Source organism: Lewinellaceae bacterium, assembly GCA_020636135.1.
Classification (GTDB): Bacteria; Bacteroidota; Bacteroidia; order Chitinophagales; family Saprospiraceae; genus JAGQXC01.
Map to the genome: position 1 here is coordinate 173,015 of JACJYK010000001.1, position 230,686 is coordinate 403,700.

A 230,686-nucleotide genomic window follows, 5' to 3' on the forward strand; every position below is an offset into this window, starting at 1 on the left:
ATGGGATTCATCCAGCACATCGCAAGCGTAAAACGCTCCAGGGGATAATCCTGGAAAATGGCCAGCAACCACAGGAATATTCCATCATAGATCACGGCAAAGAAAAGCCAGATCATAAAGCCGGCAGCAAAACCCTTGATGCGGTTTTCAAATCGCAATCCAAGGAAAAATGCCATGGCGGAGAAGATCAGGGTCAGGAGAATACCGACCCCGTTCAGCAAAGCCACCTGACTCCACGCCACCGGATGCTGTAACCGCAATAAAAGGAACGGAATGGTGATACCCGAAAGGCAGGAAAGTGCCAGTGCAATCACCAGACCTGCAAATTGACCACCGAAAACCTGCATTCGTGGCAGGGGTTGCGCCAATAAGAGTTCGGTGAATTCGCGCATATTATAGATGTAGACCAGGCCAAATAATAGCGATACGAGCGGTACCAGGATCAGAATGATATTCAGTAATGACACCACGACCTTCAACGGATCCTGGCTCATCCAGGCCAATGCCGAGGTGACAATCAAAAAGAAGACTGAATAGAAATAGATCCAGTTGCTTCGTAACAAATCTTTCAGGCTATAGATGATTATCTTCCGCATAATCAGTGCATTATGTGTTTAGAACCGGGCTTAGGGATATTAATCCGGTACGGTGATGCAGCTGCTTTGCTTTGAGCATCATCCCGGCAATGGCATCCTCCAGGTCATTGTGATTCGTCTTTTGTTTCAGTTCAGCAGGTGCGCCATGAAAATGGATGGTACCATCGAGCAGAAAGATAAGATCGTCTGCCATCGCATCGACCATCGGGATGATGTGGGTCGTAAGCAGGATCATCTTTCCGGCCTTTCGTTCTTCTTCGATTAGATTGCGCAGCGCCACCATGGCGATTGGATCCAGGCCAGCCGTTGGCTCATCCAGGATGCGTATAGGAGTATCGTACATAAAGGTCAGCACCAGATTGATCTTTTGCCTGGTGCCCCCGGATAAATGACCCAGCTTTTTGTCCAGGTAGGATTCAATGGAGAAATATTGGATAAATTGATCTTTTAGGATGGACGGTCCCCGGATCTCTTCGATGACTTTCAGCAGCTCTTTCACTTTGAGGTTTTCCGGAAACCGGGCAATCTGAGGTAAGTAACTGATGTCGTTGCGATAGGTATATGACCTGTGAATCTTTTGACCACGAACGATTATTTCCCCCTGGCTCGGGATCACCAATCCAAGGATCAGTTTGATCATGGTGGATTTGCCACTTCCATTGGGCCCCAGAATAGCCGTTACACCCGGATTGGTCAACTCCAGATCAATATCGCGGAGTACTTCCAGTTTTCCGTACGTCTTAAACAGATGATGCAATTGAATCATGGTGCGAGGTTTTGTAGTTCAAAGCGCATGACGGGCGAGGGATCCTGGATCTGGATAGGTGTTGCGACAGGACTTACCTTTTCAGCGTAGTTCAGCAGGTCAACCAGAAAACTGCGGAGAAGTACAATGGCTTCCGGAGTGCGGCTGACCACATATCCATATAACTTCACCGGACGGAAAGGAATATCCCCTATGCCATCGTGGTTTATATCATAGCCTTCGTAGTCGTCCCAGTAGTTGAAAGTAAACGCAATACTGCTTTGATTTTGGGGAATCGTCACATCAAAGGTGTTGAGTTCAAATTTATTGTGCCAGTAGCTGTTGTCTTCACAACCGCCGGCTATCTTCACGGCCCAGCCATTTCGCCGGAATTGATTTTCGTCAAACAAAATACGATTGGATCCTTCGGAAAAGATGCCGATCGTGTTGTGGTAAAAATCATTTCGGTAAATCCATCCGTCGTAAATCTCTTTGAGTAGTAAACCATATGCCGCCGTGCCCCAGTTATGCACAAAATTATTTTCACGCATGGTTATGCGACGGGAGAACATCACAGCTACACCTGCCCCGTTGGATCCGAAGGTATTTACCATGTAGTCGTCGTCATTGGAAAACATGAAATGAAGACCGTAGCGGAGGTTCCGCCTGCTTTCATTTCCGCAGATCTGGCTGCTGTCCACAAATTCAAAGTAAATGCCATCGCGATGACCGGAAACCTGATTTTGGTCGATCTGGATATCCTTGCAATACCAGGCATGAATGGCATTCCCGGAAGATACCTCCTCGATTGCGGCGCCTTCGATCACATTGCCGGTCACGATCACATCCTTGCAATGCTCAAGGTAGATGCCAAAAAAAGTGTTCTTGAGCCGGTTGTTGCGCAGCAAGATGTGGTTGACGCGTTCACAACGGATCCCTGCCTGGTCTTTCAGGTAGTTGACACCAACATTTTGAACCAGCAGTCCTTCGACCGTAACCGAATCGGAGGTTATGGTCAGGATTTCCGTTTTGTTTTCCCCATCAACCACCGGCCACCCGGAGCCGGACAGGGTGATCCGTTTATGAATGTTGATATTGCCTTCCCGGTAAGTCCCGGGCATGATCCATAAGGTGTCACCAGGGAGGGCCAGATCGATGCCGGCCTGGATGGTTTTTATTTCCTGATCCGGTCCGACCAGGATCGGCTGAGTACGGACAGGCAAATAACCCAGGACCAATGTAATGACAATCAACGCTGTTTTCATCGGGTCAATTCACGGTTTAGCTCTTCCCAGGTATACAGGTTGCCAGCCTGATCGTGGATGATGGAATCCCAGGATTCCGGATCGGATGTTGCCGAGAGATTGGCTCCCATGGGGCTGGGAATGGCTTCGGAAATGAGGTAGGAAGCGTGCGCTGCCTCGATCAGGTGATTGGGATTGAAATAATCGTTGACCAGTTGGTAACTCCATTTTGTCCGGGGATTCGCTGCGATGTAGTGGACCATGCATTCGATGGCATCGAAATAATACGTCTTTCCGGTAGAGGTCACTAGCTCGGTGGCAAATTGAGGTTTAATAACTGTCATTTGACAATAGGCACACCCTACCTCTCCATAGGGGATGGCCTGGGGTTCAACCTTGCAGCCTCCCAGCATCATAAAGGTCAGAGCGAGCAAAATGAGGTTAGTTGCGTATTTCATGTCTTTTCCTTTTAAACCAATAGGCTGCCAGAGCCAGAATGATAGAGATCCCGGCCAATAGTCCTCCACTGTGAGGATACGAATAGGCGGTAAAGTTCAGAATGGTCTTCTTGCCAAACAGGGGTGGCTGATAAGTTGCCCCCGGAACTTTAATGGGGGCGGTCGGACTCAGATTATGGCCATATTCGTATTCCCAGAGGTAGAAATCATAGATTCCGATGGTCGCTAATAGAATGACCAGTACAGCCCAGGATAGATAGGCCCACGGTTTGTTGATGACCAATGCGAGGAGGCCCAGGCCGGCCAGAGCCAGGATGACATAGGGAAAATAGCGGAGCTCCGGAATGGAGTCGGGCTCAATCATTTTCATGCCAACATAATGATTGAGGATGTTGATGTTTTGCAAGGTGCCCGGGTTATCACCTCCTATTTTATTGATCCAGATGTCCATATTGACTCCTGTAGGATATTGGGGAGCAACGAGGGTGATGCGCCATAATGGCAGTTTGTACAAGCTTAGCAGGGCTAAAATGCTGAGTGCCATCAGCAATTGCGGTAAGCGTTTCATAAGTCAAAATTGTACGATAAGAATTGGGAGGGAAGGGAATTACCTGTCCCTCCCAAAAGAAGTATTATTGAACGATGTCCTCTCCAAGGCTCCATTTAAGTGGCAGGGTGCTGTTCGCAGGGCTGATGCGTATATAGCCTTGCATTTCCTGGTGTAATGCGGAGCAGAAGTCTGTACAGTAGAAAGGATAAACCCCTGGTCGTTTGGGTTCCCAAACCGAAGTTTCCGTTTGTCCGGGCATGATCAGTATTTCTGAATTGTCATTACCCATGACGGCAAATCCGTGCGGTACATCCCAGTCCTGTTCGAGGTTGGTTACATGGAAGAATACCTTGTCCCCTACTTTGATGCCCTCGATGTTATCCGGTGCAAAGTGGGAACGGATGGTCGTCATATAGACATGTACTTCATTGCCCTGGCGTACTACTTTGGCCTGCTTTTCTCCCAGAGCGGCATACGGGTGCTTGTTTTCCTCAATGGGGTAGAACTTCAGAACCCGGGGCACCACGCGGTCTGCAGAGATACCCTGAGCGTAATGAGGTTCGCCGACAGTCGGGAAGTCGAGCAGTAATCGCATCTTATCTCCGGAAATGTCATACAGCTGGGCGGACTGATTCAGCTCTGGCCCCGTAGGCAGGTAGCGATCCTTGGTGATCTTGTTCATGGCCAACATGTATTTCCCCTGAGGATGCTGGGAGTCTCCTCCCGGGATCATCAGGTGGCCTACGGAATAGTAACAGGGCACACGGTCGAGCACTTCCCAGGTCCCGACTTTCCATTTGACGATCTCGGATGAGATGAAGAAGGTGGTATACGCATTTCCGTTACCGTCGAATTCGGTGTGTAACGGGCCCAGCCCCGGTTCTTTGACCACACCACCTACGACCTCTTCGTATTTCAATACCGGGATGCCGGCAATGGTGGTCTCAAAAGACTGGTTTTCTATGGCAGCCAGCATCTTGGAGAAGGAGTGCACGGTAAGGTCAGCGGAAAGTTTACCATTTCCTACGATGTATTCACCGGTTGGATCTACGTCCACACCGTGTGGTGATTTCGGAGTAGGTAAAAAATACACCAGCCCCGGACATTCTTCCGGAAGCAGGACTTTTACTTTTTCTTGCATAGTCGACGTTGCCTGGTGCGTTTCGTCGGAGTACATGTTGTGTGCATAACGGGCAGGTATTTCTTTGAATTTGCCCTGGGCCAGATACTCCTCGGCTTTCTTCCAGTTGATTGCGGCAATAAAGTCTTTATCATTTTGCGATGCATTGACTTCAAGCAGGGTATTTTTCAACTCGGTGTTGTATGAGGTGAAAAATGTCCATCCATGTGATTTGCCCTTGCCTGAATGGGCCAGGTCGTAATCGAAGGCAGGAAGCAGTACCTGAAAGGCGATTTCCATCTCACCACTTTCGGGATTGACTTTGATGAAAGTAAGCATGCCTTTAAAGTTCTCGGCATAACTGGAAATTGCCACGTCGTTTTGCGGGTAAGGCACACCAAACCGTGTGCCTGCCACTACATACTCGGTATTTTCGGTAGTGAATGGAGAGCTGTGATTACCTCCGCTATTGGGAATTTCTATGATTTCGGCTGTTTCAAAGGTCGAGAGGTCTACCCGTGCTATCCTGGGAGTGTTGTTCCCATTGATAAATATCCAGCGGCCATCTGTTTGACCCTTGGTCTGGGACAATTCCGGGTGGTGTGCATCATCCCAGGGTATGAAGCCAAAGGAGGTATTCAACATGGGTTTCGTTTCTTCATTGAATCCATAGGCTTTTTCCGCATCAACTGAAAATACCGGTATGACTTTAAGCAGGCGTCCGGAAGGCAAACCGTACACACCGATCTGTCCGGAAAAGCCACCGGAGAGAAAAGCATAGAACTCGTCGTATTGCCCGGGAGCAACATAAACCTCTTCGGCAGCACCGGCATTGGTCACCAGACCACCTGAGCCGGGTCCCCCGGTGGTATTGCAGCCATTGGATACCAGCAATAGGGCAACAGTGAGTAAGAAGGGGAAGGAATACAAGGTTAATCGGTTCATAGATCAAGTATTTAAAGTATAAAAAGACCTTATTATCTTTAAAACAAAGATTAAAGTCTCTACAAGCGAATTTCATGATGTACATCATTTATAGCAGTGATGTTTATTTAATGGGTGATGTTTCTTATGTTATATTTTCGTGCCCAGACTAATTAAAAGATGATATCATCTTATTTTAGTGAAAAAATAAATCATGTTTTCGAAAACTTGTCAATATGCAATCCGTGCCGTGCTTTATCTGGCGGCACACACTTCCGCAAATGAAAAAATGCGTGTAGAGGACCTGGCTCACCTGTTAAATGTGCCACAGCATTTCCTGACTAAAATCCTGCAGCAGCTGGTACGCAGTCAGCTGATCTCATCGATAAAGGGGCCCAACGGTGGTTTTTACCTGACCGATGCCAATAAAGCCGGCAACCTGGCACAAATAGTTGAGTGCATCGATGGACCGGATGTGTTCAAGGCGTGCATCCTGGGGCTGCCTCAATGTTCCTCCGAGCATCCCTGCCCGCTGCATTTCCAGTCGTTCACCTTCAGGGAAGGAATTCATTTCCATTTACGGAATCAGACGATTGGTAAAATATCGGAACAACTTGAAAATGAAGAAATAAAAATTTAACGATCAAAATCCTCGTAACATGAAGAACACAGTCATCCTGTTGATCCTGGCACTTGCATTCATCCGTTGCTCCTCAGGATCAGAGCCGGAAAATACGACACCGCATCAGTCGACGGCAGCTTCCACTCCCGAACAACCATCGGATGACAATAAAGGAATAGGTGAAATCACCCATGTAGACCTTAACAATCCCCTGGACAAATCGATGGTTGCCAATGGACAGGCCATTTACGACCTGAAATGTTCGGCTTGCCACAAGCTCACCGATCAGCGGGTGGTAGGTCCCGGATTTAAGGGGGTTACCGAACGCCGCACACCGGAATGGATTATGAACATGGCCATGAATGCGGATGTGATGTTGGAAAAAGATCCTACCGCGCGGGAATTGCTGAAGGAATGCCTGGTACGCATGCCCAACCAAAACCTGAGTAAGGACGATGCCCGGAGCGTGCTGGAGTTTTTCTATTCCAACGATGGTCAGACGGTGGGGAATTAATCCCCGCGTTATCGACCAATCTGAAATGCTTCACATGAAGGCAAGAACCTGGTTTGGATTCGCCCTTATAAATTTTTTCATGGCTGCCCTCCTGGGGTTGCTCATGCGGTACGCTTTTGTAGGAGAACTCACCTGGATGCCTCCCTACCGTCAGGTTTTACTTGCGCATTCCCATGTGGTGATGCTTGGATGGGTAAGTCAGACGATCCTCGTTCTTTTGGTGCTGGTTTATCTTGGAGAGGAGGCATTATCCAGACGATTTTATCTGACCCTGATAGCCTTGCATCAATCCTCCATTGTAATCATGCTGACTGGATTTCTGATGCAGGGGTACGGGCCGGTATCGATTGCAGGAACGACCCTGCAGGGCCTGCTTTCGTATGCGTTTATCTACCGGTTTTACCGTGATATCCGGACAAAATTCAGACCTAAGGAACTTGTATGGGCTTATGGCGCGCTGATATTCCAGTTCATTGCTTTGTTAGGTATTTGGATGGTGGCCTGTATCATGGTGTTTGGCGGGGGTAAGTCGGCACTTTATTATGAAAGTGTCCAGTTTTACCTGCATTATATGATCAATGGCTGGTTCACTTTTGCGGTACTGGCCATCGTTGTCCGCTGGTTACCGTATTCCATCCCAGAACTACTGGGAAAAGCCTGGATCTGGTTGGTTTTGTCCTGCTTGCTCACTTTTGCCCTGGCCATTACATGGGCTAGTCCCAAGCCCTGGATATTCTGGATCAACAGTCTGGGGGTGTTATTACAATTGGTAGCCCTGTATTTTTTAGTACGATGGTTCCGGCGCGGAATGCCTGCATGGAAACAGCAGCTCAGCAAGGTCACTTATCTGCTTTTGATCCTGATCTTTCTGGCCCTGTTTCTAAAGATCGTAATTCAAACAGCCGTCATCGTGCCGGTCATTGCCAAGGTGGCCTATACCATACGGAATTTTGTGATCGGATTTCTCCATTTGATCTTTCTGGCCTTTATGTCCCTTTTTTTGTTGGCATATGCTACGCAGCGTGAATGGTTGGACAGCGGACACTGGAGTCTGCGGTGGGGCCTGGGAATTTTTATCGGAGGCATCCTGTCCACCGAGCTGCTGTTGTTTGGCCAGGGGATCATGCAGTGGGCGGCCTGGGGATTCATGCCTCATTTTTACGAATGGCTATTTGTGTCCAGTGGATTATTGCCGCTCGGTATTGGCATTATCCTGGCTAATTATTGGCTAAGGCAAGTGAAGCCAACGCAGAGCGGAGAGATTTAGGATTCGCTTTTATATTCCTGTCTTTCGATGCATGCTTTACCACCGCGGCTTGATACCCGGCGCATATGGGAATGACAACGATTTGTAATAATTCAGGTCATGTTCAGGTGGTGCTATTCCGGCCGGCAATTCAAGGCCATTCACCGATTGCCAGTAACTGAGCGAAGCATCCCGCCACCATACGGATTCCTTGCGTTGGATGGTAAGCATCATACGTACCTGCTCAAAAGTCTCTTCATCGATGGCATCATGTAAACCCATCCATTTTTCGGTCATGGATTTGACACCCGCCACTCCGGCATCGTATTTAGCGCACAAGGCTTCCCATACGGTCTGACCTGAATGCACGTGGTCCTGCCAGCCCACATGATGAAACCATAACAGGAAGCTGTCCGGACAGGATTCCCGTGATCCATACCACTGTTGAATGGGTTCGGCATATTGCTCGAGCGCATTGCTTCCGGCAGGTGTCCGGTCAAATCCCACTCCGGCTGAGTCCGCGCGGTGATAGTACGTGGGATTCCAGTCCGCCCGTGACAGATCGTTAATCCAGGGCCCTGGTCCGTAATGGTGCCCGGTAGCCATCAGGTGGGCCAGTCCCAGGGGTGTCATGTAGTCCACGCAGTACTCCCTCGATGCCATCATGATATCATGGATGGTGGTGACCACCCGGGGCTGATTAGAGAATGTCTGGCGGATCCACTCCTCGGCAATGTCGCCGGAAGACCGTTGAGGATTCCAGCACAACCGGCCAAATGCATACCAGTTAGCCTGCCCGAACAGGTGTCCGGTCCAGTTCCGGTCCGTACCGATATTAGCCACACCAGCCATACCTGTTAGCCTGGGGTCAGAGCTGTCCATAAGGGTTTGAAAGACGGGTGTACCGGGACCTTTAGTATAGGTATCGGCCAGTAATACCTCTTGCCACATCGGACCCAGGTAGACCAGGTGGGTGCCCTGGCCCAGGTATTCCTGTGTGATCTGAAATTCCATCATCAGGGGTGTATGAGCCATGGCGCCGAACAATGGATGGAATGGTTCACGGGGTTGAAAATCAATCGGGCCATTTTTGACCTGGATCATTACATTGGGACGGAAGGATCCATCCAGCGGAACAAATTCCTGATACGCCTGCTTTGCCCGGTCCTCCGGTGTCTCATCACTGTAGACGAAGGCCCGCCAGAGAACAATGCCTCCGTGAGGAGCCAATGCATCTGCCAATACATTGGCCCCTTCAGCATGGTTGCGATGGTAATTCTGGGGCCCTGGCTGTCCTTCCGAATTGGCTTTGACAAGGAAACCGCCAAAGTCCGGGATCCTGGCATAGATCTCAGCCACTTTATCTTTCCACCACTGCCGGACCTGAGGGTCCAGCGGATCCGCCGTCTCCAGCATACCCAATTCTACGGGTGCGCTAAACCGGGCTGTCAGATAGACTTTGATACCGTATGGCCTGAAAATAGTTGCCAGGGCTTTCACCTTGTCCAGGTAATCAGGTCTGAGGATCAGATGATTGGCATTCACATTGGTTAGTGCGACAGCATTTATTCCAATGGAGGCATTGGCTCGTGCATAATCCCGGTACCGTGGGTCGATGTAATCGGGTAACCGGTGCCAGTCCCAAATGGAGAATCCTGCGTAGCCGCGTTCTACGGACCGGTCCAGGTTGTCCCAGTGATCAAGCATACGGATGTTCAGGCGGGGATGGTCTCTGATGTCAAGTTCCCGGATGGACTGCTGCATTTGCATCAATCGCAGAAAATGGAAGACTCCATACAAGGTGCCGGCAGGATCATTGCCCATAATGAGGGTGACGGATTTTCCATCCAGTGTCTCCCGGCGTATCAGAAACCCCTGTTCGGATAAACCTTCGATCGCTGACTGCAGGCCATGGTTATCCGGCCAGGATGCATTGTTTTTGGTGGCGATGATAAGCTGATTGTTTGCAATTTCATTGCGCCAGGTTACCGGCTGATCCAATAGCCCTTTTAGCGCCATTTCCAGTTCTTCCCGGATCACCTGTCCGGTTGGGGATCCTCCAACAATCCATATGGACTGGATTTGCTGCCGGTACGCTGCCACCAGGGATTCATTGTTGATCTTATCGTATTTTAGCCACAACCGGTAGCCATCATCCGCATGCAGGATGGGCGTCATTATCCAATAAAAGGCAAGGGACAGAATCGTTAACTTCATGAATTTCAAATCTTTGGAGTTTGCCGGACTATTTAAGGCGAATATAATTCATGTGTGACCAATGAACAACTCCTGGGTTTGTGCCACTTGTTTGGGTCGTCTATCCGAAAAAGCAGTACATGTCGAAATGTTCTACATCCCGGTTCAATTGCTCAATAAACGGTGGAATGAATAATTGACTAGACCCTGGTTCTCACCAGAGCTTCCATATCCATTGACTTGAAATCACGCTATTTAATCGTGATGGGGAAATCGACCTCTATATCGGTTTTACCTCCTGCAGTGTTCAGGTTTCCCTGAGCGACTCCCTGAGCGGCCTTATCCGGCTGATGGATCAGGGATACCCTCAGTAATCCGGAACCTTTGGAATACGAGGTCCAGGAGGATAGAATTCCGACCGGCCTGCCATCACCATCCTGATCTTCGTAGGTAAAGATCAGCCCCAATTGAGAAGATGCTGAAAAGAAGATCTGATGGTCTTCTGCCGTCTCGCGGATCGATTCGGTCACATCCGTGGTGCCATTAAAAAAACTTACAATACCGATATAGACGGTACTTACCTTAATGGAGCCACCGGTGATCACCGGATCCATACCACCGTCACCATCAGGGTCGGAAAAGGATAAAAGGGTTGAATCACTGTTATCACTGGCAACAAGCTTTAACGTTAACCCGTCAATGGTTTCCTGTGGAATTTCAGGACGGGCATTATCTTTTTTACAATGGGACAGGAGCAAAATTCCAAATATCAGTGCGATGTACCAGGGAAAACGATTCATGGTGTGTGTTTAAAATTTTCAGGCAAAACTTGTGCTTGCTAATTCAACGGCAATATTCCAGGTTTTGTGACTCCTTTCCAACTTATTTCTGAGATTATCGTCTCCGGAGGATGAAGATCATCCGGAATCGGGAATGCGGAATGATTGATGAATAGGCCAGTACATAGTTCAGCGACAAGTTGTTATATTGTAGTATGAGCCGGCTGGGACCATATATCGCCTGTATAAGCCTGTGGATGACCATGAGCTGTCATCCTTCCCCAGGAGAAGTACCGGAAACAGAAGGATTGGACTCCCTGCGACAGCACATCAGCGATGTCCTGGAAAAAGAGATCCTTGGCGCCTGGTATCCTCGCACCGTGGATACGTTATATGGTGGTTTTTTGAGTGATTTTGACGCTGAATGGAAACCTGACGGTCCACAGAATAAAATGATCGTGAGCCAGGCACGACAAGTATGGACCTCATCCAAAGCTTTTGCCAGATATCCTGCCCAGATCCGGTACCGCGACATTGCGCGGGATGGGTTTGATTTTCTGAAATTAAAGATGTGGGATTCGGTATATGGCGGATTTTTCAATCTGGTTACGCGTGAAGGAGATCCGATTCCTCTGGATCAACCCGGGGATTACCAGAAACAGGCTTACGGAAATGCATTCGGCATTTATGGGTTGTCTGCATATTTTGCCATCAGCCGGGACAGCCAGGCACTGGAATTGGCACAAAGGTGCTTTTTGTGGTTGGAAGCACACAGCCATGATCCGGTGTACGGAGGGTACTTTCAGTTTTTAAACCGGGAAGGCATGCCCATGACGGATGGTTTTGCAGGTACTCCACCCAAAGACCAGAACAGCAGTATCCATTTACTGGAAGCATTCACAGAATTATATCAGGTCTGGCCGGACCCGTTGCTTGGGAAACGATTGCAGGAGATGATCGTTATTGTTCGCGATACACTTACCGGGGATAAAGGTTACCTGACCTTGTTTTGCGGTCAGGACTGGACACCTCTAAGCTACCGTGACTCCGCATTGGCCGTAAGACAGGCTCATTATTATCTGGATGAAGTTTCGTTTGGCCACGATATTGAGACGGCTTATCTGTTGCGTGAGGCGGAAGAAACCCTGAGCCATGGGATCTCTTCGCGCACGGAAATTGTTACGAAAAAGATGGCAGACCATGCATTGGACCATGGCTTTGATATGAAGAACGGAGGTCTGTATGACGCCGGTTATTATGAAATGGTCCCTGGCCCGCTAACCATCGTCAAGGATACTAAAAACTGGTGGGCACAGGCTGAAACACTGAATACGCTGCTGATATTTGCTCAGGAATATCCAGGTGATCCCCATCTATATTTGCAGTTGTTTAAACAACAATGGCAATACATTGACCAATACCTGATCGATCACCGACACGGAGGATGGTACAATTACGGATTGGACAAAAGTCCCGAAAATCAAACACAGCATAAGGCTCACATCTGGAAAAGTCCTTACCATACGGCACGGGCCCAGATGAATGTCACGGACCGGCTGCAGTCCATGCAGTGATGCCGGTCCATCAACCCCGACGGATTAATTCGTGCCAGATGGCCTGTCCCGGTGCCGAGTGAAAAAGTTGCTCCAGGTAATCCCGGTCAGCAGATGCAAGCGTAATGAGCGGCATTGTATTCCCGGCTACCTGAGCGGGTGTGCGCATTCCCGGAATTACCGTGCTCACTTCGGGGAATGAGGTGATGTAGGAAAGAGCCAGTTGCAGCGGACTGCATTCGTACTTGTCACACAATAGCCAGATATGATTATCCAGGTAATCCAATACTTCTTTCTGTAATTCGCTGTCCAGCCGCTTGTGGCGGTGATCATCGCGATCGAAGGTTCGGTCAGCGGTCATTTTTCCGCTGAGCAAACCAAATTGCAGGGGCATGCGCGCGATGATACCATAACCCAGTTTGCCAGCTCTTCGCATCAGGGGAATAGAATTTCCATTCAGGAGATTCAGGACCAGTTGAAAGCCTTCACCCAACCTGCGGTCCATCAGCCATGCTGCTTCCGGCTCCGGATCGAAGGTGTTAAGCGATAATCCCCAATATCGGATTTTGCCGGCCTGTTTAAGCTGATCCATTGCCTCGACGCATTCCATTTGATTCAGGTGCTCCAGCCGTGCGGAATGCATTTGGTAATAATCGATGACATCCCGCTTTAATCGTATCAAACTCGCATCACAGGCCGCCAGCAGGTATTTTTTGGAATAATTGCTGGAAAACACCCCATCCACCGCACAATTGCCCGCTTTGGAAGCGATGAGCACATCGCGCTGACCGGCAAGCGTTTCGCCCAATAGTTTTTCGGAATGTCCCAGGCCATAGATGTCAGCGGTATCAAAAAAGTTTATCCCTGCATCCAGGGCAGCATGAATGGATTGCCTGGAAACCTGATCATCAGCCGGCCCCCAACCGATCGCCGTCGTGCCGATCATAGCGTTGCCGCCGATGGCCCAGGCGCCAAATCCAACCTTACTTACCTTGAGGTTCGTCGTTCCAAACATGCCGTAAATCATGACGTTCATTCACTTTTCTAGGGGAATGTAATGAAGTATAACCACAACCTGCCCGTTTCCAATAAATAGATGCTTTCTTGCTGAACCGCCAGGCAGATTTTCCGTTTGCTTGTTGTGATCATTTAATCATCAAACGACTTACGAATGAAAAGAAATGCAACTGCCGTATGGCATGGAGGCGGCCCGACTGGAAGCGGTACACTGACCACGATGAGTGGTGCCTTCAGTAATCACCCTTATTCAGCCAAATTACGTTTTCAGAATGAGGATGGACAGGAAGGTACCAATCCCGAGGAACTGATCGCTGCTGCGCATGCCGGATGTTTCAGTATGGCACTGGCGTTTGCACTGACTGCTGCCGGATTTGAGCCGGAATCCCTGGAAACCAAAGCCAATCTGACGATGGAAAAACTTGAGCAGGGCTGGACAATCGTTTCTATAAATCTCAAGCTTGAAGGCAAAGTTCCGGGACTTTCGGCGGAACAATTCCAGGAATATGCCCAATCTGCCAAGGCAGGCTGTCCGGTAAGTCGGCTTCTGAATTGTACGATTACGCTGGATGCCAATCTGGTGCTCTGATACCAGGCGTGTTAAGGTAGGTCTTCTACTGCTTCATAGAAGTCGTGGTATAGAGCTTTTCATCAGTTATTGGCAAGGGATTGGATCGACGAACGCAGCTTGTCGAAGGAAGTTATAAAGCTCTTTTGGATGATGGGATCCTGAACCCAGCGGGGGTAGGGGCTTTCCACGAGAGCACGAACTTTGTAGATAACGACGAGCTGCCGGCTATTGAGTTTATGGATTTCCCATTGTCCTTCGGTAGGGTCCATTTCTTCATAACCCTTAGGCAGGGATTTAACCATGGGCAGGCTTTTAAGGAAAATGTAGGTGGTGGTTCCGGCTTCCTGCCGGCGGTATTCCATTCGGTTTACTTTGTTGGATATGGGCCAGGGAAACTCAAAGCCCTGCATGGCTATCCAACTCGTAGAATCAACGATGCTTACTTGCTGGAACTCCAATCCCTGCATCCATTTTTTTATTAAGTTTTCTTCCCGTAAATGATTGATCACATCCTCCCGGTCACCACTTACGGTGACATTGACTTTCATCTCCCTTAATTTGGGGTCTTTCCTCGATGGACGGTAATAAATGGAAACACCGTTTTTTTCCTGCGTCAGCTTCCAGTCGTCTTCCGGATCGCCGGGAGCCAGGTTACTTATAACCATTATGAGAAGCAGGGGCACGAAGCGGCGTGGTAGCAATATGGAAGTAAAGCCCTGCATAGTCAATTTTGGTAAAGGATGCTCTTATAACGCAATGACCCCTATAAATCATGCAAAAATGTACCCTAAATTTCAAAGAGTGAACATTTTAGGCAGGGGCAGGCCGCTGTTCAATCGACTTCAATGAGGTGATCGTGTGGTTGAGTTGTCAGCATACCAATGGGTTGCACCACCAATCCCTGGGCAGCGAGCAGAGACTCAAATTCCGATTTGTATTGTGAATTCACGGCAATCAGCAATCCGCCACTGGTCTGTGGGTCAGCAATAATCTTATAGGTATCCGGATCCCTGAGCGCAATCTTATGACCGTAGGAAGTCCAGTTGCGATTGGTCCCTCCCGGCAGGCAGCCGAGTGCAATGTATTTTGGGACAAAGTCAAATACCGGTATCCGGTCGAGGTGTATCTGTGCGCCGGTGTTGCTGCCTTCACAGATCTCCAGCAGGTGACCTCCCAGTCCGAAACCGGTGACGTCGGTTATGGCATGAACATAGGGCAGCCCGGCCAGGGACTGGCCTATTTTGTTGAGGGTAAGCATGGACTGCCTGGCGATGGCCAGATCCTGATCTTCGGCAAGCTTTTTCTTTTGGGCGGTGGTCACCATGCCAATCCCAAGCGGTTTGGTGAGATACAAAAGGTCTCCAGGCTGGCCGGTGCAGTTTTTCTTGACCTGAGTGACCGGCACACGGCCCGTTACGGCCAGGCCAAAGATGGGTTCCGGAGCATCAATGCTATGTCCTCCGGCCAGGGCTATACCGGCATCATGGCAAACTTTGCGCCCTCCCCGCAACACTTCTCCGGCAACGGCGGCCGGGATCTTGTCGATCGGCCAACCAAGGATGGCAATGGCCACGATAGGAGTTCCTCCCATGGCATAAATATCACTGATTGCATTGGTTGCAGCGATGGCTCCAAAATCAAACGGATCATCTACTATGGGCATAAAAAAATCCGTCGTACTGATGATGGCGGTACTTCCATCGAGATCTACAACGGCAGCATCATCCTTGGTATCATTTCCGACCAGGAGATTGGTGAAAGCAGGGGCGGCATCGCTGGTCTGCAGGATATCGGAAAGTACTCCGGGTGATAATTTGCATCCACAGCCGGCGCCGTGGCTGTATTCGGTGAGACGGAGATTTGCTATTTCGGGTGCCATTGTGCTAATTCTTTGGCCAATTTAGGGATTTCATCCATGGGTATCCGGTAATGTTGCTGGATCAATGTTGATTTTCGCTGGATGGACTTGCGATAACGGGTGTCGTAATACGTCAGAATCAGTCCGGCAGCGGTCTTCAGATCTCCCTCCCCGATGGCGGCAATCGCTTTGGCAGCTTTTTCATTTCCCAGCTTGGGTTGAATGGAACGGGTCGCCGATATCAGCTGCTCCGCGCTCAATCCTCCATAGTCCTCTACGAGGAAATCCACCCGCTCCCAGGGATCGATCTCCACAAAAACATGGGGGCAGCTGCTTTTTTGATCGTACAGTGCATCAGGAAGGCTGACCAGACCGATGTGTTTACTTTCATCTTCGATCCAGACCGGGCGGTTGAGGTCCATGGGGATGAAAGCTTCGTAAACCATGTTCTGAAAGTCCTCTGTCGCCGGCTGGCCGGTCGATTTTCGGTTGCCAAAACTGGATCCCTGGTGGTTGGCCAGGCCTTCGAGGTCTACCACCTGGGCTCCGGATTCACGCATCAGGTGGAGCAATCTGGTTTTTTGACTGCCCGTGTAGCCCGTCAGCACCACGATGGGCAGCTGTTGTTCAAAGAACTGCATCACCGTGCGGCGATACGTTTTATATCCTCCCTCCAGGACTACCGTTTCGAAGCCATAGCGCTCGAACAGCCAGGCCATGGATTCGGATCGCATGCCCCCCCGCCAGCAGTACAATGCCAGTTGGGTTGATTCCAGAGCCTCCGCTTTTTCAATAAACTGACGCATTTTGGGGCCGATGATATCAAGACCTCGCTTGATGGCTTCCGGTTTTCCTTCCTGTTTATAAAGAGTGCCTATTTCTACACGCTCTTCGTTGGAGAATAGGGGAAATGAAATTGCTCCCGGCAAATGTCCCGTTTCATATTCGGCGGGAGACCGGACATCGAGTAGAGGGAGCCCGGAAGCTTCACGAAGAAATTCGTTCAGAACGTATCTTTTCACCTTTCTTGATCCTAGGGAGACAAAGGTAGTAATCAGATTGTTGATCCTGGTGCCGGTATTCTGGCATGAAGCTTGAATATATTATAAATTCGAATAATATATTCTGAACCAACAAAACAAAATACATGCAAAAGATTGTATTCTTCGCACTGCTGGCCTTTGCCATTTCATGGGTTAGCTGTAAGAAAGACAACGTCAGTAAAGGGTGTACCCAAGACGATTTTATTGGTGTTTATTCTGGAACGGAAAGTTGCCAGAATGCCGATGATGAAAGCACCACCTATGAGATCAAAAAGCTTGGAAGTGACCTGGTGATGACTGATGGCGGTGGTAACAATTATAATCTCACCACCGATGACTGTAAATTCACGATACCCAGCGTGAACCTGATCCTGTTTGAACTTTCCGGTGATGGTAGTCTGAATGGTAAGGAACTGACCGTCAATGTAAGTCTGGGTGCGTTGGGCTTCAATACCACATGTGTCTTTAGGGGTAATAAGTCCTAGGCTAGGGAATAATCCATCACGCAAATTGCGTAATGTTTTCGCTGGTTTTTGGGTTTAAATTTTTCGCAACCATTCAGCAAATAGCGGATCTTCCACTTCGTAAAAATTTTGGCCTGATCCATTGCCAATTAGCTATAAAGTGGAAAATAACAGTGATATGGTACGTTAAAGTCGCCAGATCAAGGATTTGATAAATAAACAAGAAGCACCTATCACACTCCTCATTCCCCAAACCGGTAGTCGATCACCACACCATCCGCCAACAGCCGATGCCCTTCCTGGCTAAGCTTTGCGCCCGCAGGAACCAGGACCAGTACAGCGGCAGCATCCGGATCAAGGGTTACCGAAGTGGATACCGTAGCCTGACTGATGATTATTTTCCTTTTCACCGCATCGTAAACATCGACGGGCTGGCTTCCTACTGCGAGTGTGATCTCCTTCGATTCCTCATAAGGGTTGTAGTATAGGAAGGTGGGATAAGCTTTGCCTTTGGGATACAGGTCAGTGGCCAGACAGTTGAGCTGGAGGATCTTTTCTACATTGGTTGCCCGGATGATCGCGCCATACACACCGACATGACTGGAACCATAAATGGAAAACATTGTCTCGGGTGGGTTACCCGGAGCCCACAGCGGACCATCACCCTGGGCAATCGGGGTTTTGCCTTCCAGTCCCGGATAAGTAGAATGATGGATCAGGCCTTCATACCCGATCAGGTTTTTCGTAATGGCCTTATGATCCGGGACTGCTTGTAAAGAGTCCGGAATGTTATAGGCATAGCATAGCCGGGCGGCATTGGAAGCATTGAGCAGCCATTTACCTACGGTATGGGCATAGCGCTGATCGTACCGTACCAGGGGTACCAGTGGCCAGGCCAGATCGAAGGTATTCATCAAGAAACCATAACCTCCCCGGTCGATGGTACTACCTACCAGGCCGTAGGCATCATAATTCCCCCAGTGTCCGCTGATGACGCCCCAGCCTTCCCGGTTGGTGGCAGTCCCGTCAAAGGTCCAGTCGAGCAGAATGGTCGGGTCGTAATCCATGCCTTCCTCGGCATTCATCCGCGCTGCCGTGTAAGCTCCGAAAGGCATCAGGATCTCCCAGAACCGGCTTTCTTTCTGGCTGTAGATGACTGAAAGCGCATGTTTGGCTGCTTCGAGATACCGCTCGTCCCCGTATTTGATGTACGCGTTGTAAAGCAGGTAAGCAAAACCGGCCGCAGCATCCTCCTGAGGTGGAATGTGATTGGTGCCGGGTTGCATTTGGCCAAAGTCGAAATAGGAGTAGCTGTAATTGTTGCCCATGACCGAGTCCGCCTTGTAAAACTGATCGGCAATGGTTCGCTGCAGGTCGCTGAAACCGGGAGTTTCAGGATAATGGTACGCGACGGCATAAAAGAGGACATTGTTGAAGACATCATACCAGAAATCATTGCCGTAACCGCCGCCCACATGGGCCGACTTGTTGGTAAAATTCATGATGATGTTCCAACCATTGGCACGGTTGAAATAATTTCTTGTCGCCGATACATAGTTACGGCCATCCTGGTTTGACTTGTCGATCCCGACCAGGGTAGAACCATTGATGGAGCCCAGCATGCAGATGGCTTCGTGGGCTTCTCCGTTATTTTTATCCGGCCCCTGGCGCACGTCTCCTACTGCCGTATACATACCGTAGGCAACTTCAGGAAAATTGCGTTCGGCATGGTCGGTCCATACAAATGGTTGATATGGGCCGCTGGTGGTGGTATCATAAAGGTAGGCATCCAGATCCCGGGCCTTTTGATACCAGTCTTCTGATTGGTATGGTTCCGGTGCATTGGGCATTTGTGCCACGCGGTCCAGGTCTACTTGCTGAACAGGTTTACTGAAAGTGGATTCCAGAAGCCCCGGTGCCTCACATCCCCAGATGTAGGCGAAGCCAACCAAAGCGATCAGTTTATGGAGATGGTTGCGTTTGCGATTCATGTTTAATCTTGTTTAGAGTCAGGGGTTAAAGCTTCCAGTTTAGCAGTGTCCCGGAGTACATTGCGGGCCACGAATACCGAGGTGAATTGGATAAGTGCGATGACCAGCAATGCATAACGAAGCGCTATGGTGTCGCTGACATACCAGGCCAGCAGGATGAACAGGCCACATCCGAAAAGCCGACCGATGTATAGTCCCAATTCATGGTTGAAGATGTAGGTGAATTCATTACGGTTCTCCCATTTGGCCAGCACATCGATCACCTTCAGCTGGATCGGGAAATAAGCCAGATCCAGTAGTGGCCGGGCAAACAACAGGCATAATACAAATAGCAGTACACCGAGGGCTGAAAAAAGAGATGCATTGATTAGAGCACCCAAAACAAACAGCGCCAACCCGCTTGCAAAGATGGGTATCCGGTGTTCTGGTTTAGTGACCCTGCCCAGCAGATAGAGTAATAATGCCGAAAGGAGAGCAGCTATGGATTGGATCACGCCAAGCGCTCCCTCTTCACCAACCAGCTTCATGATCAGCATGACGGGAGCCGTAACAATATATCCCTGGGCGATGCCTTTCAGTGAAGCAAGACCCAGCATTTTGTACCAAAGCTTATGAAATTTGAAATATAAAAAGCGACTGCGTGGCGGGTTTTGAAATCCTCCGCGGTGCACCAGTACAGAAGCGATCAATGTGATTGCGAATACGACACCGGTCAGAATGTAATAAGCTACATTGACGTTCCCCTGAAACCAGTCGTACGAATCGGTGGCAGCAATGAAGGATCCGGCCAGGAAAGGAATGACGATCGCGGCGATGGTGTAGAAGAAGGTTTCCACACCGTAATAATAATTCCGGCTTTGATCTTTGGTGGTGTTCAGTGCCAGGAAGTCCCGGTTTGCCCAAAAAAAGCCGTAGGACAGACCCATGATAAGGCCGGCAAAGAAGATACCCGCCGCATTCAGTTCACGCAGGGTCATCATGGCTGTCATTGACACGCCACTAAGCAACATGCCCAGGGAATACAACCGGGCGATCGGAACACGCTTGAGCAGCAAACCGTTGATCATGAAGGTGAGTGGGATCCCGGTATATTGAGCTAGTTGAAAGAGTACCACCAGTCCTACATCCTGCGAATTGCGCATGATGTAAGCTCCAATAAATAATTCTATGATGGGGAGCACCAATGCATACAATAAATTGGTCAGCAGGAGAACCCGCATGGAAAAAGGGTGACTTAAAAAGAAGGTCCACTCGGTGCGGATTTTTGCCAGCATCTGATCTGTTTTTCGTTTGATTATTTTAATGTGTCCAGGATCTCCCGGATGGAAAATTTCGCCCCGCAAATTACGGTATCGGAAGCACCATAGTACATAAACAGCTGGTCTCCTTCTGTTACGTGACCATTGGTGAATACCACATTCCCAAAGAAACCTTTTTGCTCGTACTCCATATCCGGGGTCATGATGGGTTGACTGGATCGTGCCAATACCTGATGTGGTCGGTCTCCATCCAATAGCAGGGCACCCAGGCAATACCGGTGATGGTTGTCCGCTCCGTGATAGATCTCCAGCCATCCTTCACTGGTCTTCACCGGGGCAGCTCCCGCACCAATGCGGGCGGAGTCCCACTGTGCCGGCCGTGTCCGTGCGATGCAGCGGTGATCACCCCAGTGGATAAGATCCGGTGATTCGGCGATCCAGATAAAGTTGCCTCCAAGGTCCAGACCGGAAGGCCGGTGCAGACAGCGGTATAATCCGTTTACAGGCTCACCAAAAATGGCGCAATCCTTATTATGGGGTGGCATAATCAACCCCAGGCGCTCAAAATGAATCCAGTCGGTGGTGCGCATACATCCTACCGCAACCCCATTTTCTGAGACCGCGGTATAGGTCAGCAAATACTGATCGCCCATGGTGGTCACCCGGCAATCTTCGATGCCAAAGGTTTCATGGACGCCATGGGGAAAAATGATCGATGGCCGGTCATCCGGTTCGGCAAAATGAATGCCATCTGATGAGCAGAATAGCCGGAGATGGGATAAGGTCGTAAGGTAATAGCTGGATCCGACCCGGATGATCCGCGGATCGGAAAGGTCCAGGTCCGGATGGTCCCGGGGGTAACGTTTGACGATCAGATGTTCAGAATCTTCGAGGACCGGAAAAGAAATCCAGCCGGTTTCCTGTTTTGGCCGCTCCGCCACCCGCACTAAAAGCCAGGTTTTACCTTTAAATCGAAACGCTCCCGGGTTTAAGATGCATTCGACCTCCATGTCTTCCCGGCTGGGACGAACCTGGCTGGGAGTCAGAATAGGGTTTTCCGGCAAACGATTGGCCAGGGCGGATACCCTGGACGCATGATGTTTATGGATCATGGTGACCGGTGATTTTCTGGTGCATTGAAAAAATGGGCATTCCGGCTGTGAAATGCCGGAATGCCCTATGGAATGACTTATTGTTTGACAAAACGCAGTGATCCCAGGTTTTTACCACCTAGGACAAAGTTCACATAGTAGGAACCCTGTGGTAATTTCGAGGCATCAACCGTCAGATCGTTACTTCCGTATCCGGTCTGCGTACGGGTGGATGAAACTTCCATACCCTGGGCATTAAATACACGGACCAATAATGATTGATTGGTCGTGAAATGATGACGTATTTGCAATGAACTGGTTGTCGGGTTCGGATACACCAATTCGATGTATTTGTTCAGCACCGCATTGTAACTTGGAACCGAAGTGGTTCCATTAGCATACAGGCTGGCAATTTCTTCACCGGTCAGAGCTTTATTGTAAAGCTTTACCTCATCCAGCGCGCCCTGGAAATATTGACCACCCTCGATGGGGTTGCTGCCCATACAAAAAGGACGTGCCGTGCTGTTCAGCGTTCCTGCAGCTGCTTTGCGATTCACTTCCTGACCGTCGATGTAGATGATGTCATCTGTACCATCATGTACCATGGTCACAAACCACCAGTAGCCAAGGATCAGTTCGTTGCCGTCCTTGCTGTCCATGTCTGAAATGGAATTATCAAACTGGGCATTCTTGCTATTCGTCGTCCAGACGATACGCAGGTGTTGTGGCAATGAAATTTTCCAGCGTTGATCCCAATGGCCGAAATCCAAAACGTAAGCTTCCGCATCGGCAAAATTCTGACCGTCTACGCGGATCCAGAAACTTACCGTTGAATAGTCGGATAAAAGCTGAACGGCATTGGCAGCGAGAACAGAATCCTGGTCGCCGTCAAAGACGATCGCCTGCCCGCCTGCCCGCAACCGGTCGGTAACGGTCTGGAAGGTCGGGTTACCACCGATCACACCATGATTGGCATAAGGTGTTGCATCATCGGCATTTCCTTCAAAAGGATAATAGGCTACCAGACCATCTTCTCCGGTATCGAATTCAGCAGTGGTGCTCACGGTCAATTCAGCTACCTCCGAGGTATTGCCGGCCAGGTCGAAAGCATATACTTCAAAGAAATAAGGTGTTTCCGCATCCAGGTCACCGACCAGGATAGAAGTCTTACTTGCGCCAACGGTGTCCACCAGGGTCCCGTCAACAAATACGACGTATCCTGCTACGGCACGGTTGTCAGTAGAAGTTTCCCAGGAAAGCAATACGGAATGAGCTCCGGGATTACCCGCCAGGTTGCCTGGCTTGGAGGGAGCGATGGTATCCGGTGCTGCTTCCTGTCCGGTGGTGGCAATGACCGTACTCATCACGGATTCATTTCCGGCAGCATCTACGGCAGTTACACCAAAAGTGAAGGTGGTAAGCTGAGGTAAATCCGTCAGGGTCATACCGGGTGAAGGCACTGTACCCATTTTCACACTGTCACGGAATACATTGTAGCCAGTCACCCCTACATTGTCGGTCGAAGGACTCCAGGTCAGTAGAACGGTCGTATTTTGCACACCTGCAACCAGATCCAGCGGGGCTGAGGGTGCAATAGAGTCGGTCACTTCCGGTGCTGCCGACTGGGCTGCATATAAAGCGGCAACCTCATCGTCGGTCAGAGCGATGCTGTAAATCTGGATGTCATCCAGGGAACCATTGAAATAGGACCCACCATCGATCGGGTTGTAGCCGATACCCAAAGGATACGTGGTGGTGTTCAGATTGCCTGTGACATCTTTTTCATTGGCCTTGGTACCATTGATAAATATCTTGTCCTTAGCGCCATCATGCACCATGACCACCTGATACCAGCTGCCAGGGACGAGTTCATTACCGTCACCGGAATCCATGTCGGAGATACCACTTTCGTTATTGGTCGTCCAGACCGGCTTGCCATGTGCAGGCAATGAAATTTTCCATCTTTCCTGCCATCCGCCGAAACTAAGCAGGAATGCTTCACCCTGTTCCGGGAGGGCCTTGGCATTGATCCAGAAACTGACGGTGGCCAGGTCGGAATTCAATTGCGGTGAATTGGCAGCGGTAACTTCGCTGGAAGCACCATCGAAAACGAGGGAATGGTTGGAACGGTTGAACCGGTCCTTTCCAAACTGCGCCCCACTGATGGTGGCTGGATTGGCATAGACGGAAGCATCTTTGCCGGAACCATTGAAGCCGTAATCAGCAACGAGGGTGTCTGAATAGGTCGGCTCAACGGACTGCATGCCATATAAAGCGGCAATTTCTTCTGCGGTCAGTGCCCGGTTGAACAGTTGGATGTCATCCAGCGCGCCATTGAAATAGTTGCCGCCATCGATGGGATTGAAACCTACGCCGAAAGGATATTTCGTAGCATTCAGGTTGCCGGCGACATCTTTTTCATTCGCCAGCGTACCGTTCATGTAGATCAGGTCTTTGGTACCGTCATGGACCATGGCCACATGGGTCCATGTTCCCGGGACCAATGCATTGCCGTCACCGGCGTCCATATCGGAGATACCATTTTCATAGTTGGTTGTGAATACCGGTTTGCCGTGGGAAGGCAGCGATATTTTCCAGCGCTCCTGCCAGCCACCATTGGAGAGCAGGTAGGCTTCACCCTGTGCCGGTAGCTCAGTGACATTGACCCAGAAACTTACAGTGGCGGTGGGAGAATTCAGTGCCGGAGAATTAGCCGCAGTCATGCTGGAGCCAATACCATCAAATGCATAGGCATGGCCTCCATAATTGAAGCGGTCAGCAGTCAGGGAAGCACCGTCATTGGTCAGATCGTTGGCATATTGCGAACCATCGGCGGTATTTCCGGTGAAGTTATACTGAGCCACCAGATCGGCATCGGTAGCCGGGTTGGTGGACATCGCTGTATACAGATCCTGGATAGCAGTGTCGCTTAATGCATAGTTGTAGATCTGGATATCGTCAATCGCTCCATCGAAGTAATTACCGCCATCGATGGGATTGTATCCGATGCCCAGATCGTAGGTCGTCGGGTTAAGATCCCCGGTGACATCTTTGCTGTTGGCCAGTGCACCATTGACATAGATTTGGTCCTGGCTGCCGTTGTGAACAAAGGCAAGCTGGGTCCACACGCCCGGCACGAGTTCATGGCCGTCACCGGCATCCATATCGGAAATGCCGGATGTCTCATTCGTCGTCCACACGGCCTTGCCATGTGACGGGAGGGAGATCTTCCAGCGTTCCTGCCATCCACCGAAAGACATCAGGTAAGCTTCACCCTGTTCGGGAAGTGCGTTGGCTTTTACCCAGAATGTCACCGTAGTGGTACCGCCATTAAGAGCGGAGCTGTTGGACGCCGTTACGGTGGAAGATGTACCATTGAAGGCTAATGCTTTCGATCCGAATCCAAACCGGTTGGTGGTTGGCGTGGTTGCGTTCATCTGGCCATGGTTGGCATAGGATGTAGCGTCAAGTGCATTGCCGTCAAAAGGATAATTGGCGACCATACCCGGTTCAAACGTAGGTGCCGTGCTCTGCTGGGCATAGAGATCTGCTACCTGCTCAGCAGTCATGGCTGCGTCAAAAAGCATGACTTCGTCCAGACTGCCATCAAAGTACAGGCTGCCACCGATCGGGTCAAAGCCCATACCCAGTGGATACTGGGTGGCATTAAGTGTGCCGGTGACGGCTTTTGTATTGGCCATGGCACCATCCAGATAGATGACATCATTGGCTCCGTCATGGGTCATCACCACCTGATGCCACTCGCCCAGGATAAGTTCATTACCGTCGCCCGAGTCCATATCGGAAATTCCATCCGATGAATTGGTGGTAAACACGGGTTTCCCGTGGGCTGGAAGCGATATTTTCCAACGCTCTTGCCATCCACCGTGGGAAAGCAGAAATACTTCACCTTGTTCCGGCAGGCTATTGACCTTCACCCAGAAGCTGATGGTGGTGTAACCGGATTGTAAAAGATCGGAATTAGGAGCTACCAGCGCACTCTTACCATCAAAGGCAAAAGCCTGGCGGGCAACACCAAAGCGATCCTGAGTCAGGATGGCACCACGGATCATGGCATCGTTGCCATTGCCCGAGGCATCCTGTGCTGATCCACTGAATGGATAGGCAGCTACAATGTTTTGACCATATATCCCACTGGATAAACCCAGAAATGACAGCAGGAAAATGGCAAGGAGGTTGATAAATTTCATAACTCAATGTTTTCGGTTAGAGAAATGCATGCGAAACGGATCAATTTTATGTTGAATACAAATGATCTTCGGATTTTCATTTTTTAAATAAGGTTGTTCGGTAATGAATTCTGGTATTTCCCAGTTCCAGTAAATAAATTCCCTGAGATAGGGTGGCAACGGATACCGATTCTTCAACTGAAGCTTGCTGCCATTGATGGTCCAGGACCATTCTGCCCATCAGGTCGTATCCCCGCATCCGGCAGGGTTTTCCCAGGAATGCCTCAGGGATGCGGACACGGATGGAGGTAGCGGAAGGATTCGGATAAATGGCCAGGTCCATGGCAGCCTGGTAATCGGACCGGTGCGTGGTTGTCAATGCAATCACCTGTGTGGGTACCAGCGCGGTGTCCCAAAGTTTGACCTCATCAAGTACACCTTCAAAATTATAGTTGGCATTGTCCGGCAACATCTGCCCCATCAGAATAGGCAGATTCGTGGGGTTGATGTCTCCGGTAAAAGGCAAAAAGGACTCCAGATGACCATTCAGGTAGAGCATCATATACGCTCCGTCATAGGTGGCGGTAACCTGGTAAAATGAATCCGTGACAAAGCTGGTTGGTGTATCGAGATCACGAATGCGTCCATCGCTGGCGTGGATGGTCCAGCGAATCTTGCCTTCCGGTATGATCGATACTTTCCACCGGCTTTGCCAGCTGCCATGTGAGACGATGAACCGCTCCTTTTCACCAACGGCGTCAGCCTTAAACCAAAAGCTTAAGGTGATGGCAGTCGTAAACTCCAGTCGCTGATCATCCGGGACGCGAATGAAATCGTTTATACCATCGAAAAGGAAGGCTTGTGATGGCTGGCCAAGCCGGTCATTGGTGGGACGTGCCCCGGAAGGTACGCCATGAAAACCATTGCCACTGGCATCCTGGGTGTTTCCCGTAAAGGGGTAATAAGCCAACAAAGAAGGCACCGGCCCTTCAGCAAAATCTCTAACCAGGATATCCACCGACGCCGTGGTCATTTCACCACGGCCATCATCCACTTGTACCTGGATTTGATAAATGCCTTCACCCGGGGGGGCGGTCCAGATGATCTGATCCCCAGAACCATCTATTGCTCCGGCATTTGTAGTCCAGGTAAACAATAATGTATCACCGTTAGGGTCCGATGCCTTACAGAGAATGTTGAGGTCCTGTCCAGGACCTATATACTTTTGAGCAGGTTGTATCGCTTGAATGACGGGAGCGCGGTTGACCTCCGGGACGACCGTTATTTCGAGGGATGCTGTATCCGTCAATCCATCGTTATCGGTAACCATCCACTGGATACGGTAATTACCGGGATCCTGTGGAGCTACCCAGACAGCTGTCGTGTCCTGGGGTAGCAGTTCACCCTGATCTGCCTGCCAGGTGTATTCCAATATTCCGAAATCCGGATCTGTTGCTTTACCATAAATGATCACTGAATCGCCGAGTTCAACGGTTGTTGACGATGTAGCGAGCGCCTGGATACGTGGTGCTAAAGGTTGTGGTGCATTGGATGGCAGGTAATCGACGACCAGGTCATTCAGCACCATTCGATTCTCTACCTGCTCCATGGTTCCGGAAGCAGGCAGGAGAGCAACCAAGGTTGCTTCACCGGCCGGAATGGTTACTTCCAGCGAGCTGGCCGCGCCTTCCGAAAGAAAAGATTCACGGAGGAGATCATATACGCGTACTGAGGTATCCGGTAACGTGACTACTACCGATTTAGGTGTATCATAAGGATTGAAATAGAGATACATTGGATAACCGTCACTATAGAAGTCGGTCTTGCGGACATCGATACGTAGAATACCATCGACATTGGTTTTAGCAAGGATGCCACCCAGGTAGCCGATGGAGGATGACCCGTATAAGGCCAGGTTGGTAGCTGCCCATCCTCCCCTTACGGCATCACCGGTGGAGAAGGGACTGGCACCATTCCATACTTCGCGCAAAGCTTCGTGGCCGACGACTTTCATCGGGTCATACTGCGCACTCCACTCCGCCCCATCCTGGAGCGAGGCAGGCAAGAATCCAGGATAATAAAGCCGGGTTGCATTGGCCAGGTTCAGGATCCATTTGCCGATCGCCCGGGCATAGCGTTTATCATAACGAACCAATGGAGCCAGGGCAGCAGCCTGATGTAAGCCATTCATCAAAAATGCATAATCATTGCCATTGTCATTGGCCTCTCCAATCAGTCCGGAGACGTCAAATCCGTTCCAGCGGCCTACAATGGTGCCCCAACCGCGCAATGCGCCGCGGTCAAAGATCCAGTTGATCATTTTTTCGAGGTCATAGTGGGTATGCAGCTCGGCGTTCATCTTAGCTGCGGTATAGGCCCCGTAGGGCAACTGCAACTCGTAGGATGGATTATTGGGCCATTGATCCAGAAATTCGATACACCATTCGGCAGCCTCCAGATAGCGTTTTTCACCTGTTACCTTATACGCATGGTAGAGGAGCCAGGCATAAGTGCCGGCAGATTCAGGTTCAGGGACGCTCTCCGAATTGGGCGTACCGGTGGCGAAGTCAAATGCACGGTAGTTGAAAAAAGCCGGCTGCCAGGGCGTATCGGAGCCGCCCAGGGCGCGGGCAGATCCGGCAAAGGCATCTGCAACAGCGGTGAATTGTTCATCCGCATGTCCCATGGGTCCGTAAAGATCGTAAAGCTGGTAGAAGTAGATATTGGGCATCACATCATACCACCAGTCGTTTCCGCTGGAGGTCTTGGGCGCATTAAGGTAAATATTTTGGCCATTGGTCTTGTTGAAGTAATTCTGACTCCACAGCACCCAGTTGTTGCCGTTCTGGTTTGATTTGTCGATGCCAGCCAGGGTTGCTCCAACGATGGAAGGAAGCACATTGATGGCCTCACCTCCTTTTGGGTTATTGCTCCCTACATAACTGGGCAGCCCGAAAACGGGCAGTTCCGGATAATTGGGCCCGGAAGTTTCTTTATAGAGCAATGGAAGATAGTCGCCGGTAAGATCAGGATTATAAACAAAGCCATCGTAATCTTTGGCCACCTGGTACCAGTCCCGGACATTGAAGGGGGTAGGCAGATTAGGCATTTGATCGATACGCGGGATATCGATCTGACCCGATTGGGCATTGACCGAACCGGAGAATAAAATAGCTGCTATGAGGCCTTTTAACTTCATCAATAACCGGGATTTTGGGTCAACATCGGGTTCAGATCCAGCTCGGTTTGGGGTATGGGGAAATATTCGTGTTTGCCCGGGATAAAGTCGGGAATTTCCTGGGACGCCAGCCCCCAGCGTACCAGGTCAAAGAAGTGATGCATCTCAAAACCCAGTTCAACCAGCCGTTCGTGGCGGATGGCCTGCATGACCTCGGACTGCGTACCTGCGGTAACAGGCGGCAGGGCCGTTTCCGGATTGGCAGCCTGTGCCCGGGCGCGGGCGCGGACCTGTTCAAGGGCGGCTAAAGCTTCCGGTAATTGGTTTAGTTGTGCATGGGCTTCAGCCTTCCAGAGCAATACCTCTGCATAGCGGATTGCAGTGTAATTGATATCTCCATCCGCTTTTTGGGTCACTTCCTGAGCGGACTGGAGGTATTTCCGGGGACTGTACCCCGTCGAAGAAAAGGAGGGAAAATAGGTGACACCGAAATAATCATCCCGTGTCATGGCTACGGTGAATTTAAGACGCGGGTCACCGGGTTCAAATTCATTGACATACTCCTGGGTGACTTCACAGAATCCGTATCCGTCACTGATTTTTTTAGAACACCACCACTGGTTAAGGGAGTTGCCGACGCCCAATTCGAGGTTATCGTGCTGAATTTCCCAGACGGATTCGGAGTTATTTTGGGTTAATTTCCGGAAGTTATCCTCGTAGTCCGGCATCAATGCGTAAATGCCCAAAGCATCCAATTGCTGAATGTGGCTTAGGACTCCATTCCAGTCTTCCAAATACAAATCTGCCTTGGCTGCCAGACCTAATGCGGCGCCCCTGGTGACGCGGCCGGTGGCGCTGGCGGGGTAGCTTTCGGGAAGCCACTGAGCGGCCTGATCACAATCTTTGACGATCTGTTGCCAGATAAGTTTCTTGTCATCACGGGGTATGCGCAAATCTTCCGGATCTTTGATTTCGGTGAGAAGAGGTACGTCACCAAATACCTGGGTCAGCAGGAAATGGTAATAGGAGCGCAGGAAGAGTGCTTCTCCTTTGATCCGGTTCTTCAGTGATGCATCCATATCGATGCTTTCGATACGATCCAATACCAGGTTGCTCTGGGTGATGCCGATGTAGTTGAGTTTCCAGAAGTCATTAAATTCCTGCGTACGGGGGGTATAATTCAGGAAATCCATTTCCACCAGCCCCGGACGGGACCCATCTCCGCCCACGACAGCTATAGAAGTAGGCAGGATACCAAAAGCCCAGTAGAAATTGTTGTTGGCGCTGTTAAAAAGGAGGGGTTGATAGGCGGCATTGATGCCCTGGATGGCATCATCGGCCGTTTTGAAGAACGACCCTGCATCCAGGCGGCCAATGGGTGGCTTATCCAATACCTTGGTACAGGAGCTTGCCATCAGCACCATTCCGCAGACCAATATTTTTATGCTGTTACTTCTCATGGTGTCTTCGTTTTAAAAGTCCAGGTCTATACCCACCATAAATATGCGGGGTGCTGGTACGGTACCCCAGTCGATGCCCACGGCCAGGTCGGAGGATACACCAAAACCGTTGGTGTCGTTGGAGTTGGCCTGGATTTCCGGGTCCAAACCGGGATATTTGGTAAAGGTGAAAGCGTTCTGAACCGTGGTGTAGATGCGTACATTCCGTACCCAGTCTTTCGGCAACAGGTGCGTCAGGTTGTATCCCAGCGTGATGTTGCGGAAGCGCAGGTACGATCCATCTTCCAGGAAGCGGGTGGAAATACGCCGGTTCCCGTTGCGGTCATCGTAGCTTACTTTGGGGATATCTGTGTCGGTATGGGTCGGTGTCCAGCGGTTCAGGATCTCCTTGTAAGAATTAAAACCACGGGATTGAGTCTCGTAGGCAAAATTACCAAAGAGGAAATAGACGTCATTACCCTGAACCCCCTGCAGAAGGGTAGAGAAGTCAAAGTTCTTGTACGTCAGGTTTAGGGTTAGACCGTAGACGAGGTCCGGGAAAGGACTGCCGAAATGCGCCCTGTCCTTATCATCAATCACATTGTCTCCGTTCAGATCGGCAAATTTGATATCACCCGGCCGGGTATCGGCGGTCTGAAAGGGACTGGACTCTATCTCCTCCTGGGTGTTGAAGATGCCGATGGCGTCATACAGGAAGAAAGACCCGATCGGATAGCCGGGTTCGGTCTTGGTGATGGGTCCGTCCGACAGACCAAATCCACCCAGGATAGGCTCGCTGCCGGCCAGTGAGATCACCTTGTTGCTGACGGTGCTCACATTGGCAGTTACCGAATACTGCAAGTCTCCCCAGTGATTGCGCAGGCTGGTGGCCAGCTCCAACCCCTTATTTTGTACTTTGCCGGCATTCACATAAGGAGGATTGACTGACCCGGCGATCTGGGGTATGGGCACACGGACCAGGATATCGGTGCTGTTCTTGATGTAGTAGTCGGCTACGATCGAAAGCTTGTCATTCCAAAGGCTGAGGTCAACACCCACATTTTTCTGCGTGGTGGTCTCCCAGCGGATGTTTTGATTCCCTGTTTCGACAACCGTAGCGCCGGTGGCAATCGAGCCGCCAAAAGGATAAACAAATTGTCCGGTGCGTACCAGGGAGCTGTAAGGATAAATGCCTATCTCCTGGTTACCCAGTTGGCCCCATGAAGCCCGCAGCTTAAGGGATGATAATGCCTTGATATTTTGCAGGAAATCTTCGTTGCCGATATTCCAGGCGACCGATACCGACGGGAAAGTTCCCCAGCGGTGTTCCGAGCCAAATCGCGAAGAACCATCCCGGCGCACTGCAGTTTGAAGGATATACCGGTTGCGGTAATTGTAGTTTGCCTGGGCAAAATAGGATAATAATCCCCAGGCTGTCTCAATACCGGAAGCACCGATGTTGCTGATATCTGCTGCGACCGAATTGTCAATGTAGCGGAAGAGCGGATCGGTGCGGATGAAATTATTGGCGGAGGCGCCCAGGTAATTGGCCTGGTTGTCGATGGCTTCCATGCCCAATAGGAATGAAGTCTGGTGGTCTCCGTTGGAACCAAAATTATGCTGGTAGTTTATGGTATTGTTCCAGACCAGATTTTGGCTGTAGCTGCGGCCTTCGGAAAGAGATGAAGGATCGTAAATGGCCGCAGACAGGCGTTGCTTGAAGAGTTTATTGTTTTCAAACAGCAGGTCGAGGCCCAGATTGGTGCGCACGCTCAGGTCTGCGATCGGGCTCCATTCCGCGAATACATTGCCAAAGGCCCGGTGCCGGCGGATGGTCCAGTCGGTGGCATCTACAAAGGCCAGCGGATTGGCATTTCCATCGCCATAAAGAGATGGGTCCCCCAGGACATTGGAGGTGTTGACGTAATTGCCCTCCTTATCGTAAATGGGAAATACCGGTGCAGCGATCAGGGTATAACGGATACCGCTTAGTTCATTGCCAGGCCCGGCGCCATCCCCCGATGAATTAATCACCTTGCGGTCGGTGTAGGAAAAGGCAAAGTTGTTACCCACCTTAAACTTGCTCTTGCCGATTTCTCCGTTAAACCGGACCAGGTATTTATTAAACCCCTGCCCGCGGAAGATCCCATCCTGAGACAGATATTCACCCATTACATAATAGGTGCTGCTGGCTGCTCCACCGGTGGCACTCAAGGAATAGCGTTGCATTGGAGCCGGATTAAAGAGGAGGTCCAGCCAGTTGTTGTTGGGCAATGTATCCAGGATGGACAGCGGAAAAGTGTCCAGCTGGCGGCGCGGATCGCGTAGTGTATTGGCATTGCGAATGGCTTCATTGCGGATGGTCAGGTAGTCGCGTGAGTCCAGGAGTTCGGGTAGATTGGCAGGCGTCTGGACACCATAGTAAGACTGGAATGAAAAGACCGGGTCTCCACTTTGACCTTTTTTAGTGGTGATGATGATGACACCGTTGGCAGCGCGGGAACCGTAGATGGCGGCGGCGGCACCATCCTTGAGGACCTGGATGGATTCTACATCGTTGAGGGAAAACATATTAACTGGTCCGGTGGTAGGTACGCCGTCGATGATGTATAGGGGATTGTTGTTGCCCAGCGTACTCACACCGCGCATGCGTACGGCGATGTCGTCACCGGGAGCGCCGGTGGTTTGGGTGACCTGCAAACCTGCGACCTGTCCCTGCAATGCCTGGTCCAGGCCGACCACCGATAGTTTTTCGATGTCTTTGGGTTTTACCGTTGCAATGGCGCTGGATACGTTGCTGCGGATTTCCTTTCGATAACCGGTTACCACCACGTCTTCCAGCAATTTGGCTTCTTCGTCCATGACGACAGAAAGTTTGGATTGGTTGTTGACTGGTAGTTCCTGGGTTTGGAATCCGATGTAGCTGAAAACCAGTGTTGCATTCGCGGGGGCGGTCAGGCTGAACATGCCATCCAGGTCGGTGGTGGTTCCATTCTGGGTTCCTTTCTCCTGGATATTAACCCCGATCAGGGGTAGTCCATCAGCGGATGAGGTCACTGTTCCTGTAACGGTGATCTGTTGACCCCATAGAAATATTGGAAATAGCAGGATTGGTAAGAGCTTGCCGAATGTTGAAGGCAAGCCATGGACCTTGGTTGTTGACCAATGTAGAAGTATGCTCATACCCGTATGCTCAGAATTAATTGAAAACTGGACCTACATCCAATAGAATGTATGTCTGATCTCTCCGAATAAGGAAGATCATTTTCCGTATTTTCCGTTTTATAAAATTACTGGTAGTTCCATCCGATGTCTGATACTATTCCATGAATTTTTTATACTTTCATGAAATTCATCCCGGCAGCTTCAGAACTTGGAATTCTTGCCGGACAAAGCCTGACCAATCCTACGGACATGAAGATATTTCGTGAGATCACCCCTGTTAAGAAAAGCGATGTATTTGTCATCCTGGACTCCTACAACGTTCATTTTGACTATCCCATTCACAATCACCCGGAGTATGAATTAAACCTGGTTATCGGTTCTTCGGGCAACCGCATTGTAGGCGATAGCATCGAAGGATACGCCAAAAAAGACCTGGTCTTGTTGGGACCTTATTTATATCACAAGTGGGATAGGACCGATATCCGTCCGGATGGGGTAGGGCCGGATTGTCGCGTGGTCACCATCCAGTTTGACGAGCATTTGTTTGACAGCACATTACTGAGTAAAGGGCCTTTTTACCGCATCCGCAAGTTGTTAAACCGGTCAAACCGGGGAATCTGTTTCACGGGTACGACATTCGATCAGGCGCAATCATTGATCACCGGTCTGACCAGATTGCAGGGCTTCGAGAGTGTTTTGGTGTTTCTTCAATTATTGGAATTATTGGCCAATAGCACCGAATGCAGATTCCTTGCCAGCGAAGTTTTCCGCGAATATGCCCTGGATTTGGACAACCACCGGATGGAGATCGCCTACCAGTACGTGGTGCGGAATTTCAACAACCCGGACCTGAAGATCGGGGAGGTAGCCGAGAAACTGCATATGGCGGAATCTACCTTCAGTCATTTTTTTAAAAAGAATACCAATAAGAGCTTTACACATTTTTTACTCGACCTGCGATTGGGCTATGCCTGCAAGCAATTGTTGGAGTCTGATGATAACGTGGGAAACATCAGCCTTAAGTCAGGTTTCAACAATCTCGCCAATTTTAACCGCCTCTTTCGCAAATATCGGCGCTGTACGCCGTTGCAGTACCGCAAGCAATATAAGATGCGGGTTGATTTTGACTGGTCGCATCAGCTCACGCCCTACCAATTCGTTCCGGAAGACAATGGCAATCATCCGTTGCTGAAGCCAGAGGATTATGCGACGAAACTGGCCCACAATTGAGTAAAGATTGCCAGCAAAAAGAATCCTAACCATGACAAGTTATTTCGTAATGATTTCACGTATCGTCTGTTTTACCGCCGTGCTTTTATTATTGCGGTTACCTGGTTTCAGTCAGGATGCCGGATCCCGGACTGAATTCTTTCCGGTCCACCGGAAACAAGTCAAAAAGATGCCTAAGCCCAGGCGGTTATGGGTCTTCTTTATGGCTGGCCAATCCAACATGGCTGGCCGTGGCCAGGTTGAGCCTCAGGATACCCTTTCCAGTCCACGGATCATAACCCTCAATGCGTCCAATCAATGGATTTATGCCAAGGAACCGCTGCATTATTACGAACCCAATTTGACCGGGTTGGATTGCGGTATGTCGTTCGCACGTACGCTATTTGCAGATGTTCCCAAAAAAGTAACGGTTGCAATCATTCCCTGTGCGGTAGGTGGGAGTTCGATCGAACAATGGTTGGAGGATGACACCTATAGAGGCGTCACCTTGCTGTCTAATTTTAAGGAGAAAGTTGCTTTGGCAAAACAATATGGTACCATTAAGGGCATCCTGTGGCATCAGGGCGAGAGCAATTCCAAGCCGGACCGGATACCAAACTATGAGGAGCAGTTGCAGATGCTGATTGATACATTCCGGGGGATTACCGGCAACCCAAAACTTCCAATATTGATCGGCGAACTCGGATCTTATTTTGAACCCATAGAAGCCCAGCAAAACAGTGATGCCATCAATGCCATCATTCATCAAGTGGGATTGTCCGATCCTAACGTTCGTGTGATCACGACTGCTGATCTTCACCCCAAAGAAGATAAAGTCCATTTCAACTCTGCAGGACAGCGGGAGATGGGAAGGCGGTTTGCGGAAGCGTTTTTAGGGATAAAGTAGGACTGCCACGAATTACACGGATAGTGTTTTCCTATTAACACGTACCTATTGAAGTCATGATACTGATGATCGCTAACGTTCTTCCAGCATTATACCTTGACACCACGACACCATAATACCATAATGCCAAAATACCATAATACCATGTAGCTAAAGCCCGCGCAAATACATCAACCCGTGCCCCTCCGTGTCTTCTCTAAGGCCCTCCGTGTAACCATACGTAAACCCCTTACAGAATCGGCGACTTTCTGAACCTTCCTTCCGGTACCAGTTCTTTGATCTTGATGTTGCGGAAGCGGACTTTGATGCCGCCGCCGTCATGTATCTGCAGGCAGATGGAGCCGTGGCCCTCACCGATCTTCTGATCTTCAAGGCTGACCATGGGTTGACCATTAAGCCAGGTGTCGATCTGGGCGCCAACCACGCGGGCACGGAGGGTATTCCACTCGTTCTCTTTGAGGGGGTTGAAGACGGATTCCTTTGGGAGCTTGAGCCAGCCGCGGCCGTAGGACTCATAGACGCCGCCGGTTTTGTCCTTGTCCGGGGCAATCTCGACCTGCCAGCCACTCACCTTGGTGCCGCTGACAGTAGAGCGGATAAACATACCGCTGTTGCCGTTGGCCTCCAGCTTAAACTCGAGGGTGATGTCAAAATCGTCGTAGGCCATATCGGTGCACAGATAACCATACTGGGCATCGGGGCCGGACTCGGCGACCAGCGTGCCATCCTCGGCATACCATTTCTCGGTGCCGTAGGCATGCCAGCCTTTCAGATCGGAACCATTGAACAGCGAAGCGGTGGCACAAGCCGACCAGATCAGGGCGATGGATAGCAGGATAAATGCTTTTTTCATGACGATTTTGAGTTAGATGGGAAAGTTAATAAAAGTTAGCAGGAGTTTAAAGGACAATAGATCCGGCTACCGGCAAGTCAGCGAGGTCTGTTGAATGTGGTGGTTGTATATTGATCTCTCTGTTGATTTGTTTATAGGTAATGGATCATGTAACCATATGCCTCCTTCTCCATAAATCCCTATTTTGTCTGCCTAACCAGAAATCACTTGAGTCCATTATCGCTGATATCCGGTCGTTCGTTACGCAAAGGAGGCATGCAATGGCTGTATTTTGCCGGTACATCTTATCTGGGCATCCCCTATGATGATACTTTCCAGAAGTTGCTGAAGGAAGGTATGGGCCTCTTTGGGAGCCATTACGGAGGCTCCCGGCATTCCAACATCACCCTCAATGTTTACGAGCAGGCGGAGGCTTTTCTGGCGGAATGGTCGGGCATGCCCGCCGCATTATTGACGTCCAGCGGCACCCTCTCCGGACAGCTGGTAGCGCGTCACCTGCAACAGGAGACCTTGTGTTTGTACGCCCCCAATACGCATACTGCCATGCAGACAGCTCAGGTGAAAATGATGCAAAAATGGCCGGAAGAATTGTTTTCAACCATCCGCAACCATCCCGGCAAAGTCGTTTCTATTTTGTGCAATGCATTGGATCCGCTCCATGCCCGGCTTACAAACTGGGATTGGATCAGGGATCTGCCTCCGGGAAGGAAATACATCCTGGTAGTGGATGATTCTCACGGTTTTGGTATCACCGGTGACCATGGACGCGGAGCCATCGAATTGTTACCGGTCATGCCAGCCGGCTGCGAGCTGATCCTGGTGTCATCCCTGGCGAAGGCGTGGGGTATTCCTGCAGGCGTTGTGTTGGGTCATCAGGAGCGGATCCGGCGCCTGTATGCCGATCCCCTTTTTATCGGGAGTTCGCCTCCGCCGCCCATGTATGTCTATGCCATGCAGAATGCAGCCGCGCTCTATGAGGCACGAAGGCAGGAGCTATTGAAGCGTTTAAATCAATTTCAACGAAAGTGCAAGCATCTCAGGGAGTTCAGGCACATACCCGGATTCCCGGTGTATTTTACCCCGAAGAATGGATTATTTGATGCACTCTACCAGCATCAGGTGCTCATTTCATCATTCCCGTACCCTACGGTTAAATCTCCGCCGGTCACCCGGGTGGTGATCAATGCCAGCCATGAACCAGAAGATATTGACCAGCTGGCAGTGCTGGTGGATGCCTATTTTACGAGTTGAGGGGATAGCTGTCATCGCTTTAGAATGTGTGTTTGAATCCAGCAAGGTTCTTCCATCATTTGCTTTCGATAGTGTTTTTATTCCGTACCTACGGCACGGTTTGCTGCAATGAATTTGTTTCAACCAGGATAGGGTCCCGCTGGGACCGGGGATTTTGCTGGAACTGGGGGTTTGGATTATGCAATCCCCCGTGCCGTAGGTACGGCATCTGAATCCACCGCCCAACTAGTCCCGCTCACACATTAGAAATTACCAGCATATGATATCTAATGATCTCCTGGAGGATATCTTCCTGGTCCCAGCGGGACCTCATTCCTGTAGCCAAAAAATTATTAACAATCCCCCGTGCCGTAGGTACGGCACCTGAATCCACCGCCCAACTAGTCCCGCTCACACATTAGAAATTAACAGCATATGATTTCTAATGATCCCCTGGATGATATCTTCCTGGTCCCAGCGGGACCTCATTCCGGTAGCCAAAAAATTATTATGCAATCCCCGTGCCGTAGGTGCGGCACCTGCATTCACCGCCCAACCAGTTCCGGGTACACATTAAAAATTAATAGCATATGATTTCTATTGATCTCCTGGATGATATCTTCCTGGTCCCAGCGGGACCTCATTCCGGTAGCCAAAAAATTATTATGCAATCCCCCTTGCCGTAGGTACGGCACCTGGACCCACCGCCCAACTAGTCCCGGGTACACATTAAAAATTAATAGCATATGATTTCTAATGATCTCCTGGATGATTTCTTCCTGGTCCCAGTGGGACCCCAATCCGGTAGCCAACAATGATTATGAAATATTCCTTTTGTCCCATTAATTCATGAACTTTATTTCCTTAGACCAATGCAAAGCGGATTATGATCCCCATATCTAAATCTCCATTGAATTCATTATCAAAGCCCGGCTTCCTGTTATTTTGTTTTGTTGCGATCGGCATCGGCCTGTCGTATCAGCCCATTGCACGGACACCCCTCGATGAGATTCTGCGTTCAAACCGGCAGCAATTGAAACCGGTGATCAAACATCCGGACCGCTACCGCCTGCAGATCATCTATACCCAGATTGACCGCGATGCCCAAAACAAGCCATCCTTCGCCACCTACCGCTTTCATCAAAACGACAACATCTATTTTTACCCCGCATCATCGGTTAAAATGCCAACGGCATTTGTGGCGCTGGAAAAAATCAATAACCTCCATGTCCAGGGTCTGAATCGCGAGACGCCCATGTTTACCAATGCAGATCGTGTACCGCAAACTGCGGAGACACAGGATACCTCTGCTGCTCATGGGTTGCCCTCAGTAGCACAATACATCCGTCGGATCTTTGCGATAAGCGACAACGATGCCTACAACCGGCTCTATGAATTTGTCGGTCAGCGTGCTTTAAATCAAATCCTTTACGACAAAGGTTTCGGCCATACGCGCATCACCTGCCGTCTGGATGCTCCGCAGTTCCTGCCACTGGACAACCAGATTACCAATGCGGTTTACTTCCAGGACCAGGGACAGGTGCTTTACAGTCAGGGGCAGGTGCAATCCCAGTGGATCGCTCCCGATCTGAATCTCAACGAAGAAATGCAGGGCAATGGCAGCATTGATCAGGATGGAGAACTTATCGATCAGCCTTTCGATTTTAGTCAAAAAAATTACATCTCACTGGAAACATTGCATGACGTCCTGAAGACGGTTCTTTTTCCGGAATCTGCCCCTGAAAATCAGCGATTCAATTTCACTGAAGACGACTACCGGTTCCTGTATCGATGTATGGGCAGTTTCCCCAGAGAATTTGTTCACCCTCATTACGATCCCCGGACGTATCCTGACAACTACATGAAATTCCTGGGCTATCGTGGAGATTCAGCGATGATCCCACCGTACGTGCGCATCTTTAACAAAGTTGGTGAAGCGTACGGTTACCTCACAGATGTTGCTTATGTGGTTGACTTTGAACACAAAGTGGAATACCTGTTGGCGGCCACATTAATGGTCAATGCTAATGGCATATTCAACGACGGTGTCTATGAATACGACACAATTGGCTTACCGTTTCTGGCTCATTTGGGACAGGCTGTATATCAATTCGAATTAAGCCGTCACCGGGATCATGTTCCTGACCTTAGCCGTTTTGCAATAGACTTTTAGCCTTCTCCAGGTTAATCTCCGGCATTACATTAGCTTTGGAATTGGCATTATTTTCATGGCGCCCGATGACCGGATCGGCTGCATTATTATTACTTTTACTTTATCCTATTCAGCCCAGATGCGGTTAATCATTTGAATGGACCATCCATGAAAATTGGCCTTTTTATTCCATGCTACATCGATCAGTTATACCCCCAGGTTGGCATTGCAACCCTGGAATTGCTGGAGCGTCTCGGATGTCAGGTCGAATATCCTCCGGGACAGACCTGTTGTGGTCAGCCATTGGCCAATACCGGAATGGAAAAAGCAGCCCAGCCCACGTACGACCACTTTAAGGAGGTATTTTCCGGTTATGAGCATATCGTTGCCCCTTCGGGTAGTTGTGTTTATCATGTGGTGCATCATTATCCTGAGCAAAGCAGGCCGCCAGGTAAGGTATGGGAACTCTGTGATTTTATCGTCAACCATTTAGGGATCAGCCAAATCAAGGCTTCGTTCCCGTATAAAGTAGGATTGCACCCCAGTTGTCATGGATTACGTGGCCTGCGCCTGGGGCCAGACAGTGAGCGGGTTGAGGAGCGTCCGGATGTTGTCCGTACGCTGTTGGCTTCCGTGGCGGGAATCGAGCTGGTAGACCTGGACCGGCGGGACGAATGTTGTGGCTTTGGCGGCACTTTTGCCATCACTGAAGAGGCGGTGTCAGTCCAAATGGGACAGGATAAGATCGCTGATCATCTCCGGCATGGCGCGGAAGTCATCACCGGCACCGATGTCTCCTGTCTGATGCATCTGGAAGGATTGATCAAACGCCAGGGTCTGCCATTGCAAACCAGGCATATTGCGGAGATCTTAAACACCCGGTCATGAGCCAGCATCCCGAGGCAGCCGCCCGATTTATTGCGGATAACGAACGTATGGCGTGGCACGACCGTTCCATCTGGAATGCCCGGAAGAAGCGGGATGCAGCCAGTCATTCCATAGAAGAATGGGAACAGTTGCGCTCCTGGGCTTCCGATATCAAAGATCATACCCTGGCTCATCTGGACCGCTATCTGGAGGAGTTTGAACAGAAGGCTACTGCCAATGGCGTCCAGGTGCACTGGGCGGCAACAGCCGAGGATCACAACCGCATCGTACTCGGGATTCTCCGGCAGAATGAGGCAAGACATATGGTGAAATCCAAGTCCATGCTCACCGAAGAATGCCACCTTAACCCATTCCTGGAGGCCCATGGAATTGAAGTGATCGATACCGATCTGGGTGAGCGAATCGTCCAGCTCAGGGAGGAGATACCCAGCCATATTGTCACGCCGGCAATCCATTTGAAAAAGGAAGATGTCAGCAAGTTATTTGAAGAAAAACTGCATACCGAGCCGGGTAATGCCGACCCGACCTACCTGACAAGGGAAGCACGTAAACACTTGCGGGAACATTTTCTGGCCTGTGATGCTGCGCTTACCGGTGTCAATTTTGCCATTGCCGAAACGGGTACGGTGGTCGTGGTGACCAATGAAGGCAACTCGGACCTGGGCGTTCATCTGGGCAAAGTGCAGATCCACAGCATGGGCATCGAAAAATTGATCCCCAAATGGCAGGACCTGGGCATTTTTACCCGATTATTGGCCCGCAGTGCTACCGGACAACCGATATCCATCTATACCAGCCATTATACCCGGCCGCGAGGTGATGCGCCCATGCACATCATCCTGGTGGACAATGGCCGGACGGAGCAGCTGTCACGAGAGCATTTCCGGAAATCACTGGCATGTATCCGTTGTGGTGCCTGCATGAATACCTGCCCCATCTACCGTCGCAGTGGCGGGCATAGTTATGGAAGCACCATTCCGGGACCCATAGGTTCCATCCTGACCCCGGGAAAAGATTTAAAGAAGTACAGCCCTTTGCCTTTTGCTTCCACACTCTGCGGTTCGTGTTCGGATGTATGCCCGGTCAAGATTGACATACATGACCAGCTGTACCGGTGGCGGCAGATCATTGCCGAAGAACACCTCTTGCCTAAATACAAGACGATGCCCCTGGGTTTGGCTGGTCGGATTTTTGCTCGGGGCAAGCGTTATGATCAGGCCGGTCGCATGGCTCGCTGGTGGCTGCGGTTGTTGCCAGCCTGGATGATCAACAACCCGATGAACCCCTGGGGCAAGCACCGTGACCTGCCACAGGCGCCCCGCGATTCGTTTAAGCAATGGTACCAGAAAAACCGGCCACATGGATCCTAAGCAGCAAATACTGGACCGGATCCGGTCTATACGGCAAGCGGATAAACCTTATCCACCGCAAGCTTTTAAGTACCCTGCCGGGGATCTTGATGAAGCCTTCACGACCATGGTCAAGCTTTCCGGAAGCACCTTGCTACGGTTTAAGGATGCTCAAACCATGGTCGACGATTTTATGAAAGCCGGTCATCCGGTATACAACTGGGTGAGTACCTGGGAGCCGATGATCAGGCTTGGCGCAATCGAAGCAGGTCAGGACCGGGACCCAGGCAATCCCATTCCGTGTGCCGTGCTCCCGGGATCTTACGGTGTTGCGGAGAACGGAGCCGTATGGGTGCCGGAGGAGGTGATGGGCTGGCGGGCCATTCCTTTCCTGGCTGAACATCTGATATTGATCGTACATGCGGACAAGCTGGTTGCTACAATGCACGATGTTTATGCTCAAATTCAGCCGGGAGCCTATGGATTATTCATTGCCGGCCCTTCCAAAACAGCTGATATTGAACAGCATCTGGTACTAGGTGCTCAGGGACCATTGGCCCACACAGTGATTTTGCTGGGATAGTTCTTGTTCAAGGATCCGCGGGTAATCCTTTACCAAGGTACTGCTGAAATATGCAGCTGTTTATGTCGGATCCTGATATTACTGGGCAGTTATAAATGGGTGGCTTTTACTTCCTGATATCTAAGCAATCGGGATTAGGAAACCGTCTGATTTTCTAATCCCGTTACTGGTTAACTTAGATATTGTGAAATGGGCAGGACTGGTGTTTACTCTTCCATCTCCAGAAGAGACTTTTCATTGCGGTACTGGGCTTTCAGAATTTCATTCCGGCGGGCTTCGGATGGTTTGGTGAAATACTTCCGGTCGCGGAGTTGCCGCATTAAGTTAATTTGACGGTGTTTGCGCTTATAGCGTTTCAGCGCGCGATCAATGGATTCTCCTTCTTTGATTTCAATAATCAGCATAATTTGATTTTAGTTATCTAAATAATTTTTTTTCATTGAGTCCTGTTAAAACCGGTCTTCGCGGGGACGGGCTTTATTGACAACAATGGCTCTTCCACCCAATAAGGTATTGTTCAGCGCTTCAATGGCGGCAGTTGCTTCTGCGTTATCATCCATTTCGACGAAAGCAAAACCTTTGGAGCGGCCTGTAAAACGATCCATAATGATCTTGCAGCTGGATACCGAACCGTAAGCTTCAAAAGCCTGACGCAATTCGTCCTCAGAGGTGGCATAGTTAAGTTTTCCTACAAAGATGTTCATATCGATAATTAATATAAATGATGGTATTAACCTGGTAGCAAAGGCAACCAGGATGCTAGAACAAAACCCAATTAGAAAGTATGGAAGATCGGTTGAGATAGGACGACCGAAGATTGAATAAAAACTAACTGACACTATTCTAGAAATGCAAAGATACAAAAATCGGTATTATTCTCCAATCAGGGGTTCCTATGCTGAATTGATCCGGACAATGAAACAAAAAAGCACGCCCTGTAGGAGCGTGCCTGGCTATCGTGTTCTTGGGAATTCTTGATCGTATTTGCGGACGGCAGCTTTAAAACCGGAGAACAAAATCATTTGTTTCCTTCGGATTTAATATACTACCAGTCAGGTACGGAACGCTTCATCGATGTTGCTTTTGCTATTGATTCGTTCGTTATAAAATACTCGGTTAACATCAAAGCGGTAAAGGTGCGTTTTTAAAGTCTGGAACGAAGCCATCGCAGGAGGCTTACAACAATGAAGGTTGTGATCATCTGTAGTCTGTTTTTGGTTTAGGAATGTTCTCATGTTATTTATCGGATGAACGCCATCGGCAGGTTAGGATCAAATCGCCCTGCTGTCATCGGGCTCTGGCGGTTTTGGGTATACCGCTTGACCTGGTTGGTCACGAAATCAAACAGTTCACCCAACTGGACGATCTTGTCCCGGTTTTGGTCGGCGTCGCCCTTCAACCCTTCGATCAGGTAATGACTGAAGATGCCCTGGCGCAGTCCCTGGTCTTCCAGGCTTACTTCTTCGGACGAACTGGACATCAGGAATGCGGTGCCCGATTGAGACTGATCGATGCGTTCGTAAAATTGGTTTAATGCCTGCTGGAGGTTGATACCCCGTTCTCCGAGCGTGCCGGCATAACAGGCGTCCGCGAGGCAGATCTTTTGTTTGGCAGGGCTGTTGGACAATATGGTTTGGACATCCTCGTAACGCAGCCGGTTGTGGTAACCGTCAAAATCATAGGGTAGGAATGAACCTTTAAGACCATGCCCTGAAAGGTAGAGCATAACCACATCGTTTTCATCAGCCTGCATGAATAAGGTCTGCATGCTTTCGATGATGTTGCGGCGGGTCGCATCCTCGTCGATCATCAGCCGGATCTGGTTGTCCGGTAAAGCCCCTCCTTCCGGGCTTTTCAGAAAAGCATACATGCGGTAGGCATCATCATCCGTGTATTTGAGCGTGGGCATGTGGTTATAACTGGCAACCCCTACCACGGCGGCCCAGATTTTGACATCCGGATCGCTGTCTTTATCCACCGGGTTGCTTCCGGCTATGGAGGTTGCCGGCTCGTCGCGGAGCTCAATCACCCGGCCGCGGCTCCAAATGGCACTCACTACCCGTCCACTGTTGAAATACATGATCCCCGGTCCATGGGGAGCGTGATTTTGCCATTGGCCTTCGTACCGGTCCCCATTGGCGTAATAACAGACGCCTTCACCGCGGGGCTGGCCATTTACAAATGAGCCGATGTAATAACTTCCGTCGCGGTAGGTGTATTTACCTTGTCCGCTCAGGCATTCTTCCCGGTTACAATCACGTACTTTTCCTTCTGCTTGGTTTTCCGTCGATTGACGATTTCCTGCCTCCGGAGGGCTGGGTGTATTGGAGGTATTCACAACAGATTCTGTCTGACCCTCTTGACTGAGTGGCTTACCGTCCTTCCACTGACCGACCACTTTGCGGCCATCCGGATACGTATAGGTACCCTGGCCATTAAACTTGGAATGATAAAATTCGCCGGTGTACTGTTCGCCATTGGCTTTTACCAAGGTGCCTTTACCTTCCCGGTACTGGTTGTTCCATTGACCATTGTAACGGTCGCCATTTGAGAAATAGAGGACACCAGAGCCCTGGATAACGCCATCCCGAAAGGTGCCCTGGTATTTGGACCCGCTGGGAAAGACGTACGTTCCATTGCCATTATAACAGTTACCTTGGATACACTGGCTCCATGCCATCAGGGGGGAAACACAGAATAGACAGAGCAAAAACTTCGTCATATGTGAACCTGTTTAACGTGATGTAGAGTCCCTGAATAGTCATTTTAATTGTTGAAGTAAATGTGCTAAGCGATGAGCCAAAGGTTTATGTACAGGATAAAACTAGCAGGCCAATTTATTTATTGTTTCATCCGGCTGGCAATAAGACCTTTTTAACATTTACACGATCAGGGGATTGCAGGTATGTAAATCGATAGCTGAAACCTTGCACCCGGGTATTTCGTTATCTTGTCCGAATAACATTAACATCCACATGAGTAAGACACCATTTGAATTTAATGGAACGGAGACCATTCCGGTTGCTGCCCATCCGGTTTGGCTGACACTGCAAAATCCAAAACTGCTGGGAGAATTAATTCCCGGAATAGAACGGATGGACCAAACCGGAGAATCCAGTTATGCCTTTGAAGCCCGGGTTAAGTTGGGTATTATCAAACCGGTTCTTTCCGGTACCGTAACCTATACTGATGTCCTGCCCGATCAGCAGGTCGGTATGAAGGTGGAGCAACACAGCAAGGTGGGTTCCTCCTCTCTTGATGTCCTGATCTGGCTGGAATCCTGTGAGCCGGATGAAACCGAGGTAAGCTACCAGGTCACCGGCCTGGCAGATGGGTTGCTGGCAAAAGCGGGTGTAAAAGCACTCGAGAAATTAAGTCAAACGGCCATCCGTAAATTCATCGATGCGCTGGATGATCTGATCCGCCAGCAAGAGATAGCCTGACTCCGGATATATTTCAGCCATTAATCGCGAAACAAACATAAAGCCACCTGCATCCAATGCCGGGGATTCTCCATAGCTGCTGTACTACTGCCGGCCAGACTGGTTAAGCTGAACCATTGGGACAGGCCAAGTTCACGGACTGCGCTGTCCGGAAGGGTAACCTCTCCAAAGACACCCCAGATTATTTTTCGATGCCGGAGTGCCAGCTGACATACCGCATGGATGAGCTTTCCCTGCAATGAAGTTTGGTCCAGTTTACCTTCACCAGTCAGGATTATATCGGCAGACGCGATGTGTCGTTCAATGGCTAGCAGCTCAAAGATGAGGTCTGTGGCGGATACGATGCGGGTATTCCAGAATGCCGCCGGGCTTAATGCCAGCCCCCCTGCTGCGCCCATCCCGGGCTGGTCCAACTCCTGGCCAAAACGATTCTCCAGCCAGTGAAGATATTGCCTGGTCCCGGTCTCCAGGATATCAACATCCTCAGGTGTCGCACCCTTCTGTGCTGCATATTGCCGGGCTGCTCCCAGAGGCCCCAAAAGTGGATTACGCACATCGGTAGCAATAAGAAACTCCGGCTGTGGAGGCAAATCACTGGGCTCCCGGACGGATGCAATCTTCGACAGGGAGTCACCCTGAGGGTCCAGCGGGTTACCCTTTTCGTCCAGCCATTCGTACCCGCATCCTGCGAGCAATCCGATTCCTGCGTCCTGTGTTGCACTTCCGCCGGCAAATACCACTATGCGGTTAACACCCTGCTTCCAGGCATCGAGAATCAACTGTCCGGTACCCCGTGTGGTGGTGTATTTTGGATCCCGCTGCTCAGCAGGTACAAGCTGCAGACCGGATGCCAGCGCCATCTCCAGGTACGCTGTATTTGTTGTTGGGTCGATCAGATAGTAAGCGTCCTGGGGCTGATAACACGGATCCACTACCCGGACCTGATGGATGGTCCACGGACGGATATTATGGAGTGCTTCCAGCGTCCCTTCGCCGCCGTCGGCTAAAGGGATTGCCAGGCATTTGTCTCCCCAGGTCTTTTGTGCCAGCAGACCAATTTCGGAAGCTGGCAGGGTACCCTTGAATTTATCGGTGACACAAATTATTCTGGACACAGGAGATGATTTGAAATGCCCGTCGCCATGATCTGCATGCGCAACAGACCAATTTAATTCGCTGTAAATTAATGGCGGCACAGAAATTGATTGGATAAATTACGAAAAAGAAACAGGTCAAAAAGATTGCAATTCATGTTGCAAAATATTATTTTACCTGGCTAACCCGACCTGACAGTAGATAAACCTTTATTCGTTCACCAAAAATCAAGGGCCGATGCTTACGATACGAACCCGATTGGGATTGTGGCTGCTGCTCCTCATGGGAGTACAGCAGGTAGGTGTGGCCGGTCATCTGCCAACGGATGATCCGGTGGCTCCGGCCATCAGTTCATTGATGGAAGTATGTCAGCATGAAGAAATATCGGATTATCTGGATCACTGGGCGCAACGGAAACTGAAATATCGCGATCAGGTCGCATTTTTGCGTACTTTCTTCTACAAAACCCACCGGAAATATCTCAAGCAATACGTGCCATACTCATCGGTTCAGCAAACATTAAGCGTTGGCGCCTATGATTGCGTCTCTGGAACGGCATTGTTTGCCACCTTCCTGCAGGCCCTCAATGTGCCCTTTGAAATTCGTGAGACCGGGTACCACGTCTTTGTCATTGCCAAGCTGGACGATAAATTCATTCTTCTGGAGTCCACAGACCCCAGTGCGGGATTTGTGGAGGACCAGCAAGCCATAATCCATCAGGTACAGCAATACATTTTTGACGGTCTGGACGCAGCCATGGTGTCAAGGCCGATCCATAACACGATCACGCTTGAACAACTGGAAGGCTTAATGTTTTACAACCGGGCTTTGGATTACTTTCAGCACCATGATCGGGAAATGGCAGCATTTTATCTGGATTACGCACTTGCGCGTTATGATTCTCCCCGCATCCGGGCCATGAGTGACTTATTGAAGGAACATCCTGAACAGGTCGTGATCATGGATCGATGAACCCGTGGTATCAATACCGTGGCGTGGCATGGTAAACGCCTAAGAACACCATAAACAATTTGGTTACAAAAGGGATCTGAGGATCTAACTGGTCTTCGATGATCCAGTCACGCGGATCTCCTTCGTATTCAGTATACACCTGCAGGCTTCCAAAGTCAAGTGGTTCGTTGAGCACCCAATCCTCCGTGAGGTGCGTCCACCGGGTTTGGTAGTACCAGATCCTGGTGTCATCCTGAACTTTCCAGCGGGTGATATCGCCCGGCCAGAACCACCGTGCTGTCAACAGCATATTGCCTGACCTGGCTTCCCAGAAACCGGGATCCTCGACATAATGCATATCGAAGGAGCCGGCTTCTTCCCCCACACGGTAATCCCATTTGGACCAATCGCCCTGCATGGGCCAGCGCAACGAGAGGGTCCCCTCGACCGATTCGTCGCTGGTATAAACGATCCATTCCGCGTAGGAATCGTCATACCGGGTGTGAATGGATTGTAATTGCTGCCCGTATCCAGCAAATGTGGACCCGATCAGTATTATCAGGCCAATAAATTTAATTTTCATTCAGAAGGGAAGATCTCCGAAGTCCTCGGCTTTTAATCCGTCGTCGGTCGACCATTCGATCGGTGGTTCAGGATCTGAAAGATCAAACGAACTATCAGCCTCTTTTGTTACCCCGGTGACGCGCCATGCATTGAGGTTGGTAAAATATTTTCCATTCCATTCGCGTCCGCGCAGGTCGAAGAAAACTTCCACTTGCTGGCCTTCCTGGAAGGGATCGATGACCGAACAGCGATCCTGTGTCAATTGGAATTTAAGGTATTGCGGGTATTGTTCGTCGGTAAGGAGTACAAATTCACGCGCCTGGAAGGAGGCTGTTTTGGACTCGATATCAAATTTTTTATGCAATCTTCCTTTGATCTGAAATGTGTCGGCCATACCGGAATTGATTTTACCCCAAAGGTAGTAATCATTCATCATTTCTGGTGTGCTGGAATTACCCCATAAAAAACATCCTCTCAACATGGAGAGGATGTTCAAGCAGCCTAATCATTAATGAAGATTCTTGTTTCTGACGAAATGCTCAGATCAACCGGAGGATATCTGTCGGGTTTTGACATACGATGGCCTTACTACCCCGTACGGCGATCGGGGCTTTCAGAATATCCGGATTGTACTTAATGACTTTAATCCAGCTTTCGTCATCAAATTCCCGTCCTTTGATGTGCGTCCGGTAATAAGGATGAGCTTTATTGAGCAAATCTTTGGGATCGATGCCCAAAGATGTCAGAATGAACTGCCAGCTCATACCGGTGGAAGGGGCACTACCAAAGGCAAAAGCCTTGATGTGCGGCGATAATGACTGGGCATGAGCTACCGTCTTGCGGTCACCGGAAGATTCCGGGTTGTAGTAAAGCAATATTTCTCGATGGCTGGTTTTCACAGAATAAGATTTTGTAAATAATGCAAACGAGCATTCTTGGTATTAGCAATATACAATAAAATAAAATATAAATCAATAGGGGATTTTAAAATATTTCAGGGCTTTATCCATAACCCATCAGGGCTGCCAGGAAGCAAGTGAACCAGGGATGTGACCAGCCCTATTTGTTAAAATAAGGCTAAATTGAGTACAGTAAATGAACGTATTCGTTTATTAATTGGTAATAGCTTTAATTTTAGAAAGAATCGGGTGGCTGGAATATCCCCGGGCATTTACCGAAGCCGGATCAATTCGGAGTTAATCTGCTTGTATGAAACCATGGTGTACCATTGTCAGTTTGTTGCTAGCCGTGACAGCTCATGCCAGTGTCGATGTGCCTGCTGCCGCCATCCGGTATGTTCAGCAACATGCAGATGTTTTTAATTCCAACCCCAATGATGTTCAGGAATTGCGGATTTCCAGTTCGGCAACAGGCCTGAAAGGCAATGTTTACCTTTACGTACAGCAACAGTACCAAAACCTGGATATCTACAATGCGATAGCAACCGTCGCATTTTCTTCAGACCACAAGGTCATCCATGCTGCCGGAAGATTGATCGACTCCGTGGAAAAACGGTTGGTGTGGCCTTTGGAACAAACCTTGCCTGAAGTGGCTATCGGGAACATCCTGGGAGCTGCGGTTGTCCTGCCGCGAATACAGCTTCTGGGGTCTGAGAAGCATAAACTATTCCTCGGGAAGGGTTTTACGGATTCAGTCAGTGTACGTCGGATCTGGTGGTCCGCACAGATGGGACCAGTGTTCGAAATGGTATTCGAAGTCGTAGTACCCACAGCGGAGGATGTAAAGCAGTACATCGTTCGTGTTTCGGATGGTACTATCCTTCAGGAACGGTCTTTATTTGTTGATTGTGGTTTTGAAGGGGAGGGTCAAATGGAAGCCCCTGCCTTGCCTTATAAGGCCGATGCATGGTTTGGTCCCAATAATGAGATGAATGTTTATAAGGTTTATCCAATGCCGGTAGAAAGTCCCGCTCACGGATCGCGAGCGGTGATCACCAACCCGGCCGATCCAATTGCTTCTCCCTATGGATGGCATGATGTCGATGGTAAAGCAGGAGCGGAATTTGATGACACGGAAGGCAACAATGCGCGGGTCCAGGAAGACACCGACGGAGATGATCTATTGGGCAAGACAGCGGATGGCGGAGAGAACCTGGTTTTTGATTTCCTGCTCAATGAGCAACGCGCACCCATTGATAATCTGGATGCCGTCCTGACCAACCTGTTCTTCTGGGTTAACCTAAATCACGATTTGTTTTACCAGTATGGATTTAAAGAAACGGACGGCAATTTTCAGCAGAACAACTATGGCCGATCTGGTAAAGGCAATGATCCGGTATTCGCGGATGCTATGGATGGTTCTGGTCTTAACAATGCGCGGTTCTATTCTCCGGAAGATGGTTCTGCCGGGCGGATGGAAATGTTTTTGTGGGGTACCAATGACGCCAATCTGGACATCGCTGGGCCTGACCCACTCAACGGATCGTTAGGTAGTATAGAGTCCGACTTCAGTGCCAATAACAAACTCGAAAATGTCGGTGAAGTTAACGGCCAGGTGGTATTGCTCAGAGATGCTCAGGGAGGATCTTATCTGGGATGCCTCGGTACCGATTTAATGAACGGAGATGAATTTGCCGGAAAGATTGTACTCATCGAGCGGGGTATCTGCTTTTTTGTAGAGAAAGTACTGCGGGTACAGGAACTCGGAGCCACAGCCGTGATTGTCTTTAATAATGATTCCAACGATCCCATCGTCATGGGAGGCATTGAAAACCGAATTACAATCCCGGCTGTCATGATATCCCGGTATGATGGCCTTAACCTGGTTGAAGCCCTGTTGCGGGGAGACACCATCCAGGCTCATCTTTCCAAGGGAAGTGAAAATAAATACCTGGACTCGAGTCTGGACAATCTGATCATTACCCATGAATACGGACACGGGGTGTCGATACGGCTTACCGGTGGGGCAGCCGCAACTACCTGTCTTGAAAATGAAGAACAAATGGGCGAAGGGTGGAGTGATTATTTTGGATTGTTGTTTACGACAGACTGGAATGTCGCTCAACCGCAAGATAAGCGTGGTGTGGGAACCTGGCTTTCACGGGAAAATATCGATGGCAGAGGTATCAGGCCCTATCCTTATTCCTACGATTTATCCATTGACCCACTCAATTATGGCAATATCAAGGATCTGGCAGTTCCGCATGGGGTGGGAACGGTCTGGTGTTCTATGTTGTGGGATATGACCTGGGAAATCGTCCGGACCGAAGGTGCGAGCAACGACTGGTATCATGGTGAGGGTGGAAATAATATCGCATTGAGTTTGGTTGTCGAGGCTCTGAAACTTCAACCCTGTCTGCCCGGCTTTGTCGATGGCCGTGACGCCATTATCCAGGCTGATGAACAATTATACGGGGGAAAACACCTGTATGCCATCTGGAAAGCATTCTCCCGTCGGGGTTTGGGTGCTGGTGCGCAGGAAAAATCACCGTTTACCGTTCTGGACGGTATAGCGAATTTTGACATGCCGGAAAATTTCAAGACAAAAATTGAATTATTACAGGCCCGGGATAGCATCCATCAGGTCAATGTAACCTGGAGGACCATTGCAGAATACGACAATGATCATTTTGTACTGGATCGCAAGTCCAGTACGGGAGGCTATGTTGAGATAGCCCGGTTGACCGGATTTTTGTTTGATGTCAAAGGGCGGGACTTGCGGGTTCCGGACACAGATGTCCAAACGGGGCAGCACTACCGTTACCGTCTGAGCAGTGTAGACTCGAAAGGATTATCCACCGTACTAGATTATACCGACGTATATGTCATTCCGGTAGAGGATCTGGTTGCCTACCCGAATCCGGTAAACAATGGTCAGGTCAATATCCGGATTTCCACCAGTATACAGAGCCCCGTGGAAATCAATCTGTACGGTGTCGATGGAAGGCGCTACTTACATCAGGAATTTGCAGATCCCTCCCTATTGTATACGGCGTATCCGCTGGAAATAGGAGCCATAAGTTCCGGAACCTATTTCATCCAGATGATCTATGCGGATGAGGTCGTTTCTCAGAAGATACAAGTCATTCAGTAATTCTGGTACTTTTCTTGCACCGAGGGCCATTCCCGGAATTAATGCACCCGCCTGGAATTTCCACCGTTTCAAGGCAATATAGCTTTACAATTCAGGCTTTATTCTGCTTGAACCTACTCTATCTTTAACAGTGGTAATCTTGTCCGGTAATCTCCCTGGCTGATGAGGATCTGGTAAAGTCCGGCTTGCCAGTTCACTCCGGTGAGACTGACAGTCTGTTCGGCGCCGCCCGGAATCTGGCCCTGAAATACCTCCCGCCCCAGAACATCAACGATCTGATAATGAATCATGCGGTCATCCGTCGATTGAATGGTCAGAGTGGAAGCGGTTGTAAAGGGGTTTGGGAATACCTGGGCGCGCAGTGGTGATGAAGGATCATTCCAGTTAGCCAGAGTGGTCAGTTGGCTGGTGGATGCGGATGCCTCCGCTTCGATGCGGATCTCCGAGAAGCCTGCACAGCTACCGCCCTGATTGGCAATCACCGTTATGAGCAGATACCGGGCTACGATCCCCTGCAGATCAGGACCAGCCTGCCCTTCATAAATGGATTTCCCGGTTCCTTTAGCAATCGTTGTATTTCCAAAGGTTTTCCACTCAGCGCCAGTGTCGGAATAATCAATCGCGATCTCTGCAATGCCCCAGTCCAGATGGGAGGGGTCATTCAGATTCCAGAAATGGGTATTGTATAACATGTGTGGTGATCCGAAATCGTACAGGATCCAGTGTGATTCACCGCGGAGATTGTTTGGACTGGCAGCCATATCGCAGGAAATCCATCCGTCAAACCACGTAGTGGAATGGCGGTCCGGGTAACATTGTCCAAACCCCTTAACGGATGTAATTGCAATGGATGTAATCAGAATTATAGCGTGCAAAATTGTTTTCATCGTACCGTTGGTTTAAATTTTTAAGAATCCCAGCGGAGCGCCGGTGCCCGAATAAAAGTTGGAGAGGTTGGGGAATAGGGTGTTCAGTTCGCCCGGGGATACCCCAAACCACAGGGCCATTTCAGCAAAATACTGGTCGACCGATGTTGATGGTATCAGAACGCCACCGCCGATTTCGATATCGCTTTCCAGCTCCAGTGAAGGGTAAGCGCCATATACCTGGCCACCCTTGACACCACCACCCATAACCATGACATTGCCTCCCCAGGCATGGTCGGTACCATTACCATTGGAGGTCAGGGTGCGTCCAAATTCTGAAATGGTGAAAGTGGTCACCAGATCGGTCATGTTCAGCTCCTGCAGTGCGGCATAAAATTCGCCCAGGGCGTTGCTTAACACCGGTAGCATATCCTGCTGGCTTTGGATTACTTCATCGTGGTGATCCCAGCCACCGTAATCGACGAAGAAGATCTGTCGCTGGACATTGAGGGTCTGCTGCACCGCAATGGTCCGTGCGATCATTTCAAAACTCTTACTCAGGTAATTGTCAGAAAAGGAGGTTCCTATCACGGATTGAGACAAGGCACTTTCAAACTCAATGTGTGCATCCCGTGAATCGCGGATCACATCGACATAGGTCTTTTTAAAGATATCCTGGTAATTGTATTCCAGCAGGCTGTCGATGGCCTGGGTTCGCATCCGGTCAAATACATTCCACTCGTCCGTTGAGCCATATCCATTGATGCCCACACTGCCGTTGTACGGATCGATGGCATACTCGATGGTATTTTGGCCGGTCTGAAAGATATTGGTACCGGAAAGCGAGATGTTCATGGATATCCGCTGATTGGTGTTCATGTCGTGGATCAGGTCCGCGATCTTTCCTCCCCAACCTACGGAAGACCGTTCATGCGGAAAACCCGTCTGCCATTGCTGGCTCTGGTCCGAATGGCTGAACAGTCCCAGAGGGAGCAGTTTTTGCTGGTATGAGTTAAAATCATCCTTGGTTGTAGGCTGGATCAGGGTGCCGACATTGGAAACAAAAGCCAGATGATTGTTTTCAAATAGTTGTTGCACAGCGGTCATCGAAGGATGTACACCCAGCTGCATACCATTATTGGTGCCTTTTAATGCAAGCAAATCCTGTTGCGGTAAAGCGAGGTTTGAGCGGGTGCTGGCATACACCTGGTAAGAAGCATTATCCCGGGGTATCAGCATGTTAAAGGAGTCGTTGCCACCGGACTGCATCAGGCAGACCAGGGCTTTGTAGTCACCGGCACCTGCCACCGTCGAATTGGCCATGGCGGCAGCATTGATGGCTTTCATATTGATGAGGGCGTTGTAGAGGGTGGCGTAACCCATAGCGCCACATCCCAATTGCCCGATGAATTTTCTTCTGGAAATATTTTTCATAGTGATGTTGGTGTTTCGATTATTTGAAAATGGCGTAGTCGGGTGAGATCAGCAACAGGTACAATGCCAGGCGTACCCGGTCATCACGATAATCTCCCCGTTGCAGTTGTTCCAGTGCCGACTTGATGATGCTCCGTGTCCGGTCGGTTAACTGGCCGTGGGTGAAGAGGACATCCAGGCGGTTCAGGAGCACCTCCGGATCGCGCGCCAGCGGGGTTAATTCGTCGGTGTTCAGGATTACCCAGGGCTCATCCTCCCAGTTTGCCATCACATAATTGTATGCGGTCCAGTTATTGACCTGGTTGATGTATCCTACACTGGTTTTGGTGTTGTGGATCTGGTATTCCGGTGCGATCAGGCCTTGCTGTGAAATGGGTCCAATGGGTTGATAATCAGGAAGGAAAAAGTTAAAAACGCTGGGAGATCCCAATGGTACCTGACCGGTGCCTTCCCAGAAGTCGTAGGCGATATTCCAGAATTTATTGTTGTATTGTTCGATCGGCAGAGCCTGGGTAAACTGGGTATAGCGTATCAATGGTTCAACCAATTTGCCGTGTGCCGGAGCTTCTAGAGCGGCACAGGTCCGTGCTTCGGGATCCAGGAGAATGGCCCGTATCACGGCCTTCATATCGCCACGTACACCCTGTCCATTGTTGTTAAAAGCCTGGCTGACCCGGGCTACGTAAGCCGGTGAAGGATTGGAAGTGACCAAGCGCTGGATTAATTGTTTTCCTATGAACGGTCCGACATTAGGATGCATAAACAGGGTATGTATTGCTTCTTTGATATCCTGCATACCAGTCTGTCCGGACAGGATCGTGTGGTTGCCCACGATGATTTTTTCACCAGGCTCGTGCCAGTCTTCGTACATCCGCATGGGATGCGTCATATCGCCCACCCAGATCCCCAGTCCGAATTCTGCACTGTCGACGTATTCATTGGGCACCACGCCCGAGAGTCCTAGCCCGGTGAAGACTTTGGCTAGGTTCTTGATATCCTGCTGACCATAGGTCGGCATCCAATTGCCCGACCCATCGGACTTTCTGGAGCCGTCTTCATTGAGTTCGTACAGTCCGATGCTGAAAAGCTGCATGATCTCGCGGGCGAAATTTTCATCGGGATGAATGTTCTCCTCTTCGATCGTCTTCGGATTGTTGAGGTGGCTGAGGTAAAAACCCATAGACGGGTGGAGCGCTACATCCAGCAGGATGTCCTCATAATTTCCGAAGGCATTTTTATTGAAGATGTCGTAATAGCTGGCGAGGCCATCACCAAATCCGGACAGGTCGGAATTGATGGATATCACCAGGATCTCACTGAGTGCCAGAGCGATACGTTCCCGAACTTTCTGGCTTTCGCCACCGGTCATCAGGTGTTGCCAGTAGCCATATTGAAAAGCTGACCAATAGGGACGGTATCCCACATCACTTGAGTCACCACCATTGGCCAGAAATTTATCGACGATTTCCTGATATATTGACATCGTGACGGGAAGAATGTAGGAAGGCTGGGTGTTCAGCTCATCCTCCAACCATTTGTCAATACCTTCATCGGCGACTTTCTGGATCAGATCCAGGTCGGCTCCCAGGGTTGCCTGGGCCAGAAACCGGGAGGCATCCATCCGTGGTCCATCCAGGCCATCCCCACATATGGTCTTATATCCATCCGCCGTCTGGGTCCAGTTAGGAGGAGCATAGGAGGAACTGGTCAGGACGGTAATCCCATTGCAATTTCCACCTCCTAACATGACCGATTGGCCAGAAACAGAAGCAATAAGCAGACTTAGGCTACAAAGTAATAACCAACGCATATATTAAATTTTAAGGATTGTCAGAGAATGCCGAAAGCAGCAGGTAAATGGGGTTATATGAGAACAACGACGTACTTCAGGTATCTAATATATAAACAAATGAAATTTGTTCAGCAGTCGGCAACTTTTTCACAGCTTCCAATTATTTCTCCGAAAGAAATACACTCCAAGTCCGGGGGTATCAACCGGTGACCTGGCCGGAAAGTATGCGCCGGTGGTAATTGACCTGTCCCAGGTGATAGCTGAGATGAGCCAGTAAGTGCAATAGAAAATAATGGACACTCATAGGATATCCGAACACCTCCTGCGGATAGGTATCGGATAAGCGGGCAGGGTCAAATTGGGTCAGGGTATCCTGCACCACTTGTCTGGTGATTCGGATCTCATCCAGCAATTCCAATTTGGAGAGCCCGGTTGCGCTGAATTCATAGGGGCGGTTGCGTTGATATGGGAATCCTCCCAGCTGCCTTCCGACAAATTCGCGCAAATTCCCGCACAAATGGATGGCCAGATTACCTCCGGGGTTGATTATCCCGGGAAGGGCCTGCCAAAGCAGATCATCGGATGGATAAAGTTCTATTTCCTGAGCTAATTTGTCCAGATCACGCTGATACAATGCGCTGAGCTCCTTCATGTTGCGGTGTTTAAACGTTGATCAAAAGAAAATGATTTGAGAGCGTTGCTTTCCGGCCGGATTAATTTTCCAACCCAATACAACGGAGTGCCGATTCAAAAATAGCAGAATAGGGACGGAAAAGCAATTGCTGCAGGAGCCAACAGTGCATTAATGTGTCAGAAAATGAGGATCTTTCTCACCAGCGGTAACCGGGAAAGGCAGACGGTTTTCCAGAGGTGGTAACAGGCAGGTTGCAAAAGTGGTAAAAGCGCAGGGTGGATTGTAAGCCTGATTAAAATCCAGCACAACCGTGTTCCCATCAACCGGCTTTTTAGTATACAAATACCTGCCGCCGCCATACGTATCCATCCCGCTGGTCTCATCGTAAAACAGCAAAAACAATTCATCGGGCCCACCATCCAACACAATCAGCTGATAGGTATTGCCCTGGTAGGTGAAACTGAGGTAGCCCGGGCTGCTATTATCCACGATCATATCCAATGCATTGGGCAGAGGTACCGTCCGAAGAGTATCATAAGGGTGAAAGGTAGCCTGAAACCGCCAGTGTGAGTCTATGGGGAAATAGGGTATATCTTTTAATGTTTTACGCGCCGGGTGTTCGGTATCGCGAATCCGGACAAGGAAATGTCCGCCCCGGTTGATAAGAAACCATTGGTAGGAAGCAAAGGAACACACATAGGTGGTATCCGTGGGCTCGAGCCGGATATCCTGTACACTGGTTCCGTTCACCTCAACGTCAATGCCGGAGTTGATGTGCATATCAACGGTCTCACGCTGGACCGTCATGGTGCCCATTTCGGATGGCGTACCGGCTGGAAACCGCACCGGGCAGAGCGAATCGGAGCCAAAACATTGGGTGCCTTCCTCCAGTGGATAAAGGCCTACCAGGGTCACCCAGCCGTCGGGCCTGGTAAGGGACACCAGCCGCTCGTGTTGCCATTGCCGGATTGAGGCTTCATAGGTCATAGAATTGCTTTTGCAACCGGAGAGGGAAGCCACAATCCCCAAAATTATTAAAGCCTGTATGGCAGCGCGAAGCATGATGTGTCATTATCCTGAAAAGATAGGAAATTCGCTCAGTGCATCAAACGGGTAAAGACCGCAGTCCGGATAAATTTTGATTTGGAGCCTGATTCAGGATTCAAAAATCGGATAATCCGGGAAAAAGTTATTGCAATTGAAAATTCATTGCATTGATACGGACAGCATTTTTGGCATCACGCATGTATTCGACCAGGCGGAAGGTGGTAGAATCTTCCAGGTCCATTTTTATTTGTTCCGGGAAAGGGTCTTTGTTTTCCTTATTTTCAAATACCATTTGCCGGGGATCGATGGTCTTCGCTTTTAGAAATATGCTGTCGCCCTCCGGTGTCACCGAGATCCAGTAAAGGTCATCATTGCGTTTTTTGATCCAGATGTCCTGATCCGGTAATGGATTTCCATGGAAGTCCTGACGTTTGGCGTGGCATTCCCAATAATTACGGCGGGGATGTTCCCAGTGAGCCTGTATAATGGCTTCGCCACTTTCTGTGTTCCAGTCGCCCGTTAACCAGTGGGTGAGAACCTGGGGCGTAGCCGGGTCCTGGGAAGTATTTTCCTGCTTACAGGCTATTAGTAGGACAAGTCCGGTTGCGATGATGATCCGGTGCATTTTTTTTGTTGCAAGTTATCGGATTTCATTGGAAAAATATCCTCAGGCCCTGATGGGAATGATAATCAGAGGTAAGCAAATACCAGGGAATACCCAATTAACTGCTTAAAGACAGGTGTAGGCAGGGTGAATGATCGAGCATTCTGTTGTTTAAATTATGAAAATGTTTAATGTGTATTTGGTTACCGTGATAGGGTCCCGCTGGGACCAGGAGGTATTTTCAGGAAGGGTTACCCTTAAGACACATGAAATAAATTTTTAATGTGAACATATTGGTTTGCATGAGATGGGTTTAGATGCCGTACCTGCGGCACGGTGGAATTGCTACCGTGATAGGGTCCCGCTGGAACCAGGAGATATTACATGAGAGGTTACCCTGAAGACGCATGAAATAAATTAATAATGTGAACATATTGGTTTGCATGAGATCGGGTTTAGATGAAAATATGTTCCAGTCCCTTTAGGGACACCACCCTGGTAGCCAATAGAATGGAAAAATGGATCTGTGCCGTAGGTACAGCACCCCGTAATAACGCGTTAAACAAATAAGAAAATTTATTAATACGTTTATCAGGTCTTGACGAGACCTGAGGTATTAATAATCTGAGGTCTTCAACAATTTGACCACCTGGGTTGCGTGCTCGCCGTAAACCCGCAGGAAATAGATACCGACGGGTAATAGGCGCAAATCCAATTGATTACCGATCAGGTGCCTGCGAAGCAATACCCGGCCTTGCTGTGATAACACATCTACAAAGGTTTCTTCCGGGATGCCGGATACCGTGATGGATTCGGTAAATGGATTGGGGTAAACGCGGATGGGTTTCCCCCACTGACGGCTTGCAGATACCTGGTCAGAAATGCACTGACAATTATCCGGATCCGGGCTTAGGCCGGGTCTGCAAATCTGGGGCCCCTGGACCGTAACCAGTTGTACCGTATAAGTAAAGTCGGTCATATCCCCGCTGACCATGACGTCAGAGATGGTAACGATAATGGGTTCATCATAAGGTCCGGAGAGCCAATCAAAAGGAATTTCAGGTTCCCAGACGATCGTATTATCGCCATAGCCATTCGTCACGGGTAAAATTTTTAGTGGCACCTCAACGCCAAATCCATCGGTCATCCGGATGTTCGTGTTGACAAAATTTGCATTGGGTTTGCTAAAGCTCCACCGCCCATAGACCAACGGTTTAGGGAAAAATCCGGGAGCAGGGTACGCGATGTATTCGAGTTCAGGCTCCGGGTTTTTCGGCCCGATCACCCACAATGCCTGGGTACTGCTGGTGGAGCCCATGCCAAAGGATTTTGCCCGGCTGTAGAGGATCCAGCGGCGATGCCCGACCGCTTCATTATTGGTGCCATTGTCCTGGATGTAGGCCCGGATCGACTCGGAACTCTGTGTACCAAACGCCAGATTGGATTTTCGGGCTGCATCGTAACCATCCTGGGTCCAGCATTTCCAGCTTTCCGGTGGGTCATGACTCAGGTCGTGGTTAGCCAGCATCATGACAGCTGCCTGTTGGGCTTTGGCATTCATCGCAAGATCCCAGCTGATGTCGTCCGGTAACCCTGCCAGTCTGCGGTAATAGTTGATACGCTGCAGGGTTCTTGCATAAGCCATGGCAGAAATGGTACCTGCATTGCAAAGGGTGTCCGTCACCGACCCTGACCAGTTTAGTTCGGTCAGATTTACCTGTGATCCGATGAAGTTATCCTGATAATCGTTGATGGTCGCATCACGAATGCATTGCGCAAATGTGGTTTCCCAAGTGACCAGAAGGAATAGAAAGAGCAGGTATCGTGTTATCATGATCTTTGGTAATATTCGTCTGAAGAGGTAGCAACAAGGATTATGCCATGGCTGGTCAGTCGTCCGGGCATTGTGGTAATTTTACCGGATGGATTCAGTTCGTACTTCCGCCTGCTGGAAGAAACCTGAAAGAATGTTTTTTCAACAGGATAAAACTTTTACCATTACGGAGGCGTCTTATTGCTGACTGATGAATTGAAAACCACGAGGTGAGAATCAGACAAGATTTACAAACTGAAAATTGGGTTTTACGGTATCAAGCAGGAGATGAAAAGGCTCTGGGGTTGCTGATGGATCATTGGCAAAAGCGAATCTACAACCTGGCGTATAAAATGGTTGCAGATGAAGCTGTCGCCAAAGACATCCTGCAGAAGACCTTTATCAAGGTATACCAACACCTGCACAAACTGGAGGAAGCGGATAAGTTTCGTCCCTGGGTTTATAAGATCGCCGTAAACTTCTGTAACAGCGAATTACGAAAAACAAAACGCACGGAGTCGCTGACCGACGTACATGCCGGCATGGTAACCTCCGGCATCACCAGCGAACACCGGCTTGAGCAAAGCGAATTGAAGGATTTGATCTGGCAGACCCTGGGTCAAATTCCAGAGGAACAGAAAGCAGTAATCATCATGAAAGAATACGAGGGCTTTAAGTTCCAGGAGATAGCGGACATCCTTGACATCTCAATCAACACAGCAAAATCCCGCTTGTATTACGGCTTGCGGTCCATGAAAAAATTATTAAGTGAGAATCCACACACCAAAGCGTATTATTATGAATATCACTAACCGCCAGGAGAAATTAATCGACTACCTCTACGATGAACTGAGCAAGGAAGAGCGGGCTGCCTTTGAAAAAGAACTGGAGGCTGATCCAACGCTGCGGAAAGAATTGCAACAAATGCAGCAGGTACGCAGCCATCTCCAATCAGTACCCAACCTGGAATTGCGTGAACCTCTGGCTATGCCCACGGCCACACCTCCGCAGGAATCTCACCGGTTGCGGTGGCTGAAACCTTTTTACGGTGTGGCTGCATCCATCGCGGCTTTACTGCTCCTGGGAGCATGGACAGGATTGCATGTGGAAGCCGGCAAAGGAGAACTGGTGCTGGCCTTTGGTAAGAATGCAGTTCGCAGCCAGGCTATCCAGGATCCGGAATCCATAACTCCGGAAATACAAAAATACCTCGACCGGTATTTACAGGCCAATACCGTCCAGGTCAATTCACTGGTGACGACAGCAGAAACCAAGATGCAGGATTGGCTGAGTCAGCAACAGAATTCTTTTGAACAAGTGGTCTCGGATAAATATTTGGTTCAATCGAAGCCCATGTCTTCCGGTACTTATGTGACGCTGGAAGGGTTGCATTCACTGATGCAAAAACAGAATAAAGAAATTGAAGCCAAACTTGATTTTTTTGCCGAGAATTTCTTTCAATATCTGCAGGCTACCCAACAACAAAATCAACAGCTGTTACAAGCCGGATTGCGGGAACTGGCTAAAACCATGCAGGAGCAAAACCTGCTGGATCCCCGCTATTCTAATCAAACTCAACAGGTTAATCAAAATTACGAATGATGAAAAAAGTAAGCATAACGCTGCTCTTAATGCTGGCCGGGTTCCTGGTGTCCTACGGTCAGGCTGACGAAAGCCGCATGGACCGGGACATAAATGTCTGTCAGGATGTCCTGCAGAGCCTCATGCGCCAGGAGTTTCAACAAGGCTACCGGTTCGGTGGGTTTACCGGAACGGAAGCCGAGTATCTGGAAAATGAAGGGGTTATATTCCGTGTACGGCCAGATAACATGTTGTGGGATGGCCGGGGGATCTATGGTGTCAGCGGCAATATAAAAGACGCTACCATCACACTTCAGCGGGCTATTGGCGATGCCGTGGATGACGAACAGATCCGGGAAAAAGCGGAAGCCCGGCGGGATAAAATGTACGAAGAACAACAGGAAAAAATGGAGGGCATCCTCGATCGGTACCAGCAGGTGGCAACCAATTTTCTGGCCGATTATGCTCACCTGCTCTCTCAGCTGAAGGACAATGAACAGGTGATCGTCCAGATCAAATTGAACCGGATGCAGGGATTTTTTGTGTCAAGCGGCTGTGAGGATTGTCCTGCAACAATTGCTTATGCACCTCAGGCAGATTCGGATGAGAGTATGGATCAGATCAATCTTTCGGTGCCTATGGCGGTGATCAGTAAATATCACCAGGAGAAAATTTCTCGTGAAGCCTTCGAAAGTGAGATCGATGTGGAAAGAGTTACCCGGAACACGGCCCGGGATGCCAATATGGAGATCTTTGCCTCCGCACTGGATAAATTATTTGATCAGCAGATATCCAAAACATATTTTATCTCCAGTCCTTCCGTGAGCTATGAACGACTGAGTAATCTGGGAGCTATCTTCAACGTGAAAGTGTATTCCTCCAACATCAATGGGAAGGACTCTTACTCGATGCCCACCCAGGGCACCGATGACATGTCCAAGGAAGAACGCAACACGCGGGTCAAGAAGTTGTATCCCGAGTTTATCGATGCGATGAAAGACGCTCTGGTTGACTACGGGAGGATCATCAATTCACTGGATGAAGATGATAGCGTGGTCATCCGGATCCGCATGACCGAATGTGAGGACTGCGGATTACCAGAGAAAGTAGAGTTATCGGTGAAGATGAGTGACCTTAAAGGGTACGACATGCAAAAGCTTTCGCGGGATGCAGTAAAAGATAAGATCAGGGTCAAAGAAACAGAATAAGGATTAACCGGCCGGATCAGTCGAAAGGTTGATTTGCCAGCCGGTGTTACTTATACGTAAGAGTTACGGCCTGTTTACAGGAAGCCCCGGAATATTATTCCGGGGTATTTTTTTGATAAAGGTATTGCGCAACCAGTTTGTTGCAGTTATATTTGCAACTGCATGGTTGCAAGAAATGAATCCTATGAAACGAGACGTATTTCAAGCGGTGGCCGATCCAACCCGCCGCGCCATTTTGATTCTTATCGCCAGTCAGGCTATGACTCCCAATGCATTGGCAGACCATTTTGAGACTTCCCGTCAGGCCGTTTCGAAGCACATCCAGTTCTTAATGGAATGTGATGTGATCCGATCGGATAAAGTAGGCCGGGAAATCTACTATGGATTAAAAATGGATAAGATGGATAACCTGAGGACCTGGTTTGATCAACTACGCCGTCAGTGGGAAGATCGTTTTGAGCAACTGGACCAGGTATTGATCAATTTAAAATCGCAACAGAAATGAAAACAAGTATGATGATGGATTTTTCCATCGACCGGGAGAACAAATCCGTACATGTCAGGCGATCCTTTGCAGCAGATCAGAAAACGGTCTGGGCTGCCTGGACACAACCCGACCTCCTGGATAAATGGTGGGCACCACGCCCTTTCGTGGCAAAAACCAAATCAATGGACTTCAAAGTCGGTGGACGCCGACTGTATGCAATGATGGGGCCCAATGGGGAAGAACACTGGGCTTTGGCCGACTACACTTCGATCACGCCGATCACGAATTTTACGTATCTGGATGCCTTCTGTGATGCGGATGGCAATTTGAACCCGGATTTTCCCCGTTCGGACTGGGACGTGCATTTTGACGGATCGGGAGATACGACGGAGGTCCATGTGGTGATCAAACACACCCGGCTGGAAGATCTGGAGATGATCATTAAGCTGGGATTCAAAGAAGGATTTACGCTGGCTCTGGGGCATTTGGATGAACTCCTCGGGCAATAATTACCGGCAACAAACCATGGAAAAACAAAAGCGGCCGGGTTCTAGGCGGCCGCTTTACTGGATTATGCGAAAAATTAATTTGTTAAACACCATGGGCAGTAGCCATCATTCTAACTTCATTTAAAGGTTTCCCAAAGCACCGGATAATCAAAATACAGTCCATCTGAAGCCCTTAATGCAGCTACAATAATGAAATACAGCATCCCGAAATAATATCCGATCCCAGTGAGTATCAACAGGGGGATGACGATCTTGATACCGGAAGCGATGGCAATTACCTGCATGATCACGGCAAGGATCAATCCAACGGTCCAACTGATGTGGAAGTTCAATACCTCCCGGCCCTGCTGGTCCAGGTAGGCTGACCGGTCACGTTTACTACTCCAGATGATCAGTGGCCCCAGGATATTACCGAAAGGTATGATGTGCATGGCCAGTGCCGATAGATGTAAGGCTATTCCCCAGTCGCGCTCCTCTCTTGTCAATTCGGTGATCATCTTTTTTTATTGAAAATTATCAGGAAGCAGCATGTGGTGCCAACTCCATTCGATGGATCCAGGCAGGTTATCGACGGGAAACGGTTAAAATACTCCTGATGATACCTGTTTTGCACCGACAAACGGAGCCGATTCAGGTGCAAGTTATTTTTCCAGTGCGGACAGATTTCTCCGTATACCGGTATACCCAGGTCGCTTCAGTGGTGAATTCCGGAATTCTTCAGCAAAAACATCCTCACTCATTTCCAGCCATTCGTGTTTGTCCCACTCCATCCAATGTCCCTGAGGCTGGAATGCCGGTTCATGATGGGGCGTGGCAAACCTGTTCCAGGGACACACCTGCTGGCAGATGTCGCAGCCAAAAACCCAGTTTTCCATTTTGGCGTGAAATGCTTCCGGGATGCGTTCGCCTTTCAGTTCAATGGTGAGGTAGGAGATGCATTTACTGCCATCCATGAGGTAGCCTTCCTCGGCGATGGCCCCGGTGGGGCAGGCCTCGATGCATTTCCGGCAGGTGCCGCAATGATCGCGGACCGGCTCATCGGGTTCCAGTTCCAGATCAATGATCAATTCGGCCAGGAAAAAATAGGATCCGATGCGTGGATGGATGAGCAGGGTGTTTTTTCCGATCCAACCTAACCCGGCGCGTTGAGCCCAGTCCCGCTCCAATACCGGTGCTGAATCCACAAAACAACGTCCTGAGACAGGACCACATTGATGGCGGATGGAATCGAGCAGATCTTTCAGTTTCTTTTTCAGCACCCCATGATAATCTTCTCCATAGGCATATTTAGCCACCTGAGGTGCTTCGGGGTTCTGGTGTACCTCTCCCGGAAAATAATTGTAGGCCAGGCAAACGACCGATTTGGCACCGGGGACCAATTTGGTGGGATCAACACGTTTTTCGAAGTGATTGGACATCCACTCCATGGTGCCCTGATAACCCTGGTTCAGCCATTGCTGCAAGTGCTCCGCTTCCTGATCCAGCCGTTCAGCCCGGGCAATACCTACCAGCAGAAAGCCGGCTTCCTGGGCAAGTGATTTGACTATGTTGGAATTATTAGTTATAAATTTTGAGTTATGAGTTATGCTTTTTCGTGGTAATGATTGCAGAACGTATCATTTTCAGTATTCCTTTTGCCTTTGATTCCACAGGTTAATAATGTTAACTGCAAATTCAAAACTTTGACTAATTATTGCACCCTTTCTCTCACTTATAACTCATAAATTATAATCCATAACTCACAAAATCTGCAGTTTCGCAAACTTGAGCATGATCCTGCGCTCCGGGTTATCGACCTGAGGGAAAACGATGGTTGCTACGCGTTTATCCCGCTCGCCATCTACCCGCTTGACCTCTCCTTCGCCAAACTTCAGATGAAGCACTTTCATGCCGGCCTGGATCTGGTTTGGATCAGCTGCATGGAAGTTGGCAGGATCTATTTTAGGGGTAAAAGCAGGCTTGGGAGGTTTCGGGAATATACCTCCAAGCACTTTCGGTTCCGGAAATCCCTGCTGCTGCCCACGGCTGGTGGCTCCCGGATCCAGCACTTCATCGTCCAGCTCATCCAGAAAACGGCTGGGGTCGTTGAAGCGCATCTGCCCAAACTGGTAGCGGCTATTGGCAAAAGAAAGGGTAAGCATTTCTTTGGCACGGGTGATCGCTACATAAAATAAGCGTCGTTCTTCTTCGATTTGTTCGGGTGAGGAAAGAGACATAAAAGACGGGAATAAATTCTCTTCCAGGCCCACCACAAAAACGGCACGAAATTCCAATCCCTTGGCCGCATGCACCGACATCAGCGACACGTATTCGGTCTGTTTGGTGTCTTCATCCATATCGGTGAGGAGGGATATCTGCTGCAGATAAGCTGCGAGGGACTTGTCCTGAACATCCTGACCCTCGATGACTTCGTCGTTCTCAACAAATTCCTGAACGCCGTCCAGCAGGGCATTGACGTTTTCCAGTCTTGCCAGTCCTTCGATGGAATTCTCTGCTTTGAGGTGACCCATGATTCCTGATGTCTTGGACAGATGCGCGGTGACCTCATAAGCATTTTGGGTGGATGCCATCCGGTTTGACTCCAGCACAATGCGGGCAAAATCTTTTAGTGCAGTGGCCGTCCGGGCGCCCAGCTCTACCTGCTGCATCGCCTGCCAATACGATATCTCCTGTGCGTTGGCCAGGTTAGCGATTGCGTCGAATGAAGACTGCCCGATACCGCGTTTGGGATAATTGATAACCCGGCGGAAGGCTTCGTCATCATTGGGATTGATGGCTAAACGCAGGTAGGCGATCATATCCTTGACCTCTTTGCGTTGATAAAAACTCAGACCACCAAAGATCCGGTAAGGAATGTTGTAGCGTCGCAGGTATTCTTCAAAAACACGGCTCTGAGCATTGGTGCGGTAGAGGATCGCAATCTCGTGGCTGGGCAGGTTGTGACGGTTTTTGTATTCGACGATGGTGTCGGCGATCCGCCGTCCTTCTTCCGTATCGGACATGGCCTTGATCAACTGGATCTTTTGACCACCATCGTGTTCAGTCCATAAATCTTTGGTGATCTGTTTTTTGTTATGGGTGATGATCTTATTCGCAGCTTTGACGATAAACTGGGTGGAGCGGTAATTCTGCTCCAGTTTGTAAACCGAAAGTTCCGGGTAGTCTTCCTGGTAGTCAAAGATGTTCTGAAGGGTAGCGCCACGGAAAGCATAGATGCTTTGTGCATCGTCACCCACGACGCAAATGTTGCGGGCACTCCCTTCATAATCGGTCAATAATTTCAGGATGGAGTATTGCAGATAGTTGGTATCCTGGAACTCGTCCACCAGGATGTACTGGAATTGCTGCTGGTATTTCTGGCGGACGCCGTCTTTGTTCAGGTAGAGCAATTTGAACAATTGATACAGCAGGTCGTCAAAATCCATGGCGCCGGCGCGATGACAACGAGCTGCATATTTCTCATAGATCTTGTACAGCATGGGCATGCGGTTCTGCCGGTCCTGCTCCATCAGTTCCGGAGATTTGGCATATACGATGGGGGATATGACGTTGGATTTGGCGCTTGAGATGCGGGTGCGGACGGCGCCGACATTATAGGCATTGCGATCCAGCTCCATCTCCTTGATGATCGATGCGATCAGACTTTTGGTATCGTCGGTGTCGTAGATGGTAAAGTTGGAGGAATAACCGATTTTCTCCGCTTCCACACGCAGGATGCGGGCGAAAATAGAGTGGAAGGTACCGGCCCAGATGTATTGGGCTTTGCGGCCGACTACCCGCTCGATACGTTCTTTCATCTCCCTGGCCGCCTTATTGGTAAAGGTTAGGGAGAGTATCTGCCAGGGTGGAATGCCGCTGTCGATGAGGTAGGCGATGCGGTAGGTGAGTACGCGGGTTTTGCCGCTACCAGGTCCGGCGATTACCATGACCGGGCCATCGATATGCGTGACGGCTTGTCGCTGCACCTCATTCAATTCATTCAGGTAGTCCAATCTTCTGCTTTCGGTCATGGGGCAAAGATAAAGAAGATGCATATATGTTTGGGAAGGGTAGAGAAATGTTGAAGGTTGAGGGTTGAATGTTGAATGGGTCGGGGAATTCAAGGGCGACGGTCAGCACGAGCGCGGAGAGGCATCGACCACGTTCAGCCTGTCAAAAAAGCTATGGTCACCCCGAGCGGAGTTGAGGGGGGAAAATCAGGTGGTCATTCCGGTGTAATTGCTTTATACGACTCCGGTGTAAACCGTGGCGTACAAATGCAAAGAAAGCGAAGATCGGAGGCTCCGGTATTAGTAATTTGTTGGGGTGTGCCGGCAGGGAAGAACACGACATCGCCTGTTTTCACGATTTGGTCCATTTCATTGAAGGAGACCCTGCCCTGACCTTCCAGGATATAATAGGCTTCGCCGACGTCCAGCCGGTGCAATTCGGTGGTCACACCTGGTTCCACCCGGGCCTGTGCAATGGATAGGTTATTGCATGCCTGCAAGTTCAGGATTTCCACGATATGACAGCGTTCACGGGTATAGAATTCCTGGGTGATATCGGTCGTAAAAATACTTGGCATAAAGCTTCATTTTTCAATCCGTTAAGCGCATTCTCAGCAAGGGGTATTCATACCCCTGGTCATCCCGGTCGGTCCGTTCATAAACGGTGAATCCCAGGGATTGATAAAATTGGACGGCTGCTGCATTCTGCTCATTGACATCCACCTTATTTGCGTCCAGTACATTTATGGCAAAATCCATCAGTTTCCTCCCTAAACCCATCCGGAAGTAGTCCGGTGCGAGGAAAAGCATTTCCACCTTGCGATGCAGAACTCCGATGAAACCGGCAAGTGTTGTTTGTTCCAGCAGGCAGTAGACTTGAAAATGATTGAAATCGATCTCCTGTACCAGCTCCCGGATGGCGGCTAAGTCTCCGGGCTTCAAAAAGAAATGCGTGGCCAGTACCGACTTCTCCCATACGGCCAACAGCTGGGTGTGCAGGCCGTCATGATAAGGGATAATGTATTGCCCGTCCGTTTGCATCATCCGATTCGAATCCGATTGATGCGGTCTCCCACCACAAAGGATTTCATTTGTTCTTCCAGCTCACCATATTCGTCCGGAGCTACTGTTCTCGCCATAGTTCCATCCTGAAGCAGGTGGATGCAATCACAAGTCTGTTGAAGAGTGGCAAAAATATGTGAGGATATCAAGACTGTTTTTTGCATGGATTTCAATTTTCGGATGATATCCAGAATGATCATGTTGCTGTGGATATCCACTCCATTGAAAGGTTCATCCAGGATAAACAAATCATTTTTCTGCAACAGAATCCCCATCAGGGCCAGCTTTTTCTTCATGCCGGTGGAATAGGTGTCTGCGTATTGATCAAGTGGCAGGTCAAAGATATTCTGTTCTTCAAAAGCTTCCTCACGGATGCCACGGGCGATGCATACTAATTTCAGAAATTCCCAGCCGGTGATCCGGGAAAGGTATTCGGGATTGGTCGGTAAAAATCCGGTATGATCTTTTAGCACCGGATAAGGGCTTTGAATGGTTCCGGCATACGACTCCAGGCCGGCAATGCAGCGGAACAAAGTAGTTTTGCCAGATCCGTTTTCGCCTACGATACCATAAATTCTGCCTGGTTCAAAGGTGAGATTGATCCGCTTCAATACCTGATGATTTCCAAAGGATTTACTGAGTTCCAGAACGCTGATCATGATAAATAGGGAGTTATTTGTCGAATTGCCTGACGATAAAATACCGGAACCATAAACAGCAACATGGGCGGAAACCATAAGCTCAGGCCAACCAATAGTCCCTGTGGTATGCTCATCTCGTGTGGATATGCAGAATATTTCGCCAGGATCAAGAATGCCAGGAAGACGAATCCCAGGGCTAGTATTCCGGAGCTGACCCAGATTGAATCCGTAAACGCGATGCAAATCGCCATCCAAACCGGCAGGCATAGGATGCTCAGTCCAATCCAGGCAGTACGGATCTTATGCTTTAAAAAGGCTTTTGGCGTCAAGGCATGGATCCAGGCATAATAGACCTTCTCAGGGTAGGCATAAAAAGACATTACGGTAAGGGCAATCAGGATCATGGCGGAGAGGGACAATCCGTAATTATGGACTTGTATCCCTTTAACCAATAAAAAAATGATGATAACAGGCATCCACCAGGCTTTCCGGATCCCTGCCGGTAACTCAAATGGAAACCGTTTGAATGGGGTAGGGATGATAAATCCTATCCGGTCAGGTGATCGCATAAATACCAGTACCGGCGCACTTATGATTAAAAATGCTGCAAAATAGATATGGCGCTCACCAAGCAGGAACAATGCGAATGGAAGTGCAGCAAGTCCATTTTCCAGGAGCCTTATCCTCTGCAAGGTAGCCGCTGGAAATATCCACCTCAATTGTTCCACCCGGTGCTTATTGCCAAGCTGTGAGATGACAATCAATCCAATAGCCATGAATATCCAGGCAGCCCAATCGACCCGGTAGAACAGATAATAAGAACCGGCAAGAAATCCCGCCAGGATCAACAATGTGCCGATAGCAGGATGTACCCCTGAAGCGACCAGCAGACGTTTGAACCGGACAAACTGCAATTGAAAGTAATATTCCATAAAAGCCAGTAAGCGAACGCACGGGTAAATATAACTGCTTCCCGGGCATCCTGATGGCCAGTACCGTGGGAATTGCCGGGTGCTTCTGATGATTTGCAGTTGTATCCGGGGAGATGGAAATCAAGAAAAGGATGGAATCAAATCCCATTGAAGTCCATAAAAAAGAAAATGAGTGGTCATATCCACCAGTTAACTAAAGTCAATGCCCTACCTTTAAGCATCCCCGGAATTTTCACCAAAACAATTAAAAATGACGGACGTACCGGCCAAGACATTAAAAACTTATGCTTCCATAACGGGTATTTCATTACTGATCATGACTGTCGCAGCCATCTTTGCCGTGGGATGGTTATCAAAAGCAGAGACCGGAATTCCGAATGATACGGTAAGCTGGTCACTGCGTGGAAGCATTGGCGCCTGGTTACTGATACTGATCACGGATGTGCTGGTGGCCTGGGCCCTGTATGTCCTGCTGCGACCGGTAGATCGTTTCTGGTCGCTGCTGTCGGGGTGGCTACGAATGCTCTATGCCGGCATTCTCGGCATTGCCATTGTCTTTTTGTTGCTTGCAAAACAGTCCGGCCTCGAATCGACGGAAACGGCGTTAACACATATTGGTACTTTCCGGGATGTCTGGTCCTTTGGTTTGATCCTTTTTGGCTTCCACTTACTGATCCTGGGACCATTGTGTGTTAAATCGGAATATGTTCCCAAATGGATCGGTTATTTGATAACACTTGCCGGTGTGGGATATGTGATCATACACCTGGGGAATACGCTCGTGCCTGATTTTTCCGGGATCAGAAAGATCCTGGAAATGATTTTCATGTTGCCCATGATCGTGGGTGAGGTAGGATTGGCAATATGGTTATTGGTACGCAGAAACCGGCTTCCTGAACTGGTATTGGTCGGACAATAATTTGATGGGTAAAACTGGATTTGCAAGTCATTCCAACATATTACCAAATCCGGAAAAACCTGAGGTGAGGTGTCTGATTGATGGCTCCCTCACCCCAGTTGGCATCATCGTTTTGCCCAGTATAAATTTCCTTGATTGTTATTGGGTGACAGGACCTGGTGCAATACGTCCACAAGGTCAAGCGGATTGCCATTGGAAGCTATCTCTACCGGCCGTGTGCTGGTAAAAAACAAATAATTGCCATTTGACGCTACATAGGGACAATAGTCCAGTTGTGCTGAGTTAAAGTTTAACCGTCCGGCAGGTAGCCACGTACCATTGGCACCTTTCCGGCTGATGTACAGATCACCGCCTCCGATGGCATCAGATCTTCCATCGCTGGAAAAGTAGATGAATTGCTCATCCGGATCAATGAATGCATTGTATTCTCCCCGGATGGAATTGATGGCCACCGGCAGGGATTCCGGGGTATTATACTGGCCATTTACGAAAGAAGACATCCAGATATCCTCACCACCCTTGCCTCCGCCACGCTCCGACGTAAAGTAAAGGTTACCATTTTTGGCAATCGATGGGTAAAATTCATTTCCGGGCGAATTGATCCCTCCTCCGGCAAGTTTTGGTTCACCCCAGCTTCCTCCCTGCGGACGATCCACAAACCAGATGTCAAAATCTTTGGCAGTCCCGGTCAGACTGCGGTTGGAGGCGAAGAACAGCGTGTTTCCATCGGCGGATAAAGCCGGTTCCAGATCAGCCTGCCCGCTGGAGAAAGGCACCGGTTTGATCAGCGACCAGTACCCATTTGTGTAGCGGGTGTAGACGATGATGGACCGTGTTGCAGTATACTGCAGGGTAAAATATAGTTCTGTGCCGTCCGGTGAGATGGCAAAATCCCGTTCGTTGTATGGCGTCGAGATTAGATACGGAGCGAACAACCGGGGAGCAAGTGAGTTCGGTGTTTCCTGATTATAGAAGGCCCATTGCCCGTTCACCTCGAGACTGCAGAGGGTAGGCAGCAACAGGAAGAATGGTTTTAGATTCAATCGCATGGTTCAGGATTTGGTAAATGAAAGGGTAGCGACCAGTTCAGTTGTCAGTAGTTTGGCTTCATCCAGTTCTTTCCCCTGGCGCAAAAACTCCAGATTAAGCGCGGTCAATGCCAGCTTTCCAGCCTCAGACAGCATAGCCTGGTTACCCGGGATACGAAGCGCTTCCAGGACCAGCTGTTGGTCATCCAGCTGGAGTATTGTATAGCTTAACGTATTACCCTGGGCATCGGTGGTCGTTAAAAGTTGGAAATCCTCACTGAGGTGGTAGGTTCCCTGCTGCCGGCTATTCGATGCACCATATTCGTAATAGCCATCTTCCAGTCGCATCGTCTGGTTCCTGACGGGCAGTTCAGCCATATCTTGCCCGGCAATAATGGTCATCGTCGACAGCTGCCAGATGCCCTGGACGAGGCTGGCAGGTGATTGGCTATCCTTTTTGCATTGAACGGAAAGCTGGACAGAAAGTACAAACCACAAAACCGGTATTTTCATTCTGGTAAATTGTGGTGTATAGCTAGGGATTCCTTTTGACAGGCAGATTAAAAGTGTACCAAATTGAAAGAAAAGGGTACCAATACATCAATTACTGCCTGAATTTTCAGACTAACCGGGAGGTCTGGTCAGTGAGGGAAGTGGTTCAGGAATTCATTCTTGTAAGTGGCACCAATGGGGATCACTTTGTCGTTGCTCAGTGTGACGAATTTGTGGTTATACGATTTAATGTGATCCTTGGAAATAATAAATGATTTATGGATCCGGATCAGTTGAGCAGGCAGGCCGGGCTCAAAATTTCCAATATTCAATTTGGTGACAACTGTTTGGTCCGTGGTGACAATTTTAATGTATTGTCGCAGGCTTTCCACGTAGAGTATATCGTGAAAATTGATCCGAGTCATCGCCCGGTTGGTTGGTACAAAAATGTGATCTGGCGAGGTGATTTCCTGGTTTAATCCGGTGGCCTCGGCAGATCTTGGTTTTAATTTATTGATGGCCTTCATAAAACGCACCAGCTCAATGGGCTTCAATAAATAATCCACAACGTTTAATTCAAATCCTTCCAGGGCATATTGGTGATAGGCCGAGGTCACGATGATCTGTGGCGGATCTGGCAATGTTTTTAGGAAATCGAAACCTTTTATTTTAGGCAAATGCAAATCAAGGAAGATGACGTCAATGGATTCATTTTGTAAATAATCTGCGGCAATGAATGCATTTTCACAGACAGCGACCAGATGCAAATAATTTATTTGTGCCAGGTATTCGGTAAGCAACTCGGCAGCCAGTGGTTCATCCTCAAGGATGAGACAGTTTAGTTGATGCATAAGAGTTCAGATTTATGCGCAGGAACACAGAAAACTGCTGATCCTGGTCTTTAATATCCAATTGATAGTCCCGGTACAATAAATGCAACCTTTTATTTAAATTCTCCAATCCGATTCCAGCTTGTTCTTTCGTTTCTTTTGATTCGTATGAATTGACCACCTCAGCTGATAATTGGGCTCCCTCCAGATTGATGTGGATATGGATAAATGCCTGATGTTGGCTTTCGCTGCTGCCGTGTTTAAAGGCATTTTCCAGGATAGGCAAGAGGAGCATGGGTGCTATGGGTTGGGAGGAAGAAGCAGGTAATTCTATGATCAATTCCAGTTTGTTTTTCCGGTAACGAAGTTTCTCCAGTTCCAGGTAGTCCTGAATAAATTTGAGCTCCTGATCAAAGGCAATTAATTCCTGGTTGGAGTCATACAATAAAAACCGCAGTAATCCTGCTAATTTGTGGATGGCTGACGGAGCTTCCTGTTGATGATTTTTTGCCAGCACATAAATATTATTCAAGGTGTTGAATAAAAAATGAGGGTTGATCTGACTTCTCAGAAAATGTAATTCGGCTTCCAGTTTTTGTTGCCTCACTATTTCCCGGTCACGTACCAGCACGGAGCGCAGTTCAAAAAAATTCATGAAATTAAACAACCCGAATACGACGATCATGTCGATGGCTGAGTTGGTCAGATAGGAAGGCCCCCAAAACGGTACATCCACCCGTTCATGAAGCGCCAGCGGATAAGCGATGTAATTACTCACCCAGCGCTGAGCCAATATGGAAACAATTAACAACAGCACAATTTTAACCACCTGGAACCAGGTTCGCTGATTGTCCTGTGAATTCGAAAGGGCCTGGTTGATCAGGTAGACACTGAGATAGCACAAAACAAATTTTACAGGCAGCAGGCAGGCTTCTACTGTTACAGAAGCCCAGATTTTTTGCGTCAGGGTCAGTGAATCGCCACTTCTGAAATTGAATAAATATTCGGCATAGGACTGCCATGCCAGGTAAAGCAACCAATAAAAGAAATGCCGGAGGATACCGCGTTTTGCCACATTCAAAGTTACCAATAGCCGATAATTTATCCTCCTCTGTTAAGCAGGATTGCTACGGCGTTGATGAATGCTTGATGAAAGTGTACCAACGTAAGTATTAGGGGTATGAAGTTGACCGGTTTAATCCTCGCAGGCATTGAGATTGGTAGGAATATCCTGTATCTTGGTTTTGGATGACCACAGGGCCGGTGTGGTTTCCGCACAAATGAACTATGACAGATCAACCAAAAGAATCGGACTGGAAAATCTTCAGTGCCAATGTGGCGCGGTGGCGAGAGCAGTATCTGGCTCAGCGCAACCGGGATTTGGTTGAAGTCTTGTCGGATACAAACCTGACCTCTACCGATCAGTTTTGGATCACCAAAAAAAAGATGGAAGAAGAAGCCGAAATCCTGCAAAAATGTTTCGGTGAATTATCCCGGTCAAAATTGCTGCTGTCACTGCATAATTTATGCGTGCATGGATTTATCCCGGAAGAGGACCTTGATCTTTTCAGCGAGACGCTTTGCGAAAAAATGCATGGGTGGCTGGAAGAAGCAGAAGGAGATTAACCCGATCCCGATCTTGGTTTCCATCGTTGATGACATGGTTTGATTTTTGTAAGGTTCCGTTTGAAATTGAAAGAGGATTAGTGCTGGTCTCCTTTAATTTTGTTGGAACAAAACAACCAACAAAATGTCCTTTGTCCGAAACATAATTTTAACCTGGGCCATACTGCTGCTGACCACAATGGCTCTGGCCCAGGAAGTGAACTCAGTGCCGGAACCCATCCAGTTGCATGGCGCATTGAGTGTTACCAATAATGGGTTTTCCTTTGTACCCACTTTTACATTGGGAAAGCCAGCGGCGATCCTCGATTTGTCCGTAAGTCATAAGCGCCTGAGCTTTGACCCGCAGCTACGGTTTTCGCTGGAAGGGAAACCATGGTCCATCGTTTTCATGTGGCGCTACAAATTAATCAGACAGGATAAATTTCAGCTCCAGGCTGGCTCCCATCTTCCGGCACTGGCATTTAGTTCGGAGTCGTATGAAGAAAATGGCATAGTGAACGAACGGATCCGGGTGCAGCGCTTTTTGCCCTTTGATCTGGCAGCCAATTATAAGGTTTCGGAGCACCTGGACCTGGGTATGTATTATTTGCTGGCATTTGGACCCAAGGAGACCACGACCAAGCTGTCGAATTTTATCACATTCCGGGTTAACTGGCATGATATCCCCCTGGGAAATCGATTGAGGTTAAAGATCAATCCACAGGTTTATTACCTCCGATTGGATGATCTGGACGGCTTCTTTACGGCAGGCAATCTGGTGCTGTCTCTGAAGGATTTCCCTTTTTCAATAGGTACGACCATGAATCAGGCAATTAAAACAAATATTGATACAAAGAACTGTCCTACGATATTAGCGCATTAACCATTGCATATCAGGATGTCGTACTTTTTGGTGAAACGGACTGTTCCATTGTTGAATACTTTGAAAGCCAAGGTTTGAATGGAGAATTGCTTGAGACTAGGGACGTAGTTTGCAACTGGACGCTCTATCAAATAACAGAATGTTATTGTAGCCGCGCTGGGTGGATAACTAGCTGTTATGATTGTAATACCTACTATCAATATGAATGGGTGTGTAGTGGTTCCTATTCAGGAGGTGGCGGTGGGGGTGGTGGATCTACTCCTCCATCTTCGGATTCCGATCCAGATGATAATATAAATCCTATCGAAGCTTTAATAAGTCCGATTTTCGAATGCTTATACAATGAGTTTATGAAAGGTAATTATAGCCTGTTCAATCAGACTATTGGTGTCTTTAAAGATTTAACCAATTATCAATTAAACTTTAAACCAGGCTCAATTTACGATCATACGAGTTGGTGGTACGATGGCAGTAATATATGCAATATTGATATTTATTTAGACCTTAATCAATCACCCATAAATATGGCAGATGCTATACTACATGAGGGTATACATGCAGCAATGAGCTTATATTTAGTGGATGACGGAATACCTACCGGGTTAAATACAGTTCAATATCTTCAGTATTATAAAACTTACTCTGGATATCGCGACTATGCAGACCATGTGTTTATCGGGGATTTCTATATCAAACCCATAGCCAGAGTACTAAGGCAGTTAGATAGTAATAGACTGCCTGAATATAAATACTACGGAATTGTTTATGAAGGAATCGAAAGGGCGGTGGAAGCTGCAGGCGTTACTAGGCTAGTAGATGAATATAGCCAATATAAGTCTTACAACAATGAAGCTAGACAGAATTCAAGGATATGCGATGGGAGTAATTATTAAATACAAGTTACAAATGAGTCTGATGTTGTACTTTTTGCTTGCTTTTACGGTTTGTGTGTCAAACACATCGAATCAAAGTGCTGATACTTGTAGTAATAGGTCAGAAATTACAGCAAAGGTTCTTGATTCTTTAGAGTTTATCTTTTTCCCAAAGATCCCTTCTTTTACAGAAAAGACTATAAACCATTTCAATCTGTGGGCGAACTTTGAGGACACTGATATTAAGCGATATTTAGATTCAATTAGTCAATCGGATATCAAAGATGCTATTGAAGATGACAAATCTTTTTCTAAGGATGAAATTGAATGCATACATCGCTTATCTATGAAGAGTTTTGAGGATTATGCTTCGGATAACTTGAAGGATAATAGCATTTTGTTTTCCAGGCCGATAATACTGGAGAATAAAGCTTATTTGCGAGTTACTTTTTACAGAGATAGAACTTTTGCCTCAGGTTTCCTCGTAAATCTTGAATTGATCAATGAATCTTGGGTGATTAGATCTAAACAACAAGTATCGATAGGATAGTATTTGGTTAAATGTGAGTAATCAAAAAAGAGCTCACCCGAATACGGTAGCTCCTTTTCCTGGCATTATCGCGGTGCCAGTCTTCGCGGTAGCCTCATTCAAATTCCATCCTGCTAGGCGTACGACCATGAATTGCAAGACGAGTTGAGTGTTGAATGAAAAAGCAGAACCGAAGGGGTCGACGGAATGGTAGGGTGGGATTGATGACTGCTAGCAAAGATTCTAGTATTTAACCACCTTGATCGGTATCTGATCGGGGCTGCCGGGTTTGCTGACTACCAGCAAATACATCCCATTGGCAAAATTGGTCAGATCCAGTTGGATTGATTTTTTATCGAGATACGTTTGTTTTTGAATCAGAATTCCCTGCATGGTAAACAGAGAAAACGTTAATTCAGGCTGGATATCTTTAAATTCTATCCGGAGACGATCCTGTGTGGGGTTGGGAAACGTTCGCACCTTGTCGGGAGAAAAGGACTCGGGTACACTGGTTGTCAGCATGGCGTAACACCCGGTGGTATCGATGCATCCTGCTTTAGCTATTTCCACAGCGTAGCTGCCACTGGCGGTAGGTACATAGTTGTACCCGGTAGCTCCGGGAATAGGCAGAAAACCATCATCGCAACTTAACCATTGATACCGGGCGCCGGGTTCACTGGAAGACAAAGCGCCAAGCTTAACCAGAAGATCTGCATTAATCCGGGTGACTCCTAGGGAGGTGACCATCAGGCTGTCGTATTGAGAAGTCGTTTGGAGTGTATCGTAATAGATGCCGGCAGTCCTTTGATAGGCCCCCTGCAAATATACACTGTCGCCCTGACAGATCTGCTCGGACCGGTAGTATACCCGCATCGAAGAGGTATCTACAACAATGACCGGGACGGAAATTGTATCCGAGACGATGGGATTGCATCGGGAGTTAAACACTTTGAGTTTAACCTGCTTGATCCCGGGCTGCTCATAAGTATGCACCACATTGATGTTGTTATACCGGGCTCCATCATCAAAAGCCCAGTAGAATGAGTCGGCATTGATGCTGAGATTACTGAAAAAGACTTCAGCGGTGTTGGTATGGCGATCGTATGCCGGCGCCTGGGGTAGGTAAGTGAATGCGGATGTCGGTGGGAGACATTGAAAACTACCAAAAAAACTGGCTTCCGTCATGACCGTTTTTTTACTGGTCACCCTTCCCTTGGCCTGCAAAACGGGAATGGTGAAGTTTGGGTCAAACCATTGATAGAGGACCATGGTGTCGTTTGTGACAAGGGTTTCACCTTGATTGACCAGGGTGTTTGAACGGATCAGCAAGGTTTTAACTTTCAATACTGAAGGATAGGCATTGTATGGGGTAATCACACTTCCCCATCCTTCTACCTCATTGATGCGCCGGATGGTCGTGGTTAAGCCGATGGGAATCCCAAATGCTTCCAAACTAATCATGTATTGCCCGGTCGAATGGTCTTCCTGTCCGTATTTCAACGGAAATTTTAGGAGGTATCATATGCGAATATTCGATCAGCAGTTGAATGGGCCTGCCATCCAGGTTGAACGTGCCCCGATCATTTTTGCTGCCAGTGCTTCATCGGTTTTCTGGTAATGCTCGATGACATGGCTGAGGGAAAGTATTTGGTACGGATGGAGTCGGTTTGAGCAATCGCCAGGTTGAAATTTGATTTGAACGTTTCTTTACAATTCGCAAAGCATTCGGAGCTGGCAAGGCATTTTATATCCGGCCAGATAGGGTCTATGTAAGCCAGTTCCTGCTGATATTTTACTTTAAGCTTGCTGTAATTCCAGGTATAATTGGCACCGGTCGCCGCGAAATCAAACGACGCGAGATCCCGGGTGGCGATGCTGACCAGCTGTCCGTCACCCACAGCTGCAAAATCGGATGCCTGATATACAGGCTGGGCGCACAGTCCTGAGAACAGGTAAAAAGCAAGGATGGTATACCAAAATGAACGGTATTTCTTCAACGACGAATTGAAGGTCTGAATGATGGAAATGGTTTCTTTTTTACCGTCCTTCCGGCCCATAGGATTCTCAGGTAAATAGGTTACTGGTAAGCCCTGCCTGACTTATTCACCACATTCCCTACAATTTTTGTACCATGGTATGTGCATGTCCTGTTACAGACCGGTCACTCCCTTGAATGAATTGGCATTTTTCCCCATTTCGAACGAATTTATCGCCTATTTAGAGTTAACAGAGCGCGAAGCCGGAAGGGCGGAGAATCTCTTTCTCAGGATGTTTGACGAGGCTGCTTCCGGCTAACCATTCAAATACAACATTGTAAAAATTCTGGTTGGAGAGTTGCTGCATCTTGCCATGAAAACCAGGCTGGGTGATTTGGATTAACCGTTAGGATACACGGCTGTGGAATGTCTTACCCTGGAATCTGTGGAGTTTCTGGAACACCAGTTCCCTGTTGAATAGCCGTTTTGCACCCAGGTTCATTGATGCACATTTTATAGAAAATGAAGTCGACCCGCCCGGAAAGGGTGAGGTGCCATTCCCGCCGACCATTGATGCCGTGGCCAATGCATTGTATAAAGCCACCGGAAAGCGCTCGTACAATCAACCCTTCCTGGGGAAAACCAGATGCTGGGATAACCCGGGGCACGAAGTCCATACCGAATACAGTCCGTAAGTTACTTCCACCAGGCTGTGCTGCCTGTAAATCATGAATTACCCGTAGGCATTGGGCAAGTGTGGCCGGGGTGCCTTATCTTAGAACAAAGCAAATCATGATGCAGGTTAAAACCAAAATGGGCAGACGATCATTTTTAAAATCCTCGGCAGTCGCCGGAAGCGGCCTGGTGCTTGGATTTAGCTGGCTGGCCGGCTGCCAACCTGGTGCTATGGATCCCGAAGATCTTCCTGAGGAATGGTTTGCCATCAATGCTTATTTGAAAATAGGAAGCAATGGGCTTGTAACCATCGTATCGCCAAATCCCGAGGGCGGACAGAATGTCAAGACATCCATGCCGATGATCGTGGCTGATGAGCTGGATGTGGATTGGAATCAGGTCATCGTGGAACAAGCTCCCCTGAATACCGATGCATTTACGCGGCAGTTTATCGGCGGTAGCCAGGCCATCCGGCAAAGCTGGCAGGGCTTGCGTATGGCAGGAGCATCCGCCCGATACATGCTGCGCCAGGCAGCAGCTCAAGCCTGGCAGGTACCACTCGATGAAGTTACCACCCACGAAGGCGTGCTTTATCACGAGGGTAGCGGAAAATCAGCTACCTACGGGGATCTGGCCAATGCCGCTGCAAAAATTCCTGTACCGCAAGAGGTGACATTGAAAGACATAAAGGATTTCGGGATCATCGGCACCTCCCGCAAAAATGTGGATGGCCTGAAAATCGTTACCGGCCAGCCATTATTTGGAATTGATGTACAGCAAGAGGGCATGCTGATCGCGATGATCGTGCACCCTCCGGCTTTTGGAATGAAACTGAAATCGGCTGATGTCGATGGTGTTACGAAATTGCCGGGCATCCGGGATGTCTTCTCCTTTAAGTCCATGCAGGATGATTACGAACGTCAATATTTTGATACGGTCACTTTTACCGACCTGGTTGCCATAGTGGGCCAATCCACCTGGGAGGTGATGAATGCCAAGAAGGCACTGCGCGTAGAGTGGGAAGCCATTGCAGATACCACGGTGCCGGTAGACCGCTTTGGGCAAAAACAAACCATCACCATACCCGCCGGCCTGGAAGGCACGGCTTCGCATCAGGAATTAATCGCAGCAGCGGCGGCAAAACCTGGCAATATCCGCAGGAAAGACGGTGATCCCGATCGTGCATTCAGGCAGGCAGCCAAAGTCATCGAACGTACGTATTCGGCACCTTTCCTGGCGCACAACTGCATGGAGCCTATGAATTTTTTTGCTCATGTCAACGACGGCCAGGCAAGGTTGAGGGGCCCCCTGCAAAAACCGGAATATACCGAAAAGACGGTCTCTGCCCGGCTGGGGATTCCGCTTGAGAACATCGACATCCAAATGACCCGGCTGGGTGGCGGCTATGGGCGGCGGTCCTATGCCCACTGGCTGGTCGAAGCTGCCGTGATCTCCCAACGGATGAATGCGCCCATCAAATTAATTTACTCCAGGGAGGATGACATGACCTCGGGTATCTATCGCCCCATGTATCAGGCGACTTACCGGGCAGCCCTGGACGCCAACAACCAGCTGACCGCTTTCCATGTGAAAGCCGGAGGCATACCCGAGAGCCCATTGTTTCCAGACCGTTTTCCGGCCGGAGCCGTTGACAATTACCTGGCCGAAGAATGGGTGATCCCTTCCAATATAACGATTGGGTCATTCCGTGCTCCCAGGTCGAATTTTATGGCGGCGGCTGAACAATCCTTTCTCGACGAAGTAGCCGAGGCTGCAGGCCAGGATCCCATTGACTTCCGCCTCAGGCTGCTGAAGCAAGCCATGGAAAATCCGGTAGGGAAAGACAACGATTACGATGCTTCCCGTTATGCAGGTGTTCTGGAACTGGTGCGGGATAAATCCGGCTGGAACGAAGGCCAGCCCGGGGTGTACCGCGGTGTTTCTGCTTATTTTTGCCACAATACCTATGCGGCGGAAGTGCTCGATCTGACCCTTGAGGAGGGAAAACCGGTGGTTCAACGCGTATGCTGTGCTGTGGATTGTGGTATTGTTGTAAATCCGGATGCAGCAACCAACTTGGCGGAAGGAGCCATTGTGGATGGAGTTGGCAATGCCCTGTTTGGCGGTATGACCTTCAAGACAGGTGTGCCGGACAAATCCAATTTTGACACGTACCGGATGATCCGGATGGGAGAAGCTCCACGCAGGATCGACGTTCATTTTGTAGAGAATGAAATAGATCCTACCGGCATGGGTGAGCCGCCTTTTCCACCGGTGTTTGCTGCAGTCGCCAACGCCTTATACCGTGCTACGGGCCAGCGTTATTACCATCAGCCTTTTCTAAGCTCGAATCAGGTCCTGGGGTAAACGCCGCCCTCAACATGATCGCTTTTCCTGAGGCACCCTGCCTTTCACATCATTGATTTACGGTTGCATAAGCCGCTGAAGCCAAAGGCAATCAGGCCGGATCATTTATTTGATTTTCGTAACCATCTGTTTGGTTCGCGTTGTGCATGCCGATGTCCTGCGGGCGAACTTTGCATCCAATAATACGTTGAGCATTCAGACATAAGTGATAGCAACGTTCATTTATTTCATTAAAAATCAAACGTCATGCAAACGCGCATATTAGGAAACCAACTTGAAGTATCGGCCATCGGTCTTGGATGTATGGGTATGAATTTCGGCTACGGTACTGTGGCTGATGAGGCAGAGATGATCAAACTGATCCATGCCGCCGTGGAGCATGGGATTACATTTTTTGATACGGCGGAAGTGTATGGTCCGTTTACCAACGAAGTGCTGGTCGGCAAAGCTTTGCAACCCTACAAGGGCAAGGTGGTCATCGCCACCAAATTCGGATTTAACATCGTCGACGGAAAAATGGCCGGGGTGAACAGCCGTCCGGAAAACATCCGCAAGGTTGCCGAAGAATCCATGAAACGGCTGCAGGTAGACGTGCTGGACCTCTTCTACCAGCATAGGGTGGACCCCAATGTGCCGATTGAGGACGTTGCCGGAACAGTTGGAGACCTTATCCGGGAAGGTAAGGTTCGCCATTTCGGACTCTCCGAGGCAGGTGCTTCAACCATCCGTCGCGCCCATGCCATACAGCCGGTCTCGGCACTGCAGAGTGAATATTCGTTGTGGACAAGGCAGCATGAAAAGGAGATCATCCCTACCATCGAGGCTTTGGGTATTGGTCTGGTCGCTTACAGCCCGCTTGGTAAGGGATTCCTGGCAGGAAAGATCGATGAAAATACTACGTTTGCCGCTGGTGATATTCGGAATAACCTTCCCCGCTACACGGAAGATGCCCGGATAGCCAATAAGGCTTTACTGGATCTTATCCAATCCTTTGCGGAGCGCAAGCAAGCGACACCAGCACAGATCGCCCTGGCATGGGTATTGGCCCAAAAGCCCTGGATCGTACCCATCCCCGGCACGACGAAAATGCACCGGATGCTGGAAAACACTGGTGCAGCCTCCATTCAGCTTACCAAGCAGGAACTGGAGGAGATCGAACAGGCATCTGCACACATTAAGGTACAAGGGACCCGGTATACTGAAGCGATGGAACGGGCCACGGGGCTTTAAGAAATGTTGAATGTTGAATGTTGAATGTTGAATGGGGAATGTTTGAATTTTGGTTGTCTAGGTAAGTCTGGTGGTTAAAAAATTGTTAAGCAGGCATTTAGTTGCAAAGTAGTTTGAAGGCTTCAGGGTTAAATTCCTATTTTAGTCGACCTGTCAATCGCTGGGCTTAATAATCATTGTAATTATTATTGAACCGCTCGTGCGCTCTGCTGTTTGACGGACAGAGAGTTGATCGTATTATTAATGCACTTTATACATATTATGGCAAATTTTAATTTGAATATTAACGGTACATCCCGCCAAGTTGATGTTGACCCAACAACACCCATGCTCTGGGTATTGCGGGACCACCTGAACCTGGTAGGCACCAAATACGGTTGTGGTATAGCCCAGTGTGGCGCCTGTACCATCCATCTCAACGGGGTCGCCATGCGCTCCTGCATCCTGCCGGTTTCAGCGGTGGGCAACCAGGCTATTACGACCATCGAAGGTCTCTCCGAAAAAGGAGATCATCCCGTACAAAAAGCGTGGCTGGAACATGATGTACCACAGTGTGGCTATTGCCAGGCCGGTCAGATCATGAATGCTGCCGCCCTGCTGAAGTCCAATCCACATCCCACCGATGAAGAAATCGACGGTGCGATGCACGGCAATTTATGCCGTTGCGGAACCTATACCCGCATCAAAGCAGCCATTAAAACTGCTGCCGGAAACGCAGGATAAATCTCAGGACCTTCTATTTCATTTCACTGGCTATTTAAAATTCAAACATGACGCGTATAAAAACTTCGTTTAACAGACGTTCCTTTCTCAAAACCACTGCACTGGCTGGTGGGGGCATGATGCTCAGCATCAGTTGGCTGGCTTGCCAGGCTAAGCCTGAAGATGTGCTTACCATGCCGGATGAATGGTTTGGCATCAACGGATTTCTGAAAATTGGCAATAATGGCGTGGTCACCATCATGTCACCCAACCCGGAGATCGGTCAGAATGTCAAAACCTCGATGCCCATGTTGGTTGCTGAAGAGCTCGACGTGGACTGGGCCAAGGTGATCGTGGAACAGGCTCCGCTGAATACCGATGTTTTTACCCGTCAGTTAGCCGGAGGAAGCCAATCCATCCGCCAGGCATGGAAACCCTTGCGTATGGCCGGAGCAACGGCGCGTCATATGTTGCGTGAGGCTGCAGCACAAGCCTGGCAGGTACCCGTGGAGGAGGTGACCACCGAAGCCGGAGTGCTTCATCATAAAGCCAGTGGTAAATCAGCCGGGTATGGCGAGATGGCTTCTGCTGCGGTGAATATGACCGTACCGGAGGAGGTGGAACTGAAAGCCTTGGCTGACTTCAAGATCATCGGCACGCCACGGAAGAATGTGGACGGTAAGAAAATCGTTACCGGCCAGCCATTATTTGGCCTGGACACCTACCGCGAAGGGATGCTGACTGCCATGCTGATTCATCCGCCGGCATTCGGCCTGCGCTTCAAATCCATGGACGATTCGGGCGTACGATCCATGCCCGGTATCAAGGATGTCTTTGTGATAACCTCCTATCCCGAAGGGATGAAGACGGATTGGTCGGATGTCAGTGCCTTCAAAGAACTAGTGGCCATCGTGGGCAGCTCTACCTGGGAAGTGATGAATGCGAAAAAAGCGCTTCGTGTAGAATGGCAGCCCATTGAAAATTTCGATAAAACGGCCGGACTGGAAAACTCGTCCGATCATGCCAGCAAGATGGATGAACTCGGCGCCAAGCTGGCCGAAGTAGCACGCAAGGATGGTGACCCGGAAGCAGCATTCCGGAAAGCTGCCAAGGTCATCGAGCGCACCTATACCGCTCCCTTCCTGGCTCACAATACCATGGAGCCCATGAATTTCTTTGCGCATGTGACCGAAAACAAAGCCGAACTGCTGGGACCTATCCAAACTCCGGAAGCCATGGAGAAATCGGTTTCCGCCCGGCTTAACATGCCGCTGGAGCAAATCGATATTCAGATGTCGCGGCAGGGTGGTGGTTTCGGCAGGCGACTGTACGGACACTTCATTGTGGAAGCGGCCGTCATATCACAGAAGATGAATGCCCCTGTCAAGTTGGTTTACAGCCGCGAAGACGACATGACCTTTGGCACTTACCGGCCGACCTATCATGCGACTTACCGGGCAGCGCTCGATGAAAACAATAATCTTATTGCATTCCATGTGCGGGCAGGGGGTATCCCGGAGAGCCCACTCTTCGCCGATCGTTTTCCTGCCGGAGCGCTGGACAATTATCTGGCGGAGCGCTGGAGTATCGACTCCAATATCTCTGTAGGCGCCTTCCGTGCTCCACGCTCCAATTTTATAGCGGGTGCCGAACAGTCTTTCCTCGACGAAGTCGCAGAAGCTGCCGGCAAGGATCCCATCGCCTTCCGTCTGGAACTCCTGGAACGTGCGAAAAGCAATCCGGTAGGGGAGCGGAATGATTACGATGCGGCCCGGTATGCGGGTGTGCTTGAACTCGTACGCGAAAAATCAAACTGGGCTAATGGCGATCAGGCAGGAGTGAGCCGAGGGGTTTCCGCTTATTTCTGCCATAACTCTTACGTCGCTCAGGTGCTGGATCTGGTGATGGAGGAAGGAAGACCAAAGATCGAGAAAGTTTATTGTGCCGTCGATTGTGGTGTCGTGGTCAATCCATTGGCAGCGACCAACCTCGTCGAAGGAGGTACCGTCGATGGCATCGGACATGCACTTTTCAGTGGCCTCACCTTCAAGGAAGGAACCCCGGAACAGAATAATTTTGACAAATACCGTCTTATCCGGCATGGCGAAGCGCCAAAATCCATTGAAGTCCATTTTGTAGATAACGAAATTGACCCGACCGGATTGGGTGAGCCACCATTTCCTCCGGTGGTGGGTGCCGTAGCCAATGCCATGTATAAAGCGACAGGCAAGCGCTACTATCATCAGCCGCTATTGGGTGACCGTCAGATGCTGGGATAGACCATAAGGAGGACTTTAATGGGATTTTTGACTATTAGCAACAGCTTTGCATCCCTGTAAACCATGCAAGCTTTGCGCCGGAGGCGGCTTTTAACTTTTCGTGAAGAATATGATCAAGCTAGATCCCATCATCGCGGTACGGGATATCCAAACCAGTGCCGGATGGTACCGGCAGGTATTCGGTTGTAGATCAACCGGTATTCACCTCATCACGCTGGTCGCAGAAAGCGGGGAAGTTTTGCTTTGTCTGCATCCCTGGGGAGAGCACGGACATCCTACGATGCAGGAGCCGGAGATTGGGGCGGGTCATGGACTTATCCTGTATTTCAGGACCGATAACCTTGATGGGATCCGGAAGAATGTGGAAATGCTGAACCATGCGGTTGAAGAGGAGATCCATGTTAACCCGAATTCACGTAAAAAGGAATTTTCCCTGCGGGACCCGGATGGTTATTACCTGACCATAACCGAATTTCATACGTATTAGGTCGGCGGTATCCGGTGACTTAGAATAAGTTTGCCCTCTTCAATCCGACCGCATGATCAGATACCTGGATTGGTATAAATCGCCATAGCCGGTTGTGACCAACGTGCCTTCCGGACTAAGGATCACCACATGCAGGCCGCGATCCTGGTTGGCCAGTTCATGACCTTCCACCAGCATGTGGACGTAATTCCCGGAAGCCATACCGGCACTTTCAAGGTGGATGGTTGATCCTGCCAGAGTAGTGTCCAGTTGGACCGCTTTAAGTTTGGCGCTTTCTTCATTCAACAGAAGCGAATCACGCCAGATCCCGGCATAACTGGATTGAAAAAGGATCTTGCCCAGCCAGCTTCCACGGTCGGTAAAGAAGGTTTTCGTCCTGCTGCTCATACCCTGGGTAGCCTCATCTTTAATGGCAAACAGCACATAATCATCCGGGTAATAGGCAAATACCTGATCCGGAAGCAGGATGAGCTTACTACTGACGGGTATTACATTCTGACGTTTGAGATATTGCTTTAATTCTCCTTCCGGATCACTCTGATGCGGAACATAAACCAGGTAATCGTCAATCAGATAGGCATCTCCTTTTTGCAGGAAGGTAGAGTCGGACTGTGCCAGGACTTCCGGACTCAGGATCATAATGTCACCCGGTGCAAACCAGCCCTGTCCGTGGATTCGTGCGGTGAGTGTGTCCATCATGGCATAGGCCATCCGGTCATCGCGTCGCGCCAACCCGCCTTCACTGATGGGGCGGTGGGTCCGGGCGCCGATTTCCATGAATGCCAGGTCATCGCCGGCATCCCGGATGCGGTTGTTGTAGGGTGGATAGACCCAGACATGTTGGCTTTTCAGGAAAATGGAGTCCCATACCGTTACATGGGGCAATGGAGACTGAAAAGGTTCGTGGCGAACCACAGGATTGGCCAATTTCGGGCCGAATTCCACGATATGAATACCCAGGAATATTCCCAGTGCCAACCAGCCGCGCCATCCGTAGGCTGACCACCAAATGCTAATCTTTGCAAGGGTCCAGCCCATGGCCAGATAATACAGGGGCCAGATAAAGCGGCCGGTGCTGCGGAAGGTCTGGAAAAGGGATAGCTGCGTCTGGTATTGGAATACCGTATGATCAAAGAACGTCCACCGCGGGCTCAGTGCAAAAAGGAATAAACCTGCACCGGTGACCAGAGCGAGCCAACCAGCACGGGTTGTTGGCCAGGGACCCTGATGCTTAAAAATCCGGTAGATGGCCATCACAGCGATCAACATTAACATTGCAGTGCCGAGGTAACCATAACCTTCGTATTGACCGGAATCAGCCCAGGGCAATCCCGGCCAGAATGCCGACTCGGTATGCGGATTGAACCAGGTATTCAGGTTTGCGGAAAACTCGCCCACCCCCAAACCTCCCTGCTGGGTGCTCTGGAGATTGAAATATCCGATGAGGTAAAAGCTCAGCCAGGTCCAGGTCAGTGTTCCGGCAGCATAAATAAGGGCCGCTTTCAGGGATAACATTCGGTCAATCCAGGATCGCTTAAGTAGGATAGCCAGATAAAGCGTTAAGGCCATCGCGGCCAGATAGGGATGGATCCATGCCGCCAGTCCGGTTACAATCGAGGCATAAACAGGATTGCGCTTACCATCTTTATCAAAGTAGCTCCACCACAAAGCTGTAATCACCCAATGAGCGCATAAAGCCGGATGTCCGTCACGAAACAGCAATGTAGGACTCAGCCCAAAAAATAAACTACCCAGCCAGGCAAATGCCGGAGGGGCAGATAGTGCGCGGAGGAGCCGGTACCCAAACCATGTTTGCAGGGCAAAACAGGTGAAAAGCCACCAGCCGATGTACTGAAAAGGTTCCGGTAATAAAGGGCTCAACACCTTGAGTGGCATGGCTACCAATGGAATGGCATCGGTATAGCCCATACTGCTGACCATCGGATAAGCATATCCGGTCAGGGTGCCGGGAGGCCAGTGCCACTCCCCGAACCGGTAATAGACCCAGCCGAAATAATGCTGAGTCCAGTCAGCTCCGGGAACCATAAACCAGTCCGGAAATCCGGGATTAAGTGCCCCGATCCCAAACTGCAGGGTTACGGCAAACCAGGCGACGATTAAGCTGGTGCCGGCAGCAAGATATGACCAGTGTTTTTCAGCCATTTTCGGATTGCAGCGCATCCCAGTATTCCACCGCCCGGCGGGTGTGGGGAATGCATATCGAGCCACCGACCAGGTTCGCGATCGAAAGGATCTCAAAGAATTCGTCCTCGTTCATACCCAGGTCCTTGCATTTTCCGATATGATATTTAATGCAGTCGTCGCAGCGCAATACCATGGAAGCAATAAGGCCCAGCATCTCCTTGGTTTTGGTGGACAAAGCGCCTTCTTCGTAGGCGTGGCTGTCCAGGTTGTAAAAGCGGCGCATGACTTTGTTGTCGTGACCGAGGATACGGTCATTCATGCGGGATCGATATTCATTGAAATCTCCGACGATAGACATATTGGATGCTTTTTAGATTTCTACAAAGATGATCATCCGGCTTAATTTTTTTGGCACTATGGCTGAATGAAATGCAGAGTACTAATCCGGGAAAACATTTCAACTGGTGAAATCGGTTGTGGGATATGGATATTCAACAGAAAATCATCCTTTTAGGCGATGTTTTCAGACCAGGATAAACAACATTTTTGGAGGGATAAAAATGAAGTCTTTGTTCAGACAAAAGACTTTGATTTGAAGATTGCATAACCATAATCAAGGATGATGAAACCACTTTGCAGACTTGCTTTAACCAGTTTGTTCATTTCAGTGTTTACTCTGGCCTGGGGTCAGGAGTATGATCCAAGCACCGGAAACACCCATTATCCGAACGGTACCATTTACCTCTCGAATAGAAATGGTCATGGTCAGGGCCCGGTCGTATTGGGGCCTACTAAAGATGATGGATCGCGCGAAAGGGCCGATTGCGACGAGAATGAAGAACGCTGCCGTGAATTACTGGAAGAAGCGGCGGACAGCAACAAACCTACAACGCCAGCACCAGACGACGGAGGTTCTGAAGGGAGCACAGGAGATGAAGAAACGACCAGTCAGGCGTTGTATACCGAAATACAACAATACATTGCGCAGTACAAAATAAAGCCCGGGGTTTGGCTTAAAGCCAACGGAAAGTGGTCGTTTATGAGAGACCCCAAAAGCTGGAACAGGAAGATTTACAGCAGCTGGAAGTAGCAGCATAAAGCTAATGAAAGAGAAAGGTGTCCTGGGGCACCTTTTTTTATTGGTATCGTTCAGGATTTCAGACGGTGCCCTTGTTGTGATACCTCCAGATTGATATGAGGAGTCGAAAGAAAAAAACGACCGTGGTCATTAAAGTCGCGACGGCAAAAAAGGTCATCTCGGACCGAATGTAGGGCTCCATAGATTCCTGCCCCATGTTGGTCAGATGGTACATAAATGATTGCAGGCCTTCGTCATTGATGTATTCATTGAATGCCTTGAACTGCCTCAATGTGTAGAGAAACAAGGGTATGCACCCGACCATCATCAGGGCTTTCAGCCATTGAACACGAGCGAAAAATGAATATGGAAGTAAGAATAACCACCGAACCAGCGTTATAAACACGCCAATGAACCAAAGATTGCTAAAGAGGAACGGAAATTGATAGATCTTTTTCGTGATCGGTAATAGTATCAGAAGCATCAAAACGCCGGCGAAGGTCCATCCGATCATTTCAATTGTCCAAATAGTTCGTGCCTGGATGCGATTCATAGCACAAAAATAACCGCCCTGGGAGATTTTGTCAGACTATGGTATGATCATATGAAATTATGATTCAGATCATAACCTCTGTACGCGAATTTGGTTGTAATTTATAATAGAATAAAAATCGGATCATGATGAACGTACTTTTACCAGTTTCAGAATTTATGGCTAAAGATCTTATTACCGTAGGAGAAGGAGATGGTTTGAATGAAGTAAAGAAGATTTTTGATGACCATAATATCCACCACATTCCGGTGGTTCACTTCAAAGAGATAAAAGGAATGATTTCCAAGACCGACTTTCTTGCTTACCAGAAAGGGGTAGGTAAGGAGGCGGATCTCGCTAAAATCGATGCTAAGCAGGTGATGACCACAAAATTGGCCAAGTTGTCTCCGGATGACCGGATTCAAATTGCCATAGACCTCTTCACCCTGAACCGCTTTCATGCACTGCCGGTAGTCGATAAAGGAGAGTTGGTAGGATTGATCACCACCCACGACCTGATCATTGCTTTATCCAAGGAGAAGATCCATCTGGAAGACTATAAGCACTGACGGGCATACGTTAAGCAGCTTTAGCAGGAGGTGTGATTTACATTGACTAACCAAATTCGCAATCACATGTGGATCAAAGATGACATTGCCATCCAGGAAATCAAGCAGGCATTTTCCAAAAAATTCCCCGGGTTAAAAATTGAATTCTACAAAGAACATCATGAAGCCGGAGAAGGGTCACCCCAAAAGGCCATCATTGATGACCGGGTAATGATCGGAGATATCCGGTCCAATCACGAAGAAGGCGATCTGGAGATTCAGGGAGATATGCCGGTCAAGAAGTTGGAGACCATCTTTGATCATCAATATGGACTCCACGTTCAGGTGTTCCGGAAGTCACGCAACCTGTGGCTGCAAACCACTGCTACCGACCACTGGACCCTCAAAGAACAGAATGAGAAAGGCTTGCAAACCAATGACGAGTTAAGCTACGGCACCATTACTGAGCGTATCGATTAACAGGTTGGCAAGCCAGAGATATTCTCAGAGGAGTTGAAAAATCCCATAGGCACTGACACCCAGAATCCCGAGGATGCTGAGGATGAGGTAAATGTCATATCCCCTCGAAGGACGAAAGGCATCTGGTGTCCTCCTGAGACGGAAATGAATGGCTGCATACACTACGATCAACAACATCAGTGATCCGGCGATACCCCCACTCATTACCATCAGTACAGGCATCTTGATGGTGAGAAACAGAAGAGCCCATGTCAGTGGAAAGATCCATGACAACCAGGCGATGGAGCGGCGTCGTTGTTCCATGTCGAAAAAATTGATCCAGCCGTATTGCCCGAAAACGTCGCTGTATTGCCGGGCCCAGGCGGCCAGTGCCCCGAACAAGGTGCTGAACAAAACGATGAAAGCCCCAACCAGAAAGATCAGTTTGGCTCCCGGACCCACCGTTTCAGTGTACATCCCTGAAAGGATCTCGATCATCTGAAATCCTTCCGGAATTTCACCCCTTTGATGCAATACGGCAGCACCGAGCAGGTAAAATGATGCTGTTACGCCAGTATAGAATACCATAGCCAGCAAAGCATCCAGCTTCATCACTTTGATCCATCCCTTAGCTCGTGTCTCCCAGCCTGCAGAGTCATCGCGAGGTCCGGTAAAGCGGGCATATCCTTTCTCCAGGCACCAGTAGGTATAATAGATGATCTCTTCACCTCCTACGCCGGTGATCCCAAAGGCAGCGATGGCATACCAAACTGTATTGTTTGGAAGATGACCCTGGAGTCCGGACCAGATATCAGACCAGTGGATGGCGTAGGGCGTAGCCTGGATGAAATAAAGTGAGGTAAAGGTAAATATGGTAAACAATGCGATAAGGACGAGCGCGAATTTTTCGATGTATCCGTAATAACCCCGGTAAACCATCAGGGCTACCACTACCGCCATGACCAAAACCCAATAGGTGACTGACAGCCATGGAAAGATCATATTCAACACAATGCCAACTCCGCCGATAATGCCACCCACCTGGAACATTTTGATCAGGGCCAGGTAAAAATAACCGGCCACACTCCAACGGACCTTGCCAATACGCGGCCCGGGAAGGAGCTGGAAGGATTGCATCGCCGTCTCACCGGTGATGATGGCCTGCTTGGCAAGTTCCATCTGGACCGCGACTTTCACTCCGCAGCTGACCAGAATAACCCAGAAGGTCACGAAACCGGCTTTGGCACCAAGGCTGGTGGTAGCAATGAGTTCTCCGGAACCGACGATGATGGCCGAGAGGATAAAACCTGGTCCCAATTGCTTTAACCGGCTGAGTAAATGGATCGGGGGGGCTTTGATTTGCTGGATATCCAGCCGGTAGGGATCAGTGATATGATCGGTCATTCGTTATTTGGTTTCAGGCATTTACACGTCCATTGAAGATACGAAATGTGCCTGCACCGACAACATCGAATTCTGCCGGACTGCTGTGGATTTCCTTAAGACTCGATTACGTTTTGGAAATGGAGCAAGATTCGCTTACCCTGAAAGATATGCCGTAACTGATGGTCGGTGATGATCTGGAAGGCAAGGCCCAGCGGATAATAGAGCCGGCGGTTGGCCGGAGAGGTTATACTTATTTGTTTTGCAACGGCTTCACCACTGCATTTCATGAAACCGATCATTTTTTGCTGGGAGTTCACAAAATGGCTGAATACTTCTTTCTGGTAGGTGATGGTGGAAGGGGTCCAGACCGGAAAGGTCTTGACTTTCCTGGTATTTTCTGGCTGGACGCTTTTGAGTATAAACTTTCCCATCGTGTTGCCCCACCACCTTCGGAATCCACGTAATTCCTGACCATTACCCAAGGTAACCTGTTCCAGTTGATCAAAATATGAACGGTTTACTTTGTCCAGGTGATCGACAATTTCGTACAAGCTCCACTGATCAGATTCCGGCCTCCGGTTGAGGCGTTCGTCATCATGAACTTGCCAGGTGAGTAATTCGGTTTGGTTTTGAATTAATTGTTCGGCATGGCTGAGGAGATCATTGGCAGGGGTCATACGCGGCAATTGGTTAGGAAGATAAGCAAAAAGCCAGTAATTTCTTACCGTAGAGTGTAACAGAGCCTCAATGATAATAACGATTTATAATGGCTCTGCGTTGTATTTCCCGGGCATTCAGACATCCCTTATCTTAGCGTTATGGCACTGATCTTACTTCCTGTTCCGATTGGGGTGGCGGATCCGGCATGGATGCCTCCGGTGGTGATCGAATACTACCGGACCCTGGATTATTTTATCGTCGAGCAGGTGCGTACCGCCCGCCGGACCCTGAAAGCTTTTGATCCGGACATTGATATCGACCGGATCACCTTTTTTGAACTGGACAAGCACCAGCGCCAGGATCCCATGCTGTTGCTGGCTCCTGCCCGGGCCGGTCACGACATCGGCCTGATGAGCGAGTCGGGGTTGCCGGGTGTGGCGGACCCGGGTGGATTTATAGTGGCGGCGGCACACCGGATGGGGATACAGGTTATGCCTTTACCCGGTCCTTCATCACTGATGCTGGCGATGATGGGCTCCGGGATGAATGGTCAGGATTTTCGTTTCCATGGTTATCTTCCTGCCAAGAGACCTGCATTACTCCAGGCTATCCAGAGCCTGGCCAGGGAGACTGACCGCCATCAAACTGCACATCTGTTTATCGAGGCGCCATATCGCAATGTGGCACTGTACCAGGCATTCCTGGAGGGTTTATCAGCAACGACCGGACTTTGCCTGGCTGTCAATCTGGGCTTACCCGGAGGGTGGGTGCGCTCGCAGCCCGTTCAGGCATGGAAGAACGAGACCCATCCGGACTTACACAAACAACTGTGTGTATTCGTGATAGGGAAGCTGTTGTAATCTTAATAAGGACAAATCAGCAGGCGAGACAGGTATCCTTGCTGGTTATTGCCTATGCGCCATACGCTGATTCCCCCGGGGATGTCCCGGATTTCAAGGTTTTGTGGTCCCGGTGGGAGGAATTTCTCAAAATATTTTTGGCCGTTTATCCCAATGCATTCCAACTTTACAGGACCTGCAAAGTCAGACCTGATCCGGACGATCCGGTTTGAATGAACTGGATTCGGACTTACCGTGAACTGCCCTGCAGGTCCATTTTCCAGAATACGGGAAGAAGAAACATCCGACCTGAAGATCCGCAAATGCCGCCAATAACCTCGATAGGCAAAAGCACCTCCGAAATCGGAATTGGAGAGATTGTAATCAAAGCCGCCGTCCTCGAGGGTCCCGGATACCGTGTCGACCGCGGCACCATCCAGGAAAAACCATGTCGTAGCCCGGGTTCTGCTGTGGTATATAAAAAGCTGGTGCCATACATCAACATCCGGCGAAACCGGAATATTCGATATTATCGAGCCGTTGTTTAGATTGACGTAATAATAATCCATCCCGGTAAATTGATTATAACTGGTACCGATACTCAAATACCGGTAGCTCAAACCCAAAACTACAATGGGATGGAAGATCTGATCCAGGGTGTCCAGCTTAAATTCCAATGAAATGCCGAACGATGTATCGGCCAGTTCCGGGATGGTCAGGGACCGGATTAAGGAACTATCATAGGACGTTTGGTTGAAACCGCTAAATCCACCAAATGAATAAATGCCATCAGCTCCGGCAAATGGAGCATTTTCGGCAATCAGGTCTTCAACATGCTGAAGAGAATCCTCCAGTGAGTTGATCAAAGGGAAATGAACCACCTCGACCAGTGGTATGGCCTGAGCGCTTAAGCCATTTATTATTCCGATGTACAGGATAGGAAGTATCAGGTAATTCAGCCGTTTCATTGTTTGAATTGTTTGAGATCTAGTATAAAATAGATGATTTCGCTTAATTCTCCAAGAACAACACACAGTCCATCAACCGCATACGCTTTCAATTAATGTTTACATTTGTAAGTGTACTATAAATCTCAATCCGATCTATGAAATGGTTTGTCCTCGCGGTCTCGCTGACCGGTTTCACCTCTATGTTTGCTCAGGAAGCACCTTATTTCGCTGAATTCCCGGCTCCGAGCCCGGATGGCACGTATCTGGTGTTCAGTTATCAGGATGATCTCTGGAAAATTCCTGTCCATGGTGGAGAAGCGGTCCGGCTTACCGCTATCCCCGGCAAGGAGACCCGGCCACGTATTTCCCCCGACGGTAAATGGATCGCTTTTTCCGCCAGCCCCACCGGTAATGATGACATCTATGTAATGCCGGCCTCCGGCGGCGACATCAAGCAGCTGACTTTTCATACCGCTGCCGATCAGATGGAGTCCTGGTCGTGGGATAACACCGAAATCTATTTCACTTCTTCCCGGAGCAACCGCATCACAGCCTATAAGGTGGCACTGAAGGGCGGTACTCCCGAACGGCTGTATGCCAATTATTTCAACACCATTCACAACATTTGTTTTCACCCCAAGACGGGAGCCATGTGGTTCAATGAGAGCTGGGAATCCAGTGCCTTTGAACACCGGAAAGGTTATAAAGGAGCACATAATCCGGATCTGAAATCCTATCAACCAGATACCAGGACCTATCAGGAGCACACCGATTGGGAGGGCAAGGATTTTGGAACGACCATAGACCGGAATGGAGCGGTCTACTTCGTCAGCGACCGGGATAATGGAGAATACAACATCTACCAGTTGCAAGCCAATGATGCGGTGAAACGGTTAACCCGGGATGGCAGCTCCTGGTACCACATTCAGGTCAGCGCCAATGGACAGGTCATTGCCGGTGAGAAAGATTACCAGCTTTGGATCTACGATGTAGCTTCCGGTCGCGCACGCAAGCTTACTTTTAATCTGCCCCAATACTCCGAATTGGATCAGCCACAGGATTTTAAAGTCCAGAACCGGATCAGTGACTTCGATGTTTCCCCGGATAATAAGAAAATTGCCTTTGTGTCCCGTGGTGAGCTGTTCGTGTCGGATAATAAAGGAAAATTTGTGGGCCAGCTCAAAACGGCTGTGGATGGCCGGGTTTCCGAAGTGCATTGGTTGAAAGACAACCTGACCATCCTGTTCAACCAAACGGTGGCCGGCTATCAGAATTGGTTTACCCTACCTGCAGATGGATCGACGCAAGCCACGCAGATTACCCGTGATGTCAATAACAACCAGACGCTGACCTTTAACAGTGATCGGACGAAAGCTGTTTATTTTTCCGGAAGGGATGAACTCCGTGAGCTGGACCTGACGACCATGAAATCAACCTTGTTAGTCCGCGATGAATTCTGGGAATTGTATCAGAGCCCCGCCCACTATAGTCCGGATGATCAATGGATTCTATTTGAAGCCTACCGGAACTTCGAACGCGACCTCTTCGTATATCATGTGTCGGATAAATCGGTCCGTAACCTGACGAATACCGCAGTCACCGAAACCGGCGGCCACTGGAGCCCTGATGGCAAATACATTTATTATTACGGAAACCCATTTAAGCCGGCCTATCCGTATGGGCTCGATGATCCGGATCTGTTCCGCATGCCGCTGGTGAAAATACAAGAACCCTTTTCTTCCGATAAGAACCGCGACCTGTTCCTTCCTGATTCCTTGCAAAAGAAGGATACCGGAAAGCCGGTGGTTGTCATTGACAATGTGGATCTGATGGAGCGGATAGAGTCGATAGGCCCCACATTTGGCAGCCAGACCTCACCCCTGGTTTTCCAAGATAAGGACAAGACGACCATATTATTTATTTCCAATCAAAGCGAAGGGGACGCTTCCATCTGGAAAATGGTGATGGAGCCATTTGAAAAGACCAAAACGGAAAAAATTGATGGGGCAAATACATTTGGTCTGGATGTCCGGCGGGTAAAGGACGATTATTATGCTTTGATTCGCGGCAATTTGTTCACCCTGGATTTAGGAGGCAATAAGACTAAAAAACTGGATATCGATTATACCTTCCAGCGCAATCTGGCCGGTGAATTCCGTCAGATGTTTTTTGAAACCTGGGCCAACCTGGAACAGAATTACTACGATGAAAACTTTCATGGGAAAGATTGGCCGGGACTGCGCGATAAATATGCTGCTTTTTTACCATATGTTAATACACGCGGTGATTTACGGCGGCTGATCAATGACCTTCTGGGGGAATTGAACACCTCCCATTTTGGCTTCAGCAGTTTTGGCGACGAAGAAGATACTTATTACGAGACTTCCACGATGGCGACCGGCATTGAATTTTCACAGACAGATCCCTATGTAGTGGAACGGATAGTCAGGAACAGCCCGGCCGATGGATTGGCTGCACCCTTGCAGTCCGGAGATCGGTTAATCGCCATCGACGGCAATGCCATTAATGCATCACATAACCGGGAATCGTATTTCGTCAGGCCTTCCCTCCCGGATGAATGCTCCCTGACTTTCCTTCGCGGCCACGATACCATCCAAGTCAAACTGGATCCGGTAAATTATTTCTCCATTCGCAATGAGTTGTACGATGAGTGGATTGATAACAACCAACACCGGGTTGACCTGCAGAGTAATAAACGGATCGCATACGTCTATATGAAAAACATGGGCGGGGGAGAGCTGGAGAAATTCATGAAGGATATGGTCAGTGAGGGGGCGCACCGGGATGCTTTGATCCTTGACTTGCGCTACAACACCGGGGGTAATGTGCATGACGATGTATTGCGCTTCCTGAGCCAGAAACCCTATCTCCAATGGAAATACCGGGGTGGTCAGCTAACCCAGCAATCCAACTTTGCGCCGGCTGCCAAACCGATGGTCCTGCTGGTCAATCAGCAGAGCCTCAGCGATGCAGAAATGACTTCAGCAGGGTTCAAACAACTGGGGTTAGGGAAAATCATCGGCACCGAGACGTACCGGTGGATCATCTTTACCTCTGGCAAAGGACTGGTGGATGGCTCATTCTACCGGTTACCCTCCTGGGGTTGCTACACATTGGACGGAAAAGACCTTGAAAAAACAGGAGTCGCTCCAGATATCTATGTGCGGAACACGTTTGCAGATCGGGTTGAAGGCAAAGATCCCCAGCTGGACCGCGCCATCGAAGAGGTGATGAAACAGTTGGGAAATTAGGTTTGAGATTTTGAGACTTCAGATTTCAGATTTGAGATTGAAGCAGAAAAATCTGAAATCTGAAATCCCCAATCTAAAATCTAACCTCTCTCCCCTAATTCCTTATCCAACCAGCTGATACATGTCCCTGCGGGTCCTGGATCTGGTAGGCAAAGTAGAAGGGTGATGCCTGAGGGACCGACCAGGTAAATGCTCCGGTGTGGATCGGGTTTAGATAGCACCAGGAACGGCCGGTCAGATCAAACACATGCAGTCTGGAACCTTCCGGTATATTTTGCCAGGAGATGATTCCGGTCTCCTGCATCACGATCAGTTCGGGGATCTCTGTCAGGTGACGGGCACTGGATGAAGCTGCAGATTCGTAACATCCTGCATCCGGCGCCAAACCCATAGGACGGGCATTTCCTTCGAGATCGTGATCATTCGCATAAGTTGCATCTCCGGCATCGATTGCTTTAGAGGTGGCGGATAAATGATAGTCCGCTCCGGCGGCATTGACAAACAGCTCGTCCAGGGTGGCTGCCAACCGGCTGTGTTTATCGAAACCCAGCACCTGCCATTCAAACAAACTGACCTGACTGTCTCCTGCCTCATCGCTCATGGCGTCGACCACTACGTTGTAATCGGAACGCAGATTGGGAAACGACTCCCGGGATACTGCGATAGCTCCACGAAACGAATGCTTATTGAACAATATGTTATTAGCCACGGTGGCCCCGGTAGCGCCGTCGTTGAGCAGGATGCACCAGCGACCATCACTGGCCTGAACGATGGTGTTATGATAGATGCTTGCCCCGGTGGAGGGACCACCCCCATCAATCGTAAACAAGGCAATGCCGGTGGCGTGGTTCTCGTAAATCAGGTTGTTGAATATTTCCGCTCCCTGCACGCCGTCCAGGTTGATAGCAGCTCCTCCGGCCGACCCGTTTCCATAAAGGATGTTTCCATAAATCTTGGGATTAGAACTGATGCCGTCACCTCCCTGGGTGGCGTCGGCATTGATCTGGATGCCGGAAGCATTGTTGTTGAAGCAGGTATTGTATCGGATGATCGCCCTGTCGCTGCTGTTGGAGACGTAGATGCCATGCTCATCGATGGAGCCTGAGCAGGTGTTGTGTTCAAGCAGCAGGTCATCCGTAAAACCGGTGAAGATGCCCCGCTCGTAGTTGTTGGTGCAGATACAATTGCGGACGGTACAATGATTTGCCAGGACGAGCCGGATGCCGTTGCGGGGCTGATCATGGACCCGAAATCCTTCCAGGATCACGTAATCGGCGTTTTCGATGTTGATGCCATCGTTGGTTTTACCGTTAGGCTGGTTGATGATGACCGATTCACCATCGGCCCGGAAGGTGATGGGCTTTTGAGCTGTACCGGAAGTACGCAGATCAAATCCGCTGTACTGACCATCACCGACCAAAACAATATCACCGGGCTGCACGACATCGGCTGCGTGTTGCATCGAAAGCCATGCGGTCTCCGGAGAGGTGCCGTCGAGGTTGTCATTGCCCGATTGCTTAACATAATAGGCTGTAGCTGAGAGGGTAGAGGCGAAGCACAGGAATGTCCCGAGTATCAGTGTTCTCATCGTTTTGTTGTTTGATTTGGACAGAATGCTTCAGGACATGCGGGAATGCATTTAGAACGATGAGATGGTATCGTGCGGTATATCGGGTCGTTGATTTAACGAAAAGGTCTGGCAGATTTAAGATTAATTGATTTAAGAATTCAGATTTAGGGGCCACCCCGACACCTTTCAAACAGATATACAGAAAAACAACGCTCCAATTTTAATCCGCTCGGACACCCTGGGGATTTAAGATTAATTGATTTGAGATTTTAGATTTGGGGGCATCCCGACTCCTTCATACATATACACAACGCTCCAATTTTAATCCGCACTGACACCCTGGGGATTTAAGATTAAATGATTTGAGATTTCAGATTTAGGGGCCACCCCGACTCCTTCATACAGATAAACATATACACAACGCTCCAATTTTAATCCGCACTGACACCCTGGGGATTTAAGATTAAATGATTTAAGATTTTAGATTTAGGGGCCACCCCGACTCCTTGATACAGATTAACATATACACAACGCTCCAATTTTAATCCGCTCGGACACCCTGTGGATTTAAGATTAAATGATTTGGGATTTCAGATTTAGGGGCCACCCCGACCCTTTCATACAGATAAACAGATAAACAACGCTCCAATTTTAATCCGCTCGGACACCCTGGGGATTTAAGATTAAATGATTTGAGATTTTAGATTTAGGGGCCACACCGACTCCTTTCGTTTAGGGCGCATACGCCGTCCCGCCCTGATTCATATCACCTTTGTTATGATTTTTTTAGATTGTTTAATATTCTTAATTGGGCTTAACTCTGTTAGGCGGGATGGTCGTTATCGCGCCATATTGTCATCAGTATTCTTGAACAAGCACTTCAGTAGGGATTTTTAATTCTTTGTTTAATTTGCGGATCATCTCTAATGTTAATTTGCGCTTTTTATTTAAAATTTCGCTTGCCCGACTCTTGTGTCCCAGTATTTTAGCCAGATCTTGTTGTTTCATTCCCATTTGTTCCATCCTGAATTTTATGGCTTCAATAGGATGTGGTGGGCCAATTGGATAGTGCTTATCTTCATAGTCTTCAATCAACATAGCTAGTATTTCCAACTCATCTCCATCCTTTGTTCCTGGTTCAGCATCAAATATATCTTCTAATCTGGCTAATGCCTTGTCATAGTCCTCTTCCGTTCTAATAGGCTTCAGTCTCATAGTTTATATATTTATCGGATCAATTTTATCATATTCTTGATGAGTACCAATGTATCTTATCCAGATCATCCCGTATTTGTAGTTTACTTTAACAATTAGTCGATATCTATTCCCTCTTATATTGAAGATCACTCTGTTTTCAGGTATTATCCTTGCATTAGGGAAGTCCTCCACGATCTTTTCAGGTATGTCCCACTGTCCTTTCTCCACTTCCTCAAACCATGCTTTCAACTGCTGTTCTGCATCACCATGCTTTGTCCAAAACTCGCGTAGTATCTTCTTTGATAATACTCTCAAGATCTTTTACAACTAAAGGTACATAGAAGTTCCCAATTGGGTAACTCTATCTCTAAGATATTGATGACAACAAACAGATATAGATAAACAACGCTACAATTTCAAACCACAAACCCACAAACCCACAAACCCACAAGACCATATATCCACAACCCCACAATCCCACAACCCCATAAGACCACAAAACCACAAAACCACAAAACCAATATTACCCCTGCACGTTCGAACAACTATCCAAAACAGCACATCTGCAGTGCCCGATTCCGTATCTTTAATGCCCACCCAAACATATTAACATCATGAAACGACTGCTCCTCCCGGTAATCTTGTTGATGGCAATTGGTTGCAAACAAGAGGCGCCGACCTTGGATGTCCTGACTTATGTGGATCCCATGATCGGTACCGGATTTCACGGGCATACCTATCCGGGCGTAACCCTGCCTTTTGGCGCTGTACAACTCAGCCCGGACACCCGCATCAACGGCTGGGACGCCTGCAGCGGTTATCATGCATCTGATACGACGATCCTGGGTTTCTCCCACACCCATCTCAGCGGTACGGGTATTGGAGACCTGGGCGACGTGCTTATTTTACCCTATGCCGATGACTCCGCAATGGCTCCTGTCGCTACTTTTCGTCATGAACAGGAAGAAGCGCATCCGGGATATTACCAGGTCCGGTTTGATAACTTTCCGGTCACTGCAGAACTGACCACTACAGACCATGTGGGTTATCACCGCTATACCTGGGATCAGGGGGTGACACCCAGGATTTTGCTTGATCTGAGTCATTCACTGCATGAGATGTGGGGACGCAAGAGTATCGCCGATTCGTTGGAGATCATTGATTCGCAGACGATAAGAGGTATGCGCCAGTCCACCGGCTGGGCGTACGATGAAAAATGTTATTTCTACCTCCACAGCAGCGTCCCCTTTAAGATTTTAACTGCCTACCGGGATAGTATGCAGATCCCCGTAGAAAAAAATATGTCTGGTGCTCAGCTTTGGGCACACCTGGAGTTTCCAGAGGATGTCTCTGAGGTGGAATTGCAGGTGGGAATCAGTGGGGTGGATGAAGCCGGTGCAGAAAAGAACTGGCAGGCGGAAGGACAAAGCTCGTTTGATGCTGTACGTACTCAGGCAGAAAATAACTGGCGGAAAGCGCTGGCAGTCGTTGAAGTAAGTGCAACGGAATCGGTGATGAAAAACTTCTATACGGCATTGTATCATTCCATGCTGGCGCCCCAGGAATACCAGGATGTGGACGGACGCTATCGTGGCATGGATAAGCAGATTCATCAGGCGGAAGGATTTACAAATTATACGGTGTATTCGCTGTGGGATGTCTTCCGGGCCTGGTACCCACTGATGACCATCGTTCAGCCTGAGCGCGCAGCTGCCTGGGCGGAAAATCTGGTTTTGAAATACGACGAAGGGGGACTTTTGCCCAAGTGGCCGCTGGTGGCAAACTATACCGGCACCATGGTGGGTTACCCTGCGGCAGCGATCCTGGCCGATGCGCTGGCAAAAGACCTGCCTGGTATCAACTGGAATCAAGCCCTGGAAGCATTGCAGATCGCTTCAACCTATCATCCGGAACGCCTGGCCAATATCCCGGAGCCGGGAGCGCGGGGAGTCATGTCGAAACACATTCACTTTATCGAAAAGAATCAATTTGTCCCGGTTGACTCCGTGGGTGAGTCGGTCTCTTACGGGTTGGAGTGTGCCTATTACGACTGGTGCATTGCTCAGGTTGCGCATAAACTGGGGCGGGACTCCCTGGCGGCGGTTTACGACCGGCGTGCCAAATATTACCAGCTGTATTTCGATCCCCAGACAGGATTCATGCGCGGCAAATTGTCCAATGGACAGTGGCGGGTACCCTTCAGTCCTCGCTATTCGCAACACGATCAGGGTGATTTTACTGAAGGAAATGCCTGGCAATGGTCCTGGTTTGTCCCACACGATGTGCAGGCTTATGCGCAATTGATGGGAGGAGACCAGGTATTCATAAATAAGCTGGATTCGCTGTTTTCGGTGAGTTCGGAGATTGAAGGTGCCAATGCATCTGCGGACATCACCGGCCTGATCGGGCAGTATGCCCATGGCAATGAACCCAGTCATCACATTGCCTACCTCTACGATTACCTCGGTCAGCCCTGGAAGACACAGGAGATTGTCGATACCATCCTGACCACTTTGTACGCTCCAACCATCGACGGCATTGTGGGGAATGAAGATTGCGGACAGATGAGTGCCTGGTATGTGCTGAGCGCTCTGGGGTTTTACCAGGTATGTCCGGGAGATCCGGTTTATGCGATTGGCCGCCCCCTGGTGGATGATGCGACGATCCATTTGCCCGGAGGCAAGTCATTCCACATCACGGCGAAGAATAATAATCTGCAGAATAAATACATTCAGTCAGTCACCCTGAATGGCAAGCCACTGGAGAAGATGTTCTTCAGCCATCAGGAATTGATGAATGGTGGCGAATTGGTATTTCAGATGAGCCATGAACCTAAGATGGAATAGTCTGATGACTTCATAGGTCGCCTGGTGTCGCAATTATTATCCAGGGGAATGACTGGAATGATCCTGGGATCCCGGGATCTCTCCACTCCCTTCGGTCGGTCGAGATGACAGGGTGGGAGTAAGTCGGTCGAGATGACGAAGAGAGAGGGAGTCTGCCGATGTGATTTTTTGAAGTAGTTCGTCGGGATGACAATATAAAAGTAAGTCGGTCGAGATGAAGAAGAGAGAACGAGACGGTCGATGTGATGGTGTGAATTAGTTCGTCGGGATTACAATATAAAAGTAAGTTGGTGAGGAAACTAGGAGAGAGGACGTTGATCGACATGACAGGGAGATAGCAAGTCGGTCGGGATGATAAGATGTGAAGAAGTTGATCAGGAGGATACTAGATAGGAATTCGGGTGCCTGCAAGTAATCCTAAATCGCCTTAAAATTTGACCAATTTCTTCATAATCAAGTGATCCGACTCTGTTTTGATCTTAACCCAATAAACACCACCAGGTATTCCCTCGAGTGAAAGGGGAACTTCGGAAGTTCCGGGTAATTCCTGAAGAAGCAGCGTACGACCGGTCAAATCCAATACCTGCACGGTATGGATGGCAATTGCCGGGCTGAAAATCATCAAACTATTATTGGCAGGATTAGGATACAACATTATTCCGGCTTCTCCAGCAACCTCAGTTATCGCACTCACGGGTCCGCTGGAGGCTTCCCAGTTTTCCGCCCTATTATTATCGGCAGAGGGATCGATCAATTGCAGATAGGGACCGTCCCCATCGGCTTCTTCCGGCCAGGGATCGGAATCATAATAATGCACCTCGTCGATTTGATTGCCAAATGCATCTGCCAATACCAGATCGAAGGATTTATTGGAAAGGTTACGGGAAAATTCTCCAAACGGCTGGAAGCCATAATAAGCGGTAAATGCATGCGAATTGCTGGCCAGATAAATGAGTTCTCCGGGAGCCAGCGTGGCACCGGCTGGGAAGACATAATTCACACCGAGATTCAGAAAATAAATACCGGTAAGGTCTGCCGGTTGCGCATCCTGATTGGTTATAGCGATAAATTCCAGGTCGTCGCCATCCACGTCACCGGCATCTTCCGGATGGTAATGGATGCGGGAAATGACCAGGTTCGGTAGTTGGTGATCAAGACAGGGTCCGGTGTCGGCCAGGCGTTCGTCCATCCAGTCTATGCGTGCCTGTAACCAGGACTTCATGGCAGCTTGCTGGTCGAGCCAGGTTCCAACGGTGTGCCAGCGGGCTTGTTCCCGTACCTGGGCTTCTGCGATCACTGCTGCTAGGCTGTCAATATGGGCCTGGATGACATCCGCATTCAAGGCGCCACCGGGACTGGTTAAGGATTGCCAGGATTGGGACAGGTAACAGTGAAATGCCGGATCATCGTAGAGGTTCTTCCAGAAAAAAGGACCGGTGTTGTCTCCATTGTCAAACTGCCAGGCGTCGGTATGGCTGCGATCGAGGCTCCAGAAGAACAAGTCATTGCCAAAGGTCAGATTAAAGTCCCACACAGGTCCCGCCCGCAATTTTCCCAGCCGGTCTTTATGATAAAAGGTGCTGAAGGTGTAGCCGTCGACATTTGCCGTCAGCTCGTTAATCAGCATGAAGTCGATAAAGCTGGGCACATCGATGATGGCAGGATAGCCATCCTCCGGGCTTGCATTGTGGGTATTGCTGGTGGCGTGTAAGGTTAAGAACTGATTTTTGATGTAGTCATTCTGCTGAGACCGGATGTCCTCTGGTTTAGGAGACTCATGGATAAAATCAATAGCATTGCCCGTTGAGGAGCCCATGCTCCAGGCCACCGGATCGCCACCGGTCGTTTTGTCTGCCTTGGTGATATACCCACCAGTTACATTCGGATAGTTTACATCTTCTTCATCCATCTTGAGAATGTTAACTCGTCCTTCATCCACTTTGATCTTTTCCAATAGGAGGTAGACCCCTTTGTAGTCGTTGTTGATGATCACTTCACAATACTGTCCCCGTGGTGCGTATTGTCCCATGGCACGAGCCAGGTCATAGGACAGGATGTCTCTTACCATGGAGGAGTCAAAGGCCAGCCCATTTAGCACCCAGTCGTTTTCCTTGGGCATGCCCAGGAGCTCCACATTATTGTTCGAGTCATCATCGTTCTTCAGGGTAGTAAAACCATAGGCCTTTTTCGGCAATACCTGCGATGAGGATCCGCGAATCTCAATCTTGATGCGTCCATCGTAATTCAGGTATTGGTCTTCCGCCTGATCGGTAAGCCAGTTACGGGTGCCGTCTTCATGAAATATGATCTTCATGGATCCCAGGATTTTGGGTTCGTCGGGAATTTCCCGCGGCACTCCCGTGACGGGATCTTTATCGGTCGTGATGATGAAGATGGGCAGATTACTGCTTGTCAGGGATTGGGTGATGCCCTTGAATGGCACAAGCGCTAGCAGAATTATGATAAATCGAAAGATCATGGTACTTCAATATTTGACCGTCTGATGAAAGATAGGACTTTGGCGGGATATTGACGTTGGAGTCATGCGATGATGAAGCTTTTATCCGTTGGTGAAAATTTTCAATCAGTTGAGTGCCAAAGGCACGATCCATATAAAAGAGGAAACGTGAAATGGGTCGTACCTACGGCACTCGGTTGCCTTGAATTCTTTTTCAGCGGATTGAAATCCGCTGCTATTTTACAGTACGAGCCTACGGCTCTTATTCCTTTTCCGGAGCAGGTTCACCATATAACCCCCTTTACCCTTCCCCACAACCCCACAACACCACAACCCCACAAAACCACAAAACCATAACCCCACAACACCACAAAACCACAACACCACAACCCCACAACCCCATAACACCGTGGGTAAAGAGCCGGAGGCTCGGTGGCATCTGGTAGCAGCGGATTTCAATCCACTGGTGGAAATTTTCAATAAGATGAGTGCCAAAGGCACGATCCATATAAAAGAGGAAACGTGAAATGGGTCGTACCTACGGCACTCGGTTGCCTTGAATTCTTTTTCAGCGGATTGAAATCCGCTGCTATTTTACAGTACGAGCCTACGGCTCTTATTCCTTCTCCAGAGCAGTCTCATCATATAACCTCCTTTACCCTTCCCCCAAAACCAAAATTCCATAACACTATATCACCACAACACCACAAAACCACAACACCACAACACCATAACCCCATAACACCACAAAACCACAAAACCACAAACACCACATTACCACAACACCTAAATATGTATATTCAGACATGAAATGGAATAATCGATATGCCTTCATCATCGGCGTCATCCTCTTTGTGGCGGCGGTGACTTATCTGTTCAGCGATATTGTCACGTATGTGCTGATCGCCTGGGTTCTGGCTATGATCACCCAGCCGGTATACCGGTTTTTTATGAACAGGCTGAAACTCAGTCACCGCTCGTGGGGAAACTCGGTCGCGGCGTTGCTGACCATGCTGGCTTTACTGGCTGTGGTGGTGCTGCTGGTCCTGATCCTGGTACCTCCGATTCTGACCCAGGCTTCGAATCTGGCCAATGTGGATATCTATGCCGTGATCGGCCGGCTGGAAGAGCCTTTTGTGGCCTTTCAGAAGTGGCTGGGTCGCATGGGAATCAACTATGAAGAAGGCCTGGGGCGGCAATCCATTACCGATACAGTACAGCGCTATTTCCCCTTTGCCCGCATTGGAGACTGGGTGAGTTCTATACTGGGAGCGGCGAGCAGCTTTCTTTTTGGTTTGTTTGCCGTTGCATTTATTCTTTTCTTTTTCCTGCGGGAAGACCGGTTGTTCATCAATTTTATCGTTGCCCTGACGCCCCGTGAGTACGAAACCCGCATGGAGAGTACCGTGACCGAGACCACGCAGATGTTACGTCGTTATTTCGCGGGAATCCTGTTGCAAATTACCTGTATCACCATCATCGTATTCACCGGACTGAGCATTTTTGGTATTAAGAATGCGTTGCTCATTGGATTTTTTGCTGCTGTCATCAATGTGATCCCCTATCTGGGCCCACTGATCGGCGCCATTTTTGGCATCCTGCTTACGGCGTCAACCTACATCAGCCTGCCTTTTTATCCGGACCTTTTTTCACTGCTGGTCAAGGTTGCTGCTGTCTTTGCCGTGATGCAGTTGACCGATAATATGCTCCTCCAACCACTTATTTTCTCTAAGAGCGTAAAAGCACACCCACTGGAGATTTTTCTGGTCATTCTGCTGGGCGGCAAGCTGGGCGGTATCGTAGGCATGGTGCTTGCCATCCCAAGTTACATCGTGATCCGTGTCTTTGCCAGGGTATTTCTGAGTGAGTTCAAGATCGTGCAGAAGATAGGGGGTGGAAATGGAAATGTGGAGGGTTGAATGTTGAATTTTGAATGGAAGGAAGTGACAAACCGTGAGAATCCGAGAAGTAGTTATCTATGGATTATGGTTCCAATCTTATCCAAGATATAATTCATCCTAGGAAGTAAATTTTCAGGGTGATTGGCGCTTGTCATTTTTCAAACATTTGGCTATCACTAAGGATGTATTTGGTTCAGGTCTATGGGAGGCACATCATGTGATTCCAAAAAATGTATTGGGTTATCTTCCTGAACTTCAAGATTTGTTATATGATGCAAAAAGACCGGAATTGCGTTTTGAATTTGCTGGAGAAGAAAAAGGTATGTTAGTCCAAAGGAAAATATAAGCTTCAGATGTTACTGGCCATGAATTGGATATTAATGGAAATGGTAATCAACCTAAATTTGGCATAAATATGGATTCTGCTTTAAATAAGATTCTTAATACAGATGAATCAAATGATATTATGTTTAAAAATATTTTGGACTTGATTGGGAGGGCAAACAGGAAAATTGAAAACAATGTGATATTGGGGCTCAAAGATTTTAATAATACTATTGTATACTAATCTGTACCATCATGAAATATTATGAAATAAGTGAGGCTTTATCAGGATTTAATTCAAAGGGAATAGAAATTACAATTCCCCGAGTACAAATAAAGGTTCAGAGTAACACATTTCAAGTGCTAGATGGTATTAAAAAAGGAATTAATCCGGAAGAATTGCCACCATTAGAGTTCTTGTCTCTCTGGTCATTTGAAAGAAAGGAATATTGGGAATGGATGTTGCCAGATTTATTGACCTTTAGTGATCAGCCAATATTGTATTCCATTGCAATATCTGATAAATTATACAAAGCTATATTACCTTATATTTACGAAGAATATGTGTCATTCTACAATGCTAATTTAATTTATCGTAATCAAATAATACCTTATTATTTGGTCGTATTCAGAATTTCATTCGTAGACTTTGTTATTGATTTCAAAAGTACGAAATTCTGTATTTTTGATACCGATGAAGAAAAATTAATTTCTATTTATTCTGAACCAATTGATTGTCTTGATGATTTTATAAGTCATAGTGAAAAAGTTTTTAGGGCGAATTCATCATACATGTTGAACATTGAGATGGCAAAAATTAAAGATAATATGCATTTTTTAGAATTCTTTCGTTTTTCAACCTGGTTGATATCGGAGCCTCTGTATCTCGATTTAATAAAATTGAATTTTGAGGGGTTAGAATTTACGGAATTTCATAATGCCTTTTAATAAATAAATATATATAAATTTAAATATGTAATCTTGAGAACAAAAGATGTGAATCAAATTATTGCAAATAGAAAATGAAATACTTTGAAATTTCTACTTCATCCGGATTTTTAAGTAAAGAGGGTAATAAATTGGCTATGCCTCGTGTTAGGATCAAATATCAGAGTGATACTAAAGATGTATTAGAAAAAATAAGAAATTTGGATGACCCTATCCATGTAAAGGTTCTTGAATATTTAACATTGTGGTCATTTGAAAAGGAAGAATATTGGGAATTGATTTTGCCTGAATTTTTGAATTTTAGTCCTCCAATAATGAACTATTCTGTCGTTATTTCACAGAGATTATATACTGCACTTGTTGATTTTGGTGCTATTGAACATTTATATATATACTCTGCAAATTTGATCTTTAAAGGTGAAATAGCTCCTTTTTATATGGTAGTTTTTTCTTTAGAATCTATTGATGATGTTGTTGACTTTGATGCATCCACATATGCAATTGTGGATAGAAAATCTGGAATAGTCGAACAAGATTATTTGGAGACTATTAATAGCTTTGGAAATTTTATTGAGCACAAGAAATTATTCCGTAAAAAGAATGAATTACTTGATCTACAGATTGTACATACAGTGATGAAGGACAATATTCATTTTATCGAATATTTAGGCACATCTAGATGGATTGTGTCTGAACCTTTTTATAATTATTTACTAACACAAGATTTGAGAGGAATTGAATTTATGGAATTTAATAGGACAAGTTAATGATATGATTCGACGTAGATTTCTTAAATTATCAATTTCAATAACGGCATTTGGATCCCTTCAATATCCGGCATTTTTCTAATAATCCTGTTGTGCTGGCTTTGAGGACTTGTAGGCTTTCCTGGAATTTTTTCATTGATAAGTTCATATGTTTGTACAAAGTTTAGGAACTTTGGATTATCCTGTAGCCGGCAGGTGTACGAGAGCGCACCATCGGACCAGTCTTTGGTCCTGTATAATGGTTATACGGATAGAGAAGGCGTTGCAGCAATGAAACTAGGATTAGGACTTTATAAAAGCACCCTCACCGCGAAGAACTTCGCATTTGCCCGCCAGACGGGCGCCACCCACATCGTGGCCCAGCTGGTCGATTACATCCGGGGTGATAACCCGCGCCTCACCAACGATTACCACCGCGGCTGGGGCGAGACCCGTAACCAGGATAGGCCCTGGACGTATGAAATGCTCGCAGCCCTGCAAAAAGACATTGCCTCCCATGGACTGACCCTCGAAGCCATCGAAAACCTGGATCCTTCCCATTGGTACGATGTCCTGCTCGACGGCCCACATAAGGTCCAGCAGCTGGAAGGCATCAAGCAGCTGATCCGTAACATGGGCAAACTGGGCATTCCTATCCTCGGCTATTATTTCAGCCTGGCTGGTGTGTGGGGGTGGAAACTGGCTCCGGTCGGTCGCGGTGACGCCAACTCCGTGGTTTTTGATGCGGATAAGATAGATCTGTCTATACCCATTCCCGCCGGCATGGTATGGAATATGTCGTATGCAGACCCCATCCCGGGAGCTACGGTACCCGGTACTAGCCGGGAAGAAATGTGGCAACGGTTGCAATATTTCTTAGATGTGTTACTGCCTGTTGCCGAGGAGAATAATGTGCGACTGGTCGCTCATCCCGATGATCCGCCCATGCCGGAGTTACGTGGCACCGCCCGCTTGTTTTACACCCCATCGGAATATGAAAAATTATTCAAGGTGAACGCCAGCCCGGCTAGTGGCTTTGAATGTTGCCTGGGCACCCTGCAGGAAATGCCGGATAGTGATGTTTACGACCTGGTGGATCGCTACAGTAAAAATGGACGCATCGGATACATCCATTTCCGCAATGTAATCGGGAAGGTGCCCCATTATCGTGAGGCATTTGTCGATGAAGGGGACCTGGATATGGTTCGCATCATACAGATCCTGAAAAAAAATAATTATGAAGGGGTCCTGATACCCGATCATACACCGGAGATGAGTACCGCGTCGGGATGGCATGCCGGAATGGCATTTGCCCTGGGCTACATGCGGGGTGTCATACAAACGCTGGAGCGCTCATGAGTTGCAGGCTTTCCATATCCGGGATAGATGACATGGCTGCGGTCATATTGGAGAACGATCATCTGCGGATAGGCATCCTACCCGGTCGCGGAAGCGACATCTATGAATTCTTTTATAAGCCGTTGAAGCAGGATTATTTGCTCCGGTTATCGAAAGGAATCCGTAATCCCAACCGCCACTTTTCCCAGATCCGTGATACGGGCAGCCAGTTTGAAGATTATTATTATGGCGGATGGCAGGTATGCCTGCCGAATAGTCAACCGTTTAACTACCGGGGGGCAGCGCTGGGTCAGCACGGAGAAGTTTCTCTGATCTCGTGGCAATACCGGATCGATGAAGAAGGTCCTGAAACCGTCGCCGTCACCTGCACCGCAGAGGTACTGCGGCTCCCGCTGAAAATACACCGCCGGTTTGCATTGCATCGTGGAGAAGCAGCTCTGCATCTAAGCGAATCGGTTACCAATACCGGCCGGTCCACCCTGGACATCATGTGGGGCCAGCACATCGCTTTTGGCGCACCCTTCATCGAACAGGGAATACAGCTCCATACCAATGCCAGAACGATCGAAGCAGAACAAGCCATGCCTGCTTTGCGCTGGTTGAAGCCAGGGCAAAAATCCAACTGGCCAAGGGCCTCCGGAACGGAGGGCCAGCCTTTGGATGCCAGCCGGATACCTGCGCGGGGTGAGGGGGAGTACAGTGAGCTGGCTTACCTGGAGGGGTATCCGCAGGAGGCTTATTACGAATTGCGATCAGCAAGGGCTGGATTTAGACTGCATTGGGATGGAAGCCTGTTTCGAACCTTGTGGATGTGGCAGGAACGCAATGCCGTCCAGGACTTTCCCTGGTGGGGCGATTGCTATACGCTTGCGTTGGAGCCGTGGACGGCAAGATGGACAGACGAGCCAGAAGCTGCCATCCGGGACGGCAAATGGCTGCGGATCGAAGGCGGACAAACCATAAAGACCAATCTTAGCGCGGAAGCATTTAAAGTTAAAACAACCGAAGCTTATGATGGATAAAATGAGCATTTATGCGGATGGACTGGACCATGCCGAGTGTGTTGCCTGGCACCCGGACGGCTCGCTGTGGGCCGGTGGTGAGGCCGGTCAGATCTATCGCATTGACCCGGATACGCGTGAGCCCACCATAGTAGCCTCCACCGGTGGATTTATCCTGGGGATCGCCTTCAGCCCCGATTGCAGCTGGATGCTGGTCTGCGATCTGGGACAAAACTGCCTGTGGCGGCTGGACTGCCGGACGTATGAACTGACCCTGTTTGCAAAGGGTGCTGCAGGGCATTATTTTCAGATTCCGAATTATGGATGTTTTGACCGGAATGGCAGCGTGTATGTCTCAGAGAGCGGCGCCTTCCGGGAGGTAAACGGGAAAATACTCCGCTTCGATCCTGCTGGAAAGGGTGAGATATGGCATGATGGCCCTTTCAATTTTGCCAATGGTATGACCCTGGACGCCCGGGAGGAAAACCTCTATGTCGTCTGTTCCTTCTTACCGGGAATCGAACGTGTCCGTATTCTGGAGGATGGCTCTGCAGGGGATCGCGAAGTATTCGCAACCTTGCCGGAAACCGTTCCTGATGGTATGGCTTTTGATGCCGATGGTGGTCTGTGGGTATCCTGCTATGCACCTAATAAACTATACCGCATAACTTCGGACCGCAAGGTACGGCTCATGGTTGACGACTGGGAGGGACACACCTTGGCCAATCCAACCAACATCGCCTTCGGGGGAGCACATTTCGACCAGCTCTTCGCGGCCAACCTGGGCCGGTGGCACCTGACTAAGATTGATATTGGAGTAAAAGGACTTAAATTGCCATGTCACCTATGAAAGCATTTGGAGGAAGACACATCATGATCACCGGGGCGGCCAAAGGCATCGGACGGGCCGCTACGGAATTATTTCTTGAGGAAGGAGCACGCGTATCCGGACTGGATGTCGATGATGCGGCTATGGCTGCCATGCAGCACGATGCACTCAAAATGTATCATTGCGATGTCGGGAAGAGTGAAGCTGTAAGGAGTACCGTAGCGGAGGCGATCACAGCTTTTGGATCGGTCGATGTACTGGTCAACAATGCCGGCATCAACCGCTATGGTACCGTGACGGAGACCAGTGAGGAATTGTGGGATCAGGTGATGAACAGCAACCTGAAGAGCGCCTTTTTGATGAGTAAAGCGGTTCTTCCGGGCATGGTTGCCCAGGGTTCCGGGGTTATCATCAATGTCGCCAGCGTCCAGGCTTTCGTCAGCCAGGATCAGGTGGCCGCGTATGCCACTTCCAAAACTGCCCTGTTGGGATTGACCCGTACCATAGCCATCGATTACGCCCCTCAGATACGCTGTGTGGCAGTATGTCCGGGAACCATTGATACGCCGATGTTGCAGCATGCCATCCTGGAGTCACCGGATCCCGCTGCGGTGCTACAGGAGTGCAAAGACATGCATTTGCTGAAAAAGATCGGCTCAGCGAAGGAAGTTGCCGCATTCATTGTCTTCCTGGCCGGAGAAAATGCCTCGTTTGCTACCGGACAAGCCTATCGGATCGATGGCGGACTGGGCATCGCCATTGGCGGGAGCAAGCAAAAGGACCAATAATTCAAATTGGAATGAGTAAAAAGGAAGAAGTAAAAATTGAAATAGATCACAAGAGTCCGCTTCCACTGCACGTCCAGGTCGAAGACTTGCTGCGGCGGATGATCGCATTGCCCGATTACCAGCAAGGCAAGCTCCTTCCCAATGAAGTGAGCCTGGCCCGCCAATTGGGCATTTCCCGAAGCACCCTGCGTCAGGCCACCAATAAACTGGTGTACGAAGGATTGCTCTACCGGAAAAAAGGCGTAGGCACCATGGTTTACCGTCCGGTCGACAGTAAAGCCAAGAACTGGTTGAGTTTCACGCAGGAGATGAAGTCGAAAGGCATCAAAGTGGTCAATTATTCGATCAATCTGGAATGGGAAGAAGCGCCGGAAGAAGTAGCTAATTTTTTCACCGTACCTGAGGGGACCAAATTGCTTAGAATGGAGCGCGTACGGGGCAATGAAGACCGCCCCTTCGTGTATTTTATCTCCTATTTCAGCCCCACCATCGGCCTGACCGGCGATGAAGATTTTACGCAGCCCCTCTATGAGCTGCTGGAAAACAAATTCTCAGTCTATGCCAAGCTGAGCATCGAGGAGATCACCGCCATGGCCGCCGACGGATTGATCGCTCAAAAACTGGGAATAGAAGTGGCATTGCCCATATTAAAGCGGAAACGGTTTGTCTACGACCCGGGACGTCGGCCCATTGAATACAACATCGGCTATTACAAATCCGACAGCATTATCTACACCGTCGAAAGCGAACGCGAACTATGAGAATATCGACCTGGTGCATCATAATGTCTTTGGGTATCGTCATGTGCAAGTCGGATACCTCTTCTTCCGGACATGCTGCTGTTGACGTACGCAGCGTCACCGAAGATACTGCATTTGAAAACCGGTTTCTGCCGGATACCATTGGTTTTGCCGGCGGTGATGGTGTGTATTCTCAGGTGTTGCCGGACGGACGAACGGTTTGGATCTTTGGGGATACCTTTATCGGTAACCTGGCGCCAGGTAATACGCGGCACAAGACCACTCCTTTGTACATCCGAAACTCGTTCGTCGTGTTTAACGGGAAAGAGCGGATCACACTGCAGCAGGGTAAGGCGTCGGAGTTTAAATCGATGATGATCCCTCCGGAAGTACGTGATGGCAGTTCGGGAAAGACTGAGCTGGAACTTTGGTATTGGCCCGGTGATGCACTCGTTGAACATGGAAAGCTTTATGTGTTCAATAGCCGATTTACCCAGATTGATACCGGGATGTGGGATTTCCGGTTTGAGGGAACTGATGTGGTGGAGTTTGGTTTGCCAGAGATTCAGGAACTACGGACGATCTCTTTGGGTAACTTCAATGAAATTCACTTTGGTCATGCCATATGTGAGACCGACTCCTTTACCTACATCTACGGACTGAAAGATGGCTTTGCCCACGCCGCCCGCGCGAAAGCCGGCAACATCCTGGGCAAATGGCAATATTTTACGGGACAAGGATGGACGGATGAATTTGCAGACGCACGTCCGATGGTCGATTTTTCCGGCTCGGAACAGTTCAGCGTTTTTCCCTATCGTCAGAAATTCATTATGATCATGCAGGAAGGGCATCTTGGCCGGAAGATCTTTGCGCATATAGCCGATACGCCGGTGGGCCCCTGGTCTGAGGGTAAGCTCATCTATGAGACCCCCTTGCCCGATTCGACAAACCTGTTTACCTACAATGCACTGGCTCATCCCCAGTTCATGAAAGACAGTTGTCTGCTTATTTCATACAATACCAACTCATCAAGGCTGGAAGACCACTTTGCAGATGCCCTGATCTATCGGCCCAGGTTCATCCGGGTACCTATGGAATTGATCCTTGGAGAGTAATGTACCGGCGGGTGAACCAGGACTTTAAATTTTAATAATAGTTAATGTATTAAATGTTGTATTCTAACTATTTGATGATCTATTTTGAGGTAACTGTCCTCAATCCATCGACTTATTGGTATACTGAATCCATTTAACTTTTTTACCGGCTAGCTTCCCGGCTTTAAAAGTGACCGGAATAAATTCGGGAATTCGCCGTTAAATAATTAAAAACATTATGTACATACATATGGACATTTTATCTTTAAGCAAAACAAAATTCTTTTGGATATGAGAAGCAATAAATTAATCACACTTGGTGTGTGCCTTACCCTGATTGGAATGGTCCTGGTATCCTCCTGCAAGAAGGAAGAGAACTTTACGGACCCGACCATTTCGCTGTCGACAACTTCCGTGACCGCTTCACCTGGTGACGAAGTTGATGTGACTGTGACCATCTCCGCAGACCCGGAAGCGAAAAGCCTGGTTGTTACCAAACTTTGGGATGGAAGTTCGCAGAGCACCGATAACATTACCGCTCTTACCAGCAATTCGATTCCTTATAAGTACACCGTAACGCTTGACGACGCGGACCACATCACCACATTGAATTTCTTATTGACCGATTCACGGGGCAACACCGCCGAAAAAGAACTGGTCATTGATGTGGAGCTGACCCCGATCCAGTTATTGAGAAAATACAACTGGAAACTTACGGAGGAAATCCGCAAGAAGACCAATACCAATGACATCAACGATGTCTACACCGATGACGTCTATCGCTTTAATGATGATGGTACTTACAACAAATCCATCGGAGCCAAAGTGGATGACTTCAGCGACATTTGGTTTAACTACTGCTACTACAACCTGAATGAAACTTCGATGCGTCTGTTGATGAGCCGCACCGGTGCATTTGGCGAATCGGTCATTGATACCCTAAATATCACGGTGCTGGACAACGAGAAATTATACGCTAACGTGACCTATCGTGGCCTGGATATCTTTGATCCATCTTACGATCCGGTGGAAGCCTATGAAAAACGTCTGGTTGCCGTCGCTAAAACATCTTCGTTTGACCCTTATCAGGCCGGACCGGATGACGATGCCACCGGACCTGCAGGAACGTGTATCGAAGTTGATTTGAGTGGTAACTGATTTGGCATAAGCTGAAGGCTTTCGGGCAAACCGGAGCCGCAGGCGCTGGTGATTACCATCAATCCGTTCAAAGGTTTTGCCATGAAAAAATTGCAATGTCTCCTTCGCTGGGGCCTGTTGCTGCTGTGCGGCATACAGGTGCTTAGCGCCCAGTCGTACCAGGTAAGCGGTACGGTCTCGGATGTCAGGGAGCCGCTCATCGGAGCCAGCGTTGCCGTGAAGGGCACCTCCACGGGAACCATCACCGACCTGGATGGTCATTTTTCACTGACGGTACCGGCTAACTCTGTGCTGGCCGTAACCTATGTAGGATACGTGGCGCAGGAATTTACCATTCATGCCGACACGATGCTGAATGTCTTGCTGCTGGAGGACAACGTGGACCTGGGAGAAGTGGTGGTGATCGGCTACGGTTTTGTGAAAAAGAGCGACCTCACCGGTTCCATTTCTTCCATCAAATCGGAGGATTTTATGAATACGGCGGTGTCCTCTATCGATCAGGGCATCCAGGGCAAGGCTGCCGGCGTGGTGGTCAGCATGAGTTCCGGACAACCGGGAGCACCCTCGACCATCCGCATCCGGGGTACCAATTCCATCAACGGGAATAACGAGCCGCTCTACGTCATTGACGGCGTATTCATCGTGCCGGAAAGCAATGTCGGGGCGGTGACCGGTCCTTCCCTTAATCCACTGCAAAGCATCAATCCCTCGGACATCGAATCCATCGAGATCCTGAAAGATGCCTCTGCGACTGCCATCTACGGTACCCGGGGGGCTAACGGGGTGATCATCGTGACCACCAAGCGGGGTAAGGCAGGCACACGAAATGTATCGGTGGATTACAATTACAGCCTGCAGGAATTGCGGCGCAAGATCCCAATGCTCAATGCGCGTCAGCTCGCCGAACTGGGCAATGAAGCCACCGACAATGCCGGTGCTCCCCGCAGGACCATCTATGCCAGCCCGGTCAACCTCGGCGAGGGCACCGACTGGCAGGATCAGATCTTCCGGCAGGCTCCTATGCACAACCTGCAGATCTCAGCGCGCGGTGGTAATGAAAACACGACTTATTCGGTTTCGGCAAACCTGTTCCAGCAGGATGGTATCATCATCAACTCGGATTATCAGAAAGGCAATTTTCGCCTCAATCTGGATCAGAAGCTCAGCGACCGGTTTACGCTGGGTACCAGCCTCAACCTGAATCATGGCCGCCTCCAGGGCGTCGTCACCGATGCGGAAGGAGCTATTCCCTCCAGCGTGACATCCTGGGCACTGATATTCAATCCTGGATTGCCGGTTTATTCCAGTGACGGTACATTTACTTTCCAGAACAATACCAGCCAACCTTCGGTGGGTAACCCTGTGGCCGATGCATTGCTGACACAACAAGTCAGCTCCTCAACGCGGCTGTTGGGTAATGTCTATTTGTCAGCCAATGTGAATGATCACATCAGTGTTAAAACGTCCATTGGCACCGACGCCGTCATCACCAGTGAAAAGGGCTTTGTGCCCAACGACATCAAGCGCGGCCAGGCCGCTAACGGTCAGGCTACGCTGGCCGATCAGCAGGGCATCAACTGGCTGTGGGAGAACACCATCAATTACAACCGGAGATTCAATCAGCACAACATCCAGGCTGTCCTGGGCCATTCCATGCAGGCCTACCGGAACGAGTTCCTCTTTGCTGCAACTTCGGATTTCAGCGATAACCGGCTGGGATACAATGCAGTTCAGGTAGGTGCTGACAAGACGCTGATCTTTAACGGTACCAGTGCCTGGCAGCTTCAGTCCTTCCTGGGCCGGGTCAATTACACGCTCAGCGACAAATACCTGATCACCGCATCCACCCGTGTCGATGGTTCATCCAAGTTTGGAGCCGGCAACAAATACGGGGTCTTTCCTTCACTGGCTTTTGCCTGGAGGATGAAAGAGGAGGACTTCCTGAAAAATGTGGATTACCTCAGCGACTTTAAACTGCGTACGGGATTTGGCATCGTCGGAAACGAAGGCATACCTCCCTACAGTTCCTTGGGACTGCTGGAAACGACCGAGGCTTATTTTGGAGAGAAAGAGATAGCCAAAGGTTCAGGTCCGGCAACGCGGCAGAATGACGACCTGAAGTGGGAAACGACTACCCAGTATGACCTGGGTCTGGATGTAGGATTTTTAAACAATCGTATCTCCTTGGTTGCCGACGTGTATTATAAAAAAACAAGTGATTTGCTTCTCAATGCTCCCGTGCCATATACCTCCGGATTTTCATCGGCATTCTTTAATGTAGGTACGATGGAAAACCGCGGGTTTGAATTCTCCGTCAATACCGTGAATACAACCGGAGTGCTGGGTTGGAATTCCAGCTTTAATATGGCGTTCAACCGGAACAAAGTACTTGACCTGAATAGTGATGAAGGCATCCCTGCCGAACCATTGCTGGGTATTACCGGTTGGACCGTGATCCGGGCCGGACAGCCCATCGGCACCTTCTATGGCTACCAGACCGATGGCATCATCCAGTCGAATGAAGACCCGGAACAGGTGCCGTATTTTAACGACTACCGGCCATCACAAGGTGATCGCAAATATGTGGATCAAAATGGGGACGGCAAGCTCAATGAACTGGACATTGTGCCACTAGGCAATGCGAACCCGGATTTCAGCTTCGGGATGAACAACAGCCTTGCTTACAAGAATCTTACCCTGAGTTTTTTCATTCAGGGTGTGGTAGGCAATGAGCTGGTCAATTTCAACAAATTCACGCTGGAGAGTTTCGATGGCAATCAGAATAACTCGACGGCTGCACTGGAGCGCTGGACAGTTGACAATCCCAGCAATACCTACCCAAGAGCCAATGTATCGCCGCGGGTGAACACCCTATCTGACCACCAGGTGGAAAATGGGTCTTATGTGCGGTTGAAAGACATTACCCTGTCGTACGATTTAAAAGATATCCTGAAGAAGAAAAACATTTCATTCAACTCCTGCAAAGTCTTCGTTAGCGGTAAGAACCTGGTTACCATTACCAAATATACCGGGTACGATCCGGAGGTCAACCGGTTTGCGAGCAACCCCATTGCATTTGGGGCTGATTTTGGGTCCTATCCAACATCGAAGATTTATTCAGCAGGATTAAGCGTGGGATTTTGATGAAAACAATAAAAATAGGGCTGAGTGTGTGCATGTTGTTGCTTGCCATGCCCAGCTGTGACTTTCTGAAGGAGACCCCTGAATCCGTCATCAATTCGGCTAATTTTTATCAGACCGAGAGTGATGCGGTAGCGGCAACCAATGCCCTCTACGAATACCTGACCGTAGGTACCGAAGGCATTTTTGAACGCGGATTTGGTGGGATTTTCTTTAACGACTACTGGGTGTTCATGGATATATTATCCGATAATGCCCTTGAAACCATTGCCAATCAGGATTACCGCACGCTCAGTGAATTTACTTTCACCGCTGAGAACGAGCGGATCGAACTCTATTGGCAGGACCTGTACAAGACCATCTATGCCGCCAATGTAGTGATCGACCGGGTACCTCTCATCGACATGGATGTGACCCGGCGGAATCATCTGGTGGCAGAAGCGCAGTTCATCCGGGCCATGATGTACTTTGAAGCCGTCCGGCTCTATGGTGAGGCTCCTTTGATCCTCAAAGAGACTTCAGACCTGGCCGATGCCATCGTGCCCAGAGATCCGGTCGATAAGATCTATGCCGCCATCATCACCGACCTGGAAGACTCCAGGGATCACCTCAGTTCGACCTATCGCGTAGGGATGGGCCGGCCAACACCACTCGCCTGCACTGCGCTGTTGTCAAAAGTATATCTTGAAATGGGCGAATACGATGCTGCTGCCAAACAGGCAGAGATCGTTATCAACTCCGGAGCCTACAAGCTCTTTGATAATTTTGCCGACCTGTTCAAGATTGCCAATGCCAACTCCGGAGAGATCATCTTCGCCGTAAACTACAGCGGCACACTAAGCCAGGGGTTCAAACCCAATCAGTACCATGTTCGCCTGCTGCCACCCAACCTCAACAAAAATGGAGAAGGCCCTGAAAATGCCTTCGGCTGGGAGCGGCCTACGGATAAATTGTATAACAGTTTCGACCCGCAGGACCAGCGTAAGAAAGTGACCTTCATTACTTCCTATACCTACAGCGATGGCACCACTGTCAATTTTGATCCTTATTTCGGAAAATTCTGGGATCAGCAGGCGGAGCCGCGGGGCAACAATACCGACTCGGATGTGATCTACCTCAGGCTGGCGGATGTGATGCTCATTTATGCCGAAGCGCTCAATGAGATGAATCATGGTCCAACCACCAAAGCGTATGAAATGATCAATACCATCCGCAAGCGGGCGCGTTTCAACGGGACGGTAGAGCAGAATATATTGCCGGATTTGTCAGGGCTTGATTATCAGTCATTCCGGGATGCTATCCTGCAGGAACGGCAGTGGGAATTTGTTATGGAAGGACAGCGCTACCACGACCTGGTGCGTATGGGTAAGCTGGTCGAAACGGTGAATGCCTCCGGGAAACTCAATGTCCACCCTCAGGCATTTCACAACTTGCTGCCGATCCCACAACGGGAGCGGGGGCTGAACCCTAATTTGACGCAGAACACCGGTTACTAGAACCTAACAGGCAAGAATGACATTTACGAAATACCCAGCAGTAAAGATATCGGGCGACCATCCATGCTATACCGGCTGGGAAACCATCCTGGAGCAACTGGACACGGCGGTACGGGAACGGAATGACCGTCTGATTACCATAGAATGTTATCACGGCACAGATGTGAACGGGATAATTGCCGTATTGAAAACCCACTTCGGGAAGGCCGGGATCGTCTCATCCTCAGATTCATTTTTTGGGGAAACATACATCCGGGCGCTAACCCGTGAAGATGCTACCGAAGACCGGATTTTTGGCCGGATGTCCCATCTGACCATGGAAAATTTTATGGATCCGGATAAAGTTAAACGAGCCAGGCTGGAATTAAAGGAATCACCGGACATTGTTTTCGTAGTCGGACCAGGAGCTTCGCTCGTGACGGCAGGTCTTCCCGGCCTGAATGTCTATTGCGACATGGCCCGCTGGGAGATCCAGCTGCGCATGCGCAAGAAACAGGTTGCTAGTCTGGGGCTTAACAATGCCTCTGATCCTTTTGAAACCCTGTATAAGCGAGGCTATTTCATTGACTGGCGGGTATGCGATGAACTAAAGCGCCGGTATGTGGATCAATGGGATTTCTGGATCGATACCAATACTACAACGCCCAAAATGATCACTGCCTTGACGTTTTCTGCGGCGCTGGATCAAACGGTCGCACAACCCTTTAGTGTGGTTCCTTTCTTCGATCCGGGGCCCTGGGGTGGGGAATGGATGCGCAGGCAGTTTGACCTTGATCCCGAAGCACCCAATTTTGCGTGGTGTTTCAACTGTGTGCCGGAAGAGAATAGCCTGCTCCTGGATATTGGCGGTGACCTCTTTGAGATGCCTTCCATCAATGCAGTTTTCTTTCGGCCGGATGAACTGCTCGGCTGGCAGGTTCGCAGCCGGTTTGGCGAAGAGTTCCCGATCCGCTTTGACTTCCTGGACACCATCCACGGAGGTAATCTCAGTCTGCAAGTACATCCGCTGACCGAATATATCAAGCGTGAATTCGGGCTGAATTATACCCAGGACGAGAGCTATTACATCCTGGATGCTGATGAAGAAGCCAAGGTCTATCTTGGATTCAAGACCGGGGTAGACCCCTCGGAGGTAATTGAGGACTTACGTCAGGCACAGGACTCTGGTACTTTTGATGCCGAAAAATATGTAGAGTGTTGGACGGCTAAGAAGCACGACCATTTCCTGATACCAGCCGGTACCATCCATTGCTCTGGCAAAGGTTGCATGGTCCTGGAGATCAGCGCCACTCCTTACATCTTCACCTTTAAACTGTGGGATTGGGGGCGACTGGGGATGGATGGCAAGCCTCGACCCATCAACATCGACCGCGGACTGGACGTGATGCAGTGGGACCGGCAAAAGGAGTGGACCCGGTCCAACCTGATCAATCACACCCGGACACTTCATAAATGTTCCGGCTACCGGGAAGAATCCACGGGCTTGCATGAGTTGGAATTCATCGAGACCCGCCGGCACTGGCAGACGGGACCGGTGGATCACGATACCAAAGGCAACCTCAATGTAATGATGCTGATCGAAGGAGATCAGGCCATCGTGGAGAGCCCGGAGTCTGCATTTGCCCCCTTTGTGGTCAACTATGCGGAAGCATTTATCCTGCCCGCCCGAATCGGAAAATATACGGTCCGTCCGTACGGGCCAAGTGAAGGAAAGCAAATAGCCACGATTAAAGCCTATGTCAGAAATGAAAACCAATAATCCGGGCGCATCGGGTGTGCGCTATGTGTACTTCATCACAGCAGTAGCAGCCCTGGGAGGTTTGTTGTTTGGTTACGATACTGCCGTAATCGCCGGAGCCATCGGTTCCATCGAGACTAAATTCCAGTTGACTCCTGCCCTGACCGGATGGGCGGCTTCCAGTGCCATCTGGGGCTGTGTATTCGGAGCCATGTTTGCCGGTTTCCTGAGTGACCGCCTTGGGCGTAAAAAGGTCTTACTGGTTACGGCGGTGCTGTTTGCCATTTCTGCCATCGGATCAGCGCTTCCCAATAACCTGACCCAGTTTGTACTGGCACGGTTTATCGGTGGGGTAGGCGTAGGCGCCGCCTCCATGCTGTCACCCATGTACATCTCTGAACTGGCTCCTGCCGATAAGCGCGGCATGCTGGTAACCCTTTACCAGTTGGCTATTGTGCTGGGAATCAACCTGATCTATTTTGTCAATCTAAAGATCGCCGGCATGGGCAGTGAAGCCTGGAATCTGGAGACCGGCTGGCGTCTGATGCTGGGGTCAGAGGCGATACCGGCACTGTTGTTTTTGGTCGCCCTATTCTTTGTGCCCGAAAGCCCGCGCTGGCTGGCCGGGAAAAACCGGGATCAGGAAGCACTGGGCATCTTGGAACGTATCAACGGACCAGCAAAGGCAGCAGCTGTGCTGGACGAAGTAAAGTCTACCCTGCGTCAGGAAAAAGGCACCATCAAAGAGTTGTTTGCCCCCGGGTTACGGACAGCGATGTTGGTTGGTATGTTTCTGGCTTTGTTCTCTCAGATAACCGGGATCAACGCCATCATCTATTACGCGCCGGAAATATTTAAAAATGTTGGTTTCGGCACCGACTCAGCGCTGTTTCAGACCCTGATCATCGGGATCATCAATACCATCTTCACCTTTGTGGCCATCAAATTCATCGACCAGGTGGGCCGCCGCAAGTTGTTGTTGTGGGGTGTTTCCGGGATGGCCATCTGTCTGATCGGGGTGGGCATCGTATTTCATTTTGAGTTGAATTCAGGACCTCTGCTGTTGTTCTTCATTCTGGGATTTATCGCCAGCTTTGCTTCATCTCTTGGACCTATTCCATGGGTGATCATCTCGGAAATATTCCCGACCAAGACCCGGGGTATCGCCATGTCGTTCGCTACGTTCACGTTATGGATTGGCGTGGTCCTTATTACCCAGTTCACTCCGGTTCTGTTGGATCGGTTTGGTGGCGCTCCTACCTTCTGGATCTTTGCAGTCAATGCAGTGATCCTCCTTCTGTTTACCTATTTCAAGATACCCGAGACAAAAGGTAAGACCCTGGAAGAAATCGAGCATTACTGGAAAGGAAATGATCACGCATGAAAACCCTCCCCACCATATTGACCCTGGATGCCGGTGGGACCAACCTGGTATTTTCCGCCCTGAAAGAAGATCAGGAAATAGCCGATACCATCACATTACCGACCCATGCAGACGACTTGCCAGCGTGTCTGGATAATATCATCAGGGGCTTTATTAACCTGAAAGATCAGGTGGGCGTTTTTGATGCCATCAGCTTTGGCTTTCCGGGCCCGGCCGACTATCCGCAAGGCATTATCGGCAAACTGCCCAATTTCCCGGCCTTCGACCGACCCGTACCGCTGAAACACATTTTGCAAAAAGAGTTCAATGTACCGGTGTACATCAACAACGACGCGAACCTTTTCGCTGCCGGTGAAGCCCGGTCCGGATACCTACCGGAATTGAACCACAGCCTGAAAGAAATGGGAAGCAGTCGCGAATACCACAACCTCATCGGCATCACCCTGGGGACCGGCTTCGGGTGTGGCATCGTCATCGACGGACAGATGATGATCGGTGATAATTCATCGGGAGCAGAGATCCACAACACCATCAACAAATACCACCCCGCCTGGAATGCAGAAGAAAGCGTGAGTACGCGGGCTATCATCCGGGAATACCGGAATCTCTGCAGCTCCGATCCGGGCCCGCAGACGCCCGAAAACATATACCGGATTGCCTGTGGCCAGACTGTGGGGAATCAGGAGGCCGCTTTACAATCTTTTGAGCTGTTCGGACAGGCTTTGGGGGCTTCGCTGGTCAATATCGTGACCCTTGTCGATGGCATCACCGTGATCGGTGGAGGCCTGACCGGTGCCTGGGACCTGTTCGCCGGAGCCATGTTCCGGGAGATCAACCGTCCGTATGAGAGTGCTTCCGGCCAGACTCAGGACCGCCTTTCTTTCCGTCTTTTCAACCTCGAAGATCCGCAGGAAATGGCCACCTTCGCTGCCGGTGACCCGATACCGGTTCGCGTACCGGATACCAGCCTGGTCCTGCATTACGACAGGCTGCCCCGTTCCGGTGTCGCACGCTCGAAGCACGGCGTCTCCCGGTCGACGGCATTGGGTGCTTATGCCTTTGCCCTTCGTCAACTTAACCGCTCCGTATGAAATCAGTTATTGCACCTGTTGTTGGATTGACCGTCCTGCTGCTTGGTTCCTGTTCTCCGGATGAAAAGCCGGATCCATTGGTTTATGTGCCTTCTCTGGAAGCGATGGATGCCAACTGGGTCTCGGTGGACACCGTGGATATGGAGCCTTCGCTTCGAAACTTTCGGGCTCAGGCATTGGTCAATAAAGACATGGTTTCCCTCAGCTGGCTGGCTGATGCACCTTATTCCGGGGGCTATCATACCGGTACCTTACAGGTGGATGGCGAGACACCGCTGATGACACATTTTCGCTGGCAGCCCTATCAGGCGCTGCGCAGGTCTGTTCAGGCTAATTATGAAATAAACAGCGCCACCCGGATGATACCCGATGAGCCGGTGGTCTTATGGGATGTCCAATTGAAAAACACGCAGGATTCGTCCCGGCGTTATGAGCTGTCCCTGGACCACATTGGTTTCATGAATGCCTATCCCGGCCGTGAATGGCAATGGTGGTATCCGTATCCCACCCTGGATTCCATGACCACGAAGCGGGACGACATCATAGAGAATATGCGGGACCATCTGGGAACCGGGATCTACCAGGCCGAAGCGGATGTGGTGGAACTGATCAACGGCGTACCGACGCCTACCCGGAAACTGGCGAAATGGCCCACCGACCTGGAGGTCATGGCCAGCACCGATTACCACACCGAAGTTCAGAATCAGGTCATCCTGGTTACCCAGGTTCAGACGGGTACCGTGACGGGTTTTAAACTCTTGTTTAACCCGGATACCGTGATCGCACACCAGGCCGGAGCCACCTCCCGGTTTACGATGACCGCCAATCCGGGAGAAACCGTTGGCTTCCGGTATGCCATGGCATGGGGTAAAGATGCTACCGAAGTGCGGCAAAAACTGGATGCGGCCACCACCGATTTTACCACCCAATGGAATAACATCGAGACCGAATGGCAGCGCCGCTGGAAGGCCATTTTCACGCCGGGAAATGACATCCTGTCGGCCGCTTTCCCCATTCTGAAAACGCCGGATTCCCTGGCAAGAAGGGTCTATTACACCGGCCCGCTGACCATGCTCTACCTGATGAATACCCACCTGCCCGAACACAAAAAAGTGTTCCTTACCGGCGGACCCCGCTGGGGCGCCAGCATTACTTTTTTCTGGGACATCACCGAATGGAGTACCCTCTGGGCGACGGTTGATCCGGATATGATGAAGGAACATCTGCTGGATTGGGTGCGTATCGACCCCAGCAAAAACTATGGCAAGGATAATTTCGGCGGACAAGGGGTGGGGAATGGTTATTCTGCTAATTTCTGGGCCTTGTTTCAGTTGATTCGGGCCTATGTGACCGTGACCGGTGACTTTGCCTTCCTGCATGAGGAAGTGGAAGGAAAATCCATCCTTCAGCACCTCGACGATTACGCCACGAACTGGGAGCGCATCTCCATCTATCAGGAGGGTATGGACGAGGTCTATAAGCTGGCTGATTTCGGCGATGACGAATGGAACCTCCTTGAATGTGTGCCCACCTACAAACACATCGTGCCTTCTTTTAATGCCGGATACATCTGGATGATGCGTGGACTGGCTGACTTTTATCGCCAGGAAGGGCAGAATGACCGTGCGCAGGAACTGGATGAAAAAGCGCAGGGACTGGTCACCCAACTGTTAAAATTGTATGCGGGCAATGGCGTCTGGTACAGCCTGTATCCCGATGGATCGAAGATAGAAGTGCGGCACAGCCTGGATTTTATGTTCATGGGCCGCTATATTCCAAAAGACATTCCACCTAAGATCAAAGAAGAGATGATGAATTTTGTCTACCGCGAGCTGATGGTCGATCATTGGATGCGGGCTCAATCCGTCGAGGATGTGGCTGCTGCCGACTCAGACCGTCCCGATCACGGACCATTGGGTGCCTTCGACGGATGGCCGGCCGGAACCATGGATGCCCTGGTCCAGCTGGGCTTCCCCCAGAAAGCGCTGGATTTTTACCATGCCATCGAACCTGTCACCCACGAAGGCATCTGGGCTCAGGCGCATGAGATCTGGGGTGAGAACAAATGGAAACACAATGGAAAAGTACGCATCGCAAAACGGGGCTGGCACAATCGTGAATCCTCCGCGGGCATCGCCATGTCGCAGGTAATGCTGAAAGACTTTTTTGGCTTTTACCCGGGCGTCAGCGGTGACCCCATCCATAACAACGGCGATTGGACGTTTGAAGGTACGCTGTACCATGTCCGGTACCGCGGAGCATATTATACGTTGACACAAGGAAATAAAGGAGTGGTCATGACCAAAGAATAACTCCGGCATTAAATACAAGACCATGATGAGACGCAAACCTTATATACTGCTACTGACTTTCTGGATTCCCTTAGCCTTTCTTTCTGGCCAGGAATTAAGGCCGGTGGATTATGCCGACCCGATGATCGGCTCCCACAATTCAAGATGGATTTGTTTTCCCGGGCCTTCCCGGCCTTTTGGTATGGTCAAGCTGAGTCCCGATAACCAGGAATTGGGTTGGAAAGCGGGCTACGAATACGAGTTGGACAACATCGCCGGATTCAGCCACATCCATTCGTGGACCATGGCCGGACTGCTTGCCATGCCGACCACCGGGCCGCTGAAGATTGACCCGGGAACCGAAAAACATCCGGAACGCGGATACCGCTCCCATTTTTCACACCAGAATGAAGTCGCAAAGGTGGGCTACTATTCGGTATATCTCGATGATTACGATGTCAAAGCCGAGTTGACGACGACTACCAGGACAGGATTCCACCGGTACACCTTTCCCCAATCGGACTCTGCACGCATCCTGCTGGATCTGGTGACGCCATCGGAATATGGTTATGAGATCGACTATTCCCATTTCAAGAAAGTGTCGGACACCGAGATAGAAGGTATTTGTTACCAGACAGCCCATCGAAAGGCCGGCTTCAACGAATACATCCTGCATTTTGTGGTCCGTTTCAACAAGCCCTTCACTTCATTGAATGGCTGGGTGAAAGAAGACATCATCCGCAACCAGGACTTCATCAGTTCGGGTTTCGGGCATAAGGACACCGGTGCATTTCTGGAATTTAAGACCCAAAAAGGCGAACAAATTTTGATGCAGGTTGGCATTTCACTCGTCAGCATCGAACAGGCCCGCTTGAATCTCGAGACTGAGCTGGATCCGTTCAACTGGGATTTTGACAAAGTGGTGGAAGACAGCCAGAACGAATGGAATGACCTGCTTTCCCGTGTATCGGTTACAACCCCTGACGAAACCCTGAAAAAGAAATTTTACACCAATCTCTACCGTGCCTATTGCGGCCGGACCACCTGGAGTGATGTGAACGGCAAATACGTGGATATGTACGAGAAAGTCCAGCAAATGCCGGAAGGGCAACCCATCTATGGCAGTGATGGCTACTGGATCACCTTCTGGAACATCAACCCCCTGTGGTCGCTGGTGACCCCGCAAATAGCCAATAACTGGGTCGTCAGCATGCTGGAGATCAGCGACCGGGGAGGCTGGCTCCCGAAAGGACCCACCGGTATCGAATATTCGGGCATTATGGTTGCATCGCATCAGATATCCCTCCTGACCAATGCCTACATGAAGGGCATCCGGAATTACGACGTGGATAAAATGTACAAGGCTATCGTCAAACTCCAGACCGAGCAGGGTCATGCTCATGATGCGGGCGGTTATGTAGGCAACCGGAACCTCGATGATTACAAAGCGCTTGGTTATGTGCCGGATGAAAATGGACCGGTGTCCAATACACTGGAGTATGCTTACGACGACTGGTGCGTAGGACAGATGGCCAAGGCTTTGGGCAATGAAAAGGACTTTAAGAGCTTCACCAAACGCGCATTCAACTACAAGAATGTCTTTGACCCGGAGGTCGGTTACATGCGTCGCAAAAACAAGGACGGTACATGGGGACCCTTTTCTCCCTTTGGCGACGTGGCCTGGCTAGGCTCGGGCTATGTAGAAGGCAACGCCTGGCAGTATACCTATTTTGTACCGCACGACCTGCATGGCCTGATCGATCTGATGGGCAAGGATGAATTCAACCGGCGCCTGGAGGAAGGGTTTGAGACATCCGCACCGCATAACTTTAACAGTGAGGACCTGGGATCCAATTCACTGGAGGGCATGGGTATTTTGCCGGTAAACCATGGCAACCAGCCCAATATGGAAGCTGCCTACCTCTTCAACTATTCCGGAAAACCCTGGCTGGCGGAATACTGGGCCAACGAGATCATGAACAAATATTACGGTGACAGCCCTATGAATGGCTGGCTGGGCGATGAAGACCAGGGCCAGATGGGCGCCTGGTATGCGATGAGCGCCCTGGGTCTTTTTGAAATGGATGGCGGCGCTGCCATCGATCCGGTCTATGAGATTGGAACGCCGAAATTTCAAAAAGCCGTCATTCAGCTGGACCCCAACTATTATCCCGGGAAGACCTTTACCATCACCGCCGAAAATGTATCCGCTCAAAACATCTACATCCAGTCAGCTTCCCTCAATGGACAGCCGCTTACCGGTCCCTGGTTTTATCACCGGGACCTGGTCAAGGGAGGTGAGTTACACCTGGTCATGGGACCGGAACCCAATAAGGGGTGGGGCAGCAAGGATGCCGACGCGCCGCCTTCGCTTTCAACGATTCTCAGTAAGGAGGAGATCGACACCATCATGAAATACGACCGCTTTGCCGAAGAACTGGCGGAGTGGAACCGGGCGATCAAAGCTTATTATTACCACCGCAAAGAGCACTTTGAAAGCCTGCCCAATACGCCCGGCGAGATCATCTTCCTGGGCAATAGCATCACCGACGGCGCCGAATGGTTTGAGCTTTTTGGCGGCAACCCCAATGTAAAGAACCGGGGTATCGGCGGTGACGATACCGATGGCATACTGGAGCGTCTCGATGAAGTGGTCGAGTCCAAACCGGCTAAAATATTCCTGCTTATTGGGACCAATGACATCTCCTACGGTAAGACCGTCGATCACGTGGTTGAAAATCACCAGAAGATCATCGACCGGATCCGGCAGGCCTCACCGCAGACCCAGATCTACATCCAGTCCGAGCTGCCGGTCAATGACGCCATCCATACCACGCGCCCCAATGAAAAATTACGGGAGATCAATACGCGCCTGCAGGAGATCTGCCGCAAAGAAAATCTGACCTACATCGATTTGTACGACCTCTTCGCCACCGCCAAGGGGGATATGAACATGGAATACAGCATCGACGGATTGCATATTAATGCCAGGGGCTACCTGAAGTGGGTGGATGCCATCCGGCAATACGTCAATGGCAAATGAAAAGGTTACTGTTGATCATAGGAGTTTTCCTGGCTGGCCTCAGCTGCAAAAAAGAAGAGCCAACGATGCCGGTCATCGAGCCCCCGGAGCCTGCCTGTCCGCAGGATGTCTGCTGGGATGCGGGCATCCAGGCCTGTCCGGACCTCACCTACGACGAACTATTTACCAGAAGTACCGGATGGACCGGAGGTGATGCCACGTATTCGGTGGCGCTGGATGGAAACCGACGGGTATGGGCGTTTGGGGATAGCTTCATCAATCAGGTCAATCCGGATCGTACGCGACCTTCGTTTAACCTGATCAATAACTGCCTGGTGCTGCAGGATGGCGACCAACTGACCACTTTTCACGGAGGCACTGCCAGTCAGCCCAGAGCGTTTGCCATCCCTCCGGAGGCGGGCCACTGGTACTGGCCGGGCGATGGCACCTTTGCCGGTGGATACCTGTACCTGTTCATGCACGGATTTTCGAATACCTCCGGAGGTGCCTGGGATTTTTTTCGCACTTCGATCGACCTCCTACAGATCGATCCGTCGACCATGCAGATCCTGAATACCCGGCGCATCTCCGATCATCCTCAGCAGTCCTGGGGCGCTGCCCTGTGGGAGGATGAGGACTACACCTACATCTATGGGGTGGTCTCCGCAGGGATCAATAAATCCCTGTATGTCGCCCGCAGCAATGCCGACTTGTCTGATCCCTGGGAATACTTCAGCGATGGCCAATGGGAACCGGAGCCGGATAGGGCATCACCGGTATTTAACAGCATCTCCGAACAGTTTTCGGTCTTTCGCGACGGAAATGTTTACTACCTGCTGACCCAGAATAATTTATTCGGCAAGGAGATTTATTTGTACACCAGCTCGTTTCCCCAGGGCCCCTTTGGGGATGCGCGGATCGTCTACTGTACTCCCGAGTCAGTTGGGAATATTTTTACGTACAATGCTTTTGCACACACAGGCGTCTATTCCGACTCTTTATTGATATCGTACAATGTCAACAGCTTTGACTGGCAGGATTTGCTCCGGGATGCAGACAAGTACCGCCCTTATTTTGTGAAAATAGATCATTGGAAAATAGAATAGCCCTATGAATCGACACCATTGTACCGGCTTTTTAAGACTTTTTGCCGCAGGTGTGTTCTCTTGCTTTGGCATGACTGCCTGGTGCCAGCAACCTGTGGAGAACCCTGCCGACACATTAATGCATTTTTCGGTTCGTCCGGCGCCGGAATGGACCGGTCGCTTTTACCGTAATGAGGGATGGTTTGGGGCGGATGGCATTTTTACCATGACTTTGTCCGGCAATGAGTCGATTGGTGCCGGGTCACGCGATTCGGTGCTGATGTATTTCTCCGATACCATGACCGGTACGGTGGTCGGGGACTCGGCCGTACAGGACTTTAAGATGGTCAATAACTCCATCGCCTGGGTGACTGGATTGAGGCCCTCGGAGGAAACCGTAAAATTGCAGGTCAACCGTGGACCGGACGGCTCATTTACCAGTTATTTTGCACCGCATACTCCGCATACCCAACAAGGAGAATATTACTGGTTTGGTGATGGATTTGTGAATGCGGAAGATCATCATTCCATCAGTATATTCGGCTACCGCGTCTATGACAATAGTCCGCAATCGTGGGACTTCAGCATCCGCGGCGTCACACTGATCACCCTGCCTGCCGGTTCTCAGCCCCCTTTTGCGAGACAGGAGCAAATCGACCTCCCGCTATTTGTTGACCAGGAAGGACTGGGTAAAGGAACTTTCGGAGCGGGTGTCTATGTCAATACGGACTGGGCTGGTGCGCCGGATCCGGACGGTTATGTTTATGTGTACGGTATCCTGGAGCCCAATAAACAGTTGGTGGTGGCGCGTGTCCTGCCGGCTGCATTGCGTGATGCCGGCGCCTGGCGTTTTTGGACGGGTAAAGACTGGTCCCCGGATATCCGGGATGTACGGCCGGTTACCAACCGCGTATCCAATGAATTGAGCCTGACGCCACTGGCCGACGGGCGTTATCTGCTGGTCTTCCAGGAAGACGGCATCGGCGCCTATACGGATATCCGTTTGGCCGACTCACCGGTAGGCCCCTTCGGTCCTGCTCAGCGGGTGTGGCAGGTCCCGGAACTCAGCGAACCACCGGGCATCATCCCTTACAATGCCAAAGCCCATCCGGTCCTCTCCAACACCGGCGAACTGCTGATCAGTTACAACACCATCTCCCTGGACTATTTTAACGACATCCTCCGTCACCCGCACATGTACCGGCCCAGATTTTTCTGGTTGAAGGTGGGGGAGTAGTAAATCGGGAATAGTCCGGGATAAGAAAAAATTGCTTTTAAAGTATCAAGTCGATGATTTTAGGTTAAATTAATTGTCAATTTAAATGTTGATAATTTTAGCCTGCATGAGGCATCTAATTCAAATTAATTCGGTTTGGTTTGGTTGGCCGAAGGCAGTCGCTGGTTACGAGGAACTGCATAAGAATCCTACTTCAGTGGAGAAATAAAGAGTATTATTCTAAAAAGACATGAATGCCTTAAATAATTTGACTGGATCGCCGGGATATGATGATGGTACAGCGGTTATAAAAGGATTAAAATCAGTTAATACAAAGCTAATTTGTAAATATAAAAGACATCTTAATTCTAATATGAAACTAAAATATCATAGACGTAGATCGAATTTTGAATATACGAATATAACAGGTCGTGCTCTATATACTAACGATATTGGATTAAACTCTGTTCAAGCTTCATTACGAACTGATTTATGGAAAGTTAATGGAATTTGGTATTTTTTACTTGATGGAATAATCTATAAAATTAGAAATGATCAATACATAGAAGTGGGTCATTGCGATGGAGGTAGAATAACTACACTGGATACTGGGTATCTGTGCACAACTACTAGTGAAGACTATACCACTTGGTGGTATAAGATATACGATGCGGAAGATCATCTAGTTTCAGAGTTGGCCCTGGAATCATGTACGAAAATTGGTTATGATGCGAATTTTATTTATTTCAAATGTCATGGCCGCGTTTATTTGACATATGACCGTGCTAACTTTCAGTTGAACGAGATTCCCTTAGGTAATTCTAATATCTTTAATTACTTGGTTATAAATGATAACAATGGGTGTTTTAGCGGTGATGCCGGGTTGATCTTTTGGGATTTTGTCCAGCAAAAAGTGCTAACGCACATCAATTCAAGATTTAGAGGATGGTGTTTTGATGAAGTGTATTCTTTTGGCTTAACTGCTCGGATGGCCAAGATTTCTAAATTCATTTTCTTAAAAGATTATAGAGATTATTACTTGGTTGAGAGTGAATACCACAGTCCCTCCCAGACAAATTTGCTCGGTATGGGCCTCTTTCTTGATGGCGATCTTCTTTATTATGTTTCAGGATTAAATCCTGAAAAGAAGATGGTACTTGGCGTTATGGATTTAACGACCAATGAGTGCATCGATGAAGTGAGGATTGAGGTTGAGCCTGAGACATATATTTTAGGTCTATTTATGTGTCATGGCCTGATTTGTGTCCTGACGAATAAACAGTTTGTATTGGAGTATCAATTGGTGAATGAATAATTTTAAATTTAATTTAGATGCAGAGATTTAAAAGGATCTAGTTAGCCTTTTTTTGAATTATAATTCAATTAAATAAATCCTGTTTCTCCATTAAAAGAAATAATATAAATGTCAAGTCTCACTCCTTACTCAAATACTGAGCTGCATTAATCCAAATGCGGAGTCGATCTGTCAGGCTGAGCGGAGTCGAAGCCTAAGTATGGGGATCCAGTAAAATCCTCTCTTCCTACTCATTCAACATTCAACATGCAACATTTTTATTGCCTCTTCATAGCGCTTTACTTCCTCCTCCCTTCTTAGCCGGTCCCAGTTTAATTCCCGGCCCATGAATTCAGCCACACGATTTACTTCACTGGCGATGGTCTGGGGGTGTGTGAGAAAACGGCGGGTACGGCGAATGAGGAAATCATCTAGGTGCAGCGCCCATTCGTAGTGGACGGCATACCATACCTCGGCGCTGAGCAGGCGGATATCCGGATCGTTGTCATCCGGCGGCAGGGTGTTGTAGTGTCCCAGGATTAGTTCGGCATTTTTGCCGTATAGGTTGAGCAGATGCTGGATGGCTTCCGGCTTAAGATGCATGGTGTCTGCGTTCTGGAGCAGGTCCCGGGAGAAATTCAGGTATTCATCGCGGGAGAGAAACTCGGAGCCGGATATTTTCAGCAGGTCGGTGTAACATTCCTTGATGCGGATCAGCTGTCCCTTTTCCTGTAGGTGATGTACGATCAGGTCCACAGCCTGCTGGGCACAGAGCCGGTAGTGGCCTATGGCTGGGTTCAGGGCATAAAAAGCATCTTTTTCATCTTTATACGCTGAATTTTTCCAGTTGAATTTGGCATGCTCCATCAGGTAGGACTCGTGCCACACGTAGGCCACTTCCGGTACCTGCAGCAATGGTGCATTGAAGAATTGCGCTATACTGTTTAATAAATGCGTCACATCCTGGGCAGTGGGCCGGGCGATGGGTCCACCGGATATGCTACGGTTCACTTTTCCTCCCAGTTGAACCCAATGGTTGGAAAGGGGACGCACATAATAGGGCACTTCTTCCTGATCCTGATAATAATAAATAGCTTGCTTGACGGGCAGCTTGTCTTTCGGTACAATCGCATGTAGCATGGATTCATACTGCGTTTCGGGCATCCAGGTGCCCTGGCAATTGATGACAGCTGCCGCCTTGATGGTATGGGTGGTATTGGAATCCATGTCCAGGACCTCATAACCTGTGAGTGTCCCGCCTTCACCGTATAACGGCTTGCTTGCTTCCATCTGAGGAAGGACGATAGCTCCCAGTTCCTGTGCTTTTTTCAAAACTTCCAGCAGTAACCGGTGGTCCCGGGTGGCATACTCTTCCCATACCACGGCTCCTGAGATCGCATTTGGTTCCAGGGTCGGTTCCTGCCGGATGGCGGAAGCCCGCTTAAGGACTTGATGGCGGTGATGTTTGTCATTGCCGGTCAGTTTGTCGTACGTGTTGAACTGGCGATTCATCCGAAATCGTCCAAGCGTCAGCTTCTTATCGATGGGTAACAATACATGCTGCGGGCTAATGATATGTAATGCATTGTCTAGTAATATTTTACGCTCAGGACCTAGTTTGCGAATGAGTTGTCTGAAACCGCGTTTAAGCAGCGGAAATCCGGCGTGTAGTATATTGGAAGTATGCGTACTGGCTCCGCTGCCTACATCCGCCCGGTCGATCAGAATGGTGACCATTCCCCTGGATGCCGCATCCAGCGCTATTCCTGCTCCCGTCAACCCGCCGCCAATAACCAATAAATCTACCTCTGTAGCGGTCAATTTTTCAATACTGGAAGGGCGATCGGTCGGTAATTGCATGCGAAACCATTTGCGGATGTAAATGTACACATTAGGCAGAAAGTTGATAAGAGGATGGGTGACATAAGTTTGCAGATGCACGCCTTATTAGTAATAGCAAAATGAATTCCGTTCGATTTACGTAGAGTGAACGTTTCGCTGACATCTCGGTTATGAATGCCGTTGTAAGGGAAGTAGCTCTAAGGGTGTGGATTTCCTCATTCAGCATTCGAATTTGCCGGTTTGGATTCCCGGAATAAATGGTTGAACCAATTGTTTTGGTTTCGGTCTGGAAGGTATCGTACCTTGCAGACCTAATCGATAAGCACAATGTGTAGAACCCTGGGTACCCTCGTGGTGGTTGTAGTTGCTATCATTCTGATGGATTTAGCTTCCTGTCGTCATGATCCGTTTTTTGATAATCCCATCCCAGGAGGTGTGGATACTTCCAGTGTCGATACCACGACATCGGATACCTCCACCACAGGGATGTCCGGCTGCGATCCGGATTCGGTATATTTCAACCGTGATGTCCTTCCGTTGATCATTTCCAGCTGCGCTACCAGTGGTTGCCACGATGAGATCACCCATGAGGAAGGTTTACGGCTGGTTGATTACGATCGCATCGTACGCATTGTGCGCGCCGGGAAGCCTCAGAATAGCACCTTATATGAAGTAATCACCGAAGACCGTTCCAGTAAACGGATGCCGCCGCCACCCCGGGCAGCCTTAACGGCAGATCAAATTGGTATCATCCGTAAATGGATCGAACAGGGAGCTCAAAATCTGGAATGTACTGCTTCCGGAATCTGTGATACGGTGAATGTTTCATTTGGAGGATTCATCATGCCTTTGATCAACAATTATTGCATAGGCTGCCACGGATCCATCAATCCAGGCGCTGGAATCCAGCTGACGAATTACAATCAGATCCAGAGTGCGGCAAGTTCCGGAAGATTGTATGGGGCGGTAGCCGGGCTGCCTGGGTATGTGGCTATGCCGCAGGGTAGCCACCTGGATGCCTGTTCCATCAGCCGCATCAGGTCCTGGGTCGCTGCGGGGATGCCTGATAATTAAGGTGTTACCTGGAGGTACGACTATTCATGATAGGTGGTTGCATTGTTGGTTTTTCCCTGGTGAATGAGGTTATTTTGAGGCCCGAAAGAGTGATTCTATTGCTCTGTAAATTGACGCTGGCCGATATATGGTTGATTTTAACGAAGTGTGGCAAGGTTATTGGCATACTTTTCGTATTCTTTACCCAGCCGATTTTAGCGTCATTCGCCGTCAATGGATTCAATGGATTACAGACTTTAACATTGCTTCTCTGAGATAAAGCCAAGACACTATTCACTTTTAATGGCTTAAAAATCAAGAAATTAAGAATGTAAGTTTGGAAAGATGAGCGATATCATCCTTTTTTCGACTTGAAAATTAAAAGTCGTAATCAAAGGATAGGATAATATTTATATATTTACGGCGGAAAAAGACGATTCTCTCAAGACCCGATTTTAACAAGTTAGACTAAAGGACCAGTCCGGACGTAGGATTGGTGTAAATTATTTGATGATTAATCATAACATATGATTAGCCAAAACGTACACTTACATTTTAATCATTTACAAAACCAAAACCATAATCTCATGAGAAAGACGAATTTTACGTTTTTGAGTTTGGTGCTTGCGTTTATGTCATTCGTAGGAGTAAGAGCGAATGCACAGGAGTGTTTGTTGAGTGCGAACGACAACGTTACGATCTCGATGAACGCTGCTTGTCTGCGTACGATTACGCCAGCGGATGTCCTAAACAACATCAACGACACGGCGTGTACGTCGTTAGGGTTGGTGTTGGAATATCCGTACCCATCACATTACGGATATTTGGCACCGGACAAAGTAGACGCGTCGCTGATCGGGTATACCCTGTTGTGGCGTGTTATTGACAGTACGACGGGCAATTACGCCTGGGGCTACGTACGGATCGAGGACAAGTTTCCTCCTCAGATCGTGTGCATGAACGACACGGTATCCTGCTTGCGTGCGGATGCGGTAACGCTGATGGCAGAAGCACAGGATAGCTGTGGATTGTTCTATGTACCGGAGCCAAAGATTGAATTTTTGGAGCGGAAGTGGGTAAGCTACGACTGCGACCAGGACACGGCCCTGATTGGTTATATGACCAGACGGGTACGTGCGATCGACCTGTGGGGTAACTCGATGGAGTGCCGCGACACGTTGTGGATTGCAAAGGAAACCCTGGACAGTCTGGTCTGCGGACCGGATACAGCATTGGCCTGCAATCATCAGATGATCGTAGGGAGTGCGTATAAAGATATTTTGTGGCAAACGGGCGTTAATGGGTACACCTATCTGGATGCAGATGGATATGCACACCCATGGCCGACGGATGGTGACGGTATCTGGCCAGCACCCTATTTGAAGTCGGTAGACCCTGGACAGGATGATGCGTATATGATTCCTGGCCGTAGCGCTACGGGCCCTGTATTCAACAACAATGGGAAATGCCACATTGTATATGATTACAAAGACCACGTAATACCAACCTGCGGAAAATCATACAAGATCCGTCGTGTATGGACGATCTACGACTGGTGTGCACGCCGTGACACGGAATGCATCCAGTGGTTCAAAGTGGTCGATACAACGCCGCCTTATATCATGGAAGAGATGCGTGCTGATGTGGGAGATCGTGACCGTGCATTGGTAGCACCGGAGTACCTGTATGGCAAAGACATTACGGTATATGCCGGACCGCACGACTGCAAAGCAGGGATTGCGTTGGCCGACATTCGTCCGTATGTAGAGCGCAGAGCAGGCAAATTCTACGATGGTGAATATGCTAAAGAATGTGACGATCAGTTGCAATTATTGTATGAAGTGGTGTACACGGACCCAAATCATGCGGGTAAAGACATCATCATCAGCGGTGACTACGATGTAGACGGTGGCCACCTGTACCTGCCGGCTGGCTGGCACTATGTACTATGGACAATCCGCGACCGCTGCTGGAACGAATACAAGATATGGCAAAGAGTAGGCGTTATCGACGATACACCACCGACACCGGTGTGTGACGAGATCACGCAGACGACCCTGGATCCAAAAGAGTGCTGGTCACGGATCTATGCCAAAGACCTGGATGACGGATCACATGACAACTGCTGCCAGTACCTGCACTTTGCAGTAGCTAACATGGATACCATCACCTACTGGAGAAGCTACTGGGAAGACTACTTCGCAGGATGCCTGGATCCATACGATTACCACCATTATGAAGATTACATCAATGCTTTCATAGAGGAATGGATCAACGTATTCGTATTTGACGACTACATCGATGTAACCGAGTGTGGTGAAGAACAACTGGTAGTACGTGTATACGAAGCATGTGACCTGCCATTGTATGACGATCACCTGTTCTACGGTGGCGAGCACGAATGGTTCTGGTTCAACAACTCAGCATGGTTTGCTTCTTGGTACATGTGGAAGTTAGACGAGTACAAACACTACGGTGATCCTCGTGCTGCTTTGACTTGCTACAGCAGTACTGAGCTGTTTAATACTTATGCACCAATTGGTTGGGACTTCCCGGTTAACTGGTATTTCAATACATCATGGGTACCATCCGGTGGTTTGAGTGGCAGCGGATACCATAATTGTGATGTTGATGCAAATGTTGCTGCAAACTCAGCCGGAGGCCAATCAGTCTTCGAACACTTCTATGGACAAAAATATGGAGCTCATCAAGAGACACCCTGGTCACTGTGTGCCTGGTATCCGAATACCACTGCAGCAGTTAGCGACTGGACAAGCCGTGTATACAACCCGTATAAGACGGATGCCCAGATCACCCAGGTACTTTTGACGAACAGACAATATTACATTCAGCCTCGTTACAACGACTGTATGATTCAGTTGTTGAAAGACGACAAAGTACCGCCGGTAGTAGTAGCACCGGACGACATTACGGTATACTGTGACGGAGTACCTTACTGGGGTACGATCACGTACGGACCGGATAAATACAATTTCCACGGAGCGATGTTTGCCCATGACGTATGTTATGGCAACGACGACCTGGTTACGAGCGGCTGCTTCATGGATGACACAAAAGCAGATGTAATTGAATTAGGCCATACACACCTGTGCACGAAGATTCCATGGGATGGTGGTGACTACGGTTATTACGGAGGTTATGCCTGCGGTGATGGTGGCTACAGCTACAACCATTGCAAAGAATTGTACGAATGGTACGATCATGACTGGTCACCGATCTACTGCCGTGTATGGTTGTGGTTGGATGTATACGACAATCCAGATGGCGGCCATCCGGATCCACAGCGTTACTTTGACGAGACGACGGACGACTGGGAGATTAGCGACAACTGCTGGTACCCAGACGTAGATGATAAGATCGAAGGTTCGTTGAACGAGTGCGGCGTAGGCACCTACACCCGTACGATGACGGCAACGGATAAATGCGGAAACACATCCTACGATCATCAGACGTTGTACGTGAAGCCACGTTCAGACTTTGAAGTTATCTTCCCAGCAGACGTACTGGCAGAATGTACGGATGCCTCGAACCTGGATGCTACGGCAGAAGGAGCAGGATATCCGATCATCAGCGACGACGACTGTGAGCTGATCGGTGTTACGTACAAAGACGAGCGTTTTGACATCGTAGACGAGGCTTGCTACAAGATCCTGCGTACCTGGAAGATCATCGACTGGTGTGTATACTCACCGGATATTCACAGCCGTTACCCGGATGTAATAGTAGATGACCGTCTGGTAGCTGGTGACAACCGTTGCTGCATCCACCGTAATCTGAAAGATGACGGAGATGGTTACATGGAATACCTGCAGGTGATCAAGGTTATCGACCTGAATGCACCGGTAGTAGCTTGCAATGATCTGGATGAGACCTGTATCTACGACTCGAACTGCACAGCAGCCGAAGTAACGTATGATTTGGGTTCTGCTACGGATGAATGTACACCAGCAGATCAGATTGAATACCGTTGGATCGTATCGAAAGGTGGCGTAGCTGAAGACTATGGCACGGGCACGATCCTGGAAGGCAGCTATTCAGTAGGTACGCACGATGTATTGTTCATCGCCAAAGACAACTGCGGAAATGAAGATACGTGTGAGACTTACTTCACGATCCGTGACTGCAAGAAGCCTACACCATACTGCTACAATGGTATCGCTACGGTGATCATGCCATCGAGCGGATCAGTGGATGTATGGGCAATCGATCTGGATGCAGGAAGTTATGACAACTGTACCGCATCGGATAAATTGTTGTTCACCTTCTCAGAAGTAGCACCAGCAGATGATCCTGACTTCAGCGCATCAGCACGTTCATCGAAGATGACGTTTACGTGCGACGATCTGGGCAACCAGCCGGTGACCATCTACGTATGGGATGAGGAAGGCAACTACGACTTCTGTGAGACTTACCTGTTGATCCAGCCAGGCACGGATGCATGTCCGGGTGCCAGCACCGCGTCGATCAATGGACAGATCACGACAGAAGCAAGCACGACGGTAGAATATGTAAACGTAGACCTGAGCTCAGCGAATGGCAACCTGCCAGCGTTTAAGACAGGAGTAGACGGAAAATATGCATTTGGCAATGTATTGATGTCACAGAACTATGTAGTTAAGCCAGAACGTAACGACGACTACACGAACGGAGTATCGACGTTAGACATTTTGGCTATCCAGAAGCACATACTGGGTATTGAGCAGATGGATTCACCGTACAAGGTGATAGCAGCAGACGTTAATGCAGACGATAAGATCACAGCAGTAGACCTGGTAGAATTGCGTAAGCTGGTATTGGGTATCTACGATGAATTGCCAAACAACACAAGTTGGAGATTTGTACCGAAGACGTATGCATTTGCCGATGCGATGAAACCATGGGGCTTCCCAGAGGAGGTATCGGTAGCAAATATGTCAGCCAATGAGGTCACTGCGAACTTCGTAGGGGTAAAAGTTGGAGACGTAAACGGCAGCTCGAAGGCAAATAGCCAGCAGTTGCAGGGTGCAGAGATCCGTACGAACACAGAGTTGGTCTTCCAGATCGAAGACGCAAACGTAGTAGCAGGCCAGGAAGTTACGGTAGCGTTTAACGCGAAGAACTTCACGAACGTAGCCGGGTACCAGTTTACCCTGAACGTAGAAGGCCTGGATGTAACAGGAGTAGCCGGAGCGAAACTGAACGTAGATGCGAACAACTTTGGCCTGAACCGTAAGGGTGTGGTTACCACGAGCTGGAACGACACGAAAGGACTGAGCATCCTGGACGGTGAGTCATTGTTCACGATCACGGCAGTAGCGAAAGAAAGCGGCCGGTTGAGCAAGATGATGCAGGTGACCAGTGCAGTTACACACGCAGAAGCTTATGTAAATGGCGAATCAGCCAATGTAGGCCTGGAGTTTGTAAACAATGGTCAGGTAGTGTCCACAGGAGACTACGCCTTGTATCAGAACAACCCGAACCCATTCACAACGGAGACGTTGATCGGCTTTGTATTGCCAAGCAAAGGCAATGCGACGTTGAAAGTGATGGATGTAACGGGTAAAGTCTTGAAAGTAGTACGCGGCGAATACGCCAAGGGCTACAACGAGATCAAGCTTGCGAAGAAAGACCTGAACGCAACTGGAGTTCTGTACTATCAGATCGAAAGTGGCGACTACGTAGCGACGAAGAAAATGGTCTTGATCGACTAAAACCGAAAAAGAAAAGAGCTGTCCCGTGACCCCACGGGGCAGCCCTTCCATAAAATGGTTTTGGTTATTAGCTAGGGGTAAGGATTAAATGTACAGAAAGAGGTACTTGTATAAGTGCCTCTTTTTGTTTTTATACCAGGGCCAATTTCAGGCCCTAGACTTGATCATCGCTGCCATATAATGATAAAAATGATATGAAAAAATAAAAATCTTTGGCACTCGCTATTAGAATCCCATAATTGCGTCTATTTTTATAGTTGGAAAAAGACGATTCTCTCAAGACCCGATTTTAACAAGTTAGACTAAAGGACCAGTCCGGACGTAGGATTGGTGTAAATTATTTGATGATTAATCATAACATATGATTAGCCAAAACGTACACTTACATTTTAATCATTTACAAAACCAAAACCATAATCTCATGAGAAAGACGAATTTTACGTTTTTGAGTTTGGTGCTTGCGTTTATGTCATTCGTAGGAGTAAGAGCGAATGCACAGGAGTGTTTGTTGAGTGCGAACGACAACGTTACGATCTCGATGAATGCTGCTTGTCTGCGTACGATTACGCCAGCGGATGTCCTAAACAACATCAACGACACGGCGTGTACGTCGTTAGGGTTGGTGTTGGAATATCCGTACCCATCACATTACGGATATTTGGCACCGGACAAAGTAGACGCGTCGCTGATCGGGTATACCCTGTTGTGGCGTGTTATTGACAGTACGACGGGCAATTACGCCTGGGGCTACGTACGGATCGAGGACAAGTTTCCTCCTCAGATCGTGTGCATGAACGACACGGTATCCTGCTTGCGTGCAGATGCGGTAACGCTGATGGCAGAAGCACAGGATAGCTGTGGATTGTTCTATGTACCGGAGCCAAAGATTGAATTTTTGGAGCGGAAGTGGGTAAGCTACGACTGCGACCAGGACACGGCCCTGATTGGTTATATGACCAGACGGGTACGTGCGATCGACCTGTGGGGTAACTCGATGGAGTGCCGCGACACGTTGTGGATTGCAAAGGAAACCCTGGACAGTCTGGTCTGCGGACCGGATACAGCATTGGCCTGCAATCATCAGATGATCGTAGGGAGTGCGTATAAAGACATTTTGTGGCAAACGGGCGTTAATGGGTACACCTATCTGGATGCAGATGGATATGCACACCCATGGCCGACGGATGGTGACGGTATCTGGCCAGCACCCTATTTGAAGTCGGTAGACCCTGGACAGGATGATGCGTATATGATTCCTGGCCGTAGCGCTACGGGCCCTGTATTCAACAACAATGGGAAATGCCACATTGTATTTGATTACAAAGACCACGTAATACCAACCTGCGGAAAATCATACAAGATCCGTCGTGTATGGACGATCTACGACTGGTGTGCACGCCGTGACACGGAATGCATCCAGTGGTTCAAAGTGGTCGATACAACGCCACCTTATATCATGGAGGAAATGCGTGATGCAATTGGAGATCGTGACCGTGCATTGGTAGCACCGGAGTACCTGTATGGCAAAGACATTACGGTATATGCCGGACCGCACGACTGCAAAGCAGGGATTGCGTTGGCCGACATTCGTCCGTATGTAGAGCGCAGAGCAGGCAAATTCTACGATGGTGCGTATGCTAAAGAATGTGACGATCAGTTGCAATTATTGTATGAAGTGGTGTACACGGACCCGAATCATGCGGGTAAAGACATCATCATCAGCGGCGACTACGATGTAGACGGTGGCCACCTGTACCTGCCGGCTGGCTGGCACTACGTTCTGTGGACAATCCGCGACCGCTGCTGGAACGAATACAAGATATGGCAAAGAGTAGGCGTTATCGACGATACTCCACCGACACCGGTGTGTGACGAGATCACGCAGACGACCCTGGATCCAAAAGAGTGCTGGTCACGGATCTATGCCAAAGACCTGGATGACGGATCACATGACAACTGCTGCCAGTATCTGCACTTTGCAGTAGCAAACATGGATACCATCACCTACTGGAGAAGCTACTGGGAAGACTACTTCGCAGGATGCCTGGATCCATACGATTACCACCACTATGCAGACTACATCAGTGCTTTCATCGAAGACTGGATCAACGCATTCATCTTTGACGACTACATCGATGTAACCGAGTGTGGCGAAGAACAACTGGTATTGCGTGTGTACGAAGCATGCGACTTGCCATTGTATGACGATCACCTGTTCTACGGTGGTGAGCACGAATGGTTCTGGTTCAACAACGATCCGTTGTTTGCCGCCTGGTACATGTGGAAGTTAGACGAGTACAAGCACTACGGTGATCCTCGTGCTCCATTGACATGTTACAGTATTACCGAAGGTGTGCCGATTGGTTGGGACTTCCCGGTTAACTTCTACTGGGAATTCAACTGGGTACCATCCGGAGGCCTGAGTGGCAGCGGATACCACAATTGCGATATTGTTGAAACAAACCTTGCAGCAAACACCACCGGTGGACAATCGTTGTTTGAGCATTTCTATGGCGTCAAGCCTGGAACACATGTTGAATCACCCTGGTCACTGTGTGCCTGGTATCCGAATACCACTGCAGCAGTTAGCGACTGGACAAGCCGTGTATACAACCCGTATAAGACGGATGCCCAGATCACCCAGGTGCTTTTGACGAACAGACAATATTACATTCAGCCACGTTACAACGACTGTATGATACAGTTGTTGAAAGACGACAAAGTACCGCCGGTTGTAGTAGCACCGGATGACATTACGGTATACTGTGACGGAGTACCTTACTGGGGTACGATCACGTACGGACCGGATAAATACAATTTCCACGGAGCGATGTTTGCGCATGACGTATGTTATGGCAACGACGACCTGGTTACGGGCGGTTGCTTCATGGATGACACAAAAGCAGATGTAATTGAATTAGGCCATACACACCTGTGCACGAAGATTCCATGGGATGGTGGTGACTACGGTTATTACGGAGGTTATGCCTGCGGTGATGGTGGCTACAGCTACAACCATTGCAAAGAATTGTACGAATGGTACGATCATGACTGGTCACCGATCTACTGCCGTGTATGGTTGTGGTTGGATGTATACGACAATCCAGATGGCGGCCATCCGGATCCACAGCGTTACTTTGACGAGACGACGGAAGACTGGGAGATTAGTGACAACTGCTGGTACCCAGACGTAGATGATAAGATCGAAGGTTCGTTGAACGAGTGCGGCGTAGGCACCTACACCCGTACGATGACGGCAACGGATAAATGCGGAAACACATCCTACGATCATCAGACGTTGTACGTGAAGCCACGTTCAGACTTTGAAGTTATCTTCCCAGCAGACGTACTGGCAGAATGTACGGATGCCTCGAACCTGGATGCTACGGCAGAAGGAGCAGGATATCCGATCATCAGCGACGACGACTGTGAGCTGATCGGTGTTACGTACAAAGACGAGCGTTTTGACATCGTAGACGAGGCTTGCTACAAGATCCTGCGTACCTGGAAGATCATCGACTGGTGTGTATACTCACCGGATATTCACAGCCGTTACCCGGATGTAATAGTAGATGACCGTCTGGTAGCTGGTGACAACCGTTGCTGCATCCACCGTAATCTGAAAGATGACGGAGATGGTTACATGGAATACCTGCAGGTGATCAAGGTTATCGACCTGAATGCACCGGTAGTAGCTTGCAATGATCTGGATGAGACCTGTATCTACGACTCGAACTGCACAGCAGCCGAAGTAACGTATGATTTGGGTTCTGCTACGGATGAATGTACACCAGCAGATCAGATTGAATACCGTTGGATCGTATCGAAAGGTGGCGTAGCTGAAGACTATGGCACGGGCACGATCCTGGAAGGCAGCTATTCAGTAGGTACGCACGATGTATTGTTCATCGCCAAAGACAACTGCGGAAATGAAGATACGTGTGAGACTTACTTCACGATCCGTGACTGCAAGAAGCCTACACCATACTGCTACAATGGTATCGCTACGGTGATCATGCCATCGAGCGGATCAGTGGATGTATGGGCAATCGATCTGGATGCAGGAAGTTATGACAACTGTACCGCATCGGATAAATTGTTGTTCACCTTCTCAGAAGTAGCACCAGCAGATGATCCTGACTTCAGCGCATCAGCACGTTCATCGAAGATGACGTTTACGTGCGACGATCTGGGCAACCAGCCGGTGACCATCTACGTATGGGATGAGGAAGGCAACTACGACTTCTGTGAGACTTACCTGTTGATCCAGCCAGGCACGGATGCATGTCCGGGTGCCAGCACCGCGTCGATCAATGGACAGATCACGACAGAAGCAAGCACGACGGTAGAATATGTAAACGTAGACCTGAGCTCAGCGAATGGCAACCTGCCAGCGTTTAAGACAGGAGTAGACGGAAAATATGCATTTGGCAATGTATTGATGTCACAGAACTATGTAGTTAAGCCAGAACGTAACGACGACTACACGAACGGAGTATCGACGTTAGACATTTTGGCTATCCAGAAGCACATACTGGGTATTGAGCAGATGGATTCACCGTACAAGGTGATAGCAGCAGACGTTAATGCAGACGATAAGATCACAGCAGTAGACCTGGTAGAATTGCGTAAGCTGGTATTGGGTATCTACGATGAATTGCCAAACAACACAAGTTGGAGATTTGTACCGAAGACGTATGCATTTGCCGATGCGATGAAACCATGGGGCTTCCCAGAGGAGGTATCGGTAGCAAATATGTCAGCCAATGAGGTCACTGCGAACTTCGTAGGGGTAAAAGTTGGAGACGTAAACGGCAGCTCGAAGGCAAATAGCCAGCAGTTGCAGGGTGCAGAGATCCGTACGAACACAGAGTTGGTCTTCCAGATCGAAGACGCAAACGTAGTAGCAGGCCAGGAAGTTACGGTAGCGTTTAACGCGAAGAACTTCACGAACGTAGCCGGGTACCAGTTTACCCTGAACGTAGAAGGCCTGGATGTAACAGGAGTAGCCGGAGCGAAACTGAACGTAGATGCGAACAACTTTGGCCTGAACCGTAAGGGTGTGGTTACCACGAGCTGGAACGACACGAAAGGACTGAGCATCCTGGACGGTGAGTCATTGTTCACGATCACGGCAGTAGCGAAAGAAAGCGGCCGGTTGAGCAAGATGATGCAGGTGACCAGTGCAGTTACACACGCAGAAGCTTATGTAAATGGCGAATCAGCCAATGTAGGCCTGGAGTTTGTAAACAATGGTCAGGTAGTGTCCACAGGAGACTACGCCTTGTATCAGAACAACCCGAACCCATTCACAACGGAGACGTTGATCGGCTTTGTATTGCCAAGCAAAGGCAATGCGACGTTGAAAGTGATGGATGTAACGGGTAAAGTCTTGAAAGTAGTACGCGGCGAATACGCCAAGGGCTACAACGAGATCAAGCTTGCGAAGAAAGACCTGAACGCAACTGGAGTTCTGTACTATCAGATCGAAAGTGGCGACTACGTAGCGACGAAGAAAATGGTCTTGATCGACTAAAACCGAAAAAGAAAAGAGCTGTCCCGTGACCCCACGGGGCAGCCCTTCCATAAAATGGTTTTGGTTATTAGCTAGGGGTAAGGATTAAATGTACAGAAAGAGGTACTTGTATAAGTGCCTCTTTTTGTTTTTATACCAGGGCCAATTTCAGGCCCTAGACATGATCATCGCTGCCATATGAGAATAAAATCAATGTGAAAAATAAAAATCGGAGCCCTACATTATTAGAATCCCATAATTGAACTTATTTTCATATAGGAAAAGACGATTCTCTCAAGACCCGATTTTAACAAGTTAGACTAAAGGACCAGTCCGGACGTAGGATTGGTATATATTATTTGATGATTAATCATAACATGTGATTAGCCAAAACGTACACTTACATTTTAATCATTTACAAAACCAAAACCATAATCTCATGAGGAAGACGAATTTTACGTTTTTGAGTTTGGTGCTTGCGTTTATGTCATTCGTGGGAGTAAGAGCGAATGCACAGGAGTGTTTGTTGAGTGCGAACGACAACGTTACGATCTCGATGAACGCTGCTTGTCTGCGTACGATTACGCCAGCGGATGTCTTAAACAACATTGACCCGCAGACATGTACGTCTTTAGGGTTGGTGTTGGAATATCCGTACCCATCACATTACGGATATTTGGCACCGGACAAAGTAGACGCGTCGCTGATCGGGTATACCCTGTTGTGGCGTGTTATTGACAGTACGACGGGCAATTACGCCTGGGGCTACGTACGGATCGAGGACAAGTTTCCTCCTCAGATCGTGTGCATGAACGACACGGTATCCTGTTTGCGCGCAGATGCGGTAACGCTGATGGCGGAAGCACAGGATAGCTGTGGATTGTTCTATGTACCGGAGCCAAAGATTGAATTTTTGGAGCGGAAGTGGGTAAGCTACGACTGCGACCAGGACACGGCCCTGATTGGTTATATGACCAGACGGGTACGTGCGATCGACTTGTGGGGTAACTCGATGGAGTGCCGCGACACGTTGTGGATTGCGAAGGAAACCCTGGATAGTCTGGTCTGCGGACCGGATACGGCATTGGCCTGCAATCATCAGATGATCGTAGGGAGTGCGTATAAAGACATTTTATGGCAAACGGGCGTTAATGGGTACACCTATCTGGATGCAGATGGATATGCACACCCATGGCCGACGGATGGTGACGGTATCTGGCCAGCACCCTATTTGAAGTCGGTAGACCCTGGACAGGATGATGCGTATATGATTCCTGGCCGTAGCGCTACGGGCCCTGTATTCAACAACAATGGGAAATGCCACATTGTATATGATTACAAAGACCACGTAATACCAACCTGCGGAAAATCATACAAGATCCGTCGTGTATGGACGATCTACGACTGGTGTGCACGCCGTGACACGGAATGCATCCAGTGGTTCAAAGTGGTCGATACAACGCCACCTTATATCATGGAGGAAATGCGTGATGCAATTGGAGATCGTGACCGTGCATTGGTAGCACCGGAGTACCTGTATGGCAAAGACATTACGGTATATGCCGGACCGCACGACTGCAAAGCAGGGATTGCGTTGGCCGACATTCGTCCGTATGTAGAGCGCAGAGCAGGCAAATTCTACGATGGTGCGTATGCTAAAGAATGTGACGATCAGTTGCAATTATTGTATGAAGTGGTGTACACGGACCCGAATCATGCGGGTAAAGACATCATCATCAGCGGTGACTACGATGTAGACGGAGGCCACCTGTACCTGCCGGCTGGCTGGCACTACGTACTATGGACAATCCGCGACCGCTGCTGGAACGAATACAAGATATGGCAAAGAGTAGGCGTTATCGACGATACACCACCGACACCGGTGTGTGACGAGATCACGCAGACGACCCTGGATCCAAAAGAGTGCTGGTCACGGATCTATGCCAAAGACCTGGATGACGGATCACATGACAACTGCTGCCAGTATCTGCACTTTGCAGTAGCTAACATGGATACCATCACCTACTGGAGAAGCTACTGGGAAGACTACTTCGCAGGATGCCTGGATCCATACGATTACCACCACTATGAAGATTACATCAATGCTTTCATAGAGGAATGGATCAACGTATTCGTATTTGACGACTACATCGATGTAACCGAGTGTGGTGAAGAACAACTGGTAGTACGTGTATACGAAGCATGCGACCTGCCATTGTATGACGATCACCTGTTCTATGGTGGCGAGCACGAATGGTTCTGGTTCAACAACTCAGCATGGTTTGCTTCTTGGTACATGTGGAAGTTAGACGAGTACAAACACTACGGTGATCCTCGTGCTGCTTTGACTTGCTACAGCAGTACTGAGCTGTTTAATACTTATGCACCAATTGGTTGGGACTTCCCGGTTAACTGGTATTTCAATACATCATGGGTACCATCCGGTGGTTTGAGTGGCAGCGGATACCACAATTGTGATGTTGATGCTAATGTTGCTGCAAACTCAGCCGGAGGCCAATCAGTCTTCGAACACTTCTATGGACAAAAATATGGAGCTCATCAGGAGACATCCTGGTCACTGTGTGCCTGGTATCCGAATACCACTGCAGCAGTTAGCGACTGGACAAGCCGTGTATACAACCCGTATAAGACGGATGCCCAGATCACTCAGGTGCTTTTGACGAACAGACAATATTACATTCAGCCTCGTTACAACGACTGTATGATTCAGTTGTTGAAAGACGACAAAGTACCGCCGGTAGTAGTAGCACCGGACGACATTACGGTCTACTGTGACGGAGTACCTTACTGGGGTACGATCACGTACGGACCGGATAAATACAATTTCCACGGAGCGATGTTCGCCCATGACGTATGTTATGGCAACGACGACCTGGTTACGAGCGGCTGCTTCATGGATGACACAAAAGCAGATGTAATTGAATTAGGCCATACACACCTGTGCACGAAGATTCCATGGGATGGTGGTGACTACGGCTACTACGGAGGTTATGCCTGCGGTGATGGTGGCTACAGCTACAGCCACTGCCAGGAATTGTACGAGTGGTACGATCATGACTGGTCACCGATCTACTGCCGTGTATGGTTGTGGTTGGATGTATACGACAATCCAGATGGCGGCCATCCGGATCCACAGCGTTACTTTGACGAGACGACGGACGACTGGGAGATTAGCGACAACTGCTGGTACCCAGACGTAGATGATAAGATCGAAGGTTCGTTGAACGAGTGCGGCGTAGGCACCTACACCCGTACGATGACGGCAACGGATAAATGCGGAAACACATCCTACGATCATCAGACGTTGTACGTGAAGCCACGTTCAGACTTTGAAGTTATCTTCCCAGCAGACGTACTGGCAGAATGTACGGATGCCTCGAACCTGGATGCTACGGCAGAAGGAGCAGGATATCCGATCATCAGCGACGACGACTGTGAGCTGATCGGTGTTACGTACAAAGACGAGCGTTTTGACATCGTAGACGAGGCTTGCTACAAGATCCTGCGTACCTGGAAGATCATCGACTGGTGTGTATACTCACCGGATATTCACAGCCGTTACCCGGATGTAATAGTAGATGACCGTCTGGTAGCTGGTGACAACCGTTGCTGCATCCACCGTAATCTGAAAGATGACGGAGATGGTTACATGGAATACCTGCAGGTGATCAAGGTTATCGACCTGAATGCACCGGTAGTAGCTTGCAATGATCTGGATGAGACCTGTATCTACGACTCGAACTGCACAGCAGCCGAAGTAACGTATGATTTGGGTTCTGCTACGGATGAATGTACACCAGCAGATCAGATTGAATACCGTTGGATCGTATCGAAAGGTGGCGTAGCTGAAGACTATGGCACGGGCACGATCCTGGAAGGCAGCTATTCAGTAGGTACGCACGATGTATTGTTCATCGCCAAAGACAACTGCGGAAATGAAGATACGTGTGAGACTTACTTCACGATCCGTGACTGCAAGAAGCCTACACCATACTGCTACAATGGTATCGCTACGGTGATCATGCCATCGAGCGGATCAGTGGATGTATGGGCAATCGATCTGGATGCAGGAAGTTATGACAACTGTACCGCATCGGATAAATTGTTGTTCACCTTCTCAGAAGTAGCACCAGCAGATGATCCTGACTTCAGCGCATCAGCACGTTCATCGAAGATGACGTTTACGTGCGACGATCTGGGCAACCAGCCGGTGACCATCTACGTATGGGATGAGGAAGGCAACTACGACTTCTGTGAGACTTACCTGTTGATCCAGCCAGGCACGGATGCATGTCCGGGTGCCAGCACCGCGTCGATCAATGGACAGATCACGACAGAAGCAAGCACGACGGTAGAATATGTAAACGTAGACCTGAGCTCAGCGAATGGCAACCTGCCAGCGTTTAAGACAGGAGTAGACGGAAAATATGCATTTGGCAATGTATTGATGTCACAGAACTATGTAGTTAAGCCAGAACGTAACGACGACTACACGAACGGAGTATCGACGTTAGACATTTTGGCTATCCAGAAGCACATACTGGGTATTGAGCAGATGGATTCACCGTACAAGGTGATAGCAGCAGACGTTAATGCAGACGATAAGATCACAGCAGTAGACCTGGTAGAATTGCGTAAGCTGGTATTGGGTATCTACGATGAATTGCCAAACAACACAAGTTGGAGATTTGTACCGAAGACGTATGCATTTGCCGATGCGATGAAACCATGGGGCTTCCCAGAGGAGGTATCGGTAGCAAATATGTCAGCCAATGAGGTCACTGCGAACTTCGTAGGGGTAAAAGTTGGAGACGTAAACGGCAGCTCAAAGGCAAACAGCCAGCAGTTGCAGGGTGCAGAGATCCGTACGAATACAGAGTTGGTCTTCCAGATCGAAGACGCAAACGTAGTAGCAGGTCAGGAAGTTACGGTAGCGTTTAACGCGAAGAACTTCACGAACGTAGCCGGGTACCAGTTTACCCTGAACGTAGAAGGCCTGGAAGTAACAGGAGTAGCCGGAGCGAAACTGAACGTAGATGCGAACAACTTTGGCCTGAACCGTAAGGGTGTGGTTACCACGAGCTGGAACGACACGAAAGGACTGAGCATCCTGGACGGTGAGTCATTGTTCACGATCACGGCAGTAGCAAAAGAAAGCGGCCGGTTGAGCAAGATGATGCAGGTGACCAGTGCAGTTACACACGCAGAAGCTTATGTAAATGGCGAATCAGCCAATGTAGGCCTGGAGTTTGTAAACAATGGTCAGGTAGTGTCCACAGGAGACTACGCCTTGTATCAGAACAACCCGAACCCATTCACAACGGAGACGTTGATCGGCTTTGTATTGCCAAGCAAAGGCAATGCGACGTTGAAAGTGATGGATGTAACGGGTAAAGTCTTGAAAGTAGTACGCGGCGAATACGCTAAGGGCTACAACGAGATCAAGCTTGCGAAGAAAGACCTGAACGCAACCGGAGTTCTGTACTATCAGATCGAAAGTGGCGACTACGTAGCGACGAAGAAAATGGTCTTGATCGACTAAAACCGAAAAAGAAAAGAGCTGTCCCGTGACCCCACGGGGCAGCCCTTCCATAAAATGGTTTTGGTTATTAGCTAGGGGTAAGGATTAAATGTACAGAAAGAGGTACTTGTATAAGTGCCTCTTTTTGTTTTTATCTTTGTCATTTATGAAGTACGCGGACTATGAATCGATCAGAGATACCATACCCACCGACCCGGGTATTTATCAGTTTAAAGCCGCAGACAATACCATCCTCTACGTAGGAAAAGCGAAAAACATCAAAAAAAGGGTCGCCTCCTATTTTACCAATCGCAAGGACCAGGCGTATAAAACCCGCACGCTGGTCAAAATGGCCGACCACCTGGAGTTTATCATTGTACACAATGAAAGTGATGCACTCCTCCTTGAAAATACGCTCATCAAAAGGCATTTGCCTCGCTTCAATGTGATGTTGAAGGATGGCAAGAACTACACCTATCTGTGCATTAAGAACGAACCCTTCCCCCGGGTATTTTTTACCCGCAGGCTCATACGTGACGGTTCAACGTATTTTGGGCCCTATACTTCCAAGGCCCGGACAAAAATCATCATGGACCTGATCCGTACCTTATTTCCTATCCGTACGTGCAATTACCCGCTCACGGCTGACAACATTGCGAAGGGCAAGTATAAAATCTGCCTGGAATACCATATCAAGAGATGCAATGGCCCTTGCGAGGGCCTGGAGGACGAGGCCACCTACATGGACCGGATCCATCAGGTATCCAATGTGCTAAAGGGTAATTTTGGTGAAGTCAAAAGACATCTGAATAACCAGATGGAACAGCATGTCGAAAACCTGGAGTTTGAGAAAGCCCAGTCTGTAAAGGAAAAACTTGCTGTCTTTGAAGATTATCAGGCTAAAAGTACTGTCGTCAGCACTTCCGTTACCAATGTGGATGTGTTCAGCCTGGTTCACGATGAACAGACGGCGTTCGTTAATTATCTGCGTATAGTCAACGGGGCCATGATCTACACCAATACCTTTGAGTTTGCCATCAATCTGGATGCGGAACCGGAAGATATCCTGACTTATGCCGTAGACCGCATCATGGAGCGTTACAGCAGCAATGCCACCGAAATTATCGTTCCTATACCCATAGAAGTGGCGGATAGTTCTCTGAAGGTGATCGTCCCGAAAATTGGAGACAAAAAGAAACTGCTGGATTTATCCATGAAGAATGCACAATTCTTCATGCAGCAACTTAACCAGGAAAAGGCGACTCGTACCAAACGGCAGACGAAAGCAGAACGGGTGCTGACGACCTTACAGAAGGACCTGCAGATGGACAAGGTGCCATTCCACATCGAATGTTTTGATAACTCCAATATTCAAGGATCGAATCCTGTGGCTTCCTGCGTGGTCTTTAAAAATGCTAAACCTTCCAAAAGCGATTACCGGAAATTCAATATTAAGTCCGTCGAAGGACCGAATGACTTCGCATCCATGCAAGAAGTTGTGTTTCGGCGTTATCGGAGGATGCTTGATGAAGGAACCCAACTACCGGAACTGATCGTCATCGATGGAGGTAAGGGGCAGCTCAATGCCGCAGTGGAGAGTTTGCAGGAATTAGGCATTTTGTCTAAAGTAACGGTGATTGGAATCGCCAAGCGGTTGGAGGAGATCTTTATGCCGGGGGATCCCTATCCGTTGTACATCAACAAAAAATCCGAGTCCTTGATTTTGATCCAGCAGATCCGCAACGAAGCGCATCGGTTCGCCATCACCTTCCACCGGAATCAGCGGTCAAAAAATTTTATCAAGACGGAACTCACCGAAATTCCCGGAGTAGGTGGCAAGACATCGGAGAAGCTCCTAAAACACTTCCATTCGGTCAGGCAGATCAGGAAAGCCACCCTTGCCGAGTTGGAACAGGTCATTGGCAAAAGGCCTGCGGTCCGTGTAAAGCAATATTTCGGAGAGGACACCAGCGAAGAGGAATAAGTTACGGATGCATGATTTGGTCAGGGATGTCCCAGGATGTTCATATAATGGTGAAATACCTGAGAAGTCATCGAGTCGAACCCAAATTGCCGGACGAATTTTTTAGCATTGGTGATACAGCGGTCTCTTAGCGTTTGATCATCTAACATCCGGATGACCTGGCCAGCTAATTCTTCTGCATTTTTAATGGGAGCAGTCAGTCCGGTCTCCTCATTTTTAACCAGTTCCGGAATGCCTCCGGCCATAGTACCAACCACCGGAATTCCCCCTGAAAATGCATCCAGGATGGTTGTACAAAGGCCCTCTTCTTTACTGGTCACCAGGAGGATATCGATGTCCTGGGCCAGGTCCGCTACATCCGGCCGGAATCCGGTAAATATCAGCTCATCAGACATGCCTGCCCGGATGGCATAAGCTTTAACCTGTGCCATTTCACCACCATCTCCTCCAATGGCGAAATAAGTCGCACGAATTCCTGCCTGTTTTAGAACCTTAATAACATTCACAAAGGTGTAATAATCCTTATGTGGAGCCAAAGAGGCAATATTGGCAATGATTAAATGATCCTCCGGTACATTAAAGGTGCTCCTAAGTCCTTTGGCAGGATCCTTGGGTGACCCAAAACGGTCCAGGTCTATGCCACTGTAGACGGTATGTACGATTTCTTTCCGGCGAATATCAGGTAACAATAACTGCCGGATGAATTCAGAGACGCACATTATGGTTTTAATGCTGGCGTGATTGTATTTCCAGCGGGAGAAAATGTTTGGTTTGATGGGGAAATCTACGCGACGGTGGAGTACGAGAGGAGTTTTGTGTTCCGAAAATGTATTTGCCAGGACGCCATAGGTGTGGGCATGTGAATCGTGCAAATGGATCAGGTCAGGCTGGATCCTTTTAACCAACCGGATTAATTGCCGCACCACCTTTGGACTGAGGTTAGCTTTAGGATAGGTCTCATGGGGCCATTGATGGGTTTGACACCAGGAAGCCAGTGGAGAGCCCTCCGGACAGAATACGAATTGTTCGGCCTGCATTTTATGCAATCCTTCCACCAGATAAGCAATTTGCTGTTCGCCTCCGCGCCAGGTCAATGCGGATGAGATGTGCAGGATTTTCATGGCCTGGCAGAACCTTCAAGGATCAGGCAAATGCTCAGAACAAAGACCATTGCCCCGATCTGATAAATGATAAAAACATCAAACAATAGCAGAAAAACAAAGAAGATCAGGACAGAAACAGCCAGGGTTCGGGTCCAGCTATCAACGATTCTCATAGCTTTCTTTCCTACGAAATACAGTAGCCAGATAAAATAGCCAAATGCCAGTAACCCGGCATTTGCCCAGATAAACAAAAATTGATTGTGCGCATTGGCATCCAGATCAAGTCCGATATCCCGGTCTTCGTTATAGGCATCCTGCAAGTCACGCCGGTAATCTCCAACTCCGACTCCCGTCAAAGGATGCCCTGCGATCAGGCGATAATGATTTTTAATGGATAACAACCTTCGCAAGGTGGTAAAATGCCGGTAATCCCATTGTTTGTATTCGCCATTTTGCAACAATTTCATCTCCCAAAAGAGTTGATCATAGCGAGCTTTTACCGGTTCCAGTGTTTGAAATAATAGGGCTGGCGCTAAAACGAAATAACCAATAAACAGGATGGTGCCCAGGCCCCATTTCTTGGCAGTATTCCATTGATTTGGATTGGCATAGGTGCTTTCAACCCATTTCCAGATCCAGATAAACAGGATCAATAAAAGCCCGAGTTGTGCGCCACGTCCGCCAAGGAATAGAAAAGTGGTGACGATGATAATTGCGCTGCCGGTAATCCATTCACTCCAGATCTTTTTTTGCCGCATCCACAATAGTCCCAATAAAGCCAACCCCAGCAAATAGCTAAAATGCAACCGGTCAATGAATGGGCTATACAAACCAAATTTAATCCGGCTCTCAAGGTATTCGTAGGGATTCAGACCGGGCACGTGATTACTTATCCAGCTGGTCGTTGCTTCCGGCAATACAAACAGCAACAATGTTACGACACTGGTGAACCCACAAGCATAAATAAATAACTTCAGGAATCCAGTCAGGTGGGGGAGCAGGCGTTCCCGGTGGGCCACCCAGATCAGAGGTAAGGTCAGTAAGATGTTCTGTTGATAACAAAACTTCAATGCGGTGGTCAATTGATCGGAATACAGAACACTGATCAGATAAAAAACCAACAGGCCGCTGACGGCGAAAAATGTGCGGTACTTGCGCCAGATTGCTGAACCCGATTGGATGAGATCAGGAAGCGCCAGTAAAAGCAAAAAGGTGAGCGCTACCGAACTAAGCGCCTTGGAAAAAGGCAGTCCGGCAATCATTGCCGCAAACGTGTAATAAACAGATTGATCCTTCGTCAGTCTAAAGCGCATAATGCATGAATTCGTCCAGACCTTCCAGTTTCCCGGCTGCTACAAAGTAACCATTTTTAAGGCCCTGGCGAAGATACTGTTTGCGCTGTTTGGTTTCCCAATCCAACAGGTGTCCACCGGCCTCTTCCAGTACCAATTGCGGTGCCGCCGTGTCCCAGGCCATGGTAGGGCCAAAACGGGGATAAAAATCAGCTAGTCCTTCAGAAATGCGCGTGAACTTCATCGATCCACCCAAAGGAGTTGGAACCGGCTCATTCAGTCCGGCAAGAATGCTTTTTGTAGTATCATCCAGGTGGGAGCGGGATACCACCACCCGTAATGCCTGGTCTTGAAGATTGGCGGGTTTGGCCTTGATTTGTTCCGTCTGACCGGAGCCCCAGTCCAGGCGGAAACTGCCTTTCCCGGATGCAGCATAGTAGGTACAGTAGTGAGCCGGTAATACGACAACGGTTACAATTGGATATCCATTTTCCACCAATGCAATATTGACTGAAAACTCCCCATTGCGTTTGATGAATTCCTTGGTGCCGTCCAAAGGATCGATGACCCAATATTTTTCATTTACTGGCCATTGCATGGTGGACCAATTGCTCTCGTCTTCCTCACTGACCATCGGGATTTCCGGAGTCAGATTGGTTAAGCCGGCCTTGATGATTTTATGAGCAGCCCGGTCAGCAGCTGTTAATGGTGAATTATCCCCCTTGATCTCTACAAACAGATTTTCCTGCGCATAGATATTCAGAATTTCATCTGCAGCATTTCGGCCAATTTCCAGCAAACCTGGTATATAAGGGTGAATCATAGTGCAATTTTATTTTCCTTCATAGATAAGTGTCACACATTGTTCCGGCACGAAGTATTTATTCGCGATGTCCATTAATTCCGGTATTGAACGATCCATGAATTGCCGGTGATAGTCCAGATAAGCTTCGGGATAGCCCAGCCACGTTGACTCGGATAACAAAGAAAGCTTCCTTGCCAGATGGATGCCCTGAAATTCAAAGGCATTTTCCCGTTTATGTTTGACCGCCTGGATACCTCCCGGCTTAAATCGGCCATTTTTAACCTGATCCAGATGCCACCAGATGCGTTTTAACACCTTGTCCACTGAGCTGTCTGGCAGCAAATGGGCCTCGATCATAAACTGGCCGTGCTCCATTCCTCCCGTGAGATAAACGTCAATATCGAGCAGCCATTGCCGTTTTTTGATCAGGTCCTGGTATAGAGGGCTGGAAATATTTTGCGACATCCATTGACTCCAGAAATCCAGGCCTACATAATCCGGGTCCCGGCGACCAGGCATCATGAATGCTACAAAAATTACCGTCTGGGATACGTCGACCGGTTTAATGATTTCCTGAAAACCCTTGGTATATTGATATGGAGTGAGTGCGGCAGATCCAACAGGATAACCTGGCAAGCTGCCAAAATAATGCAGTACCGACTCACGGGTTTCCTGCCACGATTGTGGGCCAGCTATGGCCAATACCGTTTGCCCTGGCTGGTAATATTGCTGATAGAAATAGGCGACATCATCACGGTTTATACGTCGGATGTCCTGATCGTCGTAACCTATCACCGGCCACCGGTAGGGATGATCTTCGTAGATGGCTTCACAAAGTAAATGCAGTACATCCCCAAACGGCTCGTCGAGACAGGTCTCTTTCCATTCCTCAATGACCACTTTACGCTGGGTGTCCAGGCCTCGCTGGCTTAGTCGCAAATTCGTCATCCGGTCACCTTCCAGCTCGAGGTAGGATGTTAGATTCACAGCGGGGAATAAGGCGTAATAATAGGCGATGTCCTGGTTGGTAAATGCATTCCCATCGCCGCCAGCCAGCTGCAGAATTTTGTCGTAACTGCTGAAGCGCCGCGTGCCCGTATACATCAGGTGCTCAAACAGGTGTGCCATTCCGGTCCGCTGATGAGGGTCATATCGTGATCCTGCCTGATAAAGCAAACTGACCGCACTCTGTTTGGAGAATACATCCTGGTGGTGGATGACCCGCAATCCATTCGGTAATATTTCGTATGTGTAGGGTATCTGCATGAACCGGCAAAGTTATTATTAAAAGGTTTAAGGTTGACTGTTGAATGTTGAATTTTAGGTATCACGGTTAACCTGCTATTACCTTTACCTTGTCAACTAAATTCTAACGTCAATGGTCAAGTATTGAATGGCTGATGACTAATCTCTAAAATCTCACTAATTTTAGGCATGTCCAATCCCTGGAGAAATAAGTCCCTGAAGTTGGAGTATAGTGCTCGCAAGGACTCCAATCTGCCGGATCCGGGCCTCCCCGGACGTTCCCCGTTTACGCGCGGACCATATGCTTCCATGTATCTGGGCAGACCCTGGACGATCCGCCAATATGCTGGCTTCTCTACGGCAGAAGAAAGCAATGCATTTTACCGGCGCAATCTGGCTGCCGGCCAAAAAGGCTTATCGGTGGCCTTTGATTTGCCTACCCACCGGGGCTATGATTCGGACAATCCCCGCGTACAGGGTGATGTCGGAAAGGCTGGTGTAGCTATCGACAGCGTCGAGGATATGAAAATCCTTTTTAATGGCATTCCACTGCAGGACATGTCGGTGTCGATGACCATGAATGGTGCAGTCATCCCCATTATGGCTTTTTACCTGGTGGCCGCCGAAGAACAGGGTGTCGGGCCGCAACAATTAGCCGGCACCATCCAGAACGACATCCTGAAGGAATTCATGGTGCGCAATACCTACATCTATCCGCCGGAGCCATCCATGCGCATTGTTGCCGACATCTTTGCCTATACGTCACAGCACATGCCTCGCTTCAACTCCATCAGTGTGAGTGGGTATCACATGCATGAGGCCGGTGCCTCCGCAGCGCTGGAACTGGCTTATACCCTGGCGGACGGCTTAGAATATGTGCGCACGGGCATCAAAGCCGGACTGGATGTGGACGATTTTGCGCCGCGTATCTCCTTTTTCTGGGGCATTGGCATGGACTGGCTGACCGAGATCGCTAAGTTGCGTGCCGGACGATTTCTTTGGGACCGCCTGATGAGTGCCTTTGCACCTAAGAATCTCAAGAGCCGGATGCTGCGCACGCATTGCCAGACGTCAGGCTGGAGCCTCACCGAACAGGATCCGTTTAATAATGTGGCCCGCACTTGTATCGAAGCCATGGCTGCGGTATTGGGGGGCACCCAATCATTACATACCAATGCGCTGGATGAAGCACTGGCGCTCCCTACCGATTTCTCCGCCCGGATTGCCCGTGACACCCAGTTATACCTACAGCGGGAAACAGACATCTGCCAGACCATCGATGTCCTGGGCGGTTCGGAGGCATTGGAGAAAAGGACCCTGGAACTGATCCGGGAAGCAGAGGCCTACATTAAGGAAGTTGAAGAGTTGGGCGGGATGACCAAAGCCATCCAAACCGGACTGCCTAAACGGCGCATCGAAGCCATGGCTGCCGAGAAGCAAGCGCGTATCGATCGCGGTACCTATCCAATCGTAGGGGTTAATAGCTATGAGGTGGATGAGACGACGGAGGTGGAGTTGCTGGAGGTTTCGCTGGAAGACGTTTTAACCAACCAGCTGGCCGGCCTGGACCGGATACGGCGTACCCGCGATGAGCATGCTGTAGCCAACGCCTTGCAAGAACTGGAAAGAATTGCCTTGGATGGGTCCGGTAATCTTCTGGAAGCCGCAGTGGTGGCTGCTCGTGCCCGGGCGACGCTGGGTGAAATAAGTATGGCCATGGAGGAAGCTTTCGGCCGTTATCAGCCGCAGGTGGACACCATCCAGGGCGTATATGCAAAAACCATGGAACAAGATTCGGAATTCAAACTAGCTATTGCCAGGGCCGATGCCTTTGAATCGCGCTATGGCCGTCGCCCGCGTATCCTGGTATGTAAGCTGGGTCAGGATGGCCATGACCGCGGTGCCCGCATCATCGCATCCAGCTTTGCCGATATGGGTTTTGACGTCGATGTAGGACCACTCTTTCAGACACCGGAAGAAGCTGCCCGCCAGGCGGTGGATAACGACGTCCATTTCATCGGGATCTCATCGTTGGCTGGGGCTCACAAAGCGCTGATCCCGCAGGTCATCGAAGCCCTGAAGCAGGCTGGCCGGGAAGACATCCTGGTCATCGCCGGCGGAGTGATCCCACCGCGGGATTATGAGGCGTTGTTTGCTGCCGGCGTAGTGGCGGTATTTGGTCCGGGTACCCACATCCCTGAGGCAGCAATTCAGCTGCTGGATCTGTTTTTAAAGTAGGGAGGAATTCAGACTATAAATAACCGCGACGCCACCCCATCCGCCTGCAGCTTTCCTGCCCCGGTAAGAACCACCTGATCCTCAATCTGTTTGACCATGCCTTCCTGATTAAGTCGTTGTAGTTCCTGGGAGAATAAAGCGAAGTATTCATTAAAATTTTCTTTAATGTGATGGATGGAAATACCCCACATCGTCCGCAGTCCGGTCATGATGTATTCGTTGTAGCGGGTGGGGAGGTCCAGCGTTTCTTGCTCGTAAGGTATTTTATCCTCCTCGAGGATGGCTTTGATGTACTGGGGATTGTGAGCCACATTCCATTGACGGGTAGTACCATTATACGAATGTGCGGACGGACCGACGCCCAGGTAAGGGATTCCTTGCCAATAACTGGTATTATGCCTGGCATGATGGCCGGGCTTGCCATAGTTGGAGATCTCGTAATGATCGTATCCGGAAGCTTCCATGCGATCCATCAGGAATAGAAATTGCTCGGTAGCAAGGTCATCGTCAGGTGCATCGCTTTTGCCATTACGGATCATACCGGCGAGGGCAGTCCGGGGTTCTACGGTCAGGCAGTATGCGGACAGATGCGGGATGGCATATTCCAAAAACAGATTCAGGTTTTCCTCCCAGTCCTTCATGCTGGTGGTGGGGCTGCCATAGATCAGATCCATCGTAAGCTGCGGAATTCCGGATGCAGCGATCCACTCCAGGCATTGCCGGGCTTGGCGGGAATCGTGCGCGCGGTTCATCCATTGCAGGTCGGCATCGTGAAAGGACTGGATGCCAACACTCAGCCGGTTAATCCCGATGGATTTCCAAAATTGCAGCGTCTCCGGCGTGATGTCGTCAGGATTGGCCTCCAGGGTGATCTCGGCCCCAGCGTCCACCGAGTGCAGCTGGTGGATAGCTGCAAACAGCCGGTCCAGTTCTTCAGAAGTCAACAGGGATGGGGTGCCGCCCCCCAGATAGATGCTTCCTACCTTCGCTCCCTCCAGGTAATCCTGTTGCATTTCCAGCTCCCGGACTAATGCCTCCACCATTTGTGGTTGTAGTCGCCTGGAAGTACTGAAATGGAAGTTGCAATAATGGCACTTCTGCTTACAGAAGGGGATATGGATGTATATACCAGACATCACGATTTTTTAGATAACGGATTCTCCCTTTGAAGGGGGATAAAGGGGGATGTTTCCATACATTCAACCTTCAACCTTCAAAACTTTAATCAGAAGCAGTCCGTCACGAACAGGCAATAGTAGGGATTCCACCCGGTGATCGTTCTTGACTTGTAGCGCGAATTGCCTCAAAATACGTGCATCCGGGTCATCCGGATCATCGATGACCTTCCCCGACCACAGCAGGTTATCAGCCAGGATAATTCCGCCAGGATTCATTTTTGGCAATATGGCTTCGAAATACGCGGGATATTCCCTTTTGTTCGCATCGAGAAAAGCCAGATCGAAAGGGCCTGGCAGACCGGCCAATAAGGTCAGGGCATCTCCTTGATGGCAGGTGATCCTGGATTCGAGTCCGGCTTCGTGTATGTATTTATCGGAGATGTGCCGGTACTCTGGATTGGCTTCCAGGGTGTCCAGATGGCCATGTTCCGGCAGCTGCATACCGATGCAGATTGCCGAATACCCGGTGAAGGTGCCAATCTCCAACGCATGCTGTGGCCGAACCCAGGCCGTGATCCACTGCAGGACCTGCCCCTGGAGATGGCCGGAGAGCATCTGCGGGTAGATGGTCTTCAGATACGTCTCCCGCTGCAGTGCTTCCAATAGCGGGTGTTGCTCCCGGGACATTTCACCGCAATAATCCTGGATGGCGCGGTAATCGTTCATAGCGCTTGTTTTTTCCGTAGTTGCTTCTTTAAGAAAGGATGGCTGAAGATCGCCAGCAAAATGACGATCACGCCCAGATAAAAGGTCGAATTCAGTTCTTTATTGTCATGAAGGATCAGCCAGGCCAGGATGATGCCGTAGACCGGCTCCATATTTAATGCCAGGCTGGTGGTGAAGGCGCTCAGATGGTTGAGTGCATTGAGGGACATGGCATAGCCTAGCGTGGTGCATACCAGCGCCAGAATCAGCAAATAGACCCAATCCAGATCTCTCGGCCAGAATGCAAGAGGCACCGGCTCAACCAATTGCACAATGGGTAGCAGGATGCTGACCAGGATCCAGGCTCCGCTCATCTCCAGAAATGTGATGGTCAGGGCGTCGCTGTCCTTGATGTAGTTTTTATTTAGAACGGAAAAGGATACGGCCAGTAGGGAAGCTACCAGGCCTGCCGCTATGCCGGCCCACATGCTAAAATCAATACTGGATACCACCAGATACATGCCCGGGATTACCATTAATCCCAGCAGGACTTCCATCGGGGCCACCTTTTTTCGAAAAAACCAGGGTTCCAGCATGGAGGCAAAGAGGGCGCCGCTGGCAAGCGTTACCAGGGTGATGGATGCATTGGAGAGTTTTACCGACCCGAAAAAGGCTACCCAGTGCAATCCGGCGAGAAATCCGATCCCAATAAAACGGAGCATGGCGCGCCGGGAAAGCTTTTGCAACGTTTGCCGGGGGCGGATGATCAGGTACAAACTGATGGAAGCCAGAAAAACGCGCCACCACACCAGGGTCAGCGAGGGCAGCGTGATCAGGTCACCCAGGATCGCGGTAAAACCGAACAATACGACTGCGATATGCAGCTCCAGATATGCTCGCTTTTCTCCGGACTTCCAGTTCATCCGGTAAATATACTCGATCAGTCAATTGCTTGGGTGCCAGGCTTGTTGAGTGAGGTTCTTCATCCTGGCTGGTATGGGAACTTTTTCTATTTTTGCCCCTCAAATTCATGCAAGCATGGCGCTACTGGTAGGAGAGGTCGCACCTCAGTTTACATTATACTCCGATGAAAAAAAGCCGGTTAGTCTTAGTGACTTTAAAGGGCAACCGGTGGTCATCCTATTTTTTCCGCTGGCATTTACCCGCACCTGTACCACCGAGTTGTGCTCGATGCGGGATGAGCTGGGTTGGTATCAGGCATTAAATGCCCGGATTCTGGCTATTTCAGTGGACTCACCGCAGACGCTGGCAGCCTTTAAACAGTCTCAACAGTACAATTTTCCATTGCTATCCGACTTCAACAAGGAGATGATTCGTGCCTATGGAACGATCTACGAAGAGTTTGGATTAGGGATGCGGGGAGTTGCAAAGCGAAGCGCTTTTGTGGTCGATAAAGAAGGAATTATTCGCTATGCTGAAGTGTTGGAAAATGCCGGAGAACTGCCTAACTTTAATGAAATCAAGAAGACGCTCCAAAACTTAGCTTAATATGTCCCGACCTTTGTGGCAGCAAATATTTGAGGAAGACGAGGAGGTACTCCTGGCGGATCTGGACACCGATCTGGGGAAGCAGGCACAGTTGGTCGTCTACAACGATGACGTCAATACCTTCGATTGGGTGATCCAGTGCCTGATGGAGATTTGTCAGCATACGGCTGAGCAGGCCGAACAATTAAGTATGCTCATTCATTTTAAGGGCAAGGCTACGGTCAAGACCGACCAGTTTGAGGTGTTAAAACCAAAAAAAGATGCCCTGATCGATCGTGGCCTCTCCGCCGTAATCGAATACGAAACCAAACCTTCCTAACCGGGAGGATTATGTCCCCGATTTACCTGATACCACCTGATGAGTTGGTCTTTCCGCATCCGAATGAAGCCAGCCCGGATGGTATTGTTGGCATTGGCGGGGATCTGAGTCCCGAGCGACTTTTATTAGCCTACCGCTTTGGGATTTTTCCCTGGTATGGGGAGGGTGATCCGATCATCTGGTGGAGCCCGGACCCCAGATTGGTTCTCTTTCCGGATAAACTGAAGATTGCCAAGAGCATGCGTCCCTATTTGAACCAGGACCGGTTTCGGTGGACCACAGATCAATGTTTTTCAGAGGTTATTCACCGGTGCAGTACTTCCTATCGCAAAGGCCAGGACGGGACCTGGATCTTGCCCGAGATGGAAGAAGCCTATATTAAATTGTACCTGATGGGTTACGCACATTCGGTTGAAGTGTGGCAGGAGGATCAATTAGTTGGGGGTTTATATGGGCTGCGGATTGGTAATGTCTTTTATGGTGAGTCCATGTTTACTGAAGTACCCAATGCCAGCAAATTTGGATTCATCAAGTGGGTGCAACATTTGCAGGGTGAAGGAATCGTATTGATCGATTGTCAGCAGGATACGGCACATTTACGTCAGTTTGGTGCGGAATTGATTTCACGGGAATTATTTCTGGATTATCTGCGCAGCAATTGGATGAGGTCATCGTAGCTGACTGGATGAAGCCCATAAATCCAACTTATAGAATTAAAGCATTAAAAAAGGCGGTAAAATACCTTGAAGGCATGCGTCAAAGTCCCCTCCCTGGAGGGTATTCAGGGGTGGGTCGTTGATTGCGATATTTTTTTGGATGATATGGGATAAAGGGGCTCCCATTTCCATCGCTTTTGCTCAGGATGACAATCCCTCCTAGGAGGGGATTGTGTAATGCTGGGGGGTGAAGTTAGATAGGGGCATCAAATGGACCCTGTTTAATGCGTACAAAATATTTAAAAAAAGCAGTAAATACCTTGACAGCATGCGCTAAAGTCCCCTCCCTGGAGGGGATTCAGGGGTGGGTAGTTGATTGCGATATTTATTTGGATGGTATGGGATAAAGGGGCTCCCTTTTCCTTCGCTTTTTCTCAGGATGACAATCCCTCCCAAGAGGGGATTGTGTAATACTGAGGAGATATTGGGTGCGGATAAATGTTCTTACACTAATTAAAAAATAAGTAAGATTATCGTCAGAAATATTGTTTTTAAATTAACACGACCCACCCCTTTTATTCCCCTCCCAGGAGGGGATTGTGTAATGCTAGGGGGTGGAGTTAGCTGTGCGTCCCATGGATCTCTTTATAGAATTCAATAATTATCAAAGACAAAGTAATTCTTTGATGGCATGCGTCAAAGTCCCCTCCCTGGAGGGGATTCAGGGGTGTGTTGTTGATTGCGATATTTTTTTGGATGGTATGGGATAAAGGGGCTCCCTTTTCCTTCGCTTTTGCTCAGGATGACAATCCCTCCCAGGAGGGGATTGTGTAATGCTGGGGTGAGTAATTAGTTGTGCGCATCCATTGGATCTCATTATTGAGCTGAATAATTACCAAAGACAGAATAAATCTTCGATGGCATGCGCTAAAGTCCCCTCCCAGGAGGGGATTTAGGGGTGGGTTACTAAAGAATTTATTATATTTATTATTCATTAAATAATACAATTCCATTGCCACGAAAAATTATACCCTACGAGCCATACTTGGTGGATCTTGCCAGGCAGCTGCGGAAGAACATGACTTTATCAGAAGTCTTGTTGTGGAATCAACTTAAGAATAAACAAATGTTGGGTTTTGACTTTGACAGGCAAAAACCACTTGATCGTTATATCGTGGATTTTTACTGTAAAGATTTACAACTTGCTATAGAAATTGATGGTACATCACACGACGGAGATGAGCAGTTTAAATTGGATATTAAGCGGCAGAAAACGCTGGAATTATTAGGTGTTCATTTTTTGAGATTTGATGACAAGGATGTGAAGAAAAACATGACTGGGGTTTTGTTTGTAATTGAAGAATGGATAAAAAAGAATAGCGATTTTGATAAAGACCCACCCCTTTTCCTTCGCTTTTGCTCAGGATGACAATCCCTCCCAGGAGGGGATTGTGTAATGCTGGGGTGAGTAATTAGTTGTGCGCATCCATTGGATCTCATTATTGAGCTGAATAATTACCAAAGACAGAATAAATCTTCGATGGCATGCGCTAAAGTCCCCTCCCAGGAGGGGATTTAGGGGTGGGTTACTAAAGAATTTATTATATTTATTATTCATTAAATAATACAATTCCATTGCCACGAAAAATTATACCCTACGAGCCATACTTGGTGGATCTTGCCAGGCAGCTGCGGAAGAACATGACTTTATCAGAAGTCTTGTTGTGGAATCAACTTAAGAATAAACAAATGTTGGGTTTTGACTTTGACAGGCAAAAACCACTTGATCGTTATATCGTGGATTTTTACTGTAAAGATTTACAACTTGCTATAGAAATTGATGGTACATCACACGACGGAGATGAGCAGTTTAAATTGGATATTAAGCGGCAGAAAACGCTGGAATTATTAGGTGTTCATTTTTTGAGATTTGATGACAAGGATGTGAAGAAAAACATGACTGGGGTTTTGTTTGTAATTGAAGAATGGATAAAAAAGAATAGCGATTTTGATAAAGACCCAGCCCTTTTCCTTCGCTTTGCTCAGGATGACAATCCTTCCCAGGAGGGGATTGTGTAATGCAATGGAGTGGATTTAGCTTGGTGAATACAATGGATCACTTTGTAGTGTTTAAATCATTAAAAAAGGCAGTAAAATACCTTGAAGGCATGCGTCAAAGTCCCCTCCCAGGAGGGGATTTAGGGGTGGGTCGTGCTTTTCTTTATTAATTAGTGTTTTACCGTTCTTCCGAGCGCTTCCGGATGACCTGGTAATTTTCAAACCCTTTACGTACGGCCTTGACCTCCCAGAAGAAATTATAATTTCCTTTGCCTTTGTGTAATTCCTGTACCCAAAATCCCTCCGTCGTTATTTCAGTAACGGCTAATCCTCTCGAATCGGCTGACCGTGGCGTTAGCTGGATGGTCATATCTTCCTCCGATTTGATCAGTTTGAAATATTTGTTGAAGGGGATGAACACTTTCCCTTTTTTTAACTGTGCGCTGCCGCGATCGTATGCGGCGGCTTCCGGACCTTCAAGGCTGGCGTATACGATGTCTTCCGAAGGATCTTCCGGATTAGGCGTGCGGAAGTTTTTCACATCGGCGAAGACGACTCCCTGGCCATCATCATTGACAAACAATCCTGCCTGGCTTTGTCCCTGTTCATCGTAGACTGTTATAGCCCCATGGTTTCCATTGGTCTGGGTAGAGGTGATGGCACCATTGAGCATACCGTTGGGTCCCCGCGTTTCGAACCATCCCGCTCCAGCAGGATTGATGGACATCCGGGCAACGTTCACGCTGCTGGTGTTGCGCAGGTTGAGATAGGGACTCCCATTTAATATGTCGGCTTCCAGGTAGGCGGAAAGGCCGGTACCCGGATAAAGTGCCAACTTACCCTGACTCTGGTTAAGACCCAGTTCAACGGCAGTCCAGTCGCCGCTATTGACGAAATTCAGTTTGGTATTGGTTAACTGCATGCTAAAATTATTGGCCCTGGCCGGATCGACGTATTGTAGCCGATCATCCTGCAGCGCCATTCCGGTACCCAGGGGATTGCTGAAGGCAAACTTACTGGGCGTTATTTTGATTTGGCCATTCACATCACTGCCCACTGTAATGGCCTCCGAGTAGGTATTGCCGGCATAGATGGAAGACGTATTGATGGTATTCGTGGTGACCGGAAAATTGGTTGATATTTCCGTGATAACGGGAGGATTTCCCGCTGCCAGAGTAGGAGTCCACAGATCAAGGTAGGGAAGTTCCACCGTGGTTGTATTGGTAAGGGCCAGCTGATATAAATCCAGATTGGAAGGGCCGGCTCCTTCGAGTACATTGAGGGTAAGGTCCTGCAATTCATTGGATGGATCGTTGTCCAGGTTCGCGGCGCTGGTCAATTTGGAACCATCCGTGAAGATAAGCCCGTTGGTGGTAGCGCCGTTGAATTTCACATTTCCGTTAACCTCCAGCATTTCGCTCGGATTGGTGGTGCCAATACCGGTATTGCGGAGAAAAGTCCTGCCACTTTGTGCATAAAAGGCATAACCTTTAGCACCAGGTGCATCTGCATAATACCCGTAGCGGGTTCCATTGCCTGAATTCGGCAGGATCGCCTGATAACCAAATCCATTTGCTTCAGATGAATCCTGTAAGTCTACCTGGCTGACAAAACCCTGTAAGATGCCATGCGTTGCCAGGCTTCCGGTAAGCAGGGATTTATATCCAATGGCCAGGCCGGGGCCACTTTGTATCAACGTATTAGTGATCCCAGTGGTCCGGGTGGTATCTGAAAGAGACCGGTTGGTATTGATCGCAAGCCCGACGGATTTCGTTGAATTCCACATATTGATAAGATTACCTTCCGGAAATTCGCTCCTCCCGATGGCCATGGCCTGGAAAGGATAATAATACCCGATCGTCGATTTACGCCAGGGTGAGACCGGGAAAAGTAGACTTCCTGATCCGGGGGTAAGGCTTAATCGCTGGGTGGTGGTATCGTATACAAGTGTTTGAATTTCATTCATGGGATCCGGGTCGGCATCAATGGAGTCCCCAAATGGCAGGGTGATACTGTTTCCATTGCTGATGGACAAAGTTGATCCGTTCAGTGACAGGTCCTGCAACTCATTCGCCGGATCAGAGTCTTCGTCCGCTCCATATCCGGCACGATCTGCGTAATTGGCAAAAGGAACACTAAGCAATTGACTCGTACCCATCGTTATGAAGTCGGTTCCACCAGCAGGATCCATTTCAACCCGAATAAAATAAGGCCCATCGGACCAGTCAATGGCATCAAATGTCCCCTCATCCGCTGTCCCCTGCCCAATCTGTAAAGTGAACAGGCCCAAATCGTTAGAGGTAACCTGGTGGGTTTCCCGGTAAGCAAGCGTGCCGGTAAGAGACGATTTTATAATGCTGATTCGAAGCGAAATATCCATATTCCGGATGGGGGTATTGTCCGCATTGCGCGCTACAGCCTGATAGCTGAAACCCATGGGCGTCTGACCCATGGCAAGAGTAGTGAACCACAACGTGGCGGCAAAAATGCAAATCGTTTTCATCAGTCTGTGTTATCTGCTTTTTATGAATTTTAGACTTCCGAGCAGGTGATCATCCTTCCATACCTGGATAAGATACAGTCCGCTGCTCCATGATGTAAGGTCAACTTCACGCTGTCCTGGTGCGGGGGCAAGCACATGAAGCACCTGACCATTCACCGACGTTACCCGGTACGCGAAGGAACCATCGCCTGAGGGTACCAGGAAAGCCCTTTCTTCGGCCGGATTGGGGAATAGATAAATTGTAATTGCCTGGTTATCCCAATTGAATCGTGCGCTTGTCGTTTCGAGGTCCGGTTGCTGAAATCCCTGAGTCAGTTGCAGATTACCATTGGTTAAAGGAGCCGTCATGGTTTCTCCCAGCGTCCAGGAGAATGAATATCCACCTTCTGCCTGATCATAACCACCGGAAGAAGCCAGTACACTGGGTGCCAGGGACTGTCCCGCCAGCGTGCTGAGATGCACAACGGTAACGGTGAGAAGTATCCATTTCAACGTATTAATTTCCATATTCAGACTATTCATGATACGGCTCGGCGAAGCTACGATTTTTAAATATAATGGTTTTATGTAATTTATACTATACACTTAACGAATGAGGGAGAGAGAAAGTCTGCTGTGAAATCGAGAAATTGACTTATTTTGATTACGGGTTTGAAGCACTGATCTTTACCCTTGAACCGGCAACCTTATGACATACCTGACCCCATCTTTTTACATCATCGGTGAGCGAAAATGTGGAACCTCCTCATTATTCCGCTATCTGGTGGACCATCCGCAAATCATGCCGGGGAAGCGTAAAGAACCGAACTTCTTCATCCATACGCCTGAATACATTTCCAGTCATTGGGAAGAATATCTTGCCAATTTTCCAGCGGTGTCGGATCGATCTCCTTCCACGCTGACCTGGCCGGAGCTCAACAAAAATGGGGTCTTGTACGAAGAAGATGTCACTTATGACTGGCCGGTATCCGGACTGGTTATAACCGGTGAAGCCAGTGCCAATACTTATTTCGATGTCTCACCACGATTGCTGCAGGAATATTTACCGGAAATCAAGTTGATCTTAATGATGCGGGACCCGGTAGAACGAACCTTTTCTCATTATCGTATGCTCCGGCGCTTTATGGAAGAGGGCAGGGACATCGGGTGGATGCTGGACGCATTGGAGATGGAAATAGAACGTGAAATTGAGGCAATGCAATACGGGCGTTACGGACAACTGGTGAGCCCTTCGTGTTATATTCTAAAATTGCCCGGCTGGATCGAAACATTTGGCTGGGATCGGATACGGATACTGGATATTAAAAACATTGGCGAGCATCATATGCGGATGCAAACGATGCAATCACTCTATCGATGGCTGGGGGTCGATTCGTACCTGTCTGAATCGGAAATTCGCTATAATGAGGCGCCACCGGAGAAAATTCCTGAAAGGATCCGGGAAAGGCTAGACTCTTTCTTTGAACCGTACAACGAAGCATTATTTGATTATTTAGGATATCGTTTACCATGGGGATCGAATTGAAACAAGAAATCGGCATGCTGCGCTCACGCATGATTTACAATAATCCGGTGAAAAGGATGCGCCTCCATCGATTTTACCACCAATGGATACATCCGGGCAACCTGTGTTTCGATATCGGGGCACACATCGGGGCCCAAAGTGCTACGTGGCTGAACCTGGGAGCCCGCGTGGTTGCCCTGGAGCCTAATCCACGCTTGTTCAGGTATTTGCAACGGCGATTCAGGAATAAGACGCAAATTGCCATGCACAATGATGCCATCGGAGAACAGCCCGGCCAGCTCGCGTTATACATTAGTTCCATAGCGCCGACGGTCAGTACCATGTCGGATGTTAACTGGCGCACGACCATCCATGACCGTTCCTCGTTTGATGTACAATGGGACCGGGAGTACCTGGTGAATGTGGTGACCTTGCAACAGTTGATCGATCAATACGGTATCCCTGATTTCATCAAGCTGGACGTGGAAGATTATGAATTCCAAGCATTGGCGGGACTGCATACGAAGGTGCCATTCCTGTCTTTTGAATACTTCAGCTACCAGAAAGAACAATCCACCCGGTGCATTCAGCGTCTGGAGACACTGGGAAGTTATGTATACAATGTTTCATTTCGTGAATACTTTACGCTGAACTATGACAGGTGGATGTCTGCTGAGGAGATCCTGCGCTGGGTCGCCGACCGTGATCCGGACGCGCACTCAGGAGATATCTATGCTCGTCTGACTGTGAAATGAACCCGGTCAAGAACCCTCAATGGTCCTTTTTGTTTTTATTGTATTAATTTTGGGACTTCAATAGCGAAAAATGAGTTTAAAGGCGCAGGCTGCCAGCATCATTCCGATGGAGCAAGGGGTTTTTAAGATGATCGCATATTCCGATGACCCGGAAGATATGAGTCCCCATTTTGCTATTGTGAGTGAACATTTTGACCCTTTTCAACCTGTGCTGGTTCGTGTTCATTCTGAATGCATCACCGGAGATCTTTTTGGCTCACATCGTTGTGACTGTGGGGAACAACTGGAAAAATCACTGGAGCTTATCAGCAAGGATGGAGGCGTATTGATCTATTTGCGACAGGAAGGCCGGGGTATAGGCATTATCAATAAACTTAAAGCGTATAATCTTCAGGACCAGGGAGTTAATACAGTAGACGCCAATACTCACCTGGGCTTTGAAGCCGACGAAAGGACGTATGAAACGGCGATTGAAATCCTGCAGGACCTGGGAATCAAGAAGATAAGGCTGCTGACCAACAATCCATCCAAATTGACAGCCTTTGAACATTCGGATGTAGAGGTCATTGAACGCATTCCACTCGAAATCACCCCGCGTAAGGAAAACCGTTACTACCTGGAGACCAAGAAGAGTCTGATGGGCCACATATTGAAGCTGAGTTAAGCTTATTAAAAGGGAGGCAATCCAAGCCCCAACAACATCCACTTATTCCTAAATGACAAGTTGTAGGGCAGTTAAACTCAGAACTGCCATTTCATCCAGGTTGCGGAATTGTGAAAATTGGCGATTGCGCTACCCGGGGTTACCAGTTTATCACAGGCTTCCCGCAATGGTTCTGGAAGGCTCATTTCCATAACGGGAATCATATGATGCAGTTGTTCGATGGACCTTGGACCGATTAGCGGTGCTGTTATGCCGGGCTGATCCTTCACCCAGCAGACGGCCAGCTGGGCAGGGTCCCATCCTTTGGCTTTGGCCAGGACAACAAAACTCAGGCTGGCTTCAATGGCTTTTTCCGTGACCCGATCGGCGTAAATGCTGCCCCGCATTACGGCCCGTGAATCTGCCGGTCTCTTTTTCGGCTGTGGATAGCGGCCTGCCAGCATGCCCATGGCTAAAGGTGACCAGGTTATCAAAGCAATCTGGTGGGCCCGTGCCATTGGTATCAATTCATTTTCAATACGCCGGTCCAGGAGGTTATAGGGTGATTGCTCCGAACAGAAGCGCACCCAGTGATTTCTTTCTGAAATGGCCAGAGATTCCATGATCTTCCAAGCCGGGTGGGTTGAAGTACCTATGTAGCGGACCTTCCCATCACGAACCAGCGTGTCCAGCGCAGACAATGTCTCCTCCGGATGTGTCAGGTCGTCCGGGCGGTGTAACTGATAGAGGTCAATGTAGTCGGTTTGTAGTCGCCTGAGAGAGTCTTCGCATGCCTCGATCAGATGTCTCCGGTTGTTGCCCTGGTCATTCACATGTTGCCCAACGGGGTAATACGCTTTGGTTGCCAGAATGACTTGCTGCCGGCGATGGTGCTGCTTGAGGGTGTGCCCGATGATCTTTTCGCTTTCACCCTGTCCGTAACTGTTGCTGGTATCCACCAGGTTGATCCCGCCATCCAAAGCCTCCAGGAGCAACTGAGCCGACTCTGCCGGTGATGTTGGATTGGCGAAGTTGTCGGTACCCAATCCCAGGGGGCTTACCCGTATCCCTGTCCTGCCTAATAAACGGTATTCCATAGGTCCGGTCGTTTATAATTTCATGCTATTAAGTAGTATTTTTAAAGTAACTGGTTACAAATTTCGCGATAATTTTTTCAAATGGAGAGACCACGGATTTCAATTCCACCGGACATGAATGATTATGTGCTGGAATTCATCTCCATAGCATTTCTTCTGACGGCGTGTATCCTGACGATTCATTTCTGGCCTCAACTGCCGGAAAGGATCCCGGTTCATTTAAACGCCGCCGGAAAAGTCGATCGCTGGGGAAGCCGGAATACCATCTGGATATTCCCCGCCATCGCTGGGGTGATCTATGGAGGGCTTTCCATAATTCAGCGCTATCCGCACACGTTCAATTACCTCAAACCGATCACCAGGGATAATGCATACAATGCCTATCGATTGGCCATTCAGCTGATGCGTTTTCTGAAGATGTCCTGTCTTTTGCTGTTTCTTATTGTTCAGTGGTCTATCATCCAGCTGGCGATACAGGCGGAATCTTCAGCCAATATGCTTCTGCTGGGGCTTGGGTTACTGGTTTTGTTTGGTGGCATTGGGTGGTACCTGTGGAAGTCGTAACGCAGCTAAATAAAACAGGCCACCTTAATTAAGATGGCCTGTCACGATATCCTTTTGCTGTTAATCAGGCTTTGACCGGATTAACAATCTCGGCCTGATACTCACCGGCACGTAATTTCTTCGACACGGCCTCAAATGCATCCAGTGTGATCTGAATGTCTTCGTCGGTGTGTGATGCGGTCGGTATAAGTCTTAAAATGATCATTCCTTTGGGAATCACCGGGTAGACCACAATAGAACAGAATACGTGATAATTTTCTCTCAGGTCGTAAACGAGTTGAGTTGCTTCCTCCGGCTTGCCTTGCAGATAGACCGGGGTCACACAGGAGTTGGTGTCTCCGATATTGAAGCCTCTGGATTTAAGTCCATCCTGCAATTTGCGTACGTTATGCCAGAGTTTGTCACGTAGTTCCGGTTTGGTTTTGAGCAGTTCCAGCCGTTTCATGGCTCCGATGACCAGAGGCATGGGCAGTGACTTGGCAAATATCTGTGAGCGTATGTTGTATTTCAGGTATTCGATGATATTGGGTGTGCCGGCAAAAAAGGCACCGATGCTGGCCATTGATTTCGCAAATGTGGAAAAATAGACATCAATGGAGTCCTGTACATTTTGTTCTTCTCCGGTCCCGGCTCCGGTTCTGCCGAGCATCCCGAATCCATGGGCATCGTCGACAAACAGACGGAAATCGTATTTCTCTTTCAAGGCTACGATCTCCCGGAGCTTACCCTGGTCTCCCCGCATGCCAAAGACCCCTTCTGAAATAACCAGGATACCACCACCGGTCTGTTCGGTGATCCTTACAGCACGCTGTAAATGTTTCTCCAGGCTGGCAATGTCGTTATGGTCAAAGGCAAACCGTTTACCCATGTGCAAGCGGACACCATCGACGATGCAGGCATGGCTTTCAGCATCGTAGACGATGACGTCGTGCCGGCTGACCAGCGCATCGATCGCTGAAAAGACGCCCTGGTAACCAAAATTAACCAGGAGAGCTGCTTCTTTGCCAACAAAGGCTGCCAGTTGACGTTCCAGTTCATCGTGGTATTCGGTGGCTCCGGACATCAGCCGGGCGCCCATCGGATAAGCCAACCCCCAGTCTTTGGCCGCCTGAGCATCCGCCTCACGTACTTCCGGATGATTGGCCAATCCGAGATAGTTGTTAATACTCCAGCAGATAACTTCCTTACCGAGGAAGTACATGCGGTTACCTAATTCACCGGTGAGCTTGGGGAAGATGTAATATCCTTCAGCATCAGCCGCATATTGACCCAGCGGGCCTCTTTTTTGTTCGATACGATCGAAAATGTCCATAAGAAGAAATATTTATCGTCAATGACGAATGATGATTTTGCAAATGCAAATATCGGAACCTATTTACGATTTCCGTTATCGCGTAAGTATATTTTCATATTGGCCTGGGGCTGTCCGGTATCTTGAGCCTGGATCAGGAATAAAAGTCAATGACTTTCCGCCACTGTTCTTTCAGATAGATAACCCGTGATCGATTGAGGTTACGGAACGAGGTGTGGAAAAAGCCGACGTGTTGCATCCAGGCATTGTTGTAGATCTTACTCATATACCGGCTGCCGTGGTCTGCGAGCAGAACGACTACAACATCATCCTCACTGATCGAACTTTTGATCTTTTTTAAAGCTGCAAGCGCTGCTCCTGAGGAGTATCCGGCCAGGATTCCTTCTTTCTTGGCCAACCGTCGGGCCAGAAGTGCGCTTTCACGGTCAGTAACTTTCACGATTTCATCGATCATTTTGAAGTCGGTAGCTGAAGGGATGAAGTTTTTACCTACCGCTTCCAGCAAGTAAGGGTGGATATCCTCCTGGTTGTAAGTCCCCGTCTCATGATACTGCTGCAGGATGGATCCGTAAGCATCAACGCCGATGACTTTGACCTGCGGATTCTGTTCCTTCAAATATTTGGCAGTACCGGTGATGGTGCCACCGGTTCCCATACTGGCGATCAGATGGGTTACTTTACCCTCGGTCTGTTTCCAGACTTCTTTGCCGGTGGTGTGGTAATGCGCTTCGGTATTGTTGGCGTTGAAATATTGATTGATGTAGATCGAATTCGGGGTGGCGGCGGCAATGGATGCGGCCTGGGAGTAATGTGATTCCGGATCATCGTAAGGCAAGCTCAGGGTCACTTTTACCTTGGCGCCCATGGCCTCCATCAACTGGATTTTTTCCTTGGAGATCTTGTTCGGAACACAAAGGATGCAATTGTATCCCTTCACGGCGGCGACCATAGCCATACTAAACCCGGTATTACCGGAGGTGGCTTCAACGATGGTTCCTCCGGGTTTCAGCAGGCCTTCGTTTTCAGCTTTTTCAATGATAAACTTCGCTATTCGGTCTTTTGCGGAATGGCCCGGGTTCATCCCCTCCACTTTTCCAAGTACCAGGCCAGGTACATTCGCAGGTATACTTCTCAGTTGGATAAGAGGGGTATCACCGATAGCATCCAGGATGGTTTTGTGGTAAAACATATTCGAATGATTTACATATTGGCTCGGTAAAGTTACCGAATTCCCAACAATTTAATGCATTCAAACGGTTCCGGCAAGCGGGTTACCAGGATGTTACGTAACATAAAAAAAGCGGTACATGGGAATCACGTACCGCTTTTTTATCGGTGCAGGATCGTTATTGCACCTTAGTTTTTTTACTGCTGGAGGTTCTCATTCCAGGCTTTATCTCGATGGATTGCGATGCTTTCAAGGATTGAGGTGCAGCCGAAGCTTCCGTCTTACCTGCGCAACAACCAAGGGGGCAGGGTTTTTCAGCACATGGTTTGTCACACGGTTTATCACAAGATTTTGTTGCCATGGCAGTTTCAGATGTGGAAGCTTCCATGGCGGCAGGAGCAACATTAATGAATTGTTGCTTTTCTGCATCAAACTGGAGATCTACATAAGATACCGCACCGGACATCGGGCATACTTGTTTGCGGACAAACTGGGTCTGTCCATTGGCTTCATCTTTACGGACCTCAATGGTCTCATCCAGAGAAGCAAGGTGTACTGCCGACTTCAGATCTGTGTCTGATAATGAGGTTTGAACGGCTTTTGCCTGGCAGCAGGCTTTCTTCTGGGCACAGTTGGATTGTGCATTAAGGGCAAATGCCGCAAATCCTAGAAATAACAAAACCAAGGTTCTTTTCATGGTAACTCCTTTTATTTTACGGTAAAATAATGCAAAAACCAGCAAGGTCATCATATCGGTAGGCGTTTAACAGACTTTTAAAACAAGAATTGTGCCTGTTAACATATTTAATGGGTGTCCTGTTCAGGTGTTGATGTGATAAAAGACCAGGTTTCTCAGGTGGTACATTACGGATTGCATCGCTCGTCCCTCGCTCGGCATAACCAATTATATGCCTTTCATCGTTAGGCTGATGCGTTTCCGGGCATGGTCGATGTCCAGGATTTTAACGGTGACCTGCTGCTGCAGGGACACAACCTCTTCGGGATGCTTGATGTAGCGGTCTGCCATCTGACTCAGGTGGACGAGACCACTTTCTTTGATGCCCAGGTCAATGAAGGCTCCGAACTGGGTGATGTTGTTGACAACTCCGGGCAGGACCATGCCGGGCTGAAGGTCATCGATGCTCCGGATATGGGCAGCGAATTCCGGTGGTGCGGCTTCACCCCGGGGATCAAGACCCGGTTTTTCCAGTTCGTGGATGATATCTTTTAACGTTGGAAGCCCGACTTCCGAAGTGGCATAGCGATCCAGCGCCACGGATTTCAATTTGCCTGCGTCATGCAACAAACCATTCAGATCGGTATGCTGGTCGGAAGCCATCCTGCGTACCAGCTCATAGCGTTCCGGATGGACGCCGGTATTGTCAAGAGGGTTGGCGGCATCCCGGATCCGGAGGAATCCGGCACATTGCTCGTAAGCTTTCGGTCCCAGTTTCGCAACTTTCAGTAAGGTAGCCTTATCCCGGAAAGCACCGTGGTCCAGACGGTATTGTACGATATTTTCCGCGATGACCGATCCCAGTCCGGATACATAAGTGAGCAATTGCCGGCTGGCCGTATTGAGGTTGATACCGACCTGGTTGACGCAGTATTCCACTTCACGATCCAGCTTGTCTTTCAGCGCTTTCTGATTTACATCGTGCTGGTATTGACCTACACCGATTGATTTGGGGTCTATTTTGATCAGCTCGGCCAGCGGATCTTTGAGTCGCCGCCCGATGCTGATGGCGCCCCGGACGGTCAGGTCAAGGTCCGGGAACTCTTCACGAGCCACTTCGGAGGCGGAATAAATGGAAGCGCCGCTTTCCGATACCAGGTAAATGCGTTCTCTCCACGATGGGTCGAGGCTTTGATGCAGCCAATCCAGGGTTTCCCGGCCGGCCGTGCCGTTCCCGATTGCGATGGCTTCTATGGCATAGCGGTCGATCCAGTGTCTTACGGCCTGAAATGCTTCGCTGGGATTGGACTGAGGCGGATGCGGGTAGATGGTGCCATGATGAAGGAAGGTCCCGTCCCGGTCGAGTAGGGCCACTTTACAGCCGGTCCGGAATCCCGGGTCGATGGCCAGGACGCGTCGTTCTCCTAAAGGAGCGGCAAGCAGCAAAGCACGCAAGTTCTGAGCGAAGATCTGGATGGCTTCCGTATCGGCTTTTTCTTTGGCTACATTTTTTAGTTCATTTTCCAGGCTGGGCTGGAGCAGACGCTTATAGGCATCTTCCGCGGCTTTCCCGACCTGGGCGGCGCTTTCGCTACGGTTTTTACACACCCGGCGGTTCAGCTGATCCTGGGTCCTTTCTACATCGGGTTCGACATGGATGCGCAGGTAGCCTTCCTGCTCACCGCGCAGGATAGCCAGTAACCGGTGTGAGGGGATGGAGGCGAGCTTTTCAGAAAATTCAAAATAGTCCCGGTATTTCTGAGCGTCTTCTTCTTTACTTTTAACCAGTTTGCTGTGGATAAGGGCATGTCGCTGAAAGGTATCCCGCAGCCATCCCCGGAGGGTGGCGTCTTCGGAAATGCGCTCCGCCAGGATGTCCCGGGCCCCCTGCAAGGCTGCCTCGGCATCCGGTACGTCGCCTTTGATGTAAGGTTTGACCAGGCGATCCAGGTATTCATAGGTCTGTTTCCACAGTGCATCCGCCAGCGGCTCCAGGCCGAGTTCTTTGGCTTTGGTGGCGCGGGTTTTCCGCTTCACTTTAAAGGGCAGGTAGAGGTCTTCCAGGATAGCCGGATCCATCGTCTGCAGGATGGTGCGTTCCAGTTCCGGGGTGAGTTTCTCCTGATTGCGGATGGTATCCAGGATGAAGTCCTGCCGGTGAGTGATCTCATCGTACTGCTTTTTTAGCTCGGCGATGCGGGCGATTTCGGTTTCGTCGAGGCTGCCGGTCATCTCCTTGCGGTAGCGGGCGATGAAGGGGATGGTAGCACCCCCGCTGAGGAGTTCGAGGACTTTATCGATGCGGTGGGTGGGAAGTTGCATTAGAGCGTTGATGTAGGATGTGATGGATGGTCGCATGACTTGATGCTTTCGATGGGGGCACAAGGTAGGAATTGCCTGTTGAATTATGCTGGTGATTCTAACATCTATAATCCCAATTTCACATCAATTGATTATCTTTGCATCCCCAACGGGCCTCGTAGTATAATGGATAGTATACAGGTTTCCGGAACCTGCGGTCTAGGTTCGATCCCTAGCGAGGCTACCATGGAAAATCAGGGCTTTGGTTTGCCAGGGCCCTGTTTTATTTAAGGACGTGACTTACTGAGTATATTTCGTCCAAACCTTACTAAAAAGTTGTACCAATGTATGCACCCAAACATGTTAAGTCCCTTCTGACCGGGATAGGATTCCTGTTTATGACTAATTTTATGCTGGCCCAATCCCCAAGCTCATGTCCGGATATTGACTCCCATGACGGCTTTATGTGTTCAGACAGTACCGGAACCTGTGGTGTACCAGGATCAGGTATATGTAATTACGAAGTGACGTATCGCTCGACATTTACCGGACAGGGAGGTAAGCCGGTTCATATTTTAATTACCGGATCGGACGGAATGATTTACTTTGATTCGTGTACCACGGACTGGTCACCGGGGACAAATGTTCCCATCGGGCCCATTAAATTTCATGCTCCGTGCGGATTGACATTTTCAACCCGCTGGGTTGCATATACGGCCAGCAATGGTTCTTGCCAGGGATCAACCTGTGCTTCCGGATCATGTGACAATGCAGGCAATTGCGTGCCCAACCAGAGTTTACCCGTCGTATTGGTTTCTTTTGATGCCCGTTTTGAAGCAGACAGGGTCGTCCTGACCTGGCAGACGGCACAGGAATTAAACAATGATTATTTTGAATTGGAGCGGTCTGCAGACGGGATACATTTTGATCCCATACGGCGTATCCCCGGACAATCAAATTCCTACAAATCCGAAACCTATCAGTACGAGGACATGCGGTACTTTGAAGGCGATAATTATTATCGCCTGAAGCAGTATGATCTTGACGGGACCAATACCCTGGCTTCGAATGTAATTTTCATCAATGCGGCGCAGCGCAATCAACTACAGGCGAAATACCTGGCCAGCAGAAAGATGCTGATCGTGGAAGGTGGAAATAGTATTCAAACCCGGATTTCCCTGTACAATGCCAGTGGAATTCAATGTTTGACCCAGGAAATGAAAGGATCAACCCTGGAGATAAATCTGGATCAACTGCATCCTGGTATCTATTTTCTTTCAGACGATCAGGGACGGTTAAAGCAAAAGATCTTCGTGCGGTAATAGAATTCCGGGAAATTCGAGTGTTATTCAGATCCTGTTCAATATTCTGATGGTTTGTCAGAATGAAGTACAGCTGTTTTGTGCTATCCAACGGGCATCCCGATAGGGTGGCTGATGTGGTCATCGCATGTTCTCATCCGTTTTCTTTCTTATAGTTTCTTTGTTAAACAGAATACTACACTATCGTCGACAGTTATTATTTCTCCATATTTTAAAGGTATCGAATTTTTCACCAATCCATTTCCGTCAGGTTTGTATCCCCTGTTTATATAAAGAATTTGTGCAGCACCGTAGTCTTTATATACTCCGAATCCAATCCCTGCATATTCTGAAATCTTTTTTATTATTTTTTCTGCTTCACCCATTAAGTCTTGATGTATTCGCTCATGCCTGCTATTTTGACAGGGCGATGCCGGATCTGAAGAGCATGTATTAATATCCTGTGGCGACGCAGGTATTATGAATTATATTCAATAAGTTAAGTTAAACTTATTCGCCTGATGAATCTATAATGACTTTCCCTCGGATATAGGCGACCACAATACCAAAAATGCCAAATTGGATTATATGAAAGGCTGCATTGATCAACCACGCGTCAAGCGGTCGAGTGTCCCTCGTCGCATAGAAGATTAAGAACAGGGGCAAGTACATAAATGTCCCTAGAATAATTCTATACTTAGTTCCTTCCCTGATTTTGTCTTCCTCATCAGATAACTTATCAAACAAATAGGAAAATAGAAATGAAGCGAGGAATAGTCCAAAAAAGATAAAAGGCAACAGTTGATTTTGTTCCGATGCTGGCCGATCCGCTTTTCCTGCCATTTTCTCTTCAAACAGACCATAAAAAGTGAGATCCATCAAGACATACATGATAAATATTACAACCGTGCTAAAAATGAGTTTTTTTGTGTTCAAAAGCTTTCTTTTTTTTGGGTAACGTTTTGGGCGCGTATGCCGTCCCACCAGGTTATCACTTCTCCTAAGTTACGATGTGTTTGTTGATTGTTTCATTTTCATCTTTACTAGTAGCTCTCTTTTAGACGGGATGGTCGTTATCGCGCCGTGTTAGCATCTGTTAAATAAATTCCTCTTTGATTTTTACATTCATATTTTACGATTTATCACCCTTAATTCTATCTAAGAAACTTATAGGACCTCTAGCTTCAATTGTCAATGCTTGATACTCTTGAAGGATTGGATCTTTCCGGATAATTTGTGTGTATTCATCAGTTTGGATTTCAATATCCCCTTCATTAGTTTCAATAATGTATTTTGTTATGCCTTCTTCGTAAACTTTTGATATATTATAAATTTCTATCCTGTTTGGAAATTCCAGTTCTATTTCAAATATGACCTTTGCTGGTTTGTGAAAAATTAATGTTGCTGGACTTATCCAAAATTTGTAAAAGTTATCTTTTTCATTAGGTTCGACCCACTTAAAGATATAGTCAATATCAAATTTAATATCCTCTTCAAATGATATAGCCCAGATTACATTATCGTGCCATCCCATTTCATCGAAATCAAATTGATTCCAGACACGCTTCGATATTTGATAACTGTTTTCCACTCTGTCAGTTTATTCGATATTTGTTGATTCTTCAATAAGCATTTGTTCAATTATCAATCTTAATTCGTAGAATAGTATTATGTCTTCCTTTTTTATTGGTCATTTTTATTCTCATTTCAATTATTTAATCATAGCTCTAATTTTCTCACCAAATTTGGCGAAGTCTTTTTGATCGATATTATATTCTTGCGGCGGAATATCTGATTTTTCGTAAAAAGCTTTGTGTTTGAAGTTGGCTTCAACTCTCAACAAGGCTAAAATATTCTCTTTCAAATCTATTTTTACATATTTGGCATTTCTGACTAATCCGATATGCAATTTGGATTTTGACATTTTTATTAAATCCTTAAAGTAGCTTTTTTCTGGTCTGCCACCAAGAAAAAAAAGCACCGTGCTGGTCGGGCTGGGTCTTCCCAGCACCGGGGAGGATGGTGGAAGCGATGCGATCACCGTTTCTGCCCTGCTGCTATTTTTCTGCCAGCTCCTTCAGCTTTTGCAACGCCCTGGGCCAGGTGGAATTAAAATAATCGAGGTAGTCTCCGTCTACATCGGTTTCTACGGTTACCGTGGTCTGGCCGTCCTGCTCATGGAACGAATAATTTTCCAGCCCGCCGGCCCATTTTTCAACGTCGGGACCTTCTGTAATTTCATTTTCACCGTCCAGGATTCCGTAATGGCGAATGGACACAAACCGGAAAGGGATATTGTCGGCAATTTCCGATACCATTCCGCCCCGGTTACCATTTTCGTCCGTTCCAATGAAGTAGATCTTCGACCCTTTTTCCCAGGTCCCTTCATAGGTTGAGGTGGGGTTAAATACCGCGGTCCATTGATTGTAGGAGTCTATAGCATTGATACCCAGCATCGTCTTGTAGACTTTATCCGCGGAGGCATTGATAACGATTTCGAATTGGATTTTTTTCATATCGCAAAGTGATTGTAAATTTTTTTCTTGTCCCGGCGGACGGGTTCTTGCATACCATCACCTGCCGGACAACTGCAATTCCTGCCGGATCATTTTGGTCAGCTCATTAATGGAAGACCTGATCTGGATCAGGTAATTATCGGCGGTAGACAGGGCTCCAAAAATATCTTTGCATTCTGCGACCAACTCGGCATAGTATTCTTTTAATTTTTCCGGATCAGCATGTCTGACCAGTTGAAATTCGGATGCTGAATTGTATTCTCCGATCTGACCAATCCTGGTCCGGATCAGTGTCCCCAGTTGGTAGTGGTATTTGTGATCGATGATGGCGTCGATGTTCTCATAGCGTTTGTACTGAAAATCGTACAGATTGATCAGCAATGACTTTATTCTTTCTGACTTTAGAATATCCATGCTGTTGTTGGTCGTGATTAATTCATAAACCCCGGTTTTTGGGAAGAAGCTCATCACTGCCCCGCTGAGGGCTCTGACCATCTGATCGATTTCTTCCTGGGATCGGCCAGCCAAATATTGAGGCGAGTCGTTGGAAATTAATGCTTTTTGCGTTTGTAAACTCAGTGTGATTAAATCAATCGTTCGTTGCGCTTCCACGGAATCCTGAATCAGGGAGGTGAGCAGGTTGGTATAGATCTCCGTGGCTTTTTTCTGGTCTTTGCGGTCTTCGTTCCAGTTATTGATTTGGAGGGCAATCAGGATTCCTATCACCACCAGAATGATTTCACCGGTCGCATACTTTAGATACCGGGTTGTCTTGTTTTCAGTCAAAAGGCTTTCCCGGATTTTACGGAAGAACTTCATTTTTGGTTCGTTATCGAATGCCTCAAGATTTGATCCAACTCCTGGATTATCCAATGCTATGTTAGGCTTTAGATTTCCAAGGAGGACAGAAGCTTATGGTAAGGTACTTTTTCTGCGCCAATTATTTGCAGCGGGTGAATCCAGGAATGGATCTAAGACTTATGCACCAGATTCTGATAATCCAGGAAATAAATGCATTTCATGGAGAAGCTGTTGGATAGGGGGTTGGTATACAGGTCCTGCAGATTTCTCCAGTAATTCACCTCCGGCACATCACCGCTTTCGTAGACCGATTGTTTCCAGACCAGGAATATATCGCTACCCGGGGCAAAACGCCAGCGGTAGACCATGTCGATGGTAAATGCATTGTAATTCGCATCCTGGCTGGCCGAATAAGCTGTAGTACTCAGATGGCCGTCGGATAAAAGTTTGCTGAAGCGGTCATAGGCTACCTTCGACCAGTAATGCCGTAGCCGGAAGGAGAGGGTGGTGGTATTGGAAAATGCAAAATTGGAGCGGAACAGATTTTCTATGGTGGTCCGGTCACGGCGGCCAAATATGGTTCCTGCGGCCGCGGTGGCATCCACATAGCCGATGTCGTTTTGGGCAACACTGGCCGTGGTGTTCCAGTAGATGGACCACTGGTTGTTGATGCGGAAGCGGGGGCCGATACCCAGGTGGCTGAATTGGCGTCCGCTCTCTTCAAACCAGCGCCAGCCTCCATTAAGGTCAAACGCCAGCCGTTTGTTGTAATTGGTAGAGAGGAAACTGCTCAAATACACATTGCGCGGGTACCGGTAGGCCAAAGAATAGTCATCGGTGCGGGGTTCGAAATAATCAAAAGTCTCTACCGGCTCCCAGTTGATATTCAGTCCCGTACCCCAGAAGTTTTTCGTCCGCGCAAAGGCACGTAAATAAACCCCAAAATCGGTAAACTCGTCGGGCTCATTCAGGCGCCGGTAATTGGTGCTGACCCGTACATCGGCCCGGTTAAAAGCCCAGAAGGGTTCGAACTCTGAATACGAAACGCGGGCAGACCAGGACTTTTCATTCGGGCTATGAATGTAACCCATATCATTGATGTCGTAATTGGGTGCTTCTTCGTTATAGCCGGCGCCCCATTGCCATTGTCCGCTGATTTTCTCCGCATTGATGGAATAGGAATAACCCAGGTCGGTGGAGTCGGTAAAGTATTTTTGGTTGACGATCGCCCGTCCTCCGATGCCGTAGGTCCTTTTTCTGGTATTGAACTGGAAAGCAGTCCCGGTCACATTCGCTTCGTAATCCTGGCCATTGCGCCATACATTGGTATTGGTCAGATTGATGAAGGAGTTGTAAGGCAGTTGCTGGTCGACGGTAAGGATCGAATAGTTGGTCAGTGGGTTGGTCTGCACAGCGACTTCATGGCCTTCTGCCGTTTGGATCCGCGCTTCGGTTCCACCTACCACCGCATTAAATACGCCGATGCCGGTACCCTTAGTCGTACGGCCCGAGACCTTGGTCGCGTTGATCAGCGGTGTCTCCAGGGGATTGCTGATAATGACCTCCCCATCTTTAAGATTTCCTTCCACATCGCCGTAATGGAGCGGTGTCCCGCCGATACGCCGGGAATAGAAGAGGTTCATTTTATTAAACAACTCGGTGCCTTCAATAAAGAACTGACGGTTTTCATCAAAACGGACTTCAAAAGGAGACAGGTTAAGGACCTGGTTGTCCGATTGAACCTGGCTGAAATCCGGTATCAGGGTCATATCCAGGGTGAATGCTTCGGAAATACCCATTTTTACATCCATGCCACCGCTGATGTTTTTACCCCACGATGAAGACGGAGTTGCGGTCTTGTCGTGGTAATTTTCAGCATAAGCTGCCACGAATGGATAAGCGCTCAGCCGCATGGGAGGCTTGATGTCCACGATGCCTTCCAGTACTCCGGATTGAATCAGGAATTGATCAAATGCCGGATTGATGGGGTTCCAGTAAGACTGTTCGCGCACACGGCGAATCTCCCTCATAAAGTTGATGTGCCAGTTTTGTTCTTTTTGGCTTGGAAACCGCAGGGCGGAATAGGGAATACGGATCTCAGCGATCCAGCCTTCTTCGGTGATGGCAGCCTTGCTTTCCCAAACGGCGTCCCAGTTGCGATCCCGGTGGCCATTGTCTTCAATCAGGGCATCGTACTGAATGCCGGCGGGTGTCAATCCGAACGCATAGCCATTCAGTCCACTCCGGTAAGTGTCGATGATGACGTTGAACCAGTCGGAATTACCCACATGATCGCGTTCTGAAAGTTCCTGATAGATGCTATCCGGCACCGGGTCGAACATTTTGGCACCGATGTATATGGCTACATCGTCGTACAGGATTTTGACTTCGGTAGGAAAGGACGGCGCGGCTCCAGGCACCGGTTGGAATTCAACAAATTCCCGGGCAGGAGCTACCTTTAGCCAGGCTGCCTCATCCAGTTTGCCATCCACCTTGATGGATTCATCAATCCGCATGGCTACCATTTCTTTCTGCACAATTTCGTCACTGGAAGGATTACCTCCCCCGGGAACAGTCACGCCGTTAGCTGCAATTGGAGCGGTTGTAAGCAGGGAACAAACTAGAATCAGGCACAGAGATCGAGTCATATAGACTTTTTTCTTAATGTTTAAGGGGTTTAAAGTTAACAGTCATAACCCAGGAAGGTGGAAAATGATCCAATATTTTGAACCAACCTTAAAATTAGGGCAATTGCCACAATACCACCCGGCAACAAAACGCATTAAGATTTTGTTAACAGCTTGTTATTGTAAGGTAACCAAACCAGTCATTTAGACCAACGCAAAAGCAGTAGGGAACCGTTCCTTTTTCTAATTTTGCCCAACCAAACAAAAGCTATGAGCATTATCGACATTAAAGTACCGGCTATTGGCGAATCCATTACAGAAGTTACCCTGGCCAATTGGCTGAAAGCCAATGGTTCTGTCGTGAAAATGGATGAGCCTATCTGTGAATTTGAATCGGACAAAGCGACACTGGAATTGCCTGCCGAAGCATCCGGGAAGCTGGAATGGGTCGCACAGGAAGGTGATGATCTCGAAATAGGAGCTTTGGTCGCCCGCATCGATACCAGCGTAAGCGCTGAATCAAGCCCCAGTCCTGAAACAAAGGCACCCACTGAAGAGAAAATATCTGTAAATGAGCCTGCTCCCGCACCAGTGGCTCAGGACAACTATGCGGCAGGTCATCCATCACCCGCAGCTGCTAAAGTGTTGCGTGAAAAAGGTGTTGAACCTTCGACCGTAACCGGCACCGGGAAAGATGGCAGGATCACCAAAGAGGATGCCGTCAAGGCCAAACCGGAACCGGCTGCCGCTGCGCCGGCTGCGTCAACTCCGGCACCGGTACCAGCACCCGCGTCTGCTGCTTTCACCAGGAATGCGGAACGGAAAAAAATGTCACGCATGCGCCGTACCATTGCCCGCCGATTGGTTGCAGCAAAGAACGAGACGGCCATGCTTACCACATTCAATGAGATTGACATGACCGGAATCCTGGCACTCCGGAAGAAATACCAGGATGACTTCGTTGCCAGATATGGAATCAAACTGGGCTTCATGTCCTTATTTGCCAAAGCTTGTGCCCAGGTGTTGCTGGATATGCCGGAGGTGAATGCCATGATCGATGGCGATGATCTCATCTACCACGATTATGCGGATATCTCCATAGCGATATCCACGCCAAACGGACTTGTCGTGCCACCCGTCCACAATGTGGAATCGCTACAATTGCATGAGATCGAATTCCGAATCAAGGAACTGGCTGATAAAGCCCGTGAAGGCAATCTGAGCCTGGAGGAAATGAAAGGTGGGACCTTCACCATCACCAATGGAGGTATCTTCGGATCACTGATGTCCACACCCATCATCAATGAGCCGCAGTCGGCGATACTGGGTATGCATGCGATCAAGGAGAGGCCCATGGTAGTGGATGGACAGATCGTGGTCCGGCCCATGATGTATGTTGCATTATCCTACGACCACCGCGTCATCGATGGCAGTTCGTCTGTAACCTTCCTGGTGAAAGTAAAGGACCTGCTGGAAGATCCGGTCAAATTGCTGATGAAGATCTAACCATTGGTTTTTTTCCTGATTGTCCGGTCCTCTAAAGCGTCTTGCCGTGTTATTTTCAGGACAAGGAATTCCCGGATTTTTTACATTTATTCAAATTAACAAGTCCAGGCATTCTTAGAAGCTGGTCCATCAAAATGCTGCATGTAACATGACATTACACGATTTTTTTCAGATCTGTTCACATAATCCGGAGGTACCGTTATTCTATTTTATTGCGGTTCCGTTGACCGCCCTTTTGTCCGGGATTTTCTCGCGTGGCGAAGCCCACCTTTCCCCCTGGAAATATCTTTTCTCGGCAACGATCTACCTGGCTTTTGTTCCAGGCTTGTTTGCCCTGACATTAAATCTGTATTTGTTCCTGTTCGAGCGTCAGTCCATCTGGGATGCCAACATCTACCTGCAGCTCCTGCCGGTGTTATCCATGCTGCTGACTTTTTGGATCATCAAACGCTTTGTTTCGCTGGATGCCATCCCGGGATTTGACCGCCTGGGTGGCTTGATCCTGATGATCCTGGTGATCCTGGTCTTACTGTGGATCCTCGACCGTACCCGTATTTGGGTGGTATCCTATCTGCCCTTTACCGGATTCCTGATCTTGTTGGTGGTATTGCTGATAGCCGGGCGTCTGTTGTGGAAGCGGATTTTTAAATAAACGCGATTGGTTGCTGGTCTATCCTTCCTCAAAAAGAATAGGGCATTCTCATGTGCAGGGGGGTGAAACTGCATCACCATGCTACCGTTTTCAGGAATGCAAATACATGGCGCCAGCTTTATGTGGAAGTTTGGGGTTGGTTAACGAAGTTCATTAAATATAATAATTTTAGCTGGATACCGGAAGTGTAAAAGAGCAACGGCCTGAATGCCTGCACTAATGGTGGGAAATTGTACTGTAGACGGATCAGATTAATACCAGCATTTTTGCACGTAATTCGTAGCTTGTTTGGCAAAAGTTGCCGTGGTACGTTATCTGTTTTGCGCCCTTTTGAACCTGATGCTAACGCACAGCGAGGCTCAGAAGTGGAATGCATCATCCATTCTCGGGTACAGCCGGGATGCATTTCCCATAGCTTTCGATTCACTGATTCATTTTCTCAGCATACCCAATGACAGCCACGATTCGCTTGGTATAGTGGCTAATGTGCAATGGTGTGAAAAGACGTATCGATCGCGTGGCTTCCAGGTTCAGACCATTTATGAGTCCGGGGTTCCTTTCGTGCTCGCAAGTCAGGTGATCGATCCTCATTTGCCCACTGTCTTGTTTTATACTCAGATTGACGGCCAGCCGGTGGATCCATCGGCCTGGCATCAGCCCGATCCCTATCAGGCAGCGTTGAAAGATAGCAGCGGAGTGATTCTGGACAATGCGGTTATACATGCAGCCTGGAATCCCGACTGGAAGCTGTATGCACGTTCGGCTTCGGACTCCAAAGGCCCTGCCATTTGTCTGCTCACGGCATTTGACATCCTGCATAAATATGGTGTGAAGCCTGCTTTTAATGTAAAAGTCATCATGGATTTTCAGGAGGAGCTGAGTTCCCCTAAATTGCCGGTTGCCGTTGCCGATCACCGCGATCTCTTTGCCGCAGATATGCTGGTGGTGATGGATGGCGCCCGCCATGTATCGAATATGCCTACGCTCACTTTTGGAGCGCGCGGTATTGCCACTGCAACCTTAACGGTTTTTGGACCTAGGGTGCCGTTACACAGCGGGCAGTACGGCAATTTTGCTCCGAACCCGGTATTTGGACTGGCACGGCTGTTGGCTGCCATGAAAGATGAAGATGGACGGGTGCTGATCCCCGGTTACTATGACGGGATCCATCTTACGGCAGAGGAGAAAAAACTTTTACGCGAGGTGCCTGAAAATGCCCTTGAACTCAGCCATCAGTTTGGATTTGCGGAACCTGAGAAAGTAGGAGACAATTATCAGGAGGCCTTACAATACCCCACCTTGAATGTCCGCGGACTGCGGGCGGCGTGGACCGGTGATGCGGTCCGAACCATCATCCCCGATGTAGCCCTGGCCGAAATGGATGTGCGGCTGGTTCCCGAGACGGATGGGGAGCGGCTGATGCAATCCATACGCCAATTTATCATTGATCAGGGGTATCATCTGGTCGACGGAAAACCTACGGAAGAGGAGCGCAACACTTATCCCAAGCTGGCGGCATTTGATTACGAAGTTGGTTATGCTGCTTACCGTACGGATTTTGACACGCCGATCGGCGACTGGCTCAGCAAAGCACTGACGCGGGCATTGGGCGATGCTCCGTTACTGATGCGCACTACCGGTGGCTCACAGCCTATTTCGCCCTTCATCACCGCCCTGGGATTGCCTGCCGTTTCCGTCCGCATTCCGAACCCGGATAACAACATTCACAGTCCCAATGAGAACCTGCGACTGGGCAATTTCCTGGAGGGCATCGCTTCCTGTGTGGGTATTTTGACCGAAACAATTAAACCATAAAGCAATGACTGACCTCCCCAAAACCAACACCCTGCGAATTCGATCCATTGATGTGCTACGCGCGGTGACCATGGTCCTGATGATCTGGGTTAATGACTTCTGGACTCTTATTGGTGTACCGGAGTGGCTGGAACACATGCCGGCAGCAGCTGATGCCATGGGCTTCTCCGACGTAATATTCCCGGCGTTTTTAGTTATCGTGGGACTTAGTATTCCTTTTGCCCTGGATAAGCGGATGGAATCACAATCATCCTGGGAAGTGGTGGCTCATATCCTGCTCCGAAGCCTGGCTTTGATTGTGATGGGTTTTTTCCACGTCAACCTGGAAAACATCTATGGTGACGCGATGATCATACCGGTACCTGTATGGCAGATCCTGCTAACCATTGCTTTCTTTCTGGTGTGGAATGATTATCAGGGTACCGGGTGGCCCTGGCAAAGGACTCGTGTAGCCCAGGGCATTGGACTTGCTCTATTGATCGGTTTAGGCATTATCTTTCGCGGTGGAAATGCAGACCAGATCATCGGGTTGCGGACCCACTGGTGGGGTATATTAGGCTTAATCGGATGGGCTTATTTGTATGCTGCACTTGTTTACTGGGCTTTCCGGGGAAGCATGATCCCGATAGTTGGCGCCTGGATCTTTTTCCTTCTCTTTCACCTTGCGAATTTTGCAGGTTACCTGGACTTTCTGGAGCCCATACATCTGGGTGTCTGGATGCCGGATCGCGGCACGGGAGTGGCTCTGGTATTGGGAGGTGTAGTCGCTTCGAGTGTGTACAAACGACTGGCACAGGAAGCATATGGTCAATTCATTGGAGTCCTTCTAGTGATGAGTAGCCTCATGCTACTTTACGGCTGGCTGACCAGACCGGCTTTTGAGCTATCCAAAATTCGGGCAACGCCGGCCTGGATCGGGTATTGTACGGCCATCACTTTGTCGGCTTATGCGTTGATTTATTACCTGGTTGACATCCGGAAATGGGATGGCTGGTACCGCTGGATAAAACCGGCGGGACGCAGTACCCTGACGGTATACCTGATTCCCTACATTTATTATGCTGTGATGCGAATGATCGGCATACATCTGCCCGAAGCATTGCGTACAGGCATTATCGGACTGCTCAAATCCTTGCTGTTTGCCCTATTGATCGTGGCCATCGCCGGATTCTTAAACCGGTGGAAGATCCGATTGAAGATTTAGACAGTTACACAGAGCAGCACAGAGGGTTTACGGAGATTCGCGGAGGATTTGGCCCACAAATACGTGAAGTGTGATTTGACCGGGTATGATGAAGCTTGTTACAAAGAGGTACACCGGGGGAACCCGGAGGATCACAAGGATTTGGGCCACAATTTCACGGACTATTCAGCATTCAACATCTAGAAAAATAATAACTCTGCGCTCCTCTGTGTCTTCTCAGCGTTCATCTGTGAAATATCACAATTTTCCATATTCCTGCATCACCGCTTTAAAGATACCTTCGCGGATCGGATTCGGATTAAAATACGAGCCATTCGGCTGGAGTCCTACATTTTGCCGGTTGATGAGGATGATGATGTCGAGGTCCTGTTCCGGGACGACGCAGATGCTGGTTCCGGTGAAGCCGGTATGGCCAAAACTCCCGGCGGGAGCGCCTTTCATGAACGAATTGGTAGGGTCCATCATCCAGCCCAGTCCATTGTGAAAGCGGTCCGGGGTGAAAAAGGTCTGGATGGTTTGTGGTGTTAAAAATGGCTTGCCGTCTGCCGTGCCATCGTGCATCAGCATATCCAGGAGGAGTTGAATGTCTTCCACGCGGGAGAAGATGCCCGCTGCACCACAGACGCCGCGTCCGGCATACCAGGCATTGCCGTCATTGACCTGACCTGTCAGGACGTACTGACGCCAGCCATCCCAGGAATCCGGATCGAGTCCCGGGACGATGAAACCCAGGGAGCTGTCGCGAACCATGCGGTATTCATATGGATTGCCCAGAGACGTGGCGGCGATGGCCTGGGAGGTGTCGGGAAGGTAGCCGGTATGATCCATGTGGAGCGGCATGAAGATGTGCTTCCGGACAAAATCTTCAAGCGGTTCTCCGGATATTTTTTCTACGAGCTCACCCAGCAGCCAGAAACCCAGATCGGAATAATGCCGGCCGGCGCCGACCGGAAATTTTAAGGGTAGGGACTCAATGAGCCGGTAGGTGTCCTCCCGGTTGTCACTGCGGTAAAACATGGGATACCATTCGGTGAGGCCGGAGGTATGGGTGAGCAAGTGACGCAGCGTAATGGACCGTTTTTCCGGGGTATCAAAGGCGGGGAGGTATTTGTATACCGGGTCATCCACGGAGAGTTTGCCCTGGTCGTGAAGCAGCATGATTGCAGAGGTCGTCCCTACCACTTTGGTCAGCGAGGCCAGGTCGTAGAGGGTGGTGGTCGTCGTTTTTGGGGGATTTTCAATCCATTGATTGGCAAAATTTTTCACCTGGATGAACCCGTACCCTTTTTCATGAATCACTTGTCCTTTGTGCTTTACCAGCACGACACCTCCGGGGATGAGCCGGGCGTCGATGTAATGGGCCATGATGGAGTCGATGGAAGTGGAGAGGGAACTGATTTCTATCCTGGACGAAGGTTGCGCACAACCAAATAAGGTGGTCAGAATAACAAATGGTAAAAGGTAATTTCGATACATATGATGAACTATGAATTAGCCATTATAGCAGTGTCCCCAGCCTTTTGCGCATGAGCACCTCTGTAAATCCCTCCTTGACAAAATCCGTCAGATCACCCACTTTTTCGAAGCCAAATTCTTCGTAAAGTTTTTGTGCGCGATCATTGAAGGTGGACACACAGATGAACAAGTTCACCGCACGACCGGGTGCGGTATTTTCGATGTGTTGCAGTAATAGCGATCCCAATCCCAGGCTGCGGTATTCGTCGCGGACAAACAGAGTCTGAATATACAGGCGGAATGTGCCGATGGTCTGCACGATGGCAAATGCAATGATGTCCCCCTCGGAGCGGATAACATATACTTCCTTGCCAGGCCCGCTAAATCCTGCCCGGCAGTTCTCCAGGGTATAATCCATGGTTTCCCACGGAGGGGATGTGACCATCAACCGGGCGGCGGTGTCGAAGTCTTCCGAACGGGTAGTCAGTTCAATCGGATCGCTCATGCAGTATTTATTTTTCGGATCAATCGTAGAAACAGCAATGTAAGCAACGCATTGACAGCAATGTTCATAAACCCAAAATCAAAACGGAAAAAATGTGACGAGGCCATATTCAGTGCATAGGTGATCACCGCTGCAGCGATACAAACCACGGGAACCCAGCGCTGTAGCAATTCCATGCGGGTGAACAGACCGGCCAGGAATAAGCCCAGTAGCGGTCCGTAGGTGTATCCGGCAATGCTGAAGATGGTATTGATGATCGCGCCCTGGTTGTTCCAAAAGGCCATGATGATCAGGAACATGACGGCATTGACTGCCAGCAAAACCCCACGTTTGATGCGCATTTTTTCCACATGGCTGCGCTGCTCGTATCCAAAGAAATCGTACGAAATGGAGGTGGTCAGCGCGGCTATACACGAATCGATGCTGGCGAAGGTCGAAGAGATCACGCCAATGAAAAAGGCGACCACACCGATCTTTCCGAAATAATTCATGGTCAGGAAGGGATACAATTTGTCAGTATCCAGAAATTTTCCATCCTGGCTGGTAAGCGTAATCCCTTTTTGTTCTGCAAACAGGTAGAGCAGGATACCCAGCAACAGAAACAAGGTCTGGGCAAAGGCGATGAAAAAGCTGAACGCCAGAACATTTTTCCGGGCCGAATGCTGATCCCGGATGGTCAGTGTCTTTTGCATCATGCTCTGATCGAGGCCCACCAGGGCTACAGTGATCAGGAACCCTGAGACGAATTGTTTGAAGAAATTGGAGCCGGCCCTGGGTGAAAAGTCGAACCATTCAAATAAGGGCGATGCGGCGATTACATCACTCAGCGGGCTTAATGAATAGCCCAGCGACTGGATGATCACCCTGATGGAGAGGATTAGCACCAGAAGTAACGATAGGGACTGTAGCGTGTCGGTCCATACGATGGTTTTTACCCCGGATCGATGGGTATACAGCCAGATGAGAAATAGGATCAGGACAATGCTTACCGGATAAGGCACACCCAATGGATCGAGGAATGCATCCTGGAGGATCTTCACGGATAGCAATAAGCGCAGTGCGGCGCCAAACGATTGCGACACGATAAAAAACAATGACCCGGTCTTGTAGGTTACGGTGCCAAAGCGATCTCCAAGGTAGGAATAGAGTGAGACGACCCGGTGATGGTAAAAGGTAGGTACCAGCACCAGTGCGATGAAGAGGTAGCCCAGGATGGACCCCAGGATAAACTGAAAATAATACAGGTGATCGTTGCCCACATTGCCAGGAATGGATACCAGCGACACGGCGGAGATGCCGGAGCCGATCATGCCAAATGCCACCAGGTACCAGGGTGACTTTTTATCGCCGTCAAAATAGGTTTGATCACCGCTTTGCCGCGAGGTCCAGCGGGAGATAAGCATCAGTACGGAAAAATAGCCGATGATGATCAGGAAGATCAGACCTGGTTGCATACGTAATCCTGTCTGTGATAACAGTAAGGGTGTAAATTAGGAAAGGTATTTTATCCGGAGACGGTGTGGCTCTTGTAAATTCCGGTCAGGCCGATAAAAATCCACCGTCAACCGGGATCAGTGCTCCATGCATATAGCTGGCTACATCCGAACACAGCATCAGCACCACTTTTGCCACCTCGTCGGGCTGGCCCAGTCGTCCGGCCGGCAGTCTTTGTTTGAAATTTAATCCATCCTGTATGACGCCAAATTCAAACCGGAGTAAGGTATTGACAGCCGTACGTTTGATCCGTTTGGTCATGATGCCACCAGGCAGGATAGCATTGATATGAAACCCCCGGACGGCATATTCCCGCGCCAGATCGCGGGTTAGCGTGATTACGCCGACCTTGGACAGGGAATATTGGACCAGGTCCTTTTTAAAGGGCATGATGGCCTCGATGGAGCCTATGTTGACGATGTGGCCACCCACCTTCCAGTTGTGGCGGATGAAATGCTGACACATCCAGAGCACTGAATTCAGATTGAGATCCATGATGCGTTGTAATTCGGCCTCGGTCAATTCCATAAAAGGAAGGAAAGGATAAATACCGGCATTGTTAACCAGATTATGGACAGGCGTATCTCCCAACTGGTCCCACAGCAGATCAATGGATGCCTTCTGTTCCAGGTCGGTCGTGAAGGTTTGGACTTCGGTGTTGAATTCCGCCAGTTGCTTTTTCAGTTTGCCGAGATTGCCGGCATGGATGTCAACCAAAATCAGGTCACTGCCTGCTTCGGCAAATCGCAATGCGATGGCCTTGCCAATTCCGCTTGCTGCCCCTGTGATCAGGGTGCGCTGGCCAGTAAGTGATAAAAGTTCCTGATGTGATTTCATTGGATCTGGTTTAGATTAAATCTAGGGTGCAGTTCAACCACCTCTAATGATAAAACCAGGATGGTTAGTGGGAAGTTTATGGTTCCAGGCATGAATATTAGACGATGTTTCATGGTGGATGAGTCAATGAAAAATTCTAAATTAATTTGATGGAAATAAACGGTCAGCAATGAAGCCAATCGTCCAAATATCCCTTGATCTTACCAATATTGATGAGGCATTGGAAACGGCTGCCATGGCCCTTCGTGCCGGGGTGGATTGGCTGGAGGCAGGTACCCCGTTAATCCTGGCGGAAGGATTGCATGGTGTACGCAAGCTGCGTGAAGCGTTTCCTGAAATCCCAATCGTCGCGGATCTTAAGACCATGGATGGTGGCTATCTGGAGGCCGAAATGATGGCAAAAGCCGGGGCCACCCATGTCGTGGTCATGGCCCGGGCCCATGAAGAAACCATCAAATGCGTGGTGCAAGCCGGCCGGGGTTATGGAGTCAAGGTGATGGGAGACAATTTGGGTTGTCCCGATATGGTCGCTGCTGCGCGATGGCTGGAAGAACTGGGTTGCGATTATGTGGTGCATCATATCGGCTACGATGAGCGCCGGGGCATTGCCGCCCGGGGATTGCGGATGCCCAGCCCGCTGGATCAGCTTCGTGAGGTTGTTCAGGCGGTGCGGATCCCGGTCCAGGCGGTAGGTGGACTGTCGTTGGAACAGGCTATCCGCTGTCCGGAATACGGAGCTCCACTGGTCGTGCTGGGTGCTCCCCTCACCATTGATGCCGATGCATTTAGGACGGCTGACGGGAACCTGGAAGTATCATTAAGGCTGATCTGTGAGAAGGTACATGGATATGAGGTTTGAGAAACAGAGGTAGAAGAGGTAAAAAAGGTAAAAGAAGTAGAAGAGGTAGCAGAAGTAAAAGAGGTAGCAGAGGTAGAAGAGGTAAAAGAAGTAGCAGAAGTAGCAGCAGAAGAACAGTTGGCAGAGGTGGACTGGTCTAATAATCCGATATTAAATTAGTTGGATATCAATTATATACACATGAAGAATTTGTAGTATGAAATCAGCAGCGGTAGTCAATTATGCCCCTGAACCCGGGTCGGTGGAAATCCGTGAACTCCCGACACCGGATTTCGGAGAAGAGGATGTGTTGCTTGAGGTGGCCAATGTGGGAGTCTGTGGCAGTGACTTACATCAATGGACGGCAGATCACAGCTGGCCGGTGAATTATCCGGTCGTCCTCGGCCATGAATTTGGTGGCCATATCGTTGCTCTGGGCAAGCGGGTGTCCGGATGGAAAGAAGGAGACCGGGTGGTGAGTGAAACGGCAGCCGTGATCGATCCGAATAACCCGATGTCGCGGCAGGGACTGTATAACCTGGACCCGACGCGGAAAGGCTTCGGTTACGGAGTCCATGGAGCGATGACCCGCTATGTTTCGGTGCCTGCCCGCTGTTTGCACCGTGTTCCGGAGGGATTGGCGTTTGAACAGGCCTGCCTGACCGAGCCCTGCAGTGTTGCCTACAATGCGATGGTTGGAAACACCAGGCTGAAGCCGGGAGACCGGGTAATCGTGATTGGCCCGGGCACCATCGGTATCCTGTGTGCTGCGGTAGCCAGGTTGTGTGGCGCAGAAGTGGCCATCGTAGGACTGGAAACAGATCGCAACCGGTTGGACATTGCCCGGAAATATGGATGCGAACCGATCATCAGAGATGCAAAAAAATGGGCTATGGAGCGTGATGGCCTGGGAGCCGATGTGGTGGTGGATGCAGCGGGAGCCAGCGCAACGTTGCAATCAGCCATGCAATGGGTGCGCCCCAATGGGCAGATCACCAAGGTAGGATGGGGCCCACAACCCTTGCAATTTTCATTGGATCCTATTGTGCAGAAAAATGTCACCCTGCAGGGCAGTTTCAGTCACAACTGGCCTGTTTGGGAAAGGGTATTGGCTTTGTTAGCCGGAGGGCAGTTGGATGTAAAACCGATTATTGGCGGGGTGTGGCCGGTAACCGAATGGCAGGAAGCATTTGAAATGATGCATAAGGGTGAAGTGGTGAAAAGCGTGCTGAAGCCGGTATGAGGCTAAGTTTCAATTAATTATAATTTTGGATTTTCTTTTCGGATAAGGTCAAACTTATTTGTCCGACTCCATCTTTACATTTGTTTTTCGTGATTGATGGCTTCTGAAATTGATCGGATAACATTCCGTGTAGAGTAAATAAAATCATTTATACTTCCACAAAATGAATTTGTGTGATTTTCAATTTCAATTTATGTTGTGACACGGGAAATGTAATTGGGTTATTTGGTGGATACAAATTGAAGAAAAGTAGCTGGAACTTTATTTCTCTGTCACCACTATATTACCGGCAGGGCAGGTCAATCGACATTTCAACATTTTATCAATCCGATCGACTTCTCTGCTTTCTATCACCTCGACTTACTTCTCTACTTTTTGTCATCTCGACCGACTTCCCTACTTTTTGTCATCTCGACCGACCGGAGGGAGTGGAGAGATCTAAAGAAAGTATGGATGGATCTGGTTTAGATTTCTCGACTACGTCCTCGTACCTCGTCCTCCGCTCGAAATGACATTGAGTTATTACGTAGATGCAAATAGATCAAGTTACCCGGATTCTGATCGATCGCTCATACCAAATATCCTAAATGCTTCTTTTCGTACTTTTAAATTGGAATGAAAGATTAATTAATAGTAAGAACAATCCCATGCGATTAAAAGATAAAGTCATCCTCATCACCGGAAGTACGACCGGGATTGGCAAGGCCATCGCGAAACGGTGTGTAGCCGAAGGTGCAAAAGTAATCGTTCACGGATTGGAGCAAGAACTGGGTGAGGCAACCGTGCAGGAGATAGGTGCGGAACATGCCGTTTTATACATCGAAGATTTATCGGTAGCAGGATGCGCTGACCGGCTGGTCGCTCAGGCTATTTCCCATTTTGGTCAGCTGGATGCGGTGGTGAATAATGCCGCTGCCGTGGTTTCGTCCAACCTGCAGACCACGGACCTTGCTCTATTCCGGCAGGTGCTGGAAGTCAATACGTTAGCTCCTTTTGCCTTGATACAGGCAGCTTTGCCTTACTTGAGCCGGTCGAAAGGATGTGTTCTGAACATCGGTTCCGTGAATGCCTACAGTGGAGAACCTAACCTGTTAGCCTATAGTGTATCCAAAGGCGCATTGATGACCCTGACCCGAAATTTAGGCGATACCCTCCACCGGGAAAGTCATGTGCGCGTCAATCAGATCAACCCGGGCTGGGTGCTTACCGAGAAGGAAATTCAGCGCAAAAGAGCGCATGGTTTGGATGACGACTGGTACAAAGACCTGCCGCCAGTCTTCGCTCCCGCTGGCCGCATCCTTTTTCCCGAAGAAATAGCGGCTGCTGCCGTTTATTGGCTTTCCGACGAAAGTGGCCCCATCAGCGGGCAGGTTGTGGACCTGGAACAGCATCCGTTCATCGGAAGGAATCCGCCTAAAGATGATACGACCATTCCCGCCAATAAATAAGTTTTTATGCCCCGTTTAGCAGTTTTCCCCAAAGCATTTATGCAAGCCCTATGTAAAGACGGTACGCTGACCGTATCCGAGTGGATTGAAATGGCGGTACAGCTGGATATCGATGGCCTGGAGTGGTACGCCGGATTTCTGGAAATGCAGGATGAAAAAAACTGGCCCCGTTTTCGCCGGCAGGTAGAGGATCATGGGAAAGTAGTCCCAATGATGTGTTGTTCTCCCGACTTTACCCACCCGGACCGGGAATTTCGTAAAAATGAGATCGGGAAACAAAAACGATGGATCGATATGACCCATGCACTCGGCGGTTCTTACTGCAGGGTGCTCTCCGGACAGCGGCGGCCTGAACTGAACATTGATCAAGGCGTCGGGCTGGCTGTGGAATGCATCGAGGCATGCCTGCCCTATGCGGCAGCGAACGGAATCACCCTGATCCTGGAGAATCATTACAAGGATGACTTCTGGGAGTATCCGGAATTTGCCCAGAAAATGGATGTGTTTTGCCGGTTGGTGGACAGCATTCAGCATCCTAATTTTGGGGTGAATTACGACCCAAGCAATACCTATTTAGCAGGTGAGGATCCCCTTGAATTGTTGTACCGCGTTTCTAACCGGGTGGTGACGATGCATGCCAGTGACCGGTATCTGAAATACGGAACGCTGGAGGATTTGCGGAATGAGGAAGGAGGTGCTGCCGGTTATGCGAAAAGATTAAGTCATGGCGAGATTGGCAAAGGTTTGAATGATTATAACGCGATTTTCCGAGAATTAAAGCGGGTTGACTTTGATGGCTGGATCAGCATCGAAGACGGTGTGGATGGCATGGACCAGCTGGAGCGCAGCGTAGCTTTTGTCCGGAGAAAGATGAAGAATTACTGGCCGGAAAATTGGCAATGAGGGCTCCTCGCCATTCACCATTTAAAATTCACCGTGCATAATTTTTTAAAAAATGTGACCAACCAGTCACAAATTAAAGTATCTTTGTGACCAGGTAGTCACTTTATGCCAAAAGAAACGTTTATCAACCTTGATCAGCAGAAGCAGGCACGATTTCTCGATGTCGCTCTGGAAGAGTTTGCCACCAATGATTTTCAGACCGCCAGCATCACCCGCATTGTCAAAGAGCTGGCCATCGCAAAAGGAAGCGTCTATCAGTATTTTGAAGACAAACTCGATCTCTGGCTGCATCTCAAGAACCATTGCGAACAGGTGAAACGGTCATACATCGAGTCGGTTAGGCGGGATGATTATCCCGATTTCTGGTCGTATTATCAGGCGGTATACACCAATGGTCTGCATTTTGATCTGGAGAATCCCCGCTGCAGCCAATTTCTCTATCGCGTGGGCTTCAAGGAATCCAGCCCGCAAGTCCAGCCATACCTGAATTCCTGGAAAGATAAGGGCACTGCGATGTTGTCCCAGTGGATCGCACTGGAACAGGCCAAGGGGACCATCCGCAGCGATTTGCAGGTGCCGATCCTGGCGCATTTTATGTTTACCATGGGATTGAGTGTGGCATCTCTGATGCATGACTTTTACGGGGTCGACTTTGATCGCAACCTCGCTGAAGGAAAACCGTTGTTCGGCCTCGAAAATGCTGCTCTCCAGGCAGCAGTGAACGATCTGATCCAGTTATTGAAAGCAGCTCTAAAACCCCAATAGTTATGATCCAGGTTTCCGACCTTTCTTTTTCTTATCCCGGCCAGACAGAGGTCGCCATTCGGGGTTTGGATTTTTCCATTGCTGCCGGCGAGATTTTCGGGTTTCTGGGGCCAAGTGGGGCTGGAAAGACCACCACCCAGAAGATCCTTTTCAAACTTTTGACCGGATATACCGGATCCGCCCTGATCGATGGGAAAGAAGTGCGGGATTGGGACATCGACTTATACCACCGGATCGGGGTGAGTTTTGAACTTCCCAATCATTACCTCAAACTAACTGCCCTGGAGAATCTCGATTTTTTTGGCGCTTTTTATCAAAAGCACTACCGCACAGCCATGGAATTGCTGGCCATGGTAGGCATGGAAAATGCTGCCAATCAGAAGGTAGGCGCTTTTTCCAAAGGCATGAAGATGCGGCTTAATTTTGTCCGTGCCCTGCAGCATGACCCGGAGATATTATTCCTGGATGAACCTACCTCCGGGATGGACCCGGCGAATGCCCATCTGATCAAAAACCTGATCCGGCAACTCCAGCAGGAGGGAAAGACCATATTCATTACCACCCACCAGATGCACGATGCACAGGAGCTGTGTGACCGGGTTGCATTTCTGGTTGATGGCCGCATACGGGCACTGGACACCCCCCAGGCCTTGCAACTGGCTTACAGTAATAAGACGGTGGAAGTACATTTCAGAGAAGGTGACCTGGTGAAATCCTACGGACTGAATGGGCTGGGTGCCAATGAGGAATTCCTGCAGGATCTGCAGCAAATGGAAATTGTAACCATCCATTCCAGGGAAGCCAGCCTGGATGCCGTCTTTATGGAAGTAACCGGAAAATCACTGGTATGAGAACATTCCTGCATTTGCTGCGCTGGGATTTCACGTTGCTTAATCGCAATCAGGTGCTGACGGTATCGGTGCTGGTCACCGCTATTTACCTGGGCTTGTTTTGGTGGTTAAAGCAATTCATGGTCGTCGATCAGTTGCTCGTCCTTGTCATATTTAATGACCCTGCCTTACTGGGGTTTTTATTCATCGGGGTGATGGTCCTGTTCGAGAAAAATGAAGGTACCCTCCAGGCCCTGGTGGTGACTCCGGTAAGAGAGGCCCACTACCTATGGTCAAAAATTATTGTTTTGACGCTCATTTCGATAATCTGTTGTTACGGATTGGTTTTGATCGTGCACGGCATTCATTTTGATTGGCTGCATTTTGGGGTCGCAGCGGCCGGGACAACCATTTTTTTCGGTTTGGTAGGATTTATTCTGGTATCCGGGGTTGAAACTTTCAATCAATACATCCTGCGATCGGTCGGATTGTTGATCCTGTTATCGCTGCCATTTCTGGGATACTTTGGCGTGATGCAGATGAATTATTTTGTTTGGGTGCCCACCTGGCCGGCTCTGGTTTTATTTACAGCAGCCTTTTCTGGCATGGTAACAGGTCAGCTACTCCTGGCCTATGGATTATTTTTCGCCTGGAACCTGGCCGCATATAAGCTGGCAATCCAGGCATTTCGCAAGAACATCAAACGCTAAGCTCATGCAACGTTTCTACCATTTTGCCCGGCAGGAATTCCGGCATATTGCCAGAGACCAGATGTTATTGGTGTTTCTATTTGCTCCGTTGATCTTGTATGCATTTGTGCGGTGGGCAGTACCGGCGCTGGAACAAGCCTTTCCGCCCATTGTCGATTATTATCCATACATCTCCATGTTTGGCGCCATGCAGACCTCGATCCTGATGGGATTTATCAGCGCATTCATCCTTCTGGAGGAAAAAGACGAACAGGTTATTCAGGCCCTGCGTATCCTGCCTTTGCGCGCAGCGACCTTCCTGTTGTACCGGTTAACAGGGGCTACCATTCTCGCCACTGGTGGCGCCTGGCTGATCATCCGCTGGGGTGGGCTGGTGCGGGTCGGTGAGTGGCAGTCACTGCTTCTGGCAATACAATTTGGATTACTGGCTCCATTGATCAGTCTGGTGGTGTCAACCTTTGCCCGCAACAAGATAGAAGGAGTGGCATATTTCAAGATCCTTGACCTGGTGATCCTGGCGCCTATCCTGACCTTTTTCTTTCCGGGTTGGATGACCCGGGTGTTGGCGCTGGTGCCGGTGTACTGGTCATTCCATGCCTATGATGCAGCGATCAAGGGGGCTTATTTTATGCTTTGGTTTGCGGCAGGATTGCTGGCATATGCCATCGCCATGGTCATGCTGGGCTATTGGTTTCGGAAAAAGGTGTGGAGGGGATTGTGAATTCTTCCACAGCAGAGTTGAATATATTTTATTTCCCATCCAGCCAACTGTTTTGTCGAACACGATCGGCTTCGGTCGTGAGAGCGTCCATAATCATTCCGGTCTGCAATTGAGGATTTTCCATCAGCTTTACTGTCTTAGTGGAAGCAGTTCCAAACCGTTCGATTTGAACCTGGATGACATCTCCCGGCTGATGATTGCGAATGATGGTTTCGGCTTCCTGAACCGAGGATATCTGCTGCCCATCGATGGTCAGGATCTGGTCTCCGGCATCCAGCCCTGCCTGATATGCCGGTGTACCAAAAGAAGCATAGCGAGAGATCAGCACCTGATGGTCGACCTGTTCCAGGGTAGCTCCCCAGTATCCCTGACCAGGATGGGCCAATGTCAGACTGATGCCGACCGTATTCAGCAAAGCCTGATAATCCGGCAATTCACTGTGATAGATGTATTGATTAAAAAAGTTACTGGCAAATGCCTCGCCGGCGTATTCGGCCAGGGTTGATTCGATGCCGGCAACGGTATAGGGAATTTCCGGTTTTCCGAATCGACCCCACATGCGGGCCATAAATCCGTCGAGGGACAGATCCCGGTCCTGATTTCGCAACGAAAGATCCAGCGCCAGACCCAGTACCTTACCATACGTATAATAGGAGATGAACGTATTGCCGAAATTGACCGGATCGATGGAGCTGGCCGCATCGGCAAAGGGTGCAAATTGACTCATTTCAACCGGAGTCCGCAATCGTCGCGCCGGACTGTTGATGACGGCATTCAACCCTCCGCTGATACCGGATATATAATCGTTTTTTGTAATAAGACCGGCCCGGCAAAGAGTAAGGTCGGTGTAGTAGCTGGTGAAGCCTTCGGCAAACCACAACTCACCGGACATATTGGCCTGTTCAAAATCAAAGGGTTCCAGTGATTTCGGTCGGATACGCTCCACATTCCAGCAATGAAAAAATTCATGGGCTACGGTACCGTAAGCACGTTCAAGGCCACTGCTGTCCAGGACGATATTCCCGCTGATGAAGGTGGAATTCCGGTGCTCCATACCGTCACCGCTGGCTTGAGGCATATAACAACAGATGAAAGTGTAGGTTCCATAGTCGTAGCCAGGCAGTTCCTGATAGACGGCTTTTTCCCGGGCCACGATTTTCGTGGCAGCAGCTTTGAATTCATCAATGACCTCCGCCTCGTTGGGGGCATGCAATACCAGCCGGAATTGATAGCTCTTGCCGTTGGATGTTTCGGTGAATGTGCGGATCTGGAAGTCACTGATCTCCGTAGGACTGTCCATAAAGTACTGCAGGTTTGGTGCGATGTAAGTCGTAGCCGACTCAGGCTTCAGCTGCGTAGCTACTTTCCAGCGCAGGTCTTCACGGAGATTAAAGGTGACCCGGATCGGCCGGTCATCCATACCCCGGGCGAAAGCAAAGGTTGCCGGCATATTAAGGTGCGCATGCGTCTCGTCAATCTGGGCATAAGTGCCATCCCCCCGGTCTCCAAACAACGTGTAAGAGAACACCACCGTACCATGATGACCGAGGACATTCCATTGATAAGGGTTTGGATGGGTTACTTCCAAAGGATGGCCGTCTCCGTCGACGGCCCTGGTAGCGTAACAATTTTTTGCAAATTCGTGAACAGCATAGCGCCCTGGTGAAGACCGGCTCATGCGTATTTCCAAAGGGCCGGCGGGCACATCACGATAGGTGACCTGCACTTCCGCCTCGTGATGAACTGCGTTCGGGAAAGAAATGACGTATTCCACAGGTGTTTGAGCGGATAGTTGCAGTGCCCCAAAGAGCATCAGACTATAGATCAATTGTTTCATAAACAGCAAATTCTTTATCCAGGATAGCTTTTCAAGATCATAAAAGTAAGGATTATTACGGGTGGCAAACCCGATATAAGCTTAACAAGCTGTCGATCTAGTTTCATGGAAGGCTTTTTATAACTTATCCCACCCAATACCCATTCCCGTCCAAAATGAATATCTGGAGGTGCGGATGATCCCAAAGGGTCTGCTAAAAATAGTCGTGTTCCCTGGGCCGTCTCCCGCCATCGGACTATTATTAATGTATACATTCAGTCTGGGGTAGGTATGACCAAGCAGCTTATAGTCGGTTGCGAAAAGTTTGGCATCGGCTTCGTTGTAAGGATAGGTCGTTTTCCAGCCTTTCATTTTTACTTCGGCCTCCGTAAAATGTATTAATGCAAAATCAGACCTGAACAGGAGATGACTGTGTGTATATTGTTCAGGATGGATGGATTGGATGAATAGAGAATCGTTGCGCACGATCCATAAATTAACATAAACGGAATCTTTTTGAATTCCATAATACCGGGTACTATCCATATTCCAGACAGGTGAACCGGGAGTTATTGATTCCGATATGTAATAACCTATATTATTGAATTCCAGAACTTTTAACTCCAGAGTGTCCCCGGTGTAGTAGAACTGCTGATCATTCGGATCCGGATAACCACTTCCGATGAGGAACAAGTAATGAAAGGTTTGACCGGTCTGCAATTGATCCAGGTCCATTTGATTAAAATCGGATGGGAATACGGGTAGGGTGTTATCAAAAAGATGGCAATGCAGTGCTGAGAAAATGCAAAGGATCAGAATGATACGCTGGCACAAGGTGAATAGGATTTAGTATAAGAACGTTCTGTTTGGCTATTTTGTCCTCGTCAGCTCAATCCAAAAAGGCAGAGCCTGAATTCAAGGCTTAAAAATAATTGCCCCATTTCTGTTTACCTGAAAAATTGCATTTCGTGCAATTGATGCTATACGTGGCTACCCAAACCTTACTTTTTGATCAGACTCAATGCAAATCCACCTCCCGGAGCCATATACACCGTGTACACATCCTCGGAAGTGACTTCCTTTTTGTCAATTTCCAGCGCCAACGGATTTTTATCCCAGTCGGCGTCCGGAGCGTCGTGGTACAGGGTGGCGGTAAACGTAGTATTCGGTGGCAGGAAGTCCAGGTCAAAGAGCGCATCCCGGAAATTCTCATCGGTAATACCTCCCACAAACCAGTTGCCGGTGCCGCGTTCTTCACGGGCAATGATCACATAATCACCGACATCTCCTTTGATCACCCGTGTTTGCTCCCAATCGACACCCACGTCCCGGATGAACTGAAAGCCTGGCTGTCCATCGTAATTTTCGGGAAGGTCACAAGCCATCTGAATCGGACTGTAGATGACAACATAAAGAGCTAATTGCTGGGCCAGGGTGGTGTTCACCTGATTATTTGGTTTATAGGGCTTCAGCTTTATGTTAAACACGCCGGGCGTGAAGTCGATCGGGCCGGCCAGCATGCGGGTAAAGGCTATGATGGAAAGATGCTGTGGCGGATTGCCCCCATCGGTGGACCAGGCATTCCATTCCTGACCTCGGAGTCCTTCACGGGAGATGATATTGGGGTAGGTACGCCGCAGGCCGGTGCCCTTGATAGGCTCATGGGCATCCACGGCAATGTGGTATTTGGCTGCAGTTTCGATGACTTTGCGGTAATGGTTGACCATCCACTGCCCATGGTGGTACTCACCTTTGGGGATGATCTTGCCCACATATCCGGTTTTTACTGAATGCAATCCCAGGGTCTGCATGAGTTGGTAGGCTGTGTCAAGCTGGTGGTCGTAAGTGCGTGGTGCAGCACTGGTCTCGTGGTGCATGATGATCTCGACACCTTTGGATTTGGCATAACGTACCACTTCCGGCAGGTCGTAGTCCGGATAAGGCGTGACGAAGTCAAAAACGCCTTCGCGGTCCTCAAATCCGATCCAATGTTCCCAGCCTACATTCCATCCTTCGACCAGCACGCCTTTCAGGTTGTTGGCGGCTGCAAAGTCGATGTAGCGTTTGGCATTGGCTGTGGTGGCACCGTGTTTGCCGGTCGGCTTCATATTTCCGATCTGATCAAAGGAATTCATGTCCTGGGTACCCGCATAGTCCCAGGTAGAGATTCCCAGGTGCATTTCCCACCAGATGCCATCGTACTTCATGGGCTTAAACCAGGAGACATCGCCGATCTTGTTGGGCTCACAGAGGTTTTCGATCAGACGCGAGGCGATCAACCCTTCTGCGTTGGGACTGATGGTGATGGTCCTCCAGGGGGTATGAAATGGTGTGGCTACCTTTGCTTTCCAGCCAAAACGGTCCGAACCGACCAGCTCGCTCATCAGCTCGTGGGTGGTCGTATCCACTTTCAGGGTCATCCCGGCATAATTGGTGAGGTCGGCTTCATGAAATGCCAGATGCGTGCCATCCGAAAGCCGCATGGTGAAAGGCGTATTGACGGCATTCTCCGGGATGTAAGTCTGCGCCAGGTTCGGGTGGTTTCTTTTTGCAATGGCATTGATCCTGGACAGTTTGGTTTCGTTGTACAGGTGTTCGTAGATGTCCCAGTCGCCGGGAATCCACCAGGTGAGCGGATCTTCGTTGAGTCTGAACTGGGTGTTTTCATCCATGACGATGAGGGTGTCCATCCCCTCCTGCTTCGGTATGTCGTACCGGAATGCCACACCGTCATTGTAGACCCGGAAATAGAGGTTGAGCAAGCGCCCGGGACTATTTTTTTCTTTAAGCTCCACTTTCAGTTCATTGCCGTGGTTCTCAACCAGATGCTGTTCTCCCCAGGGCATTTCCCAGGTCTCGTTGATCTCCTTTTCTGAGGTGCCAATGATCGCAAAGCCATCTTTGAACGCTGGCTGCTCACGAAATTCCATACCCAGCGTGGAGGGTAGGATAAGGTCTTTCTGGTGGTATCTGACACTATACTGTGGCACACCGGAAGGTTGCAGGTCGAAAGTAATGCTGATGTTTCCATCCGGAGAGGTGATGCTTGCATTTGGCTTGGTTTCCGGTTGGCATTGGGTGAGCAGGAACGCAAGAAGGATGATCCCGTAGCGCATGGTTACTGATTCAATTTTTTGGAATGATAGCAAATTAAGCAGAATCCGGCGAAAAGCCTGAAGCCAGCCATGAAAAGCGCATTTCTTACTTCAGCCAGCGGTCCCACCAGTCAAAGGCCTCTTCCTGCATGGCCGCATTGAATTGGTGCCCACCTGGATAAAATGAAGTCCGGTAATGATCAGGTGCACCAGCCTTGGCAAAAACGGCTTTCAATTGTTCATCCGACCTTTTCATTTCCGGCAGGGTATATAGCGGATCTTCTTCGCAACTCAACACCAGTGTGGCCTGGGGAGCCCGTAATCCCAGGATCTCTGGAAAGTCCAGTTCGGTCGGAAGCTGAGGTACATAGGTCATCCAGGTGTGTGTATACGATTTATTCAGAATGAAATCCCTCCAGGTCGTCATAAAGCCCACCGTTACGGAACATTTAATCCGGTCATCGAGGCCAGCCATGAAGTCGGTTCGTAAACCACCACCGGAAAGCCCCCCGCACCCCAACCGTCCGGCATCGACGTCAGGTCGTGCTGCGAGGATATCAAGTGCCACGCGGTCCTCAGCAAAGAATACCCCCGGCCAGGTCATTCCTGCGCTGAACAAGGATTTCGCCATGATGTGTTCATGTTCACCGGCCCAATGGTTGTAAGCAGCGATATTCGCCGAGTCTTCCGGATTCTCATCGGTAAGTCCGTGGCGCAGATGTTCCGGGACATCCTGCATCCACACCCGGCGGCTGGCGAAGGTAAAGGCATCGGGTACCAGGACCACATAACCTCTTTTGGCCAGCTCATTTGCCCAGGCGCGGCTTTCATAGTATTCCTGTTGATGGGCAGTCATATCCGAGTGCTGCCCGCCGGGTGTCCGGGTGATCTTGCGTATCCCGAAATATTTGTTCCCGCCATGATCGTGGAAGGCCAGAATACCAGGCAGTCGGCCCTGAACTCCATCCGGCCTGAGCAAGAGCGCTTTGGTGGGCCGGCCGTAAGGAAGCTGCCAGGACAATTCTTCGATGTGTAGCCCTTCGTAGACATAACTTTTTTCGACGGTCACAGCCGGGGTATCTCCCATGACGGGTATTCCAAGCCGGCTGACTGCCTGAGCGTGCGCTTGCTTTTTCCAGGTTTGCAGATCTTTCCATTTGTCACTGCGAAATGAGAAACCTGGCAATACGTGGTCCTGATGAGTAGCAGCCCAGGGTCCATAGGGGCCAATCAGATTGGGTTCTTCCTGCATGGTTGGAATCGGATTTGAAAAGGTTGTTGGGACGGATTCTCCAGCCGGATGGGATAATTCGTGGAATAATTGCGGCATAAAGGGCAGCAGCAGCATTCCTTTGGAAGACATCTGGATAAATTCCCGGCGCTTTGGTGCCATTGGCTGTATTTTGAATCGATAGGAAGTTAACGCAAAAACGGGAATTACAAGAGCCATTCGAAATATGCTGGCCAGGTATTGCAAATTCTGGTGAATCACCGGGATGTCAATGGGTTTTGCCCGGATTGCGTTGGGCTACAGCCTCGGAGTCAGGGTTGAAGTTTTCGTGATATCTTTTAGCAAGGATGCCCAAACATTATCCCCATGCTCAATTCTCCATGCTCCTTGCTCCATGCCCCATGCTCCAAGCCCCACGCTCCATGCCCCATGCCCCATGCTCCATGCCCCTTGCTCCATGCCCCATGCCCCATGCTCCATGCTCCTTGCCCCATGCTCCTTGCCCTAAACCACCTGCCCGCCACAACTGGACCCCAGTCCTGCCGTGCAACCGAAACAATGCTGGTCAACCACGATGGAACGGTTGGTCAGGACATCCAGATTAAATTGATTGATATGGGCCGGGGCATCCTGAATTTTCATATCCAGCATCTGGTTGAAATCACAGTCATACAGGGATCCGTCCCAGCCGATGGATAGGGTATTCCGGCACATGACACCCATGGCGGCGCCGGGATTAAAGGCATCGATCAGCTTTTGCATATAGGCTTCGTAATTTCCCGAGACGACCAGAAAATCCAGAAAGCGTGATATGGGCATATTGGTGATGACATAAAGCTTATTAAAAAGGACGCCGTGCTCGTTGATCAGGTGACGCTTGAAATCCGTCTCGAGTTCTTGCTGTGGTCCCGGCAAAATGGCCCCGGTCGGATTGTACACCAGATTCAGTTCCAGTCCGCTCCCTGCCTGTCCGTAACCCGCATCATTCAGCATCCGCATGGCCTGGATGGACTTTTCGAATACGCCGTCCCCTCTTTGCCGGTCGGTGCGCAGGGCGGTATAATGTGGCAGTGAGGATACCACCTCGACCCGGTGCCGGGCCAGAAATTGTGGCAAATCATGGTATTTGGGGTTTGCCAGAATAATCGTCAGGTTGCACCGGTCGATGATGTGTTTTCCAAGTCGCGACACTTCTTCTACAAACCAGCGAAAATGAGGATTCATTTCCGGAGCTCCTCCGGTGATGTCCACGATGGGAATGTCATGTGTAGCCAGAATATCCAGGCACTGCTGCAGGGTTTCCCGCGTCATGATCTCTTTGCGGTCCGGTCCGGCATCCACATGGCAGTGCTTGCAGGTCTGATTGCACATTTTCCCGACATTGATCTGGAAGATTTCGATGCGCGTTGGCTTTAAAGGAAGAAGACCGACATCGGCTAATCTGTCCGCAAACTGGTCCGAACGATTAGAATGCAGGTATTCCAGCTGTAGGGTGCTGATCGCAAATGGGTGTCCTGATGCTTTTAAGGATTTCATTACATCATGACTTTTTTCGCATGATTCATCATCTGGACGCCGTGAACCAGCGAGGCTCCGCTGCGGATGGCTGCAGCAACATGGACGGCTTCCATCAATTGTTCTTCGGTGCAGCCTTTTTCCAATGTATCGGTGGTGTATGCGTCAATGCAGTAGGGGCACTGGACGGTATGCGATACCGCTAAGGCGATCAGGGATTTTTCCCGGGCTGTCAGTGCGCCCTCCTTGAACACTTCGTTGTAATAGCTGAAAAACTTATCGGCCAATTCTTTATCAAATTCTCCAATCTTTCCAAACTTCGCCAAATCGGCGGGATCATAATAAGTCTCCATTTTTTGGTTTTTGTTTTAAAGAAACAATGTTTTCAGCATTTCGTTGCCAATGCCGGCGGTGGTGTAAGAGATATGTATAAAATGCGACGTTCCCAGCACGGGTGACATCAATCCGTTTTCTTTTGCATCAACCGTATTAACCCTTCCTGCGTTACCGAAGCAATGAGCTTGCCATCCCGGGTGAAGATGTTGCCCCGGGTGAATCCCCGGCTATTGCCTGCGCTGGGACTATCCACGGCGTACAGGAGCCATTCATCCATGCGAAAGTCTTCATGAAACCACATGGCGTGATCCAGACTGGCAAACATGACCTGGTCGATGCGCGCCTGTAGTTGATGAGGCATGTAGGCGGTACTGAGTAAATTATAGTCGGATGCATAGGCAAGGACTTGTTGATGGATACGGGGATCATCCGGCATGGTTTCCCGTACCCGCATCCAGATGTGCCGGAAAGGAGGCTGGGGACTGGGTGCCAGGGGATTATATCGCTCGACGGGTCTGAACTCGATGGGTTGTGGAAACTGATAGCGGCGGTAAAGGTCCGGTAATTTATCTTTGAAGGTAGCGTACCATTCCTGATCGGAAATGACATTCTCCGGCCCAGGGACATTGGGCATAGGGATCTGATGTTCAAGGCCTTTCTCCCGGGTCTGAAAAGAACAAGCCATAATGAATATGGTTTCACCTTTTTGCACAGCTGCTACCCTCCGCGTCGTGAAACTGCGTCCGTCGCGGGAACGGTCCACGTGGTATTCGATGGGTACAGTTACATCACCGGGCAAAATGAAATAGGCATGCAGGGAATGTGCCGTCCGGTCATCCGGTACCGTCCGCGAGGCAGCATGCAATGCCTGAGCCAGCACCTGACCACCAAATACACGGCCCCAGGGAGTTACAAAATTGGTCCCTACGAATAAATTGGATGAGTCCTGATCCAAATGGATGAGATCCAGCAGGGCTTGCAGTGTTCCCATTTAGCATTCCGTTTAGTTGCTGCAAAGATAAGTTATGGGACAACGACTCCGGATTTGTTCTGACTCTTAATCGTGGAATGTCCGTCGCGTGATGAATATGCCCCGATTTGGTTATTGCAACTTTTCAATTTTGCGCGACACGCTGCCTATTTCACCAAGACGGATAAACAGGATGACGAGGGAAATGATGTAACCAGGAATCAGGATGTTTTCTGCGATCCTGGCTACCGTCTGGTCGGTTCGTTTGACACGGTCTGCGTATTCTTCCGGAGGAGATTCAGCAAAATTCGTGGTGGTGTTCCAGGCAAATCCACGCGAGACCTTAAGTCCCATCGTGGCCAGATAGGTGCCCCCTTTACCAACAAAAAAGTCCAACACACGCAGACCGGGCCAGATTTTACCCAGGTCACCTTTTACATCCCGGATCATGGATATCAATAGGTCATTGATGTGGTAGAAATCGTGCTGGATGGATTCAATCGGTTGTCCTGCCGCCGTTTGTTGTGCAGATATGCCCAGATCAAGGTTGATGTGAGCATTCATGCCCAGCATCAGGTGCTGCAATACGATGGGCATCCTTCGTTTGGCAACTAAAAATGTGCGTTTCCAGCTTTCCGTACATTCCTTTCCCTGTGCATATAATTCCAGAGCTTCCAGGTAGCGGTTGGCGAAAAGGATGTCCAGGCGCTCCATCCTGGGCCCGTCATCAAATTCACCCTTTTCGATGCCTTCTTTGACCCGGATCGTGACACGGCGGTACAGAGCTGGAAAGTAACCTATACGACTGTTGTGTTTCTTAGCCCAAACCAGGATCCGGTCGAGGGAGTGAATGACTCCGGTGATCGTCGAAGCCTGCAGGTTGGTCAATTCATTGGCGTCTGGAAGCAATGGCTCTGATTTAATTACTCGATTACAAAATTCCTGGCTTTCCATTTCTTCCCGGAAATGTACCTAACTCCTCGATTTTATATCCTTCCGGATAGGTCGGTCGTCGTTTGCGGGTCCCTAACCGGGGCTTGGAGGGTTCCGGCAACATACGAACAATCCGCTTACGGATGTTCATGATGGTGAAAACCAGTTTGCGGATCCATACTGGTGGATGTCTAAATCCCATATTTTCCACCAATTGTTCATCCAGCATGGCCAGGAGGAAGGGCCGGCCCAGCGGGAACATCCATTTGGGCATATAAAATCCTAAAACAAGATCAAAGGTAGGCTTGCCGATGGTGTAGTTGTCTTCGCTGAAGCGGGCATGTTTCGCCTCATAATCTTTGCTCCATGTCTCGAATTGATCCATATCTTCCGGTAATTCACGGATCCCCATTCTTTTACCCACTTCCCGGAAAAAATAAAATCCGGATTCCTTTTCATTTTGGCGGAGAGGCCTCCATCCAAACTTGGCATTCCACCAGATGGGTTCAAAAATAAAAGTGCTGAGCACATAGAGCATATCATCGTTGGAGATGGCATAAGAGCCATGCATTTTATTCATCCGGCTAAAAGCTCTTTTAGCTCGCTCACTGTCATAGCCCTGTTCAAGAATTTCAAATAATATGAGTTCGGTATCATCGTACCTTTTTCGTGGTCGATTCGCTAGTTCACCGGTGGAGGCAGTTAGTTTGGATATGGAGGGAATGGAAAAAGTTCTGAACAAAGCAAGTTCCAACGCACGCTCGGTATCCCAGGGGAAGACATGACAAACCAGTAAATAGGCGATCTCCTGATGATCAGTCAGCGCGTTTAACGACATGATGCGCTCTGAATAGGGTTTGTTCCGTGGCAATTTCACAATTTATGGATAAAACTCTTGTAGATGGCATCCTGAATGCGGGGACGGACATTGAGGTTATAAATCCCGGTACTTAAGCGGGTAGGATAGACCCGGTTTGAGAAGAAGATGTACACCAGGTGATAGTCCGGGTCAACCCAGAAGAAGGTGCCGGTGTACCCGGAATGCCCAAAACTTGCAGGACTGGCTTCTTCACTGACAGAACTGGTCTTTGGATCGTATTCGATCAGTGGTTTGTCAAAACCCAGGCCTCTGCGGTTGCCTTCATTGCAATACTGACATCGGGTAAATTCCTGAAAAGTGGAATCCGAGATAAACCGCTGACCTCCATAGGTGCCGAATTGCAGGTACATTTCGGCCAGTTTGGCGAGGTCATTTGCATTCCCGAACAGTCCCGCATTGGAAGACACCCCCCCCATCATGGCGGCATTTTCATCGTGTACGCTCCCATGTACCTGTTCATGGCGGAAGAAGGTATCATTTTCAGTCGGTACAATGCGGTCCAATGGGAAGTATTCATAAGGCCTGTGTGTTAAGGTATAGGCACCCAACGGCCGGTAAAAAGTTTTGCGGACATATTCGTCAAAAGGCAAGCCGGTCATTCGCTTGACGAACTCGGGTATCATCAGAAAGAGCAAACCGGAATAGACATATCCTGGCTTCGGATTGAATTCGGACTTCTTTATCGCCTTCACAATCTGCTTCTGATAATTTTTATACAGCCACAGGGAGTCGGTAATCCAGATGTTGTAGCGGGATGAAGAGTCCTGCTTAAAGGTATGGGCACGCCAGCTACCATTCTTCTTTTTTGCTTTTTGCCAGAAGGTGATGTAGGGTATAAGGCGGGCATTATGGGCTAATACCTCACGGAGTGGAATATCCCCTTTATTACTTCGTTTGAGGCTGGGCCAGAAATCCTGAAGAGGTGCATCTAAAGGCAGGCGTCCCTGATCATGGAATTGCATAAGACAAGGCAACCCGGCGGTAACTTTGGTGACCGAGGCAAAGTCGTAAATATCATTCCGGCTCAATGGAGTGCTTTCCGTATAGGTTTGATGGCCAAAAGCTTCATGATAAACGACATATCCATCCTTGGCAACCAATACCTGCATACCCGGAAATGCATGCGCATCGATGCTCTGCCGGGCGATGGACTGGATACTGTCGACCAGCATTGTCCGGTCCATCTGTACATAGGCAGGTGGAGCGTAGCCGAGCCGGATCACCGGCCCGCTGTTAAGACCGGTACCGGCTTTAAACGCATCATTCAGATCAAATCCCAGTTCATTTTCAACGCTTACTCCCCCGAACACCAGCTGAGCTGCTACCGCCTGCTGTTCAGGCAGATCACCTGGCGTCCAAATGACGGCGGCGACAGCCTCCGGCAGTTGTTTGCCAGTCCAGGCAGCAGCAGATCCGAATGCCAGCAAGATGGTCGGACCTTTCAGTGCAAGCTGACGGATATGTTCCAGGCTTGTCTCATCCAGGGTATTTATATTGATTGCCATGATCTGGACGGTCTGTGCCCAGGTCCGCTCGAACACATCTTTGGCTTTGACCGCGGGGTAGGGGGTCGAGGCATCCGGACCGTTTTCAATAAGTGTATAACGGGATAGGTAATCCTTGACAACCTGATCATCCAGTCCCAGTGAGAAATAACGAATCCGGGTGGATTCCAGATGCTTGATGGGTATCAGGCCACCCTCATTTCTCAATAGATAGGTCTGTTGGAGGGCTTCTTTCCATAAATTTGGGATCAGTTCAACCTGCGTGATGGCGCTGCCGGGAAGGAGTATGATCAGGAGGAATGTCCAAGCTATTAGGTAGTTAGCCTGTACTCGATTATTTTTAATCATTAATCCGTAGATGATGCGCATACGATGTATTTTTGGCTTGAGCCTGCTGATGAGTGTGGCGATCCTGAGTTGTTCTTCACCGAATATCCTGGTAAAAGGTAAGCGGAAGGAACTAAAAAAACAAATTGAACAGGATCCTATTTTTCAGGCCCAATTTACCGGATTTGCACTCTACGACCCCGTGGTGGATTCCCTTTTAGTAGATGTACAGGCACATCGCTATTTCACTCCTGCCTCCAATACCAAGATATTGACGCTCTACACCGGTTTACGGATCATGGGTGATTCCTTACCCTTGCTGAAGTATGCGTTAATCGGTGATACCATGATTATTAAAGGCACCGGGTATCCGGGTACGGAGTACGCACCCTTGCCGGAAAGCCATCAGTTGCAGGAATTCTTGCAGGCAAGCAAGAAGATCATTGCTTATGCGGATGTATTTGAGGATGATGCTTTCGGGCCGGGATGGTCCTGGGCGGATTTCCAATGGTACTATCAGGCAGAACGCAATGCGATGCCCCTGTACGGTAATGTGGTTGCTGCCAAAGGAGATTCTCTTTCCCGCCATGTAAGGATGTCCCCGTCTTATTTTTCGCAGTTGGTTTATCCGGTACCGGACACATCCTACCCTAAAGGTTTCATCTGGAGGGATCAGCAGGAGAATATTTTTTATTACAACGGCCAGCCTTTTGACAGCACCGGGTACGAACGCCAAATTCCGATGCATCTCAGCGCAGCCTTAACCAGATCGTTGCTCGGGGATCTTGCCGGCAGGCCCGTAATTGCCTGGCAGCGGCCGCTGGAGAATATGCAGTGGCAAACGCTATATACGGAAATTCCGGCCGACTCCATTTACCGCCATATGATGCAGGTCAGTGATAACTTCCTGGCGGAGCAATTGCTGCTTACCGCTTCCGGTGTGCTCACGGATACACTGCAGGCGGAGAAAGCCATCGGGTTTATGCTGAAAGAGGAATTGAAGGACTTGCCCGATCAGCCCCAGTGGGTAGATGGATCCGGGCTGAGCCGCTACAACCTCACTACGCCGGCTTCTACCGTCCGGCTTCTGAAGTATGTCTACCAGTTGAAAGGTATGACCTGGATCAAGGGCATTTTTCCGGTAGGAGGGGTGTCGGGCACCATTGAGAACTGGTATGCCGGTCCGGAAGGGAAGCCCTATGTATGGGCCAAGACCGGGAGCCTGCAAAACAATCATTGCCTGAGCGGTTTCCTGGAAGCCCGGTCCGGTAAGGTTTACATCTTCAGTTTTATGAACAATCACTTCAACGGATCCGCGAACCCCGCCCGTAGGGCCATGCAGCAAAAGCTGGAATGGATCTACTGGAATGGGTGATGAAGGGTTTTGGGGAGTGGGGGATGTGGTTTTGTGGGATTATGGTTTTGTGGTATTGTGGTATGAGGTGTTTGGTGTTTGATGTTTGGTGTGAGGTGTTTGATGATTGATGTGTGGTGTTTGGTGTGAGGTGTTTGATGTGTGGTGTTTGATGTGTGGTGTTTGAAGTACAAATAAACTAATTCAATGATTAACAGATTAACTCCAGCGTGGAGATGAGGGATTATGGTTTTTTGGTATGAGGTGTGAGGTGTTTGATGTTTGGTGTTTGATGTGTGGTGTGTGGTGTTTGAAGCACAAATAAACTAATTCAATGATTACCAGATTAACTCCAGCGTGGAAATGAGGGATTATGGTTTTTTGGTTTGGGGTGTGAGGTGTTTGGTGTTTGAAGAACAAATAAACTAATCCACTGATTAACAGATTAACTCCACATTACTCCTAATAGAGCATCATATCAAACAGCTTACGGTATTGCCTGGTGAGGGGGTTGGTATTCCCCAGGGCCTGAAACAGCGCTACACCAACTTTACGGGGCAATTCGTCCTGGAAGGACTTTTCAATGCTTACGGCATCGATGACCAGTTTGATGGCGGATTCAATATCTCCGGATTGGCAGGCAAGCTGTGCTGCGGTCATTTTTTGCCCCGCCGGCGAGCCGTCCGACAATTTTTGGGACATAAAATGAGCTAATTCACGGACGTATTGCGCGGTATCGTAGGATGGATCGGCCATACGGATATCCTCTACCAGCTGAAGGGCCCGATCGGGGTCGTCGAAGACCAGGTGCTTGGCTAGCAATGCTCTGGCTTCAATCTTTTCGGGATGCTCCAGCACATACAGGGACATCCCGGTGACAAATTCCGCATCCGGCCAGCCGATGGCTGATGCCAGCAGTGCATTCAGTTCATCCTTGCCTTCATCCGGCAGGTTCTCCTGCAGCCAGGCCTGGATCTGGCTTTTAGGCAGGGCGCCGACAAATTGTCCGATAACTTCTCCTTTCCAGAACAACTTTACATCGGGTATCGAATAAATGTTGTATTTGGTTGCGATGTCCTGATGGTCCTCTGTATTTACCTTCATAAGTTCCCAGGAACCTTTGTTTTCCTGAGCCAGCTGTTCGAGGACCGGGCCCAGTACACGACAGGGGCCACACCAGGGAGCCCAAAAGTCAACCAATACCGGCACCTCCCGGCTACGTGTTAGTATATCATCGAGTAAACTCATTCTGAATGATTATTTTCTGGAATAAAACAGGCAGCGATCTGAAAGGTTTGAGTTTGTTGAGTAACCGGAATCACCCTTCCACCAACGCTCTGCCAGCCTGGGTGAAAGCTTCCAGGTCGGTTAATAACTCTTTGGCTTGCCGGGCAATGTTTTCCAGTTCATCCACATTTTGTTCCAGTTTCTGGCGGATACTGGAAGCGACCAATACCATGTGAAAGTCCTTGCCGGACTCCAGTACCTGGGTTATTTTGGCAATACTGACCGAAGCTTTTTGATAGGTGACATCCCATTTTTTCTTTAATTTGGCATTCTTGGCCAATTCCTGCTTTCGCAGCACTTCATTGCTGATGTTGTTGCTCAGCTCATCGAGTTGTGCGAAATAAGCCTGGGAATTGGTGCCCGTTTTGTCGAAATCATCTTTCATCTTCTGGTAGCGGTCCTGAATACGGTTCCATTCCACCTCCCAATCCTTGGCGATCTTGGGAAGATCAGGGTCATCTTTGGTCAGTTTCTTCTGAGCATCTTCCAGGCTTATTACCACTTTCTCCGAAAGTTTTTGCCGGTTGTCTTCAAAATTTTCAATGGAGGATTTAAGTTGTTCGCCGGTCTTCATGGCGCCTTTGGTCACCTTCCATCGGCACTGTAAACCTGTAAACGTGATAGCCCCTGCCAGCAGGATGATCATTACAGTTGATCTTCCGGTAATTGTTCTCATAGATCTGATTTTGATGCGCAAAAATAATCCATTTACACTTTATGAAGGGTGATTTGATGTATGTCCTTCAAAGGGAAGCCGGGACCAGGTAATAAACCAGGTAATAAAAATAAAGGCATAAAAAATGCACCGGTTTCGTTTCAGTCCTAACCTGTGTATTAGTGTCATTATCCAAGAAAAGTTTTCTGGAAAGGTTTTTGTTTTATCGAAAGGATCACGACTGGCAGAAACAATCGCGTTTGGGAATCTGCCCGGATTGAATGAATAAAAAACGGCTCATCGGAGGACGAGCCGTTGCGTTTGGGATTCCAAAGGTTGCCCCGATGGGCGAACCAGCAGAATAAATAATCCTTGCATGGCACCTATTTACCAAAACCATGATGCCAGAATCCCACGTATTTCTGTTCTTTTAGGATGTAATCACAAGATGATCGTTAGGCTGTACAGTTGGAAAAAGCAATTTAACCGGTTGCATTTTCTTACCAGGGTGAAATAAAAAAGTCTGTAAACAGACTCCAACGGAGCGCCATCCACAGACTTTCTGAATACATCAAGCCTGAACCTGATGTATGTAAGCCAACTATAAATTAGCCGGCTTCACCTGTCTTAAAAAAGAGGGTCAACTACTGAAAACAGCTATCCCGGATATTTCCCTGATAGCGTCTGTATAAAGAATCCCTCTGGGCGTTAAATAACTTATATCTAAGGGCTATGAAAGCTTCAATTACCCCACGATTTCGTTCTCTCCTTGGTTGGTATTGAATGCCGCCCCATCAAATTCACAAAGATGAGCAGGTCATCCAAATCATATGCTTGAAATTATAAAATGTCGCTCAAATCGGAAAACTGATTAGATCAAAGGACTTGAATCCGGCATAAGCGGGCTTAACATTTGTATTTGTTAAATATTAACCGGCCAGATTTTTTAATATTTGATTTTCAACATATTATGACAAACTATTATTTGTTTGAACATATTTGCCGGTGAATAATTAAACCGGCCCGTCCAAATCAGCTTCAGACGGGCCGGAAATACAACTTTTTAGGGACAAAAATGCCCTTAGTTTACTTTGAGTATTTTCGTGTTTATGCTGAGATCGCCACTGTTCATCTGGATGAAGTACATACCAGGTTTCAGTTGTTTCAGATCCAGGGTTTTCGTTTGTACACCTCGAATACCTTCGAAATCCGTCTGATAATGTGATTTCCCATAGGCGTCGAATACCTCCAGGTGGACTTCCCGTTTCTGATCCAGGTTAATCTGCAGAACACTGGTTTCCGTAGCCGGGTTTGGATAAGCAACCATGCTGCAAGGTACATGACGGCGATTCATGGTCACAATGTCAGTACTCATCGGTACATCGTAGGTTCCATAGCGCATGATCTTGCGGCAATTGTTGAACGTTTCATTGACCATATGCAATGCACGGGTCAGATCCTGGTAAGAGATCTGGACCGTTTGACCAGCTAGCGCACGATTGCCCAAATCAAGAATTTCCTGTGCTGTGATCGGCCAATGATCCAGTTCATTGCTGATGGATTCAGGCAGGCACAGGGTATCCAATGTATTGGGCAGGACCGAGAAAGGGTGATCCTGGCTGCAGTCTGCGGCCTGAGCGGTGATTACGCAATAATCAAAGAAAGCCACGTGTGGCAATAATGTGTCCAGGCGCATATTCATAGACAATGTGAGTGCCTCATTTGCCAGCGCATTGGCACTGGATTTGACTTGTTGCAGCTGGATCGTTGAAGCGAAACAGTCGCTGTTGAAGCTGCCATCACCGGGTAACAACGCCTGTGGTTCGCCTTGCATGGACAGGAGTGCATACAGGCAATTGTAATGATCCCAGTCTACCGTAAAGGAACGCTCACCTTCCACACCGATGGTAATGGGTCCCGGCTTGAAGATGTTTTCCAGCCAGTAATACATCGAGGACATATCGCAGAACATACCATTGTACATCGAGTACATCCGGCTATCTACGGCACAGGCTTCCCAATTGGTACAGTTGGCGTAATATTCACAATAGGAGCCACATCCGGTGGCATCGGTAACCATCAGTCCGATGCGGGCGGAACTCAGATTGGAGCGCAGGAAGACTTCCTCCTGGTCGTTTGGGCCTTCGATTTCCCAGCCTGCGTTGTCGTAAATGGTCCACATGTAGGTGAAAGGACCTTCACCGCCCATGATTTCCGCGCGTAATGATCCTATACCGCCGCAATAGAGTGTCTGTCCCGGACGGATGGTGCACATCGGAGGCATGTAATCGATGCAGACATCCTGTACGAAATTGGCTACGTTTCCGCACTGGTCAGCAGCCGTATAAGCCAGTTCAAATTTACTGTTGAAACAATCGTACGTTACCACAGGTTCGGGTGAGACGATGGTTTGACCGGTACATTCATCGTAGAATGTCAGCGATGGGAATTTGGTATCCAGCGCCTGGGTATAGGTCATGGATTGATCACACAGATTCACTGGTACTCCGGCCAGTATCGGCGCTTGATTATCCTGCACTGAAATGACCTGAATATGCTTTGATGTGTTGCCGCACGCATCATAGGCAGTCCAGGTCCTGGTGATCCTGCTGATGATGGGACAGCCATTCAGTGGTTGTTCGGACTCCATCAATTCGGTATAGGGTTCACTACAGTTGTCCGTGGCGTCAAGCCGTGGCGCTTCAGGTACCGCGCCGCAACTTACCGTGATGTCCGCAGGAAGAGTGCCGACAAATGCCGGAGACTGATGGTCATAAATGGTGACTTGTTGGTCGCAGCTGTCCTGATTACCACAGGCATCGGTCGCTGTATAACGTATGATAACTGTACCAGTACCTGAGCAACCGTCAAATTCGCCAATCTGTTTCATCGTTACGACCGGATTGGCGTCACAATTGTCCTCCACATCAGGGTCCGTAGGAACAAATGAAACATCACAACTGATGCTGACGTTGGCAGGACAGACCAATACAGGTGGCGTATCATCGTAGATTTCAATGATTTGATCACAACTTGAACTGTTTCCTGCGCAGTCAGCGACCGACCAGGTACGGGTTATGATCCCCACACCGCAAGCATTCAGATCTTCAGAATCACTCTTGGTGGGTGATAATGAAAGTGTGCAATTGTCCGAAACAGTTGGCTGACCCGCATCCTGGAGGGAACACTCAAAGCGTGCACTTACCGGACAAGTGATGACGGGCTTGGTGGTATCCTGGATAGTAATGGTCTGCACGCAGGAAGCTGAATTCGCATTGCAGTCCACGGCTGTCCAGGTTCTGGATATCGTCCCGAGTCCACAAGGATCCAGTGATGGATCATCCGATGGTTCAAGGAGCTGAACGGTCAGGCCACAATTGTCTGAGGTTGTAGGCTCACCGGCATCTCCGACCTGGCAATTAAAGGTAATCGCTTCCGGACAGGTTATGGTAGGCGCGATCGCATCCTGAACCACAATGGTTCGGGTACAAACTGCACTGTTTCCGGCACAGTCGGTCGCTTTAAAATTGATCCGGATAGTCCCAATACCACATTTATCCAGAGACTCCTGGGGAGATCCATCCGGTCCTACGGTAGGGAATAGAGTACAATTGTCCGAGGCCGTAGCAATGCCCACATTGTTGGGATTAAAACTGCTGGCACAATCAATTGTCGTATTGGAAGGGCAGGTGATGGTGGGTGCCGTGGTATCCTGAATGGTGATCGTCTGGGTACAGCTGGACGTATTGCCGGTACAATCCATTGCCGTCCAGGTGCGCCGGATGGTTCCCAGGCCACAGTTATCCAGCAATGGACTGTCGGTAGATCCTATACTTATTTCCGCATCCGGAGTGCAATTATCGGTTGCATTCGCCGAACCGGCACTTCCGATCTGACAATTAAAGGTGGCGTTTGCCGGGCAGGTGATGACCGGAGCGGTGTTATCCCGCAGGGTTATCGTTTGAATGCAGGTCGATGAGTTGCTGTTGCAGTCCACGGCTTTCCAGGTCCTCTGTACAGACCCCAGACCACAGCCGTCGAGTGAATTGACGTCGGTAGAGGAGATGGTAATGGCGTCGGATGCCGTACAATTATCGGTTGCGGTGGCTGTCCCGGCATTTCCTTCTGAACAATCGAAGGTCACATTGGACGGGCAGGTGATGACCGGAGCGGTGTTATCCCGCAGGGTTATTGTTTGGATGCAGGTCGATGAGTTGCTGTTGCAGTCCACGGCTTTCCAGGTCCGCTGTACAAATCCCAGGCCACAGCCGTCGAGTGAATTGACGTCGGTAGAGGAGATGGTAATGGCGTTGGTTGCCGTACAATTATCGGTTGCGGTGGCTGTCCCGGCATTTCCTTCTGAACAATCGAAGGTCACATTGGACGGGCAGGTGATGACCGGAGCGGTGTTATCCCGCAGGGTTATCGTTTGGATGCAGGTCGATGAGTTGCTGTTGCAGTCCACAGCTTTCCAGGTCCTCTGTACAGACCCCAGACCACAGCCGTCGAGTGAATTGACGTCGGTAGAGGAGATGGTAATGGCGTCGGTTGCCGTACAATTATCGGTTGCGGTGGCTGTCCCGGCATTGCCTTCTGAACAATCGAAGGTCACATTGGACGGGCAGGTGATAAGCGGAGCGGTGTTATCCAGCAGAGTTATCGTTTGGATGCAGGTCGATGAGTTGTTGTTGCAGTCCACCGCTTTCCAGGTCCTCTGTACAGACCCCAGGCCACAAGCATCCAGTGAATTGACGTCGGAAGAGGAGATGGTAATGGCGTCGCTTGCCGTACAATTATCGGTTGCGGTGGCTGTCCCAGCATTTCCTTCTGAACAATCGAAGGTCACATTGGATGGGCAGGTGATGAGCGGAGCGGTGTTATCCAGCAGAGTTATCGTTTGGATGCAGGTCGATGAGTTGTTGTTGCAGTCCACCGCTTTCCAGGTCCTCTGTACAGACCCCAGGCCACAGGCATCCAGTGAGTTGACGTCGGAAGAGGAAATGGAAATGGCGTCGGTTGCCGTACAATTATCGGTCGAGGTGGCTGTCCCGGCATTGCCTTCCGAACAATCGAAGGTTACATTGGATGGGCAGGTGATGATCGGAGCGGTGTTATCCAGCAGAGTTATCGTTTGGATGCAGGTCGATGAGTTGTTGTTGCAGTCCACCGCTTTCCAGGTCCTCTGTACAGACCCCAGGCCACAGGCATCCAGTGAGTTGACGTCGGAAGAGGAAATGGAAATGGCGTCGGTTGCCGTACAATTATCGGTCGAGGTGGCTGTCCCGGCATTGCCTTCCGAACAATCGAAGGTTACATTGGATGGGCAGGTGATGATCGGAGCGGTGTTATCCCGCAGAGTTATCGTTTGGATGCAGGTCGATGAGTTGTTGTTGCAGTCCACAGCTTTCCAGGTCCGCTGTACAGACCCCAGGCCACAGCCGTCGAGTGAATTGACGTCGGAAGAGGAGATGGTAATGGCGTCGGATGCCGTACAATTATCGGTTGCGGTGGCTGTCCCGGCATTGCCTTCTGAACAATCGAAGGTCACATTGGACGGGCAGGTGATGACCGGAGCGGTGTTATCCAGCAGGGTTATCGTTTGGATGCAGGTCGATGAGTTGTTGTTGCAGTCCACGGCTTTCCAGGTCCTCTGTACAGACCCAAGACCACAGCCGTCGAGTGAATTGACGTCTAAGGAGGAGATGGTAATGGCGTCGGTTGCCGTACAATTATCGGTCGCGGTAGCTGTCCCGGCATTGCCTTCTGAACAATCGAAGGTTACATTGGATGGGCAGGTGATTAGCGGAGCGGTGTTATCCAGCAGGGTTATCGTTTGGATGCAGGTCGATGAGTTGTTGTTGCAGTCCACCGCTTTCCAGGTCCTCTGTACAGACCCCAGGCCACAGGCATCCAGTGAATTGACGTCGGAAGAGGAGATGGTAATGGCGTCGGATGCCGTACAATTATCGGTTGCGGTGGCTGTCCCGGCATTGCCTTCCGAACAATCGAAGGTTACATTGGATGGGCAGGTGATGAGCGGAGCGGTTTGGTCATTGATCACAATGGTTTGCGTTGCAATGTTAGTATTGCCGCATGCATCCGTGGCCTTGAAGGTTCTGATTACGGTGCCGGAGCAATCCGAGCCGGTTAAAGGACCGTCGCTGCAAGTAATGACGGGGACGGAACAATTGTCCGAGGCGGTAGCGCTGGTGGGATTGCATGTCGGTATGTCTGCGGAACATTG

Annotated in this window: 185 protein-coding genes and 1 tRNA gene (2 of these 186 cut by a window edge); 90 read left to right on the plus strand and 96 right to left on the minus strand. The window is 49.1% G+C overall.

What is annotated here, in order from left to right; genetic code table 11:
• From H6570_00710 to nosZ, 6 genes are all read right to left on the minus strand, one after another.
• Positions 1-596: the 5' portion of an ABC transporter permease gene (locus H6570_00710; GenBank protein MCB9317773.1), read on the minus strand. The gene continues 187 nt to the left of window position 1, outside the view; the window shows 596 of its 783 coding nt (coding positions 1-596); its start codon is at positions 594-596; the stop codon falls past the left edge of the window.
• Positions 597-606: 10 nt separating this feature from the next.
• Complete coding sequence (locus H6570_00715) at positions 607-1,362, minus strand: ABC transporter ATP-binding protein (protein MCB9317774.1); 756 nt, start codon at positions 1,360-1,362, stop codon at positions 607-609.
• Positions 1,359-2,606: a nitrous oxide reductase family maturation protein NosD gene (gene nosD, locus H6570_00720; GenBank protein MCB9317775.1), complete on the minus strand. Its 1,248-nt coding sequence runs from the start codon at positions 2,604-2,606 to the stop codon at positions 1,359-1,361. Before nosD ends, H6570_00715 begins: the two co-directional genes overlap by 4 nt.
• Positions 2,603-3,043 (minus strand): nitrous oxide reductase accessory protein NosL, encoded by a 441-nt coding sequence (locus tag H6570_00725; protein ID MCB9317776.1) that lies wholly within the window; start codon positions 3,041-3,043, stop codon positions 2,603-2,605. Before H6570_00725 ends, nosD begins: the two co-directional genes overlap by 4 nt.
• On the minus strand, positions 3,027-3,611 hold the full coding sequence (locus tag H6570_00730) for a hypothetical protein (protein MCB9317777.1): 585 nt from the start codon (positions 3,609-3,611) through the stop codon (positions 3,027-3,029). Before H6570_00730 ends, H6570_00725 begins: the two co-directional genes overlap by 17 nt.
• Positions 3,612-3,675: 64 nt before the next feature.
• Complete coding sequence (gene nosZ, locus H6570_00735; GenBank protein MCB9317778.1) at positions 3,676-5,658, minus strand: Sec-dependent nitrous-oxide reductase; 1,983 nt, start codon at positions 5,656-5,658, stop codon at positions 3,676-3,678.
• 193 nt (positions 5,659-5,851) lie between these two features.
• Here nosZ and H6570_00740 point away from each other — a divergent pair, with 193 nt between their 5' ends.
• Genes H6570_00740 through H6570_00750 form a run of 3 tightly spaced genes read left to right on the plus strand, consistent with a single transcriptional unit; the run spans position 5,852 to position 8,040 of the window.
• Positions 5,852-6,277, plus strand: coding sequence for an Rrf2 family transcriptional regulator (locus H6570_00740; GenBank protein ID MCB9317779.1), 426 nt, complete (start codon positions 5,852-5,854; stop codon positions 6,275-6,277).
• A gap of 19 nt (positions 6,278-6,296) precedes the next feature.
• Positions 6,297-6,773, plus strand: a complete 477-nt coding sequence (locus H6570_00745; GenBank protein ID MCB9317780.1) for a c-type cytochrome — start codon at positions 6,297-6,299, stop codon at positions 6,771-6,773.
• Between the two features lie 34 nt (positions 6,774-6,807).
• On the plus strand, positions 6,808-8,040 hold the full coding sequence (locus H6570_00750) for a hypothetical protein (GenBank protein ID MCB9317781.1): 1,233 nt from the start codon (positions 6,808-6,810) through the stop codon (positions 8,038-8,040).
• A gap of 36 nt (positions 8,041-8,076) precedes the next feature.
• Here the strand turns inward: H6570_00750 and H6570_00755 are convergent, their stop codons facing one another.
• A complete protein-coding gene (locus H6570_00755; protein ID MCB9317782.1) occupies positions 8,077-10,236 on the minus strand; it encodes an alpha-glucuronidase in 2,160 nt (719 codons plus the stop codon).
• Between the two features lie 230 nt (positions 10,237-10,466).
• Positions 10,467-11,015 carry a type 1 periplasmic binding fold superfamily protein gene (locus H6570_00760; protein MCB9317783.1) on the minus strand — a complete coding sequence of 183 codons (549 nt, stop codon included), beginning with the start codon at positions 11,013-11,015 and terminating at the stop codon, positions 10,467-10,469.
• Between the two features lie 194 nt (positions 11,016-11,209).
• On the opposite strand from H6570_00760, the gene H6570_00765 reads away from it, so the two are divergent.
• Positions 11,210-12,568 (plus strand): AGE family epimerase/isomerase, encoded by a 1,359-nt coding sequence (locus tag H6570_00765; GenBank protein MCB9317784.1) that lies wholly within the window; start codon positions 11,210-11,212, stop codon positions 12,566-12,568.
• A gap of 10 nt (positions 12,569-12,578) precedes the next feature.
• On the opposite strand, the gene H6570_00770 is transcribed toward H6570_00765, so the two are convergent.
• On the minus strand, positions 12,579-13,574 hold the full coding sequence (locus tag H6570_00770; GenBank protein MCB9317785.1) for an aldo/keto reductase: 996 nt from the start codon (positions 13,572-13,574) through the stop codon (positions 12,579-12,581).
• A 144-nt stretch (positions 13,575-13,718) separates the two neighbouring features.
• Here H6570_00770 and H6570_00775 point away from each other — a divergent pair, with 144 nt between their 5' ends.
• Complete coding sequence (locus H6570_00775) at positions 13,719-14,153, plus strand: OsmC family protein (GenBank protein ID MCB9317786.1); 435 nt, start codon at positions 13,719-13,721, stop codon at positions 14,151-14,153.
• Between the two features lie 62 nt (positions 14,154-14,215).
• Here H6570_00775 and H6570_00780 read toward each other — a convergent pair whose 3' ends face one another.
• The 3 genes from H6570_00780 to mnmH form a co-directional block, all read right to left on the minus strand.
• Positions 14,216-14,857: a hypothetical protein gene (locus H6570_00780; GenBank protein ID MCB9317787.1), complete on the minus strand. Its 642-nt coding sequence runs from the start codon at positions 14,855-14,857 to the stop codon at positions 14,216-14,218.
• A gap of 110 nt (positions 14,858-14,967) precedes the next feature.
• Complete coding sequence (selD, locus tag H6570_00785) at positions 14,968-16,002, minus strand: selenide, water dikinase SelD (GenBank protein MCB9317788.1); 1,035 nt, start codon at positions 16,000-16,002, stop codon at positions 14,968-14,970.
• A complete protein-coding gene (gene mnmH / locus H6570_00790) occupies positions 15,999-17,015 on the minus strand; it encodes a tRNA 2-selenouridine(34) synthase MnmH (protein MCB9317789.1) in 1,017 nt (338 codons plus the stop codon). Before mnmH ends, selD begins: the two co-directional genes overlap by 4 nt.
• A 125-nt stretch (positions 17,016-17,140) precedes the next feature.
• Here mnmH and H6570_00795 point away from each other — a divergent pair, with 125 nt between their 5' ends.
• The gene (locus H6570_00795) at positions 17,141-17,521 is read left to right on the plus strand and encodes a hypothetical protein (GenBank protein ID MCB9317790.1); all 381 of its coding nucleotides are present in this window, start codon (positions 17,141-17,143) and stop codon (positions 17,519-17,521) included.
• A 221-nt stretch (positions 17,522-17,742) separates the two neighbouring features.
• Here the strand turns inward: H6570_00795 and H6570_00800 are convergent, their stop codons facing one another.
• The 7 genes from H6570_00800 to H6570_00830 all read right to left on the minus strand — a co-directional run bounded on the left by H6570_00800 (position 17,743) and on the right by H6570_00830 (position 33,831).
• On the minus strand, positions 17,743-19,350 hold the full coding sequence (locus tag H6570_00800; protein MCB9317791.1) for a hypothetical protein: 1,608 nt from the start codon (positions 19,348-19,350) through the stop codon (positions 17,743-17,745).
• A gap of 143 nt (positions 19,351-19,493) precedes the next feature.
• Positions 19,494-20,762: an MFS transporter gene (locus H6570_00805; protein ID MCB9317792.1), complete on the minus strand. Its 1,269-nt coding sequence runs from the start codon at positions 20,760-20,762 to the stop codon at positions 19,494-19,496.
• A gap of 23 nt (positions 20,763-20,785) precedes the next feature.
• Complete coding sequence (locus H6570_00810) at positions 20,786-21,862, minus strand: glycosidase (GenBank protein ID MCB9317793.1); 1,077 nt, start codon at positions 21,860-21,862, stop codon at positions 20,786-20,788.
• Between the two features lie 77 nt (positions 21,863-21,939).
• The gene (locus H6570_00815) at positions 21,940-26,052 is read right to left on the minus strand and encodes a T9SS type A sorting domain-containing protein (GenBank protein ID MCB9317794.1); all 4,113 of its coding nucleotides are present in this window, start codon (positions 26,050-26,052) and stop codon (positions 21,940-21,942) included.
• Positions 26,053-26,128: 76 nt separating this feature from the next.
• Positions 26,129-29,230: a T9SS type A sorting domain-containing protein gene (locus tag H6570_00820; protein ID MCB9317795.1), complete on the minus strand. Its 3,102-nt coding sequence runs from the start codon at positions 29,228-29,230 to the stop codon at positions 26,129-26,131.
• Positions 29,230-30,669 (minus strand): RagB/SusD family nutrient uptake outer membrane protein, encoded by a 1,440-nt coding sequence (locus tag H6570_00825; GenBank protein MCB9317796.1) that lies wholly within the window; start codon positions 30,667-30,669, stop codon positions 29,230-29,232. The genes H6570_00820 and H6570_00825 overlap by 1 nt, the downstream gene beginning before the upstream one ends.
• A 12-nt stretch (positions 30,670-30,681) precedes the next feature.
• Complete coding sequence (locus H6570_00830; GenBank protein ID MCB9317797.1) at positions 30,682-33,831, minus strand: TonB-dependent receptor; 3,150 nt, start codon at positions 33,829-33,831, stop codon at positions 30,682-30,684.
• A gap of 231 nt (positions 33,832-34,062) precedes the next feature.
• Between H6570_00830 and H6570_00835 the strand changes: the two genes are divergently transcribed.
• Positions 34,063-35,043, plus strand: a complete 981-nt coding sequence (locus tag H6570_00835; protein MCB9317798.1) for a helix-turn-helix transcriptional regulator — start codon at positions 34,063-34,065, stop codon at positions 35,041-35,043.
• A 31-nt stretch (positions 35,044-35,074) separates the two neighbouring features.
• On the plus strand, positions 35,075-35,929 hold the full coding sequence (locus H6570_00840; GenBank protein ID MCB9317799.1) for a sialate O-acetylesterase: 855 nt from the start codon (positions 35,075-35,077) through the stop codon (positions 35,927-35,929).
• Positions 35,930-36,158: 229 nt separating this feature from the next.
• On the opposite strand, the gene H6570_00845 is transcribed toward H6570_00840, so the two are convergent.
• Positions 36,159-36,782, minus strand: coding sequence for a DUF1080 domain-containing protein (locus tag H6570_00845; GenBank protein ID MCB9317800.1), 624 nt, complete (start codon positions 36,780-36,782; stop codon positions 36,159-36,161).
• Between the two features lie 207 nt (positions 36,783-36,989).
• Between H6570_00845 and H6570_00850 the strand changes: the two genes are divergently transcribed.
• The 5 genes from H6570_00850 (at position 36,990) to H6570_00870 (ending at position 42,984) form a co-directional block, all read left to right on the plus strand.
• Entirely contained in the window at positions 36,990-38,033 is a 1,044-nt protein-coding gene (locus H6570_00850; protein MCB9317801.1) for a pyridoxal phosphate-dependent aminotransferase family protein, read from the plus strand.
• Between the two features lie 889 nt (positions 38,034-38,922).
• Positions 38,923-40,185, plus strand: a complete 1,263-nt coding sequence (locus H6570_00855) for a serine hydrolase (protein ID MCB9317802.1) — start codon at positions 38,923-38,925, stop codon at positions 40,183-40,185.
• Positions 40,186-40,332: 147 nt separating this feature from the next.
• A complete protein-coding gene (locus tag H6570_00860; GenBank protein ID MCB9317803.1) occupies positions 40,333-41,052 on the plus strand; it encodes a (Fe-S)-binding protein in 720 nt (239 codons plus the stop codon).
• Positions 41,049-42,422, plus strand: coding sequence for a lactate utilization protein (locus H6570_00865; protein ID MCB9317804.1), 1,374 nt, complete (start codon positions 41,049-41,051; stop codon positions 42,420-42,422). The genes H6570_00860 and H6570_00865 overlap by 4 nt, the downstream gene beginning before the upstream one ends.
• On the plus strand, positions 42,412-42,984 hold the full coding sequence (locus H6570_00870; GenBank protein MCB9317805.1) for an LUD domain-containing protein: 573 nt from the start codon (positions 42,412-42,414) through the stop codon (positions 42,982-42,984). The genes H6570_00865 and H6570_00870 overlap by 11 nt, the downstream gene beginning before the upstream one ends.
• A 206-nt stretch (positions 42,985-43,190) precedes the next feature.
• Here the strand turns inward: H6570_00870 and H6570_00875 are convergent, their stop codons facing one another.
• The 3 genes from H6570_00875 to H6570_00885 all read right to left on the minus strand — a co-directional run bounded on the left by H6570_00875 (position 43,191) and on the right by H6570_00885 (position 45,706).
• On the minus strand, positions 43,191-43,388 hold the full coding sequence (locus H6570_00875) for a 30S ribosomal protein S21 (protein MCB9317806.1): 198 nt from the start codon (positions 43,386-43,388) through the stop codon (positions 43,191-43,193).
• Positions 43,389-43,433: 45 nt separating this feature from the next.
• A complete protein-coding gene (locus H6570_00880; GenBank protein ID MCB9317807.1) occupies positions 43,434-43,688 on the minus strand; it encodes an RNA-binding protein in 255 nt (84 codons plus the stop codon).
• Positions 43,689-44,224: 536 nt separating this feature from the next.
• Complete coding sequence (locus tag H6570_00885) at positions 44,225-45,706, minus strand: caspase family protein (GenBank protein ID MCB9317808.1); 1,482 nt, start codon at positions 45,704-45,706, stop codon at positions 44,225-44,227.
• 253 nt (positions 45,707-45,959) lie between these two features.
• On the opposite strand from H6570_00885, the gene H6570_00890 reads away from it, so the two are divergent.
• Complete coding sequence (locus H6570_00890; protein ID MCB9317809.1) at positions 45,960-46,427, plus strand: hypothetical protein; 468 nt, start codon at positions 45,960-45,962, stop codon at positions 46,425-46,427.
• Between the two features lie 20 nt (positions 46,428-46,447).
• Here H6570_00890 and H6570_00895 read toward each other — a convergent pair whose 3' ends face one another.
• Positions 46,448-47,542 carry a glycerate kinase gene (locus H6570_00895; protein ID MCB9317810.1) on the minus strand — a complete coding sequence of 365 codons (1,095 nt, stop codon included), beginning with the start codon at positions 47,540-47,542 and terminating at the stop codon, positions 46,448-46,450.
• Positions 47,543-47,759: 217 nt separating this feature from the next.
• Here H6570_00895 and H6570_00900 point away from each other — a divergent pair, with 217 nt between their 5' ends.
• Positions 47,760-48,494 (plus strand): hypothetical protein, encoded by a 735-nt coding sequence (locus tag H6570_00900; protein ID MCB9317811.1) that lies wholly within the window; start codon positions 47,760-47,762, stop codon positions 48,492-48,494.
• Between the two features lie 10 nt (positions 48,495-48,504).
• Here the strand turns inward: H6570_00900 and H6570_00905 are convergent, their stop codons facing one another.
• The 3 genes from H6570_00905 to H6570_00915 form a co-directional block, all read right to left on the minus strand.
• Positions 48,505-49,056: a hypothetical protein gene (locus H6570_00905; GenBank protein ID MCB9317812.1), complete on the minus strand. Its 552-nt coding sequence runs from the start codon at positions 49,054-49,056 to the stop codon at positions 48,505-48,507.
• Positions 49,057-49,470 (minus strand): DUF3127 domain-containing protein, encoded by a 414-nt coding sequence (locus H6570_00910; GenBank protein MCB9317813.1) that lies wholly within the window; start codon positions 49,468-49,470, stop codon positions 49,057-49,059.
• 106 nt (positions 49,471-49,576) lie between these two features.
• Entirely contained in the window at positions 49,577-49,936 is a 360-nt protein-coding gene (locus H6570_00915) for a glutaredoxin (GenBank protein ID MCB9317814.1), read from the minus strand.
• Positions 49,937-50,246: 310 nt separating this feature from the next.
• On the opposite strand from H6570_00915, the gene H6570_00920 reads away from it, so the two are divergent.
• On the plus strand, positions 50,247-53,090 hold the full coding sequence (locus H6570_00920; protein MCB9317815.1) for a M36 family metallopeptidase: 2,844 nt from the start codon (positions 50,247-50,249) through the stop codon (positions 53,088-53,090).
• Between the two features lie 113 nt (positions 53,091-53,203).
• Here H6570_00920 and H6570_00925 read toward each other — a convergent pair whose 3' ends face one another.
• The 7 genes from H6570_00925 to H6570_00955 form a co-directional block, all read right to left on the minus strand.
• Positions 53,204-53,977 (minus strand): T9SS type A sorting domain-containing protein, encoded by a 774-nt coding sequence (locus H6570_00925; protein ID MCB9317816.1) that lies wholly within the window; start codon positions 53,975-53,977, stop codon positions 53,204-53,206.
• A gap of 12 nt (positions 53,978-53,989) precedes the next feature.
• Positions 53,990-55,390, minus strand: coding sequence for a DUF1501 domain-containing protein (locus H6570_00930; protein MCB9317817.1), 1,401 nt, complete (start codon positions 55,388-55,390; stop codon positions 53,990-53,992).
• A 19-nt stretch (positions 55,391-55,409) separates the two neighbouring features.
• Positions 55,410-57,200 (minus strand): DUF1800 domain-containing protein, encoded by a 1,791-nt coding sequence (locus tag H6570_00935; GenBank protein ID MCB9317818.1) that lies wholly within the window; start codon positions 57,198-57,200, stop codon positions 55,410-55,412.
• 181 nt (positions 57,201-57,381) lie between these two features.
• Entirely contained in the window at positions 57,382-57,834 is a 453-nt protein-coding gene (locus H6570_00940) for a DinB family protein (GenBank protein MCB9317819.1), read from the minus strand.
• A 150-nt stretch (positions 57,835-57,984) separates the two neighbouring features.
• Positions 57,985-58,803, minus strand: a complete 819-nt coding sequence (locus H6570_00945) for a DUF1684 domain-containing protein (GenBank protein MCB9317820.1) — start codon at positions 58,801-58,803, stop codon at positions 57,985-57,987.
• Between the two features lie 202 nt (positions 58,804-59,005).
• Positions 59,006-59,488: a hypothetical protein gene (locus H6570_00950; protein MCB9317821.1), complete on the minus strand. Its 483-nt coding sequence runs from the start codon at positions 59,486-59,488 to the stop codon at positions 59,006-59,008.
• Positions 59,489-60,083: 595 nt separating this feature from the next.
• The gene (locus H6570_00955) at positions 60,084-61,301 is read right to left on the minus strand and encodes a T9SS type A sorting domain-containing protein (GenBank protein ID MCB9317822.1); all 1,218 of its coding nucleotides are present in this window, start codon (positions 61,299-61,301) and stop codon (positions 60,084-60,086) included.
• Between the two features lie 209 nt (positions 61,302-61,510).
• On the opposite strand from H6570_00955, the gene H6570_00960 reads away from it, so the two are divergent.
• From H6570_00960 to H6570_00980, 5 genes are all read left to right on the plus strand, one after another.
• On the plus strand, positions 61,511-62,092 hold the full coding sequence (locus tag H6570_00960; GenBank protein MCB9317823.1) for a sigma-70 family RNA polymerase sigma factor: 582 nt from the start codon (positions 61,511-61,513) through the stop codon (positions 62,090-62,092).
• Positions 62,079-62,882: a hypothetical protein gene (locus H6570_00965; protein ID MCB9317824.1), complete on the plus strand. Its 804-nt coding sequence runs from the start codon at positions 62,079-62,081 to the stop codon at positions 62,880-62,882. Before H6570_00960 ends, H6570_00965 begins: the two co-directional genes overlap by 14 nt.
• Entirely contained in the window at positions 62,879-64,069 is a 1,191-nt protein-coding gene (locus H6570_00970) for a hypothetical protein (protein MCB9317825.1), read from the plus strand. The genes H6570_00965 and H6570_00970 overlap by 4 nt, the downstream gene beginning before the upstream one ends.
• 184 nt (positions 64,070-64,253) lie before the next feature.
• Positions 64,254-64,574 carry a winged helix-turn-helix transcriptional regulator gene (locus H6570_00975; GenBank protein ID MCB9317826.1) on the plus strand — a complete coding sequence of 107 codons (321 nt, stop codon included), beginning with the start codon at positions 64,254-64,256 and terminating at the stop codon, positions 64,572-64,574.
• The gene (locus tag H6570_00980) at positions 64,571-65,065 is read left to right on the plus strand and encodes an SRPBCC domain-containing protein (protein ID MCB9317827.1); all 495 of its coding nucleotides are present in this window, start codon (positions 64,571-64,573) and stop codon (positions 65,063-65,065) included. The genes H6570_00975 and H6570_00980 overlap by 4 nt, the downstream gene beginning before the upstream one ends.
• A gap of 116 nt (positions 65,066-65,181) precedes the next feature.
• On the opposite strand, the gene H6570_00985 is transcribed toward H6570_00980, so the two are convergent.
• From H6570_00985 to H6570_01015, 7 genes are all read right to left on the minus strand, one after another.
• Positions 65,182-65,562, minus strand: a complete 381-nt coding sequence (locus H6570_00985) for a DUF4870 domain-containing protein (protein MCB9317828.1) — start codon at positions 65,560-65,562, stop codon at positions 65,182-65,184.
• Positions 65,563-65,706: 144 nt separating this feature from the next.
• Entirely contained in the window at positions 65,707-66,630 is a 924-nt protein-coding gene (queG, locus tag H6570_00990; GenBank protein MCB9317829.1) for a tRNA epoxyqueuosine(34) reductase QueG, read from the minus strand.
• Positions 66,631-66,804: 174 nt separating this feature from the next.
• A complete protein-coding gene (locus H6570_00995) occupies positions 66,805-69,057 on the minus strand; it encodes a UvrD-helicase domain-containing protein (GenBank protein MCB9317830.1) in 2,253 nt (750 codons plus the stop codon).
• 212 nt (positions 69,058-69,269) lie between these two features.
• Complete coding sequence (locus H6570_01000; protein MCB9317831.1) at positions 69,270-69,632, minus strand: cupin domain-containing protein; 363 nt, start codon at positions 69,630-69,632, stop codon at positions 69,270-69,272.
• Between the two features lie 13 nt (positions 69,633-69,645).
• Positions 69,646-70,095 carry a GNAT family N-acetyltransferase gene (locus H6570_01005; protein MCB9317832.1) on the minus strand — a complete coding sequence of 150 codons (450 nt, stop codon included), beginning with the start codon at positions 70,093-70,095 and terminating at the stop codon, positions 69,646-69,648.
• Entirely contained in the window at positions 70,095-70,775 is a 681-nt protein-coding gene (locus H6570_01010; GenBank protein MCB9317833.1) for an ABC transporter ATP-binding protein, read from the minus strand. Before H6570_01010 ends, H6570_01005 begins: the two co-directional genes overlap by 1 nt.
• A complete protein-coding gene (locus H6570_01015) occupies positions 70,772-71,689 on the minus strand; it encodes a hypothetical protein (protein MCB9317834.1) in 918 nt (305 codons plus the stop codon). The genes H6570_01010 and H6570_01015 overlap by 4 nt, the downstream gene beginning before the upstream one ends.
• 250 nt (positions 71,690-71,939) lie before the next feature.
• Here H6570_01015 and H6570_01020 point away from each other — a divergent pair, with 250 nt between their 5' ends.
• Complete coding sequence (locus H6570_01020) at positions 71,940-72,608, plus strand: DUF4386 domain-containing protein (protein ID MCB9317835.1); 669 nt, start codon at positions 71,940-71,942, stop codon at positions 72,606-72,608.
• A 104-nt stretch (positions 72,609-72,712) separates the two neighbouring features.
• On the opposite strand, the gene H6570_01025 is transcribed toward H6570_01020, so the two are convergent.
• The 4 genes from H6570_01025 to H6570_01040 all read right to left on the minus strand — a co-directional run bounded on the left by H6570_01025 (position 72,713) and on the right by H6570_01040 (position 76,048).
• Entirely contained in the window at positions 72,713-73,657 is a 945-nt protein-coding gene (locus H6570_01025; GenBank protein ID MCB9317836.1) for a PD40 domain-containing protein, read from the minus strand.
• A gap of 3 nt (positions 73,658-73,660) precedes the next feature.
• Positions 73,661-74,149, minus strand: a complete 489-nt coding sequence (locus tag H6570_01030; GenBank protein ID MCB9317837.1) for a hypothetical protein — start codon at positions 74,147-74,149, stop codon at positions 73,661-73,663.
• 128 nt (positions 74,150-74,277) lie between these two features.
• Complete coding sequence (locus H6570_01035; protein ID MCB9317838.1) at positions 74,278-74,979, minus strand: response regulator transcription factor; 702 nt, start codon at positions 74,977-74,979, stop codon at positions 74,278-74,280.
• Complete coding sequence (locus H6570_01040) at positions 74,951-76,048, minus strand: histidine kinase (GenBank protein ID MCB9317839.1); 1,098 nt, start codon at positions 76,046-76,048, stop codon at positions 74,951-74,953. The genes H6570_01035 and H6570_01040 overlap by 29 nt, the downstream gene beginning before the upstream one ends.
• 197 nt (positions 76,049-76,245) lie before the next feature.
• On the opposite strand from H6570_01040, the gene H6570_01045 reads away from it, so the two are divergent.
• The 4 genes from H6570_01045 to H6570_01060 all read left to right on the plus strand — a co-directional run bounded on the left by H6570_01045 (position 76,246) and on the right by H6570_01060 (position 78,868).
• Complete coding sequence (locus H6570_01045; protein MCB9317840.1) at positions 76,246-76,584, plus strand: hypothetical protein; 339 nt, start codon at positions 76,246-76,248, stop codon at positions 76,582-76,584.
• A gap of 124 nt (positions 76,585-76,708) precedes the next feature.
• Entirely contained in the window at positions 76,709-77,446 is a 738-nt protein-coding gene (locus H6570_01050) for a hypothetical protein (protein MCB9317841.1), read from the plus strand.
• Between the two features lie 209 nt (positions 77,447-77,655).
• Positions 77,656-78,339 (plus strand): hypothetical protein, encoded by a 684-nt coding sequence (locus tag H6570_01055; GenBank protein ID MCB9317842.1) that lies wholly within the window; start codon positions 77,656-77,658, stop codon positions 78,337-78,339.
• Positions 78,293-78,868, plus strand: a complete 576-nt coding sequence (locus H6570_01060; protein ID MCB9317843.1) for a hypothetical protein — start codon at positions 78,293-78,295, stop codon at positions 78,866-78,868. The genes H6570_01055 and H6570_01060 overlap by 47 nt, the downstream gene beginning before the upstream one ends.
• Positions 78,869-79,090: 222 nt before the next feature.
• On the opposite strand, the gene H6570_01065 is transcribed toward H6570_01060, so the two are convergent.
• Positions 79,091-80,347, minus strand: coding sequence for a T9SS type A sorting domain-containing protein (locus H6570_01065; GenBank protein MCB9317844.1), 1,257 nt, complete (start codon positions 80,345-80,347; stop codon positions 79,091-79,093).
• An 80-nt stretch (positions 80,348-80,427) separates the two neighbouring features.
• The gene (locus H6570_01070; protein ID MCB9317845.1) at positions 80,428-80,904 is read right to left on the minus strand and encodes a hypothetical protein; all 477 of its coding nucleotides are present in this window, start codon (positions 80,902-80,904) and stop codon (positions 80,428-80,430) included.
• An 85-nt stretch (positions 80,905-80,989) separates the two neighbouring features.
• Between H6570_01070 and H6570_01075 the strand changes: the two genes are divergently transcribed.
• From H6570_01075 to H6570_01105, 7 genes are all read left to right on the plus strand, one after another.
• Positions 80,990-81,142 carry a hypothetical protein gene (locus tag H6570_01075; GenBank protein ID MCB9317846.1) on the plus strand — a complete coding sequence of 51 codons (153 nt, stop codon included), beginning with the start codon at positions 80,990-80,992 and terminating at the stop codon, positions 81,140-81,142.
• Between the two features lie 154 nt (positions 81,143-81,296).
• Entirely contained in the window at positions 81,297-81,518 is a 222-nt protein-coding gene (locus H6570_01080; protein MCB9317847.1) for a hypothetical protein, read from the plus strand.
• A gap of 97 nt (positions 81,519-81,615) precedes the next feature.
• Positions 81,616-83,865 (plus strand): xanthine dehydrogenase family protein molybdopterin-binding subunit, encoded by a 2,250-nt coding sequence (locus H6570_01085; protein ID MCB9317848.1) that lies wholly within the window; start codon positions 81,616-81,618, stop codon positions 83,863-83,865.
• A 246-nt stretch (positions 83,866-84,111) separates the two neighbouring features.
• Positions 84,112-85,095, plus strand: coding sequence for an aldo/keto reductase (locus H6570_01090; GenBank protein ID MCB9317849.1), 984 nt, complete (start codon positions 84,112-84,114; stop codon positions 85,093-85,095).
• Positions 85,096-85,356: 261 nt separating this feature from the next.
• Positions 85,357-85,818: a (2Fe-2S)-binding protein gene (locus H6570_01095; GenBank protein MCB9317850.1), complete on the plus strand. Its 462-nt coding sequence runs from the start codon at positions 85,357-85,359 to the stop codon at positions 85,816-85,818.
• Positions 85,819-85,865: 47 nt separating this feature from the next.
• Complete coding sequence (locus tag H6570_01100; GenBank protein ID MCB9317851.1) at positions 85,866-88,076, plus strand: xanthine dehydrogenase family protein molybdopterin-binding subunit; 2,211 nt, start codon at positions 85,866-85,868, stop codon at positions 88,074-88,076.
• Positions 88,077-88,185: 109 nt separating this feature from the next.
• Positions 88,186-88,563, plus strand: a complete 378-nt coding sequence (locus H6570_01105) for a VOC family protein (protein MCB9317852.1) — start codon at positions 88,186-88,188, stop codon at positions 88,561-88,563.
• A gap of 39 nt (positions 88,564-88,602) precedes the next feature.
• On the opposite strand, the gene H6570_01110 is transcribed toward H6570_01105, so the two are convergent.
• Both H6570_01110 and H6570_01115 read right to left on the minus strand, forming a co-directional pair.
• A complete protein-coding gene (locus tag H6570_01110; GenBank protein MCB9317853.1) occupies positions 88,603-90,726 on the minus strand; it encodes a hypothetical protein in 2,124 nt (707 codons plus the stop codon).
• Complete coding sequence (locus H6570_01115) at positions 90,719-91,066, minus strand: carboxymuconolactone decarboxylase family protein (GenBank protein ID MCB9317854.1); 348 nt, start codon at positions 91,064-91,066, stop codon at positions 90,719-90,721. Before H6570_01115 ends, H6570_01110 begins: the two co-directional genes overlap by 8 nt.
• Before the next feature lie 264 nt (positions 91,067-91,330).
• Between H6570_01115 and H6570_01120 the strand changes: the two genes are divergently transcribed.
• Positions 91,331-91,798, plus strand: a complete 468-nt coding sequence (locus H6570_01120; GenBank protein MCB9317855.1) for a hypothetical protein — start codon at positions 91,331-91,333, stop codon at positions 91,796-91,798.
• Between the two features lie 67 nt (positions 91,799-91,865).
• Here H6570_01120 and H6570_01125 read toward each other — a convergent pair whose 3' ends face one another.
• Positions 91,866-92,339 carry a hypothetical protein gene (locus tag H6570_01125; GenBank protein ID MCB9317856.1) on the minus strand — a complete coding sequence of 158 codons (474 nt, stop codon included), beginning with the start codon at positions 92,337-92,339 and terminating at the stop codon, positions 91,866-91,868.
• A gap of 125 nt (positions 92,340-92,464) precedes the next feature.
• Between H6570_01125 and H6570_01130 the strand changes: the two genes are divergently transcribed.
• Both H6570_01130 and H6570_01135 read left to right on the plus strand, forming a co-directional pair.
• A complete protein-coding gene (locus H6570_01130) occupies positions 92,465-92,887 on the plus strand; it encodes a CBS domain-containing protein (protein MCB9317857.1) in 423 nt (140 codons plus the stop codon).
• A 66-nt stretch (positions 92,888-92,953) separates the two neighbouring features.
• A complete protein-coding gene (locus tag H6570_01135) occupies positions 92,954-93,346 on the plus strand; it encodes a hypothetical protein (protein MCB9317858.1) in 393 nt (130 codons plus the stop codon).
• A gap of 24 nt (positions 93,347-93,370) precedes the next feature.
• Here the strand turns inward: H6570_01135 and H6570_01140 are convergent, their stop codons facing one another.
• Complete coding sequence (locus H6570_01140) at positions 93,371-94,729, minus strand: Nramp family divalent metal transporter (protein MCB9317859.1); 1,359 nt, start codon at positions 94,727-94,729, stop codon at positions 93,371-93,373.
• 95 nt (positions 94,730-94,824) lie between these two features.
• Entirely contained in the window at positions 94,825-95,388 is a 564-nt protein-coding gene (locus H6570_01145; protein ID MCB9317860.1) for a DinB family protein, read from the minus strand.
• Positions 95,389-95,529: 141 nt separating this feature from the next.
• Between H6570_01145 and H6570_01150 the strand changes: the two genes are divergently transcribed.
• Positions 95,530-96,231 (plus strand): SAM-dependent methyltransferase, encoded by a 702-nt coding sequence (locus H6570_01150; protein MCB9317861.1) that lies wholly within the window; start codon positions 95,530-95,532, stop codon positions 96,229-96,231.
• 2 nt (positions 96,232-96,233) lie between these two features.
• Here H6570_01150 and H6570_01155 read toward each other — a convergent pair whose 3' ends face one another.
• Positions 96,234-97,178, minus strand: a complete 945-nt coding sequence (locus H6570_01155) for a hypothetical protein (protein ID MCB9317862.1) — start codon at positions 97,176-97,178, stop codon at positions 96,234-96,236.
• Between the two features lie 137 nt (positions 97,179-97,315).
• On the opposite strand from H6570_01155, the gene H6570_01160 reads away from it, so the two are divergent.
• Positions 97,316-100,432 carry a PD40 domain-containing protein gene (locus H6570_01160; protein ID MCB9317863.1) on the plus strand — a complete coding sequence of 1,039 codons (3,117 nt, stop codon included), beginning with the start codon at positions 97,316-97,318 and terminating at the stop codon, positions 100,430-100,432.
• A gap of 94 nt (positions 100,433-100,526) precedes the next feature.
• Here the strand turns inward: H6570_01160 and H6570_01165 are convergent, their stop codons facing one another.
• From H6570_01165 to H6570_01175, 3 genes are all read right to left on the minus strand, one after another.
• Positions 100,527-102,020 (minus strand): right-handed parallel beta-helix repeat-containing protein, encoded by a 1,494-nt coding sequence (locus H6570_01165; GenBank protein ID MCB9317864.1) that lies wholly within the window; start codon positions 102,018-102,020, stop codon positions 100,527-100,529.
• An 840-nt stretch (positions 102,021-102,860) separates the two neighbouring features.
• Positions 102,861-103,217 carry a helix-turn-helix domain-containing protein gene (locus H6570_01170; GenBank protein MCB9317865.1) on the minus strand — a complete coding sequence of 119 codons (357 nt, stop codon included), beginning with the start codon at positions 103,215-103,217 and terminating at the stop codon, positions 102,861-102,863.
• Between the two features lie 3 nt (positions 103,218-103,220).
• Positions 103,221-103,514: a type II toxin-antitoxin system HigB family toxin gene (locus tag H6570_01175; GenBank protein MCB9317866.1), complete on the minus strand. Its 294-nt coding sequence runs from the start codon at positions 103,512-103,514 to the stop codon at positions 103,221-103,223.
• A 299-nt stretch (positions 103,515-103,813) separates the two neighbouring features.
• On the opposite strand from H6570_01175, the gene H6570_01180 reads away from it, so the two are divergent.
• Complete coding sequence (locus H6570_01180) at positions 103,814-106,045, plus strand: glycoside hydrolase family 92 protein (protein MCB9317867.1); 2,232 nt, start codon at positions 103,814-103,816, stop codon at positions 106,043-106,045.
• A 427-nt stretch (positions 106,046-106,472) separates the two neighbouring features.
• On the opposite strand, the gene H6570_01185 is transcribed toward H6570_01180, so the two are convergent.
• Complete coding sequence (locus tag H6570_01185) at positions 106,473-108,524, minus strand: CotH kinase family protein (protein ID MCB9317868.1); 2,052 nt, start codon at positions 108,522-108,524, stop codon at positions 106,473-106,475.
• 785 nt (positions 108,525-109,309) lie between these two features.
• Between H6570_01185 and H6570_01190 the strand changes: the two genes are divergently transcribed.
• From H6570_01190 to H6570_01290, 21 genes are all read left to right on the plus strand, one after another.
• Complete coding sequence (locus H6570_01190) at positions 109,310-110,422, plus strand: AI-2E family transporter (protein ID MCB9317869.1); 1,113 nt, start codon at positions 109,310-109,312, stop codon at positions 110,420-110,422.
• A 148-nt stretch (positions 110,423-110,570) separates the two neighbouring features.
• The gene (locus H6570_01195; GenBank protein MCB9317870.1) at positions 110,571-110,750 is read left to right on the plus strand and encodes a hypothetical protein; all 180 of its coding nucleotides are present in this window, start codon (positions 110,571-110,573) and stop codon (positions 110,748-110,750) included.
• Positions 110,751-110,983: 233 nt separating this feature from the next.
• Positions 110,984-111,676 carry a hypothetical protein gene (locus tag H6570_01200; GenBank protein ID MCB9317871.1) on the plus strand — a complete coding sequence of 231 codons (693 nt, stop codon included), beginning with the start codon at positions 110,984-110,986 and terminating at the stop codon, positions 111,674-111,676.
• Positions 111,677-111,750: 74 nt separating this feature from the next.
• On the plus strand, positions 111,751-112,443 hold the full coding sequence (locus tag H6570_01205; protein ID MCB9317872.1) for a hypothetical protein: 693 nt from the start codon (positions 111,751-111,753) through the stop codon (positions 112,441-112,443).
• A 270-nt stretch (positions 112,444-112,713) separates the two neighbouring features.
• Positions 112,714-113,781: a mannonate dehydratase gene (locus H6570_01210; GenBank protein MCB9317873.1), complete on the plus strand. Its 1,068-nt coding sequence runs from the start codon at positions 112,714-112,716 to the stop codon at positions 113,779-113,781.
• A complete protein-coding gene (locus H6570_01215) occupies positions 113,778-114,803 on the plus strand; it encodes a DUF4432 family protein (GenBank protein MCB9317874.1) in 1,026 nt (341 codons plus the stop codon). The genes H6570_01210 and H6570_01215 overlap by 4 nt, the downstream gene beginning before the upstream one ends.
• Complete coding sequence (locus tag H6570_01220) at positions 114,793-115,632, plus strand: SMP-30/gluconolactonase/LRE family protein (protein MCB9317875.1); 840 nt, start codon at positions 114,793-114,795, stop codon at positions 115,630-115,632. The genes H6570_01215 and H6570_01220 overlap by 11 nt, the downstream gene beginning before the upstream one ends.
• Positions 115,629-116,399: an SDR family oxidoreductase gene (locus H6570_01225; GenBank protein ID MCB9317876.1), complete on the plus strand. Its 771-nt coding sequence runs from the start codon at positions 115,629-115,631 to the stop codon at positions 116,397-116,399. The genes H6570_01220 and H6570_01225 overlap by 4 nt, the downstream gene beginning before the upstream one ends.
• 11 nt (positions 116,400-116,410) lie before the next feature.
• On the plus strand, positions 116,411-117,160 hold the full coding sequence (locus tag H6570_01230) for a GntR family transcriptional regulator (GenBank protein MCB9317877.1): 750 nt from the start codon (positions 116,411-116,413) through the stop codon (positions 117,158-117,160).
• Positions 117,157-118,254, plus strand: coding sequence for a DUF5005 domain-containing protein (locus tag H6570_01235; protein MCB9317878.1), 1,098 nt, complete (start codon positions 117,157-117,159; stop codon positions 118,252-118,254). Before H6570_01230 ends, H6570_01235 begins: the two co-directional genes overlap by 4 nt.
• A 270-nt stretch (positions 118,255-118,524) precedes the next feature.
• A complete protein-coding gene (locus H6570_01240) occupies positions 118,525-119,391 on the plus strand; it encodes a hypothetical protein (GenBank protein ID MCB9317879.1) in 867 nt (288 codons plus the stop codon).
• Between the two features lie 81 nt (positions 119,392-119,472).
• Entirely contained in the window at positions 119,473-122,535 is a 3,063-nt protein-coding gene (locus tag H6570_01245; GenBank protein ID MCB9317880.1) for a TonB-dependent receptor, read from the plus strand.
• The gene (locus tag H6570_01250; GenBank protein MCB9317881.1) at positions 122,535-124,028 is read left to right on the plus strand and encodes a RagB/SusD family nutrient uptake outer membrane protein; all 1,494 of its coding nucleotides are present in this window, start codon (positions 122,535-122,537) and stop codon (positions 124,026-124,028) included. Before H6570_01245 ends, H6570_01250 begins: the two co-directional genes overlap by 1 nt.
• A gap of 16 nt (positions 124,029-124,044) precedes the next feature.
• Positions 124,045-125,787, plus strand: a complete 1,743-nt coding sequence (locus tag H6570_01255) for a class I mannose-6-phosphate isomerase (protein ID MCB9317882.1) — start codon at positions 124,045-124,047, stop codon at positions 125,785-125,787.
• A complete protein-coding gene (locus H6570_01260) occupies positions 125,765-127,150 on the plus strand; it encodes a sugar porter family MFS transporter (GenBank protein MCB9317883.1) in 1,386 nt (461 codons plus the stop codon). Before H6570_01255 ends, H6570_01260 begins: the two co-directional genes overlap by 23 nt.
• The gene (locus tag H6570_01265; protein ID MCB9317884.1) at positions 127,147-128,241 is read left to right on the plus strand and encodes an ROK family protein; all 1,095 of its coding nucleotides are present in this window, start codon (positions 127,147-127,149) and stop codon (positions 128,239-128,241) included. The genes H6570_01260 and H6570_01265 overlap by 4 nt, the downstream gene beginning before the upstream one ends.
• Positions 128,238-130,553 (plus strand): hypothetical protein, encoded by a 2,316-nt coding sequence (locus H6570_01270; GenBank protein ID MCB9317885.1) that lies wholly within the window; start codon positions 128,238-128,240, stop codon positions 130,551-130,553. Before H6570_01265 ends, H6570_01270 begins: the two co-directional genes overlap by 4 nt.
• A gap of 22 nt (positions 130,554-130,575) precedes the next feature.
• A complete protein-coding gene (locus H6570_01275) occupies positions 130,576-133,575 on the plus strand; it encodes a glycoside hydrolase family 92 protein (protein ID MCB9317886.1) in 3,000 nt (999 codons plus the stop codon).
• Positions 133,572-134,660: a DUF5005 domain-containing protein gene (locus H6570_01280; GenBank protein ID MCB9317887.1), complete on the plus strand. Its 1,089-nt coding sequence runs from the start codon at positions 133,572-133,574 to the stop codon at positions 134,658-134,660. Before H6570_01275 ends, H6570_01280 begins: the two co-directional genes overlap by 4 nt.
• 4 nt (positions 134,661-134,664) lie before the next feature.
• Entirely contained in the window at positions 134,665-135,876 is a 1,212-nt protein-coding gene (locus H6570_01285; protein ID MCB9317888.1) for a DUF4185 domain-containing protein, read from the plus strand.
• A gap of 229 nt (positions 135,877-136,105) precedes the next feature.
• On the plus strand, positions 136,106-137,170 hold the full coding sequence (locus H6570_01290) for a hypothetical protein (GenBank protein MCB9317889.1): 1,065 nt from the start codon (positions 136,106-136,108) through the stop codon (positions 137,168-137,170).
• Positions 137,171-137,404: 234 nt separating this feature from the next.
• Here H6570_01290 and H6570_01295 read toward each other — a convergent pair whose 3' ends face one another.
• A complete protein-coding gene (locus H6570_01295) occupies positions 137,405-139,009 on the minus strand; it encodes an FAD-dependent oxidoreductase (GenBank protein MCB9317890.1) in 1,605 nt (534 codons plus the stop codon).
• Positions 139,010-139,318: 309 nt separating this feature from the next.
• Here H6570_01295 and H6570_01300 point away from each other — a divergent pair, with 309 nt between their 5' ends.
• The 5 genes from H6570_01300 to H6570_01320 all read left to right on the plus strand — a co-directional run bounded on the left by H6570_01300 (position 139,319) and on the right by H6570_01320 (position 158,796).
• Positions 139,319-140,065, plus strand: a complete 747-nt coding sequence (locus tag H6570_01300) for a hypothetical protein (GenBank protein MCB9317891.1) — start codon at positions 139,319-139,321, stop codon at positions 140,063-140,065.
• Positions 140,066-140,631: 566 nt separating this feature from the next.
• A complete protein-coding gene (locus H6570_01305) occupies positions 140,632-145,755 on the plus strand; it encodes a T9SS type A sorting domain-containing protein (GenBank protein MCB9317892.1) in 5,124 nt (1,707 codons plus the stop codon).
• Between the two features lie 421 nt (positions 145,756-146,176).
• Positions 146,177-151,291, plus strand: coding sequence for a T9SS type A sorting domain-containing protein (locus tag H6570_01310; protein MCB9317893.1), 5,115 nt, complete (start codon positions 146,177-146,179; stop codon positions 151,289-151,291).
• A 418-nt stretch (positions 151,292-151,709) separates the two neighbouring features.
• Positions 151,710-156,833, plus strand: coding sequence for a T9SS type A sorting domain-containing protein (locus H6570_01315; GenBank protein MCB9317894.1), 5,124 nt, complete (start codon positions 151,710-151,712; stop codon positions 156,831-156,833).
• 145 nt (positions 156,834-156,978) lie between these two features.
• Complete coding sequence (locus tag H6570_01320; GenBank protein MCB9317895.1) at positions 156,979-158,796, plus strand: excinuclease ABC subunit C; 1,818 nt, start codon at positions 156,979-156,981, stop codon at positions 158,794-158,796.
• A gap of 20 nt (positions 158,797-158,816) precedes the next feature.
• On the opposite strand, the gene H6570_01325 is transcribed toward H6570_01320, so the two are convergent.
• Genes H6570_01325 through H6570_01340 form a run of 4 tightly spaced genes read right to left on the minus strand, consistent with a single transcriptional unit; the run spans position 158,817 to position 163,262 of the window.
• Positions 158,817-159,917: a glycosyltransferase family 4 protein gene (locus tag H6570_01325; protein MCB9317896.1), complete on the minus strand. Its 1,101-nt coding sequence runs from the start codon at positions 159,915-159,917 to the stop codon at positions 158,817-158,819.
• Complete coding sequence (locus H6570_01330) at positions 159,914-161,212, minus strand: O-antigen ligase family protein (protein ID MCB9317897.1); 1,299 nt, start codon at positions 161,210-161,212, stop codon at positions 159,914-159,916. Before H6570_01330 ends, H6570_01325 begins: the two co-directional genes overlap by 4 nt.
• Positions 161,202-162,014: a 3'(2'),5'-bisphosphate nucleotidase CysQ gene (gene cysQ / locus H6570_01335; GenBank protein MCB9317898.1), complete on the minus strand. Its 813-nt coding sequence runs from the start codon at positions 162,012-162,014 to the stop codon at positions 161,202-161,204. The genes H6570_01330 and cysQ overlap by 11 nt, the downstream gene beginning before the upstream one ends.
• A 9-nt stretch (positions 162,015-162,023) precedes the next feature.
• Positions 162,024-163,262, minus strand: a complete 1,239-nt coding sequence (locus H6570_01340; GenBank protein ID MCB9317899.1) for an insulinase family protein — start codon at positions 163,260-163,262, stop codon at positions 162,024-162,026.
• A 168-nt stretch (positions 163,263-163,430) separates the two neighbouring features.
• Here H6570_01340 and scpA point away from each other — a divergent pair, with 168 nt between their 5' ends.
• A complete protein-coding gene (scpA, locus tag H6570_01345) occupies positions 163,431-165,479 on the plus strand; it encodes a methylmalonyl-CoA mutase (protein ID MCB9317900.1) in 2,049 nt (682 codons plus the stop codon).
• Positions 165,480-165,487: 8 nt separating this feature from the next.
• Here the strand turns inward: scpA and hemW are convergent, their stop codons facing one another.
• From hemW to H6570_01360, 3 genes are all read right to left on the minus strand, one after another.
• Positions 165,488-166,615 (minus strand): radical SAM family heme chaperone HemW, encoded by a 1,128-nt coding sequence (gene hemW, locus H6570_01350; GenBank protein ID MCB9317901.1) that lies wholly within the window; start codon positions 166,613-166,615, stop codon positions 165,488-165,490.
• A gap of 63 nt (positions 166,616-166,678) precedes the next feature.
• On the minus strand, positions 166,679-167,323 hold the full coding sequence (locus H6570_01355) for an O-methyltransferase (GenBank protein ID MCB9317902.1): 645 nt from the start codon (positions 167,321-167,323) through the stop codon (positions 166,679-166,681).
• The gene (locus H6570_01360; GenBank protein MCB9317903.1) at positions 167,320-168,225 is read right to left on the minus strand and encodes an EamA family transporter; all 906 of its coding nucleotides are present in this window, start codon (positions 168,223-168,225) and stop codon (positions 167,320-167,322) included. The genes H6570_01355 and H6570_01360 overlap by 4 nt, the downstream gene beginning before the upstream one ends.
• A gap of 115 nt (positions 168,226-168,340) precedes the next feature.
• Here H6570_01360 and H6570_01365 point away from each other — a divergent pair, with 115 nt between their 5' ends.
• The 5 genes from H6570_01365 (at position 168,341) to H6570_01385 (ending at position 171,865) form a co-directional block, all read left to right on the plus strand.
• Positions 168,341-168,811 carry a peroxiredoxin gene (locus H6570_01365; protein MCB9317904.1) on the plus strand — a complete coding sequence of 157 codons (471 nt, stop codon included), beginning with the start codon at positions 168,341-168,343 and terminating at the stop codon, positions 168,809-168,811.
• A gap of 1 nt (position 168,812) precedes the next feature.
• Complete coding sequence (locus H6570_01370; protein ID MCB9317905.1) at positions 168,813-169,130, plus strand: ATP-dependent Clp protease adaptor ClpS; 318 nt, start codon at positions 168,813-168,815, stop codon at positions 169,128-169,130.
• A gap of 11 nt (positions 169,131-169,141) precedes the next feature.
• Complete coding sequence (locus H6570_01375) at positions 169,142-169,807, plus strand: leucyl/phenylalanyl-tRNA--protein transferase (GenBank protein MCB9317906.1); 666 nt, start codon at positions 169,142-169,144, stop codon at positions 169,805-169,807.
• Positions 169,808-170,798: 991 nt separating this feature from the next.
• Positions 170,799-171,215, plus strand: a complete 417-nt coding sequence (locus H6570_01380) for an endonuclease domain-containing protein (GenBank protein ID MCB9317907.1) — start codon at positions 170,799-170,801, stop codon at positions 171,213-171,215.
• A gap of 206 nt (positions 171,216-171,421) precedes the next feature.
• The gene (locus H6570_01385; GenBank protein MCB9317908.1) at positions 171,422-171,865 is read left to right on the plus strand and encodes an endonuclease domain-containing protein; all 444 of its coding nucleotides are present in this window, start codon (positions 171,422-171,424) and stop codon (positions 171,863-171,865) included.
• A 157-nt stretch (positions 171,866-172,022) separates the two neighbouring features.
• On the opposite strand, the gene H6570_01390 is transcribed toward H6570_01385, so the two are convergent.
• Together H6570_01390 and H6570_01395 are read right to left on the minus strand one after the other, a co-directional pair.
• A complete protein-coding gene (locus H6570_01390) occupies positions 172,023-174,347 on the minus strand; it encodes a hypothetical protein (protein MCB9317909.1) in 2,325 nt (774 codons plus the stop codon).
• A 9-nt stretch (positions 174,348-174,356) separates the two neighbouring features.
• Positions 174,357-174,839 (minus strand): T9SS type A sorting domain-containing protein, encoded by a 483-nt coding sequence (locus H6570_01395; protein MCB9317910.1) that lies wholly within the window; start codon positions 174,837-174,839, stop codon positions 174,357-174,359.
• Positions 174,840-175,035: 196 nt separating this feature from the next.
• On the opposite strand from H6570_01395, the gene H6570_01400 reads away from it, so the two are divergent.
• The 3 genes from H6570_01400 to ribA all read left to right on the plus strand — a co-directional run bounded on the left by H6570_01400 (position 175,036) and on the right by ribA (position 177,270).
• Positions 175,036-175,872 carry a sulfotransferase gene (locus tag H6570_01400; GenBank protein MCB9317911.1) on the plus strand — a complete coding sequence of 279 codons (837 nt, stop codon included), beginning with the start codon at positions 175,036-175,038 and terminating at the stop codon, positions 175,870-175,872.
• Positions 175,857-176,606 (plus strand): FkbM family methyltransferase, encoded by a 750-nt coding sequence (locus H6570_01405; protein MCB9317912.1) that lies wholly within the window; start codon positions 175,857-175,859, stop codon positions 176,604-176,606. Before H6570_01400 ends, H6570_01405 begins: the two co-directional genes overlap by 16 nt.
• A 70-nt stretch (positions 176,607-176,676) precedes the next feature.
• Positions 176,677-177,270: a GTP cyclohydrolase II gene (gene ribA / locus H6570_01410; protein ID MCB9317913.1), complete on the plus strand. Its 594-nt coding sequence runs from the start codon at positions 176,677-176,679 to the stop codon at positions 177,268-177,270.
• Between the two features lie 77 nt (positions 177,271-177,347).
• Here the strand turns inward: ribA and H6570_01415 are convergent, their stop codons facing one another.
• A complete protein-coding gene (locus H6570_01415) occupies positions 177,348-178,346 on the minus strand; it encodes an aldo/keto reductase (protein ID MCB9317914.1) in 999 nt (332 codons plus the stop codon).
• A gap of 81 nt (positions 178,347-178,427) precedes the next feature.
• On the opposite strand from H6570_01415, the gene H6570_01420 reads away from it, so the two are divergent.
• Positions 178,428-178,910 (plus strand): DUF1648 domain-containing protein, encoded by a 483-nt coding sequence (locus tag H6570_01420; protein ID MCB9317915.1) that lies wholly within the window; start codon positions 178,428-178,430, stop codon positions 178,908-178,910.
• A gap of 64 nt (positions 178,911-178,974) precedes the next feature.
• Here the strand turns inward: H6570_01420 and H6570_01425 are convergent, their stop codons facing one another.
• The 4 genes from H6570_01425 to H6570_01440 form a co-directional block, all read right to left on the minus strand.
• Complete coding sequence (locus H6570_01425) at positions 178,975-180,222, minus strand: aminotransferase class I/II-fold pyridoxal phosphate-dependent enzyme (GenBank protein ID MCB9317916.1); 1,248 nt, start codon at positions 180,220-180,222, stop codon at positions 178,975-178,977.
• Between the two features lie 133 nt (positions 180,223-180,355).
• Positions 180,356-181,411 carry a cysteine synthase family protein gene (locus tag H6570_01430; GenBank protein MCB9317917.1) on the minus strand — a complete coding sequence of 352 codons (1,056 nt, stop codon included), beginning with the start codon at positions 181,409-181,411 and terminating at the stop codon, positions 180,356-180,358.
• A 157-nt stretch (positions 181,412-181,568) separates the two neighbouring features.
• Positions 181,569-182,087 carry a hypothetical protein gene (locus H6570_01435; GenBank protein MCB9317918.1) on the minus strand — a complete coding sequence of 173 codons (519 nt, stop codon included), beginning with the start codon at positions 182,085-182,087 and terminating at the stop codon, positions 181,569-181,571.
• Between the two features lie 207 nt (positions 182,088-182,294).
• Positions 182,295-184,424, minus strand: coding sequence for an RNA-binding transcriptional accessory protein (locus tag H6570_01440; GenBank protein ID MCB9317919.1), 2,130 nt, complete (start codon positions 184,422-184,424; stop codon positions 182,295-182,297).
• A 115-nt stretch (positions 184,425-184,539) separates the two neighbouring features.
• Between H6570_01440 and H6570_01445 the strand changes: the two genes are divergently transcribed.
• Together H6570_01445 and H6570_01450 are read left to right on the plus strand one after the other, a co-directional pair.
• Positions 184,540-184,614, plus strand: a tRNA-Arg gene (locus H6570_01445).
• A gap of 97 nt (positions 184,615-184,711) precedes the next feature.
• The gene (locus tag H6570_01450) at positions 184,712-185,689 is read left to right on the plus strand and encodes a T9SS type A sorting domain-containing protein (protein ID MCB9317920.1); all 978 of its coding nucleotides are present in this window, start codon (positions 184,712-184,714) and stop codon (positions 185,687-185,689) included.
• Positions 185,690-185,838: 149 nt separating this feature from the next.
• Here the strand turns inward: H6570_01450 and H6570_01455 are convergent, their stop codons facing one another.
• The 7 genes from H6570_01455 to H6570_01485 all read right to left on the minus strand — a co-directional run bounded on the left by H6570_01455 (position 185,839) and on the right by H6570_01485 (position 191,633).
• On the minus strand, positions 185,839-186,054 hold the full coding sequence (locus H6570_01455) for a hypothetical protein (protein ID MCB9317921.1): 216 nt from the start codon (positions 186,052-186,054) through the stop codon (positions 185,839-185,841).
• A gap of 124 nt (positions 186,055-186,178) precedes the next feature.
• Complete coding sequence (locus H6570_01460; GenBank protein ID MCB9317922.1) at positions 186,179-186,604, minus strand: DUF1761 family protein; 426 nt, start codon at positions 186,602-186,604, stop codon at positions 186,179-186,181.
• A 196-nt stretch (positions 186,605-186,800) separates the two neighbouring features.
• Complete coding sequence (locus H6570_01465) at positions 186,801-187,259, minus strand: hypothetical protein (GenBank protein MCB9317923.1); 459 nt, start codon at positions 187,257-187,259, stop codon at positions 186,801-186,803.
• 120 nt (positions 187,260-187,379) lie between these two features.
• On the minus strand, positions 187,380-187,709 hold the full coding sequence (locus H6570_01470) for a hypothetical protein (GenBank protein ID MCB9317924.1): 330 nt from the start codon (positions 187,707-187,709) through the stop codon (positions 187,380-187,382).
• 16 nt (positions 187,710-187,725) lie between these two features.
• Positions 187,726-188,184: an SRPBCC domain-containing protein gene (locus tag H6570_01475; GenBank protein ID MCB9317925.1), complete on the minus strand. Its 459-nt coding sequence runs from the start codon at positions 188,182-188,184 to the stop codon at positions 187,726-187,728.
• 57 nt (positions 188,185-188,241) lie between these two features.
• Complete coding sequence (locus tag H6570_01480; GenBank protein MCB9317926.1) at positions 188,242-189,003, minus strand: hypothetical protein; 762 nt, start codon at positions 189,001-189,003, stop codon at positions 188,242-188,244.
• Positions 189,004-189,155: 152 nt separating this feature from the next.
• Entirely contained in the window at positions 189,156-191,633 is a 2,478-nt protein-coding gene (locus tag H6570_01485; GenBank protein MCB9317927.1) for a carbohydrate binding family 9 domain-containing protein, read from the minus strand.
• Between the two features lie 249 nt (positions 191,634-191,882).
• Here H6570_01485 and odhB point away from each other — a divergent pair, with 249 nt between their 5' ends.
• The 4 genes from odhB (at position 191,883) to H6570_01505 (ending at position 196,789) form a co-directional block, all read left to right on the plus strand.
• Positions 191,883-193,118, plus strand: a complete 1,236-nt coding sequence (gene odhB / locus H6570_01490; GenBank protein MCB9317928.1) for a 2-oxoglutarate dehydrogenase complex dihydrolipoyllysine-residue succinyltransferase — start codon at positions 191,883-191,885, stop codon at positions 193,116-193,118.
• Positions 193,119-193,266: 148 nt separating this feature from the next.
• A complete protein-coding gene (locus tag H6570_01495) occupies positions 193,267-193,770 on the plus strand; it encodes a hypothetical protein (protein ID MCB9317929.1) in 504 nt (167 codons plus the stop codon).
• A gap of 288 nt (positions 193,771-194,058) precedes the next feature.
• Positions 194,059-195,585 (plus strand): M20/M25/M40 family metallo-hydrolase, encoded by a 1,527-nt coding sequence (locus tag H6570_01500; protein MCB9317930.1) that lies wholly within the window; start codon positions 194,059-194,061, stop codon positions 195,583-195,585.
• Positions 195,586-195,589: 4 nt separating this feature from the next.
• Positions 195,590-196,789 carry a DUF1624 domain-containing protein gene (locus tag H6570_01505; protein MCB9317931.1) on the plus strand — a complete coding sequence of 400 codons (1,200 nt, stop codon included), beginning with the start codon at positions 195,590-195,592 and terminating at the stop codon, positions 196,787-196,789.
• 237 nt (positions 196,790-197,026) lie between these two features.
• Here the strand turns inward: H6570_01505 and H6570_01510 are convergent, their stop codons facing one another.
• From H6570_01510 to H6570_01525, 4 genes are all read right to left on the minus strand, one after another.
• The gene (locus H6570_01510; protein MCB9317932.1) at positions 197,027-198,265 is read right to left on the minus strand and encodes a beta-lactamase family protein; all 1,239 of its coding nucleotides are present in this window, start codon (positions 198,263-198,265) and stop codon (positions 197,027-197,029) included.
• A 22-nt stretch (positions 198,266-198,287) separates the two neighbouring features.
• Positions 198,288-198,749, minus strand: coding sequence for a GNAT family N-acetyltransferase (locus H6570_01515; protein ID MCB9317933.1), 462 nt, complete (start codon positions 198,747-198,749; stop codon positions 198,288-198,290).
• The gene (locus tag H6570_01520; protein ID MCB9317934.1) at positions 198,746-200,203 is read right to left on the minus strand and encodes a sodium:solute symporter; all 1,458 of its coding nucleotides are present in this window, start codon (positions 200,201-200,203) and stop codon (positions 198,746-198,748) included. The genes H6570_01515 and H6570_01520 overlap by 4 nt, the downstream gene beginning before the upstream one ends.
• Positions 200,204-200,288: 85 nt before the next feature.
• The gene (locus H6570_01525) at positions 200,289-201,080 is read right to left on the minus strand and encodes an SDR family oxidoreductase (GenBank protein MCB9317935.1); all 792 of its coding nucleotides are present in this window, start codon (positions 201,078-201,080) and stop codon (positions 200,289-200,291) included.
• A gap of 169 nt (positions 201,081-201,249) precedes the next feature.
• Here H6570_01525 and H6570_01530 point away from each other — a divergent pair, with 169 nt between their 5' ends.
• From H6570_01530 to H6570_01565, 8 genes are all read left to right on the plus strand, one after another.
• The gene (locus H6570_01530; protein ID MCB9317936.1) at positions 201,250-201,939 is read left to right on the plus strand and encodes an orotidine 5'-phosphate decarboxylase; all 690 of its coding nucleotides are present in this window, start codon (positions 201,250-201,252) and stop codon (positions 201,937-201,939) included.
• 196 nt (positions 201,940-202,135) lie between these two features.
• Positions 202,136-203,161: a zinc-binding dehydrogenase gene (locus H6570_01535; protein MCB9317937.1), complete on the plus strand. Its 1,026-nt coding sequence runs from the start codon at positions 202,136-202,138 to the stop codon at positions 203,159-203,161.
• A 647-nt stretch (positions 203,162-203,808) separates the two neighbouring features.
• The gene (locus tag H6570_01540) at positions 203,809-204,609 is read left to right on the plus strand and encodes an SDR family oxidoreductase (protein MCB9317938.1); all 801 of its coding nucleotides are present in this window, start codon (positions 203,809-203,811) and stop codon (positions 204,607-204,609) included.
• 6 nt (positions 204,610-204,615) lie between these two features.
• Positions 204,616-205,512, plus strand: coding sequence for a TIM barrel protein (locus tag H6570_01545; GenBank protein MCB9317939.1), 897 nt, complete (start codon positions 204,616-204,618; stop codon positions 205,510-205,512).
• A gap of 105 nt (positions 205,513-205,617) precedes the next feature.
• Positions 205,618-206,277, plus strand: a complete 660-nt coding sequence (locus H6570_01550; GenBank protein MCB9317940.1) for a TetR/AcrR family transcriptional regulator — start codon at positions 205,618-205,620, stop codon at positions 206,275-206,277.
• A gap of 2 nt (positions 206,278-206,279) precedes the next feature.
• Entirely contained in the window at positions 206,280-207,128 is an 849-nt protein-coding gene (locus H6570_01555; GenBank protein MCB9317941.1) for an ABC transporter ATP-binding protein, read from the plus strand.
• The gene (locus H6570_01560; protein MCB9317942.1) at positions 207,125-207,817 is read left to right on the plus strand and encodes a hypothetical protein; all 693 of its coding nucleotides are present in this window, start codon (positions 207,125-207,127) and stop codon (positions 207,815-207,817) included. Before H6570_01555 ends, H6570_01560 begins: the two co-directional genes overlap by 4 nt.
• Positions 207,818-207,821: 4 nt before the next feature.
• Positions 207,822-208,538 carry a hypothetical protein gene (locus tag H6570_01565; protein MCB9317943.1) on the plus strand — a complete coding sequence of 239 codons (717 nt, stop codon included), beginning with the start codon at positions 207,822-207,824 and terminating at the stop codon, positions 208,536-208,538.
• A 28-nt stretch (positions 208,539-208,566) separates the two neighbouring features.
• On the opposite strand, the gene H6570_01570 is transcribed toward H6570_01565, so the two are convergent.
• The 10 genes from H6570_01570 to H6570_01615 all read right to left on the minus strand — a co-directional run bounded on the left by H6570_01570 (position 208,567) and on the right by H6570_01615 (position 221,188).
• Positions 208,567-210,375, minus strand: coding sequence for a M61 family metallopeptidase (locus tag H6570_01570; protein MCB9317944.1), 1,809 nt, complete (start codon positions 210,373-210,375; stop codon positions 208,567-208,569).
• 117 nt (positions 210,376-210,492) lie between these two features.
• A complete protein-coding gene (locus H6570_01575) occupies positions 210,493-211,188 on the minus strand; it encodes a hypothetical protein (protein MCB9317945.1) in 696 nt (231 codons plus the stop codon).
• 167 nt (positions 211,189-211,355) lie between these two features.
• Entirely contained in the window at positions 211,356-213,470 is a 2,115-nt protein-coding gene (locus H6570_01580) for a glycoside hydrolase family 97 protein (protein MCB9317946.1), read from the minus strand.
• An 85-nt stretch (positions 213,471-213,555) separates the two neighbouring features.
• Positions 213,556-214,842, minus strand: coding sequence for a hypothetical protein (locus H6570_01585; GenBank protein ID MCB9317947.1), 1,287 nt, complete (start codon positions 214,840-214,842; stop codon positions 213,556-213,558).
• 342 nt (positions 214,843-215,184) lie between these two features.
• Entirely contained in the window at positions 215,185-216,216 is a 1,032-nt protein-coding gene (gene arsS / locus H6570_01590) for an arsenosugar biosynthesis radical SAM protein ArsS (GenBank protein MCB9317948.1), read from the minus strand.
• Complete coding sequence (locus tag H6570_01595; GenBank protein ID MCB9317949.1) at positions 216,216-216,548, minus strand: carboxymuconolactone decarboxylase family protein; 333 nt, start codon at positions 216,546-216,548, stop codon at positions 216,216-216,218. Before H6570_01595 ends, arsS begins: the two co-directional genes overlap by 1 nt.
• A 107-nt stretch (positions 216,549-216,655) precedes the next feature.
• Positions 216,656-217,522, minus strand: coding sequence for an acyl-CoA thioesterase II (gene tesB / locus H6570_01600; protein MCB9317950.1), 867 nt, complete (start codon positions 217,520-217,522; stop codon positions 216,656-216,658).
• Between the two features lie 111 nt (positions 217,523-217,633).
• Positions 217,634-218,410 carry a hypothetical protein gene (locus H6570_01605; protein MCB9317951.1) on the minus strand — a complete coding sequence of 259 codons (777 nt, stop codon included), beginning with the start codon at positions 218,408-218,410 and terminating at the stop codon, positions 217,634-217,636.
• A 22-nt stretch (positions 218,411-218,432) separates the two neighbouring features.
• On the minus strand, positions 218,433-219,272 hold the full coding sequence (locus H6570_01610; protein ID MCB9317952.1) for a DUF2236 domain-containing protein: 840 nt from the start codon (positions 219,270-219,272) through the stop codon (positions 218,433-218,435).
• A 35-nt stretch (positions 219,273-219,307) separates the two neighbouring features.
• Positions 219,308-221,188 carry a beta-lactamase family protein gene (locus H6570_01615; GenBank protein ID MCB9317953.1) on the minus strand — a complete coding sequence of 627 codons (1,881 nt, stop codon included), beginning with the start codon at positions 221,186-221,188 and terminating at the stop codon, positions 219,308-219,310.
• Between H6570_01615 and H6570_01620 the strand changes: the two genes are divergently transcribed.
• Complete coding sequence (locus H6570_01620) at positions 221,178-222,521, plus strand: D-alanyl-D-alanine carboxypeptidase (protein MCB9317954.1); 1,344 nt, start codon at positions 221,178-221,180, stop codon at positions 222,519-222,521. The two genes, H6570_01615 and H6570_01620, sit on opposite strands and share 11 nt — an antisense overlap.
• A gap of 441 nt (positions 222,522-222,962) precedes the next feature.
• Here H6570_01620 and trxA read toward each other — a convergent pair whose 3' ends face one another.
• The 3 genes from trxA to H6570_01635 form a co-directional block, all read right to left on the minus strand.
• Positions 222,963-223,748, minus strand: a complete 786-nt coding sequence (gene trxA, locus H6570_01625) for a thioredoxin (protein ID MCB9317955.1) — start codon at positions 223,746-223,748, stop codon at positions 222,963-222,965.
• A gap of 70 nt (positions 223,749-223,818) precedes the next feature.
• Complete coding sequence (locus H6570_01630) at positions 223,819-224,463, minus strand: hypothetical protein (GenBank protein MCB9317956.1); 645 nt, start codon at positions 224,461-224,463, stop codon at positions 223,819-223,821.
• A 1,060-nt stretch (positions 224,464-225,523) separates the two neighbouring features.
• On the minus strand, positions 225,524-230,686 hold the 3' portion of the coding sequence (locus tag H6570_01635) for a T9SS type A sorting domain-containing protein (GenBank protein ID MCB9317957.1). 1,626 nt of this gene lie beyond the right edge of the window; 5,163 of the gene's 6,789 nt are visible here — the last part of the coding sequence; its start codon lies beyond the right edge, outside the window — the gene reads right to left on this strand; its stop codon occupies positions 225,524-225,526.

Excerpts from the sequence above, each read along its gene's own strand:
- H6570_00715 (MCB9317774.1), bottom strand. The coding sequence starts at position 1,362 with ATGATTCAATTGCATCATCTGTTTAAGACGTACGGAAAACTGGAAGTA.
- nosD (MCB9317775.1), bottom strand. The coding sequence starts at position 2,606 with ATGAAAACAGCGTTGATTGTCATTACATTGGTCCTGGGTTATTTGCCT.
- H6570_00725 (MCB9317776.1), bottom strand. The coding sequence starts at position 3,043 with ATGAAATACGCAACTAACCTCATTTTGCTCGCTCTGACCTTTATGATG.
- H6570_00730 (MCB9317777.1), bottom strand. The coding sequence starts at position 3,611 with ATGAAACGCTTACCGCAATTGCTGATGGCACTCAGCATTTTAGCCCTG.
- nosZ (MCB9317778.1), bottom strand. The coding sequence starts at position 5,658 with ATGAACCGATTAACCTTGTATTCCTTCCCCTTCTTACTCACTGTTGCC.
- H6570_00740 (MCB9317779.1), top strand. The coding sequence starts at position 5,852 with ATGTTTTCGAAAACTTGTCAATATGCAATCCGTGCCGTGCTTTATCTG.
- H6570_00745 (MCB9317780.1), top strand. The coding sequence starts at position 6,297 with ATGAAGAACACAGTCATCCTGTTGATCCTGGCACTTGCATTCATCCGT.
- H6570_00750 (MCB9317781.1), top strand. The coding sequence starts at position 6,808 with ATGAAGGCAAGAACCTGGTTTGGATTCGCCCTTATAAATTTTTTCATG.
- H6570_00755 (MCB9317782.1), bottom strand. The coding sequence starts at position 10,236 with ATGAAGTTAACGATTCTGTCCCTTGCCTTTTATTGGATAATGACGCCC.
- H6570_00760 (MCB9317783.1), bottom strand. The coding sequence starts at position 11,015 with ATGAATCGTTTTCCCTGGTACATCGCACTGATATTTGGAATTTTGCTC.
- H6570_00765 (MCB9317784.1), top strand. The coding sequence starts at position 11,210 with ATGAGCCGGCTGGGACCATATATCGCCTGTATAAGCCTGTGGATGACC.
- H6570_00770 (MCB9317785.1), bottom strand. The coding sequence starts at position 13,574 with ATGATTTACGGCATGTTTGGAACGACGAACCTCAAGGTAAGTAAGGTT.
- H6570_00775 (MCB9317786.1), top strand. The coding sequence starts at position 13,719 with ATGAAAAGAAATGCAACTGCCGTATGGCATGGAGGCGGCCCGACTGGA.
- H6570_00780 (MCB9317787.1), bottom strand. The coding sequence starts at position 14,857 with ATGCAGGGCTTTACTTCCATATTGCTACCACGCCGCTTCGTGCCCCTG.
- H6570_00795 (MCB9317790.1), top strand. The coding sequence starts at position 17,141 with ATGCAAAAGATTGTATTCTTCGCACTGCTGGCCTTTGCCATTTCATGG.
- H6570_00800 (MCB9317791.1), bottom strand. The coding sequence starts at position 19,350 with ATGCCCAATGCACCGGAACCATACCAATCAGAAGACTGGTATCAAAAG.
- H6570_00810 (MCB9317793.1), bottom strand. The coding sequence starts at position 21,862 with ATGATCCATAAACATCATGCGTCCAGGGTATCCGCCCTGGCCAATCGT.
- H6570_00815 (MCB9317794.1), bottom strand. The coding sequence starts at position 26,052 with ATGAAATTTATCAACCTCCTTGCCATTTTCCTGCTGTCATTTCTGGGT.
- H6570_00820 (MCB9317795.1), bottom strand. The coding sequence starts at position 29,230 with ATGAAGTTAAAAGGCCTCATAGCAGCTATTTTATTCTCCGGTTCGGTC.
- H6570_00825 (MCB9317796.1), bottom strand. The coding sequence starts at position 30,669 with ATGAGAAGTAACAGCATAAAAATATTGGTCTGCGGAATGGTGCTGATG.
- H6570_00830 (MCB9317797.1), bottom strand. The coding sequence starts at position 33,831 with ATGAGCATACTTCTACATTGGTCAACAACCAAGGTCCATGGCTTGCCT.
- H6570_00835 (MCB9317798.1), top strand. The coding sequence starts at position 34,063 with ATGAAGATATTTCGTGAGATCACCCCTGTTAAGAAAAGCGATGTATTT.
- H6570_00840 (MCB9317799.1), top strand. The coding sequence starts at position 35,075 with ATGACAAGTTATTTCGTAATGATTTCACGTATCGTCTGTTTTACCGCC.
- H6570_00845 (MCB9317800.1), bottom strand. The coding sequence starts at position 36,782 with ATGAAAAAAGCATTTATCCTGCTATCCATCGCCCTGATCTGGTCGGCT.
- H6570_00860 (MCB9317803.1), top strand. The coding sequence starts at position 40,333 with ATGAAAATTGGCCTTTTTATTCCATGCTACATCGATCAGTTATACCCC.
- H6570_00865 (MCB9317804.1), top strand. The coding sequence starts at position 41,049 with ATGAGCCAGCATCCCGAGGCAGCCGCCCGATTTATTGCGGATAACGAA.
- H6570_00870 (MCB9317805.1), top strand. The coding sequence starts at position 42,412 with ATGGATCCTAAGCAGCAAATACTGGACCGGATCCGGTCTATACGGCAA.
- H6570_00875 (MCB9317806.1), bottom strand. The coding sequence starts at position 43,388 with ATGCTGATTATTGAAATCAAAGAAGGAGAATCCATTGATCGCGCGCTG.
- H6570_00880 (MCB9317807.1), bottom strand. The coding sequence starts at position 43,688 with ATGAACATCTTTGTAGGAAAACTTAACTATGCCACCTCTGAGGACGAA.
- H6570_00885 (MCB9317808.1), bottom strand. The coding sequence starts at position 45,706 with ATGACGAAGTTTTTGCTCTGTCTATTCTGTGTTTCCCCCCTGATGGCA.
- H6570_00890 (MCB9317809.1), top strand. The coding sequence starts at position 45,960 with ATGAGTAAGACACCATTTGAATTTAATGGAACGGAGACCATTCCGGTT.
- H6570_00900 (MCB9317811.1), top strand. The coding sequence starts at position 47,760 with ATGCTTACGATACGAACCCGATTGGGATTGTGGCTGCTGCTCCTCATG.
- H6570_00905 (MCB9317812.1), bottom strand. The coding sequence starts at position 49,056 with ATGAAAATTAAATTTATTGGCCTGATAATACTGATCGGGTCCACATTT.
- H6570_00910 (MCB9317813.1), bottom strand. The coding sequence starts at position 49,470 with ATGAATGATTACTACCTTTGGGGTAAAATCAATTCCGGTATGGCCGAC.
- H6570_00920 (MCB9317815.1), top strand. The coding sequence starts at position 50,247 with ATGAAACCATGGTGTACCATTGTCAGTTTGTTGCTAGCCGTGACAGCT.
- H6570_00925 (MCB9317816.1), bottom strand. The coding sequence starts at position 53,977 with ATGAAAACAATTTTGCACGCTATAATTCTGATTACATCCATTGCAATT.
- H6570_00930 (MCB9317817.1), bottom strand. The coding sequence starts at position 55,390 with ATGAAAAATATTTCCAGAAGAAAATTCATCGGGCAATTGGGATGTGGC.
- H6570_00935 (MCB9317818.1), bottom strand. The coding sequence starts at position 57,200 with ATGCGTTGGTTATTACTTTGTAGCCTAAGTCTGCTTATTGCTTCTGTT.
- H6570_00940 (MCB9317819.1), bottom strand. The coding sequence starts at position 57,834 with ATGAAGGAGCTCAGCGCATTGTATCAGCGTGATCTGGACAAATTAGCT.
- H6570_00945 (MCB9317820.1), bottom strand. The coding sequence starts at position 58,803 with ATGACCTATGAAGCCTCAATCCGGCAATGGCAACACGAGCGGCTGGTG.
- H6570_00950 (MCB9317821.1), bottom strand. The coding sequence starts at position 59,488 with ATGCACCGGATCATCATCGCAACCGGACTTGTCCTACTAATAGCCTGT.
- H6570_00955 (MCB9317822.1), bottom strand. The coding sequence starts at position 61,301 with ATGATAACACGATACCTGCTCTTTCTATTCCTTCTGGTCACTTGGGAA.
- H6570_00965 (MCB9317824.1), top strand. The coding sequence starts at position 62,079 with ATGAATATCACTAACCGCCAGGAGAAATTAATCGACTACCTCTACGAT.
- H6570_00970 (MCB9317825.1), top strand. The coding sequence starts at position 62,879 with ATGATGAAAAAAGTAAGCATAACGCTGCTCTTAATGCTGGCCGGGTTC.
- H6570_00975 (MCB9317826.1), top strand. The coding sequence starts at position 64,254 with ATGAAACGAGACGTATTTCAAGCGGTGGCCGATCCAACCCGCCGCGCC.
- H6570_00980 (MCB9317827.1), top strand. The coding sequence starts at position 64,571 with ATGAAAACAAGTATGATGATGGATTTTTCCATCGACCGGGAGAACAAA.
- H6570_00985 (MCB9317828.1), bottom strand. The coding sequence starts at position 65,562 with ATGATCACCGAATTGACAAGAGAGGAGCGCGACTGGGGAATAGCCTTA.
- H6570_01000 (MCB9317831.1), bottom strand. The coding sequence starts at position 69,632 with ATGCCAAGTATTTTTACGACCGATATCACCCAGGAATTCTATACCCGT.
- H6570_01005 (MCB9317832.1), bottom strand. The coding sequence starts at position 70,095 with ATGCAAACGGACGGGCAATACATTATCCCTTATCATGACGGCCTGCAC.
- H6570_01010 (MCB9317833.1), bottom strand. The coding sequence starts at position 70,775 with ATGATCAGCGTTCTGGAACTCAGTAAATCCTTTGGAAATCATCAGGTA.
- H6570_01015 (MCB9317834.1), bottom strand. The coding sequence starts at position 71,689 with ATGGAATATTACTTTCAATTGCAGTTTGTCCGGTTCAAACGTCTGCTG.
- H6570_01020 (MCB9317835.1), top strand. The coding sequence starts at position 71,940 with ATGACGGACGTACCGGCCAAGACATTAAAAACTTATGCTTCCATAACG.
- H6570_01025 (MCB9317836.1), bottom strand. The coding sequence starts at position 73,657 with ATGCGATTGAATCTAAAACCATTCTTCCTGTTGCTGCCTACCCTCTGC.
- H6570_01030 (MCB9317837.1), bottom strand. The coding sequence starts at position 74,149 with ATGAAAATACCGGTTTTGTGGTTTGTACTTTCTGTCCAGCTTTCCGTT.
- H6570_01035 (MCB9317838.1), bottom strand. The coding sequence starts at position 74,979 with ATGCATCAACTAAACTGTCTCATCCTTGAGGATGAACCACTGGCTGCC.
- H6570_01045 (MCB9317840.1), top strand. The coding sequence starts at position 76,246 with ATGACAGATCAACCAAAAGAATCGGACTGGAAAATCTTCAGTGCCAAT.
- H6570_01050 (MCB9317841.1), top strand. The coding sequence starts at position 76,709 with ATGTCCTTTGTCCGAAACATAATTTTAACCTGGGCCATACTGCTGCTG.
- H6570_01060 (MCB9317843.1), top strand. The coding sequence starts at position 78,293 with ATGAAGCTAGACAGAATTCAAGGATATGCGATGGGAGTAATTATTAAA.
- H6570_01070 (MCB9317845.1), bottom strand. The coding sequence starts at position 80,904 with ATGGGCCGGAAGGACGGTAAAAAAGAAACCATTTCCATCATTCAGACC.
- H6570_01075 (MCB9317846.1), top strand. The coding sequence starts at position 80,990 with ATGTCCTGTTACAGACCGGTCACTCCCTTGAATGAATTGGCATTTTTC.
- H6570_01085 (MCB9317848.1), top strand. The coding sequence starts at position 81,616 with ATGATGCAGGTTAAAACCAAAATGGGCAGACGATCATTTTTAAAATCC.
- H6570_01090 (MCB9317849.1), top strand. The coding sequence starts at position 84,112 with ATGCAAACGCGCATATTAGGAAACCAACTTGAAGTATCGGCCATCGGT.
- H6570_01095 (MCB9317850.1), top strand. The coding sequence starts at position 85,357 with ATGGCAAATTTTAATTTGAATATTAACGGTACATCCCGCCAAGTTGAT.
- H6570_01100 (MCB9317851.1), top strand. The coding sequence starts at position 85,866 with ATGACGCGTATAAAAACTTCGTTTAACAGACGTTCCTTTCTCAAAACC.
- H6570_01105 (MCB9317852.1), top strand. The coding sequence starts at position 88,186 with ATGATCAAGCTAGATCCCATCATCGCGGTACGGGATATCCAAACCAGT.
- H6570_01110 (MCB9317853.1), bottom strand. The coding sequence starts at position 90,726 with ATGGCTGAAAAACACTGGTCATATCTTGCTGCCGGCACCAGCTTAATC.
- H6570_01115 (MCB9317854.1), bottom strand. The coding sequence starts at position 91,066 with ATGTCTATCGTCGGAGATTTCAATGAATATCGATCCCGCATGAATGAC.
- H6570_01120 (MCB9317855.1), top strand. The coding sequence starts at position 91,331 with ATGAAACCACTTTGCAGACTTGCTTTAACCAGTTTGTTCATTTCAGTG.
- H6570_01125 (MCB9317856.1), bottom strand. The coding sequence starts at position 92,339 with ATGAATCGCATCCAGGCACGAACTATTTGGACAATTGAAATGATCGGA.
- H6570_01130 (MCB9317857.1), top strand. The coding sequence starts at position 92,465 with ATGATGAACGTACTTTTACCAGTTTCAGAATTTATGGCTAAAGATCTT.
- H6570_01135 (MCB9317858.1), top strand. The coding sequence starts at position 92,954 with ATGTGGATCAAAGATGACATTGCCATCCAGGAAATCAAGCAGGCATTT.
- H6570_01140 (MCB9317859.1), bottom strand. The coding sequence starts at position 94,729 with ATGACCGATCATATCACTGATCCCTACCGGCTGGATATCCAGCAAATC.
- H6570_01145 (MCB9317860.1), bottom strand. The coding sequence starts at position 95,388 with ATGACCCCTGCCAATGATCTCCTCAGCCATGCCGAACAATTAATTCAA.
- H6570_01150 (MCB9317861.1), top strand. The coding sequence starts at position 95,530 with ATGGCACTGATCTTACTTCCTGTTCCGATTGGGGTGGCGGATCCGGCA.
- H6570_01155 (MCB9317862.1), bottom strand. The coding sequence starts at position 97,178 with ATGAAACGGCTGAATTACCTGATACTTCCTATCCTGTACATCGGAATA.
- H6570_01160 (MCB9317863.1), top strand. The coding sequence starts at position 97,316 with ATGAAATGGTTTGTCCTCGCGGTCTCGCTGACCGGTTTCACCTCTATG.
- H6570_01165 (MCB9317864.1), bottom strand. The coding sequence starts at position 102,020 with ATGAGAACACTGATACTCGGGACATTCCTGTGCTTCGCCTCTACCCTC.
- H6570_01170 (MCB9317865.1), bottom strand. The coding sequence starts at position 103,217 with ATGAGACTGAAGCCTATTAGAACGGAAGAGGACTATGACAAGGCATTA.
- H6570_01180 (MCB9317867.1), top strand. The coding sequence starts at position 103,814 with ATGAAACGACTGCTCCTCCCGGTAATCTTGTTGATGGCAATTGGTTGC.
- H6570_01185 (MCB9317868.1), bottom strand. The coding sequence starts at position 108,524 with ATGATCTTTCGATTTATCATAATTCTGCTAGCGCTTGTGCCATTCAAG.
- H6570_01190 (MCB9317869.1), top strand. The coding sequence starts at position 109,310 with ATGAAATGGAATAATCGATATGCCTTCATCATCGGCGTCATCCTCTTT.
- H6570_01200 (MCB9317871.1), top strand. The coding sequence starts at position 110,984 with ATGAAATATTATGAAATAAGTGAGGCTTTATCAGGATTTAATTCAAAG.
- H6570_01205 (MCB9317872.1), top strand. The coding sequence starts at position 111,751 with ATGAAATACTTTGAAATTTCTACTTCATCCGGATTTTTAAGTAAAGAG.
- H6570_01210 (MCB9317873.1), top strand. The coding sequence starts at position 112,714 with ATGAAACTAGGATTAGGACTTTATAAAAGCACCCTCACCGCGAAGAAC.
- H6570_01215 (MCB9317874.1), top strand. The coding sequence starts at position 113,778 with ATGAGTTGCAGGCTTTCCATATCCGGGATAGATGACATGGCTGCGGTC.
- H6570_01220 (MCB9317875.1), top strand. The coding sequence starts at position 114,793 with ATGATGGATAAAATGAGCATTTATGCGGATGGACTGGACCATGCCGAG.
- H6570_01225 (MCB9317876.1), top strand. The coding sequence starts at position 115,629 with ATGAAAGCATTTGGAGGAAGACACATCATGATCACCGGGGCGGCCAAA.
- H6570_01230 (MCB9317877.1), top strand. The coding sequence starts at position 116,411 with ATGAGTAAAAAGGAAGAAGTAAAAATTGAAATAGATCACAAGAGTCCG.
- H6570_01235 (MCB9317878.1), top strand. The coding sequence starts at position 117,157 with ATGAGAATATCGACCTGGTGCATCATAATGTCTTTGGGTATCGTCATG.
- H6570_01240 (MCB9317879.1), top strand. The coding sequence starts at position 118,525 with ATGAGAAGCAATAAATTAATCACACTTGGTGTGTGCCTTACCCTGATT.
- H6570_01245 (MCB9317880.1), top strand. The coding sequence starts at position 119,473 with ATGAAAAAATTGCAATGTCTCCTTCGCTGGGGCCTGTTGCTGCTGTGC.
- H6570_01250 (MCB9317881.1), top strand. The coding sequence starts at position 122,535 with ATGAAAACAATAAAAATAGGGCTGAGTGTGTGCATGTTGTTGCTTGCC.
- H6570_01255 (MCB9317882.1), top strand. The coding sequence starts at position 124,045 with ATGACATTTACGAAATACCCAGCAGTAAAGATATCGGGCGACCATCCA.
- H6570_01260 (MCB9317883.1), top strand. The coding sequence starts at position 125,765 with ATGTCAGAAATGAAAACCAATAATCCGGGCGCATCGGGTGTGCGCTAT.
- H6570_01265 (MCB9317884.1), top strand. The coding sequence starts at position 127,147 with ATGAAAACCCTCCCCACCATATTGACCCTGGATGCCGGTGGGACCAAC.
- H6570_01270 (MCB9317885.1), top strand. The coding sequence starts at position 128,238 with ATGAAATCAGTTATTGCACCTGTTGTTGGATTGACCGTCCTGCTGCTT.
- H6570_01275 (MCB9317886.1), top strand. The coding sequence starts at position 130,576 with ATGATGAGACGCAAACCTTATATACTGCTACTGACTTTCTGGATTCCC.
- H6570_01280 (MCB9317887.1), top strand. The coding sequence starts at position 133,572 with ATGAAAAGGTTACTGTTGATCATAGGAGTTTTCCTGGCTGGCCTCAGC.
- H6570_01285 (MCB9317888.1), top strand. The coding sequence starts at position 134,665 with ATGAATCGACACCATTGTACCGGCTTTTTAAGACTTTTTGCCGCAGGT.
- H6570_01290 (MCB9317889.1), top strand. The coding sequence starts at position 136,106 with ATGAATGCCTTAAATAATTTGACTGGATCGCCGGGATATGATGATGGT.
- H6570_01295 (MCB9317890.1), bottom strand. The coding sequence starts at position 139,009 with ATGCAATTACCGACCGATCGCCCTTCCAGTATTGAAAAATTGACCGCT.
- H6570_01300 (MCB9317891.1), top strand. The coding sequence starts at position 139,319 with ATGTGTAGAACCCTGGGTACCCTCGTGGTGGTTGTAGTTGCTATCATT.
- H6570_01305 (MCB9317892.1), top strand. The coding sequence starts at position 140,632 with ATGAGAAAGACGAATTTTACGTTTTTGAGTTTGGTGCTTGCGTTTATG.
- H6570_01310 (MCB9317893.1), top strand. The coding sequence starts at position 146,177 with ATGAGAAAGACGAATTTTACGTTTTTGAGTTTGGTGCTTGCGTTTATG.
- H6570_01315 (MCB9317894.1), top strand. The coding sequence starts at position 151,710 with ATGAGGAAGACGAATTTTACGTTTTTGAGTTTGGTGCTTGCGTTTATG.
- H6570_01320 (MCB9317895.1), top strand. The coding sequence starts at position 156,979 with ATGAAGTACGCGGACTATGAATCGATCAGAGATACCATACCCACCGAC.
- H6570_01325 (MCB9317896.1), bottom strand. The coding sequence starts at position 159,917 with ATGAAAATCCTGCACATCTCATCCGCATTGACCTGGCGCGGAGGCGAA.
- H6570_01330 (MCB9317897.1), bottom strand. The coding sequence starts at position 161,212 with ATGCGCTTTAGACTGACGAAGGATCAATCTGTTTATTACACGTTTGCG.
- cysQ (MCB9317898.1), bottom strand. The coding sequence starts at position 162,014 with ATGATTCACCCTTATATACCAGGTTTGCTGGAAATTGGCCGAAATGCT.
- H6570_01340 (MCB9317899.1), bottom strand. The coding sequence starts at position 163,262 with ATGCAGATACCCTACACATACGAAATATTACCGAATGGATTGCGGGTC.
- scpA (MCB9317900.1), top strand. The coding sequence starts at position 163,431 with ATGTCCAATCCCTGGAGAAATAAGTCCCTGAAGTTGGAGTATAGTGCT.
- hemW (MCB9317901.1), bottom strand. The coding sequence starts at position 166,615 with ATGTCTGGTATATACATCCATATCCCCTTCTGTAAGCAGAAGTGCCAT.
- H6570_01355 (MCB9317902.1), bottom strand. The coding sequence starts at position 167,323 with ATGAACGATTACCGCGCCATCCAGGATTATTGCGGTGAAATGTCCCGG.
- H6570_01360 (MCB9317903.1), bottom strand. The coding sequence starts at position 168,225 with ATGAACTGGAAGTCCGGAGAAAAGCGAGCATATCTGGAGCTGCATATC.
- H6570_01365 (MCB9317904.1), top strand. The coding sequence starts at position 168,341 with ATGGCGCTACTGGTAGGAGAGGTCGCACCTCAGTTTACATTATACTCC.
- H6570_01370 (MCB9317905.1), top strand. The coding sequence starts at position 168,813 with ATGTCCCGACCTTTGTGGCAGCAAATATTTGAGGAAGACGAGGAGGTA.
- H6570_01375 (MCB9317906.1), top strand. The coding sequence starts at position 169,142 with ATGTCCCCGATTTACCTGATACCACCTGATGAGTTGGTCTTTCCGCAT.
- H6570_01390 (MCB9317909.1), bottom strand. The coding sequence starts at position 174,347 with ATGAAAACGATTTGCATTTTTGCCGCCACGTTGTGGTTCACTACTCTT.
- H6570_01400 (MCB9317911.1), top strand. The coding sequence starts at position 175,036 with ATGACATACCTGACCCCATCTTTTTACATCATCGGTGAGCGAAAATGT.
- H6570_01405 (MCB9317912.1), top strand. The coding sequence starts at position 175,857 with ATGGGGATCGAATTGAAACAAGAAATCGGCATGCTGCGCTCACGCATG.
- ribA (MCB9317913.1), top strand. The coding sequence starts at position 176,677 with ATGAGTTTAAAGGCGCAGGCTGCCAGCATCATTCCGATGGAGCAAGGG.
- H6570_01415 (MCB9317914.1), bottom strand. The coding sequence starts at position 178,346 with ATGGAATACCGTTTATTAGGCAGGACAGGGATACGGGTAAGCCCCCTG.
- H6570_01420 (MCB9317915.1), top strand. The coding sequence starts at position 178,428 with ATGGAGAGACCACGGATTTCAATTCCACCGGACATGAATGATTATGTG.
- H6570_01425 (MCB9317916.1), bottom strand. The coding sequence starts at position 180,222 with ATGGACATTTTCGATCGTATCGAACAAAAAAGAGGCCCGCTGGGTCAA.
- H6570_01430 (MCB9317917.1), bottom strand. The coding sequence starts at position 181,411 with ATGTTTTACCACAAAACCATCCTGGATGCTATCGGTGATACCCCTCTT.
- H6570_01435 (MCB9317918.1), bottom strand. The coding sequence starts at position 182,087 with ATGAAAAGAACCTTGGTTTTGTTATTTCTAGGATTTGCGGCATTTGCC.
- H6570_01440 (MCB9317919.1), bottom strand. The coding sequence starts at position 184,424 with ATGCGACCATCCATCACATCCTACATCAACGCTCTAATGCAACTTCCC.
- H6570_01450 (MCB9317920.1), top strand. The coding sequence starts at position 184,712 with ATGTATGCACCCAAACATGTTAAGTCCCTTCTGACCGGGATAGGATTC.
- H6570_01455 (MCB9317921.1), bottom strand. The coding sequence starts at position 186,054 with ATGGGTGAAGCAGAAAAAATAATAAAAAAGATTTCAGAATATGCAGGG.
- H6570_01475 (MCB9317925.1), bottom strand. The coding sequence starts at position 188,184 with ATGAAAAAAATCCAATTCGAAATCGTTATCAATGCCTCCGCGGATAAA.
- H6570_01480 (MCB9317926.1), bottom strand. The coding sequence starts at position 189,003 with ATGAAGTTCTTCCGTAAAATCCGGGAAAGCCTTTTGACTGAAAACAAG.
- H6570_01485 (MCB9317927.1), bottom strand. The coding sequence starts at position 191,633 with ATGACTCGATCTCTGTGCCTGATTCTAGTTTGTTCCCTGCTTACAACC.
- odhB (MCB9317928.1), top strand. The coding sequence starts at position 191,883 with ATGAGCATTATCGACATTAAAGTACCGGCTATTGGCGAATCCATTACA.
- H6570_01495 (MCB9317929.1), top strand. The coding sequence starts at position 193,267 with ATGACATTACACGATTTTTTTCAGATCTGTTCACATAATCCGGAGGTA.
- H6570_01505 (MCB9317931.1), top strand. The coding sequence starts at position 195,590 with ATGACTGACCTCCCCAAAACCAACACCCTGCGAATTCGATCCATTGAT.
- H6570_01510 (MCB9317932.1), bottom strand. The coding sequence starts at position 198,265 with ATGTATCGAAATTACCTTTTACCATTTGTTATTCTGACCACCTTATTT.
- H6570_01515 (MCB9317933.1), bottom strand. The coding sequence starts at position 198,749 with ATGAGCGATCCGATTGAACTGACTACCCGTTCGGAAGACTTCGACACC.
- H6570_01520 (MCB9317934.1), bottom strand. The coding sequence starts at position 200,203 with ATGCAACCAGGTCTGATCTTCCTGATCATCATCGGCTATTTTTCCGTA.
- H6570_01525 (MCB9317935.1), bottom strand. The coding sequence starts at position 201,080 with ATGAAATCACATCAGGAACTTTTATCACTTACTGGCCAGCGCACCCTG.
- H6570_01530 (MCB9317936.1), top strand. The coding sequence starts at position 201,250 with ATGAAGCCAATCGTCCAAATATCCCTTGATCTTACCAATATTGATGAG.
- H6570_01535 (MCB9317937.1), top strand. The coding sequence starts at position 202,136 with ATGAAATCAGCAGCGGTAGTCAATTATGCCCCTGAACCCGGGTCGGTG.
- H6570_01540 (MCB9317938.1), top strand. The coding sequence starts at position 203,809 with ATGCGATTAAAAGATAAAGTCATCCTCATCACCGGAAGTACGACCGGG.
- H6570_01545 (MCB9317939.1), top strand. The coding sequence starts at position 204,616 with ATGCCCCGTTTAGCAGTTTTCCCCAAAGCATTTATGCAAGCCCTATGT.
- H6570_01550 (MCB9317940.1), top strand. The coding sequence starts at position 205,618 with ATGCCAAAAGAAACGTTTATCAACCTTGATCAGCAGAAGCAGGCACGA.
- H6570_01555 (MCB9317941.1), top strand. The coding sequence starts at position 206,280 with ATGATCCAGGTTTCCGACCTTTCTTTTTCTTATCCCGGCCAGACAGAG.
- H6570_01560 (MCB9317942.1), top strand. The coding sequence starts at position 207,125 with ATGAGAACATTCCTGCATTTGCTGCGCTGGGATTTCACGTTGCTTAAT.
- H6570_01565 (MCB9317943.1), top strand. The coding sequence starts at position 207,822 with ATGCAACGTTTCTACCATTTTGCCCGGCAGGAATTCCGGCATATTGCC.
- H6570_01570 (MCB9317944.1), bottom strand. The coding sequence starts at position 210,375 with ATGAAACAATTGATCTATAGTCTGATGCTCTTTGGGGCACTGCAACTA.
- H6570_01580 (MCB9317946.1), bottom strand. The coding sequence starts at position 213,470 with ATGCGCTACGGGATCATCCTTCTTGCGTTCCTGCTCACCCAATGCCAA.
- H6570_01585 (MCB9317947.1), bottom strand. The coding sequence starts at position 214,842 with ATGGCACCAAAGCGCCGGGAATTTATCCAGATGTCTTCCAAAGGAATG.
- arsS (MCB9317948.1), bottom strand. The coding sequence starts at position 216,216 with ATGAAATCCTTAAAAGCATCAGGACACCCATTTGCGATCAGCACCCTA.
- H6570_01595 (MCB9317949.1), bottom strand. The coding sequence starts at position 216,548 with ATGGAGACTTATTATGATCCCGCCGATTTGGCGAAGTTTGGAAAGATT.
- tesB (MCB9317950.1), bottom strand. The coding sequence starts at position 217,522 with ATGGGAACACTGCAAGCCCTGCTGGATCTCATCCATTTGGATCAGGAC.
- H6570_01610 (MCB9317952.1), bottom strand. The coding sequence starts at position 219,272 with ATGTCGTTAAACGCGCTGACTGATCATCAGGAGATCGCCTATTTACTG.
- H6570_01620 (MCB9317954.1), top strand. The coding sequence starts at position 221,178 with ATGATGCGCATACGATGTATTTTTGGCTTGAGCCTGCTGATGAGTGTG.
- H6570_01615 (MCB9317953.1), bottom strand. The coding sequence starts at position 221,188 with ATGCGCATCATCTACGGATTAATGATTAAAAATAATCGAGTACAGGCT.
- trxA (MCB9317955.1), bottom strand. The coding sequence starts at position 223,748 with ATGAGTTTACTCGATGATATACTAACACGTAGCCGGGAGGTGCCGGTA.
- H6570_01630 (MCB9317956.1), bottom strand. The coding sequence starts at position 224,463 with ATGAGAACAATTACCGGAAGATCAACTGTAATGATCATCCTGCTGGCA.